The organism is Prevotella mikamonis, from assembly GCF_055381405.1.
In genome coordinates this window covers 692057-922742 of the sequence record NZ_AP035785.1, presented here as the reverse complement: position 1 = coordinate 922742, position 230686 = coordinate 692057, and the positions used below count along the sequence as shown (strand labels likewise).

At 44.2% G+C, this 230686-nt stretch carries 197 protein-coding genes, 9 tRNA genes, 1 other RNA gene, 2 pseudogenes and 1 riboswitch (2 of these 210 cut by a window edge); of the genes and pseudogenes, 129 read left to right on the top strand and 80 right to left on the bottom strand.

Annotated features, from left to right (window positions below; genetic code table 11):
* From ACZ42L_RS04035 to ACZ42L_RS04000, 8 genes are all read right to left on the bottom strand, one after another.
* Window positions 1–1173 carry the 5' portion of a DUF4856 domain-containing protein gene (locus tag ACZ42L_RS04035; protein ID WP_464706720.1) on the bottom strand. It extends 9 nt beyond the left edge of the window, so 1173 of the gene's 1182 nt are visible here — the first part of the coding sequence; it begins with the start codon at window positions 1171–1173; its stop codon lies beyond the left edge, outside the window.
* Between the two features lie 17 nt (window positions 1174–1190).
* On the bottom strand, window positions 1191–1805 hold the full coding sequence (locus ACZ42L_RS04030; RefSeq protein WP_464706719.1) for a hypothetical protein: 615 nt from the start codon (window positions 1803–1805) through the stop codon (window positions 1191–1193).
* A gap of 6 nt (window positions 1806–1811) precedes the next feature.
* Window positions 1812–2846: a DUF4302 domain-containing protein gene (locus ACZ42L_RS04025; protein ID WP_464716697.1), complete on the bottom strand. Its 1035-nt coding sequence runs from the start codon at window positions 2844–2846 to the stop codon at window positions 1812–1814.
* Window position 2847: 1 nt separating this feature from the next.
* Window positions 2848–3840: a putative zinc-binding metallopeptidase gene (locus ACZ42L_RS04020; RefSeq protein WP_464716696.1), complete on the bottom strand. Its 993-nt coding sequence runs from the start codon at window positions 3838–3840 to the stop codon at window positions 2848–2850.
* A gap of 44 nt (window positions 3841–3884) precedes the next feature.
* Entirely contained in the window at window positions 3885–5399 is a 1515-nt protein-coding gene (locus ACZ42L_RS04015; RefSeq protein WP_464716974.1) for a RagB/SusD family nutrient uptake outer membrane protein, read from the bottom strand.
* An 18-nt stretch (window positions 5400–5417) separates the two neighbouring features.
* Entirely contained in the window at window positions 5418–8801 is a 3384-nt protein-coding gene (locus tag ACZ42L_RS04010; protein ID WP_464716695.1) for a SusC/RagA family TonB-linked outer membrane protein, read from the bottom strand.
* A gap of 43 nt (window positions 8802–8844) precedes the next feature.
* Window positions 8845–11091 carry a TonB-dependent receptor family protein gene (locus ACZ42L_RS04005; protein ID WP_464716694.1) on the bottom strand — a complete coding sequence of 749 codons (2247 nt, stop codon included), beginning with the start codon at window positions 11089–11091 and terminating at the stop codon, window positions 8845–8847.
* Window positions 11092–11562: 471 nt separating this feature from the next.
* Complete coding sequence (locus tag ACZ42L_RS04000) at window positions 11563–13182, bottom strand: glycoside hydrolase family 10-like protein (RefSeq protein WP_464716693.1); 1620 nt, start codon at window positions 13180–13182, stop codon at window positions 11563–11565.
* A 103-nt stretch (window positions 13183–13285) separates the two neighbouring features.
* Between ACZ42L_RS04000 and ACZ42L_RS03995 the strand changes: the two genes are divergently transcribed.
* The 8 genes from ACZ42L_RS03995 to ACZ42L_RS03960 all read left to right on the top strand — a co-directional run bounded on the left by ACZ42L_RS03995 (window position 13286) and on the right by ACZ42L_RS03960 (window position 18284).
* Window positions 13286–14800, top strand: a complete 1515-nt coding sequence (locus tag ACZ42L_RS03995; RefSeq protein ID WP_464706715.1) for a carbon starvation CstA family protein — start codon at window positions 13286–13288, stop codon at window positions 14798–14800.
* A gap of 13 nt (window positions 14801–14813) precedes the next feature.
* Window positions 14814–15299 carry a hypothetical protein gene (locus tag ACZ42L_RS03990; RefSeq protein ID WP_464703584.1) on the top strand — a complete coding sequence of 162 codons (486 nt, stop codon included), beginning with the start codon at window positions 14814–14816 and terminating at the stop codon, window positions 15297–15299.
* The gene (gene recR / locus ACZ42L_RS03985; RefSeq protein ID WP_464703583.1) at window positions 15299–15910 is read left to right on the top strand and encodes a recombination mediator RecR; all 612 of its coding nucleotides are present in this window, start codon (window positions 15299–15301) and stop codon (window positions 15908–15910) included. The genes ACZ42L_RS03990 and recR overlap by 1 nt, the downstream gene beginning before the upstream one ends.
* Window positions 15911–15918: 8 nt before the next feature.
* Window positions 15919–16350 carry a hypothetical protein gene (locus ACZ42L_RS03980; RefSeq protein ID WP_464716692.1) on the top strand — a complete coding sequence of 144 codons (432 nt, stop codon included), beginning with the start codon at window positions 15919–15921 and terminating at the stop codon, window positions 16348–16350.
* Window positions 16347–17540 carry a glycosyltransferase family 2 protein gene (locus ACZ42L_RS03975; protein WP_464716691.1) on the top strand — a complete coding sequence of 398 codons (1194 nt, stop codon included), beginning with the start codon at window positions 16347–16349 and terminating at the stop codon, window positions 17538–17540. Before ACZ42L_RS03980 ends, ACZ42L_RS03975 begins: the two co-directional genes overlap by 4 nt.
* Window positions 17533–18036 carry a GNAT family N-acetyltransferase gene (locus ACZ42L_RS03970; RefSeq protein WP_464700823.1) on the top strand — a complete coding sequence of 168 codons (504 nt, stop codon included), beginning with the start codon at window positions 17533–17535 and terminating at the stop codon, window positions 18034–18036. The genes ACZ42L_RS03975 and ACZ42L_RS03970 overlap by 8 nt, the downstream gene beginning before the upstream one ends.
* A gap of 75 nt (window positions 18037–18111) precedes the next feature.
* Window positions 18112–18185, top strand: a tRNA-Asp gene (locus tag ACZ42L_RS03965).
* Window positions 18186–18210: 25 nt separating this feature from the next.
* Window positions 18211–18284 (top strand) — tRNA-Asp (locus ACZ42L_RS03960).
* A 46-nt stretch (window positions 18285–18330) separates the two neighbouring features.
* Here the strand turns inward: ACZ42L_RS03960 and ACZ42L_RS03955 are convergent.
* From ACZ42L_RS03955 to lon, 6 genes are all read right to left on the bottom strand, one after another.
* Entirely contained in the window at window positions 18331–19149 is an 819-nt protein-coding gene (locus ACZ42L_RS03955) for a FimB/Mfa2 family fimbrial subunit (protein WP_464716690.1), read from the bottom strand.
* Between the two features lie 231 nt (window positions 19150–19380).
* A complete protein-coding gene (locus tag ACZ42L_RS03950) occupies window positions 19381–20715 on the bottom strand; it encodes an NADP-specific glutamate dehydrogenase (protein ID WP_464716689.1) in 1335 nt (444 codons plus the stop codon).
* 471 nt (window positions 20716–21186) lie between these two features.
* Window positions 21187–22776: a DEAD/DEAH box helicase gene (locus ACZ42L_RS03945; RefSeq protein ID WP_464703576.1), complete on the bottom strand. Its 1590-nt coding sequence runs from the start codon at window positions 22774–22776 to the stop codon at window positions 21187–21189.
* 8 nt (window positions 22777–22784) lie between these two features.
* Window positions 22785–24056, bottom strand: a complete 1272-nt coding sequence (locus ACZ42L_RS03940; RefSeq protein WP_464703575.1) for an LptF/LptG family permease — start codon at window positions 24054–24056, stop codon at window positions 22785–22787.
* Window positions 24057–24068: 12 nt separating this feature from the next.
* On the bottom strand, window positions 24069–25196 hold the full coding sequence (tgt, locus tag ACZ42L_RS03935; protein WP_464716688.1) for a tRNA guanosine(34) transglycosylase Tgt: 1128 nt from the start codon (window positions 25194–25196) through the stop codon (window positions 24069–24071).
* 1 nt (window position 25197) lies between these two features.
* Window positions 25198–27669, bottom strand: coding sequence for an endopeptidase La (lon, locus tag ACZ42L_RS03930; protein ID WP_464716687.1), 2472 nt, complete (start codon window positions 27667–27669; stop codon window positions 25198–25200).
* A 171-nt stretch (window positions 27670–27840) separates the two neighbouring features.
* Between lon and ACZ42L_RS03925 the strand changes: the two genes are divergently transcribed.
* Window positions 27841–28539: a tRNA1(Val) (adenine(37)-N6)-methyltransferase gene (locus ACZ42L_RS03925; protein WP_464716686.1), complete on the top strand. Its 699-nt coding sequence runs from the start codon at window positions 27841–27843 to the stop codon at window positions 28537–28539.
* 3 nt (window positions 28540–28542) lie between these two features.
* Here ACZ42L_RS03925 and ACZ42L_RS03920 read toward each other — a convergent pair whose 3' ends face one another.
* Window positions 28543–29574, bottom strand: a complete 1032-nt coding sequence (locus ACZ42L_RS03920; protein WP_464700806.1) for a diacylglycerol/lipid kinase family protein — start codon at window positions 29572–29574, stop codon at window positions 28543–28545.
* Window positions 29575–30167: 593 nt separating this feature from the next.
* On the opposite strand from ACZ42L_RS03920, the gene ACZ42L_RS03915 reads away from it, so the two are divergent.
* The 3 genes from ACZ42L_RS03915 (at window position 30168) to ACZ42L_RS03905 (ending at window position 35021) form a co-directional block, all read left to right on the top strand.
* Window positions 30168–30986, top strand: a complete 819-nt coding sequence (locus ACZ42L_RS03915) for a DUF4121 family protein (protein WP_464716685.1) — start codon at window positions 30168–30170, stop codon at window positions 30984–30986.
* 23 nt (window positions 30987–31009) lie between these two features.
* On the top strand, window positions 31010–31951 hold the full coding sequence (locus tag ACZ42L_RS03910; RefSeq protein WP_464716684.1) for a hypothetical protein: 942 nt from the start codon (window positions 31010–31012) through the stop codon (window positions 31949–31951).
* A gap of 67 nt (window positions 31952–32018) precedes the next feature.
* Complete coding sequence (locus ACZ42L_RS03905) at window positions 32019–35021, top strand: N-6 DNA methylase (RefSeq protein ID WP_464716683.1); 3003 nt, start codon at window positions 32019–32021, stop codon at window positions 35019–35021.
* Window positions 35022–35225: 204 nt separating this feature from the next.
* Here ACZ42L_RS03905 and ACZ42L_RS03900 read toward each other — a convergent pair whose 3' ends face one another.
* The 4 genes from ACZ42L_RS03900 to ACZ42L_RS03885 all read right to left on the bottom strand — a co-directional run bounded on the left by ACZ42L_RS03900 (window position 35226) and on the right by ACZ42L_RS03885 (window position 39318).
* On the bottom strand, window positions 35226–36242 hold the full coding sequence (locus ACZ42L_RS03900; protein WP_464716682.1) for a DUF6261 family protein: 1017 nt from the start codon (window positions 36240–36242) through the stop codon (window positions 35226–35228).
* A gap of 410 nt (window positions 36243–36652) precedes the next feature.
* Window positions 36653–37195 (bottom strand): ORF6N domain-containing protein, encoded by a 543-nt coding sequence (locus tag ACZ42L_RS03895; protein ID WP_464716681.1) that lies wholly within the window; start codon window positions 37193–37195, stop codon window positions 36653–36655.
* A 327-nt stretch (window positions 37196–37522) separates the two neighbouring features.
* Entirely contained in the window at window positions 37523–39037 is a 1515-nt protein-coding gene (locus ACZ42L_RS03890; protein WP_464716680.1) for a hypothetical protein, read from the bottom strand.
* A 56-nt stretch (window positions 39038–39093) separates the two neighbouring features.
* Entirely contained in the window at window positions 39094–39318 is a 225-nt protein-coding gene (locus ACZ42L_RS03885) for a hypothetical protein (protein ID WP_464716679.1), read from the bottom strand.
* Window positions 39319–40124: 806 nt separating this feature from the next.
* Here ACZ42L_RS03885 and ACZ42L_RS03880 point away from each other — a divergent pair.
* Genes ACZ42L_RS03880 through ACZ42L_RS03835 form a run of 10 tightly spaced genes read left to right on the top strand, consistent with a single transcriptional unit; the run spans window position 40125 to window position 44414 of the window.
* Window positions 40125–40619, top strand: a complete 495-nt coding sequence (locus ACZ42L_RS03880) for a hypothetical protein (protein WP_464716678.1) — start codon at window positions 40125–40127, stop codon at window positions 40617–40619.
* Window positions 40609–40890, top strand: coding sequence for a hypothetical protein (locus tag ACZ42L_RS03875; protein ID WP_464716677.1), 282 nt, complete (start codon window positions 40609–40611; stop codon window positions 40888–40890). The genes ACZ42L_RS03880 and ACZ42L_RS03875 overlap by 11 nt, the downstream gene beginning before the upstream one ends.
* Window positions 40891–40909: 19 nt before the next feature.
* Entirely contained in the window at window positions 40910–41119 is a 210-nt protein-coding gene (locus ACZ42L_RS03870) for a hypothetical protein (protein WP_464716676.1), read from the top strand.
* Between the two features lie 19 nt (window positions 41120–41138).
* Window positions 41139–42167 carry an LPD29 domain-containing protein gene (locus ACZ42L_RS03865; RefSeq protein ID WP_464716675.1) on the top strand — a complete coding sequence of 343 codons (1029 nt, stop codon included), beginning with the start codon at window positions 41139–41141 and terminating at the stop codon, window positions 42165–42167.
* 5 nt (window positions 42168–42172) lie between these two features.
* On the top strand, window positions 42173–42547 hold the full coding sequence (locus ACZ42L_RS03860) for a hypothetical protein (RefSeq protein WP_464716674.1): 375 nt from the start codon (window positions 42173–42175) through the stop codon (window positions 42545–42547).
* Window positions 42544–42996 carry a hypothetical protein gene (locus ACZ42L_RS03855; RefSeq protein ID WP_464716673.1) on the top strand — a complete coding sequence of 151 codons (453 nt, stop codon included), beginning with the start codon at window positions 42544–42546 and terminating at the stop codon, window positions 42994–42996. Before ACZ42L_RS03860 ends, ACZ42L_RS03855 begins: the two co-directional genes overlap by 4 nt.
* A 1-nt stretch (window position 42997) precedes the next feature.
* Window positions 42998–43285 (top strand): hypothetical protein, encoded by a 288-nt coding sequence (locus ACZ42L_RS03850; RefSeq protein WP_464716672.1) that lies wholly within the window; start codon window positions 42998–43000, stop codon window positions 43283–43285.
* A 5-nt stretch (window positions 43286–43290) separates the two neighbouring features.
* The gene (locus ACZ42L_RS03845; RefSeq protein ID WP_464716671.1) at window positions 43291–43881 is read left to right on the top strand and encodes a hypothetical protein; all 591 of its coding nucleotides are present in this window, start codon (window positions 43291–43293) and stop codon (window positions 43879–43881) included.
* Between the two features lie 12 nt (window positions 43882–43893).
* Complete coding sequence (locus ACZ42L_RS03840; RefSeq protein WP_464716670.1) at window positions 43894–44142, top strand: DUF6926 domain-containing protein; 249 nt, start codon at window positions 43894–43896, stop codon at window positions 44140–44142.
* A 29-nt stretch (window positions 44143–44171) separates the two neighbouring features.
* On the top strand, window positions 44172–44414 hold the full coding sequence (locus tag ACZ42L_RS03835) for a hypothetical protein (protein WP_464716669.1): 243 nt from the start codon (window positions 44172–44174) through the stop codon (window positions 44412–44414).
* 113 nt (window positions 44415–44527) lie between these two features.
* Here ACZ42L_RS03835 and ACZ42L_RS03830 read toward each other — a convergent pair whose 3' ends face one another.
* The 13 genes from ACZ42L_RS03830 to ACZ42L_RS03770 are packed head-to-tail and all read right to left on the bottom strand — an operon-like array spanning window position 44528 to window position 55099.
* Entirely contained in the window at window positions 44528–45037 is a 510-nt protein-coding gene (locus ACZ42L_RS03830) for a lysozyme (protein ID WP_464716973.1), read from the bottom strand.
* Window positions 45021–45485: a DUF3872 domain-containing protein gene (locus tag ACZ42L_RS03825; protein ID WP_464716668.1), complete on the bottom strand. Its 465-nt coding sequence runs from the start codon at window positions 45483–45485 to the stop codon at window positions 45021–45023. Before ACZ42L_RS03825 ends, ACZ42L_RS03830 begins: the two co-directional genes overlap by 17 nt.
* A 20-nt stretch (window positions 45486–45505) precedes the next feature.
* Window positions 45506–46360 carry a toprim domain-containing protein gene (locus ACZ42L_RS03820; protein WP_464716667.1) on the bottom strand — a complete coding sequence of 285 codons (855 nt, stop codon included), beginning with the start codon at window positions 46358–46360 and terminating at the stop codon, window positions 45506–45508.
* A complete protein-coding gene (locus tag ACZ42L_RS03815; protein ID WP_464716666.1) occupies window positions 46360–46944 on the bottom strand; it encodes a conjugal transfer protein TraO in 585 nt (194 codons plus the stop codon). The genes ACZ42L_RS03820 and ACZ42L_RS03815 overlap by 1 nt, the downstream gene beginning before the upstream one ends.
* 1 nt (window position 46945) lies before the next feature.
* Entirely contained in the window at window positions 46946–47866 is a 921-nt protein-coding gene (gene traN, locus ACZ42L_RS03810) for a conjugative transposon protein TraN (protein ID WP_464716665.1), read from the bottom strand.
* Between the two features lie 37 nt (window positions 47867–47903).
* Window positions 47904–49262, bottom strand: coding sequence for a conjugative transposon protein TraM (gene traM, locus ACZ42L_RS03805; protein WP_464716664.1), 1359 nt, complete (start codon window positions 49260–49262; stop codon window positions 47904–47906).
* A complete protein-coding gene (locus ACZ42L_RS03800; RefSeq protein ID WP_464716663.1) occupies window positions 49210–49542 on the bottom strand; it encodes a TraL conjugative transposon family protein in 333 nt (110 codons plus the stop codon). The genes traM and ACZ42L_RS03800 overlap by 53 nt, the downstream gene beginning before the upstream one ends.
* Window positions 49539–50162, bottom strand: a complete 624-nt coding sequence (traK, locus tag ACZ42L_RS03795; protein ID WP_464716662.1) for a conjugative transposon protein TraK — start codon at window positions 50160–50162, stop codon at window positions 49539–49541. Before traK ends, ACZ42L_RS03800 begins: the two co-directional genes overlap by 4 nt.
* Window positions 50163–50178: 16 nt before the next feature.
* Entirely contained in the window at window positions 50179–51273 is a 1095-nt protein-coding gene (traJ, locus tag ACZ42L_RS03790; protein ID WP_464702304.1) for a conjugative transposon protein TraJ, read from the bottom strand.
* A 2-nt stretch (window positions 51274–51275) separates the two neighbouring features.
* A complete protein-coding gene (locus tag ACZ42L_RS03785) occupies window positions 51276–51905 on the bottom strand; it encodes a DUF4141 domain-containing protein (protein WP_464699015.1) in 630 nt (209 codons plus the stop codon).
* A 32-nt stretch (window positions 51906–51937) separates the two neighbouring features.
* Window positions 51938–54424, bottom strand: a complete 2487-nt coding sequence (locus ACZ42L_RS03780) for a TraG family conjugative transposon ATPase (RefSeq protein WP_464716661.1) — start codon at window positions 54422–54424, stop codon at window positions 51938–51940.
* Entirely contained in the window at window positions 54421–54798 is a 378-nt protein-coding gene (locus ACZ42L_RS03775) for a DUF4133 domain-containing protein (protein ID WP_464702301.1), read from the bottom strand. Before ACZ42L_RS03775 ends, ACZ42L_RS03780 begins: the two co-directional genes overlap by 4 nt.
* A 4-nt stretch (window positions 54799–54802) precedes the next feature.
* A complete protein-coding gene (locus ACZ42L_RS03770; RefSeq protein WP_464702300.1) occupies window positions 54803–55099 on the bottom strand; it encodes a DUF4134 domain-containing protein in 297 nt (98 codons plus the stop codon).
* A gap of 403 nt (window positions 55100–55502) precedes the next feature.
* Here ACZ42L_RS03770 and ACZ42L_RS03765 point away from each other — a divergent pair, with 403 nt between their 5' ends.
* The 10 genes from ACZ42L_RS03765 (at window position 55503) to ACZ42L_RS03720 (ending at window position 68745) form a co-directional block, all read left to right on the top strand.
* Window positions 55503–58049, top strand: coding sequence for a TonB-dependent receptor (locus ACZ42L_RS03765; RefSeq protein WP_464716660.1), 2547 nt, complete (start codon window positions 55503–55505; stop codon window positions 58047–58049).
* 18 nt (window positions 58050–58067) lie between these two features.
* On the top strand, window positions 58068–59312 hold the full coding sequence (locus tag ACZ42L_RS03760) for a YncE family protein (RefSeq protein ID WP_464716659.1): 1245 nt from the start codon (window positions 58068–58070) through the stop codon (window positions 59310–59312).
* Window positions 59313–59405: 93 nt separating this feature from the next.
* Window positions 59406–59798, top strand: coding sequence for a hypothetical protein (locus ACZ42L_RS03755; protein ID WP_464716658.1), 393 nt, complete (start codon window positions 59406–59408; stop codon window positions 59796–59798).
* Window positions 59799–59934: 136 nt separating this feature from the next.
* Window positions 59935–60549, top strand: a complete 615-nt coding sequence (locus tag ACZ42L_RS03750) for a TetR/AcrR family transcriptional regulator (RefSeq protein WP_464699005.1) — start codon at window positions 59935–59937, stop codon at window positions 60547–60549.
* Between the two features lie 25 nt (window positions 60550–60574).
* Window positions 60575–62329 (top strand): ABC transporter ATP-binding protein, encoded by a 1755-nt coding sequence (locus tag ACZ42L_RS03745; RefSeq protein WP_464716657.1) that lies wholly within the window; start codon window positions 60575–60577, stop codon window positions 62327–62329.
* Between the two features lie 22 nt (window positions 62330–62351).
* Window positions 62352–64097 carry an ABC transporter ATP-binding protein gene (locus ACZ42L_RS03740; protein ID WP_464716656.1) on the top strand — a complete coding sequence of 582 codons (1746 nt, stop codon included), beginning with the start codon at window positions 62352–62354 and terminating at the stop codon, window positions 64095–64097.
* Window positions 64094–66442, top strand: a complete 2349-nt coding sequence (locus tag ACZ42L_RS03735; protein WP_464716655.1) for an efflux RND transporter permease subunit — start codon at window positions 64094–64096, stop codon at window positions 66440–66442. The genes ACZ42L_RS03740 and ACZ42L_RS03735 overlap by 4 nt, the downstream gene beginning before the upstream one ends.
* A 10-nt stretch (window positions 66443–66452) precedes the next feature.
* A complete protein-coding gene (locus tag ACZ42L_RS03730) occupies window positions 66453–66629 on the top strand; it encodes a hypothetical protein (RefSeq protein ID WP_464716654.1) in 177 nt (58 codons plus the stop codon).
* A gap of 27 nt (window positions 66630–66656) precedes the next feature.
* On the top strand, window positions 66657–67430 hold the full coding sequence (locus tag ACZ42L_RS03725) for an outer membrane lipoprotein-sorting protein (protein ID WP_464702284.1): 774 nt from the start codon (window positions 66657–66659) through the stop codon (window positions 67428–67430).
* Between the two features lies 1 nt (window position 67431).
* Complete coding sequence (locus ACZ42L_RS03720) at window positions 67432–68745, top strand: DUF1302 family protein (RefSeq protein ID WP_464716653.1); 1314 nt, start codon at window positions 67432–67434, stop codon at window positions 68743–68745.
* Between the two features lie 150 nt (window positions 68746–68895).
* Here ACZ42L_RS03720 and ACZ42L_RS03715 read toward each other — a convergent pair whose 3' ends face one another.
* Genes ACZ42L_RS03715 through ACZ42L_RS03705 form a run of 3 tightly spaced genes read right to left on the bottom strand, consistent with a single transcriptional unit; the run spans window position 68896 to window position 70845 of the window.
* Window positions 68896–69633 (bottom strand): DUF4122 family protein, encoded by a 738-nt coding sequence (locus ACZ42L_RS03715; protein ID WP_464716652.1) that lies wholly within the window; start codon window positions 69631–69633, stop codon window positions 68896–68898.
* A 2-nt stretch (window positions 69634–69635) separates the two neighbouring features.
* The gene (locus ACZ42L_RS03710) at window positions 69636–70085 is read right to left on the bottom strand and encodes a DUF3408 domain-containing protein (protein WP_464716651.1); all 450 of its coding nucleotides are present in this window, start codon (window positions 70083–70085) and stop codon (window positions 69636–69638) included.
* Between the two features lie 4 nt (window positions 70086–70089).
* The gene (locus ACZ42L_RS03705; RefSeq protein WP_464716650.1) at window positions 70090–70845 is read right to left on the bottom strand and encodes a ParA family protein; all 756 of its coding nucleotides are present in this window, start codon (window positions 70843–70845) and stop codon (window positions 70090–70092) included.
* Window positions 70846–71385: 540 nt separating this feature from the next.
* Here ACZ42L_RS03705 and mobA point away from each other — a divergent pair.
* From mobA to ACZ42L_RS03680, 5 genes are all read left to right on the top strand, one after another.
* A complete protein-coding gene (gene mobA, locus ACZ42L_RS03700) occupies window positions 71386–71835 on the top strand; it encodes a conjugal transfer protein MobA (RefSeq protein WP_464716649.1) in 450 nt (149 codons plus the stop codon).
* Window position 71836: 1 nt separating this feature from the next.
* Window positions 71837–73090: a conjugal transfer protein MobB gene (gene mobB / locus ACZ42L_RS03695; protein ID WP_464716648.1), complete on the top strand. Its 1254-nt coding sequence runs from the start codon at window positions 71837–71839 to the stop codon at window positions 73088–73090.
* Window positions 73091–73107: 17 nt separating this feature from the next.
* Complete coding sequence (gene mobC, locus ACZ42L_RS03690; RefSeq protein ID WP_464716647.1) at window positions 73108–75129, top strand: conjugal transfer protein MobC; 2022 nt, start codon at window positions 73108–73110, stop codon at window positions 75127–75129.
* Between the two features lie 133 nt (window positions 75130–75262).
* Window positions 75263–75709: a B-box zinc finger protein gene (locus ACZ42L_RS03685; RefSeq protein WP_464716646.1), complete on the top strand. Its 447-nt coding sequence runs from the start codon at window positions 75263–75265 to the stop codon at window positions 75707–75709.
* Window positions 75710–75853: 144 nt separating this feature from the next.
* Window positions 75854–76489: a hypothetical protein gene (locus ACZ42L_RS03680; protein ID WP_028896244.1), complete on the top strand. Its 636-nt coding sequence runs from the start codon at window positions 75854–75856 to the stop codon at window positions 76487–76489.
* A 256-nt stretch (window positions 76490–76745) separates the two neighbouring features.
* Here the strand turns inward: ACZ42L_RS03680 and ACZ42L_RS03675 are convergent, their stop codons facing one another.
* On the bottom strand, window positions 76746–78098 hold the full coding sequence (locus ACZ42L_RS03675; protein WP_464716645.1) for an ATP-binding protein: 1353 nt from the start codon (window positions 78096–78098) through the stop codon (window positions 76746–76748).
* Window positions 78099–78743: 645 nt separating this feature from the next.
* On the opposite strand from ACZ42L_RS03675, the gene ACZ42L_RS03670 reads away from it, so the two are divergent.
* The 18 genes and pseudogenes from ACZ42L_RS03670 (at window position 78744) to ACZ42L_RS03585 (ending at window position 96249) form a co-directional block, all read left to right on the top strand.
* Window positions 78744–80525 (top strand): DUF3945 domain-containing protein, encoded by a 1782-nt coding sequence (locus tag ACZ42L_RS03670; RefSeq protein WP_464716644.1) that lies wholly within the window; start codon window positions 78744–78746, stop codon window positions 80523–80525.
* A 52-nt stretch (window positions 80526–80577) separates the two neighbouring features.
* The gene (locus ACZ42L_RS03665; RefSeq protein WP_464698985.1) at window positions 80578–80838 is read left to right on the top strand and encodes a DUF4099 domain-containing protein; all 261 of its coding nucleotides are present in this window, start codon (window positions 80578–80580) and stop codon (window positions 80836–80838) included.
* 73 nt (window positions 80839–80911) lie between these two features.
* Window positions 80912–83026 carry a type IA DNA topoisomerase gene (locus ACZ42L_RS03660; protein WP_464716643.1) on the top strand — a complete coding sequence of 705 codons (2115 nt, stop codon included), beginning with the start codon at window positions 80912–80914 and terminating at the stop codon, window positions 83024–83026.
* A gap of 318 nt (window positions 83027–83344) precedes the next feature.
* Complete coding sequence (locus ACZ42L_RS03655) at window positions 83345–83563, top strand: hypothetical protein (protein ID WP_464716642.1); 219 nt, start codon at window positions 83345–83347, stop codon at window positions 83561–83563.
* Window positions 83564–83595: 32 nt separating this feature from the next.
* Window positions 83596–84585, top strand: a complete 990-nt coding sequence (locus ACZ42L_RS03650) for a PRTRC system protein E (protein ID WP_464716641.1) — start codon at window positions 83596–83598, stop codon at window positions 84583–84585.
* 4 nt (window positions 84586–84589) lie between these two features.
* Window positions 84590–84811 carry a PRTRC system protein C gene (locus tag ACZ42L_RS03645; protein WP_464716640.1) on the top strand — a complete coding sequence of 74 codons (222 nt, stop codon included), beginning with the start codon at window positions 84590–84592 and terminating at the stop codon, window positions 84809–84811.
* A gap of 38 nt (window positions 84812–84849) precedes the next feature.
* On the top strand, window positions 84850–85941 hold the full coding sequence (locus ACZ42L_RS03640) for a hypothetical protein (RefSeq protein ID WP_464716639.1): 1092 nt from the start codon (window positions 84850–84852) through the stop codon (window positions 85939–85941).
* Window positions 85942–85946: 5 nt separating this feature from the next.
* The gene (locus ACZ42L_RS03635; RefSeq protein WP_464716638.1) at window positions 85947–86645 is read left to right on the top strand and encodes a PRTRC system protein B; all 699 of its coding nucleotides are present in this window, start codon (window positions 85947–85949) and stop codon (window positions 86643–86645) included.
* On the top strand, window positions 86642–87430 hold the full coding sequence (locus tag ACZ42L_RS03630) for a PRTRC system ThiF family protein (RefSeq protein ID WP_464716637.1): 789 nt from the start codon (window positions 86642–86644) through the stop codon (window positions 87428–87430). The genes ACZ42L_RS03635 and ACZ42L_RS03630 overlap by 4 nt, the downstream gene beginning before the upstream one ends.
* 591 nt (window positions 87431–88021) lie before the next feature.
* On the top strand, window positions 88022–88261 hold the full coding sequence (locus ACZ42L_RS03625) for a hypothetical protein (RefSeq protein ID WP_464716636.1): 240 nt from the start codon (window positions 88022–88024) through the stop codon (window positions 88259–88261).
* A gap of 34 nt (window positions 88262–88295) precedes the next feature.
* Window positions 88296–90017, top strand: coding sequence for a hypothetical protein (locus ACZ42L_RS03620; RefSeq protein ID WP_464716635.1), 1722 nt, complete (start codon window positions 88296–88298; stop codon window positions 90015–90017).
* Window positions 90018–90366: 349 nt separating this feature from the next.
* A complete protein-coding gene (locus ACZ42L_RS03615; protein ID WP_464716634.1) occupies window positions 90367–90567 on the top strand; it encodes a hypothetical protein in 201 nt (66 codons plus the stop codon).
* Window positions 90568–90579: 12 nt separating this feature from the next.
* Window positions 90580–91386, top strand: a pseudogene (locus tag ACZ42L_RS03610) (DUF6261 family protein); the annotation flags it as partial.
* Window positions 91387–91862: 476 nt separating this feature from the next.
* Window positions 91863–93797 carry a hybrid sensor histidine kinase/response regulator gene (locus tag ACZ42L_RS03605; RefSeq protein WP_464716633.1) on the top strand — a complete coding sequence of 645 codons (1935 nt, stop codon included), beginning with the start codon at window positions 91863–91865 and terminating at the stop codon, window positions 93795–93797.
* Window positions 93772–95085 carry a sigma-54-dependent transcriptional regulator gene (locus ACZ42L_RS03600; protein ID WP_464716632.1) on the top strand — a complete coding sequence of 438 codons (1314 nt, stop codon included), beginning with the start codon at window positions 93772–93774 and terminating at the stop codon, window positions 95083–95085. The genes ACZ42L_RS03605 and ACZ42L_RS03600 overlap by 26 nt, the downstream gene beginning before the upstream one ends.
* A gap of 234 nt (window positions 95086–95319) precedes the next feature.
* Complete coding sequence (locus ACZ42L_RS03595; RefSeq protein ID WP_028896229.1) at window positions 95320–95619, top strand: helix-turn-helix domain-containing protein; 300 nt, start codon at window positions 95320–95322, stop codon at window positions 95617–95619.
* A 28-nt stretch (window positions 95620–95647) separates the two neighbouring features.
* A complete protein-coding gene (locus tag ACZ42L_RS03590) occupies window positions 95648–95932 on the top strand; it encodes a helix-turn-helix domain-containing protein (protein ID WP_464698964.1) in 285 nt (94 codons plus the stop codon).
* 5 nt (window positions 95933–95937) lie between these two features.
* Window positions 95938–96249 carry a helix-turn-helix domain-containing protein gene (locus ACZ42L_RS03585; RefSeq protein WP_464698963.1) on the top strand — a complete coding sequence of 104 codons (312 nt, stop codon included), beginning with the start codon at window positions 95938–95940 and terminating at the stop codon, window positions 96247–96249.
* A gap of 90 nt (window positions 96250–96339) precedes the next feature.
* Here ACZ42L_RS03585 and ACZ42L_RS03580 read toward each other — a convergent pair whose 3' ends face one another.
* Window positions 96340–97611, bottom strand: a complete 1272-nt coding sequence (locus tag ACZ42L_RS03580; RefSeq protein ID WP_464716972.1) for a site-specific integrase — start codon at window positions 97609–97611, stop codon at window positions 96340–96342.
* 35 nt (window positions 97612–97646) lie between these two features.
* Window positions 97647–98870, bottom strand: a complete 1224-nt coding sequence (locus ACZ42L_RS03575; RefSeq protein ID WP_464716631.1) for a site-specific integrase — start codon at window positions 98868–98870, stop codon at window positions 97647–97649.
* 437 nt (window positions 98871–99307) lie between these two features.
* On the opposite strand from ACZ42L_RS03575, the gene spt reads away from it, so the two are divergent.
* From spt to ACZ42L_RS03545, 6 genes are all read left to right on the top strand, one after another.
* The gene (spt, locus tag ACZ42L_RS03570) at window positions 99308–100495 is read left to right on the top strand and encodes a serine palmitoyltransferase (protein WP_464700804.1); all 1188 of its coding nucleotides are present in this window, start codon (window positions 99308–99310) and stop codon (window positions 100493–100495) included.
* Between the two features lie 428 nt (window positions 100496–100923).
* Window positions 100924–104127, top strand: coding sequence for a TonB-dependent receptor (locus ACZ42L_RS03565; protein ID WP_464700802.1), 3204 nt, complete (start codon window positions 100924–100926; stop codon window positions 104125–104127).
* Between the two features lie 213 nt (window positions 104128–104340).
* A tRNA-Arg gene (locus ACZ42L_RS03560) sits at window positions 104341–104415 on the top strand.
* An 83-nt stretch (window positions 104416–104498) separates the two neighbouring features.
* Window positions 104499–105845, top strand: coding sequence for a tRNA (N(6)-L-threonylcarbamoyladenosine(37)-C(2))-methylthiotransferase MtaB (gene mtaB / locus ACZ42L_RS03555; RefSeq protein WP_464716630.1), 1347 nt, complete (start codon window positions 104499–104501; stop codon window positions 105843–105845).
* Window positions 105842–106864: a glycosyltransferase family 2 protein gene (locus ACZ42L_RS03550; RefSeq protein WP_464716629.1), complete on the top strand. Its 1023-nt coding sequence runs from the start codon at window positions 105842–105844 to the stop codon at window positions 106862–106864. Before mtaB ends, ACZ42L_RS03550 begins: the two co-directional genes overlap by 4 nt.
* 204 nt (window positions 106865–107068) lie before the next feature.
* Window positions 107069–107773, top strand: coding sequence for a gliding motility protein GldB-related protein (locus ACZ42L_RS03545; protein ID WP_464716628.1), 705 nt, complete (start codon window positions 107069–107071; stop codon window positions 107771–107773).
* Here the strand turns inward: ACZ42L_RS03545 and mnmL are convergent.
* A complete protein-coding gene (mnmL, locus tag ACZ42L_RS03540; RefSeq protein ID WP_464716627.1) occupies window positions 107763–108701 on the bottom strand; it encodes a tRNA modification radical SAM protein MnmL/YtqA in 939 nt (312 codons plus the stop codon). The two genes, ACZ42L_RS03545 and mnmL, sit on opposite strands and share 11 nt — an antisense overlap.
* 71 nt (window positions 108702–108772) lie before the next feature.
* Here mnmL and ACZ42L_RS03535 point away from each other — a divergent pair, with 71 nt between their 5' ends.
* Window positions 108773–110977, top strand: coding sequence for a S9 family peptidase (locus ACZ42L_RS03535; RefSeq protein WP_464716626.1), 2205 nt, complete (start codon window positions 108773–108775; stop codon window positions 110975–110977).
* Between the two features lie 94 nt (window positions 110978–111071).
* On the opposite strand, the gene ACZ42L_RS03530 is transcribed toward ACZ42L_RS03535, so the two are convergent.
* The 18 genes from ACZ42L_RS03530 to ACZ42L_RS03445 form a co-directional block, all read right to left on the bottom strand.
* Complete coding sequence (locus ACZ42L_RS03530) at window positions 111072–111338, bottom strand: PqqD family protein (protein WP_464700792.1); 267 nt, start codon at window positions 111336–111338, stop codon at window positions 111072–111074.
* A complete protein-coding gene (locus ACZ42L_RS03525; protein ID WP_464700790.1) occupies window positions 111335–111832 on the bottom strand; it encodes a S24/S26 family peptidase in 498 nt (165 codons plus the stop codon). The genes ACZ42L_RS03530 and ACZ42L_RS03525 overlap by 4 nt, the downstream gene beginning before the upstream one ends.
* Window positions 111799–112701 carry a hypothetical protein gene (locus tag ACZ42L_RS03520; protein WP_464701642.1) on the bottom strand — a complete coding sequence of 301 codons (903 nt, stop codon included), beginning with the start codon at window positions 112699–112701 and terminating at the stop codon, window positions 111799–111801. The genes ACZ42L_RS03525 and ACZ42L_RS03520 overlap by 34 nt, the downstream gene beginning before the upstream one ends.
* Before the next feature lie 65 nt (window positions 112702–112766).
* The gene (locus ACZ42L_RS03515; RefSeq protein WP_464700788.1) at window positions 112767–113246 is read right to left on the bottom strand and encodes a hypothetical protein; all 480 of its coding nucleotides are present in this window, start codon (window positions 113244–113246) and stop codon (window positions 112767–112769) included.
* Between the two features lie 22 nt (window positions 113247–113268).
* Window positions 113269–114132, bottom strand: a complete 864-nt coding sequence (locus ACZ42L_RS03510) for a sigma-70 family RNA polymerase sigma factor (RefSeq protein ID WP_464716625.1) — start codon at window positions 114130–114132, stop codon at window positions 113269–113271.
* 168 nt (window positions 114133–114300) lie between these two features.
* On the bottom strand, window positions 114301–115770 hold the full coding sequence (locus ACZ42L_RS03505; RefSeq protein WP_464700784.1) for a Do family serine endopeptidase: 1470 nt from the start codon (window positions 115768–115770) through the stop codon (window positions 114301–114303).
* 198 nt (window positions 115771–115968) lie between these two features.
* Window positions 115969–116376 carry a YkvA family protein gene (locus ACZ42L_RS03500; protein WP_464706697.1) on the bottom strand — a complete coding sequence of 136 codons (408 nt, stop codon included), beginning with the start codon at window positions 116374–116376 and terminating at the stop codon, window positions 115969–115971.
* Between the two features lie 27 nt (window positions 116377–116403).
* Window positions 116404–116829, bottom strand: coding sequence for a hypothetical protein (locus ACZ42L_RS03495; RefSeq protein WP_464716624.1), 426 nt, complete (start codon window positions 116827–116829; stop codon window positions 116404–116406).
* A 42-nt stretch (window positions 116830–116871) separates the two neighbouring features.
* An RNA gene (gene rnpB / locus ACZ42L_RS03490) (RNase P RNA component class A) lies at window positions 116872–117236 on the bottom strand.
* A gap of 248 nt (window positions 117237–117484) precedes the next feature.
* On the bottom strand, window positions 117485–118003 hold the full coding sequence (locus tag ACZ42L_RS03485) for a hypothetical protein (protein ID WP_464716623.1): 519 nt from the start codon (window positions 118001–118003) through the stop codon (window positions 117485–117487).
* 41 nt (window positions 118004–118044) lie between these two features.
* Window positions 118045–118353, bottom strand: a complete 309-nt coding sequence (locus ACZ42L_RS03480) for a hypothetical protein (RefSeq protein WP_464716622.1) — start codon at window positions 118351–118353, stop codon at window positions 118045–118047.
* Window positions 118338–118634, bottom strand: coding sequence for a hypothetical protein (locus ACZ42L_RS03475; protein ID WP_464716621.1), 297 nt, complete (start codon window positions 118632–118634; stop codon window positions 118338–118340). The genes ACZ42L_RS03480 and ACZ42L_RS03475 overlap by 16 nt, the downstream gene beginning before the upstream one ends.
* Window positions 118635–118932: 298 nt before the next feature.
* The gene (locus ACZ42L_RS03470) at window positions 118933–119316 is read right to left on the bottom strand and encodes a hypothetical protein (RefSeq protein WP_464716620.1); all 384 of its coding nucleotides are present in this window, start codon (window positions 119314–119316) and stop codon (window positions 118933–118935) included.
* The gene (locus ACZ42L_RS03465) at window positions 119313–119645 is read right to left on the bottom strand and encodes a hypothetical protein (RefSeq protein WP_464716619.1); all 333 of its coding nucleotides are present in this window, start codon (window positions 119643–119645) and stop codon (window positions 119313–119315) included. The genes ACZ42L_RS03470 and ACZ42L_RS03465 overlap by 4 nt, the downstream gene beginning before the upstream one ends.
* 48 nt (window positions 119646–119693) lie before the next feature.
* Window positions 119694–120437 (bottom strand): hypothetical protein, encoded by a 744-nt coding sequence (locus ACZ42L_RS03460; protein WP_464716618.1) that lies wholly within the window; start codon window positions 120435–120437, stop codon window positions 119694–119696.
* A complete protein-coding gene (locus ACZ42L_RS03455) occupies window positions 120419–120898 on the bottom strand; it encodes a hypothetical protein (RefSeq protein WP_464716617.1) in 480 nt (159 codons plus the stop codon). The genes ACZ42L_RS03460 and ACZ42L_RS03455 overlap by 19 nt, the downstream gene beginning before the upstream one ends.
* Window positions 120898–121581 carry a GTPase domain-containing protein gene (locus ACZ42L_RS03450; protein WP_464716616.1) on the bottom strand — a complete coding sequence of 228 codons (684 nt, stop codon included), beginning with the start codon at window positions 121579–121581 and terminating at the stop codon, window positions 120898–120900. The genes ACZ42L_RS03455 and ACZ42L_RS03450 overlap by 1 nt, the downstream gene beginning before the upstream one ends.
* Before the next feature lie 225 nt (window positions 121582–121806).
* Window positions 121807–122025: a DUF6140 family protein gene (locus ACZ42L_RS03445; RefSeq protein ID WP_464716615.1), complete on the bottom strand. Its 219-nt coding sequence runs from the start codon at window positions 122023–122025 to the stop codon at window positions 121807–121809.
* Between the two features lie 564 nt (window positions 122026–122589).
* Between ACZ42L_RS03445 and ACZ42L_RS03440 the strand changes: the two genes are divergently transcribed.
* The 10 genes from ACZ42L_RS03440 (at window position 122590) to ACZ42L_RS03395 (ending at window position 128251) form a co-directional block, all read left to right on the top strand.
* Window positions 122590–123945: a hypothetical protein gene (locus ACZ42L_RS03440; protein WP_464716614.1), complete on the top strand. Its 1356-nt coding sequence runs from the start codon at window positions 122590–122592 to the stop codon at window positions 123943–123945.
* A gap of 173 nt (window positions 123946–124118) precedes the next feature.
* Window positions 124119–124760 (top strand): HAD family hydrolase, encoded by a 642-nt coding sequence (locus ACZ42L_RS03435; protein WP_464706689.1) that lies wholly within the window; start codon window positions 124119–124121, stop codon window positions 124758–124760.
* Between the two features lie 118 nt (window positions 124761–124878).
* A tRNA-Gly gene (locus ACZ42L_RS03430) sits at window positions 124879–124951 on the top strand.
* 41 nt (window positions 124952–124992) lie between these two features.
* Window positions 124993–125074: transfer RNA gene (locus tag ACZ42L_RS03425), tRNA-Leu, on the top strand.
* Window positions 125075–125101: 27 nt separating this feature from the next.
* Window positions 125102–125188: transfer RNA gene (locus tag ACZ42L_RS03420), tRNA-Leu, on the top strand.
* Between the two features lie 7 nt (window positions 125189–125195).
* Window positions 125196–125268: transfer RNA gene (locus ACZ42L_RS03415), tRNA-Gly, on the top strand.
* A gap of 30 nt (window positions 125269–125298) precedes the next feature.
* The gene (locus tag ACZ42L_RS03410) at window positions 125299–125850 is read left to right on the top strand and encodes a hypothetical protein (protein WP_464700764.1); all 552 of its coding nucleotides are present in this window, start codon (window positions 125299–125301) and stop codon (window positions 125848–125850) included.
* Between the two features lie 30 nt (window positions 125851–125880).
* Window positions 125881–126294 carry a single-stranded DNA-binding protein gene (locus ACZ42L_RS03405; protein WP_464703552.1) on the top strand — a complete coding sequence of 138 codons (414 nt, stop codon included), beginning with the start codon at window positions 125881–125883 and terminating at the stop codon, window positions 126292–126294.
* A 16-nt stretch (window positions 126295–126310) separates the two neighbouring features.
* On the top strand, window positions 126311–127636 hold the full coding sequence (gene gldE, locus ACZ42L_RS03400; RefSeq protein WP_464716613.1) for a gliding motility-associated protein GldE: 1326 nt from the start codon (window positions 126311–126313) through the stop codon (window positions 127634–127636).
* A 3-nt stretch (window positions 127637–127639) separates the two neighbouring features.
* The gene (locus ACZ42L_RS03395; protein WP_464716612.1) at window positions 127640–128251 is read left to right on the top strand and encodes a 4'-phosphopantetheinyl transferase family protein; all 612 of its coding nucleotides are present in this window, start codon (window positions 127640–127642) and stop codon (window positions 128249–128251) included.
* A gap of 54 nt (window positions 128252–128305) precedes the next feature.
* Here the strand turns inward: ACZ42L_RS03395 and ACZ42L_RS03390 are convergent, their stop codons facing one another.
* On the bottom strand, window positions 128306–129559 hold the full coding sequence (locus ACZ42L_RS03390; protein ID WP_464700758.1) for a phosphoglycerate kinase: 1254 nt from the start codon (window positions 129557–129559) through the stop codon (window positions 128306–128308).
* A gap of 446 nt (window positions 129560–130005) precedes the next feature.
* On the opposite strand from ACZ42L_RS03390, the gene ACZ42L_RS03385 reads away from it, so the two are divergent.
* Window positions 130006–130368, top strand: a complete 363-nt coding sequence (locus ACZ42L_RS03385; RefSeq protein ID WP_464700756.1) for a BlaI/MecI/CopY family transcriptional regulator — start codon at window positions 130006–130008, stop codon at window positions 130366–130368.
* A 24-nt stretch (window positions 130369–130392) separates the two neighbouring features.
* Window positions 130393–131964 carry a TonB family protein gene (locus tag ACZ42L_RS03380; protein ID WP_464700754.1) on the top strand — a complete coding sequence of 524 codons (1572 nt, stop codon included), beginning with the start codon at window positions 130393–130395 and terminating at the stop codon, window positions 131962–131964.
* A 360-nt stretch (window positions 131965–132324) separates the two neighbouring features.
* Here the strand turns inward: ACZ42L_RS03380 and ACZ42L_RS03375 are convergent, their stop codons facing one another.
* The 5 genes from ACZ42L_RS03375 to ACZ42L_RS03355 are packed head-to-tail and all read right to left on the bottom strand — an operon-like array spanning window position 132325 to window position 142426.
* Window positions 132325–133680, bottom strand: coding sequence for a nucleobase:cation symporter-2 family protein (locus ACZ42L_RS03375; RefSeq protein ID WP_464716611.1), 1356 nt, complete (start codon window positions 133678–133680; stop codon window positions 132325–132327).
* Between the two features lie 4 nt (window positions 133681–133684).
* Window positions 133685–134257: a xanthine phosphoribosyltransferase gene (gene xpt, locus ACZ42L_RS03370; protein WP_464700751.1), complete on the bottom strand. Its 573-nt coding sequence runs from the start codon at window positions 134255–134257 to the stop codon at window positions 133685–133687.
* A 52-nt stretch (window positions 134258–134309) separates the two neighbouring features.
* Window positions 134310–137192: a PD-(D/E)XK nuclease family protein gene (locus tag ACZ42L_RS03365; RefSeq protein ID WP_464700750.1), complete on the bottom strand. Its 2883-nt coding sequence runs from the start codon at window positions 137190–137192 to the stop codon at window positions 134310–134312.
* Between the two features lie 6 nt (window positions 137193–137198).
* Window positions 137199–140402: a UvrD-helicase domain-containing protein gene (locus ACZ42L_RS03360; protein WP_464716610.1), complete on the bottom strand. Its 3204-nt coding sequence runs from the start codon at window positions 140400–140402 to the stop codon at window positions 137199–137201.
* 2 nt (window positions 140403–140404) lie between these two features.
* Entirely contained in the window at window positions 140405–142426 is a 2022-nt protein-coding gene (locus tag ACZ42L_RS03355; protein ID WP_464716609.1) for a DUF5686 family protein, read from the bottom strand.
* A gap of 133 nt (window positions 142427–142559) precedes the next feature.
* Here ACZ42L_RS03355 and ACZ42L_RS03350 point away from each other — a divergent pair, with 133 nt between their 5' ends.
* Together ACZ42L_RS03350 and ACZ42L_RS03345 are read left to right on the top strand one after the other, a co-directional pair.
* The gene (locus ACZ42L_RS03350; RefSeq protein ID WP_464700745.1) at window positions 142560–144053 is read left to right on the top strand and encodes a glycoside hydrolase family 10-like protein; all 1494 of its coding nucleotides are present in this window, start codon (window positions 142560–142562) and stop codon (window positions 144051–144053) included.
* Between the two features lie 8 nt (window positions 144054–144061).
* Window positions 144062–145315 carry a D-alanyl-D-alanine carboxypeptidase/D-alanyl-D-alanine-endopeptidase gene (locus ACZ42L_RS03345; protein ID WP_464700743.1) on the top strand — a complete coding sequence of 418 codons (1254 nt, stop codon included), beginning with the start codon at window positions 144062–144064 and terminating at the stop codon, window positions 145313–145315.
* A 115-nt stretch (window positions 145316–145430) separates the two neighbouring features.
* On the opposite strand, the gene ACZ42L_RS03340 is transcribed toward ACZ42L_RS03345, so the two are convergent.
* Together ACZ42L_RS03340 and ACZ42L_RS03335 are read right to left on the bottom strand one after the other, a co-directional pair.
* A tRNA-Cys gene (locus ACZ42L_RS03340) sits at window positions 145431–145501 on the bottom strand.
* Between the two features lie 119 nt (window positions 145502–145620).
* Window positions 145621–146556, bottom strand: a complete 936-nt coding sequence (locus ACZ42L_RS03335; protein ID WP_464716608.1) for an IS30 family transposase — start codon at window positions 146554–146556, stop codon at window positions 145621–145623.
* A gap of 352 nt (window positions 146557–146908) precedes the next feature.
* On the opposite strand from ACZ42L_RS03335, the gene ACZ42L_RS03330 reads away from it, so the two are divergent.
* A complete protein-coding gene (locus tag ACZ42L_RS03330; RefSeq protein WP_464716607.1) occupies window positions 146909–147859 on the top strand; it encodes an IS30 family transposase in 951 nt (316 codons plus the stop codon).
* Between the two features lie 167 nt (window positions 147860–148026).
* On the opposite strand, the gene ppdK is transcribed toward ACZ42L_RS03330, so the two are convergent.
* Window positions 148027–150750, bottom strand: a complete 2724-nt coding sequence (ppdK, locus tag ACZ42L_RS03325; protein WP_464716606.1) for a pyruvate, phosphate dikinase — start codon at window positions 150748–150750, stop codon at window positions 148027–148029.
* A gap of 305 nt (window positions 150751–151055) precedes the next feature.
* On the opposite strand from ppdK, the gene trxA reads away from it, so the two are divergent.
* The 7 genes from trxA (at window position 151056) to ACZ42L_RS03290 (ending at window position 157609) form a co-directional block, all read left to right on the top strand.
* Window positions 151056–151547, top strand: coding sequence for a thioredoxin (gene trxA / locus ACZ42L_RS03320; protein WP_464703546.1), 492 nt, complete (start codon window positions 151056–151058; stop codon window positions 151545–151547).
* 346 nt (window positions 151548–151893) lie between these two features.
* Window positions 151894–153138 (top strand): MFS transporter, encoded by a 1245-nt coding sequence (locus ACZ42L_RS03315; RefSeq protein WP_464703545.1) that lies wholly within the window; start codon window positions 151894–151896, stop codon window positions 153136–153138.
* Window positions 153131–153697, top strand: a complete 567-nt coding sequence (locus ACZ42L_RS03310; protein ID WP_464716605.1) for a bifunctional nuclease — start codon at window positions 153131–153133, stop codon at window positions 153695–153697. The genes ACZ42L_RS03315 and ACZ42L_RS03310 overlap by 8 nt, the downstream gene beginning before the upstream one ends.
* Window positions 153694–154416 (top strand): 16S rRNA (uracil(1498)-N(3))-methyltransferase, encoded by a 723-nt coding sequence (locus ACZ42L_RS03305; RefSeq protein ID WP_464716604.1) that lies wholly within the window; start codon window positions 153694–153696, stop codon window positions 154414–154416. Before ACZ42L_RS03310 ends, ACZ42L_RS03305 begins: the two co-directional genes overlap by 4 nt.
* A gap of 5 nt (window positions 154417–154421) precedes the next feature.
* The gene (locus ACZ42L_RS03300) at window positions 154422–155762 is read left to right on the top strand and encodes a DUF4836 family protein (RefSeq protein ID WP_464716603.1); all 1341 of its coding nucleotides are present in this window, start codon (window positions 154422–154424) and stop codon (window positions 155760–155762) included.
* Between the two features lie 3 nt (window positions 155763–155765).
* On the top strand, window positions 155766–156410 hold the full coding sequence (locus ACZ42L_RS03295) for an ATP-binding cassette domain-containing protein (protein WP_464716602.1): 645 nt from the start codon (window positions 155766–155768) through the stop codon (window positions 156408–156410).
* Complete coding sequence (locus ACZ42L_RS03290; RefSeq protein WP_464716601.1) at window positions 156407–157609, top strand: cell division FtsX domain-containing protein; 1203 nt, start codon at window positions 156407–156409, stop codon at window positions 157607–157609. Before ACZ42L_RS03295 ends, ACZ42L_RS03290 begins: the two co-directional genes overlap by 4 nt.
* A 94-nt stretch (window positions 157610–157703) precedes the next feature.
* Here ACZ42L_RS03290 and ACZ42L_RS03285 read toward each other — a convergent pair whose 3' ends face one another.
* Window positions 157704–162098: a translocation/assembly module TamB domain-containing protein gene (locus ACZ42L_RS03285; RefSeq protein WP_464716600.1), complete on the bottom strand. Its 4395-nt coding sequence runs from the start codon at window positions 162096–162098 to the stop codon at window positions 157704–157706.
* 227 nt (window positions 162099–162325) lie between these two features.
* Between ACZ42L_RS03285 and ACZ42L_RS03280 the strand changes: the two genes are divergently transcribed.
* The 6 genes from ACZ42L_RS03280 to nqrF are packed head-to-tail and all read left to right on the top strand — an operon-like array spanning window position 162326 to window position 168125.
* Window positions 162326–163678, top strand: coding sequence for a Na(+)-translocating NADH-quinone reductase subunit A (locus tag ACZ42L_RS03280; RefSeq protein ID WP_464700732.1), 1353 nt, complete (start codon window positions 162326–162328; stop codon window positions 163676–163678).
* Window positions 163679–163703: 25 nt separating this feature from the next.
* The gene (locus tag ACZ42L_RS03275) at window positions 163704–164858 is read left to right on the top strand and encodes an NADH:ubiquinone reductase (Na(+)-transporting) subunit B (RefSeq protein ID WP_464700730.1); all 1155 of its coding nucleotides are present in this window, start codon (window positions 163704–163706) and stop codon (window positions 164856–164858) included.
* 33 nt (window positions 164859–164891) lie between these two features.
* On the top strand, window positions 164892–165590 hold the full coding sequence (gene nqrC, locus ACZ42L_RS03270; RefSeq protein ID WP_464703537.1) for an NADH:ubiquinone reductase (Na(+)-transporting) subunit C: 699 nt from the start codon (window positions 164892–164894) through the stop codon (window positions 165588–165590).
* A 2-nt stretch (window positions 165591–165592) separates the two neighbouring features.
* Window positions 165593–166216, top strand: a complete 624-nt coding sequence (locus ACZ42L_RS03265) for an NADH:ubiquinone reductase (Na(+)-transporting) subunit D (protein ID WP_464700727.1) — start codon at window positions 165593–165595, stop codon at window positions 166214–166216.
* 5 nt (window positions 166217–166221) lie between these two features.
* Complete coding sequence (gene nqrE, locus ACZ42L_RS03260) at window positions 166222–166848, top strand: NADH:ubiquinone reductase (Na(+)-transporting) subunit E (protein ID WP_464700725.1); 627 nt, start codon at window positions 166222–166224, stop codon at window positions 166846–166848.
* A gap of 8 nt (window positions 166849–166856) precedes the next feature.
* Complete coding sequence (nqrF, locus tag ACZ42L_RS03255; protein ID WP_464706668.1) at window positions 166857–168125, top strand: NADH:ubiquinone reductase (Na(+)-transporting) subunit F; 1269 nt, start codon at window positions 166857–166859, stop codon at window positions 168123–168125.
* 57 nt (window positions 168126–168182) lie between these two features.
* Here the strand turns inward: nqrF and ACZ42L_RS03250 are convergent, their stop codons facing one another.
* Complete coding sequence (locus ACZ42L_RS03250) at window positions 168183–168347, bottom strand: hypothetical protein (protein ID WP_464700721.1); 165 nt, start codon at window positions 168345–168347, stop codon at window positions 168183–168185.
* Window positions 168344–169855 carry a Y-family DNA polymerase gene (locus tag ACZ42L_RS03245; RefSeq protein WP_464716599.1) on the bottom strand — a complete coding sequence of 504 codons (1512 nt, stop codon included), beginning with the start codon at window positions 169853–169855 and terminating at the stop codon, window positions 168344–168346. Before ACZ42L_RS03245 ends, ACZ42L_RS03250 begins: the two co-directional genes overlap by 4 nt.
* 450 nt (window positions 169856–170305) lie before the next feature.
* Window positions 170306–170505: riboswitch (cobalamin riboswitch) on the top strand.
* Window positions 170506–170559: 54 nt separating this feature from the next.
* Between ACZ42L_RS03245 and ACZ42L_RS03240 the strand changes: the two genes are divergently transcribed.
* From ACZ42L_RS03240 to cbiB, 7 genes are read left to right on the top strand one after another with little or no spacing between them, the layout of a single operon-like run.
* Complete coding sequence (locus ACZ42L_RS03240; protein WP_464716598.1) at window positions 170560–172695, top strand: TonB-dependent receptor domain-containing protein; 2136 nt, start codon at window positions 170560–170562, stop codon at window positions 172693–172695.
* 13 nt (window positions 172696–172708) lie between these two features.
* Window positions 172709–174004, top strand: coding sequence for a hypothetical protein (locus tag ACZ42L_RS03235; RefSeq protein ID WP_464716597.1), 1296 nt, complete (start codon window positions 172709–172711; stop codon window positions 174002–174004).
* A gap of 5 nt (window positions 174005–174009) precedes the next feature.
* Window positions 174010–175299 (top strand): cobyrinate a,c-diamide synthase, encoded by a 1290-nt coding sequence (locus ACZ42L_RS03230; protein ID WP_464716596.1) that lies wholly within the window; start codon window positions 174010–174012, stop codon window positions 175297–175299.
* A complete protein-coding gene (locus ACZ42L_RS03225; protein WP_464716595.1) occupies window positions 175271–175783 on the top strand; it encodes a cob(I)yrinic acid a,c-diamide adenosyltransferase in 513 nt (170 codons plus the stop codon). The genes ACZ42L_RS03230 and ACZ42L_RS03225 overlap by 29 nt, the downstream gene beginning before the upstream one ends.
* Window positions 175784–175786: 3 nt before the next feature.
* Window positions 175787–177232, top strand: a complete 1446-nt coding sequence (locus ACZ42L_RS03220) for a cobyric acid synthase (RefSeq protein WP_464700710.1) — start codon at window positions 175787–175789, stop codon at window positions 177230–177232.
* Window positions 177229–178209, top strand: coding sequence for an aminotransferase class I/II-fold pyridoxal phosphate-dependent enzyme (locus ACZ42L_RS03215; RefSeq protein WP_464716594.1), 981 nt, complete (start codon window positions 177229–177231; stop codon window positions 178207–178209). The genes ACZ42L_RS03220 and ACZ42L_RS03215 overlap by 4 nt, the downstream gene beginning before the upstream one ends.
* A 1-nt stretch (window position 178210) precedes the next feature.
* Complete coding sequence (cbiB, locus tag ACZ42L_RS03210) at window positions 178211–179149, top strand: adenosylcobinamide-phosphate synthase CbiB (protein WP_464703530.1); 939 nt, start codon at window positions 178211–178213, stop codon at window positions 179147–179149.
* Here the strand turns inward: cbiB and pheS are convergent.
* The gene (gene pheS, locus ACZ42L_RS03205) at window positions 179146–180186 is read right to left on the bottom strand and encodes a phenylalanine--tRNA ligase subunit alpha (protein ID WP_464703529.1); all 1041 of its coding nucleotides are present in this window, start codon (window positions 180184–180186) and stop codon (window positions 179146–179148) included. The two genes, cbiB and pheS, sit on opposite strands and share 4 nt — an antisense overlap.
* 128 nt (window positions 180187–180314) lie before the next feature.
* Between pheS and ACZ42L_RS03200 the strand changes: the two genes are divergently transcribed.
* From ACZ42L_RS03200 to ACZ42L_RS03190, 3 genes are read left to right on the top strand one after another with little or no spacing between them, the layout of a single operon-like run.
* On the top strand, window positions 180315–181169 hold the full coding sequence (locus ACZ42L_RS03200) for a DUF4348 domain-containing protein (RefSeq protein WP_464716593.1): 855 nt from the start codon (window positions 180315–180317) through the stop codon (window positions 181167–181169).
* 1 nt (window position 181170) lies between these two features.
* Window positions 181171–182181: a UDP-N-acetylmuramate dehydrogenase gene (gene murB, locus ACZ42L_RS03195; RefSeq protein ID WP_464716592.1), complete on the top strand. Its 1011-nt coding sequence runs from the start codon at window positions 181171–181173 to the stop codon at window positions 182179–182181.
* A gap of 10 nt (window positions 182182–182191) precedes the next feature.
* Window positions 182192–182956, top strand: coding sequence for an MBL fold metallo-hydrolase (locus ACZ42L_RS03190; protein ID WP_464716591.1), 765 nt, complete (start codon window positions 182192–182194; stop codon window positions 182954–182956).
* A 580-nt stretch (window positions 182957–183536) separates the two neighbouring features.
* On the opposite strand, the gene ACZ42L_RS03185 is transcribed toward ACZ42L_RS03190, so the two are convergent.
* The 3 genes from ACZ42L_RS03185 to ispE form a co-directional block, all read right to left on the bottom strand.
* Window positions 183537–183782 carry a hypothetical protein gene (locus ACZ42L_RS03185; RefSeq protein ID WP_464716590.1) on the bottom strand — a complete coding sequence of 82 codons (246 nt, stop codon included), beginning with the start codon at window positions 183780–183782 and terminating at the stop codon, window positions 183537–183539.
* 93 nt (window positions 183783–183875) lie between these two features.
* Window positions 183876–184391, bottom strand: coding sequence for an NUDIX hydrolase (locus tag ACZ42L_RS03180; RefSeq protein ID WP_464703526.1), 516 nt, complete (start codon window positions 184389–184391; stop codon window positions 183876–183878).
* Between the two features lie 2 nt (window positions 184392–184393).
* Window positions 184394–185236, bottom strand: a complete 843-nt coding sequence (gene ispE / locus ACZ42L_RS03175) for a 4-(cytidine 5'-diphospho)-2-C-methyl-D-erythritol kinase (protein ID WP_464716589.1) — start codon at window positions 185234–185236, stop codon at window positions 184394–184396.
* Window positions 185237–185339: 103 nt separating this feature from the next.
* On the opposite strand from ispE, the gene dnaB reads away from it, so the two are divergent.
* From dnaB to tamL, 8 genes are all read left to right on the top strand, one after another.
* Entirely contained in the window at window positions 185340–186869 is a 1530-nt protein-coding gene (gene dnaB / locus ACZ42L_RS03170) for a replicative DNA helicase (protein WP_464716588.1), read from the top strand.
* Between the two features lie 273 nt (window positions 186870–187142).
* Complete coding sequence (locus ACZ42L_RS03165) at window positions 187143–188645, top strand: 2-isopropylmalate synthase (protein ID WP_464700688.1); 1503 nt, start codon at window positions 187143–187145, stop codon at window positions 188643–188645.
* Window positions 188646–188658: 13 nt separating this feature from the next.
* Window positions 188659–190050, top strand: a complete 1392-nt coding sequence (gene leuC, locus ACZ42L_RS03160) for a 3-isopropylmalate dehydratase large subunit (protein WP_464700686.1) — start codon at window positions 188659–188661, stop codon at window positions 190048–190050.
* A gap of 8 nt (window positions 190051–190058) precedes the next feature.
* Complete coding sequence (leuD, locus tag ACZ42L_RS03155) at window positions 190059–190652, top strand: 3-isopropylmalate dehydratase small subunit (protein WP_464700684.1); 594 nt, start codon at window positions 190059–190061, stop codon at window positions 190650–190652.
* Window positions 190628–192160, top strand: a complete 1533-nt coding sequence (locus tag ACZ42L_RS03150; RefSeq protein WP_464706653.1) for an alpha-isopropylmalate synthase regulatory domain-containing protein — start codon at window positions 190628–190630, stop codon at window positions 192158–192160. Before leuD ends, ACZ42L_RS03150 begins: the two co-directional genes overlap by 25 nt.
* A gap of 2 nt (window positions 192161–192162) precedes the next feature.
* Window positions 192163–193224 carry a 3-isopropylmalate dehydrogenase gene (gene leuB, locus ACZ42L_RS03145; RefSeq protein WP_464716587.1) on the top strand — a complete coding sequence of 354 codons (1062 nt, stop codon included), beginning with the start codon at window positions 192163–192165 and terminating at the stop codon, window positions 193222–193224.
* A gap of 92 nt (window positions 193225–193316) precedes the next feature.
* Window positions 193317–193994 carry a tetratricopeptide repeat protein gene (locus ACZ42L_RS03140; protein WP_464716586.1) on the top strand — a complete coding sequence of 226 codons (678 nt, stop codon included), beginning with the start codon at window positions 193317–193319 and terminating at the stop codon, window positions 193992–193994.
* Window positions 193995–194121: 127 nt separating this feature from the next.
* Window positions 194122–196323 (top strand): translocation and assembly module lipoprotein TamL, encoded by a 2202-nt coding sequence (gene tamL, locus ACZ42L_RS03135; RefSeq protein ID WP_464716585.1) that lies wholly within the window; start codon window positions 194122–194124, stop codon window positions 196321–196323.
* Window positions 196324–196326: 3 nt separating this feature from the next.
* Here the strand turns inward: tamL and ACZ42L_RS03130 are convergent, their stop codons facing one another.
* Window positions 196327–197130 (bottom strand): MBL fold metallo-hydrolase, encoded by an 804-nt coding sequence (locus ACZ42L_RS03130; protein WP_464716584.1) that lies wholly within the window; start codon window positions 197128–197130, stop codon window positions 196327–196329.
* 121 nt (window positions 197131–197251) lie between these two features.
* Between ACZ42L_RS03130 and ACZ42L_RS03125 the strand changes: the two genes are divergently transcribed.
* From ACZ42L_RS03125 to ACZ42L_RS03055, 15 genes are all read left to right on the top strand, one after another.
* Window positions 197252–197698 carry a hypothetical protein gene (locus ACZ42L_RS03125; RefSeq protein ID WP_464716583.1) on the top strand — a complete coding sequence of 149 codons (447 nt, stop codon included), beginning with the start codon at window positions 197252–197254 and terminating at the stop codon, window positions 197696–197698.
* A 799-nt stretch (window positions 197699–198497) separates the two neighbouring features.
* Window positions 198498–199673, top strand: a complete 1176-nt coding sequence (locus ACZ42L_RS03120) for a T9SS type A sorting domain-containing protein (RefSeq protein WP_464716582.1) — start codon at window positions 198498–198500, stop codon at window positions 199671–199673.
* A gap of 4 nt (window positions 199674–199677) precedes the next feature.
* Window positions 199678–202596, top strand: coding sequence for a hypothetical protein (locus ACZ42L_RS03115; RefSeq protein WP_464716581.1), 2919 nt, complete (start codon window positions 199678–199680; stop codon window positions 202594–202596).
* 105 nt (window positions 202597–202701) lie between these two features.
* Entirely contained in the window at window positions 202702–206607 is a 3906-nt protein-coding gene (locus ACZ42L_RS03110; protein WP_464716580.1) for an RHS repeat domain-containing protein, read from the top strand.
* Window positions 206585–206977 carry a hypothetical protein gene (locus ACZ42L_RS03105; RefSeq protein WP_464716579.1) on the top strand — a complete coding sequence of 131 codons (393 nt, stop codon included), beginning with the start codon at window positions 206585–206587 and terminating at the stop codon, window positions 206975–206977. The genes ACZ42L_RS03110 and ACZ42L_RS03105 overlap by 23 nt, the downstream gene beginning before the upstream one ends.
* 256 nt (window positions 206978–207233) lie before the next feature.
* On the top strand, window positions 207234–207704 hold the full coding sequence (locus tag ACZ42L_RS03100) for an NTF2 fold immunity protein (protein WP_464706642.1): 471 nt from the start codon (window positions 207234–207236) through the stop codon (window positions 207702–207704).
* A 270-nt stretch (window positions 207705–207974) separates the two neighbouring features.
* Complete coding sequence (gene gyrA, locus ACZ42L_RS03095; RefSeq protein WP_464716578.1) at window positions 207975–210575, top strand: DNA gyrase subunit A; 2601 nt, start codon at window positions 207975–207977, stop codon at window positions 210573–210575.
* 30 nt (window positions 210576–210605) lie between these two features.
* The gene (locus tag ACZ42L_RS03090; RefSeq protein ID WP_464716577.1) at window positions 210606–211829 is read left to right on the top strand and encodes a tetratricopeptide repeat protein; all 1224 of its coding nucleotides are present in this window, start codon (window positions 210606–210608) and stop codon (window positions 211827–211829) included.
* 10 nt (window positions 211830–211839) lie between these two features.
* Window positions 211840–212910 (top strand): tetratricopeptide repeat protein, encoded by a 1071-nt coding sequence (locus tag ACZ42L_RS03085; RefSeq protein WP_464716576.1) that lies wholly within the window; start codon window positions 211840–211842, stop codon window positions 212908–212910.
* Window positions 212911–212922: 12 nt separating this feature from the next.
* On the top strand, window positions 212923–214137 hold the full coding sequence (locus ACZ42L_RS03080; protein ID WP_464716575.1) for a hypothetical protein: 1215 nt from the start codon (window positions 212923–212925) through the stop codon (window positions 214135–214137).
* Window positions 214134–215450: a DEAD/DEAH box helicase gene (locus ACZ42L_RS03075; RefSeq protein ID WP_464716574.1), complete on the top strand. Its 1317-nt coding sequence runs from the start codon at window positions 214134–214136 to the stop codon at window positions 215448–215450. Before ACZ42L_RS03080 ends, ACZ42L_RS03075 begins: the two co-directional genes overlap by 4 nt.
* A 145-nt stretch (window positions 215451–215595) precedes the next feature.
* On the top strand, window positions 215596–216663 hold the full coding sequence (gene serC / locus ACZ42L_RS03070; protein ID WP_464716573.1) for a 3-phosphoserine/phosphohydroxythreonine transaminase: 1068 nt from the start codon (window positions 215596–215598) through the stop codon (window positions 216661–216663).
* A gap of 121 nt (window positions 216664–216784) precedes the next feature.
* Window positions 216785–217702 (top strand): 3-phosphoglycerate dehydrogenase, encoded by a 918-nt coding sequence (locus ACZ42L_RS03065; protein WP_464716572.1) that lies wholly within the window; start codon window positions 216785–216787, stop codon window positions 217700–217702.
* 1 nt (window position 217703) lies between these two features.
* Window positions 217704–218954 (top strand): DUF1015 domain-containing protein, encoded by a 1251-nt coding sequence (locus ACZ42L_RS03060; RefSeq protein WP_464706637.1) that lies wholly within the window; start codon window positions 217704–217706, stop codon window positions 218952–218954.
* Window positions 218955–218957: 3 nt separating this feature from the next.
* Window positions 218958–219539, top strand: coding sequence for an IMPACT family protein (locus ACZ42L_RS03055; protein ID WP_464706636.1), 582 nt, complete (start codon window positions 218958–218960; stop codon window positions 219537–219539).
* A gap of 53 nt (window positions 219540–219592) precedes the next feature.
* Here the strand turns inward: ACZ42L_RS03055 and ACZ42L_RS03050 are convergent.
* The 4 genes from ACZ42L_RS03050 to pyrB form a co-directional block, all read right to left on the bottom strand.
* Window positions 219593–219680: transfer RNA gene (locus tag ACZ42L_RS03050), tRNA-Ser, on the bottom strand.
* Between the two features lie 370 nt (window positions 219681–220050).
* Window positions 220051–221331, bottom strand: coding sequence for a serine hydroxymethyltransferase (glyA, locus tag ACZ42L_RS03045; protein ID WP_464700646.1), 1281 nt, complete (start codon window positions 221329–221331; stop codon window positions 220051–220053).
* Between the two features lie 50 nt (window positions 221332–221381).
* On the bottom strand, window positions 221382–221846 hold the full coding sequence (pyrI, locus tag ACZ42L_RS03040; protein ID WP_464716971.1) for an aspartate carbamoyltransferase regulatory subunit: 465 nt from the start codon (window positions 221844–221846) through the stop codon (window positions 221382–221384).
* Window positions 221847–221851: 5 nt separating this feature from the next.
* Window positions 221852–222799, bottom strand: coding sequence for an aspartate carbamoyltransferase (gene pyrB, locus ACZ42L_RS03035; RefSeq protein WP_464703496.1), 948 nt, complete (start codon window positions 222797–222799; stop codon window positions 221852–221854).
* 143 nt (window positions 222800–222942) lie between these two features.
* Here pyrB and ACZ42L_RS03030 point away from each other — a divergent pair, with 143 nt between their 5' ends.
* The 5 genes and pseudogenes from ACZ42L_RS03030 (at window position 222943) to ACZ42L_RS03010 (ending at window position 228137) form a co-directional block, all read left to right on the top strand.
* Window positions 222943–225252, top strand: a complete 2310-nt coding sequence (locus ACZ42L_RS03030) for a transglycosylase domain-containing protein (RefSeq protein ID WP_464703495.1) — start codon at window positions 222943–222945, stop codon at window positions 225250–225252.
* Between the two features lie 835 nt (window positions 225253–226087).
* A complete protein-coding gene (locus ACZ42L_RS03025) occupies window positions 226088–226429 on the top strand; it encodes a hypothetical protein (protein ID WP_464703494.1) in 342 nt (113 codons plus the stop codon).
* A gap of 18 nt (window positions 226430–226447) precedes the next feature.
* On the top strand, window positions 226448–227488 hold the full coding sequence (locus ACZ42L_RS03020; protein ID WP_464716571.1) for a hypothetical protein: 1041 nt from the start codon (window positions 226448–226450) through the stop codon (window positions 227486–227488).
* 155 nt (window positions 227489–227643) lie between these two features.
* Window positions 227644–227846, top strand: a pseudogene (locus ACZ42L_RS03015) (DUF4372 domain-containing protein); the annotation flags it as partial.
* A 93-nt stretch (window positions 227847–227939) separates the two neighbouring features.
* On the top strand, window positions 227940–228137 hold the full coding sequence (locus tag ACZ42L_RS03010) for a hypothetical protein (protein ID WP_464701714.1): 198 nt from the start codon (window positions 227940–227942) through the stop codon (window positions 228135–228137).
* A 145-nt stretch (window positions 228138–228282) separates the two neighbouring features.
* Here the strand turns inward: ACZ42L_RS03010 and ACZ42L_RS03005 are convergent, their stop codons facing one another.
* Window positions 228283–229479: a GH25 family lysozyme gene (locus ACZ42L_RS03005; protein ID WP_464700636.1), complete on the bottom strand. Its 1197-nt coding sequence runs from the start codon at window positions 229477–229479 to the stop codon at window positions 228283–228285.
* A complete protein-coding gene (locus ACZ42L_RS03000) occupies window positions 229476–230381 on the bottom strand; it encodes a hypothetical protein (protein WP_464700634.1) in 906 nt (301 codons plus the stop codon). Before ACZ42L_RS03000 ends, ACZ42L_RS03005 begins: the two co-directional genes overlap by 4 nt.
* Window positions 230382–230569: 188 nt before the next feature.
* Between ACZ42L_RS03000 and galE the strand changes: the two genes are divergently transcribed.
* Window positions 230570–230686 carry the 5' end (the start) of a UDP-glucose 4-epimerase GalE gene (gene galE / locus ACZ42L_RS02995; RefSeq protein ID WP_464706630.1) on the top strand. It continues 921 nt past the right edge of the window, so 117 of the gene's 1038 nt are visible here — the first part of the coding sequence; the start codon lies at window positions 230570–230572; its stop codon lies off the right edge, out of view.

The following is a 230686-nucleotide window of genomic DNA, read 5'->3' as shown; positions in this document are numbered from 1 at the left end:
TATCTCATTGATGTCAAAACCATAGATATGGGCTATCTCGTGGGCAATATTCTCTAATGACCCTTCGCTGTTTACATCTTTAAGCAGACGGTCTTTATCCCAGAATCCTTTGCCTTGTAACAGTCTGTTTAACAGTTTGTTTGCTTTGGCATAGCTGATGTAAGGTTGCCCATCGGCCTTACGGAGGAATTGGGCTGCATAGATGAGTCCATAGCCCTGTGCCATGAAATAGAACGCATTGGGTACATGCTCTTTGATATTGGCTAGGGTGTTAGCGCCGATAAGGTAATCAACAGCTCGTAAGGCTATGGCCCTTGACAATTCACGGCGTATGATGTGCAGGTATTCCATTACCTGTTTGTAATCATAAATCCCCAATTTGATGCGCCCGTATACAAAGGCCTGTCTTATCTTCTCTTCGCTGCCACGCAGTGCGGGCAGTCCTTCGCCTCTTACCAGCGGTTGCACAAATTGGTAGTAGCCATAAGCCAAATCCCAGTGATGTTCCAACTCTGTATAGTTTTTGCCTTCGGGCATTTCCTTGTTCTCGTGCTTGTTGCGCATTTCCTCGCTTTCAAAGAAACGCTCATCCAGATGTACGTTTAGTATCTTGTCAATGTATATGGAGCCTAAAATCATATATTTAAATGCTTCGGCTACGGCAAGTCCGCGCTCATCAACAAACTGTATATTCACATCGCCGAGATTATAACCTATATAACCTGTTTTACCAGGTTCGGCAGGACGAGTCCGGATATTATTCTCTGTGGCCTTGTAACCACCGATACGTGCAGAAGTATAAATCATGTTGAGCACATCCTTACGTATTTTTTCTGCATCGGCAGCATGTATCTGCGATGTTGCAACCTGTTGGGAGGGCTTGACAACATCCCGATAATCTGTATAGATGGTCATGACATCCTGTAGCAGTACATCATTTCCGATAGATGCTTTTTTCAGAAAACTATTGTAGATACGGTCTATTGGTTCTTTGACGAATTCACATTCAAGTACATCCACATTATTACTTCCGTTGCGTGAGAAACTGTAAGCAGGTTCCTCAATCGGCGGAATAAAGTAGCTGCTCTCTACAGTCTCGCCTTCACCATCATTGCATGAACCAACAAGTAGGGGCAATGCTGCAACAAAACCAATCAAAAAATATTTCTTCATATAGAGAATCTATTTGTTTAAGGTAAAATAATGTAATTACAATAAGGCTCCTTTAACTCATTAGGACCCTCGTCGTTTTGATATTGCTCGGTCTTCAATTCTGGGGTAATCACCAGTTTATCGTCGGAAACAGCTTTGATACTAGCACTTACTCCTGATGAACGAGGTCCTCTTCCGATAACGCATAAATACATGGGATAGCCTGATGATACCTTTATTCGTTTACGGAATCTTTGTCCATTCTTCATTTGCCCCTTATCGTCTTTATTGTATTTATTCTTGCATACGATTTTTTTCAGCTGTTTGTCGGCATCAATGTATTTAATGATATACTCTGCTGTAGGTTCTTTTACCAATTCGCCATTTCGGTCTTTTTCCCAGAATTTGCATTCTAGTGTAACTTCGTATTTGTGCGGATTCTCGGTTATCTCTACCCCTGGATAGCGGTAGGCTTCCAGCGCAAGCCGTGGGTCGCATAGTTGGGGTACCATGTCTTCGTAAAAAACGGGGGGCTGTTCGAGTTTCTTGAACGGGAAAAGCTTTTCGTAGTCTTCTTCTATTTGCTCAGCGTCGTTCACTCCACAGGCTGCAAGCAAAGGTGCAAGCAATAGTAATATCCATATTTTTTTCATATTATTCTAATCTGCTTTAATTTGTATTTTATTCTCAATTTCGGCTATATAACCCGTAAATTCCCCATCTGGTGCTAAATGCTTGGCCACCAAGCGAGTGGTATGTAGATAAGGATCGTAGACCTTTACCAGCTCACATACAAACTTGTCACCTTCTCGTTTGAAGTCGTAGAAAATGCGTTGCTTGTCATAACGCAATCCGCTATGGAATGTAAGTCCCTGTTCTGTACCTACAAAACCAGATCCAAGTCCCTTGATTTCGTCAGGGAATCCATCGGGGAAAGCACTTGGTTTGCTGCCGAAAAGGAAAAGATGGTAACGCTTTGCAATTATCTCGCGTATTTGAGTGGCGCTCTTTGCATGGGTATCACTGCGGAAGAAGGTGCGCCCTCCTATGCGGATATGCAACTGTGGATTAGGCATCTGCTCAAAGAATCGACGATTCTTGTATGCTGTAGTTAAATATTCTACGGAGGAATTAGGTTTGTCGAGTTTTGTAAATACAATATACTCGCATGCTGGTTTGTTGTAAGAGGCTGTCTTGAACAATAGACTGCCATCGTAATCATAACCCATAAACAGGAAATCGGATGAGCCTCCAAAGCGATCGTTTACCAACTCGTGAATAGAATTATGCGTGGTAAAGCTCAGTTGGGTGAATGAGTTTTGTCGTATCTCAAACTCACTGGTTTGAGGAGTGGTAATCGTCTTCTCATCATAATCAGCCGTTATAGCCACTTTCCCCTTATCGTCAAATTTCATGATATAATAATATCCTCCGTAGCCATAGCGTCCGTTATATTGATATTTACCTATCACTTCGTTGGGATTTGAGAACAAAAGGGAGTCGGTTTTGGGGAAATAGATAACTTTCCACCCATACGGAGCTTCGACAAGTTGTTTTCTCAAGTCAGCTGTTGCATTGCGGTTTCTATCAGACGGTGAATCGTCAAAACGATATTCGGCATTACCTGTACAGCCTGTCCAAAACAATAGTACAGACAAAAGTGGAACGATATATAAACTATATGCTTTTTTCATCTCAACTAACTTTGCTTTTATTATTCTTTTTCACGAAGTCGCCCATGCGTTTCAGACTAACTAATTGCAGACGACTCAGTTTGATACCGACATTCTTTTCAAAGTATTGCTCAACAAACATTTTCTTCTCTACGAACTCTTTATAAGCTTGTTCTGCCTCTTTTTTATACTGATTTTTGATTTCTTCATCTTCGTTTTCTTCGTAAGAATAAGGCTTCTTGGCATTTAGCTCAGCCTTTTTAATATCGGCAGGCGTATTAGTTATAATAGAACTTATAATCTCTGCAAAATCATCGGTAGGCGAGAAGAATGAATGGAATGTAAAAAAGGCGTTGTTGCTGGCATAGTCGTTGAGCCCAAATCGTTCGTGAGGGTCAAGTGTATTCCGTATAGCCGATGCAATCACGTCAGAGGCGAAAGTGTATCTACGCTGACTGATGCTCATAAAGGCATCGCGATTATAAGGGAAAATATCCATTAATCGTTTGGCAAACTGGTGGTGCACACTACGCATGAGGATAAAAATTTTTTCGGAATTTGCCGGGTCGAAAGTGTTAACATTATAAATATACATTTCTGTCGCTGCCGCATTGGCATTACAAATAAGTTCTACACCATTGGCGTCTAGGTTTTTACCGCCGAACATATAAATACGTATGGGAGCCTTTCCTTTCATAAAGTCAGGGCCACCAATGTTTGGTTGTGTATAAGTTTCGAGCCAAAGATACTTGATTGTTTCGAGTACTGCCTTTACCTTGTCACTCTTCGGAGGATAGGTATAACTCTCTGCCTGGGCATAATTTCTGTCCCAACGGTATTCCACGGCAATGTTATATGGCTTGGTTATGTGCTTGTATATCCAAGTGTCGAGTTCTGTTTCTTCATGTTGGCCACGGTAACTGTCAACTACACTGTCTGTAGAGAGTTTTTCGTCAGAACAACTAACGGCCAGTAGGGTGAACAGAAGAAGAAATAATATTTGCTTATTCATCATTCAAGACGTTTAAATCGTTATCATTATAAGTATAAAATCTTATTTTATCGAGTATTAGGTTCTAATCCACGGCGTATGGCTTCAGTGGGAATTTGGAGCAGCTTGCGAGGGTCTTCTTGCGTTAGTGGGCGGTAAAGGCTGTTCTTGGATGAACGAGATACTGGCAAATAGAAACGGCGAATATCGAACCAACGTAGCCCTTCGTGCAGAAATTCCTTTTGTCTAAAATCAACAATGGTCTTGACCAAAGCCAATTGCTTGATTGACAATCCATAGAAAGGTTTGTAGATAGTATAGTTATTGACACTGGTTGTTGTAAACGATTCACGGCCACAAGCTGGTATCAAGCCAAATTTAGAACGCAAATAGATGAGTAAATCATCAATGGAGCGCACATAATCATGCTGCATTGCATAAGCCTCCATACGGTTAAACAGCACTTCTTCTACCGAGAAAAGCACATTGGTAACATAGAGTCCACGAGGTTTCGATCCTGTATACCCGTAGAGTGACAGTTCGTCAAACTTGGCCATATAGCGTCCATCGGTCACTGGCGAAGGTGAGGCCGAGAAAGTGTATGCGCCTTGTTGGGACAGATTCAGGTCTTTACTGAATTCGCTGCATCCTTCAATACCTTTCTTATCGAAAATACTTTGCATGAGATTATAGGTAAGGCCATATTTTTCTGTAGGCATATTACGTTTCTGTCTTGATTCCGTGACAGTTAACATAATATTAGCGGGTTCTTCCAATGATGTATAGATTGTATATAGTGAAGGGTGATTGAAAAACAGTTTATGACTGTATTCTGTCCAATTACGCAACAACTTACCGGGATCGCGGCCTAGTACATAGTTGGCATATTCTACTACTTTATCCCATTTCCCGTACATTAGATAGAATCGTGAAGCAAAAGCACAGGCAGCCTGTTTGGTAAAATGAAACTTAGGTTTGGTATAATATGAGTCATCTACCAAAGTAATGCCTAGTAACAAGTCTTTCTCTATCTTCTCATAAACATCTGCTACTGTCCCTCTTTTGTAATCTACAAGTGCATGCTTCTCCGGTTTGGTAAGATATGGTATACCTGGCGAAGTGGTTGAACGCTGTGAGCCATAAGGCTCTGCCCAGATATTGACCAGCATAAAGTGCAGATAAGCTCTAAGTAAGAAGGCTTCACCGTAGAGAGCTTTCACACGTGGAGTCTTGGGATAGGCGGCCAGCAATTCAAGAGCTTTGTTAGCCTGAGCAATCCCCGCATAACAAGCGTTCCAATAGTTAAGGGGGGTATCCAGGTCTTCTTGGTCATAATCGACCCAATAGTACATAGCCTCATTGAGACTATTATGGATACCATTTACACGCTCGGTGACATTGTCGGTGCGCGTTTCCAAAAACTCAAAGTAACTGGCATCAGGGTAAGCTCCTGTGAGCATCTCGGCAATTTTATCCTCTGAGTTCACATCTACGTCAATCGCCGAGTCTGGACTCTCGTCAAGATAACCATTGCAAGCACATAATAGCAGTGATATACAAGCTGCAAATGTTTTTGTTTTCATCATTTACTATATTTCCGTTTACAATCCTAAGTTGATAGTTAAGGTATATTGTTTGGGAGTTGGTAGTGATACGCCACCCGATTTATAAAATTCCGGATCCTGTCCATTCAATTTCTTGTCTGCATAAATCAAGAATGGATTGGTAACATTGAGCTTTATACTGGCCATTCCCAGTCCTAATTTCTTGGCTGCAACCATAGGTAGGTTATATGTAAGTGCTATATTCTTCATACGGATAAAACTGCCATCGGCCACACGCAACTGTGAATAGTTATAGGTATTGTATGCTTTTTCTATATTCTCACTTCCATAGAGTCTTATCAAATCAGCTGATGGTAATACCGGTACATCTGTCTTTAACTCATCGCCGGGATTAAGCCAACGGTTATAATACTCTTTTGTAAAGACATTCAAATCTGCAAAAGCTGGGTCAAAGGTCGGATTAAGTCTTATTTTGTTACCAGCCTGCATCGTCATGAAGAGACTTAATTCCCAACTTCTATAGCGGAATGTATTGGACAAGCCACCTATAGTGGTGGGTTCTATCGGACCATGATAGATAAGATAGCTTTTAGAGTATTGCGTATCAAGGAAGTCTGCACCCGATATGCGTGAGTTCGCATCTTTATTCAGTGGATATAATCCGAAATCATAAGTGGGTAGACCGGAAGCATGATCAAGTCCTTGGAAATTGAATGAGAACAATGAACCTTTCGGGAAGTCTACGATATTTCCACGCCCTGCACCAGCCACCATATCAAATGTATTTGGGGTATTGAGTAGACGGGTTATTTTCTGACTCATATAGCTGATGGTGAAGCTGGTAGCCCAACTAAATTTCTCAGACATGATATTTTTCGTACTCAGTGCCAGCTCGATACCTCTTGTGCGCATATCACCGAAGTTAGCGTATTTATAATACTGACCACCCACACCCGATGTACGTACCAAGTCGATAAGGTCGAAAGAATTACGTTGATATATATCTACATTAGCCGTAATGCGATTATTGAAGAATCCCATGTCGAGACCAAGATTCAGCTCGTACATTTTTTCCCATGTCAAATCCCTATTTTCCAAGTGTAGAATCTTTAGGGCATTTTCACGGTCTTCCAATCGGAAACGGTTGATTATAATGTTCTTATACACCGCATTCGAGTTGATAGCCTGTTCGTTCATCTTGGCCGTCAGACCGTAACTGGCGCGTAATGCCAGTTGGGAGAAAACTGTATTCGACTTCATGAAAGTCTCTTGGTCTATATTCCATTTTGCACCCACATTCCAAGTTGGCAACCAACGCGCCCTGCTGTTGCGCCCCGAAGCGTTAGAACCTTCGTAATTGACAACTGCGTTCATAATGTATCTGCCATCGTATCCGTAAGTGCCACTGGCAGAAAACGTGACACCTCTATCGCGCATATCGGTCAGCGAGAAGTAACTTGTACCTTCATTGGTGAGTTTTTGGAAAATACGCGAATCTGTAAAAATCTGGTTTCCTCTGTCATACTGGATACCATAGCCCTGGAAAGGATTGGAGGTGCGGTCGGCATATCGAAGTTCGGCAAAACCAAAGGCACGCAGTTCGGTCTTTTTCCACCGACGGTTGTAGTCTATAGCCAAGCGTCCCATATAACTTTTCATTGAAGTCTCGGTTTTGTTGAATACTCCTCCTTGGGTAATGGCGGGTACAGGCTGTTTCAGTGGGTTGTTTTTGTCTCTCAACAAATAAATGTTTTGCTCAGCTACATAAGGTGTCTCTGCTGCACGATAGGCCTGTATCACATTCGAATGCTCGGTTATCTTGTGGGCATTGCTGGTATAGGCATGTCGTACAGAAAGAAGTGTCTTGATTTCCAGATGTTGGTTCAGTTTGTATGATGCTTCAGTCTGTAACTTGAAATCAAGGAGATTTACCTTCATATAGTTATTATCATATTCATTCAAGATGTTGAACGGTGTCCAGTTATTGCGGTAATACTCCAACTGCCCATTTGTATTACGTGGACGCAAGGTGCGGCTAGTTCCTACTGCATACGAGAATGGATTGATATCGAAATCGCGTTCAAAAGCCCCCAGTGTGGTATTCTTACGTTGGGGTACGGTGCCTGGCGCTTTCTGGTTGCGCAGATTACCTTGGGCAGAAAGGGTAATACGGAATTTATCGCCCATATAGAACGATGTTTTTAAGTTGGCTGTCAGACGACTGACATGGTCTGTGATGGTCCATCCTGCATCGTTGTAGAATCCGATAGAACCATACGAGGCAGAGTTGCTGCCTCCTCCCGAAAAGGTCAGTGTATGACTGGTAATCGGTTTGAGCGTAAACAATTCCTTGAACCAATCTGTATTAGCATATTCCCGCTCTTTGAGAAATGCTATTCTTGCTGATTCTGTATTCTCTAAAGGATAGTTACCTGTATGTGCATCGGGGGTAGAAAGACTTTTGTAAAGTTGATAGTAGATACCGCTTCTACGACCGTAAAGTGCCTCCCTGAGACCAAAATATCCCTTGCTCTCCATCTCTTTATACACCGACATCGTTTCCTGCGAGTTAAGTAAATCAAAATCATTGTATGTAGGGCGTTGACGGAAACTAGTTTCTAGCGAGTAGGAGAGCTTTGTAGGAGTTTCACGCTTGCCACCTTTAGTCGTAATCACGATAACGCCGTTAAGGGCACGTGCCCCATAGAGCGAAGTGGCAGAGGCGTCTTTGAGTACCTGAATGTCTTCAATGTCGGCAGCATTGATACCTGCCACTGCCGAGCTGATAAGCGTTACGGCATCGCCGGATGCCAGTTGGTCGAGGGTAAGCGATACTATATCCTCGTAGACAGCACCGTCTATGACCCATAGAGGTTGCACATTGCCAATGATAGAAGCTCCTCCGCGGATATTGATGCGCGGAGCTGAACCAAAACTACCAGTGATATTCTGAATAGAAAGACCAGCTACACGACCTTCGAGCATGCGCGAAACATCGGCTACGCCTTCAAGTTTTACATCGTCAAGCTTTACCTGTGAAGATGCTCCCGTAAAGAGTCGTTTGCTGATGTTCTGGTATCCAGTGATAACCACATCATCAATCATATGCGAGTCGTCTTCCAATTGAATATTGAGTTGTTTCGAACTGATTTTAATACGTTTGGTCTTCATGCCGAGATACCTCACTTCTAGTGTTTGGCCAATGGCGGCATTCAAGTGATAGTGACCGTCGGCATCAGTAAGGCTGCCCCCTTTTGCACCTACCAATTTAATAGTAGCACCAGGTAGCGGTTCACCGTCGGCATCGGTAACAACACCCTTCACTTCTCCAGATTGACTGCTTTGAGCATATACCATAGATGGGTGAATAGCCAGTACTAAGGACGTAAATGCTATTGCGATGAGAGTTGATAATTTCATTGATTACTGTTTATTGTTGAAAGAAAGCGATTGAATTTCTATGTTAGAACTGTATCTTGACACCACCAAAAATGCCGAAAGGATGGCCAGCGCGCAATCCCGATGGATGTCGCGAAGCCAGATATACCTTATCCGTAAGGTTTACGGCATTCAGCGTCAGTGTTACCCATCTGTTGACGGCCATACGAGCTGAGGCATCAAGGATTATATGTGACGGAATCTTGTGGCTATTGGCAATGTGGCCTTGTCCGGGTACAGTACGCATGTCGCCGTTGTATTTCATACCGAAAGTCAGTTCATAACGTCCATATTCCAAGCCAGTTTGCATGTTGAGCGAATGTTTGTAAATATAGGGAATCTCATCGCCTACGAATACATTTCCCCATGCACCACTGACAAAAGAATTTTTCATCTTTGTATCGGTATAGGTGTATGACAACTGAAGAGGCAGACGCACCTTCCATGCCATTGGTAATGGCTGCCATCGTACAAGAAACTCCAGACCTTTTACATCGGCTTTACCTACGTTGAACTGGTCAAGTGTCCCACTTCCGCCTGAGGCTGCAAGGTCGCTGCCCAGCATATTGCTGTAGGCATTGAAAAAGCCAATGAACTCCATACCGAAATTAGGGGTAGAGACACGGACACCCAGCTCCATGTTGACACTGTTTTCTGCCTTTTGGTAGAGTTCGGCACTGGGAGGAGCAAATCCCTTGTGTATGCCGAAGAAAAGCGATGCTACATCCAGAGCTTGCCAATGCAATCCTAAACTGGGAATAAAGGCACGGGCATGGTTGGGAGTTTCTATGCGTATATGTCCAGTACGCTGTAAATCGGCAGTGGTATAGTCTTTCTTCAACAGGTCTACGTCTTCATAGCGAAGGCCAGTCGTCAAGGTGAGTGTCTTATAATTAAGTTTTGTGAGCACATAACCCGACCAAGCTTCAGCAGAGGTCAGGCGGTTGGCATTTGTTCCATGCAAGCCTGGCACAAACAGTTTCATTTGGCCGCCCGTCATAGAATAACCGTCGTCCCACTGAAAACGGTCTTCCTCATCGCGATGATAACGCAATCCACCTTCCAGATTAATATAAAAATCTTTGATGTTAAAACGGTATTCTAGCTTTGCCTGTAAGCCACGCGAGCGATAGGTGCGGTTGTTGGCACGTATGATGAGTGCTTCACCGTCATAGTCTACCTTGCCCGTGAGAATATCAAAATAGCGACTGTTAGTCTCCGGATCTTCCAATATCTGTGCAATGGAGCGTTTCTCACCCTTGGTGATGCCCACCCTGGCATCGTTCAGCTTGTACCAGTTGCGATGGAAATAATTGTAATAGGCATTGGCTGTCAGTTTCAGACGTTTTTTCCAATCCATATTGTAAGTGGCGACCCATTGGGTGTGGTGAGTAGTGAGATTGTCCATCTTGGAACCAGCATAGCGCAGGAAAGGGGATGCCTTGAAATCTTCCTCCGACAAGCCTACATAACTTTCATCAGAGTTTTCGTTGGCAAATCCAAATTTCAATTCCAGCGAGTGATTCCAGTTGGTGATGCCGGCGGTCTTGAATAATAATTTGGCAATAACGTCGTTGCGCCCGAATCCAAATTTATTGCCTTCTGCACTGCGTTTGAAACCATCGGACTGATAGCGCAAATATTCTACCATATAGCCGAAATGTCGCCAAAGATCACCTATGTAAGCGTGTCCTTTGAGAGTATTGTTCGAGCCATACGAAATATCGGCTTTGCCCGTGAAATGCGTAGGAATAGGTATCGACACCATATTGATAGCACCACCCGTAGTAAAAGGTCCGTACTGTACCTGGCTGCTTCCTTTCAATACTTCGACTGCGTGCATACGTGCGGCATTGGGGAAATAGTAGGCAGCCGGGGCAGAGTAGGGGGCTGGTGCAGCGAGTACGCCATCTTCCATAATCGTGATGCGCTCGCTACGCTCGGCTTTTGTACCGCGGAGACTGATGTTAGGACGGAGTCCAAAACCGTCTTCCTCATACATGTTCACGCCTGGAACAGCCTTGAGCATACGGTTAATATCAGTATATCCGAATTTACCCAGTTCTTGGGGCGATACGTAATAAGCAGACCCCGTGCGATTGCGGGCTTGGAATTTACTGCCGAGTATTTGTCCTGCCGATACAACAACTTCTTTCAGTTGTTGTTCCTTATAAACAAATCCTGATAAAGAATCCTTCTGCTGAGCGTGACCTTGAGTTAATACGAATATGAAATAATAAAGAATTAAATAATAAATTTTTATATTATTCATGATGAATTGAAAGCATGTGGCTTCGAATAAGCCATCCTTTAATGTTAATTACGTTTTAATTTGAGTGCAAAGTTAATAACGCTTTATAATCTTTGCAATAACAATTAATAGGTATTTGTTTTATACAATCTTTAGAAATACCCGTCGTGTACAGCTTTCTAACCATCACTGTTTAGTATTAGGTTGGAGGTGTTTACTGCATTGGCAAGTCTTTTGCTTAGGTGGATGAGATGGTAATAAAATAGGTCTGTCCGCAAATAAGGTGTGTGGATGGTGTTGTATATTTTAATCATGCCTTTTCTGCAAAGGCTTGGCAGTGTTGCTGTTCGGGCTGTGCAGCACTGCTGTTTGGCCTAGGCAGTAATGTTGCTGGTATCTTGCAGTGAAATAAGGAGATGGTTGGTTTCTTCTTAAGTGTTTCTGTTTGTCAGTTTAAACCGTATTTCTTGGCATGCAAGGATATTCGGCCTATCACCGTTTAATGGTGAAATAGCCGATACGATGGCTCTGTCCGTTGGCACTCAGGGTGCGCAATATATATGAACCGTTGGCTAGTTGGCGTACGTCTACACTATTGTTGCTTACGTGGGCTGTTGATAGAAGGACGCCGGTCAGACTTGTGATAGCTACGGTGAAACTAGGCTCGTCTTGTAAATAGGAGGTAGGAATCGTCACTTTTTGGCCGTTGCAGGGTAAAGATACATTTACTGTCTGTTTAGGAGAAGCCTGTCCCACGGTACTGGGCTGGCTTTCTGTACCATATCTGTTCATAGTTGTGACGGCGTAATACATGTCGGGATTATCTATTTCCAGATGGTCTGAGCCGACTTTTGCAGCTATCAGATTGTTGCCGTCTGATATATCGACAGGCCATGTGTCGCTGCTATATATATTATAATAGGTGTCATCTTCTTTCTCCCACTTTAATGTCTGCTTTTCTAATCGGAGATTCTCTGGTGCAGTAGGTATATGGTTGGAAGCCCACGTCATAGGGGGTACTAGGGTAGGATGCTGATTGAATTTCACGGTGAAGTCGTAAATGCCTTTCAGATTATCGGTGAAAAACTTGCTGCGGAAAAAAGCATAGCCTAAATTGTAACTGCGCAATACGTGCATTTCGCGCTCAATGACGTTGGAATCCCAGTTTTTTTCTTTCGGTGACATGAAATAGATGCCTAGTCCCGGTACGATAATTCGTCCATTGGATTGTTCGGCCCAATCAATCGCGAAAGGATAGAATTGGTTGCCACGAAAATACATCATGGGGAAAAGTTCGTCCATCAGGCCATTGCGCAACCATCCTTGTGCGTCTTGGCAAACCTTGTTGTAGGCATTCCAACCATAGCTCTCGTATCTGGTCAGGTCGTCGGCTTTGCCCACAGGCGAGCAACTGAGCTTTACCCAAGGTTTCTTGCTCTTGACGGTTTGATGTATGCTGTTGACAATATCGGTGATATGCCGGCGTGCCTGATCTTTAGATACTTTGATATTCCATGTTTCGGGATAACGGATATAGTCGAGATGAATGCCGTCGACATCATAGTTGTCTACGATTTCGCCGCATATCTTGCTGAGATAAATGGCTGTACGAGTATCTTCGGGATTCATGTAGCCCTCGTCGCCAATCTTTTTGAGCGACGTTACTCGTTTGCTCCTTAGGTTCTTGATGCCTGTTCCATTCCACTTACCTACAGGTATTGTCACAATCCATGCTTGTAGTTCCATGCCCCGTTTGTGGCATTCCTCGATGGCAAACTGTAGAGGGTCGTATCCGGGTGAGAGTCCTGGAATGCCGCTGACACAACCATCCCATGGCTCATAGCGCGATGGATAGATTACTGTTCCACGAATGCGGGTCTGCAACAGCACCGTGTTGATGCCGGCATCTTGCAATTTATCAAGGATTTGGATAAGTTCTTGTTTTTGTGCTTCGATGGAGTAAGCCGAACGTGCATAACGATGAGGCCAGTCCAGTCCGCCGATGGTTGTGAGCCATACAGCGCGAACTTCGTATTTGCTCTTTTGTGCTAAGACCGAACTGTCGAAACATACAAGAAACAGCGCTATGATAATTGTGATTATTCTATTCATCTATTGGGTGATTGTTATTGCAAATTGGTCACAAAGGTACTTATATTTTTTCTCTTTTCAAATTTAATGTTTACTTTTGCAATTGTCTTAAATTCATATTACAATGATATCATTTACACTTAGTCTATTGGCTTTGATAGTGGGCTATCTCATTTACGGACGTTTTGTAGAGCATGTTTTTGAGCCTGATAATCGGCCGACTCCTGCTATAGCAAAAGCCGATGGAGTGGACTACGTGGTATTGCCTGGATGGAAGGTATTCATGATTCAGTTTCTGAATATCGCCGGAACAGGTCCTATTTTCGGGGCGATTATGGGTGCATGGTATGGCCCGTATGCTTATCTATGGATTGTGTTAGGCTGTATTTTTGCCGGAGCCATGCATGATTATTTTTGTGGTATGTTGTCGGTTCGGCATGATGGGGCTGGCCTACCTGATTTGGTGGGAAGATACTTGGGACTTAGGACGAAGAAGGTGATGTTGGTGTTCTCGGTGTTGTTACTGATGATGGTGGGCGTAGTGTTTGTGTATAGTCCTGCTATCGTGTTGTCTAACATTGCGGGAAGCAAGCTGATTTGGATATTGCTTATCTTTATTTATTATATCATAGCAACGCTCTTGCCTATTGACAAGATTATAGGCAAGATATATCCACTCTTTGCCTTCTCACTCCTTTTTATGGCTGTAGCACTTTTGGTGGGATTGTTCTTGAAGATGCCTACGCTGCCGGAATGGTGGAGTAATCTGCCTGAGAGCAATCTGAATGTAGTTCCGGCATGGTTGGGCGTGTCTCAATTTGCAGATGCCAACCCCATATTCCCTTGTTTGTTCATAACGATAGCATGTGGAGCTATCAGTGGATTCCATGCAACGCAGAGTCCGTTGATGGCCCGATGTATGAAGAATGAGAAGCAAGGTCGCCCTATCTTCTATGGTGCTATGATTACTGAAGGCATCGTTGCTTTGATTTGGGCTACGGTTTCTATTTATTTCTTCTACTATGGTGGGTGGAAAGAAGTAGTCTCTCCAGAGGTTGCCAACCGGTTTATTGCTCAGTTTGAGGGTGGTAAGACACTTGTTCAGTATTTCGATGCACCTGCTGTTGTCAAGTATATCTGTGAGGGATGGCTAGGATTGGCTGGTGGTATCTTGGCGTTATTAGGTGTGGTGGCTGCTCCCATTACAAGCGGTGATACGGCTTTTAGAAGTGCCCGACTGATTATCGCAGAGTCGTTGGGACTGGAGCAAAAGACCATGTACAAGCGTCTGTGTATCGCTGTACCTATGTTTGTGGCAGCTCTCGGATTATTGCTTTGGCAGATGGAGAATCCTAATGGATTTAATGTCATCTGGCAATATTTTGGTTGGGCCAATCAGACTTTGGCCGTATTCACACTCTGGACGACGACCGTGTATCTGGTTCAGCGTAAGAAACCCTTTGTCATCAGTCTTGTACCGGCCGTCTTTATGACGGTTGTATGCTCGACGTTCTTATTGGTTTCGAAACAGGCTTTTGGTTTCAGCGAGTCAGTATCTTATGCAGGCAGTATTATAGTATTGGTGGCTTCGCTGGTTTGGTTCTTCGTTTGGTACAGGAAACAATATAGTATTAATTAATAACAAGTATATAATGAGAAGAAAATTAGTTTTAATGATTGCCGCTTTGTTGATGACTGTAGCGGCAAATGCTCAATTTGAAGCAGACAAAGCCTATATAGGCGGTTCGTTGACAGGCTTGAATATGAGTTATAATGGGTCGAATCACTTTAATTTCGGTGTTCAAGCTCAAGCTGGTTACATGGTTGTCGACGATTTGATGGCCTATGGAACGCTTGGCTACTCGCATGTAGGCAATGACGGTATAGGAGATAGCTATACCTTAGGTGTGGGAGGCCGTTACTACATAGAGCAGAATGGCATCTTCTTGGGAGTGAATTGCAAATACAAACATGCACCTCATTATAATGATTTAATGCCGGGTGTTGAGGTCGGATATGCCTTCTTTTTGAGTCATACCGTGACGATTGAACCAGCTATTTATTACGATCAGTCTTTCAAGAAGCACAGTGATTATTCTACGATAGGGTTGAAAATCGGTATAGGAGTATATCTGTAATGTACGAATCATACCCATCTTCGCTGCTGGAAAAAGCAGTAGATGAGTTCTCAAAGTTACCAGGCATAGGGCGCAGGACGGCTCTACGCCTGGTCTTGTATCAGCTCAGGCAGTCTTCACAGTCGGTGGATAGCTTTGTTCAAGCGATTCATCGGTTGCGTCATGAGGTGAAGTATTGCACTGTTTGTCATAATATCAGCGATACGGATGTCTGTTCAATATGTGGAGACCCTAAGCGAGACACCTCTACTGTTTGTGTCGTAGAGAATGTGCAAGATGTCTTGGCTATAGAGAATACGCAGCAATATCGGGGCTTGTATCATGTCTTGGGGGGAGTCATATCGCCTATGGACGGTATCGGCCCGAATGATTTAGAGATAGATTCATTAGTGGATAGGGTACAGCTGGGAGATATAGAAGAGGTAATATTGGCATTGGGATCGACTATGGAAGGCGATACGACCAACTTTTATATATCGAAAAAGCTTGCTCCTTTCACCATCAATATCTCTGTGATAGCACGTGGCATTTCGGTAGGGAATGAATTGGAGTATACTGATGAAGTGACATTGGGGCGCTCAATAGTGAATCGTATACCTTTTAAAAGCTAACATGTTGCATGAAGAAGACCTGTACTTTATTATTAGGAATATTTTGGGGAAGCGTTGTCTTGTCCTTGTTGATAGCCGTTTTGTTTGAAAGTAACTTGCTATTGCCGGGAGATTGGACATCGAACCCAAATGCTGAATTCCTTTGTGCAGTTGTAATGGAATTGCTGACAATCTGTGTGATTCCGCTCGCATTGAGATTGTTTCATTTTTCAAGAGTGAAGAAACAAATAGCTTCTCTTCATCCAGAGGCATCGGGTGCATATAGATGTTTGGCCATATTTCGCATGCTTTTGCTGATGATACCTTTAATTGCTAACATATTTTTGTATTATATGTTTATGAATGTGGCCTTCGGATATATGGGAATCATTCTTTTGTTGAGTGCATTATTTATTTATCCATCCATGTCTCGTTGTCTCTCTGAAATCCAAGAAAATTGAAATTATCAGTCATTATTGTCAGCTATCAGGTCAAGTACTATCTTGCGCAGTGCCTTCTTTCATTGGCAAAAGCTTTGCAAGGGATAGAAGCTGAGGTCTTTGTTGTAGATAATCATTCCACTGATGGTACTGTCGCGTTTGTGAAACGGTGTTTTCCGTGGGTGAAAATCATCCAAAACAGTGAAAATTTAGGATTCTCCAGAGCTAATAATCTTGCATTTAGACAGACTGCTGGAGAGTATGTCTTGTTACTCAATCCAGACACTATCCTAGGAGAAGAAGTGCTTTGTGACGCCCTGAAGAAGATGGACGAAGACACGAAGATAGGTGGTGTTGGTGTCAAGATGATAACGGAGAATGGGCAGAAGGCGCCGGAGTCACGACGTGGAGTTCCTACGCCGATGACTGCATTCTACAAGATAGTAGGTCTATGTAAGCGTTTTCCGACTCATCGCAGGTTTGGACATTATTACATGGGGTATCTTCCTTGGGATGAGGTTTGTGAAATTGAAATTATAAGTGGGGCTTTCTTTCTGATTCGGAAGAGTTCCGTGAAGACCAAGGAATTGTTGGATGAAGACTTTTTTATGTATGGTGAAGATATTGATTTATCCTATCGCCTGTTACTGGATGGTTGGAAAAACTATTATTTGCCATTGTCAATTTTGCATTATAAGGGAGAGAGTACGAGTAAAACCTCATTCCGCTATGTACACGTCTTCTATAAGGCAATGCTCATATTCTTTAGAAAGCACAATCGAAATCTTAGTTTTCTCGTCTTCTGGGCAATCCAACTGGCTATCGGTTTGAAGGCAGGACAAGCCTTGATAGGATTGTTGATGGAGCAAATAAGGATGAGATTGGGACTTTCGCCGGATGTTTCTACTCCTGTATTATATTGCTATTTGGGAGCAGGGGAGCATGTCTTGCCTTTCGAGAAGTTTGCCAATGAGCATGGCCTGAACTATCGTTCGACGGTTGTAACGGAAACATGTTGTAAGGATATAGATATGTTGCACCTTGATACATTTGACGGTGATGTCTATGCAGTCTTTGATACCAATTCATTCAGATATAAAACAATTATCCATCTACTTTCCATGAATCCCAAGAAAAATGTGCATTTGGGACTTTTTTATCCACAAGCTCATTGCTTAATTACAGCGAGGGAGGTGCTGGCAGATGAGTAAAGTCACTTTAAGAGCTTTAGAGCCGGAAGATTTGGACATGCTCTATAAGATAGAAAACGATAAATCCGTATGGGAAGTTGGTGCAACCAACGTACCCTATTCCAAGTATCTGTTGCATGATTATATTGCAAATTCTACCTGCGATATTTATGCTGATAAGCAAGTGCGCTTGATGATACTTGATGAAAAAGGCGATGGGATAGGGATTGTAGACGTTGTCAACTTCAATCCTCGGCATCTTCGCGCAGAGATTGGAATTGTTATTATGAAGCCATATCGTCGGAGAGGGTATGCGCATGCAGCCCTTACGCAAGTAATGGGGTATTGTAAGAAGACACTGAACATACATCAACTATACGCTGTCGTGGATCAGCGGAATACAGATTCTGTCAGTCTGCTGGAGAAGTGTGGTTTCCATATTTCATCAGAGCTTCAAGATTGGCTCTTCGAAGAGGGTAGTGCATATTCTGCATGGTTACTGCAAAGTTTTCTATAAAAAAGTTGTTTGATTTTTGGTGGAATAAAATTTAATCGCTACCTTTGCACTCGCAATTGACAAGATGGTCTATAAGGTGCGTTAGTTCAGTTGGTTAGAATGCCTGCCTGTCACGCAGGAGGTCACGAGTTCGAGTCTCGTACGCACCGCACTACATCTTGAAAAAAGCACATTGGTGCGTTAGTTCAGTTGGTTAGAATGCCTGCCTGTCACGCAGGAGGTCACGAGTTCGAGTCTCGTACGCACCGCTCCAACAAAAATATTATTCATTGTGACTTTCATGGTTCTATTTGTTTAGAAAGTCACATCATAATAGTCAGGATTCCATTTATCATCTATTGAAAGATTAATTCCTGTAGGTGCGTCTGCATGAATGCCGTTGAAGAATTGTCCGGTGTATTGCGTAACCTTGTTCTTTGTTACAGGTACGAGAGGGAATTCTATTCCTTCGACACTATTTTCTGACGCATCTATGGCATCAACCTTCATTTTTAATTCTTTGCCATCTGCATGTGGGAAGGTATAAACATCGAAGATGTAATATCCATCAGCCGATTTGGTTGGAATATCTCTATACTCTCTCTGTTTGGAATTGACGTTGCCGAAGCCATTTATGCAGTTCAGTGTATTACTTCCTCCTGTATAATAGAATTCAAATTGTTTGACGTTCTGGGGAATTTGAACATCGCTGATGCGCAATCTGAACATTGCTACTGCTCTTTTCAGTTCTGCATTATAATTAGTAGGCTGTTCACCAATATTGATGCTGGCTGTATAATAGAATGTATCTGTGACTTTATTCTTGTAGAAAGTAACTTTTGTTGGGCTAGACAGGGTAGCCTTTCCTTCCCCGTTATGCGCAACTATTACTACCGTGTACTTTCCTTTAGGAACTTTGACTTTCAGAGTGCCGAAGTCTGCATCGCTCGAAACTTGATCCAGAGAGGTAATTTTATTCTCTTTATCAAATATAGCAAGACTGATTCTAGAACACACCTTCGATACATCTGCAACTGCTCGTGCAGCAATATTTGAAGTTTCAAAAGGTATTTGTTCCAATTTGTTGACCGTGAATGTGATGTTGATTCCGTCTCCACCTTCATATTTCTCCATATCTACGTGTTCGCATGCACAGAGACAAAACAAAAGCTCCAATACAAAAATGTAAATTAGTGTGTTTGCCTTCATATAATGGTATTATATTGTGTTTTATTTATTCGAATACAAATATATTATTTATTCGAATATGTTCAAAGTATTTCGTATAAATAATTTTATAAAATAAATGGGAAACTAGCATACAGCCAGCTTCCCATTTGTCTTTTGACTTTGATGTAGTATCTATTATACGATTCCCTGAGCCATCATAGCCTTTGCCACTTTAAGGAATCCTGCAACGTTTGCACCCTTTACATAATTGATGTAACCGTCGGCCTCTGTGCCGTATTTCACACAGTTCTCATGGATGTCTTTCATGATGTTGAAGAGCTTTGCATCCACTTCTTCGCGTGTCCAATGGATTCTCTCAGAGTTCTGAGACATTTCAAGCCCCGATACAGCAACACCACCTGCATTCGAAGCTTTACCTGGACAGTAGAGCAACTTGGCATCTTGGAACACCTGGATGGCTTCCGGTGTACTAGGCATATTAGCTCCTTCGCTGACAGCTATCACGCCGTTGGCAACCAACGTTTTTGCAGCTTCCTCGTTGATTTCATTCTGTGTGGCACATGGAGTAGCGATATCGGCTTTCTCTGCCCAAGGTTTTGCACCTGCAACATATTTACAGCCATAGGTCTCAGCATATTCTTTGATGCGTCCACGCTCAATGTTTTTCAGTTCCATGACGTAGGCTAACTTTTCTGTCGTGATTCCGTCTGGGTCGTAGATATAACCATCAGAGTCGGAGAGGGTTACGGGCTTAGCACCTAATTGTATCAATTTCTCGACAGTATATTGAGCCACGTTTCCTGAACCGGAAACCAAGACGGTCTTGCCCTTTAAGTTTTCGTTGCGTGTAGCCAGCATGCTCTGTAGGAAATACACATTACCATATCCGGTTGCTTCGGGGCGAATCAGCGAACCGCCGAATTCCAATCCTTTACCGGTCAGGATACCTTGGAACTGATGAGTGAGTTTCTTGTACATGCCAAACATATAGCCCACTTCACGACCACCGACTCCAATGTCGCCTGCGGGTACATCTTCGTCGGGCCCGATATGGCGATATAGTTCGCTCATGAAAGCCTGGCAGAAGCGCATCACCTCGGCATTAGACTTGCCACGTGGTGAGAAATCAGAGCCACCTTTAGCTCCACCCATCGGCAGGGTAGTCAATGAGTTTTTAAATGTTTGCTCGAAAGCAAGGAATTTAAGAATTGAAAGGTTCACAGATTTGTGAAAACGAATGCCGCCTTTGTATGGGCCAATCACGTTGTTGTGCTGAATACGATATCCCATATTGGTTTGTACGTTACCTTTGTCGTCTACCCATGTGACGCGAAATTGTACCAAACGGTCGGGGATACAAAGACGCTCAATGAGATTTGCCTTCTCGTATTCAGGATGCTTGTTATATTCTTCTTCGATACTTGTCAGCACCTCGTGTACAGCCTGAATGTACTCCGGTTCATTAGGAAATCTCCTTTTTAGAGTCTCTAATACTTCTGTTGCTTTCATCTTCTTGTCTTTTATTTAGTTGTAAAACAGATTCTGTGTGATGATAGAGTTTGATTTGTTCTCTATATAGTCTCTCTTCATATTTATGTTGCAAAGATATATTATTCTTATCGAATTGAAAACAAAAAGAAAGATTAATTTGGGAAAAAGTAGAAAAAAGATAGTTTTTGGCTTTAAATGATACACCTAGCAGTATATATACCTTATTCATATATACATAAATAATAGTTCTAATAGCTGATTATCCCTTAGTTTGTAGCTCTGATACTTAGCATTACATCTTGATTCCTGTATATACGAATTGTACTGTTAAACTCGTCAGAATACTGCTAAGGCTTGGCACAACGACTGCCGAAGCTTGTCAGTGATACTGCCAAGGCCAAACAGCAATGCTGCCGAGGCTTTGCAGTAAACCAAGATAAAAAAAAGGCAGAAAACGATGAAATCGGATTCTGCCTATATAAAGTGTTATTATTTCTTGATACCTAAAATGCGCTTGAAGAATTTCTTCAGTCCACCTTCCTGTTTTACAGGTTGCTGCACAATGGTCTGTTCCTTCTGTGGGCGCTGATGCCTCTTCTGCCGATGGTTTTTCCTGTGTTCCCTGGTATCTGTGGGGGCATCAGTCCTTTGTGGCTGATTATTCCTGTCTTTTTTAGGGCGACGCTCCTTATTTGGGGACTCAGCATTGTTATGGCTTTGGCCTTGTGCTGATTGAGCACTACGATTGGCATTGTCCCGACGATTACGATTCTTTTGGGGACGATTCGCTCTCTTTTCCGCTTGCTCGTCAGCAGTGTTGTTGTCGCTGGTTTTGTGACTTGGCTTCCGCTTATGGGCAGTAACCTCGCGGTCTTTCCGACGACGTGTCTTAGCCTTGTCACCTCCGTGCTTAGGACGATTTTCTGTTTTGTACTCTGGGCCGTTGCCTAATTCTTTGGGCAACTCATTCTTGACAATTTCTTTTTCTAAGAATTTCTCAATCTGCTGGAAATAGAAAATATCCATGTCATTGACCAGCGTAATGGCTTGTCCATCCCTGTCGGCACGTGCCGTACGTCCGATTCTATGTACATAGTCTTCTGCATCGTGCGGTACATCATAGTTGATGACCATGGCGATATCATCAATGTCGATGCCGCGTGAAACGATGTCAGTGGCAACGAGAACGTCAAGTTGTCCGCTTTTGAATTTAAACATGATGTCATCGCGTTCTGCTTGGTCTAGGTCGGAGTGCATCTCGCCGGAATTGATATGCTTATCTTGCAATGCACCATTGACTTGCTTCACCTTCATCTTACTGCCACAGAAGATGATGACACGTTTCAGGTCGCCGCTGTTAAATATGCTCTTGATGATGCTCAGCTTCTGCGTCTCGTGACAGATATAAGCACTTTGCCTGATTTTTTCGGCAGGTTTGCTGACAGCCAACTTGATTTCTATAGGATTCTTCAACAGTGTTTTGGCCAGTTCCTCAATCTTGGCAGGCATCGTAGCCGAAAACATAATCGTCTGGCAAGTCTTGGGTAATCCCTTGGCTATAGTCATAATATCTTCAGAGAATCCCATGTCGAGCATTCTGTCGGCTTCGTCGAGAACGAAGAATGAGACTTTGCTCAGGTCCACGTTGCCTAGACTGATGTGAGAGATGAGTCGTCCCGGAGTGGCAATGACAACGTCTGCACCCAGTCGGAGGCTCTTAAGTTCCTGATCGTATCGGTTGCCATCGTTGCCGCCGTAGACAGCTACGCTGCTCACACTCTGCAAGTAATAGCCGAAACCTTGCATGGCCTGGTCTATCTGTTGGGCCAGTTCGCGAGTCGGACTCATGATAATACAGTTGATAGCGTCGCCAGGATAGCCTCCATCGTCAAGTTTGCTGAGGATTGGCAATAGGTAGGCAGCCGTTTTACCAGTTCCAGTTTGTGCTACACCTAGCACGTCATTGCCTTTCAAAATTTCCGGTATACACTTTTCTTGTACGGGTGTACACGTGTCGAAACGCATGTCGTATAAGGCGTCTAACACGTTTTCATTTAATTTTAATTCGTCGAAATTCATATTCTAATTTAATTCGGTGCATGTCGATAGCAGAAGTATGCTACGACAGCAAATATAACGTTGGGTATCCATGCTGCAATGATAGGTGGCGTGTTGGCCTGAATAGCAAATGTCGCAGAGACAGTTTGCAGCATGATATAAATAAAACTGAGTGCCAGTCCAATTCCTAGATACATACCCATACCGCCCTTGCGCTTCTTGGAAGAGAGTGACAGGCCGATGATGGTGAGGATGAAGGAGGCAAAACTGGAGGCAATACGCTTATGATATTCTACCTGATATTGGACAACATTGCCCGACCCTCGATTGATTTGCTTGGAGATGTAGCTTCTTAATTCCGGGCTGGTGAATGTCTCTTGCTGGCCTTTTGAGTAGACCAGGTCGGTAGGTTCCATTTGTATGAGTGTATCTATCTCCGTGCCACTTGTGATGTGTTCGCGTAATCCTTTGAGCTGTCTGATTTTCCAATTGGATGCTGTCCAATGATATTTGGACTCCGAGATGGTATCATATTGGATTTCCACGGCTGTCATGTGGCTGACAAGTTTCTTGTTTTCAAATTTGTCAAGAGAGAAACCGTAGCCGCGTTTGGCATTGTTGTCGTAATGTTGGATATAGGCTATCGTACCTTTATCTACTTGGAGCTGTACATTGTCTGCGGCAGTATTCTTCTTCTTGTTTTTGTACATCGACTCGAAATTTTGTCGGATAACAGTACCGTGGGGAATGACATACGCCGTGAGATAGAAGGAGAGAGCCGAAATGAGTATGCAGGAAATCATGTAGGGGCGCATGAGTCGCTTGAAAGAGACGCCTGCGGCCAGCATCGAGATAATTTCGGAGTTTCCGGCCAGCTTGGATGTAAAGAAGATAACGGCAATGAAAACGAACAGCGGGCTGAACAAATTGGCGAAGTAGGGTACAAAGTTCAGATAGTAATCGAAGACGATAGCACGTAGTGGGGCATGGTATTCTGCAAATTTAGCCAAGTTCTCATTGACGTCGAAAACGATAGAGATGGATATAATCAGCAGGATAGAATATATATAAGTACCTATAAACTTCTTGATGATATACCAATCCAGGCGCTTGATATACTTGAAAACATTCAGGACGCTCAACCATTTCAACTTGTGGGCAAGCCATTTGAGAGCTTGGCGCTGCCGTGACGTGTGGGTATAGCACCATGCAAACATCCGATGAAGCCATGCCGGATGCTTGCTGAGCCATCGCATGATGCGATAACGTCTGTGATGTTTTCGGAGTTTATAATATTCCATAGATACTCTGACTTATATGCGTCGCCCCAGTTGGTCGATGATAGAGTTTTTCCAGGCTACGAAATCGCCTTGCTCGATATGGGATCTGGCATCGGTTACCAGTCGAAGATAGAATGCCAGATTATGAATACTGGCAATCTGCATGGCGAGCAGTTCCTGGGCCTTGAATAAATGGTGCAGGTAGGCCTTGGTATATATCCTGTCTACCTCGCATCCGCCAGCATCAATGGGAGAGAAATCCATCTCCCATTTCTTGTTACGGATATTGATTGTTCCTTCGTAGGTGAACAACATGGCATTGCGACCATTGCGTGTAGGCATGACACAGTCAAACATGTCTACTCCGCGCTCGATGGCTTCGAGAATGTTTTGAGGAGTCCCGACTCCCATCAGGTAGCGTGGCTTATCTTTCGGAAGTATCTCGTTGACTACTTCTATCATCTCATACATGATTTCAGTAGGCTCTCCGACTGCCAGTCCGCCGATAGCATTACCGTCAGCTCCTTTGTCAGCTACATATTTGGCAGCTTCGCTTCGCAAGTCTTTGAAGGTGCATCCTTGAACGATGGGGAATAGTGTCTGCTCGTAACCGTATATCGGTTGGGTCTCGTTGAAGCGTTTGATACAGCGGTCAAGCCATCGTTGTGTCAGTTCAAGGCTCTTCTTTGCGTAGGCGTAGTCGCTTTTACCCGGAGGGCATTCGTCGAAAGCCATCATGATATCTGCCCCTATGATGCGTTCGGTATCCATTACGCTCTCCGGAGTGAATATGTGTTTTGAACCATCAATATGCGAACGAAACTCACAGCCTTCTTCTGTAATCTTGCGTATTCCTGTCAATGAAAATACTTGAAATCCACCTGAGTCTGTAAGGATAGGACGCTGCCATCCGTTAAATCCATGCAATCCACCGGCCGCTTTTAATATTTCTAATCCCGGCCGGAGGTAGAGATGGTACGTATTGCCTAATATAATCTGTGCTTGGACTTGTTCTATCAGCTCGGAGAAATGGACTCCTTTGACAGAACCGCAAGTTCCCACAGGCATGAAAATTGGGGTATTTATCTGTCCATGAGCGGTTGTGATGAGTCCGGTTCTGGCATTGCTGGCATTGTCGGTATGTTGTAGTTCAAACTTCATCTTACTTGTCTGTCGTTATTTCTTGGTCTTTGACAGTCAGGTCTATTGGATTTTTAACCATCTCGTCTGTCAATGCAAGGTTCCACACATCTTGTACATTTTCTACATAATGGAATTCTACTCCTGTTCTATACTTCTCTGGTATTTCCTCAATGTCTTTTTGATTGTCTTTACACATGACAATGTCTGTGATACCGGCACGCTTGGCTGCAAGTATTTTTTCCTTGATACCACCCACAGGAAGAACTTTCCCACGGAGGGTAATCTCGCCGGTCATGGCCGTATTTTTTCTGACCTTGCGCTGTGTAATTGCCGAAGCAATAGATGTTGCAATAGTAATTCCTGCCGAAGGACCGTCTTTAGGAGTAGCTCCTTCCGGTACATGAATATGGATGTTCCATTGGTCGAAGATTCTGTAATCTACCTTTAATTGATCCACATGAGCCTTTACATACTCCAGAGCAATGACTGCACTCTCTTTCATGACATCGCCTAGGTTTCCCGTCAGTGTGAGCTTTCCAGCTTTCCCTTTGCTTAATGAAGTCTCAATGAAGAGAATTTCTCCTCCGACACTGGTCCATGCCAGTCCTGTAACAACCCCGGCATAGTCATTGCCTTGGTATATATCGCGGTAGAATGGTGGATTCCCTAATAAGTTTTTTGCAATAGTCGGAGTGATACGTGGATACAGAATACTGCCATGAACAGCCTTTTCATAAGCTAATTTTCTTAATGCTTTGTTGATTTGCTTTTCTAGTTGGCGTACTCCGCTTTCACGTGTATACTGCTCAATAATGGTTTCCAAAGCAGGCTGGTTAAACTTGATTGCAGAATGATTGTTCACTAAACCAGTATTCTCCAGTTCCTTCGGAATAAGGTGTCTTTTGGCTATTTCAATCTTTTCTTCAGTGATATAACCACTCACCTCTATGATTTCCATACGATCAAGCAGCGGTCGTGGAATTGTATTCAAGTCGTTGGCTGTAGCTACGAACAACACTTTTGACAAATCATAATCAATATCTAGGTAGTTGTCGTGGAAGGCATTGTTCTGCTCTGGGTCTAAGACTTCAAGCAAAGCAGATGACGGATCGCCGTTAATTGTGTTCTGTGTAACCTTGTCAATCTCGTCAAGAATGAAGACGGGGTTGCTGGATCCAGCCTTTTGGATGCTCTTGATGATACGGCCAGGCATTGCACCAACGTAGGTACGGCGGTGTCCTCTGATTTCACTCTCATCGTGCAAACCACCCAATGAAATCCTTACATATTTGCGGTTGAGGGCAGAGGCAATACTTTTACCAAGACTAGTCTTGCCTACTCCAGGAGGTCCGTAGAGGCAGATGATAGGAGATTTCAGGTCGCCACGCAGCTGTAAAACAGATATGTATTCGAGGATGCGTTCCTTGACTTTTTCCATTCCGTAATGGTCGTGGTTCAGAATACGCTCTGCACGCGACAGTCTCAAGTCATCTTCGGTATATTCCCCCCACGGCAGATTGACCATGTTCTGCAAATAGTTCAGCTGAACACTGTATTCAGGACTTTGAGGATTGTACATATCCAGCTTGTCCAATTCCTTATAGAATACTCCTGCAATCTCCTCAGACCATTTTTTTGCCTTGGCTTTCTCTTCAAGCTCATGCCTCTCAGGAGAGCCGTCTCCATTGCCTAATTCCTCTTTAATGTTCTTGATTTGTTGCTGCAAGAAGTATTCTTTTTGCTGTTCGTCAAGATCTTCACGGGTCTTACTGCGAATATTCTGTCTTAATTGAAGAAGTTGTATCTCGCGATTCAGCACCTTCAAGGCTACAAATATTCGGTCCATCAAGCTATTTGCCTCTAGCATCTTGATTTTATCGGAGATGGGAAAGGGCATGTTTGAGCAGATGAAATCGACTACAATGGCATCATTCTGAATGTTGCTGAGTGCATATTGTGTCTCGTCTGCAATGTCATCATTGAGTTGGATGTACTCTATAGTGCTTCTTTTCAGGTCTTCTACAGCAGCTTTAAACTCTTTGTTATTGTCTGAAGGGAATTCTTCTGGCATTGGAGTGGCAATGCCGGCATAGTAGGGTTTCTTTTTCGTGAGGGCTTGTAGCTGACAACGTCCAAAACCTTGTACAAGGGCCGTGAGATTATTGCCAGGACCTGGCATTTCCAATATGCGTATCAATTTAGCAAAGACACCATATTCGTACAAATCGTCTTTGGATGGTTCATCGATATCAGGGTCTTTCTGACTAAACACACCAAAGAATTGGTCTGGATTCTTCTTGAGCCTGTTAATGAGATGCAAGCTTGCCTCCCGACCAATTAAAATCGGAGTAACAACTCCAGGGAAGAGTATGAGATTGCGTGTGGCTAGGATTGGGATTGGTCCTGTGACATCGGCTTCGAATAGTTTGCTGATATCTCCATCATAGTCAGCTATCATCTGAATAGATGTATTCTGTTTCTTATTGTTCATTGTCTGTCTTTATAAAACCCTTATGGGCAATTTTCGGAGTGCAAAGTTACTAATTAAAAATGACATACTCTCTGTTGTCTCTATAAAATAAGTAAAGTACGGGCGAATCTATAATAATAGAGCCGGTGCGAGTATGCAATATTTCTTGTAAGTTACCGTTTCATTGGTTGTATGAAACATGAAAGCTTTACTTTTAAGCAATTTGTAGTCAGGCAGGAGCGTTGTGCCATGAAAGTCGGTACTGATGGCGTGCTTTTGGGGGCATGGGGTATCGGTGGAAAACGAATCCTGGATATAGGTACAGGTACTGGATTGATAGCCCTGATGATGGCGCAACGATTTCCGGAGAGCATGGTCGATGGGGTGGAAATTGATACCGAAGCCTATTTACAGGCTTTGGACAATATAGGGGCAAGTCCTTTCAGTACGCAAATCAATTTGTATAATGTGTCGTTACAGAAGTATCAGGCCGAGTGTAAATACGATGCCATCGTTTCCAATCCTCCTTTTTTTATAAATGCTTTAAAAGCGCCTGACAGCTCTCGCAGTATGGCTCGGCATGCTGATACCTTGACTTATGAAGACTTGTTTTACCATGCACGAAGACTATTGGCAGAAGATGGAAAGTTTTCTGTGATTATTCCTGTTGAAAATGTGGGGCAATTTTTGTCAATATCTTCATTATCAGGCTTCTATGTATCGCGGGAAGTCCTCATTAAAACTGTCCAGAGAAAAGCTCCAAAACGTTGTCTCTTAGAATTCGTTTTGCATCAACCAGAGTCGGTTGAGAAGGCTTTGGTAACTCTTGCAGACGAGGGTGGGGAACGCTCGGAATGGTATGAGCATCTAACCAAAGATTTTTATCTTTAGCAGTTAGATGTTGAGCTTGCGCTGCAAGACTTTGCTTAAGGCCTGGGCACGTCGTCCTTGTTTGCTAATGTCGTTGCGTATGATGTTTATTTCATTGAAAAGCTCGGCAGCAGCAGATTGCAGGGCATTTGGTTTTCTTAAATCCCTGTTGGCTTCCGGATTGACAATTATCTTGATACCTTGCTCTTGCAGAGATATTTCTATGTTTTCCCCAGTCATTACAGGGTCGCCATCGTAATGTATAAATCCCGGTTTGCTCCTGTGTATTTGTAATTGCTGGCAGCGGAACGACTTGATTTTAGAATTTTTGTCAAGTGTTTTGTTGAACATGTCAATACTGATTTGTGGAGCCTCCAATACATCGAATGGTTCCATAATCACAATGTCCATCAGTCCGTCGCTCATTGATGCTTGTGGTGCTATGTATGCGTTGTTCCCATATTGCGACGCATTGGCGCAGGATATAAGGAAAGCCTTGTATTTGATGGAACTTCCCTTTACGTTAATTTCGTATGTCTCAGGTTCGTAACTTAGGCCCTCAAGTAGGATGTTCTCTACGTAAGTGATAGGACCGCGTTTTCCCGATTCCGCAAATTTATGGCTGACGAATGCGTCGAACCCCATACCGCAGGTACAGAAGAAAGGGTATCCGTTGATAATGCCATAGTCTAAATCTCGAATCTCACATTTGTTGATGATACCGATGGCTTTCTTTATATTCATCGGTATCATGAGGTGGCGAGCCAGTCCGTTGCCCGAACCACAGGGTATGATGCCTAAGGCTGTTTCGGAGTGAACAATGGAACGCGCTACTTCGTTGACCGTGCCGTCTCCGCCGATGGCCACAACAATCTGCACATTGTTGTTCTTTGCCTCGTTGGCTAATTCTGCTGCATGGCCGGCATGCTCCGTAACTTTGATTTCGTAATCAAAGAGTTCCTTGTCTAGATATCTGTCTATCAGTTCAGGAATACCCGCCTTGTTGGCTGTTCCTGATATAGGATTCATGATGAAGATAATTTTTTTCTTGTCCATTTCCTCTTCTGATAGTGATATTACAAATTGCTTGCAAAATTACTAAAAAACAGTAATATCCGGATTCTCGGCCGTGATAAAATTGCATAAAAGGCATATTTCCGGAAAAAAATAATGATATATAACATCTTTTTCGTATTTTTGATGTAATCAAGTGCCATTATACTGATTACAAGTAGAATAAAAAGAAATCAAACAATAATCGGCAACGGATAAGAAAAATGTTTCTTCCCTGAACTGCCATTATTTCTTAGATTGCCAAACAACTCCTTATCAGTGGCAAAGATAATCATTTTACCCGAAAACACATATAAAATTCCCAGAAATCTTTTCTATGATTCCTTTTGTGCCAAGAACAGATATGGAATAATAAGCGGATAAAGCCTGTTCCTGTCACCGAGTATCCCATAACCACAGGCAAAGTTAGCTCATGCTTTTCCTGACCCTCCAAGGTTTTCTGCAAAAATCATCCTCGCCCATAGGGCTTGCGGTATTTTTCCAGAAAACCTTGTATGGTCAGCGCACGAGCCTTATATGCCTGTAGTTATGGGAACTCCGGCCCCATAAAGCCGGACTAATCAAACAAAAAAAATATGGAACAGACAACAAAAGGAAAGTACACTCTCGAAACGCTCCGTCCGGTCAATCTTTCATTTGACCGTGAGCATTCGCTTATGGAAGAAGATGTGAGCATGGTGAACAGGCTCGTGGAAGTGATTGAACAAAGCCGGTCGGATGTAAGACCACAAATCGGGGACAGGCTGAGACTGACCGATAAATACGGCGACTTTTATCCCAATGCCCTGCTTGAAAAAGAACGGGGAAAGAATCTCTCCGTCTCTATGAACCCATACATACCATTTGTGGGAACAGCCAAGGACAAACCAATCTGGATTGACCTGAGCGGAGGGCCTTTCACGGGAGTGAAACCTGATAACCTGCGATTTGCAGGCAGGTATGAAGGCGCGTTCAAGGCATGGGGACACTGCGGTGCGACGGCAAATGGCTCGGTCTCCTTTACGGCAGAAGTCCCTCTGTGGGAATATTCCGAACCCAATCCTTATTATGGAGACTTCACCACCGAGACATGGCGTAAAATCCATATCCGAAAAAATGTTGAAAATGGCAGCAGGTATTTATACAGCGGTGACGGAATCGCATTCCGGACAGAGGAAGAATATCAGCAATTCCTGCAGGATTATGAAGCAACGGTTTTCCCCGGCAGCTTTCATAATCACTACGTCATCTGGTGCTTCAGGCAAGGACAGAGAATTGTCCCACAAGAAGAATGGGACAGAATGAAAGCTCCCGTTTCCGAGCGCAGCATCAACTGCTACAGGGAGCAGGTAAAAATTGTCAAGAACAGGGAAAAGCACATAACAACCCTGTACCGCATTAGAACCCAACAATAACAACTTTCAAAAATCATATTCAAATGGAAACAATCAACAAGGAAAAGCAGTGTGGTTCCGACCTGCTGACAGACATTCTGAACGTACAGGTACACAACGAGGAAAAGATTACGGAACAGGACAGGAGATATTGCAGGGAGCAACAGGACGAGCTGTACAAGTCTCTCGACCGCATCGACCATTGGTACGGCATCTTCACGGAAGAGGCAGAACAATATAGGGAAAGCCACCGGATCAGTTACAAGGACAACGGTGAAATCCGGTACAGGGACAGTTATCCTTCATACAGAGAAGTTTGCAAGGACTATACGGAACTGGAATTCAAGCCGTTCAAGGTCATCAATGAAATGGTGGACTGCAACTACCGGGCCGTCAGTGCGTTCGCCAACCGTATTGTTTCTTATTTCAACAGAACCTACAACGTTTCCGTTCCGTCTCCCTCAATAGACAAGGATACATTGGAAATGGGCTTCCGCCCCGACTATGCCACTTATGTGGATATGGTCATCGAGCATCTTGGCGGACGGAGTTTCAGGACCACCGCCGAAGAGGAACTCCTCATCCGCTTTCACAGAACCGTACATAAATGCAGGTGGAGTCCCGAAGTTCCCGAGTTGAAAAACTGCAAGATTTCATTTCCCAATATCCTGAGTTTTGACGACTTCTACAGTACGAACTATAATCAGAACCGCCTTCACTACAACTATCGGACCGACCTTGAGACATTCTGCTCGGGAATCCTCTTCGGCTCAGACGACCTACTCTGTGGAAGCAGCGACATGATTCTCAATTTCAACGAGGACAACATAGACGTCTCCTCATGGTATGACCTGACAACCGCCAACGCCGAACAAATCAGATTTTTCAAGAACGGCCGCATTGATATCAGGTTCAAGGACAGGGAGGCGGCGCAGGCTTGCTACGGCCGGCTGAGGCTCGGCGACATCAAGCCGGAGAGTTACTGACATTTTCAGGGCACTCCGCAGGAATCTCCCTGCGGAGTGTCTTCATTTTCACAAGAACACCCAAGATATGTATAAAATAATCCCCCAACGAATACCGCAGGACAAGCGTGCGGAAATCAACGAGAAAATCCTCTTCTGCATAGACAAGGGAAAGAACGACATTCCACAGGAGAGCGTATACAACTGCTATACGGGCATCGGCGGGCTGCACAACCTGCACAAGGCAGACTTTTCCAATTACAGCGAATATGCGGAGGCCAAGAAGGAGTTTGAGATGGGACAGTTCTTCACGCCCCACGAAATCTGCCGTGACATGGTGGAAATGCTTGCTCCCAAACCCTCGGAAATGATCCTTGACATGTGCTGCGGCATGGGCAATTTCTTCAACCACCTGCCCAACCCGCACAACACCTACGGATTCGACATCGACGCCAAGGCCGTCACCGTGGCGCGGTACCTGTATCCTGATGCCCATATCGAGCAGTGCGACATCTCACGCTATCTGCCGGAACAACGCTTCGACGTCATCATCGGCAATCCACCCTTCAACCTGAAAATCGACTTCCGGCTGTCCCAGGAGTTCTATATGGAAAAGGCATACGATGTACTGAACCCGGCGGGACTGCTAATGATGGTCGTGCCGCTCTCGTTCCTTCAAAATGAGTTCTGGGAAAAGACGAGGGTGGGCATCGTCAACGAGCATTTCTCCTTCATCGGACAGACCCGGCTCGAAGCAAATGCCTTTGAGCAGACCGGAGTACAGAACTTCAACACCAAGATCATGGTGTTTCTCCGTCAATCCAGGCACATCGAGATGCAGCCCTACAAGAGCGATGAGTTCCTGACCAAGGAGGAACTCAAGGCGAGGATAGCGGAGGCAAGGGCGATGAAATCCAGCCGGCGCATTGAGCTGATGCGCGAAACGCACTTTATGGACAAGGCCGAGATGGAGCATTTTGAGTATAAGATAGCAAAATATCTCTATGAGCTGAAAGCTCACGAGGCTTTGCGCAGGCATCTGGACAAGGCTGTCGCCCTTGTCGCAAAGTTCCGCAATCAAAAGCCTCCCGAGGGCTGCTCGACAGTCGAATACAAGGAATGGGAAAGACGAAAGCTTACCTCGGCGAAGGTGCTCGGAATCATCCGCCGTTATATCGCCGGGCAGAACACCATACCGCGAAAGGAAGTGGCCCTTGTGAAGACATCCTACGGCTTCAAGCTCAAGCAATATGCTCCCCGGCTGCTTGACAAGGTGGAGCACAGGGCAGTCACTATGAACGACCTCGTGTTGGGAGTCGCGGAATTGCCCGCCATGCCGATTCCGACGGAAAAGCAACAGCGGCAGATGAGAAGCGCGATGAAACTCATAGCACGCAAGAGACGGCAGTTCGACATTCAGAGTCCGGACTTCTCGACCATGCAGCCCGACGTTTCCATCGCACGCTACCTTGACGACGCAACCTTCATCAACAAGGACTATGCCACATGCCGGTTCACGCGGTTGCAGAAGCACGACTTGAACATGGTATTGCAGAAACGCTATGCCCTGCTCAACTGGCAGCAGGGATCCGGCAAGACCGCCGCCGTCTATCACTGGGCAAGATACTTGCTCAAGCAGCGGAAGGTACGAAACGTCTTTATCCTTGCCCCGGCCATCGCCACGAACATGACGTGGATTCCCTTCCTTACGATGAACGGGGAGCAGTTCCGCATGATACACTGCAAGGCAGACTTGGAAACGGTACGGGAGGGCATGTTCCTTGTGGTTTCACTCTCGATGCTCGCCAAACTGAAAAGACCGCTCATGCGGTTCAACAAGAAACATTCCCGAAAAACCTGCCTGGTGTTCGATGAGTCGGACGAGATAACCAATCCGACTTCCCAGCGCACACGCCATGTCCTGTGCATATTCCGGAGACTGCCATATAAGATTCTCTCCACCGGGACCACAACGCGCAACAACATCACCGAGCTTTACTCCCAGTTTGAACTGCTTTACAACAATTCTGCCAATATGATTTGCCATTGCGCCAATATCTACCGGGAGAACAGGGACAAGACGATAGAGGGTTCCGACAACCCATACCGTGGAAAGCCGTTTCCGCCCTACCGCGGGCATGTACTGTTCAAGGCATGCCATTGTCCGGGCAAGGCAACCGTCTTCGGCATAGAGAAGCAGAATCAGGATGTATATAACAAGGATGAACTTTTCGGCTTGATAGCCAAGACCGTCATAACCCGCAAATTCAAGGACTTCGCGGGTGAGAAATACAGGATAAGGACACATTCCGTAACACCTTCCGACGGAGAGCGGGAGGTCTACCACATCATCATCGAGGAGTTCTTCCGCATTTGCGAACTTTACTACAACAGCACGGGCGACAGCAGGAAAGACGCGGGACTGCGGCTGATACGGCAGATAAAGCTGCTTATCAAGGCCTGTTCGCTCCCTCATCTGATAGAAGGCTATTTCGGTGATGACTATCCGGGGAAGACACGCTATATCGCAAGCATGATCAGCCGGATACCCGGAAAGGTAGCCGTCGGCTGCACGTCGCTCGCGGCATTGGACCTGTATGAGAAAAGCATCGGCGAGCGTTTCCCCGACCGCCCGGTATTCATCATCAAGGGAGACGTGTCGTTCAGGAAACGGCAGGCCATAGTAAGTGCCTTCGACAGTTCCGTCAACGGCATACTCATCTGCACCCAGCAGAGCCTGAAAAGCTCGGTAAACATCCCTACCTGCAACGATGTCATCCTTGAATCGCTGCAATGGAACATTCCCAAGATGGAGCAGTTCTACTTCCGCTTCATCCGGCTTGATTCCGAGCAGCTCAAAAACGTTCATTTCGTTACCTATGAGGATTCCGTGGAGCAGAACCTGATGGCCCTTGTACTTACCAAGGAAAGGCTCAACGAGTTCATCAAGACGGGAGAGGTGAAGCAGAAATCGGAGATTTTCGAGGAGTTCGACATAACGATGTCGGTCATCGACAGTCTGCTGGTGCGCAATCAGGACAGCGAGGGCAAGGTACGCATCACATGGGGAAGCCAGCGCATCACGGCTTAGCTTGTTCTGTATCATAAACCGTATTTCGGAAGTGGGAAATACGGTTTATGATATGTTTTTTATATGTATGCAAGCATCTGCAACTATGAAAACAACAACTAAAATAGAAGAACAAGAAACAAATTGCGCAAGCCCTGTTTCCCAACAAACCTTGCGCAGAGAGTTATAAAAATCAAGTTGTAAATCAAGCATCATACTACAAGGTCACTTTATCTTCTCCGTCGCCAGCCCTCCTGGCTCCCCGGGCTGCACCTTAAACACAATCTCCTTGAGTTTACCATCCTTCACCGTGAGCCAAAAGAGGTCATTGGGCTGGTCGGAGAGATAGACCTGATAGGCGCGTGTGGCATCCTTGCCGGCAGCGAGGCCTGTGAACTGCACGATGCCGGGCGTGAAGTGCGAACTCTGCTCATACTCGGCAATCATCGTTTTGAGCCGGGCGAGTTCCTCGGCGTGGGAGGCGGACTGGTCTGATTTTCCTGTCTTCCCCGACCTGCCGCCCTCTCCCTTGGGAGTGAGCCGGGGAGAGGTTTTCATCACCTGCTCCTTGTATCGGGCTATCTGCTGGTTCACGAAACCGATGAATGCGGCATAATCGGCGTCGCCCTCAATCTCGGCATGGGCATTGACGCGGCGCACGAGGGCTTCGTAAGCCTCGTCGGTCTTCAGGCGAGCGGCACGCAAGGCACCCATCACATGGCCGGATTTCTCGGTGTCGCGACTTTGCAGCGACTGGCGCACGGTGTCGTTGGCCTCTTTCATACCCGCCACAAAGGGGGTGAGCGACAGTGTGGCCACCTCGCCGGCCTTGCTGCCCTCAAGGTCTTCGATGAAGTTGGTCATCAGACCCGTCTCGCGGTCGAGTTGCATTCGTGGATCGATTTTATAGTCCACGATGTGCTGCCACAGGCGTTTGGCCACGGCCTGCTGCATGCTGTCGGGAAACGAGAGGAAACTCTTCACGCCGTTGCGGTAGCCGCGATAGAAATTGTCGCGCTGCCGGTCGGCCTCGGCAATGGTGTCGCTCAGCGCGCTTTTCTGCGAGAGTAGCAGGTTGTCGTTCTCCGTCTTCACCGCCTGTTCCAATGCGGTGACGAGCGGTGCGGCCTTAGCCTTTACCTTCTCGTCGTCCTTCGCCTTTGCCGCCACGCTTTCCATGAAATGGTAGTGCGCGCCGTTGTTGATTCGGTATAGGCGGATATTTTCAATCGTTTTGCTCATAGATTTTAAGTTTTAGGAGTTAATATTTATGGAAGAACGCCATGTCAAGCGACAAACCGCCCGATAGGCTCGCTTCAAGGGTTTGCCGGTTTGACAAGGCGTTTTTTCCGATGGTTCGGGCTGTTTGTCGGCCGACAATGTCCGTTTTCCGATTGCTTGAAGGCTTTGTCATCGTGACAAACCTTACTTTCCTCTTGCATGGACACTTTGTCAAACTGACAAGGGTTCATTCTCTTTCGTGAAGCGTCTCTGCCGCTTTTGGCATCGGCAAGCGGCGCATCGTTGTTGCGACAACACGAAGCAGGGAGGGAGAAAACAATTGTCCCACGCTCCAAACAGGATGAAGCGTGGGACGGAAATGTTTTTGCAAATAAGCAGAGGCAGAGGTTTCTGCATTTGCCCGTCTCTACTTATTTTTTGCGTTTGATGGTATGCTTCAACTTCAGTACTGCAAAGTTCAACTCTATTTCGGTTTCTGTATCCGTTGTCTGCATATCGTCCCCGAAAAGGTTGTCCACAATCTCGCTGCTTCGTTGCATCAGCGACTTCTGCTTGAACTCGTCCGGACTCTTCGCCATCTCGGCGATGGTGCGTGAGAGTTCGCGGAGTTTGGCAAAAGCCTCTATGATGCCAAGTGTCGTGGCGACAGCCTTGTCGCCTTTGAGTATTGTGGCAAGCATATACAGCCCTTTTTCCGTAAAGGCCTTAGGGAGTGTGCGGCTTTTGGGGCTGTTTGCAGTCAAAAATTTTGACCGCAAATCAGCCATTTCCTCTCGTTCAACCGTAAGCACATATCCCTTGGGAAACTTCTTCGGGTTATTCTTTACCGCCTGATTGACTTCTTTGGTCTGAACACCGTACAGTTCTGCCACGGCAAAGTCGAGTATGACTTCTTGCCCACGCAGTTGCACGATTTTATCGTTCACTTCTTCGAACCGAATGATATTATTCATAGCCATTGGTAATTTATACTATTCTGCTTCAAAAATTGTGCGAGCGAGGGCAAGGAGTGTTTATTTTCCGTTTGCCAAGCGCCGCCCATTTTTCTGCAAAGATACGATTTAGCGAGTACAAAAGCAAATAAAACTCGTTTTAATTTACTTTGCCGAGCGTGAGAATCTTATCTAAGTATAGCATATAATTCCAAACATCTGTTGCGTTTGTATTTTCCGTCGTGTTGCCTCAATGTGTCAAAGAGCGAATTTTATTTTCTCGCACCTCACAATCGAGGCGCGAGAGAGGCTTGCAGGCCTATTCTGCCATAGGGCATGCCGCCGTGCCTATCGTTCGTCCGGCCATTTATTGATGTAATATTCTATGTCTGCGTTGAGTGAGGCTACATATGCTTTAGAGATTACCAGCATGTACCTATGATCAATGGAGCCTGAGGGGTATGGGTTGTAGCTATTCAAATGATTACCTGTACTTGAGAACAGTTCAATCAATTCTCCGATAGAAGCATAATGGCCGTTCTGTCCTAAGGCATAGATAAAGAAATAGTCGTTGGTGTTTGCCGGTTCGCCCATGATTGGGGCGGGGCCATCGAATCGAACATATTGTCCAAAACCTTTATAGTTATAGATGCTGTAGCTAACTCCATTACATGCGGTTGCAACTAAGGCAGATACAGGCTTGCTGTGGTCGGCAGCGATGACACTCAGTTTCTTTATCCATGCTCCGCCTTGGTAAAGTATACCATTTACAGTGAAAAGTTTGCTGTCGTCCCAATGAATGTCGCCATGCATGGTATACCAACTAATCTCGTTCATGTTGGGATAGTAGTTTGTTGCAGGATTATCTCCAAAAATATAGTCTGTTGGATAACGAAATGCCGGAATGTTCAGATCTGCTTTTACGGATTTGTTCTTGCCGGCCGTGAGGACCACATCGTTGTAGGTCTTGCTGATGGTGATGTCCTTGTTGCAGATATTGTGGAAAGTGTATTCCACGGTGAGCGTGCTGTATGTTCCCGGAGCCAGCACTATGGTGGCGGCATTCGTGGCAGGGGTGAGTGCTTGCGGTATGGCCGCGAAACCCTGATGCGGATCGGCATCCTTCAACTTCAAGGTGATGCTTTGGTTGGCTGGCGTGGGCGTGGGGCGCGAGGAGAGATTGATACCGCTGTCGTCGAAGTCGAACTCCCCGCAGATGGCCTTGTCGGCAGTTACTTTTATTTGAGTGAGAAGGGTGTTAATCTGCTGTGGCGAATTGTAGGGCATAAGAGTGAGGTAGGCGGCCTTGTGGTCGAGGGTGAAGTGGTAGCGGCCGCCTACTTTTGTGGCCACGGCCGTGCCGCAGTCGCCACTCTCGCCGAGATGGCTGGCGTCGTTGGGGGCAGGTTGTATCTGCTCGGCCTTGATGGTCACTTTATCGCCGGAGGTGCTGTTCTTGCCCGTATAGCGCACGGGGTAGGTGGAATTGGTGTAGGTGCCGTCGAACCAGAACTTGGCCTTGTCGGCGCGCTGCACGCCACCCGGAATGGTGCTGGCGGTGAGTTTGTCGGCGATGTCGCTTCTGGCGTCCTGCTTCAAGGCAGGGCTTTCGGCATCGTTCTTCACCCAGAGACGGTCGCCCTCGGTCCAATAGAAATTGAGGCCGGAGCCGTCGTGCGAGGCGGTGGTGCGAGTGGTCGCGGTGTTGTCTTCCACGACGAAGGCGGTGAGGCCATCGGTGGTTGTTTCGGTGCCGCCCTTCTGCTTGTCGTCTTTCTGCGCCATGTCGTCGCTGTTGGCGCACGCGGCCATGAAAAGTGTCAAGGCCGTGGCTGTGAGAATGGAAAATAATCTTGTCTTCATTTTGTTTTCTTTCTTAAAATGTTTTACTTTATTAAATGATGTTTACCTTGGGAGGCTCAATCCTCCCACATGTTGAAGTCCTCTCCTGCCTCATCGTCGAAGAAGAAGCCGCGCTTGGCGTTGAGGTCGTTGCCGTCGTCTTCTACCTTGTTGTGTCCGCCGCTGTTGGGGAACGATGTTTCCATGAGATGGTTGTCGGCCTTGACGCTGATGACTTCTACTTCCGGCCTTACATAAGCCTTTCGTTTCTTACCCTGTTTTGTTGCTTGGTTTTCGTCCATGTCTGTGAAATGTTTAATTGAGAATTTAAGTTGTTTTTCGTTCTTATTTCCCCTTTGCGCGGTTGGCAAAAGGGCATGAAAATGCGGACAAGGGGAACTCGGTGGAGCCCTTTGCCTATCGGGGTTGCGCGGAGAGCCTCGCGCGCGTATGCGAAAATAAATTAAAGAGGAGTTACGCCAGTAGCGCCTATGAGAGAGAGAGAGAGAGAGAGAGAGAGAGAGAGAGAGAGAGAGAGAGAGAGAGAGAGAGAGAGAGTAACAAATTATTTGGAACTGCCAAATAATCCGATGACAAAATTACGGCATTTTGCATATGGCAATTTGCTATATTCGTCACGCAAGAAACCGCAGACAATGACATACGCAAATCCGCAGAAAAACCTCCGTTTCCCTGCGCCGCGCATACACCTTTATTATATAAGGAAAGATGCCGCTGATAGCCGTTGCTCTCTAATCCGTTCACTTATTGAGTGTTATAATCGGGTGCAAAGATAATCATTTTTAACGAGAAGATAAAGTTTTGCAAAGAAATTAACATTCTTAATGGTTTGTCATGCCTATTTCGGAACACAAGCCATATTTCCATTCCACTGGCAAAGTTAGGGCGTACCCTTGCCGGCTGAGCAAGGTCTGCGCCGCAAGCGGTTTTCGTGGAAAATCATCCTCGCCCACAGGGGCTTCGGTATTTTCCCGAAAAACCTTGCACAGCCGAGGATACGCCCATCTTGCCGCCCGTGGAATGGAAGCATGGCTTCCAAAGCCTTCCACATGAATATTTTAATTGTCAATAAATAAAAACAGAAGACATGAATCTGAACAACGCAGAAGTGGCAGTGACCACACAACACCTGATTGATACCGGACAGCCGGAGGAATACCTGCTGACCTTATCCGACTACGGCGACATGGATGAGTTCCTCAGAGCCTGTTCGTTGCTTTTCCCTAAGGAGAAAGCCCCTGAGTACAGATACACGGAATGGGACAATATTCCCGAAGAGCTGATAACACAGGACTGTCTCCTCCCAAACTTCTTCGAATTGAGGGAGGCTCTGGAACAGACGGGTGAAGAGGAACACGAGAATTTCGTAAACTGGTGCAGACGCCATGCGCACAACCTCGCCGCCGACGATCCGTACCAGATGGTGTCCCACTATATGGACATATGCGAAAGCAATCCCGTCGACGACAGCGATGGCGATTCGATTTATCCCGAAGAGTCATTCGGGGATACCGATATGTATGCCGAAAAATATAGGAGAGAAATGATGTGTTCCAGAATGTTTAATGAAAATGATGACTGAAATGGGCAGAAACAGGAAAGCAACCGACAATGTCTCCAGTTACTTCTTCTATATGTGGAACAGATGGAGCCATGAGGAATGCGAGGCCGTGTACGGCAACATGTCGGCCCATATATGGAGCAAATGGTGCGCAGTCTGCAAACCTTCCGCATGGGGAGCGGCAGAACGCTTCTATGCGGAACTGTCGGACGGGAACCGGCAGCTTCTGGTGGAAAGGGCTGTCAGCCTGTACGACGGCAGGCGTGAGAAAGAGGAATGTATAAACATATAAAAACAAGAAATGAGTAATTATGAAAAAGACAATGATTGAACTGATTTGCAAGACTTGCTGCTGCAAGCTGGAAGAAGCAAGCGAATACCTCGAAAGCGAGGTGCAGAACCTGATGGAGCTGCAGGAAGTGAACGACCTAAGATATTCGGACTTTGAACTGGCATGCAGCAATCTTGGTCTGGACAACGACTATATCCCATATTTCATCAACCGACTTGCCTTTGTCTGAGGGCAGTGATAAAAACGCAATGATTATGAAAACGAGTCATTTCACAAATATCGGCAGCCTCGCGGAATTGAAGAGAGCATACCGCCGGCTGGCACTGCAATATCATCCCGACAGGGGAGGCGATATCACGATAATGCAGCAAATCAACCTTGAGTTCGGGAAACTCTATGCAGTCTGGAAGGACAGGCGCGACGTTTCGGAAAAATTGACAGGGTATGAGAACGACTACTCCGACGCATCCGCGCGGGAATATACCGAGTTCGTCTATAACGAATACAGGTGGAGAGGCAGGAACTACAAGGGCCAGCGTGTGCCGGAGATAGCAGACCTTATCCGCACATGGCTCAGGGAAACCTATCCTCGGTACCGCTTCTCCGTTACAAGGGACGGCTACGGCTCCATCAGGATTTTCCTCATGTCCGCGGACTTCGAGCCTTTCGCCAAGGACTCGGGCATCATATACCATGACGTGAACCAGTATCACATTGACTCCGTCCTTACCGACCGTGCCAGGGAGGTGATGTCAAACATCCGTGACTTTGCCATGTCCTACAATTATGACAACAGCGACGTCATGACCGACTATTTCGACACCAATTTCTATCTTTCACTGGGAATCGGGAAATACAACAAGCCGTACAAGGTAGTCCTGCCCAGACTTGATTGCAAGGGGAAGAAAGCCGAAGTGTTCAGGCATCCCGAAGGCAAGGCGCACAAGGCGGTAAGGCAGGCATTGGGAAAGGCGCGTTTCGGCTTTCTGGACAGCCATAAATTCCACGGAGAGCTGATACTCGGAGAAGACACCTACAGCCGTACCGGCGAACGTTTCTTCTGGCCCAAGACCTATTCAAGTGCGAAAACGGCACAAAAGCGGATAGATAAGCTGGAACAGGCAGGCATACGGTGTGAACTGACCGGCTGCGGGGAGGGAGTAATCCGTTTCATCGGCTATACTCCTGTGACTGAACATCAACTGGAAACAGAGCGGCAGGAATATGCCGAGGCATATAAGGCCTGGCAGGAAAAACATCAATTACAAACCGTATAAGAATTATGATGATGAAGAAAAATCAAAGCAATAGGCAAGAGCAGCTCGCATGCCTCAAAGAGACACTGGCTGAATACGGGCTGCCCCTGTCAGCCTGGCAGGATATACCTGCGGAAATGCGGGAGAGGATACGGACCGTATCCCTTGCGATGTCGCGGATAGGCAATGCCGGTCAGGACAGGGACAGGTCTCAGACAATAGAGGCCGTAACATTCCTGACGGATGCCATTCTCGTAAGGAAGAATGACATTCCATTGGAGGAAATGTGCAATGAGGATGGGGAATTTCTGAATCATTATCAGGAACAGTTCAACCGCCTGTACGACAGGATTGAGAATATACTATTGAATATGAACAAACAAAACCAAAAGACAAGATGAAAAAGGCAAATCACCCGACTGACACGATACTGGTCAGGGCATATACCGACAGCGAATGGGACAGATGCAACTTTGCGCTGATCCATTGTAAAGAGTCATGGTTCAAGAGAATGAGGGAAAGGCTGGAATTGGTTCGGCCATTTGCGGAAAACATGGATTTCTGTTCCGCAGCCTTTTATGACACCGGTGTGGATTTCTATCATACCGAGGATGAAGACATTATAAACTTGCTGGAAAAAGACTCCTCGGCTTATGTTGAACTGGAAAAAGACGAGGAGGAAAGGCTCGTGAGACCGGAGAACAGGCTCAACCTCTACCGGCTGCATGTCTATCCGAAAGGCGATTTTATGTATTCCGCATACGGCAAGCATACGAATGAGGAATTTTGGGCAGAAAGTTTCACATTAGAGGATATAATAACGAATAACCACCCTTCAAATAAGCAATAAGATGAATAAATACAGATTTTATCAGGACCAAAAGGTTACCTGTTGGGAACGTACCTATTTTGAGGTCAAGGCAGCGAATTACAAGGAAGCCCTTTCCATAGTCAAGTCATGGAAAGGCGAGGATGTCCTTTTAATGGAAGACGACGAAAAAGTCATCATAACGGATGGCGAAACCTTATTTGACACTTCAGAAAGTCTTTCCGTGGAAGAAAACGGAGGTCAGCCGACAATAGAAGTCTTTTCTGCCGGCGGAGAGGACATCATCAATAACAAACCTGATAACACCTGACGGATATGAGAACGGAAACAAGGACTTACGAGATATACCCGTTGAATGAACTGTCCGGCGAAGCACAGGAAAAAGCACACCGCCAATGGATGGAGAATTTTGAATACCCTTGGGGAAAGGAAAATCGTGATACATTGAAGGCTTTTGAAGAGGTGTTCAAAATAGAGGTGGAAAGATGGTCATACGATACCTGCACATACACTTATCGCTTCACTTCCCATTACAGCGAGGAGGAAGACAACTTGAAAGGGGTAAGATTGCTGAAATATCTTGTCAATAACTATTGGGATGTCCTGTATATTCCCAAGGTTAATTGGAAGCACAGTTACGACAAAAGGCGCAGGAGCCGCATCTTCGTAACGGACTGCTGCGTGCTTACAGGCTACTGTTTTGACCATAATATCCTGAATCCCATATATGACTTCCTGAAAAGTCCTGACAACACAACACTGTATGAGCTGATGGATAATTGCCTGGACAGCTTTTTCAAAGCCTGCATGGACGATGCGGAGTATATGATAAGCATGGAAGCCTTCGCGGATGAATGTGAAGCAAACGAGTACGAGTTTCTATCTGACGGAACGTTGTTTAATTAATCTGGAAAAGCAATGAAAAAATATAAGACGACAGAGAAAATTCCTACATGGAGCCTGTGCTATCTGGTAAACGGCGATGCAACGGGATTGACAGACGAGGAAATTGCGCTTGTGGATAAATGGTACCAGGATAATCGTGTGGAAATCATATCACCTCATAGAGACAATGCAGGCAACTCACATCCTTATTTCTCTTGTGTATCGGCTTTCGGACTATCTGCGGAAGTAGAGGATTGTGATGTCATTTATAATAAAAGGTAGAATAAACTGTATTATATAATTTTGAAATTATGGAAAAGAAACGAATATACCGGGTACATACGCAATATATATTCAATGGCGTATATGAGGTAGTTGCAGAAAACAGGGAGGAAGCACAGCAGAAAGTCCGAGAAGATTGCGGATTGGTAATGGGTGGAAACATTCACAGCACACTTCCCGAAGAAGAAGTGGATTGGAATTTTGATATTCACCCCGATGTGAAGATTGGAAGGATAACTCTCCGAAAAAAAGAGAAAAGACATAAAGGATAAGTTGGCATATTAGCCAGCCTACTCTGTTGCTATAAGTCCTAAATATAAATAGATTCATCATCAAAAACGACTCTTGCAATATTTATAATGTATTGCAAGAGTCATTTTTATAGTCAAGGAATATAAAACAGGGCAAACTCCACCTTTCTCCGTTTGACCAATCCTCTGAGGACTTTGCCCTTGTATCGGCAGAAAGATATAAATTCGCGGTAGAAATTCCTGTCGCCCAATTCTATCTTTCGTAGCAATCTGCTCTTGGCATACTTCCCATATCCCAGCAATCTGGCCACTCCGATATTATAGGACAGAACGGCAAGAAGCAAGGCATCCTTCCCATAGTCTTTGAACATCATCAGACGCTTCATCAGGTCTGTCCGAAGCAGGGAGTCCGCCTGCCGTTCCGTCATCGCCGCCGTGAACCGCTCTCCGGGCAGAAGCCGATGTCCATAGCCTACATATGGGTAATCTTTCCAAGTATGTAAGCCCTCAAAATGCTTGATGCAGACAATGGCACGCTCAAACGGGGACAATGAGAGCAGGGCATTCCTGCCGTCCTGAGCGGAAAGCCGTAAGCAGGAAAGGCAGACAAGGCAAAAGACGACAAGTTTACTTCTTACCCTCATCATTTTTCTTCTCCTTTTCCTCGTCCCTTTGGCTGTTGAACTCAAACGAGAGTTTTTCCGCCTGTCCGAAATTATCCTCCACATACACGTCTATCGTCTGCTGGTCGGTGGAAGCGGAGGTGTAGTAGAGCCTGAACTCTTCCTTAATGATCGGATAGCGGTCATTGGGCTTAAAGACCGTACCGTTATCCATTTTCAATCTCCCTTTGCCATCAGGCTGGAAATAACGGATGGTGTAGCGAGCATCCTCAAACTGTCCCTGCCGTTTGAGCGTGCAGCGTATCTCCGCCGTCTGTCCCTTGACAATATGCTTCTGCACCGGCATTGTCTCTACCGTGAACGGGTACGCCTGCTGAATATCCAACTCGTGATTACAAGCAGATAGACAAAACCCTGCGAGGGCAAGCACTCCCATTACCCAAATCGTATTCAATATTTTCTTCTTCATTGTTCGTTATCGTTTTATAGTTATACATTATTCTCTGCATTCTCGGAAAGCAGAAACTCATTCAAATCCTTATGCTCGGCATACAGAGAGGAACGGTCGATGACCTTCTCCCCGAAGCACTCATGCAATCTCTGAAAAGTCTTTCGCCCCGCATCGTCATTGTCGAGGAAGCAGTCAATTCTATTATAGCCGTGCAAGGCTTTCACCGCCTTCTCCACGTTGGAAACGGAATTAAGGACAAGCCAGTCCGAAGCGATGATACCGAGTTGCATAGCCGAGAGGTAATCCATAAAGCCCTCGAATACGGCACATACGTCCGAGCCATTACGCTTCAGTGAAATATCCTTCGGCGGTATGCAACCTTTGAAAAAGCGGTTGCGAAGCTCCATACCTCCGGCATCGTTGCGAAAGCCAATGGCATAGTACCGTTTGCCATGCACCCGGTATCGAACCTCCTCGCAGTTGGGTATGGCAACGTGGGCATTGATACCCCGCTCTTTCAAGTAGCCCAGCAGTTTGGCATCCTGCAACGGTCGCACCCAAATATCATTGAAGACTGGTTCTTTCTTTTCGCTTCTTTGCGGTTGTTCCAAAGCAGGCAGCGGACACGTTCCGCTCTTGGCGATGAAAGCCGCCCGCAGGAGGAAATCACCGCTTCCGATAAACTCTCCTGCCAAGTCGAAGATGTCGCCGCCTTTTCCGATGCCAAAATCGAACCACACGTTTTTGTTCGTATCGACCTTGAACGAGGGTGTCCGTTCCGTTCGGTAAGGGGCGGAATACCACAAGGCGTTTCCTTTCTGTCTGGTCGGATGAATCCCCTTTGCGCTGAGGAAGTCCGCAATGGGAATCTCTCTCATCTGTCGCGCGTCCATCAGTCCAGCATGATTTTCAGTCCGACACCGTACTGCGTATGGAAACGTCCCGTAGACCCTCCCCACAGGCAACGCTCCCTGCCATAGAGCAGCAACACCAACCTGTCCGACAGATAGGTCTCCGCCTGCAAGGTAACGGCACCACCATAGAGAAAACCGTCCTTATTGCGTAGCGTTGAGCCGTCAAAGAGCAGCTTCTTTCCACCATTGACCGTCTCATAGCCTGCCAAGGCGGAAATGCCGGCAGAGAGGAAGAAGGTCTTGCTTCCGTCCGAAAGCACCTTACAGAAGAAACCTCCCTCGCCCGTGAACTGCTCCGTCGGAATACGGCTTTCCCGATAGGGATGGTATCTGCGGAGATACTCAGCCCCGAACACCCATTGGTGTCCGCCTTTTGTGTAGGTGGCAAGCGAAGCCCCGAACGAGTATCCTGTTTCGTTCTTTGAGGAGGCGGAATAAAAACCGTCAGCCATGCCTGCGGTCAGGCGTATGCCCTTCATCTTGGGCAGACAGCGTTGGGCGTGTGCCTGCCCTGCAAAGAGGGCAAGCGACACGACAAACAGGAAAAACAGAAACTTTCTCATACTACTTCACTTTGAGTTCGTCAATCTCCCTTGCACGCACAAGGTCTTCGTTCTCCACGACAAAGGACTGGTGTCTTCCTCCGTTCTTCTCGTGCATCTCCACAATGAGATGCTTGTCATCGGGGATGGTGAACTTCTGAAGCGTGAACACCGTGCGGCCGCTCTTCTGTCCCTGCACACAGGTAACATAGTTGTAGGCACGCAGCGGAAGCAGCACCTGCTCCTGCATGGCGGTCTGCTTGGCGACCTTCTTGTCCGCGATTTTGAACGTGATGAAATCAATGTCGAACGGCACGTTGGACTTGTTGCGCAGTTCCGTATGGAAGTACAGCAGTCCGTTGTGCGAGTACAACCCCTTGAGCAGGTACTGAATACCGAAGGACTTGCTGCCGATGTGCTTCACCGTCCTCTTGTCCTCCTTGTGAATGGATTTCATAATGAGCCGTACCAGCATCGGACTCTCGCTGCCAAGCTCCTTAAGATAAACCTCCATTGCGTTGTTCGGGCGGTTTACGCTCGCCCCGTCGTGGATGAAGTCCGCCATTTCCACATTCAGAAGCAACGGCTCGTTGGCATACTTGACATTGAAGGTGTAAAATGCCCCGTCTTCGGTGATGACGCTCATGTTCGTCTCCTCACGGAACTCCTTGACCGTAGCTTTCACACGGATAACATTCTCCGCCCCGTCTGCCTTCCCCGCAATGAGATTGGGCGAACCCAAATCGACATAGCGCACGGCAGACGGAAAGATGATGTGTATCGTCTTGTCGTAGGTGATTTCCAAGCCGTGAGGCGGTATCATCCGCTCAAAGGCAATCTTTCGGGTCAGACCCTGATAGAGGTCTCCGCTTGAAGTTGTTTCCTGTGCGTTGGCACAGACTGCGCCCAGCATCAGGGCGATGGCTAAAACTGTTCTTTTCATTTTACTTTGGATTAAAGTGGTGAATAATAAATATGAATTACTTGTTTTCCGGTTGATAGAGCAATACCTTATAGCCTGCCTTCAAATGCACCTTGACGGTACGCATCTTCTTGGCGAAATACTGCGAGGTTCCCTGTATCAGCCCCTTGCCCAAGTCGGCGGCAAGCTGTGCCCCCGCATCGGTGGAGATGTTCACGCTGCTGCCTACGGACGTTCCCATGTTAGCGGCAATCTCCTTGGCGGCACTGCGCTCCATCGAACCGGGAATGAATATCCCCGCCTGCCCGTCCGTATCGTACACTGTCAGCTCTACGGGAATGATATTGCCCTGATATTCCAGTGAAGAAATGACAACGGCAAGCCGTTCGCCCTGTACCTTTGCCGTTCCCACAACAAGGGCATTGCGTGGTATTTCCCTGCCGGATACCTGCATCGGCTCCAAGAGGCGGAAACGCACCGTCTGACCGTCCATGACCGTCTGATTGTTATGCACACAGGCGTATATGGTATTCTTCTCCGTTGACGAGGAAACGCCGACGGCCGTATTGAAGGCATACAGGCGTTCCCTGACATATTCGGAGCGGAAAGTCGTGTCGCTCATCGGCTGCGCCAGAGCCGACACCACTTGCCCGCTCATCTGCCTGACAGGAAATACGACGGCTTTTCCGTTGTGAGAGGTCGGGACCGCTTTCCCTCCGGAAGCCGTCCCTCCTTCCGGAATACGGTCAGGACTCACGCCCGGCCGCTTTTCCGACGGCATATACTTTGCCGCCAGCTGGTATGATTTTTCAAGCAGTGTCATCTGGTCATTCATCGTGGGCATGGCAGTCTGCTGTCTGTCCATCTTCCGCTCCATCTCCATTAATCTGACACGCAGTTCCTCCTTTTCGGGGTCCTCTCTCGGGATTTCGTAGAAATTGTCGAGTGTGCGGTTGATGTCCCGGTAGGCTGAAGCCGAGGCATGAAGCTGCCGTGAGGCAGCATCGGCATGACTGCCCTGATTACTGCCGTCATAGCCGTAATGGCTGTCCTCAGAATCTAAGGGTGCATTATCCCCGGCAGGGGAAGAGGTGTTTCCCGTCATGCCGTCGAACATCTCTCCCATATCCTGCATGGCACGGATACGCTCCTGTTCCTTGCGTTCCATCAGGTCCTTCTCGTAGGCTTTCTTCTTGTCCCCGATAATCCCGGCTTCCTGCGGGGCGGGCATGTCGGTATTGAAACCCTGCATTCCTGTTTCCCTTTCCTTTCCCGATGGGGCAAAGATGAGCCACATCGCCCCTGCGAAAAGCAGGAACATGAGCAGATAGACAAGAATCTTGTTCCGTCTGAGTCTTTCCTCCTCAGTCAGTTCCGGTGACTTGCCGGAACTCCTTTTTCTTATGAAATTGAGCATAGTCATGATTTTTTAATGATTTGATACTGTCGTTTTGCCTTTTCAGCCGTAAGTCGGGAACTTCCAAATGCTCTATCCTTACGCCTTCCCCACATCCTGCATCCCCGCAGAAAATGCTGAAGATTCCACGGCAGAACACATAGACGGAGCAGGCGGCGAACACAAGGAATATCCCCATGATGACCGCGATGCGCATGCCCATAGGGATGCGCCCGCACAGGCGACGGAGCTTCCGCTCCGCATTTTCCCGCATGATTCTTAAAAGACTTTTCTTTTTCATCGCTTTCTCGTGCTTATATCCTTATTCTCCACGATCTCAAACCCTTCGATGTTGAAGCCGTTCGGATTGTCATCGCTGCGGCTCGTATTGAGCAGGCGGCATACGGTCACGAGGCTGCGCTCGGTCACACTGGTGGCGCGGATGATCATCTGTCTGGCATGCGTCCGCACCGCATAGGGATAGCGGTCGAAGTCGCAGAGTACGCTGTCCACCTGCACGACCTGGTTGATGTTGCTCGCTATGATACGGTTGTAGTACCCTTTCTCTGAGAAATCCCGGTAGTAGTTGTAGGCACTCTTGTCCGCCAGGAGCAGCGCACGGGAGATATTCCCCTCGATGGCGCCCTTGTCGGGCGAAAGGGTAAAGAACAGCTCGTGGAAGCGTCTGACGTGTTCCCTTGCCTCGGCAGGCCGGTTCTGCGAAAGGTCCTGCGACAAGGCGAGCATCAGCGATTTCCCGCCGTCCAGCACATAGATTTTCTCTCTCTGTCTCTCCGCGAAGCTGTACGAGCTCCACAGGGCATAGCCGGCGACACCCGCACACAGGCAGACGAAGACCATCCCGAAGAGGCGTATCTGTCGGAAAGACGACTCAATATTCCTTAATGACTTGAATTCCATATTCTTGCTTTTTTATTTATTTTGGATGGGAGGCCCCGTGTTTGCCTCCTGATACCGCATAATTATCCCCGGAGGGGGCTGCGCCCTTATCGTCGCCTGCCTTGCCGTCGTTCCGATGCCGCCACCTTCCCATGAGATTTCCCACGACGGCGCCTGCTCCGGCACTCGCAAGCTTGCTGCCCCTGTCGGCTGCCATTCCTACATTCTTCATATAGTTGCCGCCTCCGCCTGCCTGTATGACCCAGTTGGACACGGTGGGAATCGTGAAGTATCCCACTATGCCGATGAACATGAATATCAGGTACACGCCGTCGGAAGTGTCCATCGAGTAGGTGGGATCGTTCTGCAGCTGCGTGATGTCGTGCCTGAGCATCAGTTCCTGTATCTTGGCCAGCATCGAACTGAAAAGGTCCGAAATGGGAAGCCACAGGTAGATGGAGATATACCTCGTGAACCACTGCGTGAGGGTGCTCTGGAAGCCGTCCCACACGGAGATGGCGAAGGCCAGCGGCCCGAGAATGGAAAGGACTATGAGGAAAAAGGTCCTCAGCGTGTCTATGAGCAGGGCCGAAGCCATGAAAAGGAGCTCAAGCAGAAAGCGCACGCCGTTTCTCAATGCCTTCTTAAGGTTGTACATCCCACGCTCCATATACATCCCCGCCATCGTCGCCATGTCCGAGGGGGAGAGGCCGAGCTCGTCCAGTTTCCTGTCGAAATCCTCATTGCTGACCAGATAGGCGGTCTCAGGGTCACGCACCATTGACTCGTATTCTATCTTGTCGCGCATCTGCCTGTACTCGTCCATCTTGAGGGTCTGTGCTTCCATCATCTTGTGCGTACCCTGCACAATGGGACTGAATACGCCGTTGAGTGCATCCAGTACCAAAGGAAAGAACAGGATACAGAGACCGATGGCGAAGGGACGGAGCAGCGGGAACACGTCGATAGGCTCGGCACGGGCAAGCGTCTGCCATACCCTGAGCGCTACATAGAAGAGCGCGCCCAAGCCTGCAATGCCCTTTGCGACGCCAATCATGTCGCCGCACATCGGCATCATTTCCGCATACAGGCTCTGAAGTACCTGATGCAGGCTGTCAAATTCCGCTCCCATGGCTACCAATACCTTTCGTTATCCGTACCATAAAGCGAAATTACCCGGTCGGCATCCTTCTTAGCCTTGGCACGCAGATACGATACGGAGATGTTCTTGTTCGTATAGTAACGCACGAGGTTGCGGTAGTCCCTCACCTCCTTGTAGCAGCGGTCCACCACGTCCATGCGCTCTTTGTCGGTCATCTGCAAGGTGGTGATGTTCACCACCTTCTTGAGTTCGCCCAGCAGTTTGTTGCTTTCACCGAGCAGTTTCGCATAGCCGTTGGCAATGGCGAGAAGTTCCTCCGGACGGAAGTTGCGGTCGGAGAGCATTTTCTTGTAGTTCACGACATAGATGTCGGAGATTTCCCCGACCATCAGGATGGTCTCCTTCACCCGTTGGGCATCCCGGACGAGGTCGTTCACCTTTTTCAGGGCATCGTAGTATTTCTTGCTCTGGTTATAGACCTTCTCCACTTCCTTGAAATTGTCGAGCGTATTTTGTACGGTCTTGGAGGTCTGCACGATTTCTTTGGTCGTGTTGATGATACTCTGTGCAAAGTTGGTGGGATCTGTGACTACCCACTGGGCGTGTGCGCTGCCTGCCAAGAGGCAACCGCACGTGATAAGCATTAAAATTCTCTTTCTCATTTTACGTTGGATTTTAGTGTGATTATTCTTTACTATTCTTCTTCGGCGAGCTGCCTGACGGCAAGCTCCATGTTTCCGCCGAGTTGTTCGGCACGGGCGAGCACCCGCATCTTCTCGGTTTCCTCCGTCGTATAGGTGAGGTATTCGGCTTTCGACACTTCGGTGGCATAGACGGCGGACTGCACGCCACCGAGTCCGATCCACACCTCCTTGTACGACCGCGTGGCATCGTTGCTCTGGTTGATGGAGAGGATCTGTCCCCGTTCCTTGTCCGTCAGTCCCAAGAGTGCCTGTATCTGGTCGAACTTGTTCATATACTTGCGCTGGTCGAGCAGTATCTTGCAGTCGGAGTTGTTGATGATACTTTCCTTGACAATATCTGAGGAGATGATGTCATCCACCTCCTGTGTCACCACGACCGCCTCACCGAAGAACTTTCTTACCGTCTTGTAGAGATACTTGATGTATCCCGCCATATTCGCGGACGCAATCGCTTTCCAAGCCTCCTCGATGAGGATAACTTTCCGTATTCCCTTCAGTCGCCGCATCTTGTTGATGAAGAGTTCCATAATGATGATGGTCGTGATGGGGAATAAGATGGGATGATCCTTTATCGCATCAATCTCGAAGACGATAAAGCGTGCGTTAAGCAGGTCAAGCTGCTTGTCCGAGTTCAGCAGGTAGTCGTACTCTCCACCCTTGTAGTACGGCTCCAGCACGTTGAGAAAGTTGGCCAAGTCAAAATCCTTTTCCCTGACCTTTTTCTCACGAAGCAATGCCGAGTAGTCGGTGGTGAGGTACTCATAAAAACTGTTGAACGAGGGCACGATGCCGTCATCCGTCTTGATACGCTCGATAAAGAGCGACACGGCATTGGAGAGGGCGACCTCCTCCGAGCGTGTGGCAGGCTCGTTGTCCTTTTTCCACAGCGTAAGCAGCAGTGTCTTGATGCTCTCCCGCTTCTCCACGTCGAATACCTTATCCGTCGTATAGAACGGATTGAAGCTGATGGGACTCTCATCCGAGTAGGTAAAATAGACCCCGTCCTCACCCTGCGTCTTGTGGCGTATCATCTCGCACAGTCCCTGATAGCTGTTTCCCGTGTCCACCAATACGATATGGGTGTTCTGTTCCCAATACTGTCTCAGAAGGTGGTTGGTGAAGAACGACTTGCCACTTCCCGATGGTCCCAAGATGAACTTGTTTCGGTTCGTGATGATTCCCTTTTTCATCGGCAGGTCGGAGATGTCAAGATGAATCGGCTTGCCGCTGCGGTCTGCCATCTTGATGCCGAACGGCGAGAGTGAATCGCGGTAGTTGGTCTCCTCGTTGAAGAAGCAGACTGCCTGTTCGATGAACGTGTAAAAACTCTCTTCTGCGGGGAAGTCGGCTTCATTGCCGGGAATGCCTGCCCAGAAGAGCGTCGGCACATCCACGGTGTTATGCCGTGGCTTGCACTCCATCAGTGCGAGCTGGCTGCCCACGTCGTTGCGGATACGGCGGAGTTCCTCCTCGTCCTCACTCCACGCCAAGACGTTGCAATGGCAGCGGACAGAGGTAAGCCCGAAGCTGTGCGCCTCGTTCAGGTACTCGTCGATCCATTGCTTGTTGATTTGATTGGAGCGGCTGTAACGGGATAGCGAGTGCATGTTCCGTGCGTTCTTCTCGAAGCGTTGCAGGTTCTCCGCACTGTCGTCAATCAGCACATACTGGTTGTAGATATGGCTGCACGGCAGCAACAGTCCTACGGGAGCAGCGAAGGAGAGGCGGCAGTCGCTGCGGTCGGTGGAGAGACGTTCGTAACGCATATCCGTACCTACCAGTCCGGGCAGGTCTTCCGTATCGGAGAGGGTATGCAGGCAGAGTCGCTTGTCGCCGATACGCATCCGGTCGGCTCTCAGGTCGATGTCCTCCAATACCGTCGTGTCGGAGAGGGACAGCGAGAAATACTTTTCTATCAGTCCCGGTTTCTCCTCCGTGCCGACGATCTCTTCGTCGCTCAATCGAGTCAGGCGGATAAAACCGCACTCGTTCATAATTCGCTCGAACTGCTCGGTGGCTTCGATGAACTTGCGGGCGGTATCCTTGTCGCGTACTTCCTTGGGAATGATATGTCCTCGGCAGAGCGTGGAAAAATTACTCTGTTGTCGGCTTCGGTTCTTGGTTGTCTTGGTCAGGAACAGATAGCAGGCGTGGTTCAGAAACGGACGCTCGTTGAAGTGCCGCTCGAAGCTGCGGGAGAGGAAGCTCATCTCCTCCTTCTGCAAGTCCGGACGATAGCCCTCCTTGACAAACCAGTCCTGCTTGTGTACGACACTGTAGGTCGGTAAGACCTTGATAGCCTTCACCCAAGCCGAATGGATGGCGGCATACTCTGCGCTCGTCACCGTATAGAGTTCGGGAAGCTCGACCCGAAAGGCGACCGTGATGTCGGCATCCTTTGAGAGGATGCACCCCTCTTCGACGGCAAGCAGCGGGAAGCGGTTCTCCAGCGTTGTGGCTTTCAGTACGTTTCTCATTCTTTGTCCTCCTTTCCTTCGTTCATTCTTTTATTCTCTCTTCTCTTTCGTCTCGGCAGCTCCTTGTGTCGCAGCAGACGGGGAATACGTTGTCGGTTGATAAGGTATCGGGGATGGCTGCGCAGCGCGGAACGCTTCATCAGCCCGTGTTCCCCGTACTTCCTGTTCAGGGAGAAGGTCTGCCGCACCAGAATGGATGCGGCAGTCCCTCCGAAGCCGATACAGATCCATTGACTGACACCTGCCATGTAGAGGATGACAAACAGCACGAAAAGAGCGAGCAGCCCTCCGGCAAAAATGAACAGGTATTGGCTTTTGAGTCCCTGAAACTCTACCGAGCGACCGATTCCCTTGTTGACGGGATAGGTCTCCATAGGCTTAGAGGAAGAAACTTCTCAGAATGGTGGCTGCGACTATCAAGAAGATACACGCTCCAAACCAGCTTGCGGCGGTCTTCGAGGTGTCCGGATCGCCGGACGAGAACTTGGAGTAGACCTTTACCCCTCCGATGAGACCGACGACCGCACCGATGGCGTAGATGAGTTTCGTGGCAGGGTCGAAATAACTCGTTACCATGCTCGTGGCTTGGTTGATGCCCGAGATACCATTGCCTTGAGCAATGGCTGTCATTGATACAAGCAGCGTTAAGACTGCAAAAAAGACTTTTCTTTTCATAGGTCGAAATATAAAATAATTAGACAAAAATGTTTCCGACCACAAAAGTATAGGATATGACAACAGATTTTCCTGACTGTACGACATCTGTCATCTTATGTCATTATATTGCATCCGACAAGGTGCTTTTCAATGAACATCAAGAGAAGATTCTTAGCGACATACAATGCTGAATTTACGGAGAAATTCTTTCTTACGCTAATATACGGTATTGAATTTTATCATGCATATACTGTGCGTTAGTGTACTGTCACAGAGAGGAAGAGAAAAAATAAGGATAGGCATACTTTTTCTTGCATACGTTTGCGATATAATCACAAGCATAAATGGATATAAAATACCGATTTTTGGGTATTGTGCCATTATGTGAACCTTATTATCTTTGCACCGAAAAAAAGAAGTTATGATAAGGACACACATAGATATACGACATGGGCATGAAAGTCCACTAAGCCAAGCGCACCGTTCAGATAAAAGACGGTGCGCTTTTTTTATGAACAAGACTGACGGGTGTTCACTTTTGGAGAGGTGGTTAAAGAAACAATTATGTGAATATAAAGATACAGATTTGGGATGGAATAATGAAGTAAAAAATATAATTCCTAACTTTCTTATAGTTTTCATTTGCCTATTCGCATGGCAGAATGTTTACGCCCAAAAAATCATTTATGGTCGAATCACTGACGCGCAGACCCACAAACCTTTGAACGGTGCCACGGTTATATTGGACAAATCCGGAACAGGAACGACCTCTGACCATGCAGGTATATTTAAGATGTATGTTCCTTCGAGACACGACAAGAGGATTAAAGTACAATACATAGGATATAAAAGCCGCAGCATAGCCTTCGGTCAAAAGTCATATGCCAATGACAGCATCTGCTGTGATGTGGAATTGCTACCGTTGGACAACCTCTTGTCTGATGTAGTTGTATTGGGAAAGAGCAAGGCGCAGAGGCATCGTGAAGTTCCCTCGGCAGTGACAATCATAGACGGAAAATCACTCAAATATAAGACGGCCACCTTAAACGAGATTCTTGACAACGCTGCCGGTATCAAGGTGGCGCAACAAGGAGGGCTGGGCAATGCCTCACGCATCATCATACAAGGCATGGACGGCAAGCGCATCGGCATATTCGTCAATGGCATGCCAATGGGAAACTCCGATGAGTTCCAGCTCAGCAGTATTCCAATCGACATGATAGAGGAGGTGGAAGTATATAAAGGTATCATCCCTGCGTGGCTGGGTGGTGATGGATTGGGCGGTGCCGTGAATATCCTTCTGAAGGACTTCAAAAAGAATCATCTGGAAGTGGCGTTAGAGGCGGCATCTTACAACACCTATATCGGCAGCCTGCAACTGAAACGTTATCTGGGGAAGACATCAACAGCCCTGCATGCCGGTGCCACGATGAGTTATGCGAAGAATAATTATAGTTTTTCTTCCCCGTTTGAATTGGGACGTACCATTCATCGTGACCACGATGCCTATCTGCACGGAGGATTCAGTGTTGGCATAAACAGCCGACAATTATGGTTTGACCAATTTGACATCACATTGAACGCCGACTATTATCGCAAGGAAATACAAGGCGGACTGATGAGCGTGCAAAACAACATCCAGCATGCCTTTACGCGTACACGTTCGGCCAATACGGCATTAAGTCTTGAAAAAAAGTTTCTGAATGGAAAGCTAACGGCACAACTCCACTCGATTATCGGTTTCAGCCTTGTCAATCAGGTAGACACCTCCCATTATTGCTACGATTTCATCGGAAACAAGTTTCCAAGTGGCTCCGGACGTGGAGAAATAGGTTCCGTTCCAAACGACTCACACGACAGGCATACCTCTATCCGTGAACTGCTCAACTTGACTTACAAGATTGACAACCATCATCTTATTACATGGAATACCAATTACCGCTATGGGCGCAAGATGCCCAAAGACGAACTTGCCGATCGTTACTCCCGCTTGCCAACCAGCGGATACCCGAGCCGGCTCCATACCATCGTGTCCGGATTGACCCATGAATGGAAACTATACGATGGCAAGTTCACAAACGAATTGGGCATAAAGGTCTTCAACCACCATTCAAGAGTTCTTCCGTTTGCCGAATCGATCATGCTGCAAGATAAACTCAGAACATCGACCAACCACAGTACCATGATAGGCTGGAGCGAGGCAATGGCTCTGCATCTTCTTCCGAATAATGCCCTGACGCTGAAAGCCTCCGTGCAGTCGACCGTCAGAATGCCCATCGCCGAGGAACTGTTTGGTGACGGTGTGCTGCTGCTCCCGTCTGAGAATCTTAGTCCGGAGCGGAGTTTTAATATCAATGCAGGTGCGATATGGCTTATCAATGCCAAACGTTATCCGCAGGTGCGGCTTGGCCTCAATACATTCTACATGAGCGCAAAGGACATGATTAAGCTGATGTATAGTTCCATGAATATGGCCTATGACAATATCGGAAAGGTCCGTGTGGTGGGCGTGGATATGGAAATAGACGGCAAACTGAACCGTTGGCTGGATATGCAAGGGAACATCACATGGCAAGATGCCCGCGACATGCGAAAGGATGCCGTCGGCGGTGGGGAAAACTTTCACTATCGCTATCGTATTCCCAACATGCCTTACCTCTTTGGCAATGTCGGGCTGCGTCTGCACAAGGATGGCTTGCTTGGGCGTTCCACATCCTCGGCACTTGCCTCTTCCTTCGGGTTTACCAAGGAATTCAGTTACAACTGGGAGGCAAGCGACAACAACACCATGCTTATACCGGCAAGATACTGCTGGGATGTCGCCCTTCATCATTCTTTCAATAGCCAATGCCAACTTAGCCTTGAGGTGCGAAACATACTCAATCGTGAGAATTGGGCTGAGTTCCGTTATCCGATGGAAAGACGCACGTTCCACTTGAAGATAAAATACATTATCAATAAAAGATAACCATAAAATATAAAAGTTATGAAAACAAACAAATTCCTATGGGCATTGCCCTGTCTGGCCATGCTGCTTGCAGCAACATTTTCATCGTGTTCAGATAAGAACGACGACCAGCCTGTTCCCCACTCCCAATCCAAGCATCACTTCCTGATGTCCGCACAATCGGACAACAGTTTCTTCATCACGGGTTTTGAGAATTTCAATGAAGGCACGGCTGTAACCTACAACAAAGCCATCACCCTTCCCACTGGACATCTGTTCATGGAGAAACACGGAAAGTATGTCTATCTCCAGTCCGGCTCGATGTATGGCTATGGAGGTGAGCAGACGCTCTACAAATACGAGGTGGATGCCAACGGGAAACTTTCCGCCCATCCCGCCGGCAAACTTTCTTTCCCGGGTTCACCCAACGTGGTTGAAATCGTATTTGCAAGCGACACAAAAGCCTATGCCGTCACATGTGCAAGCCGTGGGCAGCTGATCGTGTTCAACCCGGCCACGATGAGCGTGACGAAAGAGATAGACCTTTCGCCTTATGCAGAGGGAGACAAGGACCCTGACGGAGGTAATGGAATTGTTCGGGACGGCAAACTGTTCCTGCCTCTCAACCAGGCAAAGTCGATGAAGGAAATCCTTGCGACGCCTGCGCAGGTGGCCGTCATCGACGTGGCGACCGACAAGGTGGATAAAGTCATAAAAGACGATCGTGCGACCAGCCTCGGAATGGTCGGACATACCACGCCTGTCATCGATGAAGCCGGCAATATCTATTTCCATACCGGACCGCGTGCGGCGATGATGTGCCAGTTTATGCCCGGCAAGGGATACAAGGAAGGATTGCTGCGCATCAAGAAAGGCGAGACGGAGTTCGACAAGGAGTTTTATATGAGTCTGCAAACCATCGAGGGAGCAGAGGTCGGTTCTTACGGGATGTCAATGGCCTATGGCGGCAACGGGAAAATCTACACGTTCCTTTATAAGCCGTCACTCGTAAAAGACCCCGACGACAAGACCTATATTGTCAACAAATGCTATGTACCTTATGAGATAGACGTGAACAAGAAGACCGGACGTATTCTTCCCCTCCCCGCGTCGTGTGGCTGGGCTGCCAACGCCGTCATCAAGGTGGGTGATTCCATCTATTTTGGTGAGCATACCGACAGCGGCATAGGATTCTATCGCTACGACATGGCAACGGGTAAGGGTTCCATGCAGCCAAGCGTGAAGACTCCCACTGGTGCCTATAAGGTGATTTCTTTAGACTGAAACAACTTATGGACGAGTTTTTGTAAACTTCCATAAACTGCCAAGAAGATTACAGAACTCGTCCTTCATTACATAACCAATAAACAATAAGAAATGATGAAGGGAAATCTTAAAATATCCATTCTATGGGTTGCAATGATAGCCGGGATGTCTGCACACTCCCTGATAGACATGATTCCTCTTTTCTGGAAAGCAAACATTGCTATTTCTGATGAGGGCGTGGCTCCGATGCCCATATTGGTGTTGATGGCCATTGTCTCATTCACAATACCGGCGACAGGACTGCTACTTTCACTCTATGCCGGCAAGCGTTGGCATAAAACGGTTCATTTCTGCCTTGCCTCCCTCCTTGCCCTGTTCTGTACGGCACATAGTCTGGAACTGGTAACCGGCTTTGAGCTTCCGCAACTTTTCATCCACCCCATGCTCGTAGTGCTGGGCGTTACCCTTGCCTATGAAGCGTGGAAATGGAACAAGGAAATATAATGCTTATTCTGTGATAGATATGATACAAAATCATTCATATAACACTATCAAATTCCAAATACGCACTTACGGCTTATGGCATTGTGCGTTTTTTTTACGAACAATCCGAAACAATGTTCACTATTCTAATCCCACTATGCAGAAATTAAAGACAGATATCAGGCAACGTATATTGGAGGTGGCACATCGGGAGTTCATCAAGAACGGTGTCCGGCACACGTGCATCCGTAACGTGGCGCGCAAGGCCGGTGTGACGGTGGGCAACCTGTACCATTATTTCGACAGCAAGGATGCCTTGTTTTGCGCGGTGATGCGTCCGCTGCTCTCGGCAATCGACCGGTATATCCTTTCACACAACGACGAGGAGAATCTATCCATAGAGGTGTTCGATATGCGACAGCAGCAGATTGACTACATCTTTTCCATGCTTGCGCTCATCAAGGATTTTCGTCCCGAATTGCGGCTGCTCCTTTTCAATGCCGAAGGCACTTCGCTAGAGGGATATAAGAATAAAATCATCGACCACCAGATGCAGGTGGGCATAGAATATATGCGCCTGATGAAAGAGCGCTATCCGCATCTCAACATCAACATCTCCCCGTTTCTGGTCCATCTTACCTGCTCTGCATGGATGACTCTCTTCTGCGAACTCGTGGAGCATGAGGATTATAGCGACGAGGAAATCAAGCTGGCGCTCAAGCAATACGTGTCCTTCGGCATGGCCGGATGGAAAGAACTGATGAAACCATAACCGACTCTCAAGACAGATCAAATATATGATAAAGACACTCAAACGCTTAGGAACCTACATGGGAGGGCGCAGATGGCTGCTGCCCTGTTCCGTCGGGCTGTCGGCACTCAACGGCCTGCTGTCGCTCGTTCCCTTTATTCTTTTGTGGCTTGTGGTGCGCACGCTGCTCACGGCCGAAGGCGACTTTGCCGGCACGCCTCTGTGGGACTATGCCCTTGCGGCATTCGTAGTATCCATAGTGAACGTGCTGCTCTACTTCGTCGCCCTCATGCTGTCGCACCTTGCCGCTTTCCGTGTGGAAACCAACATGCGGCGCAGTGCGATGGAAAGGCTCATGCGTGTGCCGCTGGGGTTCTTCGACACCCGGAATACAGGGAGGATGCGCAAAATCATAGACGAAGACTCCGGGCAGACACACACTTTCGTGGCACACATCCTGCCCGACGTGGCGGGAAGCATAGTCGCTCCGCTCGGTGTCATCATCCTTCTGCTTGCGGTAGACTGGCAGCTGGGCATAGCCTCTGTGATACCGTTTATCTGTGCCTTCGGCATCATGGGCTATATGATGAACCCACGAAACAACCAATTCCAACGGATGTATCTCGATGCGCAGGAGAAGATGAGCGCTGAGGCGGTGGAATACGTGCGCGGCATTCCTGTGGTGAAAGTATTTCAGCAGACGGTCTTCTCGTTCAAGCGTTTTTACGACAGTATCATCAATTATCGTGACCTTGTCATCAGATACACGCTCCAGTGGCGTTCCCCGATGTCTGCCTACACCGTCGCCATCAATGCCTTTGCCTTCTTTCTCGTGCCGACAGGCATTATCCTGATAGGGCATGGCGGAGAGTTGGCGGTCATCGTTTCCGACATGATACTCTATGTGCTGATAGCCCCGATTATCTCCGTCAATGTGATGAAGACGATGTACCTCAGCCAGAACCTCTTTCTGGCGAACGAGGCGATGGAACGGTTGGAGAACCTCACTTGCGCATTACCGCTTCCCGACTGTGAAACGCCACGGAAAGTCAAGGCTTTCGACATCTGCTTCCATGATGTGTCGTTTCGATATGAGGGAGCGGAGAAAGACGCCGTGAGCCATATCGACCTTACGATCCCCGAAGGTAAAACAATAGCACTTGTGGGAGCATCGGGCAGCGGAAAAACCACCATAGCAAGACTTATTCCCCGATTTTGGGATGTGCGTGAGGGCTGTGTATGCATCGGGGGCATAGACGTGCGACAGATGGACAAGGAGGAACTGATGCACAGCGTGTCGTTCGTCTTCCAGAATACCCGACTGTTCAAAACCTCCATTTTGGAGAATATCCGTTATGGAAGTCCCGAAGCCACGCTTGAACAGGTAAACCGTGCCATAGACTTGTCTCAGAGCCGTGAAATCATCGAACGGCTGCCGCAAGGATTGGAGACCGTGATTGGTGCAGAGGGAACTTACCTGTCGGGCGGCGAGCAGCAGCGCATCGTTCTTGCGCGCGCCATTCTTAAAGATGCCCCCATTGTGGTACTCGACGAGGCGACTGCCTTTGCAGACCCCGAAAATGAGCATCTTATCCGCCGAGCCCTTGCGCATCTCACTCGCGGCAAGACGGTGTTGATGATAGCCCACCGGCTGACCACCGTGCAGGATGCCGACAGCATCGTGGTAGTACAAAACGGCGGGATTGCCGAACAGGGAACGCACGGGGAACTCATCGCCTGTAAGGCACTGTATTATAAAATGTGGAACGAATACCAGAAATCCGTAGCATGGAAGTTATAACCATTCAAAAAGCCATACGACAATGATAAGATATTTTCAAAACCGTTTCGCCCTGTCGGAAAAAGGAGCAAAAGACCTGCGGCGAGGAATAGCCTATTCCACATTGCTCAATCTTGCATTGATGTTGCCGCCCACTTACTTGTTTCTGTTCCTTATGGACTGCATCGGAACGGAAACGCAGACACGACAACACACGCTATGGTTCTACCTGCTCTTGGCGGCGGGACTGGCGGTGATTATGTTCCTTGTGGCCCGGTGGCAGTACGACAGCACTTACACCACCATCTACACCGAAAGCGCACAGCGGCGCATCGGCGTGGCGGAGAAACTGCGCCGCCTACCACTTGCGTTCTTCGGCGAGCGCAACCTGTCTGACCTCACATCCACCATAATGGAAGACTGCACCATGCTGGAACAGATATTCTCGCATGCCGTACCGCAACTTTTTGCCGCCATGACGAGTGTCATCATTATTGCCGTCGGAATGTTCTGTTACGACTGGCGGCTGGCCGCCGCACTCTTCTGGGTGGTGCCGTTGGGCATAGCCACTCTGTTGCTGTCGCGCCGTAAACTCGGCAGGGCTTTCCAACAGGTCTATGACATGAAGCGTGGCGTAACCGAACAGGTACAGGAAGGGCTAGAATGTGTGCAGGAAATCAAGTCGTACAATGGTGAAGAGGCATACTGCCACAGTTTTGACCGGCGACTGAAAGGTTACGAAAAGGAACTGGTCAGCCACGAGTTGGTTGCCGGCACGTTCGTCAACCTCTCCGCCGTGCTGTTGAAGTTAGGCATGCCGTCGGTCATTCTCGTGGGGGCGTGGCTGTTGCAACGGGGCGATGTGTCGATGTTCACCTATCTGGCTTTTCTCATAGCCTCGGCAATGGTGTACAACCCGATTCAGGAGGTGTGCAACAACCTTGCCATACTTGCCTTTCTCGATGTGCGCATCAATCGTGTAAAGGAAATCGACGCGATGCCGGCACAGGAAGGAAGCAGAGAGTTGGAGATAAACAACTACGACATAGAGTTCCGCAACGTGAGTTTCGCCTACGAAACCGAAAAGCAGGTACTGAGCAATGTTTCCTTCACCGCCCGTCAGGGAGAGGTTACCGCCCTTGTGGGACCATCGGGCGGAGGAAAGAGCACGACGGCCAAACTTGCCGCGCGTTTCTGGGACATCAGTAGTGGACAGATACTGATAGGTGGAAGAGATGTTTCCACGATAGAGCCTGAAACGCTACTGAAAAACTACGCCATCGTTTTTCAAGACGTACTGCTTTTCAATGCCTCCATTGCCGAAAATATCCGCATCGGCAAGCGCGATGCCACCGACGAGGAAGTGCGCCATGCGGCACGGTTGGCACAGTGTGACGATTTTATCAGTCGCATGCCGCAGGGCTACGACACCGTTATCGGTGAGAACGGTGAAAACCTTTCGGGCGGCGAACGGCAGCGCATCTCCATTGCCCGCGCCCTTCTGAAAGATGCCCCCATTATTCTATTGGACGAAGCCACCGCCAGCCTTGATGCCGAGAATGAAACGAAGATACAGGCAGGTATCTCCGAACTGGTACAGGGTAAAACCGTCATCATCATTGCCCACCGCATGCGCACGGTCCGCAATGCCGACCACATCGTGGTACTCAACGGCGGAACGGTAAGCGAGCAGGGAACACCCGATGAATTGATGGCAATGAATGGTGAGTTTGCAAGAATGGTGGCCTTACAACAGGAAAATGACAACAAAACAGATATAGCACAATGAAAATCGTAAGAATTAACAGTAAGTTCAGGCAGTTGGCAGAATGGATACTCTGCCACCGCCTTGTGGTGGGTGCGCTGTTCGCAGTCGTCGTCGCCTTCTCGTTCGTGGGAGCGAAACGCATCGTGATGAGAACCTCGTTCGACGACTATTTCGTGAGCGACGATCCGATGCTGCTCAAGACCAATGAGTTCAAGTCCATCTTCGGCAACGACTATTATGTGGCGGTGCTGGTGAAGAACAAGGACATCTTCTCCCAACGTAGTCTGACACTCATCCGTGAGTTGAGCGACGAACTGAAAGACAGTCTGTCGTATGCCGACAAAGTAACATCGCTCACCGACATCGAGTTTGCCGCAGGCACGGAGGAGGGCATGACCATCGAGCAGATTGTACCAGACGAAATACCGTCGGACAATGCCGCACTGAAAGAGATCAGGCGCAAGGCATACAGCAAGCCCTATCTGGCAAAGAAGATGGTATCGACAGACGGCACGATGACGTGGATTATGGTAAAACTGCGCCCGTTCCCCGAGGACAGCGTGTGGAAGAAGACGAGCAACATTGCCCCCGACATGCTCACGGGCAAGGAGGCGGGGCATATCATCGGTAAGGCGAAGTATGCAGAGCTGTCGCCCAACGCCGCAGGAATGCCCTATCTGAGTTACGAGAAATTTACCTATCTGCAGGGCGAGATGGGACGGCTGTTCCTCTTTGCCTTCATCATCTCCATCGTGGTGATGTTCGTCGTAACCCGCTCACTGCGTGGCGTTATCGCACCGCTGCTCACTTCCATCTCCGGACTGCTCATCAGTTTCGGCATTATCGGCTGGACAGGCATTTACATTGACATGACTACGGCGATGATAGGCGTGATACTCACCTTTGCCTGCTCCATCGCCTACAACATCCACTTATATAACTTCTTCAAGACGCGGTTTGTGGAGACGGGCAAGCGCAGGGAGTCTATCAAGGAGGCCGTGGGCGAGACCGGCTGGGGCGTACTTCTGTCGGGGCTTACCACCGTGGCAGCCATGATGACATTCCTCTCGATGAAGATAGTCCCGATGCAGGCCATCGGCATCAACACCTCACTCTGTCTGCTGGCCGTGCTGCTCACCTGTCTGCTGCTCACGCCTATCCTGCTGTCGTTCGGCAAGGACCGCAAGCCCGCCGCCGACATGTCGAGGAGTTTTGAGGGATTCATCGGCAATCGGTTTGAGCGGTTGGGCGGTTTCGTGATGCGCAACCATCGGTCGTTTGTCGTGTCATCGGTCGCTCTGACCATCTTCTGCGGCATCGGACTCTTCTTCATCGAGCCGGCGTTCGACATCGAGAAGACGATGGGGCGGAAGATACCCTACGTCAAGAAGTTCCTCGACCTGTGCGAGACCGAACTCGGCTCGATGTATGCCTACGACCTCATGATTACCCTGCCGCACGACAACGATGCCAAGAAGCCGGAGAACCTGAAGAAACTCGACCGGCTGGCGGAGACGGCAAGTGACTATAAACTGACGAAACGCCACAACTCCGTTACCGACATCGTGAAGGACATGAACTGCACGCTCAACGGCAACAAGCAGCAATTCTACCGCATCCCCGACGATGCCGACATGGTGGCGCAACTGCTGTTGCTCTACGAGAACGCCGGAGGCACGGAGTCGGAATACTGGATGGACTATGACTACAAGCGGCTGCGCCTGCAAATAGAAATGAAGGACTACAACTCCAACGAGGCCGAAAAGGAGATGAACGCCCTGCAAGCAGAGGCTCGCCGACTTTTCCCCGGCGCGCACATCTCCGTGGTGGGCAATATCCCTCAGTTCACCGTCATGCAGCAGTATGTGGAGCGTGGGCAGATGTGGTCGATGCTGCTCTCGGTGCTGGTCATCGGCGTTATCCTCGTGCTTATCTTCGGCAATTGGAAAGTGGGACTCGTGGGCATGATTCCCAACATCGCTCCTGCCATCATCGTGGGCGGCATGATGGGCTGGCTCGACTATCCGCTCGACATGATGACCGCCTCGCTCATCCCGATGGTATTGGGTATCGCCGTCGACGACACCATCCATTTCATCAACCACAGCCATGTGGCATACGACCGATGCGGCAATTACCCGGAAGCCATCAACCGCACGTTCCGAACAGAGGGACTCGCCATCGTCATGTCCACGGTCATCATCTCGGCAACCTTTGCCGGTTTCATCTTCTCCGATGCCACGCAGATGCGCAACTGGGGTATTCTGGCCGTAGCGGGTATGGTATCTGCATTGCTGGCAGACCTCTTCCTCACGCCTATTCTCTTCAAATACCTACGTGTATTCGGAAAGGAAAAGCAGGGATAGGGCTGCCATAATGGAAAAAGCTCTGTCGGGATTCCCGACGATGCTTCCACGAGGAAAAAAGTGCTGTCGGGATTCCCGACAATGCTTCCACGGGAGAAAAAGTGCTGTCGGGATTCCCGACGATGCTTCTATGGGAGAAAAAGTGCTGTCGGAACTCTCCGACAATGCTCCCGCAAAAGAAAAATAAAATATAAATCCTATAAAATCAAGAAAAATGAAAAGAATATCAACGATTATCATGGCTCTGACGATGGTTCTCGCCGCACAAGCCACAGGATTGACAGGCCGGGACATCATGCAGAAAGTAAAGAACCGCGCCGACGGCGACACACGCTATGCCACCATTGAAATGACGCTCATTCAGAAAAGCGGGCACAAGCGTGTGCGGAAGCTGGAGTCGTGGGCAATGGACGTGGGAAAGGACACGAAGAAAATCATGTTCTTCACCTACCCCGGCGACGTGAAGGGCACGGGCTTCCTCACGTGGGACTACGACAACTCCGCGAAGACGGACGACAAGTGGCTCTACCTCCCGGCGATGAAAAAGACAAGGCGCATCAGCGGAAAGTCGTCGAAGACCGACTACTTCATGGGCAGCGACTTCACCTACAACGACATGAGCACGCGCAGTGTCGACGAGGAGCAGCACAAATTGCTGCGCGAGGAAACTTTGGGCGGGCACAAATGCTGGGTGGTGCAGTCGGTACCCAACGACAAAGACGAGATTTATGCGCGCCGCGTCACGTGGATCCGGCAGGACTGCCTGATGGCTGTCAAGGGCGAATACTACGACAAGCTGAACAAGCTGCACCGCCGGCTCACCATCTCCAATATAGAAAAGGTGCAAGGATTCTGGGCCATGCACCTCATGCAGATGGAGAACGTGCAGACGGGGCACAAGACCGTCATCCGTATGGGCAACCAGCGGTTCAATGTGAAAGTGTCGCCAAACCTCTTCACCGTTTCCAAACTGGAGAAAGGACTCTGACATGAAACCGTTTAGACTATTCATGCTGCTGCTTGTGCCGATGCTCTCGGCACAGGCGTCGGCTCAGGTTGAGACTGACACCGTCGTCGTAGAATCCTCGATGGGCACAAGTCCGGAAACCGTGCCGCCGGAAGAAGCCGACGACAACACCCTGCAAGTGCAGGTAAAGGGTTTTCTCGATACCTACCACGCCGTGAGGGTGGAGGGAAAGGCCGATTTGATGGCATCAAGAACCCGTGCACGAGGAGAGGTGAAACTCGAAAAGGGGGCAGCCTCGCTCTTCGTGTCGCTGAACGCCACCTACAACGGCGTGCTGAAAGACCGCACGCGGCTGGAACTGCGCGAGGCCTATCTCTCCTATGCAAAGGGAAACCTCGACCTGCGCATGGGGCGGCAGATTATAGTTTGGGGTGTGGCCGACGCGCTGCGCGTTACCGACTGTGTGTCCCCGTTCGACTACACCGAGTTTCTTGCACAGGACTACGACGACATCCGCATGCCCGTCAATGCCCTGAGAGCGAAGTACACGATAGGCCCGGTCACCATTGAGGCCGTATGCAATCCGATAGTCGATTTCTTCGTGCTGCCGACGGACGAGCGCAATCCGTGGGCCGTGCGGTTGCCGTCAGCACAACTGCCCTATACCATCGACTTGGAAAGCGGAAAACCCGAAAAACGGATTAGAAACATGGAGTTTGGCGGGCGTCTCACGGCAAACTTCAGCGGAGTGGATTTCTCCGTGAGTGCCTTGCGCACATGGAACAAGATGCCTGCCCTTTGCCCCGTGCTGTCGGACGACAGGCGGTCGCTCCGCATCAACGGCGAGTATCACCGCATGACTATGTTCGGTGCCGACTGCTCGCTCTCCGTCGGTCAGTTCGTCTTTCGTGCCGAAGTTGCCGATTATATAGGTGAGGCGCAGGGGGCGGTTTTAGGAAAGAGCACCGCGCGCAGAAATGTCCTCAACACCCTCGTGGGCGCAGACTGGTATCCGGGTGGCGACTGGAACATCAGTATGCAGTATTGCCACCAACACACATCGGGCAACCTTGATGGCCTCTCCGTCTATCGCAACGCCGGACTTGCCACCGCAAGGCTCGCAAAGGAACTGTTGCACAACACCTTGAAACTCTCCACCTTCGCCTATATCGACGTTACCAACGGCGGCATCTTCAACCGTCTGTCCGCCTCCTATGCCCTCAACGATCAGATAGAACTCACCGCAGGCTACGACTATTTTCATGCCGACAAGGGCAAGTTTGCTATGTATGCGAAGAACTCTGAGGCATGGATAAAAATGAAATATAGTTTTTAACGATATGGGCTTCAACAGAAAAAAGAGGTAATATTCTGAAACTGCTATGTAGAATGTAGTCAGAGTATGGTAATATTTATATCTTCCCCTGACTACATTCCTACTATTAACTTTTCATATCCCGATTTATGCACCTGTAAATCTTTTACATCAAACAAATTTATTCCAATCAAATACTTCTGTTTTCTTTGCATCCTGCATCTTTTTTCTTTTTTTCAGTGGCGTTCCCTGCTCGTCAAGACATTCCCTGAGCAGATTCTCCACCAGCTCCATATTGCCGATTTGAGAGGTCATAAAACCAAATATGTCCGTTTGCCGGATGTTGTATAAGGTCTTTGCAGCCCTGATACAGTTTTCTTCGGAGACATTACCCTGTGCCGTCAGCACATCCGCCACGTTTTTCATATCCTCATAGGTCAGGGCTTCCGAAAAATCAGCATCAGGCTCCGCGCCGACAGGTTCCATCATTTCCCTTTTTTCCTCCTCACTAAGAATGTCGTTGGCAGATCCATGCCTGGCAGACAGACTGTTCTCCACCTCATCGTCCGAGATTTCATCGTCTTCACCTATAAAATCCGAAGCTGGAAGCGGTTCACTACGGACCGGTTCGACATCACGCCTCTCAGGATCTTCAAGGTAAACGAGCTTTGTCTTGCCGATCACCTCTTCCTCCCTGCCATTAATGGCTTGCGACTGCATCACAGGCTTCCGCCTTTCTTTTTTCATATTGACCATTCGCCTTTTTGCCATTTCACTATGTATCAGTCTTGCCCATGCGATGAGTCTGCCCCATAAGGCGGAGGAACGGCAAAACAGGAAAATCCATAAACGCCACGACAGGTATGCGAAGCACACCGTCTTGACAAAGAGATATAAATACTTTTCCATATTCATAAAGGTTTTGATATTTCACGGTTATACAATTCATTGACCAGTTCCCGGCACTCTTCCAGATGGCGTGTCAGTACATTGTTGACGTACCCTGATATGCTGGCATCGGGAGCTATTACCGGCAGGAAACGTCTTATACGCTCATAATTCTCACGACTGACATAGGTCTGGCTGCGCTGGGTGATATTTCCTGCCGCAAGAAAACATTCCCTGTATTCCCTCTCTGTATATCGGACTTTATTTACAGTTCCCTCATTGGCTGCCTGAGAAGCATCAGCCTTTGGATTGCTTGCGGTTTCGTTCTCTTTTTCCCGGGATTCAGAGGATTCTGCCTCCCGTCTTTCCCGTACAGTCTCCCTTACAGGCTGCTCCTTGCCAAAGACGGGCAGGTCGCCCGTCATGATTTCCTTCAGGACCTCCTCGTTTACCTCTATCTTTTTCCTTGCCATATCCCTATATCTTGAGTTTTGCAATCACCTCTTCCGCCAGTTCCGCCAAGCCGCTGCCCTTAAGCAGGCCAGCCGGCGGAGGCAGCAGCGTGCAGCGGAAAAAACTTCTTCCCCTTATGGAAAGCTCCTTGTCATAACGCCTCGTCTCCGGCACGACAGTATTGAGCACCGTCAGTCCCAGCTGTCTGATGATACCGTTGTAGATGTCGAATATCTCCGTTGAAGCACGCCGGTCCTGCCTGTTCCAGAAGAACAGGATGTCCTTCAGGGGAATATCACTCTTTCCCCTGATATAGTCCAGTACCGTGGTGGAGAAAGCCAGGCTGCTCTGCATCACGATACGGTCGGCAATGATGGGCGTGATGACGTAGTCCATGTTGACAATGGTGCTGAACACCCCCTGTGTGCCCATCGTTCCGGGAAGATCCACGAGGATAATGTCGAAGTCGCCGTCCCGGGCAAGCTCGTCGGCAGCCTCCCTTGCCTTGTCGGGCGTCGCACCCACGACGGGGTAGGCCTTCTTCCTGATATGCTCCCATTGCCTTACAAGGAGCTGCCGGTAATGGGGATTCTGCTCTATGGCCTGCATGTCCCTTTCCCTCATGCGGCACAGGCTGTGCTGCGGGGAATCACAGTCCACCACCGCCACGTTCTTGTCTTTGAGATAATGCAGGTAGCCTGCCAGCAGTACGGTGAAGGCAGACTTCCCAACGCCTCCCTTCTGGTTGCTCAGGGCAACGAATAACGCTTCTTTTTTCATAATCCGTATGTTTTAAGTTGTATGCAGTAATGTGTGTCTGCACCGGTGAATGGCGGAACATATCCATGCCTTCAATACTTCCTGTATGAGTGTATGACTGCATGAATGCTTGAATAAGTGGCTTCACGCAGTCATGACCGCACGAAGTCAGTCCTGCACAGATGCATACACACTGCAAATAAACACAGAAAAAACGACTTTCAGAGTCCTTTTCCGTGCGTTGTCGACATATGTCACCATTTGTCATTCCGTTGCATCATTCCGCCTGTTCCGTATTCGGTTCCTTACCTGTAACTTTGCCGCCGAAGCGGATTCGTTCCGTCTGGCCGTCAAATCCTCCCGTGCAGTCCGCATGCAGGGCGAAGCACAATTTGACGACAGGAAAATTCATGTTCAAGCGAACATAGCAAGTTGTGTTTTGGGACGCCCGAAATAAATCGGGCATCCCAAAACAACTTGCCACTCGCCTGACGGCTCGGAACCATTCACTCCAAAGTCGTGAATACGCAGACAGATAGAAAAAATATAAAATCGTGAGGTATGACAGAGAAAAACGGCAATGACAGGAAACATAAGGCCGGACGCAAGCGCAAGTCCGACCCTGCCGTATTCCGATACGGCATCAAGCTGAATGCGGAGGAGAAAGGAAGGTTTGAGGCTCTTTTCCAGAAATCGGGCATGGCGCAAAGGGCAAGGTTTATCAAGACCGTGCTGCTTGAGAGGGAACTGAAGGTAGTGAGGATAGACAAGGCCACGATGGATTATTACATCCGGCTGACTAATTTCTATCATCAGTTCCAAGCGATAGGCAACAATTACAACCAGACCGTAAAGGCCGTGAAGAAGAACTTCGGGGACAAGCGTGCGTTCGTACTGCTTCGCAAGCTTGAAAAGGCAACCCTCGAACTGGTCATGCTGAGCAGGCAGGTTGTCTCGCTTACGCAGGAATACAGGAACAGATACTTGGACCACACAGAAAACGGTAAATAACATGGTGGTAAAGATTAACAGGGGCGTTTCGCTGTATGGAGCAATCATCTACAATCAGAGAAAAGTGGATGAGGGGACGGCCCGCATCATTCACGGTAACCGTATCATCACAGATATGGATGCAGGCGGAGGGAACACCCTTCGGAACACCTTGCTCTCCTTTGAGAATTACCTGCTTGCCAACAGGAACACCGAGAAGCCGATATTGCACATCTCCCTCAACCCCACGCCCGAGGACCATCTGACGGATGGGGAGTTCAAGACTCTGGCAGAGGAATATATGCGCAGGATGGGATATGGCGACCAACCCTATGTCGTATATATACATGAGGACATCGAGCGGAGGCATATACACATCGTCTCCACCTGCGTAAAGGAAAACGGGGAGAAGATTTCCGATGCCTATGAATGGAACCGCTCAATGAAGGTCTGCCGGGACCTGGAGGCGGAGTTCGGACTGCAGCAGGTAGCGGACAAGGGAAAGGAACTGCCGGAGCCGTATCTTAAAAAAGCGGACTACCGCGCCGGGGATGTCAAGACGCAGGTGTCGAACATCCTGAAAAGCGTGTTCTCCTCCTACGGCTACCGGTCGTTCGGCGAATACAGTGCCCTGCTGTCCTGCTTCAACATCGACGCAAAGCAGGTGAAAGGAGAGTTTGACGGAAAGCCCTATCGGGGTATCATATATACGGTAACTGACGGGAAGGGAACACCGGCCTGTACCCCGATAAAATCCTCACTCATCGGAGAGCGGTTCGGCTATGATGGCATCGAAAGGCGTATCGCCCGTAACCTGCGTGCCTTCAAGCGGAACGGACGGAAACCGGTGGCAGCCGACAGTATAAGGATTGCCATGCACGGCTGCCGGCACGACAGGGATAAGTTCGCAAGACTGCTGGCCGCCAAAGGCATCGACGTGATCTTCCGTAAAAGCGGGACAGGCTGCATATACGGGGTGACATTCATCGACCACGGGAACAGGGAGGTGTTCAACGGTTCACGGATTGGAAAGGAATGCTCCGCCAACATGTTCGAAAGACTGTTCAATGAACCGACCATAACTACGGATGCAGAGAACCGGGGCACGGCTGAGGGAAACAGCCTTTCGGACGGAATGGATTGGGGAGAGACAATAGAACAGGCTTTCGGACTGTTCAGTTTCGAACCGAACGGCCCTGACCACGAGGAAGAGGCCTTTGCGCGGAGGATGCAAGGGAAAAAGAAGAGGAAACGCCGCTCAAACGGCATCTCATAAATCAAAAAAATACGACCATGCAACAGGAAGATGACTTACGGGGATTGGCAAAGGTCATGGAGTTCATGCGTGCCATCTCCATTATATTCGTGGTGATTCACATTTACTGGTACTGCTATCAGGCCTTCGTGGAACTGAACGTTCAGTTCGGCATCCTTGACAAGATACTGATGAATTTCCAGCGGACTGCCGGACTGTTCAGGAGCCTGCTCCTTACGAAGGTCTTCGCCCTGATTTTCCTCGCCCTGTCTTGTCTGGGAACCAAGGGAGTGAAGAATCAGAAGATGACATGGGAGAAAATATATGCCGTGTTTCTTGCAGGGCTTGTGTTGTTCTTTATGAACTGGTGGATGCTCGACCTGCCATTGTCTGCCGTAACAGTCATGACACTATACGCCTCTGTTCTGTCGGCAGGCTACATTCTTTTGCTGATGGCGGGTGTCTGGATCAGCCGGATGTTCAGGCACAATCTGATGAAGGACGTGTTCAACACTGCCAACGAAAGTTTCATGCAGGAAACGCGCTGCATGGAAAACGAATACTCTGTAAACCTTCCGACGCGGTTCGTCTATCAGGGACGGGAGTGGGACGGCTGGATCAATGTGGTCAATCCGTTCCGTGCCACCATCGTATTGGGCACGCCCGGCTCAGGAAAGAGCTATGCGGTTGTGAACAACTTTATAAAACAGCAGATTGCCAAGGGGTTTGCCATGTATATATACGATTACAAGTTTGACGACCTCTCAGTTATCGCCTATAATGAACTGCTGAAGAACATGGACAAGTACAGGGTAAGGCCGGAGTTCTACGTCATCAACTTTGACGATCCGAGACGGTCGCACCGCTGCAATCCCATCAGTCCCAAGTTCATGCTGGACATCAGCGATGCCTATGAATCGGCATATACAATCATGCTCAACTTGAACAAGACGTGGATTCAGAAGCAGGGCGACTTCTTCGTGGAGTCGCCGATCATCCTGCTGGCGGCCATCATCTGGTATTTGAGGATATACAGGGACGGTGAATACTGCACCTTCCCCCACGCCATCGAGTTCCTCAACAAGCCGTATGCCGACATCTTCACGATTCTCACCTCCTATCCCTCGCTGGAGAACTACCTCTCCCCGTTTATGGACGCATGGCAGGGCGGTGCGCAGGACCAGCTGCAGGGACAGATAGCGTCGGCAAAGATTCCGCTTTCCCGCATGATTTCGCCGCAGCTCTACTGGGTGATGACGGGAGACGACTTCACGCTTGACCTGAATAATCCCGAACATCCGAAAGTCCTGTGCGTGGGCAACAATCCCGACCGCCAGAACATCTACTCCGCGGCGCTGGGACTGTACAACAGCAGGATCGTGAAGCTCGTGAACAAGAAGGGACAGCTGAAGAGTTCCATCATCATAGACGAGCTTCCCACCATCTATTTCAGGGGCATCGACAATCTGATTGCCACGGCACGAAGCAACAAGGTGGCGGTGTGCCTGGGCTTTCAGGATTTCTCGCAGCTGGCAAGGGACTACGGGGACAAGGAGGCGAAGGTCATACAGAATACGGTAGGCAATGTGTTCAGCGGGCAGGTGGTGGGAGAAACCGCCAAGAACCTTTCCGAACGCTTTGGCAAAATCCTCCAGCAACGGCAGTCGCTTTCCATCAACCGGCAGGATACGTCAACATCCATCAACACGCAGCTTGACTCCCTTATTCCGGCCTCCAAGATAGCAAACCTCTCACAGGGAACGTTCGTCGGCAGTGTGGCCGACAATTTCGGTGAGGAGATAGACCAGAAGATATTCCACTCCAGAATTATCGTGGAAACCCAAAAGGTTTCCGATGAGATGAGGGCATACAGGAAGATTCCGGTTATTAATGAGTTCAGGGATGAAGACGGGAATGACATCATGCAGCAGCAGATAGAACGCAATTACAGCAGAATCAAGAAAGATGTGCTGAGGATAATAGAGGATGAGATGGAGCGTATCAAGAACGATCCGGACTTGGCTCACCTGATTCCCAAGGAGGACAAACAGGAAGAATGACGGCTCTTACAATTGAATGGCAGATGGGATGATACGGGAAAATCAGTATAAATACCTATAAATAATGATAGGCCTCCTTGCTTGTTATCAAAAAAAAATTGTATTTTCGCAAAATAATAAAATGTAATTGCTCATGAATTGTTTCAATCATCCACACGAACCAGCGGTGGCACGATGTGTAGATTGTGGCAAGGGGCTGTGTACGGAATGTGCATCCCAATATCGCCCCATCCTCTGCAAGTCATGCTATCAGAGAAGAAAGCGGAACGAGATTCGCCGGAGCATCCTCAACCTCGCATTTCTCATAGTCTTGTTTGTCATTGGCTACAAACTTAATTTCCTGTCAACCAAGGAATCTCCCGACAGGCAGTGGATGACAGGCTATCTGCTGATGGCTGTATGGGCAGGCTACATGTTCGTAGAGAATATCATGCCATATAAGATGATGGCAGGGACAGACGGGCAGTGGACGGCATATTATATATTCAAGTTGGCCTTGTTCACCATCGTCGGCTTCTTCATTGCGCCTTTTACGCTGTTATGGGCTGTATTCAGAATCATCAGGGCTTTTTGGAGATAAAATGTTGTTGATAACTTACTATAATCACTTCGCAAAGACAACACTATTGTTGTTTCTGCAATAGTAGAAAAATTCTTAAGCGAGCAAACTATGAAGGTAACAAGATTTTGCACAAACTTTGCACAAACAGTTTTCACCCTTGCTATGGTGATGACAATAAACTTGATGCTGGCAGCCTGTTCGAATGATGATAAAGACGAGGCACCGCCCGTTCCGGATGGCATGGTGATGACCACTGCTGCACCGGTGGGCGAAGAGATTCAGTTTCTTTTTGCCAAAGACGATGAACCTTTGGTAAAGGGTGCTACTGAGGTAAGGCGTGAATGGGAGCATATGTCTCTTAGAACGTATAGGGTAGTGACCCAAACCATCACGATTACGGGGAGGGTTACACATCTTGAATGCTACGGAATAAAATTGACCCGCTTGGACGTAAGAGGAAACAAACACCTAAAGACCTTGAGGTGCGGATATAATCTGCTGACTTCCCTGAATGTAAATGGCTGTGTGCAGTTGGAGTATTTGGATTGTTCCGCCAACCAACTGACTTTGCTCAACGCAAGTGCTTGTACGCGGTTGAAAGCCGTTACTTGTTTTAAGAACAGGCTCACCTATGAAAGCGTGAAACTGCCTAAAGTCGGGAATGGTACACTCATGTTCAAGAACACGAAAGAAGGCGACACGCAGAAACTTACACCGACTCAGGTGACTGAACTTAAAAAGAAAGGCTGGAAAGTAGAGCAATGGAGATGGAATAATGAAGACTATCCCGGAGAGTAGAGGGGCATCATCCGAAAGTCCGTAATCGCCCTCTCACACAAACGAGAGGGGATAGACTGGTTTCCGCCACTTTCGGACACTCCTCCAAAGTGAGAGAGGCTAAAACTTGATTGACTACAGGTTAGACATCTCTCCTTTTTCATGTAGATTCTTGTGCATCACTCAACAATGATAATGCAATAGAAATCAGATACTGCTTTATTGTCTATTATCAGTGTCATTGCAATTACAGACTCCTATATGATTTCCGCTTCGATTACAGCAAGCCTGTCATATATAGAGGAAGGTAGACAATGCCGTCTTCCGTTTTAATGTCGCCGTCATGGAGAACATAGGGAGTGGCAAGGTAATTGCCGTATTTCCTCATGCACTTGCGCAGGGAGGTCAGCGTATAGCCCTTGCCCGACTTCACCTCTATGGGGGAAATGTTGTGCTTGCTTGTAATCCTTGACTTGGCTATGAGAAAATCAATCTCCATGCGGTTCTCCGCATTCTCATTGTCCGACTGCGAGAAGAAATAAAGGTTATGCCCGCTTGAACGGAGCATCTGTGCAACTAAATTTTCAACGAGCATGCCCCTGTTGATTTCAAGCTTGCCCAGCAGCAGTTTGGTGTATATCTCCTGTGCCACGATGCCGCGCTCGTCAAAGGCGTGGCTGACGAGAAGCCCCGTGTCCGCCATGTAGCACTTGAGCGTGGTGCGCTCGTCGTTAAGCCGCAGGCCGATGCTCGGCTCGGTGGTGTTGAAGCAGCAGTTCACGATCTTTGCCTCGCTCAGCCACACGAATGCCGACTCATATTCCCTCATGCGCGCGGACGTGGATATGGAGGAAAGCCTGAACTTCTTCTCATGCCGCTGCAGTTGTCCCGGAATCCCGTCAAAGATGGACACCACCTTTATCTCGTCATTGTCGGCATACTGGTGAATGTCGTTCCGGTAAAGCGTCAGTATGTCGCGCTTGGTCTCGTCCACCGAGTCGAAATCCTTTGTCGCGGCATACTTCGCCACCGCCTGCGGCATGCCCCCCACAATCATATACAGGCGCATCCATTCCATCGCCTTGCGGTGGATGGGCCCCATCGGGGCTTTCTTCTCAAAGCACTCCCTTATGTATGGCATCAGCATCTCCTCGCCCATCGCCCACAGGAACTCCTCGAAATCCATCGGGTGCATCTGTATGGTGTGTTCCTCGCTGGGTATGACAATCCCCTTTGAGTTTTTCCTGATACTCACCAGCGAGCCCGTCTCTATGTAGTCATAGCGGCCGTCCTTGACGAGGTACTTGATGGCGGCGCGCGCCTTGGGATAGAGCTGCACCTCGTCAAAGACGATGAGCGACCTGCGCTCCGTCAGCCTGACACCCGTCTTCAGCTGAAGTAACTGGAAAAACCGGTCAAGCTGCGGAAGGTACTGCTCGAATATATCCATCGTCTCCGCATCTATATGGTTGAAATCGACGATGATGTACGATTCATATTCCCTTCTTGCAAATTCCTCGACGATATAGCTTTTCCCCACACGGCGCGCACCTTCTATCATCAGTGCCGTCTCACCCTGTCTCCTGTCCTTCCATTCAAGGAGAGTCTGGTATATCTTACGCTTCATCATAAGCATTTATCACGTTTTTGAGATTTATTTATGTGCAAATATACACGTTTTTGAGGAATAAAGCAAGAAAAATATCACGTTTTTGAAAAAACACTTTGCCGGCTTCGCCAGCTATGTCCCTTTTTGAAGATAACCCGGAAAGTGGTATCGGAGCATTCGGGGCCACAAGGGTTTTTCGGCAAAAAATGCCCTGCGGGATTTTTTACCGAAAAAAACGCTCCGATACCACTCTTCCGAGTTGATTGTTTTGTCGGGACATAGCAGGCGTAGCCGACCGATGACGCATAGAACGGTCAAGGAAAACATATAGGGGATATGTTATGCTCATTTCACTATCTCTCCAACCATTCAGGAAACACTGTCATCAGCCAACGAAGCTCGCTGCCTGTCCCTACAAGCCGAATGAAGGGGGGGACAAAAGCGGCCCGCCTCGCAAATCTGCATATTTTCCTGTCCTTCTCCCTGCCTTTTCCTTTCCCTTTCCATTCCATTCTTCTTTCCCCATGCTCCCCAACGCTGCCAATGCAACGCAATGACATACGATGACACGGATAGTCATCTGTTTGTAAACCAGCGTTTTATACGGCATAAAGGTGTATATTTGCAGCGACATCCATTATTTATCAACCAATAAAAGCAACAAGTATGGCAAAGCAAAGCATCAGGGCGGAAACACCCTCAAAGCCGGTAACGGAGAACGAGCAGTTGAGTGACATCGTGTTCATACTCGACAAGATGGAGCTTATACTCCGGGCAGTCTCAAAACTCGACAGGAACGGCAGGTATGAGACCGTACCCGCCGACGCGAAACACGGGAACTCCTTTCTGAAAGTGGACCGTTATGCGGACATCTTCGAGAATTTCTTCAAGAACTTCTGGAGCCAGGTCAGGGACCCGGCACGTTTCGGCATCCTCTCCGTCAGGGACAGGCACCTGAAAAAGCCGGAAGTCCGGCAGGCCATAGAGGACCTTGCCAACGGCCGGAAGACCGATGCCGTGGAAGATTTCCTGAAGAAATACGAGGTAACCCCAAAAAACAAGGAAAAGGAACAAAGTACAAAACCAAAAACAGAAGAAGAAATGGCAAAGAAAAATCCGGAACCACAGACACAGGCGCAGACAGCGGCCGCCACTACGGCATCCCCGCTGCGCTACAACGAATCGATGATCAACTGGGAGGAACTCAAGAACTTCGGCCTCTCGCGCGAGTACCTGCAGGAGAGGGGGCTGCTGGAGCAGATGCTCAAAGGCTACAAGACCAGCAAGACCGTCCCCATCTCCATGAATTTCGGGGCTGCCGTGCTGCGTGCCGACGCCCGTCTCTCATTCCAACAGTCCGCCAACGGCCCCATCGTGCTCGGAATACACGGCATACGCGCCAAACCCGACCTCGACCGTCCCTTCTTCGGGCACATCTTCTCGGAAGAGGACAAGAAGAACCTGCTCGAAAAGGGCAACATGGGACGCGTGGTGGAGCTCAAGACCCGCAACGGGGAATACGTCCCCTCCTTCATCAGCCTTGACAGGCTCACCAACGAGGTGGTGGCGATGAAGGCCGAGAATGCCTACATTCCCGATGAAATCAAGAAGGTGAAACTCACCGAGCAGGAGAAGAACGACCTGAAGGAGGGCAAGGCCGTCTACATCGAGGGCATGACGGCCAATTCCGGCAAGGAGTTCAACGCCTATATCCAGTTCAGCGCGGAACGGAGGGGCATAGAATACATCTTCGAGAACGACCGCCTGTTCAACCGCCAGGAACTCGGAGGCGTGAAGCTCACCGACCAGCAGGTGGCGGACCTGAATGCCGGGAAAGCCATCTTCGTGGAGGACATGAAGCGCACCGACGGCGAGTATTTCTCGGCATTCGTCAAGCTCGACGAGGCGAGCGGGCGTCCCGCCTATACGAGATACAACCCCGACTCTCCGGAGGGCGACAGGGAAATCTACATCCCCAAGGAGATCAACGGCGTTCCGCTCACCGCGGAGGACCGCCAGGACCTGCGTGAGGGCAAGGTCATCTTCCTCAAGGACATGGTCACCCGCAAGGGCGAGGAGTTCTCATCCTTCATCAAGGCGGATCTGGAGACGGGCCGTCTCAGCTACTCGCGCACGCCCGACGGCTTCGAGCAGCGGGAGAACTTCAAGATCCCGGCAGAAATATGGGGCGTCACCCTCTCCGCCACCCAGAGGGCGGGGCTGCAGGACGGCAAGGCCGTGCTGGTAGAGGGTATGAAAGGATTTGACGGAAAGACCTTCGCGCAGTACGTCAAGGTGAATCCCTACCAGGGCAAGCTCGACTACTACAACGAGAATCCCGACCGCAACAAGAACGCCTCCCAGCGCAATGTGGTGGCGGAGGCGCAGAAGAAGGCACAGGAGCAGAAGAAAGAGCCCAAGAAGTCAAGAGGAAAGAAAGTCTCATGACGGCCCTCCCTGAACAAAATGTAAGTTAGGACACAAAAAATCAGTCAAGATTATGGAAAAGAAAATCAACATACCATTCAAGGTGGAAGAAGTGGACTGGAGGGAACTCGCAGTCATAGGCGTAAGAAAGGAAGACATAAAAAAGCAGGGTGAGCTCGACACGCTCCTCAGCGGCGAGCAGACCGGCGTCGTCACGCTCAGCCTCGTGCTGTTCGGCGTTGACGTGGTCATGGACGCCACGCTCCGGCTGGTAAGGAAGGACGGTGCGCCGCTGCTTGAGGTCAACGGCGTGAAGAATGCCAGGATAGCGTAGACAGACCATGTTCAACCGACCGTTTCCCCTTCCGTGCGGACAGTGGGGAACGGTCCTAATTTCATATTCGACTATGATAGCCATCATCGCAGAGAAACCGAGCGTGGGACAGGACATCGCCCGCGTGGTCGGAGCAGCAAGAAAGAAGGAAGGATACAGGGAAGGGAACGGATATGCCGTCACATGGGCGTTGGGGCATCTCATCTCCCTGGCAATGCCCGAGGCATACGGCCATACGGGGGACGGGAAACTGGAACTGCCCGTCGTGCCGGATGATTTCCGGCTTGCCGTCAGGCAGGTCAGGACCGACAGGGGGATGATCACCGACCTGGCTGCCGCCAAGCAGCTGAGAATCATAGAAAAAGTGTTCGGCAGGTGCGAGAGCATCATCGTCGCCACGGATGCCGGACGTGAGGGTGAGCTCATCTTCAGACTTATTTATGATTACCTGAAGCCCGGCAAGCCTTTCAGGCGGCTCTGGATTTCCTCGCTCACCGACGAGGCGATACGCGGCGGGCTTGCCCGTCTCAGAGACGGACACGAATACGACAGCCTGTATGATGCCGCCTTCTGCCGCGCCAAGGCCGACTGGCTCGTCGGCATGAACGCCAGCCGTGCGCTCGGAGCCGTATCGGGGACACCAAACAATTCCATCGGACGCGTGCAGACACCCACGCTTGCCATGATATGCTCGCGCTACAGGGAAAACAGGGAGTTTGTCTCCACGCCTTACTGGATGCTGCATGTCACGCTGAAAAAGGACGGAGACCACCGCATTTTCCGTCATACTGAAAAAATCAGGGACAGGCAGGCGGCAGAGCGGGCATATTCCCGAATCTGTGGAGGTACGGTTGCCACCATTACAAGAATTGAGCGGCAGCCGGCAGAGCAGGCGCCTCCGCTGCCTTATGACCTCACCGCATTGCAGAAGGACTGCAATGCCCTGCACGGCTTTACCGCGGAGAAGACGCTGGAAATTGCCCAGTCACTCTATGAACGCAAGATGATTTCCTATCCGAGGACGGGAAGCCGCCATATTCCGCAGGATGTCATGGCGGAAATTCCCACCCTGCTGGGGAAAATCATCAGGAAAAAGGAATTCAGGGAATACGGGAAGTCCTTCGACCTGACGGAACTCAACATGCGCTGCGTGGACGACACGAAGATGACCGACCACCATGCGCTCATCACCACGGGTGTCACACCCGTGGACCTTACCGTGGAAGAACTGACGGTCTACATGATGATAGCGGGACGCATGCTGGAGGCCTTCTCTCCTCCGTGCAGGAGAGAGAATCTCTTGATGGAGGCGGAATGTGCCGGGCTTGTTTTCCGCTCATGCACCTCCGTGGTGCTGAGTCCCGGCTGGCGCGGTGTCTTTTCAAAAGCGGAAGACCGCACGGACGGAGAAACGGAGCCCAATGACGGAACGGCAGTCTTCCGGTCCGGGGAGAGGATTCCTGTCTCAGGCAGTGGAATCGTCCGGGGAAAGACCCTTCCGAAACCGCTCCATACCGAGGCGACGCTGCTTGCCGCCATGGAAGCCTGCGGAAAGGACATCGCCGACGGGGAGGCAAGGGAAGCCATCAGGGAGCTCGGCATAAGCACGCCCGCGACGAGGGCGTCCATCATTGAGACACTCATCAGGCGGGGCTATGTCTCACGCTCGGAGAAGAATATCATCCCCACGGAAAAGGGTATGTTCCTTTACAATGCCGTCAGGGACATGCGCGTGGCGGATGCGGAGCTGACCGGGACGTGGGAGAAGAAACTCCTGCAGATAGAGCGGCGCACCCTGACAGGGGAAAGCTTCATGCGGGAGATCGGCGACTATACCCGTCAGATTACCCGGGACGTACTCGGCATCCGCTTTCCCGCGATAAGGGAAAAGACCTTTCCGTGCCCCAGATGCCGGAAGGGCAATGTCGCCATCCGCGGCAAGGCCGCCAAGTGCGACTGTGGGGAGTGCGGCTTTGTCCTGTTCAGGAAGTTCCTGAATAAGGAACTGACCGACTTTCAGATGACAGAGCTTCTGACAAAGGGAGAGACCGGAGTGATAAAAGGCTTGAGAGGAAAGAACGGGAAGACGTTCGACGCCACCCTTTCATTGGGGAGCGGACAGGAAATAACCCTTGCATTCCCCAAGAGGACCAAGGGTAAAAGAGGCAGTGGCATGCCCGTTGCCTGAGCAGGACAAAAGATGCGGATTTCATGAAGCCGTCCCACGATGGGGCGGCTTTTTTCGTTTCAGCAGGTCTTCCATACCGAAAGCAGAAAACGGAAACTTCTCCGGCAGTCCGTCGGGAACTACAGGGCAAAGTTGGCAAATGGCCCTCTCGGACGGCAAGGTCAGGCCTCACGGTTTGCGAAAAAATCATCCTCGCCCTGCGGGCTTTCGGTATTTTTCCGCAAAACCTTGCCTTACCGCGGCACATTTGCCGCCAAGGCCCTCGTAGTTCACGACAGGCTGCCAAAGCCTGAATATTCAAATTTAAAACATAAGATTATGGAACAGAACATCATGACAGGAACATGGAGTACAGCCTCCATCAGAAGACAACCGGCCGAGGAAGCCAGCCCGGCGCTGACAGCGGAGATGTCATCCGGCCGGACAACAGGACCGATACCAATCTCCGCACTGCTTGACCCTATCAGGAGAATCAGCCGGCATCCGGACAGAAACAGGCTGCTGGCGGAATACTTCAGGCAGCAGCGTGACGCTTAGACACTTTTTTAATAATCTAAAATTACAGAATTATGTTTTTTACATCAATCCATCAAATGATGACGGAAGCGGTGGACCTCACGCTCGTCATCCGCAAGTCCGGCAACGGACTGACAGTATCCGTATTGCCGAAGTCCAACTCCCTGAAGGACGAGGCGCAGAACCACATCGTACCGTTGACCGTCAGCGGACAGCCCCAGGAGCTTGACGCGGATTTCATCAGGACCATCGGCCAGCCGGTACAGAGGGTTGCCGGGCTGATAACCAATATGAAGGAGTTCGAGCGGCAGGCCGACAAGGCATCCGCCAACAGCAAGGCCGCGAAAGAGGCGAAATCCAAGGAGACCAAGGAAGAAAGGGAAAAGCGCGAGAAATGTGAGAAGTACCTCAAAAAGGCAGACGAGCTTATCGCCGCGAAGAAACACTCGGAAGCCCTTGCAGCCCTCAAGCAGGCAAGGACGTTTGCCAAGCCTCAGGAATTGCAGTCCATAGACGAGAAAATCGAGGCACAGAAGAAGGAACTCAGCCGTGGAAGCCTGTTCGACATGTCGGCAGAGCCGGAAACGGTGGAAAATGCACAGCCGGCCGCTCCACAGGCACAGCAACAGCCGGTACTGCAAGACGCTCAGCAGCCACAGGCAGTACAACAGGTGGCAATGCCGCAGCAACCGGCACCCGCTCCGCAAGCCATGCCAATGCAGCAGAATCCCCCTGTCCAGCAACAGCCGTACCCACAGCCGGTTCCACAACCCGCATACCCGCAACAGCCGGCACAGGGCCAGCCGATGCAGAATCAATATCCTATATATGCCCAGCCCGTGGTGAACGGCCAGCAGGCATATCCCGACAGCAGGCAGCAGGGCTATGTGCAGCAACCGACAGAGTTCATGCAGCCGCAAGCATCGGAAGACATACGGCGCTATGCCGAACAGGGATATGACCCGGGAGAATATGCCGGCTATCCGGACTTTCCAACCTCCATGCTAAACAAATGTACAATTCAACAAACTCAAATCATATAAGACTATGGCACTCGAAATCAAAGGAATGAAGAGAACATTCAAGTTCAGGAAAGGCAGTGAGAACATCACACTCGAAGATCCCGACGGCAGCTGCAGCCCCGACATGGTCATGAGCTACTATGCCAACATCTATCCGGAGCTGACGACGGCGACGGTACACGGCCCAAGCATCAGTGATGACAAAGCCGAGTATGAGTTCAAGACGACCATCGGTGTAAAAGGATGAGCAATGGAAAATGATAACGAACGTAAAAACAGTGAATCATGTACACTTCTGGATATACATCAGCAAGACGCACTCGCAAGGCTCATAGTCTATTCGCTGAGGCAAAGCCACCAATTCCAGACAGGAAGACAAGAAAGAATTACGGCACCTCCGGGTGCTGTAATCCTTTTCTGAATGTCAGGTATAAACCCATTGCACCCGGATTCCTGAACAGGGAATGGGGAGACAGGACCTATAATCTCATCACGCAGGAAAACTACCTTTTCCTGCGTGAATCTTTTTACCGCTATGCCAGTCTGTTGGGAAAGGAAGCCGTGCACCGACGGAGAACGTCATTGACGGAAAGCATCTGCCGTCTGTACCATGAGATGGAAAACCTGCTTGACGGCGATGTCAATGTCAATATCGAACACAAGGAGGGCAGGATGTATTTCAACCTGTGGAAAACCCACAAATGGGGAGAATACACCCTTTATTATTTCCCGGTCAAGTTCATGGAGAAACTGCGACCGCCGTTCAGACGGCTCTGCATATCGTTTCTTCACCAACTGATGGAAGGAAACGGGATTGAGTCCATTCTCCATGCGGATGACACCGACATGATCCTTACCTGCCTTCAGGACTCCGAAATGAACGGATATGAAAAGGAAGAGCGGAAGGAAACGGACAGGTTCCTCCGCTCTTTCCAAGAAGGAAAGGCACACAGGCTGCTGCAACGGGTGGAAGGCAAATCCTACCACAGGAACATAGTCCGGGCCCTACAGCGTTATGTCCCGCAAAATGAAGACGAGCGTCTGTTGCTTGACTCGATGAAGGAGGGATGTGAGTTCCTGTTTCCGCGAAAGGCCCTCATGGATTATGAATACGATCCTTTCTATGAGGAAGAGCCGGAGTTTCTTCCGATGCCGTTGCAGTCGCAGGTCAGGGTGGTCTATGACACGGACGACATCATATCCGAGGCTCTGGTAAACGATTACAACTATAATGAGCCGTACTCGTACAGCATTATCCCTACGGAGACACTCGCCCTCTCTCCCGACACGGAGAAGCCTTTCACGATGGATGACGACTATCCGGAGAGGTTTTTCCAATGGGCGGATTCTTTTATCGACATCACTGCAAATAATTAAATACAATGTCTATGAATCAACTTACAAAGGAAATCACGACGCTCATGTATCCCCATGCCGCATTGATTGTCTATAAGACGGAACAGGATGACAGGTACTTCCTGGAACTTCGCAGAATCGGCGATGACGGCAGGATGGAAAGCGGCAGTCCCGTAACCACGGAGTTCATGAAATCACTCGTTCACAATTTCTCGGCTAATTACCATGTCACGCCATGCGGAAGAATTCCTGCACGACTGCTTGCATGTGACACGAGGATGGGAAGCGAGCGGTATGTATGGTACAATCCTCCCCAAAAGCGCATGATGTTCTTCAAGGGAAACCTGGGCATCGAGAATGCCGGATACCATCTGCCGGGCATCATTTACGATGCAGGGGCGCACGGTATGAGAATCTATGCCTACAAGGGAAAGATACCCACCGAGAGGACACCCCTGTATGCCGCTCCGTTCTTCAATGTATCAGGGGCAGGCGTCTGTCTTGGGAACGCCGAGCTGAAGCGTCCTTCCAACCCCACATTCGAAAACCTGCTCGAATACTGGGAAAAGATCTTCTGGCTGACAGAGTTCTCACATCTTGGAAGTCGTGGCAATCCCACAAAGAGCAACCTCGTACTGGTTACGAAGGCGGCACGGAACGCGCCGTTCGACCTTGACGAACTGAAGCCCCTGGACAATCTCAAACTAAAAGATATCCTGAAATGAAAAGAGTACACTATACCATCCCATACCTGCTGACCCCGCAGCACCCCGTCACCGTTACGCTGATTGGCGGAGGCGGTACGGGTTCGCAGGTGCTTACCTGCCTAGCACGACTGGATGCCACACTGCAGGCTCTCGGACATCCCGGACTGTATGTCACCCTCTATGACCCAGACACCGTCAGTCCCGCCAATATGGGCAGACAGCTCTTCGGGCAGTCGGAAATAGGATTGAACAAGGCGCAGTGCCTTATCACACGAATCAACAACTTCTTTGGAAACGACTGGAGGGCAAAAGCGTGCAGATACACTTCAGACACTAAGAAAATGACCCGTGAGAATCTCTCGAACATCTTCATCACCTGCACGGACAATGTCCGGTCAAGGATTGACTTATGGGAGGTCCTCAAAAAACTCACTTCCCCAAACCATATAGACGATCTCACACCGCTTTACTGGCTTGACTTCGGGAACACCCAGACTGCGGGGCAGGCTGTTCTGGGAACCATTCCAGAAGAAATAGAGCAGCCGAAGTCCGAACAGTATGAGACAGTCGGCTCCCTGAAGGTCATCACGCAATATGTGGACTACAAGGAAGTAAAGGACAAGGATTCCGGGCCGAGCTGTTCGCTGGCAGAGGCATTGGAAAAGCAGGACCTGTTCATCAACTCCACACTGGCACATCTGGGATGCGACATTCTGTGGAAACTGTTCCGAAACGGAATGATAGACCATCAGGGACTGTTTCTCAATCTCGACACGATGAAGGTCAATCCGATAGGCCTCTGAAATACGGAGAATCCAAGTCATATAATGAATTGGGTTCTCCGTAAATTATAAGCCACTTTATCAAAAATTTGTAAATCGTTTGCACACTATTTCCACTTGTTTTTCAAATTTCTCTTGCAAATTTCAAAAACTTTAACTATCTTTGCACCCCGATTATAACTATCATTCGGTGAACGGATTAGAGAGCAACGGCTATTCGCGGCATCTTTCCTTATATAATAAAGGTGTATGCGCGGCGCAGGGAAACGAAAGTTTTTCTGTGGATTGTCGTATAAAAAAGATGAGCGATTATTTGGCGGTTCCAAATAATTTATTACTCTCTCTCTCTCTCTCTCTCTCTCTCTCTCTCTCTCTCTCTCTCTCTCTCTCTCTCTCTCTCTCTCTCTCTCTCTCTCTCTCTCTCTCTCATAGGCGCTACTGGCGTAACTATACTTTATTTTATTTCTGCATACGCGCGCGAGGACAACCGCGCAACCCCGATAGGCAAAGAGATTTCAATAAATCTCTCTGCTATATTTTCCGTGTCTTTTTATCAACGAATAGGGAGAGAAATAAAGTGATATTTTTCCATAAATATTAAATAACGAATATATGAACAAAAATCAAGTAAAGAAGAAAATGTATGTACGCCCCGAATGTGTTGCCATAACGGTTGAGCCGATTAAGCTCATCTGTGCCTCAGTAACTGCCGACCCCATGACCTCCACCGAGGAAAGCATGTCTCCGTGGATACCGCGCGAGATTGATGGAGGCACCGTCGGTATCGGATATGGTAGTACCATTGCACCAGCAAAAAAACACACATGGTTCGATGATGAAGTTGAAGATTAAAATACAATAATCAGTAAAAATTAGAACAGGTAATATGAAAAGAACATACAAATCAACCCTTTTCGCAGTCACCATAATGCTCTTTGCAATACTCACATTCGCGGCATGTAGTAACAGTAATACAGACGATACCATCACGCCCGACAGCAAGATGGACATAGGAAAAAACATTAGCTTTGAGGTAGAGTTTGACGACTTCGGAGCCGATGAAAAGCCTAGTGACACGCGTGCCGCAATGAGGGACACCATCAGTCAGGAAACGGTAAGGCTCTCCAATGGACTCCTTGCAGAAATCACCCTTCGCGAAGGGCACCCATCCCGTGGCAAACTTTTCGCCCCAACTACTCGTGCCCTGTCCAATGACAATTATGCCATGCGCGCCTATCAAGGCAGCACGTTCAAGGGCGAGCTGCGCGGCACCGTAAGCGGTGGCATGTTTATCCCTACCACCCCTACCTTGAATCTCGCTCCGGGTGCATACCAGTTTATACTCTATAACACTAGCAGGGTATCATTCTCCAACGACCATCTATGGGTAAGCCGCGCCAATGCCCTCCATGCTTTGGTGGGGCGTACCAACGTGAACATCACGCCCACGCCAAGCAAGCAAAAAGTTCACTTCCAAATGAAGCATGTAGGCTCACAAATCTTCATATGCATGGTGGCCAATATGAGATTCTCGAGAATAGACGCCACCCTCACTTCTGTTGACGGCAACAGCGTGCCCGACCTCGTCGTTTCCCACATCACAGGTGGTGGTAATACATGGGCGGTGAACAAGAATGCAGCTTTAACCGAGAACATCACTTTCGCGGGCAACTCAAGTTTACCTTGGGCAAACGAGTATATCTGCGGCAACGATAGGTACATACCCATTCTGCCCGGCACAAATGGCACGAAACTCAAGATTACCTTCAACGGAGGCACCATCTACAACACCAACTTGGCTCAGTATAACTTCACGCACATCTTCAGATTTCCCCACGGGTTCGTTGCCCTTCCCGGACACTCATATTGGATAGATGTACGCCTCAAGCCCAACATCGTCTACCTCATGAGCGACGGCAGCGTGGGTTACTATGAGCACACCACCTACGGCGGTGGTAGCAAAACACCCATCGCACTCGTGCTCAGCGAGAGTAAGAAGATGGCCATCGCTCTCAAGGATGCTCCGGGCAACGAGTTCTGGCGACAGTGGGACACATGGTGTAACACCGGAGCAACAGAACAACCCTATGAATGGTATTTCAACGACTACAACGGGTGGAACTACACATGGGATCCGAACTACGTGAAGAATTGGCCGACGGGTACGGAGCGCAGGCCGAGAGCCAACTTCGATGAGTACACGGTATACTATCCCGGCATCTCCTGCTACCGTGCTGCTGGCTACTTCAATCCGGGCGTGACGCTCACCGGTCGACTTGCCGGAGCCCACTTCTACCTGCCTACCATTGGAGAGTGGAAGCATATGGCCTCAGTATTCAATTTTGCCCCCATCAGTGGAACGCCCAAACGTTTCATATTCGGCAGCTACATTCCAAATTATGCTTTTACTCAAGTGGGGGGCACTATGCCCCACGGCCTTTACTACACGAGCACCGAGGTAGGTTCTTGGTCGTTTGGCGGAAGCCACGGTCCCACTTACAACGTCAGCATCGCCCCCGACGGAACCGGTTTGGTGCACGTAATGGAGTTCAAGTCGATGGGGCAGAACATCAGCGGTGCACTCGTTCGACCGTTCATCCACTATTGACGGAAAACGAGAGTGCAAACTACGCAACGGACAGACCTCTGTGTCTGTCCGTATTTGCAAAGTGTTGAAAAGGTGGAAAATGCCAAAATTTATCCTTCCCAACATTGGGATGAGCGGAAAACAGCAAAAAACGCCGTTCCCAACATTGCGACGAGTGGCAAACAGCGAAAACAGTATTTCCCAACGTTGCGATGAGTAGAAAACAGTAAAAACTGCCTTTCCCAACTTTGGGACAAGAAAAATAAGTAGGTGGGAGCATTTCCCAATATCGGGACAGACCGAAAAACTCAGAGTGGAATGTTCTTACCTTTTTTTAATATCATTTACATTAACTTCAAGTTCTAAAAATATGGAAATCAAGAAAATTTATTACCACGCACTCCAGCACATGGAGCACTTCCAGTTCGCCTCGCATGTGCTGGCCATGTGCAATGAGGCCGACATCGAGAAACTCACCCTCGTGCTCGCCCCCCTGCAGAAAGCCATCGACGCGGAGGACAAGGCCCTCAACCTGCCACGGCAGGAGGAGGGAACGAAGATGCTGGAGTAGCTCGACCGATCGCGCGACCAAGCCTATCGCGCGCTGCAACTCTTCGTGGATTTGCACCTGCACTCCGAAGACTACAGCGTGCGCGATTCCGCCGAGCACATGGCCGAGGTGATGAGCCGATATGCCGGGGCGGCGCAGGCCAACTACGACAAGGAGAGCGGTATGCTGAAAAACCTCATCACCGACCTGCGCGCCACGACGATGGCGACTCATGTGACGAAACTTATCGCCACGCCCTACATCGACCGTCTGGAGCGTGCCAACGATGCCTTCGACCAGCTCTATCGCTCGCGCCTGAAGACAGCCATCCCCTCGGGCACCTACGATGTGAAGGCCCTGCGCGCCGCCACGGATAAGGCTCTCAATGCCGTAGTGCGCCGCATGGACTCCTTAGACGACCTTGAGCCCTCCGCCCCCTTGGCCGCCCTCATCATCCAGTACAACGTTCTCGTGGGGAAGCAGCGCACCACGCTTGCCCGTCGTGCCGCAGCCAACAAGGCCGCAAGGGAGAAAAAGGAGGGGAAAGGCTCGGTCGGCAAGGGCAAGAAGGAGGATAAGGGCAACGCCCACGCAGAGGAACTTGCCCGTCTCAAAACGATGATTGCCGAGTATGAGCAGAGTTCGCATTTCACGCCCGGCATCGTGCAGTTCACAGGCCTCGCCGCCGGCAAGGATGCCACGCGCGCCTATCAGGTCTACCTCTCCGACCAGCCCACCGACCTCTTCTGGCTCACGGTGAAGGATGGCAAACTCACCGAGATTGTGTTTAAGGTGCAGCCCGGGGAGCCAGGAGGGCTGGCGACGGAGAAGATAAAGTGACCTTGTTGTCTGATGCATGATTAACCACTTGATTTTTTATTTTATAACTCTCAATTATTGCGCAGGTCTTGCCGTGAGGCAGGACTTGCGTCTTTGTTTTCTGGAAACTGACTTCAGGAATGTATTAATTCTCCATTTTCCATCAGCAAATCATTATCCGTTTGTCCTCTGTCTTTGGGAAAAATAGTATCTTTGTTAATAGAATTTAATATGCAAAGCGGATGTAATGGAGGGACACATACATTTTAACAAAAGGTCCAGTAACCAAAGGAACAATAAATGGGAAAACAGACATAAGCCAAGGGATGTACGTATCCGAGGGGGATTGTCCGTCCCCATAAGCTGTCCTTGCACGGCAAACACGGAAGAAATGACATAACATGCAGAATGATGGGGATTTCTGTATTTTTTATGATATATTGGTTGGGATTTTCAGCATACCACCCAAACGTTGATAACTGAAAAACTTATCCGTCATGAATATACTCAAGATTTATAAACCCATAATACATTCGTTTTATAAGATAAAAAAACTGTCACCCGACAATACCCTTTCGCTTCCCTTGCAGGATATGCTTGGGAACATCAGAAAACGCATAAAGAGAATTTCCTTCCACATCAAGCTTGGAGTCAGTTATGTGCTTGTCGTACTTCTCGCCGGCGGCATCGTCTGCATCAAGACAGGGGAATGGAGCTGTTTCAGGAGCATGAAGGCATTGCCGCCGCTGTTGGAGCTACGCGACAGCCTGCCGGAGCAGGAAATGCCGTTACAGACGGGACTGTACCTATATACCGGCAACAGAAACTCCTTGCCCATACGTGGCGACCATGCCATAGTCATAGGCAGCCTGACGACGGGCGTAATTTGTGTTCTTTCGGCTTCATACATTTTTATATACCGGCATTTCCTCTGTTTGGAAAAGACACTGCTCGAAAAGGAAAAGTGCATACAGGAGCACCGCATATTGCTGGAAACGCACAAGAAAATAATCCTCTCCGTCTCTCATGACATCCGCAGTCCGCTGAATGTCATCAGCGGAAGTGCCGAACTCGCCATGAGCGCATGCAGCAAGGAGGAACACGACAGACATCTTGCAAATATAAGGGAACGCTGCCTGCATATCCTGCATCTACTGAACGGTCTGCTGGACATATACAGACTCAAGGAGGAAAAGGCAACGGTAAATGCCATTCCGTTCCGCCTGTCAGACCTGTTGGACAGGATAGTTGTATCTGCTGAGCAGATGGCCGGGGACAGAGGTCTCCATTTCACCCACACCTTCAGGCATACGGATGTCACGCTGAAGGGAGACTCCGACCGCATTGAGGAGATTATAGACAACCTGCTGACCAACGCCATGAAATATACCCGTCGGGGAAAGGTGGACCTGCACGCCTCGTATTCCAAGGGAAAGCTGCAAGTTGAGATACGCGACACAGGAATAGGAATGGACAAAAAGATGATGGAGAGGATATTCATTCCGTTCGAACGATGTGACAATAATCGGAAAGTGGAAGGATATGGCCTCGGACTGACCATCACGCAGGGGCTCGTCAGCCTTATGGGCGGAAGGATAAGCGTCACGAGCAGATTGGGGAAGGGTTCGTCTTTCAAGGTTTCCCTACCGCTTTCGAAAACAAGTATTCCCGTAGACAACGGCATGGCAGGGGCGGACTGCCCCTTGAACCTCCCGCATCGTGTGTTGGTCATTGACGATGATCCGCTACAGCTTGAGATTGTCAGGGAGATGCTGGAACGCAACGGCGTTTCATGTACGGCCTGCAACAACGCCCTGGATTTTTCCGTCGCCATGCGCAAGCAAGACTACGATGTGCTGCTGACTGATATCCATATGTCGGGAACGGATGGTTTTTCCCTGCTGGAACTTCTGCGAAAATCGAACCTGCAGAACTCAAGGCAACTTCCCGTGATAGCCATGAGTGCGCGGGGAGACTTCTCACGGGAAGACATCATGGCAAGAGGCTTCTCCGGCTGTGTGTTCAAGCCTTTTTCTTCCAACGAACTGCTGCGATGCCTCTCTTCTGCGGCACAGCATACATGCTGTGCCGACTTTACCCCGCTGACACGCGGAACGACGGACAAGTGCGGTATCCTGCAAAAACTGATAGCAAGTTCAAGGAAAGACATCGCAGACCTGAAACGTGCCATGAAAGAGGCTGACAGGGAGGCGTTGCGCGAGATTGTGCACAGGATACGCCCCTTGTGGGAACTGATGCGGCGGGAATGTAAGCTGCAATACTACCACGAGATGCTCAAGGGCATAGGCACGGACAGCAATACCGTCAATACCTGCACGGAAAATATCATCATTGAGATACGAAAACTTATAGCTGATACGGAAAAGGAACTAGAAAGGATAAGACATGAGAAAGAAAATACTGATAGTTGAGGACAATGTGGCACTTGCCAAGATACAGAAGGAATGGCTGGAAGCTGACGGCTTTGAGGTGATGACTGTAATGGACGAGCCGGCTGCCCGAAAATGGATAGCGAGGGCAGAGTTCGACCTGATTCTGGCAGACGTGCGGCTGCCGAGGGGAAACGGAATATCCCTGCTCGAATGGATGAACTGGGAAGGAAAGGACATACCTTATATCATCATGACCGAATACGCCTCCTTCCCGGATGCGGTGAAAGCCATCAAGCTCGGAGCGAAAGACTATCTCCCCAAGCCGGTATACAGAGAACGCCTGCTGGAACTGGTAGCCGAACAGGTTAAGGCGCTTTCCGTCATGCAGTCGGAACAGAGGGAATATTTCAGGCGTCCCGGCCTGAAGGCAAGGGAGGCGGAACACCTTGCCAGGCTGGTGGCGCCCTTTGACCTGTCCGTACTGATACTCGGTGAAAACGGAACGGGAAAGGAGGAAATAGCCAAGAGCATACATTTCAACAGTCCAAGGAAACATCGCCCATTCGTCGCCGTGAACTGCGGGGCCATACCCCGTGAACTGTCGGCTTCCCTGTTCTTCGGGCATAAGAAAGGGGCATTTACGGGCGCGGACAGGAGCGAGGAGGGATATTTTGAAACGGCAAGAGGCGGTACGCTGTTCCTTGACGAGATAGGGACACTTCCCTACGAAACCCAGTCGGCACTGCTGAGAGTGCTTCAGGAGAACGCGTACCTCCCCATCGGCGGGAACAGGGAGCGGACAGCAGATGTGCGTATCGTGGCGGCAACGAATGAGGACATGGAGGAAGCTATTGGAAAGCGGTTCTTCAGAGAGGACCTGTATCACCGCCTGTGTGAGTTTGAGATACGGCTGCCGCCCCTGCGGGAATGTCAGGAGGACATCCTCCCGCTTGCGGAGTTTTTCAGAAAGAAATTCTCCGGCGAACTGAGAAAGGAAACGGCCGGGTTCACGAAAGAGGCTGAACGGCTTTTGCTCACACATTCGTGGAGCGGTAACATCAGAGAGCTCAGGAACAGAGTCAGGCGTGCCGTCTTGGTTTCGGAAAGTTCCCGTATCACGGAAAAGAATCTGGGAATAGCCATGATTCCGCCATCCCCAAGGATAGAACTGGAGCAGTTTGTCCCATTGAGGGATGCCCGGCTGGAAAAAGACTCCATCATAAAGGCTCTTGAAATATGCAGGGGTAACAAGACGCAGGCGGCAAGACTCCTGAATGTCAATCCCACTACGCTGTATCGAAAGATAAACAAGTACGGGATTGAATGAGCGGTTCATTTCTTGCGGTATGCAATGGCATATCGCAAGAAATCCTCGTATTTTACCACAATCATAATTATCTGTGAAAGATATGATTAAAATCCTATTGCATTGACATTCAGCGGAATATCAATGAGTTTTGGTGAAAGATAGTGTCTGTGGCATGCTTTTGGCGTATTATATGGCATAACCTGTTGCGTGGCAAGTTAAGGAAAAATTCATATTAACTTAAAACAGTTTGCAATGATACAGATGGAAACCGTACAGAAGATGTTCCTTCAGATAATGGGACGCTTCGACAATGTGGACCGGACACTGGAGCGCATGAACAAGGTCAAGGACTGCCTTGACGGCGACACGCTGCTGGAGAATCATGACCTGTGCCGTCTGCTCGGCGTGACCAAGCGGACGCTGGCGCGCTACCGGCAGAAAAAACTGATACGCTATTACATGATAGACGGACGCACTTACTACAAGGCGTCTGAAATTGGCGATTTCCTTAAAAGCAAGGGGAAGGAACTGCCTGTAAAGAAAGGAGAGTAACCGGTTGTCTGACTTAAAAAGAAACACAATGGAAATTATAAGCATGGATTTAAGAACCTTCGACACCCTGATGGAGCGTGTGCGCAGAATAGAGGAAAGGGCAGGCCTTCTTTTGGAGAAACAAGCGGATATAGGGATGAAGAAATGGCTGGACAGCCAGGATGTATGCGAGCTGCTCGGCATATCCAAGCGTACCTTGCAGTCATATAGGGAAAAGGGGCTGATAGCCTGCAGCTATATCCGCCATAAGGCTTTTTACAGGCCGGAGGACGTGGAGAGAATGTTGGAATCATCGTATCACCCCCAAAAATAATCATTATGAGTCATTATTTCATAGACAGGAATGACCCGCGGATAATGGACCTGCTCCGCCGCCTATCCAATGTGGAAAAGGCACTGGACAGGCTGGAGCCGGACATTCGGAAAAGTTTCAGGGGAGACCGGTTCGTCAATGATGAGGAACTGTCCCGCCTGCTGAAAGTGAGCCGCCGGACGCTTCACGAATACCGCATGGAGAGAATACTTCCGTACTACCAGATGCAGGGAAAGGTACTTTACCGGGAGTCGGAGATTCAGGAATTTCTGGAGAGTATTCATAGGAAAAGCATGGACGGTGAGGATTGGATTTGAAATTTATATTGCTATTTCCGCTTTATGCCGGATACAGACAACGGGCAGCTCCGATTTCCGGGGCTGCCCGTTGTCTGTATCCGGCGCATATTACTTTTGCAGAAATGAATCCTCATTGTTCTGTTCGTATAGGGGCAGGTTACCTGCCTGCATTTGCTTCTGAAGAATCTTCATGTCCTCATCTACCTTGCCGTCCGTGACGTGCGCATAGATCTGCGTGGTCGTAACACTCTTGTGTCCCATCATCCTGCTTACGGTTTCTATCGGGATTCCCTGGGACAAGGTGACATGCGTGCCGAAATTATGGCGTGCCATGTGGAAGGTTAGATTGATACCGTATTCCTTTCCCAGCCTTTTCGTGAGTTTTATCAGGTAGTTGCGGGCATAGAGGTTGAATATGCGCCCGTCTTTCCGTTCATTCCGGTATTTTTCAATAATCCGCAGCGGGACGTCCAGGAGACGGATTACGGAGGGAGTATCGGTCTTCTTGCGCCTGATGTGTATCCACCACGTCCCATCCGCGGCCTGCGTTACGTTGTCTTCGCACAGACGCTTCAAGTCGGCATAGGCCAGCCCCGTGAAGGTGGAAAAGATGAACCAGTCCCGAACACGCCGCAGGTTCGACTGCTCTACCGGCGTCGCAAGTATCGTCTGAAGGTCGTCAAGCCTGAGATGCCGGCTTTCCCGCTTGGGAAGTTCGGGATGCAGGCGCGCATAGGGATCACGGCGCAGGGTTCCCTGGTTTACCGCCCGCATCGTCATCTTCTTCAGGCGGTACAGGTGCTCATGGACTGATTTGGCTTTCATGTGGCAGGACGCTCTCAGGTAGAGGTCGAAGCTGTCATAGAATTCCTTGTCAAGACTGCGCAGCGCAACATCCTTCCTCGACATTCTTTCTTCAACGAATGATGCGAGATGATTGTATGAGTTCAGATAGCTCTTCCAGCTCTCCCTTGTCCGGTCCACACCGACACGCTTGCGGAACTCGTCATTATGCTCCCTGAAAAGCGCCAACAGGGTAAGCGGCTTCTGGCCGATACCCTTCAGGGCATTCTTGACAAGTTCGGCTGACACGAATCCCAATTCCCCCCTGATACGGCGATAATGCCGGTTGATTCTCTCCGTCAGGTCGTCAATGGCCCGGTTGACGACAAGGGCATTCTCGCTCCGTCCGTCCGCCCGTCCCGTCGCAGGATTCCAGAGGGCAGGATTCACGGAGACCTTGGTTCCTATCTGCTCCCATTTCGAGTCAATACTGACCTTGCACAGAAGCTGGCAGGAACCGTCCTTGCGTACCTTGGTGCGATTGATGTAGAACAATACGGAAAAGGTGCTGCGGTGTCTTCGCACGGCAGGATGCATGTTATTTTCAGTAGTCATGTCTCAGGATGTTTTATTCAAATTACAACGGGGAAACGTTCGGCAATGCGGTCATTCAACAATTTGGTGTCCGTGTCTATCTTGTCGTCCGTAACCTTTGCATAAATTTGCGTGGTGGTAATCCGCGTATGTCCCAGCATACGGCTTACCGTTTCAAGGGGAACGCCGTGAGAGAGGGTTATCTCCGTGGCATAGGTGTGCCTTGCCATGTGAAAGACAATGCGGCGTTCAATGCCGCAGAGGACTGCAATGCGCTTCAGGTATCTGTTCATATCGGAATTGTTGTACATCGGCAGGAGTCTTCCGTCAGGTGCCGCATCCCGGTATTTGTCAATGATATGAAGCGGAAGCTCAAGCAGCGGGACTTCATAAACTACCCCTGTCTTCTTACGCCTGGACCTTATCCTGAGCCTTCCGTCCATGCTTCTTTCCAAATGCTCCACGGACAGGCGGCGCATATCACCAAAGGATATTCCCGTAAAGCAGGAAAACAGGAACATGTCCCGTACAAGATACATCGCGTCGCTGTGCAGGGGCGTTGTCATAAGCCGGTGCAGTTCATCTGACGTCAGGTACTTTCTCTTATAGACAGGACGCTTTGGCTTATATCCGCAGAAAGGATTGGCTGTAATGATGCCGTCAGCGATGGCCTCGCCGATGACGGTGTTCAGACGGGTGGTCAATAAAATGATGCTTCCAGGTGCAAGATGGCAGTCTGTCCGCAGATAGGTGTCATATTTCTCTATAAAGGAACGGTCAAGGGCGGTAAACGAGATGTCCGACAACCTGTATTGGTGCCGTAGAAAGACAGAGAGTTTCTTGTAGGCATAATGGTAGGATGCTGCGCTTGTCCTGCATCTGTTTATCCCAATGCGCCCGTCAAACTTGTCAAGAAAGGATTCAAAATACGACAGCAGGGTTACTTGTCCTTCCGCCATGCCCAACAGGCGGCATTTCACGTCATCGGCCGTAACCCTCTGATGGACTGATGACAGTTCCCTGTGGATATTGAAGACGGAAGCCCTGATTTCGTCCATGCGTCTGTTGACCTCCAACGCGACGATGCTTTTTCCTTTCACGCGCCCGGACACCCAGAGTCTTAATGGAGCCGACAGCTTGGCACTGAACGAACTTCTGGAATTTCTGCCCACGGCAAGTTGTACCATGATGGGACATCGCCCCTCTTCGTTGATTTCGCTCTTTTTGAGGTAGAACGAGAGCCTTACATCACTTTGTTTCATAATCATCTGTTTTTATTTGCAAATTTAATTGATGCAGGGCTGTTGCAACCTATGAAGAATATAGCAGAATAAGGAAAAAAGCCACATGCAGGAAAAATTGTTCTCATATTTCTTTCATGTCAGGAAGAAAAAGAGTATCTTTGCAGGTGAACAGGAGGGCTTATAAGCCTGTCCTGCAAGTAAATACCGGAATGGGAATTATACCTGTCTTGATGGAATCAGGTCTTTCTAAAAGGCAACGGATAGGTAGTAATAAAACTCACCAACCCATTCTGAAATGCCCTTCAGAGAAGATGAAAGATATTGAACCGTAATACCTTTATTCCTTTATAGACAGATACTTGCATTATTCTTCGTTTTCTTGCCGATTTTAGCCGAATTCTTCGTATCTTTGCAGCCTATAAAAAATAACGTAGTTATCTACACCTATTATTAAAATGGGACAGTTACAAGAAAGATACAAGAATTATCGCGAGCCTCAGAAGTTTATGGAGGCAGGGGTATACCCCTATTTCCGTGCGATAACAAGCAAGCAAGGTACAGAAGTTGAGATGGGCGGTCATAAGGTCTTGATGTTCGGATCTAATGCATATACCGGTTTGACAGGCGATCAGCGAGTTATAGATGCGGCAAAAGCGGCACTTGATCTTTATGGTTCAGGGTGTGCGGGAAGTCGTTTCCTGAATGGAACACTGGATCTTCATATTCAGTTAGAGAAAGAATTGGCAGCCTTTGAAGGTAAGGAGGAGACTCTTTGCTTCTCTACTGGTTTCTCTGTAAATCAAGGTGTCCTGGCTATGGTGGCAGGAAAAGGCGACTATATCATCTGTGATGATCGAGACCATGCAAGTATTGTAGACGGCAGACGTCTTTCTTTCGCTCGTCAGTTGCACTACAAGCATAACGACATGGAAGACTTGGAGCGTGTGCTGAAAGCTCTTCCTTACGATGCTGTGAAGCTGATAGTGGTAGATGGCGTGTTCTCTATGGAGGGCGATTTGGCCAAGCTTCCCGAAATCGTTGAGCTAAAGCATAAATACAACTGCTCCGTCATGGTAGACGAGGCTCATGGCTTAGGCGTCTTTGGTAGACAGGGTAGAGGAGTTTGCGACCATTTCGGATTGACAGACGAAGTCGATTTGATTATGGGAACATTCTCTAAGAGTTTGGCTTCTATCGGCGGATTTATAGCTTCCGATGCTGATACTATCAATTATCTGCGCCATACTTGCCGTACCTATATTTTTAGTGCGTCTAATACTCCTGCTGCAACCGCAGCTGCGCTTGAAGCCCTCCATCTTTTACAGGAAGAACCAGAGCGTCTCGACCATTTATGGGGTGTAACTCGTTATGCCTTGAAGCGTTTCCGCGAAGAGGGCTTTGAGATTGGTGAAACAGAGAGTCCTATCATTCCGCTATACGTGCGTGATATTGATAAGACATTCTTGGTAACCAAGATGGCATTCGATGCAGGCGTGTTTATCAATCCTGTTATTCCGCCGGCTTGTGCGCCTCAGGATACGTTGGTGCGCTTTGCATTGATGGCAACACACACCGAAGAACAGGTAGAACGTGGTGTTGAGATCTTGAAAAAGATATTTGTTGACTTAGGTCTTATCAAGTAAGAATCCATAAGTAAACTATAAATATAGATGAGGATATGCTGTTGGCGTATCCTCATTTTTTTTGTTTGTCGGAGTGCAAGGGCTTGGCAGCGTTGCTGCAAAGCCTTAGCAGAAAGATTGCGAAGCCCTTGCAGCAACGCTGTAAAGCCCCTGCATATTTTGAAGGGTGATTCTGTGGTGGAGAAGAGCCGGTTATACCACGTGATATTGTAGTATCTTTAAAAATCCTATCTGATTTTAGCTATTTGCACATTACAAATTTGTTGTTTCTCTGTTTGATTTTCTTTTTTCGCTGTTTTATGTAAAACAACTTTGTCATTTTAACAATTTTGTAACAGTCGTTTGGATAAAATTATTTAAATTTGCAGTGAATTATTTATTTAGGGGGATTCCTCGTAGGTATAAATTAAATTTTATTAATCAAAGTTATGCAGAAAAGATTGCTCTTTCTGATGATGCTCCTTTTGTTGACAACATCATCTTTAATGGCTCAAGTAACAACTTCTAGCATTAATGGTAAGGTCGTGGCTGATGGTCAGGATGTTATCGGTGCTACCATTACGGCCGTTCACGTGCCATCTGGTACACGGTATAATGCTGTTACTAATGACAAGGGACGTTATGTTATTCAGGGTATGCGTGTTGGTGGCCCTTACACAATCTCTATCTCCTATATTGGTTATAAGGATGATGTAAGAAACAACATCAGCTTGATTCTGGGTGAAGCTACTGCCATCAATGCAGATTTGAAGGAAGATGCTCAGGTGTTAGGTGAAGTTACGGTAACTGGAGTTGCAGGAAGAGGTGGTATGGGTGCTTCTTCAAATTTTTCACAGCAGAATATTGATAACGCACCGACGATTGACCGTAATGTATACGACGTAGCCAAGCTGTCTCCACTGGTAAACTCGAATAAGTTTGGTGGTATTACAATTGCCGGTACTAACAACCGCTACAATTCGTTCCAGATCGACGGTGTTGTAAGCAACGACGTGTTTGGTCTTGCTTCTAGTGGTACGAATGGTGGTCAGACTGGTGCCAATCCTATCTCTATGGATGCTGTTGAGCAGATTCAGGTGGTAGCTTCTCCATTCGATGTCCGCCAGAGTGGATTTACCGGTGGTGCTATCAATGCGATTACCAAGTCGGGTACTAACGTGTTCCGTGCTACTGCATACGGTTATTATACCGATCAGAATATGTATTCTAAATGGAGTCAGCAGTATGGTAAGAAACAGAAGTTGACAGATGAGAGTACCAAGACTCTCGGTTTTACGGTAGGTGGTCCTATCATCAAAGACAAATTGTTCTTCTTCGGAAGTGTGGAATATAAGAAAGATTCATATCCCGCAACTTACTATCCTGGTGCAGAAGGTTACTTCCTGTCTGATGCTACAGCGGCAGCTATATTGGATAGATATGCTAAGGTGACCGGACTGACAGATGCTTATAATCCCAGAAATATCGATACTCAGTCATGGTCTGTATTGGGGCGTCTGGATTGGAATATCAATGCCAACAACAAGTTTGCTCTGAGATACCAGATGAATGATTCTTATAAAGACGTATACACAGCAAGTTCAAAGACTTATTATTTCAATAATTCTGGATACAGAATGAAAGATAAGACCAATTCATTCGTGGCCGAGTTGAACTCTCATTTGAGTGCTTCGCTGTACAATGAATTGCGTGCCGGTGTAAGTTTCATCAGAGATGAGCGTGCCATTCCTTACTCTGGTCCTAATGTTTATATTTCCGGTGCAGGTAACTATGATGTTAAGACCGGTTCGGAGACCGGTTCTGCTAAGTATGCAATATATTTGGGAACAGAGTATTCTTCAGGTGTAAACAATCTGAATCAGGATATCTGGACTTTGGAAGACAATCTTTCGTGGTATAGAGGGAACCATACCTTTACATTCGGAACCCACAATGAAATCTACAATATGAAGAATGCCTTTATCCAAGCTGCTAACGGACAATATGTTTACAATACGATTACGGACTTCATGAATGATACTGCAAGGCAATTTGTCTGGAAGTATTCCGATGAGGCCGTTACCGGTACAAAGAGATGGGCAACGCCTTTCAAGGCTGGCCAGTTTGGATTCTACGCCCAGGATAAGTGGGATGTGTCTACTTTGTTCCAACTTACCTATGGTATTCGTTTCGATATTCCGGTTTACTTTAACTCACCATCTACCAATCCTGAATTCAATGCTTCTGACTATGCAACTACTTACGGTGTGAACGTAGGTCGTAAGCCAAGTTCCAGTGTGATGGTATCTCCGCGCGCTGGTTTCCGTTGGTTCTTGAACGATAGTCACAGTTCTCAACTCCGTGGAGGTTTAGGTATCTTCAATGGCCGTGCTCCATTTGTTTGGGTAGAGAACGCATGGGCTAATACTGGTATTGAGATGAAGGGTGTAACTATTTATAGTCCTAACGCTCCCAGTTTCTCAAAGTACGGTGCAGATGCAGAAAAAGCTGCCAACTCGGCAAAGGGAACAGCAGACAAGCCTGTTGTCAACACAATTGACCGTCATTTCAAATTCCCACAAGTATTCCGTACAAACCTGGCTTGGGAACAAGTATTGCCTTATGATTTCAAGTTGACTTTGGAGGGCTTGTATTCAAAGAATCTCAATAATGTATGGTTCGAGAATCTGGCTTTGAAAGAGAATGGAAAAGTATATGCTGTTAATAGTGATTTTGAAAACTCTGCTACAACATATTACAGCAGTGTAAGAGGCAGCTACAACCAGATTATTAATATCAAGAATACGAATAAAGGCTATAGCTATAGCTTGAGCGCAAAGGTAGAGAAGAGCTTCAAGTTTGGTTTGGATTTGATGGCTAGCTACACATTTGGGCATTCTTATTCTGTGAATGATGGTACATCTTCCGTGGCAGCTTCTAACTGGGGTTATCTGTATTGTACCGATCCTAATGTGCAGAAAGTAGAATACTCTATGTTTGATATACCTCATCGCGTGTTGGCAATGGCTAACTATAACTCACCGCGTTATGGCAATGGTCGTTGGCAGACTCATGTGTCTCTTACATACAACGGATATAGTGGCCAGCGTTATAGCTTAACGATGTCTGATAAGCAATCTGCTTCATTCAATGGTGACTATCGTACAGGTAATACCTTGTTATATATCCCGACAGAGACAGAATTAGCGGCAATGACATTTGTTGATGCTAAAAACAATGAAGGCAAAGTAGTTGCAACAGCTGCAGAAGGTAAGGAAGCTTTTGGAAAATGGATTGCTTCCAACAAGTATGCTCGTGAACACAGAGGACAATATGCTAGACGTAATGGTACAGCCGCTCCTTGGGAAAATCACTTTGATTTACACATTTCTCAGGATTTCTACTATCTGAAGGATAGGGGCAGCAAGGTAGAATTGGTACTGGATATTGTCAACGTGGCTAATATGCTCAACCATAATTGGGGTACATACTATGCAAGTTCTTATAATGAGAACATCTTGCAAGTTGACGGTACATCAAAGGATGCCAAGGGCAATCAGGTGGCAAAGTACACTTATGTAGGCAATGCTCCCACAATCAGTGACTTCTACAGTAGATGGCATGCACAGATTGGTTTGAGAGTTACATTCTAATTCGTAGTATTCAACATGAAGACAAGTGGATAATCCCGATAAAGGATTATCCACTTTGTCATTTAGAGTAGTACTGTGCTTTCAGTAGTTCCAGCGTCTCTTGAAACAGAAAAGTTCAGTGAGGAATGCTTGCAAAATGCAAGTTAAAATTTGGTAGTTTCACTTTAAATTACTAATTTTGCGTCCGGTTTCAGATGGAACTGATTGGTTAAAGGTTCCGTAGCTCAGTTGGATTAGAGCAACAGCCTTCTAAGCTGTGGGTCTTGGGTTCGAACCCCAACGGAATCACTTTCCAAATATTCGTCTGAAAAGAGGCTGATTGGTAGTAATGCTGATTGGCCTTTTTATTTTTAAATTGGTAAAGTGTATATATGATTGATAGTTCTGCATTTCAGGGTAAGAAGGCGGCTTACTATACGTTGGGTTGCAAGCTGAATTATTCCGAAACATCGACATTTGAACGAATGTTGGGGGAAATGGGTATTGTACCGGTAGCAGAAAATGAAAAGGCTGATATCTGTTTGGTGAATACATGCTCGGTGACGGAAGTAGCAGACCATAAATGTCGTCAGGCTATTCATAAGCTGGTGCGTAATAATCCTGGTGCTTTCGTTATCGTGACAGGTTGCTATGCCCAGTTGGAATCGGAAAAGGTGAGCCAGATAGATGGCGTTGATTTAGTACTTGGCAGCAATGAAAAGGCTAACCTCATACAGTACTTAAACGATGCCTGGAATGCAGATAGTAGTGGTAAGGATGAGCATTTGCACCGTTTCCATTCTGTCAAGACGAAAGATATAAAAACCTTTCAGCCGTCGTGCTCACGTGGAAATAGGACAAGATATTTCTTGAAAGTACAAGATGGGTGTAATTATTTTTGTACCTATTGTACTATTCCTTATGCCAGAGGTTTTTCCAGAAATCCTTCAATATCTTCTCTGGTGGCTCAAGCAGAAGACGCGGTGAAAGAGGGAGGTAAGGAAATCGTTTTGACTGGAGTCAACATCGGTGATTTCGGGAGGACCACGCATGAATCTTTTTTGGATTTGGTAAAGGCTTTGGATAGGGTAGAAGGAATAGAACGGTTTCGTATCAGCAGTCTTGAACCGGATTTGTGTAGTGATGAGCTAATAGATTATTGTGCTTCCTCTCGTGCATTTATGCCTCATTTTCATATTCCTCTCCAGAGTGGAAGTAATGAGGTCTTAAAGTTGATGCACCGGCAATATGACAGAGAACTCTTTGCCCACAAAATTCATTTTATCAAAGAGAAGATGCCCGATGCTTTTATCGGTGTGGATGTTATGGTGGGATGTCGTGGAGAAAAACCGGAATATTTTGAGGATTGTTACGAGTTCTTGGCCTCTTTACCTATTGCACAGTTGCACGTTTTTCCCTATTCTGAACGACCGGGGACGAGGGCACTCTCCATTCCTTATATTGTTGACGATAAAGAAAAGAAGGTCAGATCGCAGCGTCTGTTGGAGTTGTCCGACTCAATGACTCAGCAATTTTATAAGGATTATATTGGTAAAGAAGCTCTTGTTCTCTTTGAAAAAGCACCAAGGGGAAAGGCTATGAATGGATTTACCGAGAATTACATACGGGTAGAGTTGCCGGCATCCTTGTCTAAGGAAAAGTATGATAATCAGATAATGAAAGTTACCTTAGGTGATTTTAACCTCAAGAGAAATGCTTTAAGAGCCATTCTTACATGAAAATAGCGGTCGTCGTATTGAATTGGAATGGGGCAGAGCTGTTAAAGAAGTATCTGCCATCGGTTATCAGATATTCAGATGAAGCGGATGTCTGGGTAGCGGATAATGCCTCTACAGACAATTCTGTGAAATTGTTGCAAAATAATTTTCCAACAGTACGAATTGTACAGTTGGATAAGAATTATGGTTTTGCCGGCGGATACAATCATGCCCTTCAGACTATATCGGCAGATTATTATGTCATCTTAAACTCTGATGTGGAAGTAACGGAGGGTTGGCTAAGACCATTCATGGCATATATGGATGCACATCCTGATGTCGCTGCATGCCAACCGAAATTATTGTCAGTTTTAGATAAAGGGCAATTTGAGTATGCGGGAGCATCAGGAGGTTTCCTTGATAGTTTGGGTTATCCTTATTGTCGAGGTCGTATCTTTAATGTCTTAGAAGCCGATAGGGGACAATATGATGATATTCGTGAAATTATGTGGGCAACAGGAGCTTGTTTGGTTATCCGAGCTGATGATTTTAGGGCTGTTAATGGATTTGATGAACGATTCTTTGCTCATAATGAGGAGATAGACCTTTGTTGGCGTTTGAGAAATCTTGGTCGCAAGATAGTTGTAATTCCACAGAGTGTAGTATATCATTTAGGTGGTGCTACTTTACCTCAAGGTAATCCGCAGAAGACTTTCCTTAATTTTAGAAATAATCTATTGATGCTTTATAAAAATCTGCCAGACGAAGAGTTAAGCAGGGTCATGAGGTGGAGATGGTTCTTGGATTATCTGGCAGCTTGGCAAACTCTTATTGTAAATAGAAATGTTGGAGACTTCAAGGCGGTTTACCGAGCACGGCGTGCATTTAAGCATATGGTCGATTCTTTTAAAGCTGACAGAGAAAGAATTCAGGCGACAAGAATTGTGGAAAGTCTGCACATGAATATCTTGCCATCTATTTTGTGGGCATACTATGTTGGAGGTAAGAAGTATTTTACAGCACTTTCTACGCATGAATAGTTTCTATTTAAATTTTATTTTCAACATAAATTTAATTATTTTAGCTTAAAATTTTGCGAAAAACATAAAAAATACTATATTTGCACAGAGAAACTATATTCATTTTTGAAATACTTGTGCTACATATTGCTTCCACTTATATGGCTCTGTTCGTCATGTGAGTTTAAGTTTAACAATACAGATGAGAAAGAACATCGCAGTATTGTGATACACCGTTTTGATAGATTGGAAAGCCGATATTTGACTACGGGAGACTTTTCGGCACTTCAACAAATGAATACAGATTACCCTATAGAGACGCGTACATTAATAGAGAATGTATTGAATCTGGGAGATGTGAATGAGCCGGAGATTAATAGTCGGTGGCTGAATTATTTTCAGGATTCTCTATTGCAAGATGTTATCTCGGCTGTAGACTCACAGTATGTGGATATGACAGATATCAGTCAATTGATGTATAAGACTTTTAAGCGATTGGGACGTGCCATCCCTCATATACCTGTTCCTGAAATTTACACACAGATAGGGGCATTCAACCAAAGTGTTGTTATTGGAGATGGATTGATAGGAATTTCTCTGGATAAATATTTAGGTAGTGATTTTGCTCCTTATGTTAAGTATTATGACGAGCAACAACGGTCTACGATGACACGTGAGTATATAGTTCCGGATTGTGTAAGTTTCTATTTGCTCAGCTATTACCCCGCACCATTGGGACAGAATGATCAGGAGACGCTTAAATTGAAAGCTGTTCACATGGGGAAAGTGATGTGGGTTGTCAATAAGTTAATGGATAATCACACCTTCCAAACAGTATATGTGGATAGAATAGAACAATTCATGAAGACTCATAAGAAGATGTCTATCCGGCAATTAATGGAATTGGAGGATGATAAGCTCATGGGTTAATTGAACTTTTGGAATTATATTTCTGTCCTTGGTATATTCCTTTCTCCTGCAAATAGTTGTTGAGTAAGTTTGTGAATTGGTAGTTTTTAAGTCCCCATTTGGGAGCTATCAATTTATTTTCTGGTGATTGGCTGACGAAACGATCCAGCGTAATAGAGGGATTTAATCTTGCAATGTATTCAGCAAGTAATTCAATATATGCTTCTACTGTAAATACTTCAAACGGCTGTTTCTGGTATTCTCGTGCCATTTCTGTGCCTGTTATCACTTGTAGCTGATGTATTTTTAATAAGTCCAGGGGTAGTTTGGATATTTCATCTGCTTGTTCCAGCATGGTATCTCTGTTTTCTCCCGGTAGTCCAAGGATGACGTGTCCACCTGTGAGAATGTTATAATCATGAGTCTGTTGGATGATTTCTTTACTACACTGATAAGTATGACCTCTGTTTATGCGTTTTAAGGTTAGTTCATTGGTACTTTCTATTCCATATTCTATTAATACAAAGTATTCTTTACTCAGTTGTTGGAAATACTCCAACAACTCCTTATTAATGCAATCTGGCCGTGTGCCGACTACAATGCCTACAATATCTTCATCTGAAAATGCCTGCTCGTATTTAGATTTAAGTATATCCAAGGACTCATACGTATTGGTATAGGCTTGAAAGTAAGCAAGATATTTCATCTCTGGGTATTTCCTAGAGAAGAACTGTTTACCTTCTTGCAACTGTTTTTGGATAGATTTGCTGATGTTGCAATAGGATGGACTAAATGTACTATTGTCACAGAAAGTACATCCACCATGACCTATTCTTCCATCTCTGTTGGGACATGTGAAGCCTGCATTAATTGAAATTTTCTGTACTTTGAATGGTAGTCTGGCTTTCATCCAAGTTCCAAAGTCATTGTAATGTAATTCCTGAGCCATAAATACGTGTAATTGATTGCAAAATTAGTGATTTTTCAGTAATTTTGCAGTTAAACCGAAATATTATTCAAATGAAGAAACTTTTAACCATGCTTGTTTCAAGTCTATTGTTAGCAACTAGTTTACATGCTGTAGAGAAGATAACAATAGCTGATATAACCAGAGGCGTGTTTGCCGGAAAACACTTGAATGGCCTTAATCCGATAGCAGGAACAGATTCCTATGCCAGTATTAATGCTGATGGGACTCAGATTTTGAAGTATTCATTTGCAACAGGTAAGCAGCAGGAAGTGTTGTTTGACGTTGCCAATACGATTGGGCATAAGATTACTAGAATAGATGGATACAAATTTTCGCCCAATGGTAAGTTTATCCTTATCCAGACAAATACCAAGCGCATATACAGAAGATCGTTTAGTGCCACATTCTATATATATACTATAGCTTCAAAAAAACTTGTACCATTATCAGATGGAGGACCACAGCAGATGCCAATATGGTCTCCCGATGGATATCAGGTAGCTTTTGTCAGAGAGAATAATATTTATCTGGTGAAGTTGCTATATGACAATGCAGAGTCGCAAGTAACCAAAGACGGGAAATCTAATCATATTATAAACGGGCTTCCTGATTGGGTAAATGAAGAAGAATTTTCGACCAACTGTTCATTAAGTTTTAATGCCGACGGCTCTATGTTATGTTGGATTAAGTATGATGAATCTAAGGTCAAGACCTATGATTTGCAATTTTTTAAAGGTGATGCACCTGTAAGAAAAGAAAATGTTGATTATCCATCTTACTATTCCTACAAATATCCTAAGGCGGGTTATGACAATTCTGTAGTCTCTGCGTGGAGCTATGATATACAGTCTCATCAAACAAAGCAACTTCAAGTACCTATTGATAAAGATGGTTATATTCCTCGTCTCAAGGTCGGAAATGAAGCGAATACGATGATTGTGTTTACAATGAATAGGCATCAAAATGAGCTATGTCTTTATGCTGTAAATCCAAGAACGACCCTTGCACAGCTCATTATCAAAGAGCAAGCAGGGAAATACGTGAAAGAAGAGGCATTGGAGAATGTGATTATCGGGAAGAATAGCATATTGCTTCCGAGTGATAGGGATGGATATATGAAGTTATATCTGTATACAATGACTGGTCAGCTTCAGCGAAAAGTTGGAGCAGGAAACTATGATATCACAGATATTTACGGATATGATGAAACCAATGGAGATATATACTGCCAAGCGGCATTGAAGAATCCACATGACAGACAGGTCTTGGTTTTCCACAAAAATGGCAAGATGGAAATCTTGACCAATCAGGCTGGTTGGAATTCTGCGATATTTTCTGGAGATTATAAGCACTTTGTCAATACCTGGAGTGATGCAAACCATCCCTATGTGTATACTATACGCACTAATTCCGGAAAGGTTTTAGATACCCCAATTGATAATGCTGAGTTGACAGCAACTATTGCTAAATATGGATTTACCGAGAAAGAATTCTTCTCGTTTATAACTTTCGAGGGGGTGAAACTAGATGGTTGGATGGTTAAGCCGGCAAACTTTGACTCTTCTAAAAAGTATCCTGTTATTCTTTTCCAGTATAGTGGACCGGGAAGCCAGCAAGTAGTTAATTCCTGGAATATCGGTTCTATGGGCAATGGCGGTGCTTTTGATTACTTTCTGGCACAAAACGGCTTTATTGTAGTTTGTGTAGATGGTCGTGGAACTGGTGGCCGAGGGGCAGAGTGGGAGAAGTGTACTTATCTGAATCTAGGAGACCTGGAGTCTAAAGACCAGGTAGAAACTGCGCTCTGGTTGTCAAAGCAGAGTTATGTTGACGGAAAGCATATCGGGATATGGGGATGGAGCTATGGAGGCTTCAATACGCTCATGAGTATGAGTGAAGGGCGGCCTGTATTCTATGCTGGAGTGGCCGTAGCTCCTCCGACTAATTGGAAGTTTTATGATACAGTATACACAGAGCGTTACATGCGTACTCCAAAGGAAAATCCTCAGGGTTATAATCAAAATCCGATATCAAGGGCCAGGGCTTTGAATGGCGACTTGTTGATTTGCCATGGTGTCACAGATGATAATGTACATGTGCAAAACGCTTTTGAATATTCAGAAGCCTTGATTCAGGCTGGTAAAGACTTTAAGGAAAACTTCTATGTGAATCGCAACCATAGCATATATGGTGGAGAAACACGCAATCACTTATTGAGACAAATCTATTCATGGTTTAAAGACCATTTGAAATAGGAAAGATGTAATGTAGAGATATAATGAAGGTCGGTTACTAAAGACAGTAGCCGACCTTCATTTATTATCACTATTTTTATTGCGTTGTATCTACTTATGCAATGATTCCCATTTCAAGCAATTTGTCTATCAAGATTTGGCTATCTCTTTTAGCTATTTCGTAACTAACCTCATATTCATCGGTCAGTAATGTGGCTAGAGTGTCAACATTGAAATCTTTGTCTTTAATATTCTCCCAGAGAAAACTGGCACTATCACTTAGGCTGAGTATATTGTTAAAGTCAATATTAGTTTCTCCTTCTGCAACTACGATGTGTTCTCCGCAGACATCTAGTAGTGTAAATCCTTCTTTTATCTTCATGATGATTGTATGTTAGTTCTTGTTATTGGAATCCAAATTCTACGATATGCAGCTAGCATATATCTCCGGAATGGACAGTGCATCCAAATCCAAGAATAAATTTTCCATTTATATCCGCCGGTGCTATCTAGCGTTTTACGCCCTTTCCTGTAGAATCCGATACCGATTGCCTTGACATTCTCTCGCTTACAGTATTCCTTACCTATATTTCCGTCGCCTTGCAGTGTAATATCGTCACCTTCTATTTTGACAATACGATGGAATACATATTTTTGAGGACTTATCTCGGCCAGTACAGCATCGCCTACATGTAATGTTGTCACTTTGGCTAGCAGGGCTATATCCCGGTTGTTGTCCAAGAATGGTTGCATGCTCCAGCCACTCATGCGAAGCGTGACAGTGTGGTTTCCTTCTTCTATCAGTGAGACGATTTTAGGAATCAAGACTGAGTTCGGGAGTACTATTTTGTTTGGATTGCGATTGTCTTGTGACATAATAAAGCAGATTCTTTATTGGGTAGACAATGTAGAATATAGCTAGCTCTTTTTTCAATAAGCCGAGAGATGGTATTGCAAAGATTGATAAATATAGTATGATCCCACTTCATGGCCGAGCAAGAGGGAAGGATAGAAGCAAATGCTTCTGTTGGACTTAATTTATCAATACTGTTTTTGCTTGCTCTGTCTATTCGTACAATAGCCCCCAGTTTCACCCTGATATTGCGGTAGCATGCGGTTTTTCCACTCCATGGGCTACCATATATATAAGGTATATCATCAATGATTCGAACCACGGGATTGTCATCGTTCACCAGTTCACAGTCAGGGATGCTTTGAAGCCACATGCTGGATTGGGTACTTTTTCCAGTACCGCTTTTGGCAATGAAAGCATATCCATAACCGTCTTTACTCACAACCGAGGCGTGAATCAACAGAGCCTGATGTCTGCATGAAGCGAAAGCAAAGACGAGCATCAGTGCATTATTCAAGCCAAAGCTACGCTGAATATGATTGCCATCTAAGGAACAATGGCAGTTATGGAAGTCTTTATCAGTCTGCAACAGGCAGCATTGTACATCACGTATATTCTTGATTATATATTGATACCCTCCGCCGGCAATATGGAATACAGCTGTATCGCCGTTGCCGGTATCAAAGTTTCTGACGAGTTGAACTTCCGATGCTTCTTTCTGAGCCAATTCGTCGTCAACGGTTAGACTGAACAGAACCTTTTCTCTATCGGGAATATTCTCTATTTGAAAAGGAGCAAATGAAGGTATTAAATCCAATATATTATATTTGTCATTGTCAAATATAATACGAATATATAGACCTGCTATCGAAAAACAATTTGTCACCCAGATATATTTTATAAGGATAGTGAGCCGTTTTACCTCTAACTGACGTAAAAACTCCTATCAGCAGTGTATTACTTTTTTGTTTGCTTAGATGCTTTTTTCTTATTCTTCTTATGGAGGGCCTTTGCCTTCTCCTGTTCATCAGGAGTTATCGGTTTATAGGAGAAATCGGCAGAGGTAAGATACTTGATTGAATAATGATTCTTAACCTTCCCCTTGCTCGATGTATATTTCTTTTTCGTCTTTAGATACTTTTTTTCTATATCCTTTCGATTATCACTGTAGGTAGTTATGCAAGTGGCATGATTGAATCCTTGCTTGGCAAGATAGTCTTTCAGTTGATAAGAATAATTGTCTCTGCTATATAGAAAACCATCGTTGTCTATCCATGCAGCATTCACTTGCTGAATGTCTGTGAAATAGACTGTAGAGTCGTTGAACGAAGCGGCAAAGCCATACATATATACTTCATTGCTCTTCTTTTTGCCCGCATACGTATGTGATGTGAAAAGTATGCTGGCAAGCAGCATGGCGAAAAATCTTACTTTCATTCTATTATAGATATATTTAATATTATTGACCTAGATAAGACTTTAACAGTTTATTTTGTCCATTATGGCGCAATCTTCTGATAGCCTTTTCCTTTATTTGCCTGACACGTTCACGTGTCAAGTCATATTTGTTTCCTATTTCCTCCAACGTCATTTCCTGCTGACCGATACCGAAAAACGCTACGATGATATTTCTTTCGCGTTCGTTTAGTATTTGCAGTGCATGGGATATCTCGTCTTTCAGTGATTCCTGAACAAGCTGGCTATCTGCCAAGGGGGCATCGGCATTTGTCAGAATGTCTAGCAAGCTATTGTCTTCACCTTCCATGATAGGGGCATCCATCGAGAGATGTCTGCCATTAACCTTCATTGCCTCGGCAATTTTTTCTTCCGGAATATCTATCTTTTCAGCAATCTCTTCAATGCTGGGTCGTCTTTCGTATTCCTGCTCAAACTTGTTTGAGATTTGATTAATCTTATTGACAGAACCCACTTGGTTGAGTGGCAGCCTGACGATTCGGCTTTGTTCGGCTATAGCCTGAAGGATGCTTTGTCTTATCCACCACACGGCGTATGAGATGAATTTGAATCCGCGAGTCCCATCAAATTTTTCCGTGGCTTTGATTAATCCCACATTACCCTCATTGATTAAGTCTGGCAAACTCAATCCCTGGTTTTGGTATTGTTTAGCTACCGATACGACAAATCTGAGATTAGCTTTGGTCAAGCGTTCCAATGCGCGTCTGTCTCCTTTCTTGATACGTTGCGCCAATTCTACTTCCTCATCTACCGAGATAAGGTCTTCGTGCCCTATCTCCTGTAAGTATTTATCCAGAGAGGCACTCTCTCGATTGGTAATAGATTTTGTGATTTTCAGTTGTCGCATTAGCTATGGAATTTAAGCCAAATGCAAAGTTAAGTGTTTCCAATAAAATGTGCAAACGTTTTACTCTTTTTTGCATAGTTGTTGCCAGTATATCAATGTAAAAGAAAAAAGGACTTGATTTTTCAAAATTGAAAATCAAGTCCTGTATTATTACTTGTCGTAAGTCGTTTATTGATTGACTTTTACAACTTTATAGTCTTTCTTTCCTGTAGGCCACGTTCCCTTGATAATAAGAACAGGGTCCTTGCTTGTCGAGGCAGCCTTAACAGCTTCTTGCAAATCGTTGATAGACTTTATCGGCGTATCGTTGGCATACTGAATGATGAATCCAGAGGTAATCCCACCTTCTTTGATAGCTCCATCCGATACCTTGGTGACTTCAAGACCGAAGTTAATATCCAGTTGCTGTTTGGTCGATTCGCCGACAGGGCGGAAGCTGGCACCCAGTACATCGAGATCTGCGGTCTTCATGACACTTGTATTACCTTGAGCATTTTTCAGTGTGACGCTCTTAGTAGATTTAGCCTTGTTGTGCAAGTATGTGATGCTGACCTTTTCGCCGGGGCGCTTCTTGGCCAACACTTCTTGCAACTCGGCCATCTTGGTTACTTCCTTGCCGTCAATGTTGGTGATGACGTCGCCAGCCTTGAGTCCTGCCGTTGCAGCCGAACCACCTTCTTCAACCTCTGCTACGTAGATACCGGTATTTGTTCCCAAGTCAACTTCCTTGTTCTTTTCTTTCTGGGCATTGATGTAGTTCAATACATCTTGTCCTCTGATACCTAAGACGGCTCTTTGTACTGTACCGTACTGTTTGAGGTCGGCTACTACTTTGTTCATAATGGTTGTTGGGATGGCAAATCCATATCCGTTGTACGAACCAGTCTGGGAATACAGCATTGCATTGATACCGATAAGCTCTCCACGGGCATTGACAAGTGCACCACCGGAGTTGCCTGGATTAATGGCTGCATCGGTCTGGATAAAGCTTTCCACACCATTGGCATATAGAGAGCGGGCTTTCGCACTGACGATACCTGCTGTAACTGTATTGTTAAGTCCATAGGGATTACCTACGGCAATAACCCATTCTCCGACTTTTAATTCGTCAGAATTGCCAATAGGCATAGTAGGAAGATTCTTGCCATTGACCTTGATAAGGGCTAAGTCGGTCATTTTGTCAGTCCCTATGATTCTTGCAGAATATTCCCGGTTGTCATTCAGTGTGATAGTCAGTTCGTCTGCGCCTTCCACAACGTGATTGTTGGTCACGATATATCCGTCGGCGCTGATGATGACTCCACTACCGGTAGCTTCCTTCTTTGGTGTTTGGATTTGTCGTCTGCGTGTTCCGCCATTGTTGCCGTCATTGGGATTACCGAAGAAACCGAATGGGTCGAAAAAACCACCGAACGGATCGCTGGGTACATCTACCGTCTGCGTCTTTGAGTTTTGGACATACTTTATATGAACTACAGCAGGAAGAGCTTTCTCCGAAGCATAAGTCAAGTCTACAGGCTGACCTGCTATCGCTGCGCTAGTACTTCCGGTTGCATTTGCTTTGATGAATGAGCCTGCCGAAAGGCCAATGGCTACCATGCACATTGTGCCTAATACATACTTTGAATAATTCTTCATATCTATATTTGTTTTTATAACTTATTCTATATTCGTTGCTGAATTGATGCTTGCAAATATAGACGCAAAAAAACGAAAACTGCCATTATGTCGCAGTTCTTTATTCGAATTTAACAATTGAATTTAACACTTTAACGGCTCTTAAATCCGTTGCGAGATAATTTCACTTTGTTTTATAAATGGTTGAAAGTAAGTATCTTAAACCGGAGTCTGCGTAGGGTCTTCCTTGAACAGGTCGTAGATGTCGGTAATTTCGTCGTTATCAAACCACTGGTGCAGTTTGTTTTGGGCCTTGTCCTTAACTTCGTCAGATACGCTGTCCCATATCTTGTGCAAGACAAAAAACAATACTGCAAGGTCGTCACCGAGTCCGGCAATGGGTATCGCATCCGGCACGATGTCCAGAGGAGTAATGAGATAGCCCAATGCCCCGATGATAATAGCCTTATCCTTTACGTCTATCTTTTCATTCTCCAGCGTGTAATAGAGTAGGAGGGCAGCATATATAAGTTTAGCCCCGGCGCGTTTGGCTATTTTGGAAATCTTGTCTAAGAAGCCTTTCGATGTAAATTTGTCTTTATAGCGTAAAATATCTGGTAATTCCATGATGCGATGTGATTTAGGGGTGAATACTTATTTGTTGTATGACAAAACTCTGTCTATATATTCTTCAATCTGAGGATTGTATAATTTCTTCAGTTGATAGTGGATATAAGCCTTGCCTATAGCTCTGTAGAGCAGGTATAGGCCGAATCCAATTCCGACACCCACGAAGATAGAATTTTGCCCCCAAGGCAGACGGTCTTGCGGGTATAATGACATGGCCAGAATGGGGAGTACGATAAGAAAACCGGAAACTGTCAGTTTTGTACGTTCACTCCCCAGACTGTCTAAGATGGCTTGTTTGTCGAACAGGTAGTCTGTCAGCTGCTCGTCATTGAGATAATAGTCTTCCATCTTGGGAAAGCCATTTTCGTCTTGATGCGCCCTGATTTTATTTGAAACTTGCTGTTGGATGTCGTCAATAGCCTTTTCCAACTGGTTTAATTGAAAAGCCATATATCAATGTGTTTATGATTTTAAAACATTAGATTCAAAAATGAAAGCAGTGCCCCCGTAAGCCGGGTTTTGTTAAACTACCAAAATAGCCACTGTCATTTATCTACTATGCAGGTCGCCCTGCATCTCTAGCATCCTACCCTCCGTAGTTAGCTGACGCTATTGAGCGAGTAACTCTTTGACTACGGTTTACATGGATTTGCAGCTTCCAGAAAGTACAGCCTGCTGATCACCCAACAGCTGGTAGGCTCTTACCCTGCCTTCTCACCCTTACCACCGAAGTGGCGGTTGTTTTCTTCTACTTTTTCCTACTGTTGCCAATAGCTTCCGTTTCAGAAGTGGAATACTCTGTGCTGCCCGGACTTTCCTCTCGCAATCTCTTGCCAGCGACAGTATCGGGACACTGCTTTCATGTGCAAAGATAGTCTAAATTCTCTTACCAATCAAAATTTATGTTCTAAAAAAGTATACACGTGCTTCTTCATCCTTGTTTCGACAGTAGGCTTTTTACTGCAAAGGCTCAACAGTAACGTTGCGAAACCCTGACAGCAATGCTGCTAAGCCTAGGCACTGATACTGTTGAGCCTTTGCTGTAAAACAAGGTAAGGCAGGTGGATGGACGAATGGGATTTTTACCTGTTGGTCTTGTTGGATATCAGGACTTCATCCTTGATACATAACCGTTGTGGCGAAACCATTTGTGCGCCCAGTTAGGTACCATGAATATGTAGCCCGAAATATCTTCATGAGGGGCACAGTCTAGCTGATTGCCAATAATGTTGCCAGCCTCTTGCACGGTAGTGCCGTAGCGACGGGCCAACTCTTCGCGCAGAAGGTTATAGGTGATAGTACGGATGTTCGTAGCGTTAAGTTCCTGTCCATCCAGCATCGCTAGAAGACTGGCTTTAGAGGGGATTCTCACTTTCGGGCCGACCCTCAATCCCTCGAAACTATACTCTCCATCAATCTTGTACATCATGAACCCCTCTCGACGGTTGCGCTCGTTGCATTCCTCTGCCATCTGCCGGGCGATGGGGTGGGTGATGCGTTGTAACACCTCGGCGATGATGGGCTGATGGCGCAACTGTCCGTAAGTGTAGCCTTCGCCGTTGATTCCGTCAGAGCCAGAGGGAATGTCGGTATCGGAGATAGTGCAGTATTCTTTTCTTTCCATATTTACTTATACTTTGTTCGTTCTTTTTCTTTCTTCTGCTTCTATTTCATGCGACTTGCATTGTCGTTGAACTCCAAATGAAACTCCACGTAGAAATCTCTCACATAGATAAAATCGTAGATACTAAAACTCATGTGGTCGTAGAGATTGTGGAAATGCTGATGTAGATGCAGGTTGTGGCTCCATTCCCTATCTAGTCCCTCATTCCAACAATCTAGTCCGTTTTCCAATCCCAACACCTCAAGCTCTGTCATTTCGTCTTGTTCGCCAGAATAGCCGTTAAAGCCCAAGCAACAACCCGAGTGGCTGTAAATATCATTATAGACCTCTTCACTTAGAATATCCCACATACTTTCTGCCCGCTCGCCTTGTATAGGGTGATTTGTGGGATACTGCCTATCCTTTCCTTTCCTAAGAAAATTTTACACTCCACCCCTTCAAAGTTCAGGTTGCTGGCGTTATCTTCCAACGTCTTCTTGGTATTAAAGTACAGCTCACGGCTTTGCTTGTAGCTTTTTAGCACTACGTCTTTCAATGCTTCGTTAAATTCCCCCAACAAGCGATAGTTCTCCGCGTTTGGTTCAAAGAGATCATTTAATAAGTATTTTCGTTGTGTAATAAGGTAATCCATTAACACATCATCCTCCTTGCTACATACGCCTTCGTAGTAGCTTACGAGGTCTTCTTCGATAGATTGTATAATCTGTTTGTTATTTATTATTTTTTTTTTTTCATAATAAAATGTATGTTTACATTTCAAACATTTAAACTTGACGGGGTAACATCCTCCATCCATAATAACTGGCCCTAATATGCTTAACAATTCGAATGCCTTAATACTAAATCCACCGCATTTAGGGCATTTGGTAAATAACTTGTCCGTAGATGGATATGGTGCTATACACATGGTATAAATAGTTTATGTTCAGTTATTTTCGGAAATGCACTTCTGTAATTGGAGGGATAGGTATCGCTGGATTTCCTATACAACAATGTGCTGACAGTAGTTTATATAATTGTGATGCCACATTATGGTTCCCCGGCGTATCTGGACATGAAATCCATACTTTACTTTCTTTGCCATTACAATGCACAATTGTAAACTCATCAACTATCGAAGGAGTATGCTTACTTGGATTAAAGTACTCTCTTTTTTCAATCAATTTTTTTATATCATACTTTTTAAGATGCTTGATGATGGTGTTTGGAATTTTATATTCCTGCGTATACCATATAGTATCACCAACACCTATATTATGTAATGCTTCTTCAAAAAAGTCATATCTATCCAAAGTGTATGTATAAGTGATCATAGCGTTATTGCATTTTTCCATTTTTTATAATACTCATCTTCCTTAGGATGAATCACCTCATCCGCCATAATGACATGCTGGATGAACGATGAGAGTTCGCTTAATAGGGACTCACGTTCTTCCTCGGTTGCATAGGTAAGCAGATTGTTAGTCTGTGCAATCAGATAGTCAATGGTGAGGTTCTCTGCAATGGTAGTTTTTATGACTTGGAGTTGCTCCTCCGTGACAACTCCTTGTTTAACCAGCTGGATGGTATAATCTTGAATGAACTTTACTTCCCTATTGTCCACATCACCGTCACACGTCATGAAGAACTTGCCAAGTTCCATGACGAGCTGTATTAGTAGTTTTTGTTTTTCTTCCATAATATTGTGAGTCTAAAAAAATAATTTGGTTTCCAAGATGACTTTCTTTTGTGTTGAGATGGTTTCTTTCGTACTTGCGTTAAGAGTGAACACTCCTTTAAGCACATTGAGCGAAAAGGCACATTCTGTCATACTGTTTAATTCCTTTGACAGCTCAATGCGCACTTCTTGTTTCCCCAATATGTTATTGGCATCGGGATTCCTTTGGTCTAAAATATATTCAAGGTCGTCAAGCTTATACTGGCTCACGAGTTTTTTTGCCTCTTCGTAGTCTTTTTTTGTAAACTCCCCGGGGAAAGTCTCGTATCGTCTGTATGTCTTGGCATATTTTTCCTCTTCGCTCTTTTTATAGGTTGCGTCAGCATCAACCACTACTTTATAATGTACGTTTCCTTGTATATCAAGTTCTCTTGTTTTTGCCTCCAAGAATGTGGCTTTGGCTGTGAACTCCTTAACGCCAAGCAGTTTGGCCACTCTGCCAATACAATTCAATTTATCTTTGAACAGCGTATCTTCTGCCAAATTCACATCCATGTAGCAGTTAGCTATATATGGATGTTTGACTAAAGTCATACCCTCACATAATGATACCTTGGTTTTGAATTTCATCCCATGCTCCTCCATGTCGCGTATGTCGGTTATAGACATCACGGCAAGATTTTGAGAGAGCTTATCACTGTCTTTCTCCCACTTGTAGTTGATTACTCGCTCTTCAGGAGCAAGGTAAAGCACGTCTTTCAATTGATAGTTTTCCATAATGCTAATGCTAAAGTTACTGCGGCCGCAATGATTATATACTTGTTGAGTTTGAACAGTAAGGCCAATACCTTTTGCTCGGACTCAAAAACTACTCTATCTGCCATGTTGGAATATTGTAGGAATACCTGGTACGCATGGTTGATGTCATCGGTCTTGGAATAAAACATATAGGCTACGTTCCTGCCTGCCTCGTCTAAACTCTGATACACAGACTTGAAGAATATACCTTCTCCTTTCTTGTGGGCAATCATAAGCTGGCGAGAAGCTACATAGCCCTTTTTATGCAAGAAATGGACTACTTCTGGGTGGATAGCAGGTTGCTTGCTCATTTGAATAAGTTTGTTATAGGCGAGCTGATTGGTGTCTGAGCCTTCGTCCCGATTCATTTTACCATTGATGACAAACACCGAATCCTCCGTAGGGGTAAGCCCCTGTGACCATAGTATACTTTCCATCATTATTTTTCAATAAAGAGTTTCATTTTTAATTTAACTATATCAGTTTTATTTGTCAGATTATAAGCAAAAAGGTTATGATTAAACAAGCGGGCATAGGGTTTCCCTTCAATGAATTTTTGTAGGATTGCGATAATGTTTTCATCTTCTTTTATTTCTGCCTTGTCAACATGGGTTCCGATAATAGCGCATCCTTCAGGCCATTTCTTAATATGGCGATTAATGAAATCCAAACGTATGTTTGTTTGACTACGATAGTTTATGTCATCCTTATATTTTTGCACATCAAATAAAAATACACAAATATCCTTGTTTTTAAGGAATTCCTCATAATATGCCGTGATATTATATTCACTTCCCCCAATATCTTGTCCGGGTTGAATTATAATTGTTCTACCTGTATCTCCTATTACTAATGGGAATTCTTTATATTCATTCACCGTCGTCTGCTCATATTGGGAGTATGGTTTTCCTTGTAGGGTCATTAGTAATTGGGTTTTTCCAGCTTGAGGCATTCCTAAAATACCGAGCGTTTTTCCTTTTAGTGAGGAAGTTTCTGTTTCGTCGGAACTTGCTACTATAATTGTTGCAAATATAGTAGCTGCAATAGCAATGGGAATCCAAAACCATGCCTCTTGCTGCTGATACTCTGGTAATGTAAATGTTGATAATAATAGCTCTAACATAATTTAATTTATAATTGAATGAACAAAAATCAATATCTAAAAAAATAATATAAGCACAATCCACAATGCAAAGGCAAGTCCTGGAAGGATTATATCAAGCCAATACATTTCCATTTTTGTACGTGCTAAAATAATAAGTAGCACCCATAAGATTGCTAAAAGAATCCAGTTCTCATTGAAAAATGAGACATAACTATGCAAATATTCGCTCATAACTTAAAACAATTATATTTTCTCTGTTTTCAAATATGCAACATTCAACGCCCCCATTTTCTTTAGATCAACACCGAAGTTGCTGATAAAGAGGTTGTTTACTTTCTCGCGCTCTTGTAAATGACTGACAGGATTGGGGATCATGGTGGCAAGTTGCACACTCATGCCAGGTTCGATAACCATACCGGCAGCACGCATCGGCATTTTTACGGTAATTTTTAATAGTGCCATGATAATTTGGTTTTAAATTATTAAAAGGACAAGGAAAAAGAAGAAGGGGACACGGCCCGCTTTATCTTTATTTATCCGGTCTGGTTCTGGAAAACACCTTGGAGTCAAAATAAAGTAAAGACAGTCCATGCCCCCCATATAAGTATAGGGGACACAGAACCTGCCTAAACTCGATTACTGACGACTCCTTTGTTGAATTTTCCAGATTTAACCGGGTCGGATAACCTCGTTTGCAAGTTTTGCGCATCGGGCAGAAGAGACTATCAATAGCCTTCTGCCACTCGTATAGCGCAAAGTTAATGAATTATGCTGAATGCACAAAAATATAGTTGAATAAATCATATTCTACCGCATGGAAATGTGAAAAATGTGTGGTTTGAAACAATGGTTTGTTGGTCATGTGTCTCTATTGTTACTGTATATAGGAATATCTTGTTCATATTATTCAGTTTGTTGCTTATATTTGCAAAATAAATACAGAAAAAGAAGAGGCAGAAATATTTTTATTTGTATTTTTGTTGAAAGAAGCATTTGGAAAAGTGATTAGTATTATATGAAGAAAAGATGCTCGCAGAAGATAAATTAGGTGTAGTATATAAGTTGCGATTGCTGTATAATAGTGGTGAAGAATTGCTGAAGCTCATCGAAATGAACGGCCGTGGTAATAACTCGCTATCGCGCAAGGGAGGCAAAAGTGATTTTTTGAAGAGAGCAGTCTTTCATGAGTTGGTGTATAAATGCAGCGAAGAGAATGGACTCGACTTGGAGACTGTTTTGGACGAGTATGCCATTGTCACAGGGTTGATAGAAAAGTATCGAAGCGCAATGGCAGGCAAGGCATGGAGGAAGAATGCCATGGCCCATTGCGGTCGGCTTATGGAGATGCTCGTTTTTAATGGCGAGTCGAAAGCTGATGCGCCTGTTGAGTTACGGCGGTTTTGTGACAGCTTGGACGCGGAAAACACTTTGCAGTTGGCTTTAGCTGTGCTGATTCTGCTAGAGGCATTGCCTAGAAAGATGTCAACCAGACAGGGAGATGCACGCAACATGCGGACAAAATATGAGCAAGTGGCGGAATTCTTTGAAAAACTATGCGAAAGAAATGTGCTTTATGAACGGATTCCACGCCTATATTTGTTGCAACAGGCGTTGGAGGATAATGGGAAAGCGCTTACCCGTATACGATTGATACGACTGACTTGCGATGTGATTGGTAATCTGTCAATTCTTGCGACTGCCGACCAAGTGGCACTGAACGGCAGATGGGAAGAGTGGAATCAGCTATGGCCCGACCTCGACGGCTGCTGGTTAGGGGAAAAGCACAGTCAGAAAACACCTGATTTTTGGGAGGTAGAAGAATTGAGGAATGGCTATCGCTTCATTCATTACCTCAGAAAGAACGGCGAAGAGGGCATTCTTCACCAACAGCACTTCACGTTTACTTTCCATCAAAATACGGAGAGTTATGTGTGTATACTACATCCAAAGTCTATAGATTGTTGGCTGAATGGAAAGAAGCTGGACGAGGAAGATGTCACTTATCAATACTTCACGCTTGACAATCTTGAACACCCAAAGGAGATTTTTTTTGATCCTTTCATCTACGAGGTTGCTTGGTTTCAGACTAAGAAACTGAAAAGAACTGAACTAGGGCTGGCAGAACTGACGAAAGGCATTTATAAAATAATAGATGATTTCGAAGAATATGCCTATCAGTTTGAACTCTGTTTGGAAGCTATCACGCCACAGTATATTTATATTAAAGATTCATTGCTCGGTGTCAGTCATTGTGTGTCGGTAGAGAAATATGGCTTAGAGAATTGCACACTGGGCGATGCAGTCGGTATTATTACGAGAGGGCAGAAGAGATATTTGGCGTTTGACAATCAAATGGTGTATATAGAGCTTGAACAGCCATGACCAACAGGGAATAGGATGAAGTGATATTTGTTACTATGCTCTGTTTTATCGGGCTTGCATTAAATAACGATAGAGATAGGCAAGATGATAAAGAATTTATTTGTATTTTTGTGTGTAGAAATGTTGGGAGATTGAAATTATACAAAGAAGAATGGTAGTTGAAAAAGTAGATAATGGCACAATATAAGGCGTATATATTTGATTTGGATGGAACTCTGCTGGATACATTGGCAGATTTGGCAGATAGTTGTAATTATGCACTCGTAAGTCATGGGATGCCCAAACGGACAATAGAGGAAGTAAGGCAGTTTGTTGGGAATGGAGTCAGAAAGTTGATGGAACGTGCTGTTCCGGGAGGAGACACCAACCCTGCATTTGATGCTACATATCAAACGTTTAGAGAACATTACCTGATTCATAATCTAGACACGACTCGTCCTTATCCAGGTGTTATGGAGATGTTACAACGACTTCAGGAAGAAGGTGCTGCGATGGCTGTTGTCAGTAATAAATTTTATGCTGCCACACGAGAGCTATGTAAACATTTCTTTGGTGATTATATCAAAGTTGCTATCGGCGAACGAGAAGATATTCGTAAGAAACCAGCACCTGATACTGTGATGGAAGCCTTGCGTCAACTAGAGGTGGGAGCGGAGGATGCTGTCTATATAGGGGATAGCGAGGTGGATGTGCAGACTGCGCGTAATTGCAGTATGCCGTGTATCAGTGTACTCTGGGGATTTAGAAGTAAAGAGTTCCTTAGCAAAAATGGGGCAGAGAGATTTATCCAGACACCGCTGGAGATATTATGCTGATAGTATATAAATAAGGTGGTGGATAAAATGAAAGTATTGATGAAAAAAAATAAGCGAAAAATTTGTTAGCTCAGAAAAAAGCACTACCTTTGCAACCGCATTTAGAGAAATGCTTAACGCGGAAATAGCTCAGTTGGTAGAGCACGACCTTGCCAAGGTCGGGGTCGCGGGTTCGAGTCCCGTTTTCCGCTCAACATTCTGAATAAATCCAAATGAAACGAAAGTTTCAAATGCCCAGGTGGCGGAATTGGTAGACGCGCACGTTTCAGGTGCGTGTGTTTTACGACGTGCAGGTTCGAGTCCTGTTCTGGGCACAATTTATTTAGAATGCTTTTTATGATGGAGAGGTGGCGGAATTGGTAGACGCGCTACTTTGAGGGGGTAGTGATAATTGCATCGTGGGAGTTCGAGTCTCCTCCTCTTCACCAGTTTTTCGCGGAAATAGCTCAGTTGGTAGAGCACGACCTTGCCAAGGTCGGGGTCGCGGGTTCGAGTCCCGTTTTCCGCTCAGTTTTTAAGGAAAACATACTAATCCACAATGAATTTATATTTAAGATATTTCGATAAAGAACTATTGGCTACTAATGTTGATGAAGCTATTGACTTCTTGAGTTCAATCCGTGAAATAGGAATGAATGAAGATTTGGAAGCCGATATTCGTGATTATGTAGCTAGTGATGTTTTCTATCCTAAGCGTTATAAAGTTCGCCAACGCGTATATTTTATCATCATCAAGACTACTGCTGCTACAATGGCAGACTTTAAGCAGAAGAAAGCATTACGTCCGATTCCAGCAGGACCTGTTGCAGAAAAGAGAGATTTGGCGGCAACGGCAATGACCCGCTTGACAGAAGAGCGTCTTGGATGGTATGAAGGAGAATTGGATTTCAAGCGTGTCGTGATGTTGCCTACTACTGGTAAACATGAATATCGTGATACCCACTTTGTAGTTCAATGCAAGGCTGTTTCCGGCCAAGACTGTTATAATCGCATGATAGAACATCTTCGTGGTCGTGTAGATGGAAGATCTCAATTTCCTTCAGCAAAAGGTAAAAACTTCCGTTTCCGATATTTAGGACTTTGGAAATAGTGGTTGGTCCAATCAAAGAATTGATGCAACATGAATAAAGTAATGCTCATTGGTAATGTTGGCAAGGAGCCTGATGTTAGATATTATGACTCCGATCAGGCTGTGGCACAGTTTCCTCTGGCTACAACCGAGAAAGGATATGTGTTACAGAACGGGACTCAAGTGCCCGATCATACGGATTGGCACAATATTATCATGTGGAAAGGACTTGCAAAAGTTGCAGAGAAATATGTTCATAAAGGAGATAAACTTTATATAGAAGGTAGGATTAGGTATCGTTCCTATGATGACCAGAAAGGACAGCGTCGCTATGTCACGGAGGTTATGGCCGAGAATATGGAGCTGCTTACACCTAAGTCACAGTCTGTAGCGAATGTAGAGCCTGTTGCCAGGCAGCAGACGAAGATGGAACAGGGTGAGTCGCGTGAGCCACTTCCTTTTTAATTAGATAATTATTACGTTGGATATATCTTTTATACAAGATGCTTTTAGTGCAGTAACATTTATTCCGCCCACCTTTGGTGTGCTGGTAGCTGCTGGATTGGCATTTTTCTTATTGTTGCTTTCTGGGTTTGCCAGCGCGTCGGAAATAGCTTTTTTCAGTCTGACACCCACTGACCTTTCTCAATTAGATGAAAGGAACAACAAAGATCGTTTGATTCAAATGTTACGCGATGATAGTGAGCGTACGTTGGCTACAATCCTCATCAGCAATAACTTTGTCAATGTAACGATTATTATGCTTTGCAATTATGTATTTGGTTCTATCCTACATTTTGGGGCTGAAGCATATTGGTTGCAATTTGTCTGTATCACGGTTATTTTGACTTTTCTTCTATTGCTCTTTGGAGAAATCATGCCTAAAGTCTATAGCCGTCAAAACTCTTTGCGTTTTTGTCGGTTTAGTGTAAACGGTATTTTGTTTTTCAGGAAATTGTTTTGGCCGTTGGAGACAATACTTCTTCGTAGCGGTGTACTGGCTGAAAAGATGATTCAAAGTCACGAACACGTACTGAGCGTCGATGATTTGGAGCAGGCTTTGGAACTGACGAATAAGAATGATATCAAGAATGAGAAAAGTATGCTTCAAGGTATTATTCGTTTTGGTGACGAAACTGCCAAGGAGATAATGACGAGTAGGCAGGATATCGTGGATCTGGATATTCGTAGCTCTTATACAGATGTCCTCAAGAGCATCGTAGAAAATAATTATAGTAGAATTCCTGTTTATCAGGATAATACAGATAATATCCGAGGAATACTCTATATCAAAGATTTATTGCCACATCTGTCAAAACCGGCAAACTTTCGTTGGCAAAGTTTGATACGCCCGCCTTATTTTGTTCCGGAAACAAAGAAGATTGATGATTTGTTGCGTGATTTTCAAGAGAACAAGGTTCATATCGCTATCGTTGTCGATGAATTTGGTGGAACGAGCGGGCTGGTGACTCTGGAAGACGTGCTAGAAGAAATTGTCGGTGAAATTAATGATGAATATGACGAAGAGCAATCTGTCTATTCCAAGTTGAATTATAACACCTATATCTTTGAAGGGAAGACTCTTCTGAGCGATTTCTGTAAAATACTTCAAATAAGTGATGATGAGTTTGCTGAAGTAGAAGGAGATGCCGATTCTCTAGCGGGTTTGCTTTTGGAAATCAAAGGAGATTTCCCTAGTATTCATGAAAAGATTACTTATAGCCATTATTCGTTTGAAATTTTATCAATCGAGGATAGGAGAATTAGCAGGATAAAGGTTGTAATCCATCCAACAGAAGCAAAGTAAGCTATGGCTTTAATAAGAGTGGAAACGCTTAGTGAGGATGTACTATTGGGCTTGTGGAAGATAGACGAGGTGCAGGCCATAGATTTTCTGACGATGAAACCGCAGTTGATTCCCATTTATGAAGCCCTGATAAGTAAATACAAGAGTCTGGGAAGACAGCTGGAACAATTGGCAATTTACTCTTTGTTGGATGAAATGAAGGAATCGGCTGCACTTTCTATTATCAATCATCATGAGAATGGTAAACCTTTTTATGAGGGGTACTATATAAGTATAAGTCATACAAGAGGTTATGCGGCACTTATTCTGTCTAAAGAGCAAGAAGTTTCTATTGATATAGAATATGTCAATAATCGAGTAGAAAGGATTTCCGGCAGATTTATCCGTCCTGATGAACAATCAGCTAGTCTTGATGAAAAACTTATTAATTGGAGTATCAAAGAGACTGTTTACAAATATTATTCTACTCAACAACTGGGATTCTTTGATATCCGATTGCTTCCCTACGAGTTGAAGGAGGAGGGGATAATCATTGTAAAGAATATGAAGTCAGAGGAGCAATTGGCGGTATGTTATCGAATGACACCTGATTATGTACTCACCTATTATATATAAAGAAAGGGAATAGAGCAGAACTCCATTCCCTTTTATCTTAGAAAGTATATTTGATTATTCGCCCTTAATGGCAGCTACTCCGGGAAGAACTTTGCCTTCAATAGCTTCAAGCATAGCACCACCACCTGTAGAAACGTAAGAAACCTTATCGGCCAAACCAAACTTGTTGACAGCAGCTACAGAATCGCCACCACCAACGAGTGAGAATGCACCATTCTCCTGTGTTGCCTGAGCAACATACTTGGCAATTTCACCTGTTCCGCGTGCAAAGTTCTCGAATTCGAATACACCAACAGGACCATTCCACAGAATAGTCTTAGATGAAAGGATTATCTTCTTCCATTCTTCAAGACTCTGCTCTGCTGCGTCCATTCCTTCCCATTCATCTGGAATCTCATTGATAGGGAATGTCTGGCGCTCTGTATCGTTAGAGAATTCCTTACCACATACAGTGTGTGTAGAAAGAGACAAAGTAACACCCTTAGCCTTTGCTGCGGCCATAACGTTCAATGCTTCTGGAATCAAATCATCTTCGTGCAATGACTGACCAATTTTACCACCTTGAGCCTTGATGAACGTATAGCCCATGCCGCCACCGATAATAAGATTGTCTACCTTGTCCAGCAAGTTTTGGATAACACCCAGCTTAGAACTTACTTTCGAACCGCCAATGATAGCAGTGAAAGGATGCTGTGCATTCTTCAAAACATTGTCAATAGCCGTAACTTCTTTCTCCATCAAGAATCCAAGCATCTTAGAATCTGCATCGAAGAAATCTGCAATAACAGCTGTAGAAGCATGGCGGCGGTGTGCAGTACCAAATGCGTCGTTTACATATACGTCAGCATAAGAAGCCAATTTCTTTGCGAATTCATTCTGGCTGGCTTTCATAGCTTTCTTTGCTTCATCAAATTCCGGAGTACCCTTTTCTACGCCAACAGGTTTTCCTTCTTCTTCAGGATAGTAGCGTAGGTTTTCAAGGAGAAGTGCTTCACCTGGCTGGAGAGCGGCGGCAGCTTCTTCCGCTTTGCCACAGTCTGATGCAAATTTTACATCTACACCGAGAGCAGCAGATACATTCTTAACAATCTGCCCTAATGAAAGTTCAGGTTTTACCTTACCTTTAGGCTTACCCATGTGGCTCATCATAATCAATGCACCACCGTCTGCCAAAATCTTCTTCAAGGTTGGTAGAGCACCACGGATACGTGTCTCGTCAGTTACATTTCCATTTTCATCCAATGGTACATTGAAGTCCACACGGACGATTGCCTTCTTACCGGCAAAGTTGAATTGTTCGATTTTCATTTTATCTTAATTATTTGATAAGTTTAGAATTTCAATCTTGACGCAAAGATAATAATAATTCCTAAGACTGAAGAATCAAAAATTGAGAATTAATAGTTTTTTTGTAGTGTAGATAGAAGAGTTCAGGAGTAACAACATATTGTTTGGAAGTAAACGGTTCATACAACCTTGATACTTATGATTCTATCAATAAACAAATAGAGAACTTTTCTAAAGTATTGATGATTTTTGTTATAAATTTATGCTTAGATTGACAAAGTCTTTTTGGAATATTCAGTACTACTTGATGAATTAAAAATGAGTTATTATACTTGTATTCAGGACTTTAATTTGTTCTACGAAAATATCGTAATATGTTAAATATTAGCATGTTTTGAATATTTTAACATGATTCTGCAATTGTATCTACGAAATTTTCGTAGATTTGTGACGTAATATAAAAAACTATGGAACAGCTGACAAAACAAGAAGAAGAGGTCATGAAAATCATCTGGCGATTAGGCAGATGTGAGGTCAAGGATATAGTTGAATGTATGATTGCTCCACAGCCTCCATATACGACTGTAGCCTCGGTCGTTGGTAAATTAAAGCAAAAAGGATATGTGGGCCAGCAAAGGGAAGGCAAGGCCTATGTATATGCGCCAGTTGTTGCTGAAACCGAATACAAGCGAATTTTTATGTCGGGATTCGTGCGCGACTATTTCAGTAATTCGTTCAAGGAAATGGTGAGTTTCTTCGCAAAAGACGAAAAACTGACCGAGAACGATCTTCGGGATATTATCCGCGAAATAGAAAATAATACAGACTAATTCATTAATATATATACACGAACAATGGCAGTCTATCTCTTGAAAATCAATATGTCTCTGATGGTTTTCTACGCCTTCTATCGGGTGATGATGAGCTATGATACATTTTTCAACTATCGCCGAATAGCATTGTTGGGCATGCTTTTTACGAGTTTGATAGTACCACTTGCGAATTTACAACCGTTTTTTCAGCAAAGCAATACGATTGTAAATATGGCTCAAACCTATGCGGTGAATGTGTTACCTACAGTCACGATAACGCCATCAATAAGTGTATGGTCATGGCAGAATGTGGTGATAGGTGGCTATATGGTCGGTGTTGTAATCCTTCTATTGCGTATGGGATGGCAGGTGGCTACTATATTCAGACTAGCCAGTCGTACAGAGGTTATAGAGCTTGATGGTTTGAAGATACATGTCATTAAGCCGGGGCAATCACCATTCTCGTTTATGCGATGGATTTTTGCCAATCCTGCCAGCCAAACGCCTGAACAATTTCATGAAATACTGGTACACGAACATACACATGCGAGACAACTCCACTCGCTGGATGTTATTGTGGCAGAACTCTTTTGCACATTTTGCTGGTTCAACCCTTTCTGTTGGTTGATACGACAAGAAGTGAGACTTAATCTAGAATATCTCGCCGACGAAGCTGTATTGTATCAAGGCTGTGCGCGCAAGTCTTACCAATATCATCTTCTCGGTCTAGCCTATAGTTCGTCGAGTGGCGGATTGGCTAACCATTTCAAAGTTTTACCTTTAAAAAATCGAATTAAAATGATGAACAAACAACGTACAAATCAGGTGGGGAAGGTCAAATATTTACTTTTCTTACCATTGGTAGCCATGTTACTGGCAGTGAGTAATGTAGAAATGTTGGCACATACCATTAATGAGAAGTTGCCTAATAATACTGTATTGGAAGAAATGAAGAAAGTATTGCCAGTCGTATTAAAAACATCCGAACAAGTGCCTATGATGAAAGATATGCAGCAAAATACTCTACAAAGAGTTGTTGTAAAGAAGGGCGGAAAAGTAGTGGTGAAACAAGATGTAGATGACAAAGTGCTGGAGGTTGTGGAGGAAATGCCACGGTATCCAGGAGGTACAAAAGAACTTATGCGTTATCTCTCAACGAACATCAAATATCCTTCGAATGCTACTATAAACAAGATTCAAGGTCGGGTCGTAGTGCAGTTTGTTGTAGAAAAGGATGGAAAACTTAGCAATGTCAGAGTGAGACGCTCTGTCCATAAATTGCTGGATGCTGAAGCAGTGCGTGTAGTGAGGACGATGCCAAGATGGACGCCAGGTAAATTGAAAGGGAAAACAGTTAGAGTCTGGTATAATCTCCCCATAGAATTTAGGTTGAATGATGAGAAGAAATCGGCAAACATTCAAATTAAAAATATACATCCTGACAAGTCTGTACGGATGTTGATAGTGGATGGCAAGGAAGTACCTATGGACGCACTGAACGGTATAGATGCCCAAAAGATAGGGAATGTAACTGTAATGACAGACCAAAAAGCCGTTTCTCTTTATGGTGAAAAGGCTAGAGGGGGCGTGATCATTGTGAACACTAAGAAATGATAGTGCTATCGATGATAGATATTTTTGAGTTCGATATAAGTTTTATGCAATCCTTCTACTTTTATCCATACTCTCAATGTTCATCGTAGGCTTTTTCCGTATAGATTGCAAAGCCTAGGCAGTAAAACAGCAAAGCCTTAACAGTATTACTGAAACGCCACAACAGCAACGCTGATAAGGCTTTGCAGTTAATTCATATAAATTAGACAGACAACTTGATAACATTGCCTTCTAACTTTATCCAATATCATCTATAAGTGTTATAATGCCTAAGCACCATAGCCTATGGCATTAAACCAACTATAAAGGCCCTGCATCGGGAAGATGCAGGGCCTTATATTGTATATACTCTTTCAAATTTTATTCTTCTTTGATATGGATAAAAGCATTGGCAAGAATAGCAGTCAAACCACCGGTGGTAATTCCTGAAGAAAAAATATTCTTGATAGTTTCCGGCATTTGAGCAAGAATATCAGGTACCATCTCAACACTGAGTCCCATTGCGAAACTAAGTGCAATGACAAGTATTGCCTTTCTATTAAGTTTGGTAGAGGCGATAATCTTAATACCTGCGGCAGCCACTGTACCGAACATCAATAGGGTAGCACCTCCCAGTACAGGATCGGGAATGAGCGAAAAGACTAGGCCTACGATAGGGAAAAGACCGAGTACGAGTAAGGCTGCTGCAATGAAATATCCGACATATCTAGATGCTACGCCTGTAAGTTGAATCATGCCATTATTCTGGGCAAAGATGGAATTAGGGAATGAATTGAATACTGCTGCCAGGAAAGAGTTGAAACCGTCGGCAAGGATGCCACCGGATGCTCTCTTAATGAAAACAGGTCCTTCTACTGGTTCTCCTGAAATCATAGAGTTTGCTGTTATATCACCATAAGCTTCAATAGCTGTAATCAAATAGATAAGTCCCAATGAGATAATGGCTGAAATATCAAAATTTAATCCATACTTGAATGGAACAGGTACATTGAAATGATTGTATGAGCTAATCTCATTGAAGTTAATCATACCTAGCCCGATGGCAACTCCACAGCCAATTAGCAGTCCTAATACAATAGAGGACATACGGAGGAATCGATTGTTACTTCTGTTGAATAGGATAATAGAAACAAGAACCAAAATGGCAAGCCCCAAGTTAGTAAGACTACCAAAAGTACCATTAGCTTGAGCTACTGCACCACCTCCACAAGAATTAATACCTGCTTTGATAAGACTCATACCAATAAGCGTTACTACGATGCCGGATACCAATGGAGTAATAATCTTGCGTGTATATTTAAGTAAACGGCTAATCAGCATTTCGACAACAGAAGCAACCATACATGCTCCGAAGATGTAGCTAAGGGCTAATTCTGTGTTGAGTTTACCAGAAACCATACCTAATGCTCCAGCTCCAATGATAGGACCGATGAAAGAGAAGCTGGTTCCCTGGATACACAACAGGCCAGTTCCAATAGGACCTATTTTATAGCACTGGATAAATGTGGCAAGTCCAGAGACAAATAGCGACATTGATACCAGAAATCCTGTAGTGCCTAAATCAAATCCTAGGGCACTGGAGATTATCAATGGTGGGGTAATGATTGCTACAAAAATAGCTAATAGATGTTGTAATGCTGCAAAAAGGGTCTCTTTGAGTGGTGGACGATCGTTTAACCCGTAAATAAGCTCTTTAGGTGAATAATTGTTAGCCATGTTTTTATTCGTTTCTTAGTTTGATTTCACAATTGTCTAGAGAGTCTACAATAGCCAAGGACTCGCATCTAACACCTTCGGCTTCTATAACATCACGTCCATGCTGGAATGCTTTCTCGATGATGAATCCCATTCCCACCAATTCACATTCTGCCTGTCTGCAAAGATCAATGATACCTTTGGCAGCATTACCATAAGCGAGGAAATCGTCTACAAACAGTACTTTGTCGTTCTTGGTTAGATAGTCTTTGGAGATAACAACATGGTATTCTCTCTGCTTGGTAAAAGAGAAGACAGTAGTCGAAAGCATATTGTTCATTGTTGAAGGCATTTTCTTCTTTGCGAACACGACTGGTAAGTCTAAAAGGAATCCCATCATAATGGCAGGGGCAATGCCAGAAGCTTCCACTGTGAGAATCTTATTGATTTCGGTAGAAGCATACCTTCTGATTAACTCTATTGAAATTTGTTTCATCAAATTGGGATCCATCTGATGATTGATGAACTTGTCTACTTTTAGAATTCCACCAGGAAAACATTGGCCATCTCTAAGAATTCTGTCTTTTAATGCTTTCATTGATTTAAAATTTGATGTGCAAAGTTACTCATAAAATTTGAATGATTAGGAATCAGCACTTGCAAATTTTCAGATAAGGACAATTTATACACCGATTACTGTCCGATGTTGGGGTAAAAGGTATTTGGGGATTGAACAGTTCTTCAAGTTTCTCCTTTAATAATTCCATGTAAGTCTCGGTGTAATCTAAAATATCTACTATTTTTGTCCCATCAATTTTCAGTGTTGGGTCAAATCCTTCTTTTGCAGCATGTTGGATAAACAGCAGCGAGGGAGATACTGGTAAACGAGCTGGATTTTCTGTCTCATCATTCCTGACAATTATTGCATATAACATCGCTTGCAGATAATAGTCGGTGTGATTTTTCAAATTTGTACCGGTAAAAATACTCTGTACATCTTTGACACTCATTTTGTCATTACTACCGGTTTTATAATCAATAACACGGATGAAATGTTCCTGATTTGGAGCTGTTATACTGTCTAGGCGGTCTATACTTCCATAAAGTACCAATTCTTTCTCTCCTTCCTCCGTATTAAGCTTTATGGAGGTCTCAACCTTCTTTTCTAGTCCGAGAATTTTAAAAGGCGCTTGCTCCATATCGGTTTTCAGCAGTTGCTTTAGATAGGTTAAGAGGACCTCGCGATTGATGAATTGCAGTCCGCTATATTCTAATTCCACCTTATCCGATGTTTTGAAAAGTTCTGTCCTAAATGCTTCGTCTATGCAGTATTCCAATCTTACATGCCCCTTCCCGTTGATAGCCTGTTGTAAATCAGATTGGGTTACGACACGCTGTTGGGTAAGGAATGGTAGATAAAATTGTTCTGCGGCCTTATGGAAGATATTGCCAAATACACGGTTGTCTACTCCTTCGTCAGTTATATTGTCGGGCTCTGTAAGGCCGGCTATATATCTATAATAGAATCTGAGTTGGCATCTTATATAGCTATTGATAGCTGTAGGTGATAGCTTTGCTATATCTTTTAACGTTACGTATATTTCTCCGTCTTTTTGAATGGTTTTGGATATTCCTGGGCTAGGGGCTTTGTCTGAATTCATGATGTAACGTTTGATATCATGATTACTTTCGACAAGCAATTGGAGCATGAATCTGCTCATTTCTCCAGTTTGGCCATCTGTTGTGGAATTATTATATGTGATGGTAATATCTTTTGCGCGTTGTATCAATCTGTTAAAATAATATGCATAGATAGAAATCTTGTTATCAATGGTAGTGAGTTCGAATGCTTTTCTAATCGAGTAGGGGATAAAAGAAGTATCATTGACACCTCTAGGCATATTTCCTTCATTGCACGAGAGTATCAGGAGATGGTCAAAGTCCAAATTGCGTGTTTCCAGCACTCCCATGAATTGAAGACCAACAGCCGGTTCACCATGAAACGGGATGGTTGTTGTCTGGATAAGTTGATTTAATAGTCGCTGGAATGTAATGAGATCGACATCTAGATCTCCACTTGCTATAAGTCCAGATAAACGGTTTACGAGTGTGTAAGTTCTGAAGATAGATTCTTGAAGGAGGGGCAATTCTTCTTGGCAGCCCTCTTTCACGGAGTTACCATAGTTAATTCCTACTTGCTTGAGAATGTTCACAAGCCAACTTGTCATTTCGGCAATATTACTTTGGAACGTAAATAGCAGCTCTAAATCTTTGGTAATAGAGAGCTCTTGCGTAGAATAGTAAAACTGTTTTTTGTGTTGTATTCTCTCTAACAGCTCTTGTGTATATGGTGTTAACAATTTTGCATGCGGATGTTGTAGCACTCTTTCTATCCAATGTGTGCGAAACTTTTGCGTATCTTTCCTATATCCTTGTAACTGAAGAACAATCAGTAACCGTATTAAGGAAGCAATGGGAGTTAATTGTAGGGGATATCCTGTTGTGATATTCACTTGCTCAGTTTCCGTGGGTATGCAGTGTATGACTGTAGGCAATAAATTTTCGTCACACAAGACGATAGCAGTATTTTTCCCAGCTTTCATGCGATTGTTTTCGCGCAACCATTGACCAATATATCTAGCCTGCATATTTTCTGTTGGAGATGCAATAAATGATATATTCTTAGGTTTCGACATGTTATTGTAGACCTCGTCAGAAGCAGTATCTAATTCATTCGGGTATTGTATGAGATGTTGCCTGATGTAATATCCTGCTTCACTTGAATTATATTGCTGAGAAGTATAGTTCACGTCAAAATCCCAATAGAAGAAAGCTTTCCCCTCTTTTTTGAGTCTGTTGCAAAGTTGTAATTCTACTTTTTGCATCATGTTGAAACCAACAAAGATATAGGAGTCGTATTGAAACTCTATATTAGCATCTTCAGCTACTTCTCTATACAATAGTCCTTCATAAGCCAATCCCTGCTCCTTAAGGCTGTTTCTAAAGCCGTTATAGATATGTTCTAGATTATTCCATAGTGTCTCAAATCTATGTTTTATCATGGATTCGTGGTCTTCCGGGAAGTTCGAAAAAAACTTCTTCAAGGTCTCTATTTGTTCTTCTGTCAGATAAGACGAAGTATCTAACTGATGAATATCTTTAAGATTGGTAAATAGTGCCAGGACAGATACCATATTCTTATCAATATCATCAAAATCACTTAGTAAAATCTGTCCCCAACTGTAGAATTGATCTAGGGTTTCTGTGGATTGAGTACATGATACAAATACTTTGTGTAAGTCACAGATGAGTTTTATTGAATCAGCAATTTCCAATGTGGAATGTCTGCAGAATAAATCGCTAATCGTTATATAATTGGGACTCCAAATGGGTTTATCAACAATTTTTGCAAGTTCTTCATTCAAAAACAAAGAAGCCCTCTTATTTGGGAATACCACTGCAACATGGGCGAGGTTATTACCAAATTTTCGAATAATATCTTCTGCTACGTAATGTAAAAACGATGTTGCCATGATTGTTTATTTAACTTCTTTAATTTGATTGGAATATACGAACCAGAGATACCCTTTTATATTGGTATATCCCATGTCGGTAAGGAGTGTTATGTATTCTTTTATTTGCTGTTCGTATTCAGAGCGATAAACACCAAATTTAAAGTCGACAACAATGACCGTGTTATCATGGATAATAACACGGTCAGGTCGTCTAACTTCAACCATATTTGTTAACTGATTATATCGTAAGATGTTGCATTCATTGAAAGGCTTCCATCTCTTGGAAAACCACTCTTTAATAATGGGGAGTTCAAACCTTTTATTAATTAATGTGGCTATTCTTTCGCGTGTAAAAGAGTCCTTCTCCGTTCCAAGTATACCCTCCATTTCTAGTTGGTTTAGGACCTGAGGTATATCTTCATATGTGTTGATTGCTGAAAACAACTTATGTAAGATATTACCTTGTAAAATGTAGTCTTCTCTAGTCTGTTGAGCAGAGTCTTCTATCATTTCTGTGATAAAATTATTACTGTTATTGCTTTGTTTAAAGGTGAGGTTTGTATTAGGGGTGTTTTGCATTTGTAAAGCAATGCGGAGATATTCTGGGGTGAAGACATTTACATTTTCCTGTTTGCCGACTTTATCGTCCAATGCCACATCGAGTTCCCCTTCTTCATATGAAAATCCTTCTATGAAATCTTGTATAACTTTAGAACGTCCACTTCCCTTGTCGTTTTGTTTTCCATATATAAAAAGGTTTCTTTTAGCTCTAGTAAATGCTACATACAACAAATTAATATTATCGACCAAATTTTGTAGATATTCGTGGTAATAATCTTCTTCATAGATGGAGCCTACCATCCATTTTGATGAATAGTCTACGGGGACAATGGGAAGAAGATTATAGGGGTATTCTTTAGGTGAACACCAAATTTGTCTGTCATTTCTATCTAGTTTCCAATCACAGAAGGGAATAATAACATGGTCGAACTCCAGTCCTTTGCTTTTATGGATGGTTATCAATCGAATTCCATCAGTCTCTGTTGTTTGTATTGTCTTCTGATGTAAATTGTCATCCCATTCTTCTAAGAACGAGTATATGTCGGGGATATTATCTTGCATATACTCTCCTAACACATCATAAAAAGCACAGAGATATGTATTTTGTGATTGTATTGTTTCCAGATGGAAAATATTGTATATTCTCTCAACCATATCGACGATAGGCATATGCCGTAATTCTTCTATATGTTCTAGGAATAGACTTGGTAAAACATCATTGGCATGAGCAGGATGCTCAACAACGATATGACATGGAGTATTCTTGATGTAGGTACTATAGGCCTTGGCTAAGAAGGCCTTAGCAATGAAATCATCAGGATGTGCAATAACCCTCATCGCATTTACAAGGATATTGACTGCAATGGAAGAATCCAAGCGGAAAGCCTCATCTGAGATGATAAGTATGTCAGGACATGTTGATGTGAAATATTCACTAATAGCCTGTATACCTTTTTTGTCCCTTACCAAAATAGCAATATCGCACATTTGGGCGCCATGTTCTAATAGGGTATGTATTGTGTTTGCAACGGTTTGGAGCATTGTTTCTAAATATTGTTCTGTATAATCGAACAATTCTATTTTGACAAGTCCCTTTGCTTCTTTTTCTGTCGGTACATGTTGAATGACATCATCGTACGCTCTTTTCAATTCATCGGCTTCTTTACTTTTTAGTTCCGTTAAATTGTTGTATTCTGCTTCAACAACTTTTGTGAAGAACTTGTTATTAAATTCAATAATATTTCTATTAGACCGATAATTGGTATTAAGCGAACGGCATGTTACCGCGTCTGTATTGCTAAATTGTTGAGTTATGTTGTTTAGAAGTCTCCAATCTCCAGACCGCCAACGATAAATACTCTGCTTGACATCACCAACTAAAAGGTTTGGGGTGTATCCATGACTCATACATTCTTGTAAGAGTATTTTGAAGTTTTGCCACTGAACTGTACTCGTATCCTGAAATTCATCTATCATTATATGCTCTAGTTGCGAGCCTATTTTCTCGTATATGAATGGTGCATCGTTTCCTTGTATCATATTGGAGAGTAATGTCTGGGTGTTACTCAATAGGAATCTGTTGGATTGTAGATTAATTTCATGTACTTTTTTTTCTATGCTATTTAATAATCGCAATTGATACATGTGGCGGAGTGTAAGTGTTGCACTTTTGTAATTACGTGCTTCTACAGCTCTTATTAATTCTGTTTCATGGAGGAGAGGAGTAAGCTGCATTTTTGCCAGTTCATAAATAGGTTCTCCATCTTTGCAGTATTTTTTCGTTACCCATGCCTTGGGATCTTCAGAAGCATTTTGAGCAGACTTATTATAGATATTTTCGTCATCCCAAAAATCTCCATTTCTTAATTTGAGAAAATAGCTACACGCCCCTCTGACTCCATTGCTAAAATCATTGACATGGAATCCATTGTTATCCAAAAGTTCAAAGAATTTCTGAGCTTGAGCATCCATCTTGTTTTTGGCTTCTTGTTGGATTCTTTTGATTTCCTGTGTGTATGAATTAAAGAATTTATCATTGCCAATTGTTGCTTGTAGCTTTTCGCTATTTTGCTTATAATAATCCTTGAAGATACTTTCTCCAAAAGTCTTAATCTTCCCAATGACATTCCATGACTTATCGTCATTCATACTTTCTTGGATATAGTCTAATATCCAATAGATGATTTTGTTACCTTTGTCTAATTGGTCTATTAATTCGTCTGTTGCCTGATGTTCCACCTGTATATCGTTGAGTCCCACATTCAATACAGCAGATAATTCCAACTCGCGAGCTAGATTTCTCAAGATTGTTTGAAAGAAAGCATCAATAGTTTCAACCTTAAAATAACTATAATTATGAATGAGATTATGGAGAGCTTGTCCACAACGTCCAATAATTATTTCTTCTGGTAAATGAGTTTCTGCAATAATTTTATCAAGATATGGTTTGCTTGTAGGTAATTTCTTCCATATACCATAAAGCTGTCCGAGAATACGTAATTTCATTTCTTCGGTAGCTTTGTTTGTAAAGGTAACAGCTAAAATGGCTCTATAGTTGACATTTTCATCTATAAGAAGCTTGATATACTCTATTGTTAAAGTAAATGTCTTTCCAGAGCCTGCGCTTGCCCGGTATACGGTTAAGGTGTTATTATGTTGTTGTATCATAGTTACCAATGTCTAAATAATTCAAACCCAAATTTACATCCAAAATCTTTAAATCTCCCATTCTCATTACTGACAAATATTCCTATAGAAAACAGTCTTGTCGTAAAACCATATCCGGTTTCTATATATGGATGAATATCTTTTACACATAAGCTACTGAAATATATACGTTCCATTTCTATAAAATGTCCTATCCATGGAAGTCTTGAAATGAAAAGGAGAGGACTTTCATAAGTAAAATTTGTTCTAGCATACCATTTTGATACATTATAAATATAAGAACTAAGTAGTTCAAATTCTCCACTCCAATCATCATTCCATCCACCGGGAAGATTATTTTCTCTAAAATTTTCAAAATCAAGAAAGTACGCAGGTTTCTCCCTTTTAGTGTACAACCCCGTGCCAAATCTCATTTGTAAGGATTGGAGTCGTGTCAAGCGTTTTATCCATTGCATATCAAGTTCCCACCGCTCATAGTTGATATCACCGCCGAGAAAGTTTTTGATACCGCGCTCATAATCTAATGTAATAAATGGACCTTTCCAGGCTTTTGGCCTCCATTGAATTTCTAGGAAGGGAGCTACAGAGATATATTTAGATGGAAGTCCTGCAATTTCATACCTTTTTTTTTCTATAGCAGAGCGTTTATGGGCTGATAGGCCCACTTGAAAACTGACGTATTGGTTGATATCATAATTATTCTTGATATTCAGATGCATATCTTTGAAGTATGGAGTTCTACTATAAGTCTCCAAAGCGGAATCCTTGTTTTCAATATTGATATCTTTCTCAATAAGTTCATTTCTAATCCAATTCCCGTTTTCTAACAGCATTTCTATGTAGCCATTTCTTCGTTTGTTATAATAGAAGTATGTGGGAAGTTTGAAATAAAATTGGTGACGTTTAAAGGAATATCCTGACTTAAATCTAATATAAAATTCTTTATTAGAATCAAATTCATAACTTGTTCTGACATCAAATTTATAGATAAACCCACGCCTATTGTCATACCCCATATATAGAGGATTTAAAATTGGGTTCATCCTGAAATATCCTTGATTAGATTTGCCGTAGGTTGATTTTATGCGGTTTAAGACATTATCGCCGATTACATCCCATAATATTTTTTTTAAGGGGTTTATTCTTTTGGGTTGATCATTTCTTGTAGATGTTTTATTAAAATAAACCGAATATATCTCCCTCTCTTCATCCGTGATAGGAAATGGACGCAAGTGGTCCATTAATTGATAATCGTGTGAATCTGTAATGCTATCTGGAAGAGCCGGATTTAGTCCATAGTTTGCATGGAAGTTGCCATCGGTTTCATTACCGAGAAAAGAAAATCTGCATGTTAATATAACGTTTTTAGGAGCCAAAACATGTGCGCCACTCTGATTCATGGTTGCATTCAATGTGAATCTGACCATGTCATATTCCCCTTGTATAAGGGTTTTGATAATCCCTCCAGTCTCAATATTTATCAATGCTTGGCCTCTGACAAGTTGAGTATTCTTTAATCGAGGTCTGAAATTCAACCGTGCAGTTCCGTTTCTCATAAAAGAGATAAAGTACCTATAATATTTACGGTTATGATAATTAAAAGGAGACAACAAGTTGTCGCCAACCATAGTTTCTTGATATATTTTTGGAGTAAGGTATTTCAGCACAGTAGACATACTCTTTCTATGATGAGGTACTGTTGTAACATCCAAGATTTTTTCTGCGACATATTTCTCTATATGATGTGAAGTAATTTTTTCAAAAGTTTCTCCAACATATTTCCGATTTGTTCCGTGTGCTATTGCATACATTGTGGGTACTGCCAATAAGACAAAGTTGCGTCGTTTTACATTTAATGAATATTTAGTGTAAGCATAAGATGTGTCAGGCTCTACATTTGTGGTGTCTATTGTGGCAGAAAATGTAAAAACACGATGTAGCAAAAGCGTATCAGGATGTGCTTTTGCGAATGCGTTGGCAGATAGTAATGCCAGTAAGATTATGTAGAGCCATCGCGTTTTCATCAAATTGTATTTAGGCCAAAGTTAATAAAAAGCAATCAAATACAAAAATGAATGCTGTTTTTTTATTAACTTTGCCATCTGTATAACAGATATTTTACTATTCAACTAAATATGTAAGTTACACTAAATCTATATGAAGCGTTTTTTTATTTTATTTCTAGTCTTATTTTTCATATTCTCATATTCATGTTTCGGACAGAACAAACGTGAATTTCGAGGTGCGTGGATTCAATGTGTCAATGGCCAGTTCCAAGGTATGGGAACTTTGAAAATGAAACAGGTACTTACCAGTCAGCTGGATGAGCTTCAATCAGACGGAGTGAATGCCATCCTTTTTCAGGTCAGGGCCGAATGTGATGCTCTCTATGCAAGTCCGTATGAGCCTTGGAGTCGTTATCTTACAGGGCAGCAAGGAGTTGCACCACAACCTTTTTGGGATCCCTTGGATTGGATGGTAAAAGAATGTCATAAACGTGGAATGGAGCTACATGCCTGGATAAATCCTTTTAGAGCGAAGACAAAGTCTACAGCTTCATTAGCTTCAAATCATATAGCTATTCTGCATCCGGAACGGGTCTTCTCGTATGACGGACAGTTTATTTTGAATCCGGGACAAGCTGTAAATAGGGAATTTATCTGCCAGATAGCAGCAGATATTGTGAGGAGATATGACGTCGATGGCTTTCATATTGATGATTATTTCTATCCCTACCCGGTAGCTGGGGCAACAATCCCTGATGATAAGGAATATGCAGAAAGTAAAAATGGAATCAACAATCGTGGTGACTGGAGAAGATATAATGTGAATCTCTTTATTAAACAGTTATCAGATTCAATTCATGCAGTAAAGCCTTGGGTAAAGTTTGGAGTATCACCTTTTGGAATATATAGAAATAAAGTAAATGCCCCACTGGTGGGAAGTGAAACAAAAGGACTACAAAATTATGATGATTTATATGCAGATGTCTTATTATGGGTAAATAATGGATGGGTAGATTATTCTGTTCCTCAATTATATTGGCAGATAGGACATCCTACAGCTGACTATGCTACATTGATTAGTTGGTGGAATCGCCATGCCGCTCATAGACCTCTTTATATAGGAGAAAGTGTAGAGCGCTCGGTTAGTACTCCTGATACAAATAATCCTAAAATCAACCAACAACCTGCAAAGTTTGAACTTCATAAGCAAATGCAGAACGTCCAGGGTACGGTATTGTGGTATGCAAAGGCTGTTACCGATAATATCGGCAACTATGGTACAATATTACGCGAACGCTATTGGAAAAATCCTGCACTTCATCCCCGAATGACTTTTATAGATGGCAAAGCTCCAAAGAAGCCCAAGAAGGTAAAGCCGGTATGGACAAGCGATGGATATATACTTTTCTGGAAAGCACCAAAAGCTAAGAAATGGCATGATATCGTAACCAAATATGTTATCTATCGTTTTGGACCTGATGAAAAAGTTGACATTGAAAATCCTAATAACATTATTACGATTACAGATAACACTTTCTATAAATTGCCTTATGAAAAAGGAACAGAGAAGTATACCTATGTTGTAACTTCTCTAGATCGTATGAGCAATGAAAGTAAAGGAGTGAAGAAGAAAATCAAGTTGTAAACAATTAAATGAAAAAGAAGATAATACGTAGTCGGTTATATTTTTTCTTGTTTGCAATAGTTGCATCTGTAGTCGCCTTTATATTATGCAGATGTGGGGGGGATAACAAAACGAAAGAAAAAGCACAAATAGCGACTCCAGAGGTTGTTGAGGTTGATAAAACCTTACGTAGTAGGCTTATAGAGTTTTCAAACAAACCGCGAACAAAGGGAAATTTTGGCTTTTTTGTTTACGATCTCATGGCAGACAAACCTGTATATGGAGTAAATGGGAATAGTGCACAATCGTCCGCCTCATGCTTAAAACTATTGAGTGGAGTGGCTGGACTGCAACTGTTGGGTACAAAATATCTATATACTACTTCCCTGTATACCTATGGAACGGTACGGGATGGAATCCTGTATGGAGAACTTGGATTTAAGGCTGATTTAGATCCTCAATTACAAAGCACTGACTTTGTAATGTTTGCAAAAGAGATTAAAAGGCGCGGCATTAAGAAAATCAGTGGTAAGATACGTATGGATTTGCTTCTTCATGAGCCGGTACAAAGTGAGGAACATTGGTATCCTTGGGACTTGACTTTCTCTCGTTATGGTATTCTCTATAAAGGGGTACCGCGTGTTGTTCGCGAGTTTAAATCTGTATTACGTGCACAGGGTATTCATATATCTGACAGCCAGGTCATATTGTCAAAGATTTCCAAGAAGTTTCATTGTGCGTTCCGCTTTTATCGTTCTATAGACAGGGTTACACGTCGAATGTGGAAGAACAGTTCCAATACTCAGGCTACTTCTATGCTTTATACGATTGGGCATCGTGCAAATCCGGAAATTGCTCCAACCATAGCGGGTGTAGAATATTTAAGAACATTTTTAAAAGATACATTACAATTACAAGACTCTGCGCTTGTTGTGCATGATGGCTGTGGATTATGTACCCATAACTGCTTGTCTCCCAAGGCACTTACAGCAATATTACGTTATGCTTATCAGCATAAACCTATTTTTCGTATGCTGTATCATCAATTATCTATAGCAGGAATTGATGGTACTTTGCGTAGTGAAATGACTAGTCCTAAATTAAGGGGAAAAGTAAGGGCTAAAACTGGTACACTCTCTCATCCTTATGGTATCAGCTCACTTGCCGGTTATTGTGTGGGTAGCAATGGGCATCTTCTTGCCTTTGCCATCATGGATACAGATATGTCTGTGCTCGATGCACGGGTTCTACAGCGTAAATTGTGTGAGGCATTGGTACAATAGGGTAGAAGTTATTTTATATATTCAGCTCAGTAGGACTTGTCTACTGAGCTTTTTATTTATCATGTGTAGATGATTAAAATAAAAAAGAGTAAAGAACATTCTTCACTCTTAATAGAGGTACCTAGCAGAGTCGAACTGCTCTACACGGTTTTGCAGACCGTTACCTAACCGATCGGCCAAGGTACCTTGTTTATTGCGGATGCAAAGGTAGTACATTTTTCTGATATAGCAAAGAAATCTTTGATTTTTTCACTCAAATGTTGTGCTCATAAGTTCCATCGTAGAGTCAACCGGCAAGTGCAAAATTACTTTATTCTTTTGTAAAACTCTTCTATCGGTGTTTTAAATCCGAGTTTTTCCCTGGGTCTTCTGTTTATTTTCTTCTGTATCATCCTTATCTTCTTATCTGTAAATTCATCAAAATTGGCAGATTTCGGTATATATTGCCTGATGAGTTTGTTTGTATTCTCAATGGCTCCTTTCTGCCATGAGGCATATGGGGCTGCAAAGTACACTGTCACCCCCAGGTCCTTTGTAATCTGTAGGTGGTCTGCAAACTCCGGTCCATTGTCTGTAGTGATGGTGTGCATATATTTCTTATAAGGCAACAACAGCCTCCTGACCTCCCCGGCCAAGGGCTTAGCCTTCTTTCCCTCCTTGAGCCTGGTCATAAAGAGCATGTTGGTGGAACGCTCCGTCATGGTGAGAATCGCATGATTGCAGGAGTCTACAATAAGATCCATCTCGAAGTCTCCAAACCTTTTCCCGTCGGCCTCTTTGGGGCGCTGATGAATGCTGGTCCTGTTGGCAATGGGAAAAGCTCCCGGCCTTGGCCTTCTCCTGTATTTTAACTTATGCCGTGTGTTGGCAGCCAGCATGCCTGTCGTATCAGCATGGATAAGGTTGTAGATACTTTGATGGGACACGTGGATACCCTCCCGGGACAGGACGCCCGCAATCTGTCTGGGAGACCATTGTTCTTCAAGGATGTATTCCCTGATACGCCAGACCAACTCAGGGCTAAGCCGGGCATTGGATGTGGTACGCCTGCGGCGTTCCATCGCTTTCTGATGTGCCTTGAACCAGATGTAGTTACCCGAACCGCCACTGTTACGCCTCAGCTCACGGCTTAACGTGGATTCACTGATGCCCACTATGAGTGCAATCTCTTTTCTTGGACTTTTTCTTTGGAGTAAGGCAAAAATTTGCGACCTTTGCTCCGAGGTTAGTTGTTTATACATATTGCAATACAAAGATAATTAATCTCAGGGAGTTCTCAAAAGGGGACTCCTTTTTTGTATTGCCGGTATCGCTCTTCGGGGCTACGCGCCCCGGCCGCGAGGCTGACCTGCGGTGTTTTTCATGTTTTCACCTTGAAAAACTATCACAGATTTTTGCACTTCGATTTGGAAAGTACACATTAAGAAGTGCAAATAGTCTCTTGTCTTAAAAACCGACTATGAAAAACACTCGGGGAACGCCGTCGGCAAGGGGCTGAATGCCCCGACGAGACAAAAGATTTCAGTAGCAATACAAAAAAACAGAAAAGGGAGACCGAAATCTCCCCGAGATTAATCAACTTTGCATTGTCATATGAAATATCATCAATTAACCTCGGCACAAAGATACACAATCTTTGTTTTGCTGCAAAAGAAAATGTCGGTAAAGGGCATTGCAGATATGATAAACGTGCACTACAGCACCGTTTACCGCGAGTTGAAACGCAACAAAGGGCGATACCATTATCATTACGGCGTTGCCCGGAAGCAGTGTGACGAACGCAGACGACGGATGCGAAAGCACCGTAAGTTCAGTATTGAGATGCGAAAGGAAATCATTGCGCTCATGGTCAACGAACAGTGGTCACCCGAACAAATCAGGGGTTGGATGCTGCGCAAGGGAAAGACGTGCGTATGTGTAGAAACCATCTACAACTATATCCGCTTCGACCGGCTCTGCGGAGGTGAGCTTTACAAGAGTTGCCGGCACAGGATGAAGCATATCAGAAGAAGCTGCCCTGCTGCCTACACGGCCATCAAGGACAGAGTCATGATAGACGAGCGGGACCCGCAGGCCAACGGAACACGGTTCGGAGACTGGGAAATGGACACCATCATCGGGAAAGACGGCCGGGGAGCCATCGTAACACTCGTAGAGAGATGCAAGGACTATCTTCTGATGAGGAAACTGCCACGGGGAAAGAATGCAAAAGCCCTTGCCAAGACCGTCGTGGCCATGCTGACACCATTCATCGGAAACATCAGGAGCATCACAACGGACAACGGAAGCGAGTTTGCATGCCACAGGATCATAGCACAATGCCTCAAAACAAAGATCTACTTCGCACACCCCTATTCCTCATGGGAGAAAGGAAACATTGAGAACACAAACAAGCTCATCAGGCAATACATTCCAAAAGGAACGACTTTTGAAAGGATTGACGACCGGCAGATAAAACAAATACAGATGAAAATAAATGCAAGACCAAGGAAAAAACTTAATTTCTCAACACCAAAAAAAGAGGTTTACAATCTAATCGTATAAATTTGCACTTGATACTGGAATCTACACTATTAGCGATTATGGAAGATAGTAAAAGTTAGTTCTTCTTGCTATGCTATAAAAATGGTTTGATATAGATAAATTAAATAGGCGGAGACACCTTTCAAACAAAGGATATCTCCGCCTAACTTCTTATATTCAATCAACCTTTATGCTTCTTCTACTTTGGCCTGCGCCGCTGCAAGCCTAGCGATAGGCACTCGATATGGAGAACAGCTCACGTAATCAAGCCCTACACGGTGACAGAACTTAACAGAGGTCGGCTCGCCGCCATGTTCGCCACAAATACCACATTTTAATTCAGGGCGTGTGTTACGGCCTTTTTGAACAGCCATATCTATAAGCTGACCGACGCCCACCTGATCTAATACCTGGAATGGGTCCACCTTCAAAATCTTCTTTTCCAAATAAACTGGTAAGAAAGTTGCAATGTCATCTCGGCTATAGCCAAATGTCATCTGGGTCAGGTCGTTCGTGCCAAAGCTAAAATACTCGGCCTTTGTTGCGATAGTATCTGCTGTCAAGGCTGCACGAGGAATCTCTATCATTGTTCCCACCTTAAATGGAACTTCAATGTTTTCTTGCTCGAACAACTCTTTAGCCACCTTGCGAATAACTCTTTCTTGCTCATCAAACTCGTTCACGATACCAATTAATGGAACCATAATTTCGGGATGTGGATCAAATCCTTCTCTCTTCAGTTGAACGGCAGCACCAAGGATGGCACGGGTTTGCATGGCAGTGATTTCAGGATAAGTGTTTCCTAAACGGCAACCACGATGTCCTAACATAGGATTATGCTCGCTAAGAGAGTTGACGCGTTGCTGTATTTTTTGTACAGATACTCCCATTTCGTCGGCCATCGTTTTTTGTCCTTCAATATCGTGAGGAACAAATTCGTGCAATGGTGGATCAAGCAAACGAATGTTGACGGGACAACCGTCCATAGCTTTCAATATGCCGTAGAAATCTTGTTTCTGGAAAGGAAGAAGTTTCTCAAGGGCCTTTTCGCGTCCTTCGGTTGTTTCTGCCAAAATCATTTCGCGCATAGCTTTAATCTTTTCATTTTCAAAGAACATATGCTCTGTGCGGCAGAGTCCAATACCTACTGCACCAAATTGTCTTGCTATTTCAGCATCATGCGGTGTGTCAGCATTAGTACGTACGACGAGTTTTGTGTATTTATCACACAAAGCCATGAGATTGGCAAAATCACCGGTAATTTCAGCTGGTTTTGTTTCAACTTCACCCAAGTATACCTCTCCGGTACTTCCATTCAACGAAATGTAATCGCCTTCGTGTAGTTTGATTCCATCAATTTCCAGTGTACGCTCCTTGTAGTCAATATTAATACCACCAGCACCAGACACACAGCATTTTCCCATTCCACGGGCTACCACTGCTGCATGACTCGTCATTCCACCGCGAGCTGTAAGAATACCTTCAGCTGCACTCATTCCTGCTAAGTCTTCAGGACTGGTTTCAATGCGGACCATGATGATATTATGGCCTTCCGCGCTCCATCGCGCTGCATCATCTGCAAAGAATACAATCTGTCCACAAGCAGCACCGGGAGATGCCGGCAAACCGCGTGTTAAGACTTTAGCTTGAGTTAAGGACAATTTATCAAATACAGGGTGTAATAGTTCATCCAGCTTATTGGGTTCACAGCGCATCAAAGCTGTTTTCTCATCAATTTCTCCTTCCTTGAACAAGTCCATGGCAATTTTTACCATTGCCATACCAGTGCGTTTACCATTCCTTGTCTGCAAGAACCATAATTTACCTTCTTGAACGGTAAATTCCATATCCTGCATATCATGATAATGCTTCTCCAACTTATCTTGGATTGTATTCAACTGTGCATAGATTTCCGGCATGGTTTCTTCCATGGAAGGATATTTCTGTGCTCGTGTCTCTTCGTCAATTTCCTGAAGTTTTGCCCAATTTCTAGAGCCTGCCAAAGTGATTTGCTGAGGAGTCCTAATACCTGCCACAACATCTTCTCCCTGTGCATTTACAAGATATTCTCCGTTGAATACATTTTCTCCTGTTGCGGCATCGCGGCTAAAGCATACACCAGTAGCACTGGTATCACCCATGTTACCGAACACCATAGCCATAACAGAAACAGCCGTACCCCATTCTTGAGGTATTCCTTCCATCTTTCTATAGAGAATGGCTCTTTCGTTCATCCAACTGTCAAATACGGCACAGATAGCACCCCATAACTGAGCCATTGGATCTGTTGGGAAATCCTTGCCAGTACGTTGCTTGATAGCAAATTTGAACAATTCAACCAACTGCTTCAGTTCATCGACATTTAAGTCGTTGTCCAATGTGATACCGCGTTGACGCTTTACATCCATGATGATAGCCTCAAACGGGTCGATGTCTTCTTTGTTGACAGGCTTCATGCCAAGTACAACATCTCCGTACATCTGAACAAAACGACGATAGCTGTCGTACGCAAAACGCTCGTTTTGTGTTTTCTTTGCTAATCCTTCAACTACTTCATCGTTTAATCCTAAATTCAATATGGTGTCCATCATGCCAGGCATTGAAGCACGAGCACCTGAGCGTACGCTGACCAATAAAGGATTCTGCGGATCGCCAAATTTTGAGTTCATCAAAGTTTCAATATGCCGAACAGATTGTTCTACTTCTGCCTTCAATAGTTCGACAACTGTTTCTCTACCTTTCTCAAAGTATTCATTGCATACATCTGTGGTAATCGTAAATCCTGGAGGAACAGGAATTCCTATCAGGTTCATCTCTGCTAAGTTGGCACCTTTACCACCCAGAAGGTTTCTCATGTCAGCTTTGCCTTCAGCCTTTCCATTACCAAAAGTATAAACTCTTTTTTTAGTCATAGTAAAAATGGGGTTATTTAATTATAATTTTATTATTCATTTTTTATACTGCAAATATCAAACTGCTTTTATTCATATGTTCATCTAATTCTTTTGCAAATATAGCGTAAAAATATAAATGCACAAAAAATAGAAGCTCAAATTTGCAATCTCCACATTACATTTGGGCTGTTTTCGCAAACAGAAAACATTCTGTATTATTGAAATGATTGTAAATATTCATTTTATCCCAGATTATATCCTCATTATAAACAGAATAACTGTTATCTTTGTCTTTGACGAAAACGTAGTATTAATAATAAATTATGAAAGGAATATCAATGAAAAGAAGAAATGTATTAGCCGTGATAGTTGCAGCCCTTGTTTTTGCTAGTTGTAATAGAACTGCGCAATCTGCCAAGCAAGAGAAGCAACAAGTCGAAGCAAATAAGACTTCGGAGAAAGCTGTACAAACCATAACATCTCAGGATTTCAAAATGAAAATTATGGATTATGAGAAAGAAACGCAATGGAAGTTTAAAGGTGATAAACCTGCTATTGTCGACTTCTATGCTACATGGTGCGGCCCATGTAAAATCATGTCTCCCATTTTGGAACAATTGGCTGGTAAGTACAAAGGACGTATTGATGTCTATCAAATAGATATTGATAAAGAACGGGAAGTGGCTATGCAGTTTGGTATCCAGTCGATTCCAGCTTTCCTTATGATACCTAAGTCTGGTCGCCCACAAATGATTGTAGGTGCGCATGATCAAGCTGAATTTGAACAAATCATAAAAGAAAATTTATTAAAGTGATGAAATAAAGTTCTACATGGTTTGACTTTGCGACAGAGTAGGACACAGATATGGCAAATATAGACTGACGAGAACGTGGGAGAGTCATTTATCTCGCATTTCTTGTCAATGAAGTTTAATAGAGCATGGCAGTTTATTAAGTTATGTTATAAAACATGTATTTAACAGCAGTATGCTTTGCTATATAAAAATAATACTATAAATTTGCATCGTGTTTTTCATGGTATTAGATTATTAAGGTTAATAAAGATTGGTTGTCGTGAGACAATCAATTTTTTTTTGTTTTATTCTTATTGTAATTACTTGATTTACCTTATCTTTGCATCATAGTAAATCAATAACACAGATGAATTTAAAAATACGTTTGGCACTGATGAACTTCTTGGAGTTCGCAGTGTGGGGTGCTTATTTGACTTCCATGGGAACCTATCTTGTGAATATCGGGATGGCTCAGAGTATTGGTTGGTTTTATGCCATGCAAGGTGTTGTTTCTATTTTTATGCCTGCACTGATAGGTATAATAGCTGATAGATGGATACCGGCTCAGCGACTATTGGGATTCTGCCATTTGATTGCAGGTCTGTTGATGTTTGCGGTTGCCACATCCCAGTCTCATATATTCTTATTTTATTCTTTTAGTGTCGCTTTTTATATGCCAACATTGGCATTGAGTAATTCGGTAGCCTATTCAGCTTTGACACAGGCTAATATGGATACGGTAAAAGCCTTTCCCCCTATACGTGTTTTTGGTACAATTGGATTTATATGCACTATGTGGTTGGTTGATTTGATGGGATTCCAATCCAATCAATACCAGTTTGTCACATCTGGTGTGGTTAGCCTGATTTTATTTCTATATACCTTTACATTGCCAGCCTGCTCTGTCAGTAAAGGTACTGATCAGAAAAACTTGGTCGATGCTTTCGGATTGCGTGCTTTTGCGCTGTTTAAGCAACGCAAAATGGCAATCTTCTTTATCTTTTCAATGCTTTTAGGCGTGAGTTTACAGATTACAAATGGTTTTGCCAATCCATTTATCCATAGTTTCAAACCTATAGAATTATATGCAAATACGTTTGGGGTAAGCCATGCTAACATGCTAATTTCGCTATCCCAGATTAGCGAGACTTGTTGCATCTTGCTTATTCCTTTCTTTATGAAAAGGTATGGCATCAAGAATGTTATGCTGATAGCTATGTTTGCTTGGGTTTTGCGTTTTGGTCTTTTTGCGTACGGAAATCCTGGTAATGGCCTATGGATGTTTATCTTGTCCATGATAGTCTATGGGGTAGCCTTTGATTTTTTCAATATTTCAGGTTCACTATTCGTTGACAGGACTACAGACCCGGCACTTCGTTCCAGTGCCCAAGGCCTTTTTATGCTGATGACAAATGGAATCGGTGCTACAATAGGTACATTGTCTGCGCAAGCTGTAGTTGACCACTTTACATACGAACTTAAAAAGTTCAATGAAGTATTCATAGTCGGTGATTGGCAATCTTGTTGGTTGATTTTTGCCGGTTACGCGTTGCTGGTGGGTATATGTTTTGCGTTGATATTTAAACCACAGTCAGAGGAAGTACATGAGTAAAACTGAAATTATCTTCAAAAACGTATCGGAGATAATCGGGACAAAAGATAAAGGGCTTTTGATCTTAGTAGACAAAAATGAAGAATATCTTTTATCTATTACCTGTGAGCGATATGATATGCAGCTGTTTGACCTTTATTTCGCCAAGGGTAAAGCTCTGGAACGCATGTTACCCACCGTTCTATGGAGTATCATCAGTTCGGGTCAGTCCAATTCCTTTGAATTACTGATATTGGATGTTGTTGATGGACAGTATATGACGGTCTTAAATAATGTCGAGACATTAGAACAATATGCCATTAATGCTGCCGATGGAGTGCTGTTGGCATATTTGGCCAAGTTGCCTATCAATATAGATACACATCTTTGGGAACGTCAGAGAGTGCCTTACAATCCTCATGGGAATGGGGTGGCACTTCCTGTGAATGTGATAAGCACACCTATGTTAAAAGAAGCATTGGAGCGTGCTATCCGTGACGAGGATTACAAGCTAGCCTCTAATCTCAGTGATGAACTGAAAAGACGTAAAGATACAACTGTTGATTCAGATAAACAATGAAAGAATCTCACTTTTTTTATGTACCGACTCTGCCGGAAACAGAAGAACTTCCTGTAGACGAAGCACAGCATGCTATACGCGTGTTACGACTCCAAACCGGTGATTCACTGTGGTTGTTAGATGGGGTGGGTAATTTTTATCAGGCAGAAGTGACTCTAACGACATCGAAAAGATGCCTGTTTCGCATTGTTGAGAGCAAGGCTCAGTTAAAAGGATGGCATGGAAATATTCATTTAGCCATTGCACCGACCAAGAATATCGACCGTATAGAATGGATGGTAGAGAAAGCCTGTGAAGTCGGGATTGACCAATTTTCTTTTTTGCAATGCAAGTTTTCCGAGCGCAAAATCCTACGGATAGACAGACTTGAAAAAATCATGATTTCAGCAGTCAAGCAGAGTCGGAAGCCCATGATGCCAATTATTAACGAGTTGTCATCGTTTGAAACATTCATCTCTTCTCCGCGTGTAGGACGAAAATTCATAGCTCATTGTTACCCGGAAATAGAAAGGAAAGATTTCTTTAGCATATTACAGCAAATCGATGTAAATGAGGATGTTACAGTATTGATAGGACCTGAAGGAGACTTCTCGATTGATGAAGTAAAGCTGGCTATGGCAAATGGTTATGTCTCTATATCGTTAGGTAATAGCAGACTACGGACCGAAACAGCCGGACTCTATGCTGTGATGATGGCACAATTAACCAAAAGGAGATAAGAAAGATGAAGCATATAAGATTTATAATAGGACTACTGTTTTTTAATATGCTATTGGCCTGTACGGATAGTAGTTACTTAAATTCTGTTCCTTCTGAATCAAAAGCTTTAATAGCTATCAATCCTGCCAAGATGAGTGGCGTTGATAATATCGTTGTTTTAAAGTCGCTTCTTCATTTGAAGAAGTTGGATAAGACCGGTATTGATCTTTCTCATCGTATCTTTTTGTTTGAATCCCCTGATGGAAATCTTGGAGCATGCGTGAAGATAGGGGATGCCAGCGATTTCTCAAAAACGTTGGAAACATTGAATAAACAAGGTATTTGCAGTGAAGTATCATCTTTCAGAGACTATAACTTTGCCGTACTAAAAGATTCTTGGCTCGTAGGATATTCCGATAAATCACTTCTGATAATGGGACCTGTAACAGTAGCTGGCCAAAGTCAGTTACGTCAGCAGATGGTTAAATATTTGAGTCAAGATGAAGATGAAGGCATCTTGAGCAGCCGTATTTATGAAAAACTGGATTCCCTAGACGCTCCGATGGGAATGGTTGCTCAGGCCGACGTTCTACCGGAACAATTAGTAGCCCCCTTGACTATTGGTATTCCAAAAGGTACTGACGCCTCGCGAGTCTATATCTGCGCAAACATAGAGAAACGTGGTGATTGCCTGTTCTTTGACGGTATGCCCTTTTCATTTAATCGTAAAGTCAACGAATCATTGCAAAACGCCTTGTCTGTCTATCGCCCAATCAAGGGAGTATACTCTAACATAATGCAGTCGGAAGATGCTGTTGGTATCTTTATGAATGTAGATGGGGAAGCTTATCTGCCGATTTTGCAGAATAATAAAGGATTTCAAGTACTGCTGTCCGGTATAAATTCTGCTATAGACATGAATAACATATTGAAAAGTGTTGACGGCGAGATGGCCTTGATAGGGACTACTGAGGGGAAGGGGCAAGGCATATCGCTCGTTGCTCAATTGGCTCATACGAACTGGCTGGCGGATGTTGACTATTGGAAGCAGTCGTGTCCTACAGGCGGTAAAATTGTTGATTGGCAGAGAAATGCCTTCCACTTCACAGATGGAAAGACTGATTTCTACTTTGGAGTGACATCTAAGAAACAATTCTATAGTGGTAATACACCACAGAAGGCCTTGTCTGTTGTCAACAACCAAGTCGATGCAACAACACAGGATCTAAATGATTTGTTTACTGGTCAACGATTTGTGATGAAGGTTAATCTTCAGCACATTGGTGCAGAGAAAGGAAATATGGTTGGAGACTTTGTTAATCCTGTTTTTGGACAAATCAGTCAACTTGTTTATAGAATCAAATAACTGATGGAAAGAATAAAGTTCAGTCATGTTCTGCCACAAGTATTCTCTAATAGAGATGACGTTAGTTCCGAAATTTGGCAACAAGATTTAGAGTTTCAAAAAGGCCATTTATATCTTTTGGAGTCTGAGAGCGGTAAGGGAAAGAGTACATTCTGTAGCTATATAATGGGATATCGACATGATTATTCCGGTGATATTTGTTTTGATGAACAGCAAGTCCGTGAATTTGGAATAGGAGAGTGGGTCGAACAAAGGAGGCGTCATATCAGTCATTTATTTCAGGAGCTAAGATTGTTTCCGGAACTTACGGCCTATGAAAATGTAGCAATCAAAAATCAGATGACTGCTTTCAAGACGGATGTTGAAATTCGGGAATGTTTTGACCGTCTTGGTATAGCAGACAAGATGAATACAAAGATTGGCCTCATGTCTTTCGGCCAACAACAGCGTGTAGCTTTCATCCGCTCTTTAGTCCAACCTTTTGACTTCTTATTGGCAGACGAACCCATAAGTCATCTTGATGACAACAATGCGGCAATCATGGCAGACATGATGCAGGAAGAAGCTAAAAAACAGGGTGCAGGCATTATCATTACGAGTATTGGTAAGCACATGAATATGAATTACGAAAGGGTTTTGAAATTATGACACTGGTTTGGAAGTTATTAAGACAGCATATAAGCATTCCTCAATTAGCGGGTTTTTTTCTTGCAAACTTATTTGGAATGGCTATTGTCTTGCTCGGATTTCAATTTTATCATGATGTCGCTTCGGCTCTGACGGCAGAAGATTCCTTCATGCGGTCGGGCTTTCTGGTTATCAACAAGAAGATTGGTACGGGTAGCACGCTCAGCACACAAGCTAATCATTTCAGTGATGCAGAAATCGACGACATAGAGAGTCAGGATTTCATTACAGCCTTGGGGACATTTACAAGTGCTGCATACAAGGCCGATGCCAATATGTCTGTCAATGGAACGAGTGTCTTGAACAATGGAGAAATATCTTTCGAGAGTATTCCCAATCAGTTTGTTAAAGTATCATTAAAAGCTTGGAAATACACCCCTGGAAGTAAGGAAATTCCCATCATCTTGCCGAAGATTTATCTGACAATGTATAATTTCGGATTTGCACAGATTCATTCGCTACCTAAAATCAGTGAAGGATTAGTGGGACTAGTCGATTTCTACATCCATATACATGTTAATGGATATACCGACACCTACAGGGGCAAAGTAATAGGATTCTCTAATCGGTTGTCGTCGATATTGGTTCCACAGGCTTTTATGGATTGGAGTAATCAACGGTATGCACCTCACCAATCGGTAGCTCCTACACGCTTAATATTGACAGTAAAGAATCCTTCTGACGGCCATTTCACCAAATATCTTGATAAGAAGGGATATGAGCAGGAAAATGACAAACAAGATGCAGAGAAGACAACCTACTTTTTACGATTGCTAGTGACAATAGTTATCGTTATCGGTCTTGTCATCAGTGCTTTGAGTTTCTATATCCTGATGTTGAGCATCTACCTTCTTTTACAGAAAAATTCAGAGAAATTGGAAAACCTATTGTTAATAGGTTATACTCCCAGACAGGTGGCATGGCCATATAGAAAGCTGACGTTGGTATTGAATTTCGGTGTATTGCTGATTGCTTTCGTTATTCTGTTTGCTGTGCGCTGTTACTATATGAGTATTGTGGAATCACTGTTCCCCAATCTGGATGATAGGGGAGTGTGGCCCACATTGCTTGTTGGTTTTGTATTGTTCATCCTTGTATCGACATTCAACCATATAGCGATAGGCAGGAAGGTGATACATATTTGGAAATATAGAAATTGATAATGATTTACTGCCAAGGCTTAACAGCGACGCTGCAAGGCCTTGGCAGTTTTATTGAATGACCCTTGCAGCAACACTGCCAAGCCGTTGCAGTTTATTGAGTGTTTTTATTGGCTTCTCTCTTCTGCTTCTTTTTCCCACGGGAACGGAAAAGGTCGCGCCAATTATTGAAATCTTTTTTCAGGATAATGCCTACGCCTTGCGTGTTTAGGGTGTTCTTGATGAAATAGCGATCATTGGTTTGATTATACACGCGGATAGCAAAATTGCCATTCGGGAATATCAGATAACGAAGGTCGAAGTCGCCGATAAAACTGGATGTTGCCGTACTTGCATTATCACGATAGCCTACCTGGCCATTAAAGAGTAGACGATTGTTGAGCAGCTGTCCACTAAAGAGACCCTCGTATTCTGCGTTGTTCAGGCCTTCGTCACCGGTAGAAATATTTGCTCCAAAATTCCAATTAGAACTATTGACCACATTTTTCAAAACATTGTTCAGCTGCTGACTCAATGTCCCACTTAGCAGACTTTGCATGGCCAAACTCGTTTGACTATGCTGTTCTGCTAATTCCGAGCTAGCATTGTTGGAACCTTGGGTATAGAAACGACCTACAGCCAACAGATATAATACTTGCTGTTTCATTTCTTCTTCCCCATTGATGATGCTGAACACCATCTGCTTGACATCGGAACTCACAGTAGGCAGGTCCAATGTGAAATCGACCTTTGGAGAACTGGGAGTACCACTGATATTCATGAGACAGTTGACACGGATGTTATTAGTAGAAAAACTACGGCCGATTTTCAAATCGCTCAGACTGACACCGACTACTGGATAGAGTGCATTGAGATTGAGACGTGCTGCATATGGGTCGCCACCAAAGCTGATTGTTCCCCCTTGTTGGAAGGTAAAATCTTTCTTTATGACGTTTTGGATAGTAAGTTTGTAGATACCATCCGATACGACATAATTACCAAACATATCAAATGAACCCTTATTATAATAAGTGGCGCTGATTCCGCCTGTTCCTTTTAAATCAATATAGTCACCGGTTTGTTGGTCCATGATGAGCCTGATGGTAGCATCGGGTGTCATATTGATGAGAAACTTTATACGTATATCGGTTGGTATATCCGGTGTGTTATTCTCGTTTTCTTGTATATCAGCGGTCCGTGTTGCGAGTAGCCGGAGTGTATCTGACATCATCGAGTCCCTGTCGGACCAGTTGATGAATTCTTGAGAGGATATAGCTGCCGGACTGGCGACATTGTACACGATTTGGCTTCCTTTCTCTGGAGTGGCATTGACATCTATCACCACTTCTCCGCTCCGCCCGGTAATGGAACAAGTACCTGTAGTATAGGCTGTCCCATAGAATGTATTTCCTCCAAATTCGTGGGTATCGTAAGCCAACAGATTGCGTGCATCTACATTAATATTATAGGTGAGATTGGTCAAATGCTCATGATTGATAGTGCCATGAACAATACCGATATTCCCATTCCTATCGTAAATGGTGTCACGCTTCAAGATGATATGGTCTGGAATTAATGTGACTGTATCTCTCTTGAGTGTGTAGTCTGTATTGAGACTTATGAGATGTACATTGCCGGAAGCAACCAGTTGTCCTGTAAGGTTGATATTGTTCAATGGCCCAACCAACCTTACTTTTCCGTCTGCTGTTGCAGTTATGTTGTTCATAAATGTACCACAGAAGCTTTCCAAGAATTCCAGTCTGGTCTGATTGGCAATGATGCCAAGGTCTATGTAATTCTTCTTGGGAGATACGTATCCATTGATGTCTGTCCGCTTATCTGCTTCATCAAGTGCTTGGGCATTGATATTTATCTGGCCTTCCTGGTGATGATAGTTTACGTGGGCAAACAGTGTTCCCATGCGTCCATTCTCAAATCGGAAATCATTGACACGTAAATCGGCATGGGCTTTGGGAGTTTCGAAGACGGAGGCCACGTAGGCTGTACCTGTTGCCAGACCGCTGAATTCGACAGCATGGAAATTGACGAGATTCAGAATATAGCTGATATTGACATCCTGTAAATCTACCATCAATGAATCGTCGGAACTTTTGGTAGCCATACCTGATATGATGACATGCTGCTTGTTATGTGATATTTCGAAATGATCGACTGTTAGATGATTCTTACTATAGATAATGTCACTGGGTTGGACATACCAAGTTGTATCACCGACAAGAATACTCGACGGGTGTATATTGACATGGGCAGAGGAAACTCCGCTTTCAGTCCTAAAAAAGTCGGTCTCTGTAGATAGCTGCCCCTTAAAAGGCTTCTTTCTGTTATTATCCCATGAGAGTGTAGCACCAAGCTTGTTGTCGGCAGCATGAGATTGCAGATACCAATAGAATCCATTCCCCTTGTCGTCTATCATTTTAAGTTTTGCGGCGGCTTTTAGTGTGTCACCAGGTGTAGTGACTTCTAGCAACGCATCTTCATACTGCTTGTCTGCATATATGAAATCAGGAATGTGGCAAGTGAGGTTAACTTTCTTGTCTACATCGTTAATAGCTCCCCTCAGAGATATTGTATCTTTCAGCTCAAGAGGAATGTTGAAAAGTGTCTTCAGCCATTCACTGTTGTAGAGAGAGGTATTAACCGTGAAGTTATTGTATTTGCTATTTGTAACTTTAGGAAGGCCTGGAAGAGTAGGGAGCTTGCTGCCTATTTGGTTGGTTAAACTTTGATAAAGGGTCGTATAATCAAAGTTCCCCTGAATGGCAAGTGTTCCAAAGTCACTAGTCAAATCCATATAATGAACCTTACCCCGATAGCCAGTATTGACTCTGAGTTCGTTGAGCAAGAAATCGCCATTGGATTTTGATATATTCAAATCGGACAAGACGAGTTGCCCAATGGCTGTATTGAGCGATTTACCCACGATGTTGCTGGAGAGCTTACCGGTAATAAGGGCTTGCGACCAAGGAGACGGCAAATGCATGGCCGTTAGATTCAAGTCGGTGGTATGAGCTTCTAATCGAGCAGTCAACACTTGCTTCACCTTGCTGAGGTTACCACGCAAACTGACTTGTCCATTCGGATCGTCTATATTCAACAGTCCATTAAATTGCATGTTGTCATGTGCTTGTACGAATCGTCCGTCAATATGAATATTGTGGAATGAATACTGATTGTAATCAAGCCGAGAGACAGAGCCTTTGGCTATCATCAATAAAGGTGAACCTCCCTTTGTCGGTAGTTTACCATCTATATTAATTTCAGATGCTAATATTCCTAACTTATTATTATTAAGTATATTACCTATATTTATTCCAGTAGTTTCTAATCGGCCTGAGAAATTATCGCGATGTTTCCCTAAAGCGACATTTGCATTGCCTTGCCCAGTCTTCAATATACCTTTCAGCGCTAAATCTTGTCCGTAACCACCTAAAGAGCCTTGGAATAGGATATTACCTAGCCTTGTTATTTCTGATGGAACATTGAACTTTGTACCAAGAATTTCTGCAATCATCTTGATTCCATTTGCTGACACTTGCAACTGTTGTACGGTAGCAACCCATTTCGGTTTAGACTGCCAATTACTGAGCGAGCCATTAGTATTTAAGATAAAATCTTTCCCTGTAATGCCAATGTCTTTTACTCTAATAAATGTACTGGTTCCGGAGAAAGACATATGGAGTGTAATAGGATTATTCTCTTTCTTGAATGATTTATATAAAAAAGCTAAATCACAAGGAGTTACAATAGATTTTTCAACACTCCCAGAGAACTGAAGTGAGGGCAGCTCAATGCCACGTTCTCCCCGTCTAAAACAGGCTCGACATTCTCCTAAATTGATAGAAGATTGGGGTAATAGTAGATGGAAGTTTGAGAGTGTAGCCTCGCGCTGATTTGCGGTAAAATTAAAAGTCAGGTTTTTGACATTTAATCCTGATTTTTCAGTGAAAGATAATTTCTTGCATTTGGCCTCTGCAAAATCTTTAGTGAGTTGGTTTAGGATAAGATGTGCGCTGATATTTTGCAATGCAAGATGATGAGGATTTAATATGCCAGGAGTGGCAGGCGCATTCCGTAAGTCGTAAGAAAGTTCTCCATGCCTGATAATAATGGAGTGTATTGACAAGTCTAGCTTTGAATGTTGAGTTGTATCTTTCGATGCTAATGAGTCTATGACAAATTGATAATTAGGCTTTGAGCTTGCCGTTTGCTTGTATGTAATAACCGAAGTTCCAAATAATTGTGCAGCAGAGATAGAGAGTTTACCATGAAATAGGGGCAATATATCAAACTTTGCAGACAGACGGGTTGCCGATAACATAGGCTCACCTCCCTGATCTTGAATGGCAATGCCGTCAATAATAATACGATTAAATACACCAAGATTCACTCGCTGAATCTCCACTCTAGTTCCTAATTTCTTGCCGATGGCAGCACTGAGTTTAGAACCTAGAAAGGACTGTGTTGCTGGTATATGCAGCAACACAACCATACAGAAGTATATACCGACTATTGTCCAGATACTCCCGTTAATAATATATTTGAATTTACCTTTTATTCGCTTTCTGTGAATTAATGACGCAAATTTAGTCGTTTTTTGTGTTACATAGAAATAAAAGCTGTCTTTTCTTTCTTTAAGTATTCGTTTTTTAGTATATTTGCACTTGTGTTTATTTTTGTGAATATACAAAAACAATATTTATCAGTTTAAATATAATTATGGCAAATGTAATTAAGTTACGTAAGGGCTTAGACATTAACCTACAGGGCAAGGCCAAGACTGCAAAAAGAAGTCTGGGAATGAGTGACGTGTATGCACTCGTTCCAGATGATTTTACAGGCTTACAGCCGAAAGTTGTCGTCAAAGAAGGTGACCATGTTAAGGCTGGAGAAGGACTGTTCGTTAGCAAGAACCATCCTTCAGTCAAGTTCGCCTCACCGGTAAGTGGCACAGTAGAGGCTATTGTGCGAGGTGATCGACGCAAGGTTCTGAGTGTGAATGTAAAGGCTGATATGGAGCAGCAATTTGTAGATTTCGGCGTGAAAGACGTCAATACTCTTGATGCAGAAGGTGTTAAACAATCTTTGTTGGAAGCCGGACTTCTCGGTTTCATAGACCAATTGCCGTATGCAGTGTCTACAACAGCAGAAGTATCACCCAAAGCTATCTTTGTGTCAGCTTTGCGAGATATGCCCTTAGCTGCCGATTTTGAGGTGGAACTTGAAGGTAATGAAGCTGCTTTTCAGGCCGGACTTACAGCTCTGTCGAAAATCCAGAAGACTTATTTAGGCATTGGAAGTCGGCAAAACTGTAAGGTATTAACCGATGCTAAAGATGTTGAAATTACAATCTTCGACGGTCCATGTCCTGCCGGTAATGTCGGCGTACAGGTAAACCATTTGGCACCGGTGAATAAAGGGGAAGTGGTTTGGACGATAGATCCCACAGTTGTTATTTTCATCGGACGTTTGTTTACAACTGGTAAAGTGGATTTGACACGTACAATTGCAGTTGCAGGAAGCGAAATTAATAATCCTGATTATGTCAACACTTTAGTAGGCACTCCACTCAGAGATATTTTAAAAGACAAACTGAAAGGTAGTGGTAATGTGCGTATCATCAATGGAAACCCTTTGACAGGGCATAAAGCACGATTAGAAGATTTCCTCGGGGCTCATGTTTCAGAAGTGACCGTTATCCCTGAAGGTGGCGATGCAGATGAGATGTTTGGATGGATATTGCCACGAACATCTCAATTCTCGGTAAATCGCAGCTACTTTTCTTGGTTGCAAGGGAAGAAGAAAGCGTATAACCTTGATGCCCGAATCAAAGGTGGGGAGCGCCACATGATTATGAGTGGGGAATATGATAAGGTATTGCCGATGGACATTATGGGCGAGTTCCTTATCAAAGCTATTATTGCAGGTGATATTGACAAGCAAGAACAGTTAGGTATTTACGAAGTAAGTCCGGAGGATTTTGCATTAGCAGAGTTTGTTGACAGTTCTAAATTGCCGCTACAACAGATAGTACGCAAGGGCTTGGATATCCTACGTAAAGAAAATGCCTAAGGTATAAAACATAGTTATTGTTATTATGAGTTTAAAAAAATACATAGATAGAATCAGACCAAACTTTGAGGAGGGAGGGAAGTTGCACGCATTTAAGAGCGTCTTCGAAGGTTTCGAGACTTTCCTTTATGTTCCAAACGAGACTTCAAAAAGCGGTGTGTCGATTCATGACTCTATTGATTCGAAACGAATCATGAGTATTGTGGTAATTTCTTTATTGCCTGCCTTACTTTTTGGAATGTACAATGTAGGCTACCAGAATTATCTGGCTGCCGGTACATTAGATACAGCTTCATTTACAGAAATATTTGTTTTTGGTCTGTTGGCCGTACTTCCTAAAGTGATTATCTCTTACGTTGTAGGACTGGGTATAGAGTTTGCATGGGCGCAATGGAAGGGAGAAGAGATACAAGAAGGTTATCTTGTAACCGGAATCTTGATACCACTGATTATCCCTGTGACTACTCCGATTTGGATTTTAGTCATTGCTATTGCTTTCTCTGTTATCTTTGCCAAAGAAATTTTTGGTGGTACGGGAATGAATATCTTTAATGTTGCACTTGTTACCCGTGCATTCCTGTTCTTCTCCTATCCTCAAACGATGAGTGGCGATGCTGTCTGGATTGCCAAAGATTCTATTTTCGGCTTAGGCAATACACTTCCTGATGGATTCACTGCTGCTACTCCTCTTGGTCAGTTGGGGCAGAATATCATCCCAACAGCAACTCTCAATGATATGATTGTTGGTTTTATTCCAGGCTCAATAGGCGAGACCTCTGTGATAGCAATTGCTATCGGTGCGGTAATCTTATTATGGACAGGTATCGCATCTTGGAAGACTATGTGTAGTGTATTCGTCGGTGGGGGTATCGTAGCAGCTTTGTTCAACTTGGGCGGTGCTACACTCATTCCTTGGTATGAACATCTTATCTTGGGTGGATTTGCCTTTGGAGCTGTCTTTATGGCTACAGATCCTGTAACAAGCGCTCGTACGGAGACCGGCAAATATATATATGGTTTCATTATTGGTGCGATGGCTGTTGTGATTCGTGTACTCAATCCCGGATATCCGGAAGGTATGATGCTTGCCATTTTATTGATGAACATGTTCGCACCAACAATAGATTATTGTGTCGTACAACGGAATATTGCGAAACGTGCCAAACGTGCAAGCAAATAATATTGCCACTACTGAAATTATAATTATTGAACAATGAAAACAAATTCAAATTCATATACGATTATCTATTCAATGGTAATTGTGGTGATTGTGGCCTTTCTTCTGGCATTTGTGTTTCAGGCATTGAAGCCTGCACAGGATGCTAATGTCGCTCTGGATAAGAAAAAGCAGCTACTTTCTGCACTTAACATTCGTGACATCGACGATGCTGAAGCTGTGAAGAAATATCAGGAAGTAGTATTGGCTGATGAGATTATTAATCCAGATGGCAAAGTTTTGTCACCAGGAGAACAAGGTGGGGAAAATGCTGGGTTTAAATTGAATAGTAAAGATACAAAGGAAGGTCGCCTTGCGCTATACATCTGCAAAGTCAACGGTGAAGAGAAATATATCATTCCTGTATACGGCATGGGACTTTGGGGACCTATCAGCGGATATATATCTTTGAATGCTGACAAGGAAACTATATTCGGAGCTTACTTCAATCATGAAAGTGAGACAGCTGGATTGGGTGCAGAAATCAAGGACAGCCGTGTATGGCAGAATCAATTCCAAGGCAAGAAAATATTTGGAAATAATGGGACATCTATTGCCATTGCAGTGAGTAAAAAGGTGGAGAATCCTCAGACTGAAGTCGATGCTATCACTGGTGCAACTCTAACTTCGAACGGAGTGACTGAGATGCTCCATACTTGTCTGGGACAATATCTTAAATTCTTAAAAGATAAATAATTATGGCATTATTCTCAAAACAAAATAAAGAGACATTTATCAACCCTCTGAATCTCGATAATCCCATCATGGTTCAAGTGCTGGGAATATGTAGTGCTCTTGCTGTAACAAGCCAATTGAAGCCTTCCATAGTCATGGGATTGGCTGTAACTGTCATTACAGCTTTCAGTAATGTGATTATCTCGCTTATTCGTAATACGATTCCAATGCGAATAAGAATTATTGTACAGTTAGTCGTGGTAGCTGCATTGGTAACTATTGTGAGCCAATTATTGAAAGCGGTTGCTTACGATGTGAGCGTTCAGCTTTCTGTATACGTGGGGTTGATTATTACCAACTGTATCTTGATGGGACGTCTTGAAGCATTTGCCATGACCAATAAGCCTTGGCCCAGTTTCTTGGATGGTTTGGGAAATGGTTTAGGTTATGCGCTGATACTGGTTGTGGTAGGTTTCTTCCGCGAACTCTTGGGACGTGGTTCTTTGCTAGGATTCCAATTGATACCTCAAGGTGTGTACGATGCAGGATATATTAATAATGGTATGATGACCATGCCTGCAATGGCATTGATTCTTGTCGGTTGCGTTATTTGGATACACCGTGCTTACTTTTATAAAGAGAAATAAAAAAGATGGAACATATTATTAGTCTTTTCTTCAGGTCCATATTTGTGGACAATATGATTTTTGCATTCTTCCTCGGAATGTGTTCATTCCTTGCCGTCAGTAAGAATGTAAAGACAAGTTTGGGATTGGGACTCGCCGTAACCTTCGTGTTGTTAGTTACAGTTCCGGTCGATTATCTGCTTCAAACAAAAGTTTTGGGTCCCGATTGTCTGATAGAGGGTGTTGATTTGTCTTATTTGAGCTTCATTCTCTTTATCGCAGTTATTGCAGGTATCACCCAGCTGGTTGAGATGACAGTCGAAAAGTTCAGTCCGTCTCTTTATTCAGCGTTAGGTATCTTCTTGCCTTTGATTGCTGTAAACTGTGCCATCATGGGTGCATCTCTTTTCATGCAACAACGCATCAATCTGGATCCAGCTAATACCCAGTTCATTGGCAGTGTCTGGGATAGCATAGCTTATGCTATAGGAAGTGGTATCGGATGGACTCTGTCTATCGTGAGTATGGGAGCTATCCGTGAGAAATTGCAGTACAGCGACGTACCAAAACCTCTACAGGGACTTGGCATTACATTTATTACAGTGGGACTTATGGCCATGGCCATGATGTGCTTCTCTGGTTTAAAAATATAATATAGGATATGGGACAGTTTATATTAATCAGTATATTCGTATTCCTGGCGATTATTATCTTACTGGTAGTCGTATTGCTTGTGGCAAAGAAATATCTTAGCCCTAGTGGAAATGTGAATATTGTCATTAACGATGAGAAGACTCTCAATGTGGAGCAAGGCAGTTCGTTGCTCTCTACGCTTACCGAAAACGGTGTATATCTTTCTTCTGCCTGCGGTGGCAAAGGTAGTTGTGGACAGTGCCGTGTACGTGTTACAGAAGGTGGTGGGGAGATATTGGACTCTGAACGTCCTCACTTTAGTCGTAAGGAAGTGAAAGACCACTGGCGTCTTGGATGTCAATGTAAGGTCAAAGGAGATTTGAAGATTAAAGTACCGGAGAGTATTCTTGGTGTAAAAGAATGGAAGTGTACTGTCATCAGTAATAAGAATGTCAGCTCGTTTATCAAGGAGTTCAAGGTAGCTTTGCCTCCCGGAGAGCACATGGACTTTATTCCTGGTTCTTATTCTCAAATCAAGATTCCTGCTTATGACGTCATCGACTATGACAAAGACTTTGACAAGAATGATATTGGTGAAGAATATCTTTCTGCTTGGAAGAATTTCAATATATTGTCATTGAAGGCTCACAATCCTGAAGATACGGTACGTGCATACTCCATGGCCAATTATCCTGATGAGGGAGATATCATCACTTTGACAGTGCGTATTGCAAGTACGCCATTCCTTCCACGTCCTCAGGTAGGCTTCCAGGATGTACCGACGGGTATCGCATCCAGTTATATCTTCTCCCTGAAGCCCGGCGATAAGGTTACCATGAGTGGACCTTATGGAGACTTCCATCCGATTCTAGACTCTGGCAAAGAGATGATTTGGGTTGGTGGCGGTGCCGGAATGGCTCCTCTGCGTTCGCAGATTATGTATATGTTGAAGACTCTTCACACACGTGATCGCGAGATGCACTACTTCTATGGCGCACGTTCTCTGAGCGAAGCCTTCTTCCTTGAAGATTTCCACGAATTGGAAAAAGAGTATCCAAACTTCCATTTCCATCTGGCGCTAGACCGTCCTGATCCCAAGGCAGATGAAGCAGGAGTGGCTTATACAGCAGGTTTTGTACACCAAGTGATGTATAACACCTATCTGAAAGACCATGAAGCTCCCGAAGATATAGAGTACTATATGTGTGGTCCAGGCCCGATGAGCAAGGCCGTACAGGACATGCTAGACAGTATTGGTGTAGAACCGGAATCTATCATGTTCGATAATTTCGGTTAATAAGAATAACCTTTGAACGATAATAGGGCGTCTTTGCTATTTGCAAGGACGCCTTTTTTACTTTTTCTTATCTTCCTTACAAATCTTCTTGATAGCATCTTCAAATCCTTTCAAAGCTGCAAATGGTGCAAATTGGGCTGCCCGGTTATACATCGACATCTGGGCATGCCGCTTCGATACGTGATGTGGAAGATTGATGATGTCTTCATAATTTTCTGTCATGCCTTGTGTCCTCCTATTTGTAAATTCCGTTCCATCCCCGTAGCCCCTTCTTCAAAATTCAGTCCTTTCAGAATCGCATTTTTCCCATATCGCTGTTTGATGGCCAAACGTGCATTTTGAATTTTCCGTTCCTTGTTCAGAATTTCTTCTTCGCGTTTTTTCTGCTCCCACATTTCTCCATAGTCTGTGAATAAATCTAATTCCAAGATGTGTAGATTTCTATCTCTCATATCTTCATTTACTACATGACTTGTCGTTATATTGATGCGGTGAATCAGCAAATGAGGATTTACAATTTTATGATATAAATTGACAATGGCTTTAGTGATGATAGCAGCTGACGAAGTCTTTTGTTTCAAATTCGTCGTTCCATGTGCATGTTTGGGTACAAGTCTGCCATAATAATCCCTGCGGACCTCTCCCTGATATTTCACCCGCACATCGGCATTGGCCAGACTTTCCACATCATAGCCTACGGTCAGTATCAGTTGGTCTGTCACCATGTGCTTGTCAACGAGGTCCAACGCTATGCTATCTGCCATCTCCTTAACCACGACTTCTGCCTTTTCAAAGCTATAGGCACAGTTGAGAACCTGTCCACAACTGAATGAGTTAGTCTCTGGTTTATAGGCTTTCACCAAATCCATCGTACAAGGTTCCCATCCCCAGGCATGGTCGATGAGCAATTCTGCATTGACTCCGAACAGCCGGTACAGCAGTTCTTCATTAGCGATAGATGTCCGTGCTATTTTCCCCATGGTATCGATGCCATAGGGAGCTAGTCTGGCAGCTATACCGTGGCCCACCCTCCAAAATTTAGTCAGGGGCTTGTAGTTCCATAGTAATCTCCGATAGCTCATCTCATCTAGTTCGGCTATGCGCACTCCATCTCGATCAGCCTCTTGATGCTTTGCCACGATGTCCATAGCTATCTTGGCCAGATAGAGATTTGTCCCGACACCCGCAGTAGCAGTTATTCCGGTAGTTTTCAGCACATCACGTATCATTTTCATGGCCAACTCGTGTGCTGTCATCTTATAGCTCCACAAATAACTGGTCACATCAATGAAAACCTCATCAATACTATACACATGAATATCTTCCGGTGCTACATATTTCAGATAAGTTTGATACACCTTTGTACTCACCTCTATATAGTGTGCCATACGCGGCGTCGCAACAATATAATCCACTTCCCAATCCGGGTGTATGGCCAAGTCAGTAGCATGACACGATTTACCGGTCAGTTTCCAGTTATTATTCTGCTTCCGTTCATAGTTGATTTCGTGTATCTTCTGAACGACTTCAAACAGTCTTGGCCGTCCTCCTATGCCGTATGCTTTCAGTGCTGGCGACACCGCCAGACAAATGGTCTTATCTGTCCTGCTCTTGTCGGCCACCACAAGATTGGTAGTCAGTGGATCTAGTCCTCTGTCTACACATTCCACAGAAGCATAAAAAGACTTCATGTCTATGGCAAGATACGCATATTGCTTTTTAGAATTCATATTTCAAGACTCTGTCAACTGTCATCAGTCAGATATATGGTGCTGCATGTGATGACGGCTCATTCTCCTTACAAAAATACAAAAGTATCAAAAGAAAAGAGTCTGTTCCCTCTCTTTTTTAGCGAAAGTTTTTGGAGCGAAAAGACTTTTACCAATTCATTTTACTGCAAAGCCTTAGCAGTAAGACTGCCAAGCCCAAACAGCATTGCTGACTCGGCCTTGCAGCATCGCTGCTAAGGCCTTGCAGAAAATTAATAGCTAAAAGTTTAGAGGGGTGTAGAGACGCGACATGCTGCATCTGTAGGAAAAGCTAGTTTTGTGTAGGGGCGGATTCAATTCACCCCTACAATCTCCTAAACTTTTACCTAACGACCTATCAGCTCTCAATTATCAATATCTTTATGAATTGAATTCATTCGGGTTTATTTTGTTTCTCGATAAAAAGAGGTAACTTTGCAAACAGATATTGGTTCGGCCTGATTTCTATCTGGCTGATTAAAAGGGAATCGGGTGTAAATCCCGGACAGTGCCCGCTGCTGTAATCTCCTTGTGTTATCTGCCGCAGAAAGCCACTGGCGCACATAGATGTGCAACGGGAAGGTGCAGATAATGGAGAGAGTCAGAAGACCTACCGATTCTAATTTCCGTATTGTATATGGTTTCCGGGTTATGAAGCTATTACAGTTGATTAAATAATCGCATTGATGGTGATGAAAGGCTTAGCCTGTTGGATAGTTATGTTGACTGTACCCATGTCTCTATGGGCACAGCAGAATGTTGCAGATTCTGTCAATCTGGAAGGAGTAAACGTCATTGCTAAAACCAAGCGACATCAGATGAAAGAAAGCGGTTTCCATGTAAATATAGTAGATGTACGCAATCTTTCCAACATAGCAACTAATCTAGCCGACCTCATCAATCAGACAACCGGTGTACGGGTGAGGCGTGAAGGAGGATTAGGCTCGGATTATGAACTGTCCTTAAACGGACTTTCAGGAAAGTCGGTAAGATACTTTCTGGATGGTGTTCCCTTGGATTTAAAAGGACGCAATGCCTCACTTGACAATATACCTGTCAATCTCATCGACTATATAGAGATATACAAAGGTGTAGTCCCTACGTATTTGGGTGGGGACGCCTTGGGAGGAGCTATCAATCTGGTGTCTAACCCCATGCGTAAAAACTATCTGGATGTGTCGATAACAGCAGGCTCGTACCATACGGCACTTGTCGACTTGAACGGCCAGTGGATGCTGCCACAATCTGGAATACTGATACGTCCTTCTTTTGGTATTGCCTATTCTAAGAATGACTATCGGATGCGAGGCGTAGAATTATGGGACGAGAAATCCGATACCTATGTGGAGACTGATGTCAAGCGGTTTCACGATGACTATTTCTTCGCATTGGGACAGATGGAAGTCGGAGTTCAAAACAAGCAGTGGACTGATGCTTTCTTTATCTCTGCATCATATCAAAAGAAAGAAAAAGAATTGCAGACCGGGCAAATACAGAGTGTTGTATATGGACAGGCAGAACGTCGTCAGCATGCTTGGAATGTATCGATGACTTACGATAAACATCATTTCCTGTTGAACGGATTGCGCTTGAAAGCCCTTGTATCGCAAACTTGGGATAGAGCAGTGACGGCAGACTCTACCTATCGTAAATATACATGGGACGGCAGATACGTCAATACCACTCGAAACGAGATTACGGGGCGTAGCAAGCAGTTACGTCATTATAGTCGCCCACTGACCACTATCAGAACCAATTTCGATTATACATTCAGTCATGCCCAGTCTTTCAATCTTAATTATCTGATGTATAGTACCGGTAACCGACGCTGGGACGAACTTGATACGGATTTTGAACCGTCAAGCGATAGGATTACAAAACATTTGATAGGATTATCCTATAATATATCCCAGAAAGATAGATGGCAAGGTTCTGTCTTTATAAAAGATTACGTGAATCAGGTGAGGATAGGGCAGACTGACCTTTCGTGGATAACCAACTCTACGAATACAGTCCGTAATACAACCAAGAATTATGTGGGATATGGACTGAGTACCCGGTATACTTTATCTCCGGAAATATCGTTAAAAGCTTCCTTTGAGCATGCAGCCAGACTTCCACTTGCCAATGAATTGTTAGGTAACGGTACGACTGTATATGCCAATCTGGCTTTAAAACCAGAAAACAGTAACAATGTAAATATTGGCTTATATGGGCAAGTTGTATTCAAAAAAGAGCATCGCCTGAACTATGAAGTCGGAGGATTTGCCCGTAGGGTGAAAGATTATATTCATGCAGTGCTATCAGAACAGGAGGGAATATTGCAATATAAGAATGTGAATCAGGTTATGGTGAAAGGCGTAGAGGGGGAAATAAACTATGCCTATGCCGATTGGATGCAGCTCAGGCTGAATGGAACATATCAGAATGCACGTGATATGAATCGCTGGATGAACGACGGGAAGGAATCTGTGACTTATAAAAACAGACTCCCCAACCGTCCATGGCTATATGGAAATGCAGAATTGGTGTTGCAGAAGCCTAATCTTTTCGGAAAGAATACACATGTGCGTTTCAGCTATTTGTATCAATATGTACATTGGTTTTATCTGACATGGGAAGGTTATGGTTCGCTAATGTCGAAAGCCCATATTCCTACACAGAACATACATTCGGCTACTCTTTCGTACTCATGGAGCAAGATGAAATATAATATAGCCGTGGAATGCAACAATGTGTTTGATGCAAAGGGGTATGATAATTATAAATTACAGAAACCCGGTAGGGAATGGATGTGTAAATTCAGAATATTTATCAATTAAAAATAGTAGCGAGATGAAGAATATACGTTTAGTATCAATCGTGATAATCAGTGTCTTGACAAGCGGATTATTCACAGCCTGCTCCGAAAGCAATGAGCCCAAGAGTAATCCTGATGAAATCGTAGGAGTACATTATGATATATGGGTGACACCCGGACAGTCTACCGGTATGGGGAGTACTGATGCCATTATTGTTCAAAACGTAAAAACTCTAGAGTCCGATACGATTATCGACTTTAAAAATAGCGGTGTCGATGTGACGGCTAAATTATATCAGGAATCTATTATAAAAGGTATGTATTATTACCAAGTGCCTATAGATAAAGACAGACTGGGTAAATACCAGATATTAAATGGGCGTGTAGTGACGGTGAAGGAACGCCCATTTGGTAAGAATACATATAAAGACAGACGATATACACACGCTTGGTTAGCTGACAACGAGCTTGTTATCATGGCTGCAAATGGTAAGGCCAACGATGTGATTTGGACGAAATACAACACAGATAATATGACTATTCAGTCTGAAGGAAGTCTGAACCTGGCCAAAAGAACACGTATAAAAAAATATAGCACGTCAGGTTTGGCTACTTATCGATCCAGTGACAACAAGCTGATGTATTTTTTCTGTGAGAAAGACAGCAAATCTATCAAACAAGTCTTTGTCGCTTTCATCAATCCTCAGACAATGGCTGTAGAGAAACTGGATTCTACAACTGTAGGTGAGGAGATGGCAGGAACAGCCTACGGCGAACTACTGCAAGACAAGATGTTCTTTGACAATCGTAACAACTTGTATATTCCTTTATTGTCAGGTATTGCCGGGGCAAAGTCGGCAACGCCTAAGTATAGTCGCATTGTCAGAATCAATAATGGTGAAGAACAATTTGACAAATCCTATGTGGGTATGAATACCGGCACTAACAATGGTAAGATTGTAACATGCGATTATATAGGAAGCAACAAGGCTCTACTCTATATCCAGAATCCGGAACATACGGGTACAAGCACAGACAATAAGCTGAGTGACGGATGGGGAGCAAAATATAATTGCTATTATGCCTTGCTAGATCTCTCAACAAATGCTTTGACTGAATTTACATACAATGGTAAGAAGTTGCCTTATAGTAGTGGAACTTTCTCGCAGCGGTCATTTGTCTTGAATAATAAAGTGTTCATAGGAGTGAACCCTCAAAATAGTCCGGCGTGTGTTTATGTCTATAATAGAAGGACACAACAGTTAACCAAGGGTGCGACCATTGCTACAGGGTTTCAGTTTATGAGAATTACCCATATCTTAGATAAGTAGGCCGAATGAAATCTATCCCACAGTTCTTACTGGCAGCTCCGACATCAGGTTCTGGAAAGACTACTGTATGCAGGCTACTGATGTCGGCACTGACCAGACGAGGACAAAAAGTACAGCCATTTAAATGTGGACCAGACTATATAGACACGAAATTCCACTCTATGGCATGTGGGCGTCCCTCGTTGAATTTAGATTCCTTTATGGCTTCTGCCCATCATGTTAAAACAGTATATGCCCACTATGCACAGACAGCCGATGTATGTATAGTAGAGGGGATGATGGGGATGTACGATGGATATGAACGCGATAGGGGCTCTTCGGCAGAAATTGCATCTATACTGGATATTCCTGTTATATTAGTAATAGATGCGAAGAGTGCAGCATACTCGATAGCACCCTTGCTGAAAGGGTTTATAGAATTCCGGCCAAATGTAAAAATTGCAGGTGTAATTTTTAATAAAGTAGGTTCTTCCCGACATTATGAGACACTTTGCCAGGTTGCTGAAGAATTGGAATTACCATGTTTCGGATACATAGAAAAGTGTAAGGATATAGCTCTGCCCAGTCGTTATTTGGGACTGGATTTCAATAACATATCGACTCAAGATGTGTCATATATCCTTGAACATGTACAAATTGAGAATCTGTTAGAACATGTAACGTGTGATATGCCAAAGTCGGACAACTCATATCTGTCGAATGTCTATCCACGTGAATGGCATATCTGTATGGCAAAAAACGAAGACTCTTTCTCTTTTATTTATCAGGAGCATATAGATATATTGGAGAAGTGGGGGCATATTACTTATTTCAACCCGGAAGAAGATTGTATAATTCCACATGATACGGATTTGATATATTTGCCTGGTGGTTATCCGGAAAAGCATTTAAATGACTTATCTGAATATACGATGCACGAAATACGGCAATATGGTGAACGTGGTGGACGTATATGGGCGGAATGTGGGGGTATGATGTATCTATGTAGAGAAATACGAACCGATGAAGGAATTCGACCGATGGTTGGATTGTTGGATTATGTGATTTCTGCCGAAAAGGGACACCGTAAACTCTCATTGGGCTATCGTAAGCTGCAATTAAACGATGGGCGAGTGTTACGGGGGCATGAATTTCACTACAGCCAGTTCATCGGAAGAAAGCCGCAGACCATTGCAGAAGTGCGTAATGCCAGAGATGAAATAATTGATAGTCCATTCTTTAGGTATAAGAATGTAACCGCAAGTTATACACATTTATATTGGAATAATGACAAGAATATATACGAAGACTGGTGATGGTGGACAGACTCACTTGCGTAGTGGAGTTAGAGTAGACAAAGATGATATACGGATAGAAGCCAATGGTGAGATTGATGAATTGAATTGCCACATTGGTGTTGTATGTGCTTCTCTACCAAAGGATGATGCCCGTAGACAATTACTCTGTAAGATTCAGCAAGAACTGATGACCGTCATGAGTCTTGTTGCCACTCCACCAGGAAAAGAGAATCCGCGTGAAGAACAACTCGAAGAACTGACTTCTAAGATGGAGAGTGAGATAGACAGAATAACCCTAAACCGCAAATTCAGTTTCGTATTGCCAGGCGGAAGTGTCTTACAGGCTTATCTGCACATGGCAAGGAGCAAGGCACGCACGGCAGAAAGACGATTATGGACTGTCAATCGGGAATATCCACAGGATAGAAAAATGATGGTATTTATGAATAGGTTGAGTGATTATTTATTTGCTCTAGCCACAGATAACGATTCAGACAAATAGGGTATGAGTGGGTTAAGACCAATAATGCTGTGTGGAACTGGTAGTGATGTCGGCAAAAGCGTGCTGGCAACAGCTTTGTGTAGAATCTTTAAACAAGACGGATATACTCCTTCTCCTTTCAAAGCACAAAACATGGCTTTGAATAGTTATGTTACGCCTGAAGGGTTAGAGATTGGAAGAGCCCAAGCCGTACAAGCAGAAGCGGCAGGACTTGAAAGTCAAGTAGATATGAATCCAATTTTGTTGAAACCACAGGGAGACCACACTTCACAAGTCATGTTAAATGGTCGTTCCATAGGAAATTATACTGCTCAAGAATATTTTCACTCTAAAGGACGTGAGCAACTGCGACTGGCTGCTCATGAAGCGTTTGACAGATTAGCACAGCAGTATAGTCCCATAGTGATGGAAGGGGCTGGTAGCATCTCTGAAATTAATTTAAAAGAGCAGGATATCGTTAATCTATCAATGGCTCGATATGCCGGTGCTTCAGTCATCTTGGTCGTTGATATTGATCGTGGAGGTGTTTTTGCCAGTAGTTATGGGAGCATTGCTTTACAAACACCAGAAGACAAACAATTAATCAAGGGTATCATTGTTAATAAGTTTCGAGGAGATTTACGCCTGTTTGATGAAGGACGTAAAATGTTGGAAGATATATGTAAAGTTCCTGTTTTAGGTGTTATTCCTTATTTTGACGACATTCATATCGAAGAAGAAGATAGCGTAGATTTAAGATTGAAGAGTAAGATGTCTATGCAAGGAAAAGTAAACATAGCAGTGGTCTTACTGAAACACATCAGCAACTTTACCGATTTTGATGTCTTAGAACGTGACACACGTGTACATCTTTTCTATACTAATGATATTCAAGATATTGCACAAGCAGACATTGTGATTATTCCTGGTAGCAAGAACACTTTAGGAGACTTGTATGAACTACGACGTAATGGATGTGCCCAAGCGATTGTACAGGCTCATAAAGCAGGAAAAACCGTTATGGGTATTTGCGGTGGATTCCAAATGCTAGGCAAAGAAGTGCTTGATCCGCTCCATATAGAAGGCGACATAGAGCAATTACCCGGTTTGGGATTACTACCAATGTCTACAAGTATGGACAGTACGAAAGCTACCCGGCAAGTAGAATTCCCTTTTCAGAACTCTCTTCTGAAAGGCTATGAAATTCATAATGGAAAGAGTGTTTTCTCAGAAACAATTAATCATGATGATAAAATCATCATCCAAGATAAGGTCTATGGAACATATGTTCACGGCATCCTAGACAATGCTTCATTCATAGAAACCTTGTTAGCACCCTATGTAGAAAAATCTAAAATGATATTTAATCCAAGGGAGTTCAAGGAGAAACAGTACGATTTATTGGCGAAGCATGTTAGAGAAAATCTTGATATGGATTGCCTATATTCTATCATGAGGGAGGGAATATGAAAGAAAAACAGCATGGTGACGATTTGTTTCGTTACGAAAATATTCGTATCAATTTCAGTTCCAATATATGGGGACATGCCGATTTAGCAAATTTAAAAGAACACCTATCTCACTGTTTAGATTCAATTTCTCATTATCCAGAACCTTATGCCCATAGTTTAGAAATCGCTTTAGCCAATGCTACAGGAATTCATCGTGATGAAATCTTAGTGACCAGTGGCTCTGTGGATGCTATTTACCTCATTTCGACATTGTTTTCAGATGCTGAACCAATAATTCCTATCCCTACCTTTTCGGAATATACATTGGCATCAAGAAGATATAAACATGGGACGGAGACTTCACAAAAGATTCATTGGATTTGCAATCCCAATAATCCTACAGGTTTAGTCTGTCCCAAGGAGAAACTATTGGAGAAAATGGATCATTCTGAAGATATATTTGTCGTAGACCAAGCCTATGAAGATTATACGATGGAACAAATGTTTCTTGACAGCGAGGTTACTATGCGTCCAAACGTCCTCTTACTCCATTCCATGACAAAGAAATATTGTATACCTGGGTTACGGCTAGGATACGTAGTTGGTCATCGTAAGTTGATACAATTATTACGGGATATTAGCCGCCCGTGGAGTATTAATGCTCTAGCGCAAGAAGCAGGATTATGGATGCAAGGAAAGAATGTTTTGCCAGATTTGCAATGGTTAAGAAACGAGACAGAGATTTTCAGAAATCAAATCAATCAAATAGAAGGGTATAGAGCTTTACCTACCCAGACCAATTTCTTTCTTATCAAGATAGATAGAAAGAGACGGTTGGCATCCAGCGCTTTAAAGGAAGTATTAGCGCAGCAACACAGTATATTGATTCGTGATGCTTCAAATTTCATCGGACTGGATGATTCTTATATCCGTGTAGCGACACAATTACCCATAGAAAATACAGAATTGGTAACCCTATTAGAACAAATCTATTAAGATGGCTTATATTGCAAAAATCATATCGCTGGTAATAGGATGGGGATTAGATTTTTTTCTAGGAGACCCGGAACGGCTTCCTCATCCTATTGTCCTCTTTGGAAAAACAATCGCTTTGGGTGAGCATTACTTGAATCAAGGCAGGTATCGTAAATGGAAAGGTGGACTCATGGCAACTGTACTAATAGTCTTAGTATACTTGTTTGCCCATCTCTTGCTTTCTGAATTATCCACAGTTTCCATATGGGTTGGAGTCCTGGCAGAGAGCATCTTGATATTCTTCTGCCTGGCTGGTACAACTCTTATCAGAGAATGCAAACTCGTCTTTGAGGCCTTAAATCGTAGTCTGGATGACGGTAGATTACAAGTAGCCAGAATCGTAGGACGCGATACAAGTAATCTTTCGGCACAGGAAATCAGACAAGCGACACTCGAAACACTTTCCGAAAATTTAAGCGATGGTGTCGTAGCACCCTTATTTTGGTTAGCTATATTGGGAGTTCCCGGCATGTTGGCATACAAAATGGTGAACACTTTGGATTCGATGATAGGGTATCGCACACAACGCCACCTGCAATTTGGGAGTATTGCTGCACACATAGACGATGCCGTCAACTATCTCCCAGCAAGATTAACAGCCTTTCTCATGCTGTTGGTCGGAGGTAAGCTTAGACAAATTAAATTCGTACTGCATTATGGCAAAGAGCATCTAAGTCCCAATAGCGGATATCCCGAAAGTGCGTTAGCTGCAATACTCGACTGTAGATTTGGCGGTCCGCATCAGTATTTTGGAGAGTGGATAGACAAACCTATGATAGGATTTAACCCTCGCGAACTGACCGTTACGGATCTAAAAAAGGCAATTATCATCAATCGCTCAGTAGAGTCGTTAATGGTAATTGCCTTGTCATTATTCTATCTGACTATGTCAGTGCTTTAATTTGCCGATTCAAATTCACGTAAGAAGCGTACGTCGTTTTCAGAGAACATACGCAAATCGCTAATACGATACTTCAGATTGGTAATGCGTTCTACACCCATACCAAAAGCATAGCCGGTATAGATGCTGGAATCAATACCACATGCTTCAAGGTCATGTGGATCTACCATGCCACATCCGAGGATTTCAACCCATCCCGTATGTTTACAGAAGGTACATCCTTCGCCACCGCAGATATTGCACGAAATATCCATTTCAGCACTAGGTTCTGTAAAGGGGAAATAGCTGGGACGTAAACGAATCTTCGTATCCGGGCCAAACATCTCACGGGCAAATGTCAATAAAACCTGCTTCAAGTCTGTAAAACTAACATTTTTATCTACATACAACCCTTCTACCTGATGGAAGAAACAGTGGGCGCGCGAGCTAATAGCCTCATTGCGGTAGACACGGCCTGGGCAAATGATGCGAATAGGGGGCTGATGATTTTCCATATAGTGAGCTTCATCACCTGATGTATGGCTTCTCAACAGTACATTCTTGGTAACGTCCGACGCGTCGGCTTGCTCAATAAAGAATGTGTCTTGCATGTCGCGGGCTGGATGATCTGCTGCAAAGTTGAGCATCGTAAAGACATGCTTGTCATCATCTATTTCCGGTCCTTGAAAGAGTGTGAACCCCATACGCTGGAAAATATTGATAATCTCATTTCTGACAATTGTCAGTGGATGACGTGTTCCAAGTGGGAGAGGATAGGGAGTGCGGGTTAAATCGAAATCTTCGTGTTGAGCATCTGTCGTATCAACTTTCTCTTTCAGCTCATTTAATTTCTCTTGAGCAGTCTGCTTCAATTTGTTAATTTCAATACCTACTGCTTTCTTTTGATCAGCAGCCACATTGCGGAAATCTGCCATGAGAGCATTGATTTCCCCTTTTTTACTTAGATATTTCAAGCGGAGGCGTTCTATCTCGTCAGCATTAGTGGCTGTGAGTTCCGTCACCTCTTTCAACAGTGCTTCAATCTTTTCTAATAACATGCGTTTCAGTCGTTTGAAAAATATATGCAAAGGTAGTATTTTTATGCCAAAAGAAGAAAGATTATAGAAATAAAGTTGTATTTTTGCACTGATTTGAGAGGGTATGTTAGGACCCATAATATAGAGCAATGAGAAAAAATACTTTTTTGTTTTTTATCGTAGTAGTGGCTATGATACTCAGCTTTTCCATCACAGGTTGTCGAAACAATAAACCTTTGGAGGCTGTTGATTCTGTTGTCGTAGATACAAGTAGAATTGATACTTCGGCCACAGATACAATGGACAATATCATAGCAGAAACTCCGATGCCCAAAGCTGCGGATGAACTTTTTGATGATTTCATCTTTAATTTTGCTGCAAATAGAAAGCTCCAATTCGAACGTATTGATTTCCCATTACAGGTCTATCACGGCAAACAAGTCAAGCAGATTACCAAGAACCAATGGACTATGGAACGCTTCTTTATGCGCCAAGAGTTTTATACGTTGATATTTGACAATGCCAAGCAGATGAAAGCAGTCAAAGATACGACTATAGACCATGTTGCGATAGAGAAAATATATTTCAAGACAAATACTATCAAAGAGTACATCTTTGAGCGTGTCAGAGGGCAATGGAGATTGACAAGTATCGTACATAAACCGATGCAACAAAGCCTTAATGCTTCTTTCCTCCGTTTTTATCATCGCTTTGTAACCGACTCTACTTTCCAAATCAGTAGCGTTAATGATCCATTGCAGTTTACTGGACCAGATCCCGATGATGACTTTAGCATAATGAATGGCACATTAGAGCCAGAACAATGGTCATCTTTTGCCCCGCAATTACCAAGCAGTCTTCTGTATAACATCCAGTATACTCAATCATATAAAGAAAGTCGTGAAAAGCGATTTGTGATTAGAGGTATTGCTAACGGCTTAGAAACAGAATTGACTTTCAAGCGTATTGGCAATTCTTGGAAACTTGTCAAACTGTCAATGTAGAATGAAGGAGGTCGCCCATTTCAATCTGTTAGACTATAATACATTTGGCATTGAAGCCAAATGCGATTACTTTATTCAATATTCCAACAAAGAAGATGCTCAGCAAGCTGCTTCTAAGCTGGCAGCCCCTTTCCTGATATTGGGAGGTGGGAGCAATCTTTTGTTGACCAAAGACTATCACGGCATTGTCGTCAAGGCCGAATCACGCTTTGATGTAGAAGTTATAAAGACTAGTACAGATAGCGTGTGGTTGCGTTGTTGGGCCGGTACTACATTTGATGAAGTGGTAGAATATGCCGTAAATCATGGATATTACGGTTTAGAGAATCTCTCACTGATTCCTGGAGAAGTAGGGGCCAGTGCCGTTCAAAATATTGGTGCATACGGAGCAGAGGCAAAAGATGTCATTGACGAGATAGAAGCGATAGAGATTTCTTCTGGCCATCAGTTTACATTTAAGCATACCGATTGCCAATATTCATATCGTCAAAGTAGATTTAAGAGAGAATGGCGCAACAAGTATCTAATCACTCATGTGGTTTATCGCTTGTCTACCGAGTTCAGACCACACTTGGATTATGGTAACATCCGCTCATCTTTGGATGCTCAAGGAATAGGAATGCCGACGGCTGAACAATTAAGAGAAACCATCGTCTCTATCCGTCAGGCTAAGCTGCCCGATCCTAAAGTATTGGGAAATGCTGGTAGTTTTTTCATGAATCCTATCATAGACACAGAGCGTTTCAAAGTTCTCACTAAATCATATCCCCAGATACCACATTATTCCATTGACGAGCAGCATGAGAAAATTCCTGCGGGATGGCTTATAGAGCAGAGTGGCTGGAAAGGACGCTCACTTGGCAGAGCGGCCGTTCACGATAAGCAGGCCTTAGTATTGGTCAACATGGGGGGAGCTACAGGAACGGAAATCCTGACTCTATGCGACACTGTTCGGGAAGCTGTCCGAGCGAAATTTGATATTTCCATCGAACCGGAAGTTAATATTCAATAATTGGCAGAATATGGCAAGATTCACCTTCCTTGGAACAGGGACTTCCAATGGTGTACCCGTATTAGGCTGCCCCTGTGAAGTTTGCCACAGCCAAGCCCCGCGAGACCGTCGCTTTCGCTGTGTAGGTCTCCTTGAAACAGATCACACACGCATCCTAATAGACTGTGGTCCCGATATCCGTCAACAGCTGCTACCTCTTGATTTTCGCCGCATAGATGCAGTGCTCGTCACCCATATTCACTACGACCACGTGGGGGGGATAGACGATTTGCGTCCTTATTGCAGCTTTGGAGATATTCACGTCTATGCAGACAGCTCGGTTACTTCTGGTTTGCAGCAAACCATGCCTTATTGTTTTGGAAAAGATTTATATCCCGGTGTACCAAAGTTAGACTTACAAACGATACGAGCGCACGAACCATTGACGATAGGAGAGTTCCAAATAATGCCTTTTCAAGTCTTACATGACAAAATACCAATACTCGCTTATAAGTTTGGAAGTTTTGCGTATATTACGGACATGAAGACCATCCCCGACTCGGAACTTCCATACTTGAACGGAATTGAAACTCTAGTAATCAATGCACTCCGTTGGGAAAAACCTCATCATTCCCATCAACTGGTAAGTGATGCCATTGAGTTTGCCCATAAGATAGGTGCACGTCGTACCTACCTAACGCACCTTACTCATCAAATCGGACTACATGCCGAGGCAAGTCTACGCCTTCCACAAGACGTATACTTTGCCTATGATGGACTTAAGATTGAGGTATAAGCTGTAATTGTAGGCATATTGTCAGCAGCAATTAAGTAATAGGTTTCCTAAACGCTGCTATCCTTTACTCCGTCATCAGCTCATAGAAAACTGCAAAGGCCTGGCAGAATCACTGTTAGGCCTTTGCAGTTTTATTGTTCGGGCCTTGCAGCAACACTGCGAAGCCCAAACAGTAATTAAAACTTATTTTAACGTGAGTTCGACGAACGTTATTTAAATGTTATTACTTCACCTGTTCTCTGGTTAACCCATTCTAGTCAATCATTATTTGAAATTCAGACTCTCTTCTATTAGTTGTTTTTTTGATGGTAATTTCTCTGGAATAAAAGAAAAAACGATATCGTCATCTTCTATTAACTTTATATATCCATTTTCCTGCCATCTCAATAAAATGGGTCTAATTCTTTTATAATTAGTTCGAATGTTTTTATTCAACGCATCTAATAAATTCCAATCAACAATTTGGAGACATCAAATAAATATTATCATGATAAATATAATTTATTATTATCATTAACCTACTACGTTTCATAATTCATGTATTATTTGAAGTTTATGACTTCTCTTGTTTTCAAGTTTATCATTCTTTAATTCCACTATTAGACTGACGAGACATTATACTTGATGGCAAATTCGTTATTTTAAACTTGTTGCCTTCGATTATTTTTACGATACCCTTTTCTTCAAGAACTAATAAATAATCTTTTAAGAACTTCTGAACATTTCTATTATTTGAAAAGTCTTCTATAGACCAATCGCTTCCAAAATTTCTATAGAAAAACTCTAATTTATATAGAAAATTCTTTTTTATTTTCATTTTTCTCATAAGAATAAATCTGGTATCTTAACCACTTTCAAATAATTCCCAGTGTTACCCCCAATAGTAGTTCAATAGAAAAAGAACAGGTTTGAATATCGTTCACCAACTTCTTGCTGACAGAAAATAGTGTGTAAATTCAGACTCGAAATTCGGAGTGAACACCCTTTTCCCTATATTATCGCGAATTTCTTGCAAACTCCAGAATCTACCATCTGCCAATTCCTCTTTATTGATAGATATAGGAACATCGTAGACGGTTTTGAATGAGTATACAAGTTCTTTCTCCATAGAACTTTCAAAGACATAATGACCTAATTCCGTTGGTGTGAAACTTGTGATATTCAGCTCTTCCCTGACCTCTCTTTGCAAGGCTGTGTTTACATCTTCTCCCAAATCTATATGACCACCACATGCTGTATCCCATTTGGATGGCTGAATATCTTTCCAGTCGGGACGCAGTTGTAGGTACAATTCCCCTTTGGAATTCAATACATGCAGATGTACAACAGGATGCAGGAGCTTGCTTCCATCATGTGCTTGCTTTCGCGTAATAGCTCCTAAGATATTACCATTTTCGTCTATATGAGGAAAATATTCTTGCAAATTGTCTGTCATATTTAGAGTTTGGAAGAGAATACAAACATATCGGGAAATTTTGTATCCAGGTTGTCAGGTAATTCTCTGAATATTCCAAAGATAGCACTGCCGCTTCCACTCATCTGTGCATAAATTGCCCCCATATCATATAATGCCTGTTTAATCCCTGATAATTCTGCATGAGACTTGAATATAGGAATCTCAAAATCATTGTGCAATTCATCCTTCCAGGTTTCAATAGGCTGCCTGACAATATCCCTACAGCATTTTAGCGGTTTCTGCGGAACGATGGCTTGATATGCCTCCTTGGTAGATATCGATATATCGGGTTTCACAATGACGATAGAATAACCATGCAAATTACCTTTTGGACCATCCACAGGCGAGATGATATCACCCAACCCAGTGGCATAGGATGGTTCAGCCGTAATAAAGAAGGCACAATCTGCTCCCAACTTTGCAGCATATCGCTCCATTTCCGCATATCCGATATTGAGTCTGAAACGCTCATCAAGCAGTTTTATCATATATGCAGCATCACTGGAACCACCACCAAGTCCAGCTTGTGAAGGAATCTTCTTGTACAGATGGGTGTGCACTCGCGGAAGTTTAAAATCGGCTGCCAGTAGTTGATAGGCCTTTACCACTAAGTTATCCTGCTCGTTGCAGTCAATCGCATTACCGGTAATCTTCAAATCGCAATTAGTATTTGATGGGAATTCTTCGTCCATGTACTTTATCTCTAGTGTATCGTGTAAAGCATGAATAGGGTAGAACACTGTCTCAAGATCATGGTATCCATTACTACGTTCACCAATGATATTAAGTCCTAAATTGATTTTTGCACAAGGAAATGAAATCATAATATGGTTAATATATGTGTATTGCAAAGATAAAAAATAATTGCGAAAAGTCCTGTAACAATACGTTTTTTTTTATCTTTGCATGAAATACAATGAAGTACTTATGCCAGACAAGAACGAAGCGGTAAAAGCAAAGAGAAAACAGCAAGCCAGCATTGACACTAATTTTGGTCATCTACAGCCCCAGGCATTGGATGTAGAACAAGTAGTGTTGGGAGCTTTGATGATAGATAAGGACGCTTTTTCTATTGTGTCCGAGATTCTGAGACCGGAAACTTTCTACGAGCCACGTAACCAGAAAGTCTATCAGGCCATACAAAATCTCAACATGAACGAACGGCCTGTAGACATTTTGACAGTAAAGGAAGAATTGAAACACGCAGGCATAATAGATGATGTTGGCGGGGCACAATACATTGTAGATTTGAGTTCGCATGTAGCTTCGTCAGCTAATATAGAATTTCATGCCCACATTCTTGCCCAGAAATTCCTGGCCCGGCAGCTCATATCGTTTGCCAGCAAAATAGAGACGAAAGCCTTTGATGAGACGGTTGATGTAGACGAACTAATGCAGGAAGCAGAGGGAAACCTGTTCGAGATTTCTCAAAAGAATATGAAGCAGGACTATACCCAGATTGACCCTGTAGTCCAGCAAGCTATTGAGATATTGCAAAAGGCATCTGCTAACAGCGGTGGACTGACAGGTATATCTACCGGCTTTACGAAGTTAGACGAAATGACTAGTGGATGGCAGAAGAGCGACCTGGTGATTATAGCAGGGCGTCCAGCCATGGGTAAGACCTCTTTTGCACTGAGTATAGCCAAGAACATAGCTGTAGACAGTAGAGTTCCTATTGCCTTCTTCTCTCTTGAAATGAACAATGTCCAATTGGTTAACCGCTTGATTTCCAATACCTGTGAAATAGGTGGCAATAAGATTCTGAATGGACAGCTATCACCGGATGAGTGGAGCAGACTTGATACGAACGTGAGAAAACTGACAGGTTCTCCTATTTATATAGACGATACTCCCGGTTTGAGCGTATTTGAGTTGCGTACCAAGGCCAGGCGCCTTGTCCGCGAGAAAGGAGTAGAGATTATCATGATTGACTATTTGCAATTGATGAATGCCAATGGTATGAAGTTTGGTAGCCGTCAAGAAGAGGTGTCGACGATTTCTCGCTCGCTAAAAGGGCTGGCCAAGGAATTGAATATTCCTATATTGGCACTGAGCCAATTGAACCGTACTGTAGAAAACAGAGACGGCTTGGAGGGTAAGCGCCCACAGTTGAGCGACTTGCGAGAGTCGGGAGCCATAGAGCAGGATGCCGACATGGTTCTTTTTGTGCATAGACCGGAATATTACCATATCTTTGAAGATGAGAAAGGTAATGATCTGCACGGTATGGCACAAATTATCATAGCTAAGCATCGTAAGGGTGCTACTGGCGATGTGCTCCTTACCTTCAAAGGAGAGTTTACACGATTCCAGAATCCGGAAACAGCTCCTGCTACCTTGCCGATAGAGGGGGGAGAGCTTCTGGCCTCCAAGATGAATGCCGCTTCTCCCGACGATTTCACCCTCAATGCAAATTTCCCCCCAATTCCTCCTACGGATGTAATGCCATTTTAAACAAATGGCATTAAAAAGTTGCGATTTACAATATTCTCTATTAAAAAAGTAACATATTGTTTGTTTGTATTGAATGATATTATTATTTTTGCAGAAAATAAAACAAATATGACAGCACTAAACCTACAGACCATCATTATTAGCATTCGACTTCAGCGAGTCGAAGGAAGTGATGAGGTATCTGGATAGTCCTTGAGTATAAAGATGTAAGCCTTTCTCACTTCCATTAGTGTGAAAGGCTTTTTCATTAAGTAATATCTTAAATAATATATAATGAACGACAAGTTATACATTTTCGATACGACATTGAGGGATGGCGAGCAAGTTCCAGGGTGTCAGTTGAATACGATTGAGAAAATTCAAGTAGCTAAGCAGTTGGAGCAACTAGGCGTCGATGTCATAGAAGCCGGATTCCCAATTAGCAGTCCTGGTGATTTCAATTCTGTCATAGAAATAAGCAAGGCCGTGACTTGGCCTACAATATGCGCCCTTACCCGTGCCGTAGAAAAAGACATAGAGGTGGCGGCCGAGTCTTTGCAATATGCAAAACGCAAACGTATTCATACCGGTATCGGAACAAGTGACAGCCACATTCAGTATAAATTCAATTCAACCAGAGAAGAAATCCTCGAACGGGCAGTCAAAGCCGTTGCTTATGCCAAAAAGTTTGTGGAAGATGTTGAGTTCTATGCAGAAGATGCCGGTAGAACCGACAATGAGTATTTGGCAAGAGTAGTGGAAGCTGTTATTGCTGCCGGTGCTACAGTTGTCAACATCCCTGATACCACCGGCTATTGCCTGCCCCATGAATATGGAGAGAAGATAAAGTATCTGATAGAACACGTCGATAATATTGATAAGGCCATCATTTCCACACACTGTCATAATGATCTCGGCATGGCAACGGCTAACACACTGCAAGGGGTCTTGAATGGAGCGCGACAAGTAGAAGTTACCATTAACGGAATCGGTGAACGTGCAGGCAACACTTCTTTGGAAGAAGTTGCCATGATTCTAAAATGTCATAAGGGTATTGGCATTGATACGAATATCAACACCGCTAAGATTTGTCCGACAAGCCGCATGGTTTCCAGTTTGATGAATATGCCTGTCCAGCCCAATAAAGCTATTGTGGGTAGAAATGCCTTTGCGCATTCCAGCGGTATTCATCAAGATGGTGTATTGAAGAATGTAGAGACTTATGAGATAATTAATCCAAAAGATGTTGGTCTAGATGATAACTCTATCGTACTGACCGCACGTTCCGGCAGAGCTGCACTGAAATACAGACTTCATGTAAATGGGGTAGACGTGAGCGACGAGAATAAGTTAGATAATATCTATCAGAAATTCCTGAAACTGGCCGACCAAAAGAAGGAAATCAATGATGATGACATCCTGATGCTAGCGGGAGCTGATACGGCAGATGCTCATGCTGTGAAACTTGATTTCCTGCAAGTCACTACAGGAAAAGGTGTACGTAGTGTAGCAAGTATCGGGATTGATATTTCCGGTCAGAAGTTTGAAGAGGCTTCCAGTGGTAACGGACCTGTCGATGCTGCCATCAATGCCCTGAAGAAAATTATTCAGAAACACATGATTCTGAAGGAATTTACCATTCAGGCTATCAGTAAAGGCTCTGACGATGTAGGTAAGGTTCACATGCAAGTAGAATACGAGAACAACGTATATTATGGTTTTGGAGCGAATACGGATATTGTCACGGCTTCTGTAGAAGCATATATCGACTGTATCAATAAGTTTAGGAACAAGTAAACATTAGGTTTTTATGAATACATTATTTGACAAGATTTGGGATAAGCATGTTGTTCAGATAGTTGAAGACGGGACAACCCAATTGTATATAGACCGCTTGTATTGTCATGAAGTGACTTCTCCTCAAGCCTTTGCCGATATGCGAACTCGCGGGTTGAAATGTTTCAGACCGGAGCAAATCTATTGTATGCCTGATCACAACACGCCGACACATGATCAAGACAAGCCCATAGAAGAACCTGTATCCAAGAAGCAAGTAGATACATTGGCCAAAAATGCCCATGATTTTGGACTTGTCCATTATGGAATGAATACACAGGATAATGGTATCATCCATGTTGTCGGACCGGAAAAAGCACTCTCACTGCCGGGTATGACGATTGTGTGTGGCGACTCGCACACTTCGACTCATGGTGCAATGGGAGCTGTCGCATTCGGTATCGGAACTTCAGAGGTTGAAATGGTCATGGCCTCACAATGTATCTTGCAGCAGAAGCCGAAGAGTATGCGTATTAATATCAATGGTAAGTTAGGTAATTTTGTTACTCCAAAAGATGTTGCATTATATTTAATGAGTCAGCTCACAACCTCTGGTGCTACTGGATATTTTGTGGAATATGCAGGGGATGTGGTTCGCGATATGACCATGGAAGGCCGACTGACTCTGTGCAATCTTTCCATCGAAATGGGAGCACGTGGTGGTTTCGTAGCCCCCGATGAGACAACATTTGCCTATCTAAAGGGACGTGAGTTTGCCCCCAAAGGTGAGGAATGGAATAAAGCATTAGCCTACTGGAAAACTTTGAAGAGTGGAGATGATGCCGTATTTGATAAAGAATTGAGTTTTGATGCAGCAGATATTGAGCCTCGCATTACGTATGGAACAAATCCAGGTATGGGAATTGGCATTTCTGAAAATATACCCAATTTGAATAGTATCGAAGAATCCGGACAAGCTTCTTTCTTAAAAAGTTTGGATTATATGGGATTTACACCCGGCGAACAATTACAGGGACACCCCATTGACTATGTTTTCCTTGGCGCATGTACAAATGGTAGAATTGAAGATTTTCGCGCTTTTGCCTCTGTTGTCAAGGGACGAAAGAAAGCAGAAAACGTTACCGCATGGCTAGTACCTGGCTCGTGGGCAGTAGACAAACAGATTCGTGAAGAAGGAATAGATAAAATAGTTGAAGCAGCAGGATTTAAAATTCGCCAACCTGGTTGTTCTGCGTGTCTGGCTATGAATGACGATAAGATTCCGGCTGGAAAGTATTCAGTATCGACTAGTAATAGAAACTTTGAGGGACGACAAGGGCCTGGCAGTAGGACTATACTAGCATCACCTTATGTTGCCGCAGCCGCAGCTGTTACAGGAAAAATCACAGATCCACGAACTTTATAGAAACAATAATGAAACAGAAATTTGATATTATAATATCTTCATGTATCCCATTGCCATTGGAGAATGTGGATACAGACCAGATTATCCCTGCACGATTTCTGAAAGCTACAGACAAAGCTGGTTTTGGTGATAATCTATTCCGAGATTGGAGATACAACAAAGATGGCTCTTTAAAGGAGGACTTCGTTCTAAACGATTCTTCGTACAGCGGCTGTATCCTTGTCGCTGGCAAGAATTTTGGTTCTGGCTCTTCGCGCGAACATGCGGCCTGGGCTATAGCTGGATATGGTTTTAGAGTTGTTATCAGTTCTTTTTTTGCAGATATCCACAAAAACAATGAATTGAATAACTTTGTATTACCAGTCGTTGTATCAGAGGATTTCTTGCAAGAATTGTTTGATACAATAGCCAAAGACCATCAGACCCAAGTGAAAGTCGATTTACCCAATCAGACAGTAACAAATCTCGTTACGAACCGTTCGGAACAGTTTGAAATCAATGCCTATAAAAAGCATTGCCTCATGAATGGGCTAGACGATATTGACTTTCTCATTCAAAGCAAAGATAAGATAGAAGAATGGGAGCAGGCAAACAAATTATAGAAATCATGGACTCCACTCTGCGGGATGGAGAGCAAACAAGTGGTGTCTCTTTCTTGCCCCATGAGAAACTCATGATAGCAAGAATGCTACTGAAAGATGTCAATGTCGACAGAATTGAGGTGGCATCAGCTAGGGTTTCTGATGGCGAGAAAGATGCCGTCAAGAAGATTTGTCGCTATGCCGCCAGTGTTGATATGCTCCACAGAGTAGAAGTTTTAGGATTCGTAGATCATCACAAATCTATAGATTGGATTCGTGAATGTGGTGGTCAGGTTATCAATTTACTGGCAAAAGGCTCTTTGAAACACTGCACACAGCAACTGAAGAAAACTCCCGAAGAACACATCGCCGATATAAAGTCGGAAGTTGCTTATGCTAAACAAGTCGGTGTTTCTGTCAATCTATATCTGGAAGATTGGTCATCCGGCATGAAAGATTCTCCGGAGTATGTGTATCAGCTGATGGATGCACTTCATACCGTAACTGGTATACGTCGCTTTCTCTTGCCTGATACCCTTGGTATACTAAATCCGCTGCAATGTCTGGAATTTCTGCGCAAAATGATTCGTCGCTATCCTGATATTCATTTCGATTTCCATGCACATAATGACTACGATCTCGCTGTCAGCAATTCGTTGGCTGCGGTATTGAGTGGAGCAAAAGGCATTCATGTCACTGTCAACGGATTGGGTGAAAGGAGTGGTAATGCACCATTGGCATCCGTACAAGTCATATTAAAAGACCATTTCCATGCCATTACTCATATCAATGAGGGAATGCTGAACGATGTGAGTAGACTTGTAGAAGGTTATAGTGGTATAGCCATTGCCCCAAATACTCCTGTGGTGGGAGATTATGTCTTTACACAAGTTGCAGGTGTACATGCCGATGGCGATAGCAAAGACAGATTGTATTGCAATGACTTGGTGCCTGAGAGATTTGGACGAAAACGCGAGTATGCCCTAGGTAAGAATTCCGGAAAGGCTAATATCATCCAGAATTTAAAGGACCTGGGATTGGAACTCACACTAGAACAGACCAAAGCTGTCACTAACAGAATTACACAGCTCGGAGACCGGAAAGAACTTGTTACCCAGGACGATTTACCTTATATTGTCAGTGATGTATTGAAGCATAACGCACCAGAAGACAAGGTGAAATTGTTAAGCTATATGGTCTCTACATCTTACGGATTGAGACCCATTGCCAGCCTGAAGGTCGAGATTAATGGAAAGGAATACGAGGCTGATTCCACAGGCGATGGACAATATGATGCCTTTGTAAGTGCATTGCGTAAAATATATAAAGAATGTCTTAATCGTACGTTCCCACTTCTTGACAATTACCAAGTATCCATTCCGCCAGGTGGTCGGACAGATGCGTTAGTACAAACTGTCATAACATGGCGACAAGACGAAAAGGTTTTTAGGACACGAGGTCTTGATGCCGACCAAACAGAAGCTGCCATCAAGGCTACTTTTAAAATGTTAAATTTAATTGAAGAATAAATATGGATTTAAAGATTGCAGTGTTATCAGGTGATGGTATCGGACCTGAGATTATGAAACAAGGTATAGCCGTCATGAATGCTATAGCAAATAAATATGGTCATCGGTTCTCATATACAGAAGCCATCTGTGGGGCAAATGCAATAGATGCCGTAGGCGACCCTTTCCCAGAAGAGACTTTTAAAGTTTGTATGACTGCCGACGCAGTGTTGTTTGCAGCTGTAGGAGACTTGCGCTTCGACAACAATCCTACAGCTAAAGTACGTCCGGAACAAGGCTTGTTAGCTATGCGTAAAAAGCTGGGACTGTTTGCCAATATCCGACCAGTTGCAACATTTGACTGCTTGCTTCATAAATCACCTCTGAAAGAAGAATTGCTGAGGGGAGCCGACTTCATCGTTATACGGGAATTAACCGGTGGCATGTACTTTGGCGAAAAGTATCAAGATAACGACAAGGCTTATGACACGGATATCTATACACGTCCCGAAATAGAGCGCATCCTTAAAGTGGCGTTTGAATATGCCATGAAACGAAACAAGCACCTTACGGTTGTCGACAAGGCCAATGTACTGGCATCTTCACGCCTATGGAGACAGATTGCTAAAGAGATGGAACCGTCTTATCCCGAAGTTACTACCGACTACATGTTCATCGACAATGCTGCTATGCGTGTACTTACTGAGCCAAGGTTCTTTGATGTGATAGTAACAGAAAACACCTTCGGCGATATTCTGACAGATGAAACGAGCTGCATCACTGGTAGTATGGGCTTACAGCCATCTGCGTCTCTAGGTGAACATACACCTTTATTCGAACCGGTACATGGTTCGTGGCCACAGGCTGCGGGAAAAAATATGGCAAACCCTGTAGCCCAGATTCTCTCTGCCGCCATGTTGCTCGAACACTTTGGACTGAACCAAGAGGGAGCGTTGATACGAACGGCTGTAGATGCCAGTTTGGATGCCAACGTACGCACACCGGAAATCCAGATTGAAGGTGGCGAACACTACGGCACAGAAGAAGTTGGAAAATGGATAGCAGATTACATTGCAAACGCTTGATAACCAATAATAAGCAATAATTTTTATATATTATTTCTAAAAGGCAGATAGTACTTTCGGTTCTATCTGCCTTTTTGCATATCTTTGCAAGCATGAACAGAATGATTATTGGTCTCATCATGTTACTGACAACACAAGCTATGCCTGCTCAAACCAATGCGCAATTACGCGATAGTTTGAAGTTGGCAACCGAACGTTTGGCATATTATCCTGACAGCATAGACCTCCGATTGAAAAAGGCATCTTGGAATATCCGTCTGGAGCAATGGGAGTATGCTAAAGAAGATTTGGACAAGATTCTTAACTCAAGGCCTACAGATATTGCCGGCCTATATTTCCGTGCCTTTGTCAACGAAAAGCTTAAACGGTTTAATTTTGCCCGACTAGATTATGAGAATCTGCTATATCTCGTTCCTGGAAATTTCCAGGCACAGTTAGGATTGGCCTTGCTCAATCAGAAAGACCAGCATCTTACAGAAGCTTTTGACCAAATAAACCAAATGGTAGAAACCTATCCTGACAGTGCTATCGTCTATGCTGCCAGAGGTGGCATAGAGAAAGAGCGACAAATGTATGAGTTGGCAGAATTTGATTATGCCGAAGCTATGAAGCGCGATACCGAGAACATAGACTATATCATCAATCATATAGATTTGTGTATCATATTGAAGAAGAATGAACAGGCCATAGAAGAACTGCATACTCTAGAGAAACGGGGAGTTCCACGTGCGCGATTAAAAATATTCTACGACAGGATAAGAAAAGGATAAAAGTCCATTCTTTGGTAGGCAAAATAGAGTTATCCATCGCATGAATCCCCTTATATATAAGTATTTATCCTATTTTCATTGAATTAATTTCTTTTTTCAGTGTTTTTTCGTAAGTTTGCAATTGATTATGAAATGCAGGCTTTCTCAATATCTGTTGTTGTTACTCATCTCTTTGTTCACTTCTTGTGGAGCATCGAGATTGATTCTTGATAATCAGTATCTGCTATCGGGAGTGACCGTGAAGTCAGAAACCAAAGATATTGATGCCGCGACCCTGGCAACTTATGTTCGGCAGAAGCCCAATTCCAAATGGTTTTCATTATTCAAGATACCATTGGGAACTTATTCTATGGCAGGACAAGACACTACAAAGTGGTTGAACAGGACTCTTCGTAATATGGGTGAAAGACCGGTATTATTTGATTCCGTGCAGGCTCGCCTGTCATGTTCAGACTTGCGGAGTGCCATGCAAAACATGGGCTATATGCACGCTCAGGTAGACTTAAAGACATCGACAAAAGGGAAGAAGATGTATGTCACCTACATACTCACCCCCGGCACTCCCTTCTATATTCGTTCCTTGAAATATGATATTCAGGATACCCTGATTGCTGATTTACTGAAATCCGCGCCACAAAAAGCTCAACTGAAGGCTGGTGACAGATTCACTGTCGACAAATTGGATCAAGAGCGCAGACGCATCACGCAGTTTTTAATGGATAGGGGATATTATCGTTTCCATCGGGATTTTATTATTTATAGTGCCGACTCGGCCAGGAACAGCAACGATATAAACATCACATTACACCTTTTGCCATATAGGGAAAACAGCAAGTCGCCCGAAACTCAGCACAAGCGCTATACTATCCGAAATATATCTTATCTAAGCGAAAATGAAGACGGTAAGCTACCCCTGCGTAAAAGCGTCTTGGAGAATAGTACGGCCATGCGTGTGGGCGAACCGTATAATTATTCCAAACTACAGCGGACATACAATAATTTTGCCAAATTGCAGACCGTAAGATATACCAATATCAATTTTAAGGAGATTCCTGACAGCTCTTGGCTGGATTGTGACATTAAACTGAGTACCAACAAGCCGAATACTATCTCCTTTCAACCCGAAGGTACTAATACTGCGGGAGATTTAGGTGCAGCAGCCTCACTCATCTATTCAGACAGAAACCTCTTTCATGGGTCGGAGCTTCTAACCATCCAATTTCGTGCAGCTTTTGAAGCTATTACGGGACTAGAGGGGTATCAGAACCAGAATTATGTAGAGTATAATCTTGAGACGAAATTGCAATTTCCGCGGTTCGTAGCTCCATTCTTGTCAAATTCATTTAAGCGAAACAGCAATGCCACTTCAGAGTTGGCCGTCAGTTATAATCTGCAAAACAGACCAGAATTCCATCGTCGAGTCTTTACCACAGCATGGCGTTATCGTTGGAATGAACCACACCACCATTTGGCATACCGACTGGACATACTGGATCTCAACTATGTTCACATGCCCTGGATTAGTAAGACATTCAAGTTTAACTATCTAGACAGTATCAGTAATTCCATACTCCGTTACAACTATGAAGATCTTTTCATTATGAAGATTGGCATGGGTGTGACATATAATGACGGCATCAATGCCATACGTGCCAATATTGAGACAGCCGGAAATTTACTGAATGGGGTTTCACATGCCATCGGGTCGAAGAAAAATGCTCAAGGACAGTACACCTTATTTAATATTGCCTACGCACAGTATGCAAAATTTGACTTCGACTTTACCCATTTAGTACAATTCGACTTACACAACCAACTGGCGCTACACTTTGGATTAGGCATCGCCTGGCCCTACGGAAACAGTTCGGTACTGCCGTTCGAGAAAAGGTATTTCTCTGGTGGAGCCAATAGTGTGAGGGGATGGAGCGTGCGAGAACTAGGTCCTGGTAAGTATAAAGGTACTGACGGACGAATAGACTTCATCAACCAGACGGGCGACATGAAACTAGACATGAATGTGGAATACCGCACATCGCTCTTTTGGAAATTCAACGGTGCTATATTCGTCGATGCAGGTAATATCTGGACCTTGAGGAATTATGCAGAGCAACCAGGCGGACAATTCAAACTGAATACATTCTATCAGCAGATAGCAGTGGCTTATGGGCTTGGCTTACGCCTGAACTTCGATTATTTTATATTGCGTTTCGACATGGGTATGAAAGCCATTAACCCGGCTTATACCACACAAGCAGAACATTATGCCATCTTCCATCCGAAGTGGAGTAGGGACTTTGCCTTCCACTTCGCAGTAGGCTTCCCCTTTTAGATATTATATCAATTCAAAATATCCGGTGGGAATTTTACGTTTCAACACCTCCACCTGAAAATCCACCCCTGCAATAATACCATAAGAGCGTAGAGTCTGTTCTATGGTTTTCTGTGCCAACACAGGATGATTGTTTTCCTCGCTCAGGTGGCACAACCACACATACCGGAGCTTTTCCGTTGCATTCTCGGCCAAAGCCTTGGCACATTCCAGATTGCTAAGATGCCCCGTAGGTCCGGAAATTCGGGTTTTCAGATGTTGCGGATAAGGACCTGTAGCCAACATTTCTGCATCATGATTGGCCTCTATCACAAGATAATTAGCCTCTCCGATGATTTCTTTCATCTGCTCCGTGATATGCCCAACATCTGTCAGTATACAAAACGTCACACCGCCATAGACTATTTTATAGCCTACATTGTCCGAGCTATCGTGTGGAACTTCAAAGGGAGTGACACTGAAGTTACCAATCTGAATCGTCGTATCTTTATCTATGACTTTCGCGAAATGAGGAGCAATCTTTCTCCTTACACAGAAATTCTTTTCAATACCAGCATGCACTTTCAAGGTAGAATATACCGGTAGGTTGTAATCCGAACTGATGCTGCCAACAGATTTGATATGGTCGGCATGGTCATGGGTTATAAGGACATGGTGAATTTGGCTCAACGAGAGACCATACTCTCGAAAGTGTTTCTTGAGAGTCCTGATGCCTACACCAGCATCTATCAGTAGCCCATCGGTCTCTGTATACAAAAGGTAACTATTCCCACTACTGCCACTACCGAAAGATACAAATTTCAACATCCTTTTTCGTTTATTTTGTACAAAAATAGAAAGAATACATGAAAACAACAAATTAATTATTTACCTTTGTCCTATATTTAATGTTTTTAATATGTTGCTTACAAGAATCGCATTTCATCGAATGAAAGCACTGTTTATCCTATCAGTGACAGCTCTCTTCCCCCTGTTTATGGCTTGTGGAGCTTTTGATACTGACAAGGATAGTAGTGGGATTGCCGACTCTTTTGCCACAGCATATTTTAATTACGACTACCATAAATCCTTAAAATATGTACACCACACATCCAGGAAGTGGATTGTCTATGCAGCCAGTCAAGTCAGACAGGAAGACGTAGATATGCTCCGCAGCATGGCTGAGCCACCCACTATCGAAATCGAAGAGCATACGAGAGACAAGGAAAACGACTCTCTTGTCCACATCACTGTAAAGGTCAGCAACTTCTTCAATATGGATACTATCGGCACAAGTGGACACATGGTGCAAGATGCCAGGTTTTCTTTGCCAGTATTATATGCCAAAGGGAAATGGCTTGTCAGACTCGATGAACTGCCAAGGCCAATCAGGTAAAAATACTGCAAGGCTCTTGCAGTAATGCTGCAAAGGCCAAACAGCATTGCTGCCTCGGCTTTTCAGCATCGCTGCCAAGCCCTTGCAGCAATTTGAGTCTGGGTTAGTGAGTTTTTGAGTCTATGAGTTTTTAATTAATGAATTAATGATTGACAATTGAGAATGGATGATTGGTAGGTAAGGGTTTATTGGATTGTAGGGACGCGGCATGCCGCGTCTGCAAACAAGTGTCAGATATTACATTGCACAATAAATATAGGATGACGGTAGAGACGGAGTGTACTCCGTCTCCATAGGCAAGACATTGATTATCAATCAAACAGACAACAGGAGACGGTGTACACACCGTCTCTACCCAATCCCCATGTTCGTCGCGCAATGTGCAAGCATGAACAGGAGAGTATGTGACTATCTTGCTTTCGGACGCGACATGCCGCGTCCCTACAAACTCCTAATCTCTCAATCATCAATTCTCAATTGTCAATTCGCCCGACAGGGTGGAACTATATTTCCATTTTCTTTCCAAATTATTTGGAACTTATCCATATTTTTCCTAACTTGCACAAAAATTAAGACAAGAAGTATTTTTCAACCTTGATATAAATGGTAATTAATATGGAAATGATACAAGTTTGTCTTATGAATGGGATGGGCTGTCCATTATCACAGTTCGTTCATGGTCTTCTGAATACCCCCTACGCCGGCGACAGGTTTTAGGCCGGCGGCAGATAATCCTGCCGTTTGTTCAGTCGGCTCTATATACCAGCAGTAATCAATTCGTACCTATATTTTTATTATCATGAAACGATTCTATCTTAGTCTTTTATCATTGGTAGGAATCTTCAGTTGGTTGGGCGCCCAGGATAAGCTCCTGAAGACGACTAACCTACCTCGTCCTACAGACCGTATTGTCAAGCAACAAGTAGAATACAAGCATCCAGGAAAGAATGGAACTCATGTGTTTTGGAACTTCAGCGAACTGAATGCCGTTAACCCCAAATACAATATTGATTATAGCCAGCTGAGGGGTGCAGCCGATACGATTGTCGGTACTGAACACCAGACAAGCTACTATTATATCTCACGCGGTGACTCATTGATGTTGTCTGGCTATGAGAACCAGACCACACGAATGCACTATACCAGGCCCGAATTATTGCTACGCTTCCCACTAGCCTATGGCGACAGTATCGGCAGCTGCTATTACGGGACAGGTAAGTATTGTGGTAAGCTGGATATGACATCATCCGGTTTATCCTATTCCGTAGCCGATGCGTATGGGTTGCTGATACTACCTGGCGGCGATACCCTGAAACATGTGATGCGTGTCCATACCACTAAATTCATTTCAGAGAAAGTACAGGCTTTCGCTGAACAGGATACATTGCAGGCAGACAGCCTTAGCGGGAAAATCCTTTCCGACCAGTTGATTCAAGAATTTCTGAACAACGATACGACCATTCTTCAAGAAGATATCTACAGATGGTATGCTGTCGGCTACAGATACCCAATATTCGAGACTGTGACTGCGGGAGGTATGCGTGCCAAAGGGAAAACCACCTATTTCTCAACGACTTTCTATTATCCTCCCAACGAACAGAGTTATCTGGCCGATGATGCCGAGAACAGGAAGATACAGGAGCAGTTGCGTCAGGAAGATGCCAGGCGGTCAGGAAATGGGAGAAGAAAAGATGTCCGGCATCCGATGGAGGACGAACTTCATTTCCGCTATAATTTCTATCCCAATCCGGTACGGACAAGCCTGGCTTTCGAATATTACATATCCGATGAGGCAGAGGTCTCTTATGATTTGTTTGGCCTGTCTGGCATACTGGTCTGCCGGAGAGGACCGGAAAGAGTGCAAGGTGGTGCCCATGAATATAGGATTGACATGAGCCAGCTGGCAGCAGGAACCTATATCCTGCGTGTGCGTGTGAATGAAGCTACCTACAGCGAAAGAATCATTAAAAGATAGAGCCATGAAAGAGAAGTTTATAATCCAAGCCAATATGTGTTATCGGTTTCTCGCAGCCAAGTGTAGATATGGTATAAACGTGCTGGCCCTTGGCCTTCTATCCGCTTTTATACCTTGTATGGCGCAGGATATTCCCGAAGTGTCCGTCAAACGTGACGTCATTCCTCCGTCTCCGCGGGCCAGGACTTTTCAGGTCTATGGGAATATACCTGTAGATTATTCTACGGGAGTCCCTCATATCGAAATACCTCTTTATACACTTACTTACGGGAATATCAGTGTCCCTGTCACGCTCAGATACCATACTCATAACGTACAGCCCTTCAAGGCAAAAGATGGTAATTCCGGTTTAGGGTGGGTCGTCGAATGTGGCGGCTCTATCAATAGAAGCATCGTTGGACAGCCTGACGAAGCTTCGGGAATAATAGAACCAGGCAAGGAATACAATGAGAACCAGGAAAGTGATTATCACGAGTTGAACTTTGGAGATGAGAGATGCGATGCTTTCGATCTCACACTGCCGAATGGCACGGCAGCTTCATTCTTCCTGGAATGCAAGGGAGAAAACGGCAGTTTCTCAGACCGGTTCAACTTCCACCTGACTCCCAATATTGAAGCCAAGATAGTTACTGACAGTGACTTAGAGAATTTCACCATTACAGATAATAAAGGGATAATCTATGAATTCGGAGGTAAATACAAGGAATTCATGAGCGATCCCAGTGTCCCCGCATGTGGTTGGAAATTGCATAAGATAACAGACCCACAGACCAATAGAAGTGTCCTGTTCACATATACATCTGCAAGTCAGAAAGGCTATAGTTTAGGTTCCTTTCACAGCATTCTATATGATGAAGCACCGGGAGCTCCGGTTTACGATGGCGTCGAGGATTTGAAGTTACAGTATTGGGCTTTGCATCCAGAGGGAGACCCTTGTACCCATTATCCTCCATCAGGCGTAGAATATCTGGAAATGTGTATGGGAGCAAAGAAGAATGACTGCGTCATTGAAGATATATATTGCTATCCATACTCAATAGAGGAAATCCAGACAGTAACGGCTGGATATGAGACTATGTCTTTTATTGCCAATGATGGTGTCATAGAAAAGATAAGGATAACACGAGGAGCGAAACTGGTACGGGAAATCAGTTTCCAAATGGAGAGCTTGACAGGCAGAGTCCCTGTAAAACTCTTGAAATCTGTTATTATCAAAGGAAGCGACAACACTACTCCTGAAGTTTATCAGTTCGAATACGATAGAGAAAAATGGGTTAACTACAGCTCAGACTATTGGGGATTTTATACGGGGCGTTATTCTACTCGTGACGGCATGTGTACCCAGAAAAGGAAAATCTATTATACTCCGTTATCAGCTTCTGGTGGATATACCTTTGATTACGAAGGCTTTTACGAAGCTCCCCGGCAGATAGAACTTGGCACGGTCGAGTTTGAAGCTGATCCTGGCGGTTGTAAAGCCAACCTTCTTACCAAGGTCATCTATCCTACAAAAGGGTATACAATCCTTGAATATGAAAGTGGGCAATATCTGTCAATCCTCAAGAAAACCGAATATGGTGGCGGGCCTCGTATCAAACGTATGACGGATGTAAGTGGAGAGGGCCAGAGCGTTACACGCCAGTTCAGCTATTCCACAGCATCGCTTGCCGATGATCCAGCCAATATCAATTTATATCTGAAACGGCGCATGAATCTGCATTTTATAAATACTATGGGTTATTACAGGACATGGCAGACCGTCATCAGCAACCAACCCTTTTGGGGAGCAGACATCAATGTGCATTATCCGGTAGTAGATATTCACTATGAGTCAGAGAAAGGCTCTTATAAGGAAAGGTATATCTATGATTACGATAAACCTAAAAGGCATCTCTACAATGTAACGAGTACAGGTGAGCCTTTTATAAGTGAGCTGTTTGTTAATCCCCAGTATGGCAAACTAAAGAAAAAGATACTCTATAATGCAGACAACAAAGTAGTGCAGAACGAAACCTATGTCTATGATACGACTAGGCGGACAGTTATCAATAATCGCTTTGTTTCCAGCCAACTGGCATCACATGTAGATTTCCATATCATCAGGAGCATAAGGAAGTCACATCCCAATTTCCTGCCATCTCGTATCTATGAGTATTATGACTGTAAAGTCCACATATCTAACTTACGGCTTGCAGAGAAGACAATCACTTCTTATCTAGGGAACGATTCTGTTTCGATACAGGAAAAATATTCGTATACAGGTGACAGCGATTTCAGAATAGCCACGAAATCCGCTATACAATCTGATAAAAGTACGAAGACTGTCAACTATAAATACATAGATGCTTCAACCAACGCTGCCATGTTTCAGAAAAATATGATTAACAACGTGCAAGAAGTATATTCCCAACACAACAGCAACTGTCAATGGGTAAAAAACGAATATGACCGTAACGGGCTGTTAAGCCGTATCTATACAGCCCAAGGTAAAGGGACGCCTCTTTACAAGCTACGCATTGAGAACTCGTATGATATCAGGGGAAATGTCACCTCTTCTGGCAAATCTGGCGATTATCCCACATGCTATCTGTGGGGATATGACAACATGTTACCGGTGGCAAAGATAGAAGGTATGGAATATGCCCAGTTGCTCTTACGGTTAGGTGCTGCCTTTATCAGCAGCATAGGAAAATGCAGTGACAATACCGTCCTTAGCCAATATCTTACGAAAGTCAGATTGCTGATTCCGACAAGTCTGGTTACAACCTTCCTGTACGATCCAGCTCTAAAACAACCAATCCAGACATATGACCCTTCGATGAGGGAGACCGTATATCTGTATGACGGATTAGGGAGGTTGATAAGTATTAAAGGACCAGATAACAGAATTTTGGAACGTTATAACTATCATTACCAACATTAAAAAAATGAGTATGATTCCTTCAGCCGACTTTACAAGGAAAGGAATTGTGAAGGTAAAGTGATAAGGCAATATCATTATCAGTTCAAGTCATTAAAGTGATAAGCCATGAGAAAAAAGATATATAAGTTTTCAAGAAAGACAGGTCTGTTGGTCTTCTGTCTTTTGGGAACAATTCATACCGGTGCTCAACCCAAATTGTCAATTTATCCTCCAAGAGTAACTATATCTGAGTTTGGCCAAACTATCAAACTGCGTGTAAACGGACAGAAAGTACAGGACTACAGTATCGAGGGATATAATCCGATTTTTACCGTGAAATATCTGGATAACAGGCATACTGTGGAAATAACATACAATGTCTCTGCCAGTCAATCTTCCCAGGTCGTTGCAGATGACGAGTACGATGTTACAGAACTTTATTTCTATGATAGGAATGATATGAACTCGATGGCGCTCATCTGTAAATATCCAATAAGTCATATTGTAAAAAAAGGATTGGAAGGCGGACGGATAGAATGTGGTGAATCTCTCGTGGAAACTGGGAATTCTCCAGGAATACTTACGAGTGCATCTCCTGCCTCCCATGGGAATGGCACATACAATTACCAGTGGCAAGAATCCATTGACGGCTCTGTGTGGAATGCAATCTCGGGAGCTACAGGTACTGCTTATCGTTGTCCGTCCCTGTCTGATACCCGATATTACAGACGTTCGGTCAAGTCTGGGAATGTCGTTGCTTATTCTAACACCGTAAAGATAGAAGTGGTCGACATGCTCAATATCCCACTAAATAATGAGAACTACATCCTCACCCGTACGATGCTGAATCCGTCTGGTACGGCCTATACAGACAAGATCGAGTATTTTGACGGATTGGGCAGGCCTGTAGAGACAGTCTTGAGGGAATCATCTCCGAGCAAGCAGGATATTGTTACCTATCAGGAATACGATGGCGCAGGACGGCAAAACAAGGTATGGCTGCCCGTACCGGTAGCCGGAGCGGGAGAGTATAGTGAGTTCTCTGCCGTACAGAATGCCGCTAATTCCTTCTATCTGGATTCAAAGGCTTATCAGGAAACCATTCACGAGGCGTCTACGCTCAATCGGGTGCTGAAGCAGTTTGGGGCTGGCCAGGCCTGGCAGCACATGGACAGGGCTGTCAAGAGTCAATACCTGACCAATACAGCAAGTGGCAGTCTGGCCTGTATGCAGTTCGCTGTTCAGGCAGACAACACCTCCATACAGAACAAGGGACTGTATGCCAATGGTACCTTGTTTGTCACACAAGTGACTGATGAAGATAAGCATATCTCCTATGAGTTCAAGGACAAGCAGGAACAGGTCGTGCTGAAGCGTACTGTGGATGGTAGCCAGCTGCATGACACCTATTTCGTCTACGATGATTTCGGTCGGCTGAGGTATGTCCTACCTCCTACGGCAGCTGATTTTCTCACAGCTAGGAATGTATCATGGAATACGGCAAATAACCAGACCATCAGGGACTATGCTTATTATTATCAGTATGACGAGCGTGGCAACTGCACGCTGAAGAAACTGCCGGGGTGTGAACCTGTCAAGATGGTATACGACCGGGCAGACAGGATGGTATTCAGCCAGGACGGCAGTGCACGGGAGAAAGGTTGCTGGGCTTTTTCGCTTTATGACGCACTGGGCCGTCCGACGGTGACGGGCATGTGGAAGACAGCCACCGCTCCGACCGTGACAGATGTGGTCGTGAGAACAGAGTATACCGGTACGGGAGCATTTGGGGGACATATCGTCAATATCTCCCTGCCGGCTTCGGCCACGCTGCATACAGTCAATTACTATGACAGCTATGATTTCGTCAATCTCCTGCCTGCCTCCGAGAAATCCAGGATGCAGATACAGACTGTGTCTGGCTACGGAACGGCTTTCCCCTCTAATGCCGCCCCGAATGCCAGAGGAATGCTCACGGGTACACGAATCTGGCAGCTGGGCAGTACCGCCCAATATATAGTGTCCGCCTTGTACTATGATAGTCGGGGCAGAGTGGTTCAGTCGCATACCTCCAACCATCTGGGAGGCTTTGAAGATGAGTATTTCTCTTATACTTTCACGGGCAAGGTACTCAATCGTCGGCATGTTCATTCGGCAGCTGGAAAAACCATACAGACGGAAGTATACGGATATGCCTACGATCATGCCGAGCGCCTGCTCACAGTGACACACCGGCTGAACAGCAATACGCCCGTAGCCATTGTCACCAATACCTACGATGAGGTTGGGCGACTGAAGAGCAGGAAGACACCAGTCGAGACAACGGCCTATACCTATAATGTAAGAAGCTGGTTGACGCGGATAGCAGGAAGCAGATTCAGCGAGACGCTGACATATAACGAAGCTGTAGGTGACCTCACGCCCTCTACTCCCTGCTATGGTGGCAACATCAGCAGTATGAAGTGGCAGACGGGCAGCGGACAGATGGAACGAGGCTACCGGTTTGTCTATGACGGAGCAGGACGGATGACGAAAGCCCTCTATGGAGAGGGAACTGCCATCACTGCCAACAACAAGTACGATGAGACAGCCACTTACGATAAGATGGGTAATATCACGACCCTACATCGGCAGGGGAAAACAGATAACGGATTCGGGCTGATAGACAAGCTCACTTACAGTTACAGCGGTAACCAGCTGACCAAGGTTTCCGATGCTAGCGGTGCACCGATGGCCTATTATGGTGCGTTCCATTTTGTGGATGGCGCTGATATGGGAAAAGAATATGTTTACGACGCTAACGGCAACATGACACAAGATTATAACAAGAAAATTTCGAAAATAGAATATAATTCCGTAAATTTACCGTCGAAGCTCCAATTCAGCTATGGGCATTTGGCAGAATATGCTTACGATGCTACGGGGCGGAAGCTGCGTGTGACGTATACCACGTCGAAGACCAACCTGTTGGTGCCGATGGGAAGCATCGTACCGCCCCAGGCTACGAATGTGGCGACCACCCTGAAAACCGATTATTGTGGCAATATGATATACGAGAATGGCAAATTGGCCAGGATGCTGATAGATGGTGGTTACATCACTTTGACAGGCAATAGCCCTGTCTACCACTACTACTTGCAAGACCACTTGGGCAACAACCGCGTGGTGGTGCAGGCTGGCGGCAGTGTGGAGCAGGTGAATCATTACTATCCCTTCGGCGGATTGTTCGGCGAGTCCACGGGTGGTGGCACGCAGCCATATAAATACAACGGCAAGGAGCTGGACCGCATGCACGGTCTCGACTGGTACGACTATGGTGCCCGTCATTACGATGCAGTGCTTGGCAGATGGATGTGCATGGACCCACTGGCGGAGAAAACCTTTCCTGTTAGCGGTTATACATATTGCTTAAATAATCCAATGAACTCCGTTGACCCAGATGGGAGATTTCCTTTTTGGGCAGTTTTGGGTGCAGGAATAGATTACGGCTTCCAAGTGTATGATAATTATCAAAGAGGAATGTCTGGATATGATGCTTGGGTAGGAAATGTTGATTTTGTAAGTGTAGGTCTTTCGGCTGTAAATCCTACTGGAAAATTTAAAGTATTGAAAACGGTGGCAGTAGAGATTGCTAATGCGGCTATTAAATATAAGCCCAATGACAAACTTGGTATAAAAAATGATATTATAGAAGTTGTAACCGAAGCTGCGTGGAATACAGGAATTGCTATTGGAGCTGGGAAATTAATAGACGCAGGATCTACACGAGCACTGCAAAAGGCTAATAAAGGGATTTCCAATGCAAATCAGCAGCTAAGAAAGGCAGAAAAGAAAGCATTGCGCTCACCAAATTCTCCCAAAAAGGCTAAAGAAGTAAGCAATGCACACCTCAATGTGCAACTGGCAAGAAACAAACAGGTGCGTACACAAATGCTCAACTCAACTATCGGGAAAGCACCTAATGCAAGCCAAAAAGTTATAGATATAACAACAAATAGACTCTTGAAAGATGATGAAAAAGAAAAATTATAAACGTAAATCTCAGGTCTCCAAGAAGAGAATATCTTCTGAGAATCTTTTTGCACTCATTCTATGTTCTATCATTGGCATAGGCATGATATGCAATTCTATTTACAGACATAAGAAACTTTCTACGAATTCTGAGTATATCATGGCTAAAATAACAGATATTTATCAGTCTTATGATGGGAAGAGAATATGGGATTACGAGATGAAATACCAGGCTTACCTTGATGGTAAAACATATATTTGGACCTGTTTTATTGAGGAAAAAGAACTTGATGAGGTTCATGTAGGTGACTGTATAGAGGTTCTCGTCAGTCTGGATGATAAGAGAGTGCAGGAGTGGAATCGGGAAAAAGGTGCTTTCAAATGTGAATGAGTTTGTAGATTGACAAGATTACGTTTACACCATCTACATTTATTATCAAAGCCTTATTGATTTACTTACGAAATGTTCTATTCTTCTTTTATCTGATAGTCATATAAGTAGAAATCTGCATTCTAGCTATAAGTTGTTTAAAAGTAGTCATAGTTATAATCTATAGTTCATGTTGGTAAACGCATAGCAATTGTTGTCAGCATGAATGATAAAAAGTACAGCAGTAAAGCAAATCAAAAAGTGCTTTTAAGTGTGAGTGAACTCTAAAGAATTAAATGCTCAGTATGAAAAATCAAATAATCAAGAGAATAAGATGAAGTCTCAAAGTAAATATGAAGTTATTATATTGGTAATATTTATCGCTGGAGTGTTAACAGGTATCACGGGATATTTACTACACACCAAGATAGTAAAAAGAGCCGTCTCTCCGGTAGTTGACTTTATTGAGAAAGAAGAAATCACAACAGGTAAAACTGGCCTGTTTGATAATCCCGATAGCTTAGGTTACTATCTTGATTCCGGATTTGTACCGAACGCTAAAGTAGCTTATCAAGTGGCTATGAATATTTTATATCCAATATATGGTTATAGCCGTATTGTCAAAGAGAAACAACTCATGGATAAGCAGGTTTGGATTATCACAGGCTTCAAAGATTCGCTATCAAAAGGTGGAGTGGTAGAACTGTATTTGCGCCGAAAGGATGGAAAAGTCATATTGGTAGCATAGAGTGAGTGTATATGATCTGTGTCTGGAAAACAGGACAGGAGACTAACAGACGGTGATTGTATCCACTTGACTGCCTCCCTCCCTGTATACCCGAATCGTTAACAGACCACTTATTTTCTCAATAAAGCTTTTAAATGTTTGGATTTTGGAGATTAATTTTGTAATTTAGCACCTTGGAAATAAAGCTCTAAACGGCTTAAAACGAAAATAAAGGGCCTTAACAGCCATTTTGCCCAAAAGAAAACATTCTAAAAACAATATAAAGTAATAATGGACGAAAATCAGACTATTGATCATGACAGAATCATGAAAATCAACATTGAGGAGGAAATGAAGTCTTCATATATCGACTATTCTATGTCGGTAATTGTTGCTCGTGCGCTCCCTGATGTACGTGATGGATTTAAACCTGTACACCGCCGTATCCTCTATGGTATGCTGGGCATTGGAAACACAAGCGACAAGCCTTATAAGAAGTGTGCCCGTATAGTTGGTGAGGTGCTTGGTAAATACCATCCTCATGGCGACTCTTCTGTTTACGGAGCATTGGTGCGTATGGGACAAGAGTGGAACATGCGATACAAGCTTGTTGATGGTCAAGGTAACTTCGGTAGCGTAGATGGAGACTCTGCTGCCGCTATGCGTTATACAGAGTGCAGACTATCAAAGATGGGTGAACATATCATGGATGACCTGGAAAAGGACACCGTAGATATGGATAACAACTTTGATGACACGCTGCAAGAACCTTCAGTAATGCCAACTAAGATACCAAATCTACTCGTTAACGGAGGTAATGGTATTGCAGTCGGCATGGCAACCAATATTCCTACACATAACTTGGGTGAGGTGATTGATGGATGCTGCGCTTATATTGACAATCCTGATATTGACCTGGATGGGCTGATGCAGCATATCAAGGCTCCGGATTTTCCAACCGGTGCATATATATATGGTATACAAGGTGTACGCCAGGCATACGAAACGGGACGCGGGCGTATCGTTATGCGTGCGAAAGCCGAAATTGAAAGCGATGAAAGCCACGATAAAATCGTAATAACTGAAATTCCTTATGGGGTAAATAAGGCAATGCTCATAGAGAATGTCGCAGAATTGGTAAAGGAAGGCAAATTAGATGGAATCAGCAATGCCAATGATGAGAGCGGTCGCCAAGGCATGCGTATCGTCATTGACATTAAGCGTGATGCCAATGCCAACGTTATTTTGAACAAGTTGTTTAAGATGACAGCTTTGCAAAGTTCGTTCTCTGTCAACTGCATCGCACTGGTTAAGGGACGCCCACGTCTGTTAAGTTTGAAAGAATGTGTCAAGCACTTTGTGGACCATCGCCACGATGTAACGATTCGCCGTACACAATATGATTTAAGAAAAGCACAGGAGCGTGCCCACATCTTGCAAGGCTTAATTATAGCATGCGATAATATTGATGAAGTCGTGCATATCATTCGTGCCAGCAAGACTCCGATGGAGGCTCAAAGAAATTTGGAACAGCGCTTTGAATTAGACGAATTGCAGAGTAAGGCTATTGTAGATATGCGCTTGAGTCAGCTTACCGGTCTTCGCATGGATCAGTTGCATGCAGAATACGAAGAATTGGAAAAACAGATTGAATATTACAATCAGATTCTGACAGATCCTGAGCTTTGCAAGAAAGTTATGAAGGATGAGTTGATAGAAGTAAAGGATAAATACGGAGATGAGCGTCGCACGGAAATTAAATACTCTAGCGAAGAGTTTAATCCTGAGGATTTCTATCCAAATGACCCGGTAGTAATTACCGTAAGCCACATGGGATATATCAAGCGTACGCCATTAAGCGAATTCCGTGAACAAGCGAGAGGAGGGGTTGGTTCGAAGGGAGCGCGCCACCGTGAACAAGACTTTACTGAATTTATCTATCCAGCAACCATGCATCAGACCATGCTGTTCTTTACAAGGAAAGGACGCTGCTACTGGTTGAAATGCTTCGAGATACCTGAAGGTGACCGCAACTCGAAGGGACGTGCTATTCAGAATATGCTCAACATAGAACCAGACGATGCCGTCAATGCAATACTACGTCTGCGTGGTCTGGATGATGAAGAATTCATCAACTCTCACTATGTGGTATTCGCAACGAAGAACGGTACGGTAAAGAAAACTGCTTTGGAGGCTTATTCGCGTCCGCGTGCAAACGGTGTCATTGCTATTAATATAGCTGATGGTGATGAAGTTATAGATGTTCGCTTGACAAACGGTCAAAACGAACTTATACTTGCAAACAGAAACGGACGTGCTGTCAGATTTAATGAAGATACTATCCGTACAATGGGACGTACAGCAACCGGTGTACGCGGCATGCGCCTTGACGAGGATGAGGAAGACCAGGTTATTGGTATGATTGTTGTTGATGATCCAGAAAGAGAAACTGTCATGGTTGTTTCTGAACAGGGATATGGTAAACGTTCTGATGTGGAAGACTATCGTGTAACCAATCGTGGTGGTAAGGGGGTAAAAACACTAGCCATCACCGAGAAGACTGGAAAACTTGTCAGCATTAAGAATGTAACAGATGACAACGACCTAATGATTATCAATAAGAGTGGTATCGTTATTCGTTTGGCAGTATCTGATGTCCGCACTATGGGACGTGCCACGCAGGGTGTTCGCCTGATTAATCTTGCCAAAAAGAATGATGCCATAGCCAGCGTATGCAAGGTTATGAGTTCTGAGCTTGAAGCAACGGTAGAAGAGGAAAGCCGAAGCCAATGGGTACAGAAATCAGAACAATTCAGACAAGATTCAACAGCAGAGGGGACAACAGAAGAAACTGATGTAACCGATAATATGAACGAAGAGACAGAAGAATAAAACAATATTAAACTTTTAAATAACTGAAGTATGAAAAAAATGATGATTGCAGCATTGATGTTCTTGGGAACATCTGCTGTATTTGCTGGAGACAGCGAACCGCTGAAAGCCATCTTGAAAGCAAAGACGTATGAAGCAGCAGCAGGTCTTCTGAAAACAAATCTGAGCCAATTGGCTAGTGCCGCGGAAAAAGCTGCTGCCTACAATAAATTGGTGGATCTAGCTATGGATAAAGTTGGTAAAGAGCAAGCTATTATCAACTCTAATCAAATGGCAGTGCAGTTTAAGCAGGGCAAAGTAGAAGCTTATGATACATTAGGATTTTATAATGCTGTATATAATGCTATGAGCAATGGTATGCTTGCTAATACTTTTGACCAACAACCCAACGAAAAGGGAAAGGTAAAGCCTAAATTTGAAAGTTCGAACAGCAACCGTCTTTATAATGTTCGTCCACAATTGATTAATGGTGGTCAGGAATTTGGCAAGAAAGAAAATCAGGCAGAAGCTCTGAAATATTTCGGGCTGTATGTAGAAAGCTCTGAAGACCCATTGTTCAAGAACATTGATAAGACAAAGAATCCTGACCAATATCTTGGTGAAGTTGCTCGTGTAGCAGCTGTATACGCATTCCAGAATAAAGAACTGGAACGTGCCAACAAGTATTGCGATATAGCAATGAAAGACACTGCTGTGTACAAGGAGGCTTTGAATTTGAAGATGTATCTGATGCAGCAGAGCCTAAAGACAAAAGCCGATTCTTTGCAATATGTTGAGACACTGAAGGGTATTTATGCAAAAGATTCAAAGAATGAGCAGATCTTTGCAACGTTGGCTAATATGTATGGTAGTCTCAAGATGACTAGCGAGCAAACTCAATTTATTGAAGACAAAATCTCACAAGATCCCAAATGCTTTTCTGCCTGGGCATTGAAAGGCCAGAATGCAATGAATGCCAACAAATTAGACGAAGCAACTTCTAGTTTCAAGAAAGCTCTGGAAATAGATGGTCAGAACGTAGTAGTACTTACCTATTTGGGCTTTACAATCAATGCCCAAGCAGGAGCTATCAGTGGTAATACAGCTGAACAAAAGAAGCTTTATGAAGAGAGCACAGCTATTCTTGAGAAGGCTCGTAGCTTAGATCCAACTCGCGAGAAGGCTAACTGGAGTTATCCTCTATATCAGTGCTATTATTCTCTCTATGGTGCAAATGATGCACGTACAAAAGAGATGGAAGCTCTGAATAAATAAACTCTATTGAATGAAAAAGAATCTCTATTTGCTTCTATTCCTATTGGCATCTTTATCTATGCAGGGTAAGGAAGCGTCTCCACGTACAACAGCCAAGAAGTTGAACAAACAAATAGAGATTCTTTTAAATAAATTAGAGAATGGACAACATTCTACCATAGATTCCGCAGCATATTATAACGATGTCTTCCAAATGCTGAAGACTGCTTTAATATGTGATTTCTATGATGTGCAGTCGTTAAAGAATCAACAAGATACACCAAGCTATCGCTTAAAGAACGGAAAACATCTGAATGGCTATTTGGAAAAATTGATTGATGCCGGTATGTATTACTACCGACACATGCAGAACGAAACTGCCATTAATGTTTTTAGATTATATCTGGATTGTACGGAAAGTGCTTTGTTCCATGAGCAAAAATATATTCAAGGGCAAGCTGCTTATTATGTCAGCTTACTTGCTTATGGAAAAAAGGATTATATTACATCAGAACATTTTGCAGATGTAGCATTAAAGGACATTAATTACGCAAAGGAAGCTGCTGAAATAAAGGTGAACTGTATGAGGATGGGATTGAAGAATAAAGTAGATTCAATCCAATATCTATCCGTATTGTCAGCATTGCACAGAGAAAAACCAGAACATGAATTGTATTTTAAATTACTGATAGAATACCTCTCATCACCGGGACATAAACAGCTACTGAAGGAATTTGCTACAGAAGAAGTGCGTATAAGACCCAACAATAAATGGGTTTGGGCACTAAAAGGAGAAACTGATATGAAATCCCAACAATGGGATGATGCAATAGTCTCTTTCAACAAGACTCTTGCCATTGATTCCACGATGATTAAAGCAATCTATAATATAGGTCTATGCTATTGTTCAAAAGCCATGTATCTAAGACGGGAACTCGAAAATGACAGTGGCAAGGTGAAACGAAAGGATTATAAGCTGATAAGAGAGGAACTAGACCATGCCGCAGCATGGCTAGAAAAGGCAAAACGATTAGACCCAAATGAAGATATAGTGAAATGGAGCTTTCCATTGAAAAAGGTAAAGAAGGTTTTAGGTAATTAGATGAATAAGGATATGAGGAATAAAGTTAATCTCATCATTTGGATACAGATATTTCTATTTTTTTCTTTGAATGCAAATGCCCAAAAGAAAGAAATGGCACAAGCGAGAATAGATATTAAAAGTGGTAAGAACCTGGATAGGGTAGAACAAAGTATGAAACAACTATTAAAGGATTCTACCAACAGGATAAACGAGAAAATTTGGTTGCTTCTTTTTGAAGCCCAAAGAAAAATATATGAACAAGGAAATGAGAAACTATATCTGAAGCAGAAATATGATACTGCAAAACTTTTTAATTCGTGTCTCAATCTTTTCACGACATTAGAAGGATTGGATTCCTTAGATGCTCGGCCAGATAAAAAGGGAGAAATCAAGCTAAAATACCGATTGAAACATTCGGAATTATTGAATACTTATCGTCCAAATTTATACAACGGAGGAATTTATTTCCTGAACAAACAAAATTATCAAACAGCATATCATTTTCTAGATACTTATATAAATTGTGCTGAGCAACCTTTGTTCAGTTCATACAATTATTTGGAAAAAGACACACTATTGCCAGTTGCAGCCTATTGGGCTGTATACTGTGGGTATAAGATGGCCGATACAAAAGCAACATTGCACCATACTTATTTGGCCTTAAAAGATACAGCTCATTATGCTATGATGTTACAGTATCTGGCAGAAACGTATAAATTAGAAAATGATACGTCTCGCTATGTACAAACATTGGAGGAAGGATTTTTCAAATATCCTAAATTTCCATTTTTCTTTCCACGTCTAATAGAACATTATTCCGCATCGCGGGAATATACTAAAGCCTTGGACATTTGCAAGCAAGCATTAAAGGCCGACAGCACTAATGTCATATTCAGATTTGCGACAAGTACAGTTCTGCTGAATATGAGACGCTATACAGAATGTATCAACCTGTGTGAGGAACTATTAAAACAGGACAATTCAATGGTTGATGCCTATCTCAACTTGGGATTAGCCTATTTTAATCAAGGAATAGAAATAGAGAAGAAAACACAAGACCAAGTCAAGAAGAAAAAAATGATTTTGCAATCATATAGGGCTGCGTTGCCTTATCTTGAGAAATACAAGAAATTTGAACCTACTCAAAGAGAGAAATGGGGATTACCACTCTATACTATCTATTTAAATTTAAATATGGGTAAAGAGTTTGATGAAATTGATTATATACTAAAGCAGAAAAGATGAAAGGACTAAACGAAATACAAAGTAAGTTAGGAATCGAAATGAATGGCATGCAAGAAGCAGCTATGAATGCTATCCTACACACAAATAGAGATGTACTGATACTTTCACCTACAGGTTCGGGTAAGACACTGGCTTATTTACTTCCCCTAACCCAATTGCTGAATCCAGAGGTTCCTACAGTGCAAGCTGTAGTAATTGTTCCCGGTCGAGAACTAGCATTACAATCAGCAGAAGTCCTGAGCAATATGGGAAGTGGACTAAAAGCCATTGCATGTTATGGTGGACGAACCGCCATGGAAGAACACCGCCGTATAAAGTCGATTAATCCCCATGTCATTTTTGCAACACCAGGACGTCTAAATGATCATTTAGATAAGACCAATTTCAATGTGGACGATATTAAGTTGGTCATTATTGATGAATTCGATAAATGTCTGGAAATGGGATTCCAGGATGAGATGAGTCGCATATTCTCGAAGCTATCACATGTAAAACGTCATATCCTGTTATCGGCTACAAAAGCAGAATCTATACCCCAGTTTATCCAAATGGGTAGGACAGAAAAAGTAGACTATCTGTCTACAGAACAAGTCCCGGATAGAGTAATTATACATCAAGTAGCAAGCCCTATTAAGGATAAACTAGATACGTTACGACAACTGCTGTGTGACATCGGAGATGATAGTAGTATCATCTTCTTGAATTATCGTGACAGTGTAGAAAGAACTGCTGACTATTTACGACAACAGGGTTTTACCATTAGCGTCTTTCATGGTGGGCTGGAACAAAAAGAACGTGAAGATGCGTTATATAAGTTCTCAAATAAGAGTGCAAATGTCTTAGTTAGTACTGATCTAGCTTCTCGTGGACTTGATATTCCCGATATAACCAATATCATTCATTATCACTTACCAGAAAGTGAAGAAGGCTACATCCATCGAGTAGGTAGGACTGCCAGATGGGACAAAATGGGAAGAACTTTCTTTATACTAGGCCCAGACGAGGTGATACCGGCCTATATTGATGGTACTTTGATTGATTATCGTATATCAGAAACGTTACCAGCTCCTCCTAAGCCCCAAATGGCAACACTGTATATCGGTAAAGGGAAGAAAGATAAATTAAGCAAAGGAGATATAGTTGGATTCCTATGCAAAAAAGGAGGACTGCAAAGTTCCGAAATAGGTCGTATTGACGTCAAAGACCGATACACGTATGCTGCAATCTCCAATCTTCGTTTGCGGCAAGTACTAAAATTAGTGCAAGGAGAGAAAATTAAGGGATTACGTACTGTCATAGAAGAAGTCAAATAAAAACTTAACATAACAAAATGTCAGGCAAAAATAGTAATAGACAAAATGTTGCTATTTTATTTTGGGAAACAAAGGAAAATTTGTAACTTCGCCACTATAAATTAATCCACTAGCACAATTATTTTATAACTAAATATATATTCAGATGAAGAAGTATAATTTTAACGCAGGACCCTCAATGCTTCCTAGAGAAGTGATAGAGAATACAGCCAAGCAAATCTTGGATTTCAATGGAAGTGGTCTGTCTCTGATGGAGATTAGCCACCGTGCCAAAGACTTCCAACCTGTAGTAGATGAGTCGGTTGCTTTAATCAAGGAACTACTCAGCATTCCAGCGGGCTATTCCGTCATATATCTCGGCGGAGGAGCTTCTTTACAATTTACCCAAATACCTGCCAACTTCCTCATCAAGAAGGCCGCATATCTGAATACTGGTACGTGGGCTAAGAAGGCTATGAAAGAGGCTAAATTATATGGAGAAGTAGTAGAAGTCGCTTCTTCGGCTGATGCTAATTACTCTTTCATACCTAAGGAATATTCCATTCCAGCAGACGCAGACTATTTACATTTGACAACCAACAATACTATATACGGAACTGAAATCCGCAAGGATATAGATAGTCCCATTCCATTGATAGCAGATATGAGTTCCGACATCTTCAGTCGTCCTGTAGACGTCTCCAAATACGATGCCATATATGCTGGTGCTCAAAAAAATCTCGCTATGGCTGGGGTTACTGTTATTATTGTTAAAGAGGAGAAATTAGGCAAGGCATCTCGTGAATTGCCAACAATGCTTGACTATCGTACACACGTAGAGAAAGGCTCTATGTTTAATACCCCTCCCGTTGTACCTATCTATTCTGCATTGGAAACTCTTCGTTGGATTAAAAAGAATGGTGGTGTAGAAGCGATGGATACACTCGCTCGTCAGCGTGCCGAAATTCTGTATAATGAAATTGATCGTAACAAACTTTTTAAGGGTACTGCCAACGAAGAGGACCGTTCTCTTATGAACCTATGCTTCGTGATGTCTGATGAGTATAAAGAGTTGGAGAAGCCTTTCCTGGACTTTGCTACAGAGCGAGGAATGGTGGGAATAAAAGGACACCGTTCTGTCGGAGGATTCCGTGCAAGTTGCTATAACGCCCAAACTATCGAAGGTGTCAATGCACTTGTTCAGGCCATGAAAGATTTCGAAGCTAAATACTAAGTAATAAATAAAATCGCAGATGATAGTTGGGTGCTAGCGTGTGGGTGTCAAAACAAGCGACATTCACACTAACATCCAATTATCAGTTTATAATTGTTCCATCAATAATCATATTAAAGACATGAAAGTTTTAATCGCTACAGAGAAACCTTTTGCACCAGCAGCTGTCGAAGGTATTAGAAAAGAAATAGAGAGTGCTGGTAACGACTTGATTCTTCTAGAGAAATATACTGATGATTCCCAACTCCTTGAGGCTGTTGGCAATGTGGATGCCATGATTGTTCGTTCTGATAAGATAACACCAGAAGTATTAGATGCTGCTAAATCATTGAAGATTGTTGTTCGTGCAGGTGCCGGATATGATTCAATTGATACGGACTATGCCAAAGAAAAGAATATTATTGTAGAAAATACACCTGGCCAAAACTCTAACGCAGTGGCTGAGTTGGTATTTGGACTTCTGGTTTATGCTGTTCGCAATTTCTACAACGGCAAGGCGGGAACAGAGTTAAAAGATAAGAAATTGGGCATTCTGGCCTTTGGAAACGTCGGTCGCAACGTTGCACGAATAGCCCAAGGATTCGGTATGGATGTCTATGCCTATGATGCTTATTGCCCTACAGAAGTAATTGAATCCACAGGAGTCCATGCAGTAAAGAGCCAAGACGAACTGTTCCAAACATGCGATATACTCTCTCTTCATATTCCAGCAACAGCGGAAACCAAGGGTTGTATTGATTATCGTACTGTTAATCAATTGCCAAAGGGAGCTATCCTCATCAATACAGCACGTAAGGAAGTTATCAACGAACCCGAACTGATTCAACTTTTAGCAGAGCGCACCGATTTAAAATACATTACCGATATCAAACCGGATGCAGACGCAGAATTCAGACAGTTTGAAGGACGTTATTTCAGTACTCCCAAGAAGATGGGTGCTCAGACAGAAGAAGCAAATACAAATGCCGGTATTGCTGCTGCTAAACAAATCAATGCTTTCTTTAAGGACGGATGTACCAAATTTCAAGTAAATAAATAGTATGGCAACAATCAAACCTTTTCGAGGCATCAGACCACCGAAAGAATATGTAGAAGAAGTAGAAAGCCGTCCATACGATGTGCTAAATTCTGAAGAAGCCCGTATTGAAGCTTCGGATAATGAAAAGAGCCTCTACCATATCATCAAGCCTGAAATTAATTTCGCCCCTGGAACTTCTGAGTATGATTCACGTGTATATGAGAGTGCAGCAGAGTATTTCCAAAAGTTCCAAGACAAGGGATGGTTGGTACAAGATACCAAAGAGCAATACTACATCTACGCGCAAACCATGAATGGCAAGACTCAATATGGGCTTGTTGTGGGAGCATACGTAGAAGATTACATGAATGGTGTCATTAAAAAACATGAGCTGACGCGCAGAGATAAAGAAGAAGACCGTATGAAGCATGTACGTGTTTGCAACGCAAACATAGAACCCGTATTCTTCGCTTATCCTGACAATACAGTTCTAAATCAATTAATCGAAAGATATACATCTACCAGTCCTGAATACGATTTCATAGCTCCGATTGACGGTTTCCGCCATCAGTTATGGGTTATTGCCAATGATGATGACATCAGCACTATTACAAAAGAATTTGTCGGTATGCCTAATTTGTATATTGCAGACGGGCATCATCGCTCAGCTGCGGCAGCACTTGTCGGGGCAGAGAAAGCTATGAACAATCCAAATCATGACGGAACAGAAGAATACAACTACTTTATGGCTGTATGCTTCCAAGCCAGCCAATTAACAATATTGGACTATAACCGTGTTGTCAAAGATTTAAATGGATTGTCATCAGAAGAATTCCTAAGACTGTTAAGTGCTAATTTCTATATTGAAAAAAAAGGCTATGAGAATTACAAACCACAACTATTACATGAGTTCTCTCTGTATCTTGATGGGCTATGGTATAGTCTAACGGCAAAAGCCAATACATACAATGACCAAGATCCTATAGGAGTTCTGGATGTTGATATTTCGTCCAGACTCATTTTCGATGAAATCTTAGGGATTAAAGATTTTCGCTCAGATAAGCGCATAGATTTCGTTGGAGGACTACGTGGTCTCGAAGAATTAAAGCGCCGAGTCGATAGTGGCGAGATGCGTATGGCATTGGCATTGTATCCCGTTACCATGAAGCAGATTATGAATATTGCTGATAGTGGAAACATCATGCCTCCTAAAGCAACATGGTTTGAACCCAAGCTACGTTCCGGTCTTGTTATTCATAAGCTCTCTGACTAATTAATGATAGACGAATTTAAGACGATAACATCTAAAATAGGCGAGGGGACTTACTCTGAGAAAAGGAGTAAGTTCCTTGCTTTTGCACACCACGTTTCTTCCGTCGAAGAAATCAAAACCATCCTAGACCAATATAAAAAGAAATATTATGATGCCCGACACATATGCTATGCCTATGTGCTAGGTTCAGATAGGAGCGTATTTAGAGCCAATGACGACGGTGAACCCAGCAGCACTGCCGGCAAACCGATTTTAGGGCAAATCAATTCCAATGAGCTGACAGACATACTGATTGTTGTGGTTCGCTATTATGGTGGGGTAAATTTAGGAACAGGTGGTCTGATTGTAGCATACCGTACAGCAGCAGCCGAAGCAATCAATGCCTGCGAAACAATATATATGCCAATAGAGGAAACCATCAGCTACACCTTTACCTATCCGATGCTAAACAGTGTCATGCGCATTGTCAAAGAACTTAATCCTCGCATTGTGGCTCAAAACTTTGATAACACATGCGAAATTATATTAGCTATTCCAAAAAGCAAAGCTCCCTTATTGAAAGACAGATTAAGCAAACTCATCTAGACTATTCCTAAATAAAAAGAGAATAGCTTTCTACAAAAGTTATTCTCTTGATGCGGAAGATGAGGGATTCAAACCCCCGATACCCGAAAAGGGTATACCGGATTTCGAGTCCAGCGCATTCGGTCACTCTGCCAATCTTCCAAAGACCATGCAAAAATACGATTAATATTTTAGAAAGCAAAGGAAATAAGCTAATACTTCAACTCTAATTTCCGTTTTTTTGATGCCGAATCATAATTCTTGTGCTGTTCCATCACAGATGTGCGAACATGACAAGCCTTCTTCTTTCTCTGCATTTGGTCATGGATTGCACAACCACTACATCCATAACACTTATCATTTGCATATCTAAAGGTCATATATATTCTAAAAACCACAAATGATAATGCCAAAAGGAGTATCAGGCATAGTATTATATATTGTACAACCATATATCTTATCGCTCAAATTGAAATGATAGCAGCAATAGCCTTCAAGTCAACAAGGAAATTGCTGCTATCTTTTTTATCTACTAAAATGCAAACAAGGGATAATCCTTCATTGCTGCATTCACCTTCTCACGCACACGTAGAATCGTCTGCTCATCTTCCGGATTATTCAATACTTCTTCGATAAGTTCTGCAACAAGTCTCATCATATCTTCCTTTGCTCCGCGAGTTGTCATAGCCGCTGTTCCCAGACGGATACCACTAGTTTGGAATGCACTTCTGGTATCAAAGGGTACCATATTCTTGTTAACAGTAATATCAGCTGCCACCAAGGCATTCTCGGCAACCTTACCAGTCAAATCCGGATACTTAGAACGCAAATCCACCAACATGGAATGATTGTCAGTACCACCACTCACGATTCCAAATCCACGTTGCATCAACTCATCAGCGAGAACAGCTGCATTCGTCTTCACCTGAGTTGCATACACCTTCCAGGAATCTTGTAGGTTTTCACCAAAGCCAACTGCTTTGGCAGCTATCACATGTTCCAGCGGTCCACCTTGAATTCCAGGGAATACGGCTGAGTTCAAAAGCTGCGACATCATCTTCACTTCACCTTTCTTATTGGTCTCTCCCCACGGATTTGGGAAATCCTTACCCATCAGAATGATACCCCCACGAGGACCACGTAAAGTCTTATGTGTAGTACTTGTTACGATATGTGCATACTTCACAGGATTATCCAGTACTCCGGCAGCAATCAGTCCGGCTGGGTGAGCCATGTCAATCATCAGCAAAGCACCTACTTCATCTGCAATCTTACGCATACGCTTGTAGTCCCATTCACGACTATATGCGCTACCGCCACCAATAATTAATTTAGGTTTATGCTCAAGAGCCAGTTTCTCCATCTCGTCATAGTCTACTCTACCGGTTTCTCTATCGAGATTATAACCTATCGGACGATAGAGAATACCCGAAGTATTGACATTGCTGCCGTGCGACAAGTGTCCACCATGAGCAAGGTTTAAGCCAAGGAAAGTATCACCGGGCTTCAATACAGCCAAGAACACGGCTGCATTAGCCTGTGCCCCAGAATGTGGCTGTACGTTGGCAAATTCCGCACCGAAGAGTTTCTTTACACGCTCACGGGCCAAGTCTTCTACTTCATCTACGACCTGGCATCCACCATAATAACGCTTGCCGGGAAGTCCTTCCGCATATTTATTCGTAAGATAAGAACCCATAGCTTGCATCACCTCGTCGCTTACGAAGTTTTCTGAAGCAATTAGTTCCATCCCTTTAAGCTGACGCTGATGTTCTCTCTCAATAAGGTCAAAAATCTCTTGATCTCTTTTCATTGTGGCAATAATAATATGTAAAAATTAAACTATATCTATACGTAAACACTCTATACCAAGTTCACTTGGTCAATCAATTGCTCTTTATCACAATAGTGGCATTTCAAGACACCATGTTTTTTATCAACCACATGGAAGACGGTTTGCATTGGCTCATTATTCGTAATACATTTAGGATTATTGCATTTCACAATACCCCGCAGCTCATCAGGAGTACGAACAGTCTTCTTTTCCACCACTTCATAGTCTTTTATGATATTCAATACGACATTAGGCGATATAACACTCAGTTTTGAAATCTCCTCATCTGTAAAAAACCTATCCGAGACTTTGATAATACCTTTACGTCCGAAACTCTTCGAAGCAAAATTATTACCGACAGTAACAGGCGTATCCAAATCGGCCAAGCCCAGCAACGCCACCACCTGATAAGTCTTATCAGCCGGAATATGATCGATAACAGTGCCATTCTCAATAGCGGCAACCAGTCTTTCTTTCTTATTACTCATCTCCATTCCCATTAATCAATGATTGTTTTATCAGCCTTGACATCATCCAATGTAATTCCCAGGCAATAACAGAATATAGCCTCTCTGGCAAACAGTCCGTTCTTGGCCTGCTGAATGTAATACGCATGTGGACTATTATCAACATCAAATGCGATTTCATTCACACGTGGAAGCGGGTGCATAATCTTCATGTTCGGGCGCGCCTTATCCAGCATGTCATTGCGCAGAATATATACATTCTTCACCCGCTCATATTCCATCAGGTCAGAGAAACGCTCTTTCTGAACACGGGTCATATAGAGAATATCCGCATCGGCTATAATATCTTCGTTGAATTCTTCATGCTCTACATAATGAATATGATGTTCATCACAATACAATTTGTACTCCTTAGGCATGGCTAATTCCGGTGGAGCTATGAAATGGAAGGTTGGATTAAAATGGCGCATGGCCGTGATCAGTGAATGCACTGTACGGCCATACCTCAAATCACCCACAAGATAGATATTCAGATTTTCCAATGTACCCTGAGTCTGATAGATAGAGTACAAGTCCAACAGACACTGTGAGGGGTGCATGTGGGCACCGTCACCAGCATTGACCACCGGAACAGGGGCTACCTCCGAAGCATACTGGGCTGCCCCTTCGATGTAGTGTCGCATGACAATGATGTCCGCATAGTTGCTCACCATGAGTATCGTGTCTTTCAACGTCTCACCCTTGGTGACGCTCGAAGCCTTTGCATCACTGAAACCAATGACTTTCGCGCCTAGTCTGTTTGCTGCTGTTTCAAAACTCAACCTTGTTCTCGTAGAAGGTTCAAAGAACAACGTTGCTACAATCTTTCCCTTCAGAATATCTCTATTGGGATGCTTCTCGAACTCTTGCCCCATCTCCAACAAATAAAGGATTTCCTCCTTTGTCAGATCGGCAATTGTTACAAAGTTATGTTTCTCCATCTAAAATGCGATTGATAGTTCCGATTTCGTTTGCTAAATTACTCATATTTTTTAATTCAAGCCACTTAATTCTGAGAAAAGTTGTACTTTTGCCAAAAATAAAAAGAGATACTATCAAGTTATCTACAGACGCTTCGACTATAATGAGAAAAACTTTCATACATTTTTTATGGGGACTATTGGCTACAGGAGTCATCGCATGTGTTCTGGCCTTCACTGCCATTTGGAATGGTTGGATAGGCTATATGCCGCCAATAGACGATTTACAGAATCCCATCAACCGCTTTGCCACACAAGTGTTTTCATCTGATGGTAAAGTTATCGGAACTTGGAATATCAACAAAGAGAACCGCATTGTCGTTCCTTATTCCAAAATATCTCCCAATCTGGTCAAGGCTCTGGTCGCCACCGAAGATGCACGTTTCTACGACCATTCCGGTATAGATTTCATTGCCCTAGGGCGCGCTGTCATCAAGCGCGGATTGTTAGGGCAAACCTCTGCAGGTGGTGGTTCTACCATTACGCAGCAGTTGGCCAAGCAATTATTCTCCGATGTTGCCCACAGCACATTGGAACGCGTACTCCAGAAACCGATAGAGTGGGTGATAGCAGTCAAACTGGAGCGCAATTACACCAAAGAGGAAATCATAGCACTCTATCTTAATTATTTCGATTTCCTGCACAATGCTGTCGGTATCAAGACTGCATCAAACACCTATTTTGATAAAGAGCCTAGTAATCTTACCGTGTCTGAAGCTGCCACCCTTATCGGGCTGTGCAAAAATCCGTCACTATTCAATCCTGTCAGATATCCGGAACGGTGTGTGGAGCGCAGAAATGTGGTACTTTCACAGATGCAAAAAGCGGGTTATTTATCCACTGCCGAATACCATCAATATAGCGACGAACCATTGGCATTGAACTTTCACCGCATGGACCACAAGGATGGTACGGCAACCTATTTCCGCGATTTCCTTCGCAGATATATGATGGCCTCTCAGCCCAACATCAACGATTATCCTTCGTGGAACAAGCAGCAATACACCATCGACTCCATCACATGGGCCAACGACCCTTTGTATGGGTGGTGCAACAAGAATTACAAGAAAGACGGAACACCCTATAATGTCTATTCCGATGGCCTGAAAGTATATACCACCATCGACAGTCGAATGCAGCAATATGCAGAAGAGGCTATGTATGGACATGTGGCTCAATATCTGCAAAAGGAGTTTGACAAGACCAATCGGAGTAATCCCGACGCCCCATTCTCCGGCGATTTGACCAAACAACAGGTCAAAGACATCATGCGAAGAGCTGTTCGCCAGAGCGAGCGTTATCGCATGTTGAAGGCTCGTGGTGCTACCGATGCAGAGATAGACGAGTCTTTCCGCACCAAGACAGAGATGACTGTCTTCACCTATCATGGCGACATAGACACGCTCATGAGTCCGCTAGACTCCATCCGATACAACAAATCGTTCCTACGTGCCGGCTTCATGAGCATGGACCCGAAGAATGGCTATGTGAAGGCCTATGTGGGGGGAATGGACTTCACACACTTCATGTACGATATGGTGACTGGCGGCAGAAGGCAAGTTGGGTCTACCATCAAGCCCTTCCTCTATGCCTTGGGTATGGAAAATGGTTTCTCTCCCTGCGACCAAGCACCCAATGTGCAGCATACTTATATGGTGGCAGGCCGCCCATGGACACCGAGAAACACCAGTAGAAGCAGATATGGCCAAATGGTAACGCTGAAATGGGGACTCTCTCAGTCTAACAACTGGATTTCTGCCTATCTGATGTCCAAGCTCAACCCGCAACAGTTTGTTTCCACACTTCATGATTTCGGAATCAACAACCCGGATATTCACCCTTCCATGTCGCTGTGTCTCGGCCCTTGCGATGTGAGCGTGGCCGAGATGGTTAGTGCTTATACCACATTTGCCAACCACGGTATCAGAACTTCACCTTTATTCGTTACCAGAATAGAAGATAACGAAGGTAATGTCATTGCCCGCTTCCAACCTCGAATGAACGAGGTGATTAGTGCAGAGAGTGCCAACAAGATGCTTGTCCTTCTGCAAGCTGTTGTGGATGGAGGTACAGCCGGACGCCTACGCTACAAGTACAATATTGAAGGCGAGATAGGGGGCAAAACCGGTACTACCAATAACAACAGCGACGCATGGTTTGTAGGATTCACTCCCCAACTGGTGAGCGGTGTATGGGTAGGTGGCGAAGACCGCGACATCCACTTCAAGAACATGCAGATGGGGCAGGGTGCAACCATGGCACTTCCTATCTGGGCTTACTACATGAAAAAGGTATATAGAGACCGCAGTCTGGGCTACGATACCCAATCTAAATTCGGTTTGCCTGAGGGCTATAACCCTTGTGCCAATATAGCCGAAGAACAACCGAACGGCATAGATGAAGTGTTTGAATAATGGGGGAAAACCTGTCACTTTGCTGCAAAGCCTAGGCAACAAAACTGCAAAGCCTTAACAGCATTGCTGACTCACCATAACAGCAACGCTGTTAAGGCTTTGCAGTAAATTCATAGAATAATGTCACTAAGCATCATGGTTTGACATTAAGCAAACAACTTAATAATATACCTCATCTCCACCTTTACCAAAATATCTACTGCAAGTTCTAAAATGGCTAATCATCATAGACTATACCGCAAAGCTTGTATAGAGATGATAGATTAAAGTGGACTCGACAAATTAAAAAATGTTCAAAAAACTAGTGGACTTCATCTGCCATCAAGAAAATTTCTGTAACTTTGTTTTCGGTCAATATAACGATGATTTACTTGTAAAATTTTAGTAGCCAGAAGGTAATAAGTCCATAGATGTAATGGTGAAATATCCTTCAAAAAAATCATTCAATTAATGGGGAACAGAGCATGCAGAATAAAAGAATATTAGTAATAGTGCTATTCTTTTTGTGTTTATCTTATAGTTATGCACAAAACGCAAAAATCACTATGCACCAAAGAAACTATCTGCACAATGATAGTATATCCTTCGAAATACAAAATATAGATTCATTAGAACTTAATATCAAAATTCGTGTAGAGAGATACACCGCAAAAGGATATATTCTGTTTTCTGAAAATATTTTTGATGACGGTCTTATTCAGCAGAATCGGATAAATGAAAAATGAAGATGTTCTACAAAATATTAAGTTTTAACATATTAATTATTCTCTCATGTCTGTCATGTAGCAATAGGGAGCAAAGTATAAGTAATGCTATAATGAATGATGTGACTTTAATGAAAGATACCATAATTTCATATGATTTAGAAAATATCAGTTCGGAAGGGGCGGAGGCTATTGTTGCATACAAAAATAGAATTGCGAGCAAAGCAACAATTAATATTTATGGTGAGACAGGAAAAATCATTATAACATACTCATTTAAAAAGAATATAATTTCTGTTCAAGAAGAAATTATTTCGTATGCCCCCCTACTTAATGAAGATTCCTTGATGGTTATTCCAATATCTAAAATTAGCTACTTTATAGACTACAAAGGGCATTTGAAAGGGGAAAAAGGAATAAGCTATACTGATATATTTAAGAATTTTATAGAAATAGTACCATTGAATATTTAGTGATTGTAAAATAAAAAGATGATGAAGATAAAAGAAGTCAAGAATATAATAAAAGGGGGCTTTTTAATACAAACGGCCAAAGATAACAGTTTGATGTATCAAATCAGTAATAATACTTTTATAAATAATAAAAGCTATCATTATGTAGCTCGTTTCGAGCAACATACTTTGAACGATACTTTGTATGTGAATAATTTAAAACATACCGTATATAAATTTGACTCTCAAACAAAGGAATTACTTCCCTATATCACTCATGGAAAAGGATGGGTGGAAGGTGTTACACCTAATGGATATATATTAGCTAATTACAACAAGGAAAAGAAATTGAGAGAGTATACATGTATTCGTAATGATAATAATATATGGGAATTGGAATCTCCTTTTGAATCTTTTTCCTTATTCAAGCAATATGCACTTGCATGGAAAGGGAAAAGAGAATATGCAAATACATGCCAGCTAATCGACTTGGAGACAGGAAAAGTAATGTGGGAGAAAGAATATACAGAAGCTCATATAGACTTAGTTATTCCTTTTGAAGATAAGATAGTCATAGAATGGTGCACAGAATTATCATCTGACAAAAAAGATAAGATTATTTGTGTAGAGATTCCGTCAGGTAAAGTCTTATGGGAAAATTCTACAAGTGGAAATTATAAAAAATATGGAAAAAATAGACTTGTGAGTTTTTGGTCACATTATTCAACGGTTGGACCATCCAAAAACCATAATCAATACGCAGAGATTGATACTGAGACGGGTGAGGTATATATTCATAAATTTGAAAACTATAATAAAGAAGTCTTCACAACTATGGTTTATAAAGACTATCTCTTTTATGCTTATCATTCCGACAACTCAGAATATTCAGACAGAATGGGAGTCGGCATTATTGATTTGCGGACACATGAAATGATCCAAGAATACGACATCGACTTCACTCGTGGAGATTGCAACTATATAAAAAGCATGGGCGTTTACAAAGGCGACCTTTACGTGGAAGTGGAGACAGAAGTGAATCATAGCGACATTCATGTATTCGAATTGGAAGAGGAATAAACTCATGCAGAAAAAATATTCATATAATTTCACTGCTGTCCCGTTTAACCGAGACTAAATCTTTATAAGTTGTTAATATTAAATGTTTTACTTCAATAGTATTGTGTATTCGATGTGATTTTGCACTTTTGCATGCCTAACCAGATTAGGCAGCAATGAACAAAGGAAAGACCATATTCGCTCAGCTCATGTCACTCATTCCAGAACGTGATTTCAAAAACTGCGTAGATCGTTATAAAGGTGACTATCGCACAAGGAACTTTCCTGTCGGGACCAGTTCTTGGTGATGTGTTACACACAATTGACCAGCCGCGAGAGTCTGCGTGATATTGAAAATTGCCTTACAGGATTGTCCACTCACCTTTATCATTGTGTCATCAGCTACGCAGTTCCACGCGATATTTCAAGTACAAGAGCATTTAATTTATTAAACCTTGGAAATGAAATATTAATGAAGATAGAAAAACTATTTATTGATCACAGCAAAGAAATTCCAACAGTACTAAAATTGGTATACTTTCCTAAAACAGGTAAATTCGAAAGTAATTTTGGCTATGAAAGGAACTTTTCACATTCTACAGCTAAAACAGCTCAAGATATTTATGAGGAATGGTATCATACTATGCTGTTTGGGAGCCGCACCATATAGAACAAGCTGGAGGAAAAGATAAGTTTCTTAATAAGCGAAATGAAATAATCGGAAAAATAATGCTTATGTACATAGATACACACTCTACCATTGGAGACATGGTAAATGGGGATGTTACGTCCCCATGCACGCTTCCAATGTCCAGCTACAAAGTATATTTCTCCACAAACTGATTGAATTCCGACATATAGCCATTAAAGACATTGATGTCGACCTCACCCTTAATGCCCTTTACCCGTCCGTCCGGACTTAATTGCCAGTAAACCAACCTGACGTCGGGCTTGTATTCGCCGTAACGAGCAATCCACACTTGATAATCGCGCTTGATGTCAGGCGCTTCTTTCAAATACCTGTTAACAAACGACTGACTGATATAAAGTATCGGCTTCTGATGCGTATGCTTACCTACAATGCGCAACCAAGTACGGACACGATCAAACAAGACCGCAGTACCACCCATCTTCTGAATCTGTGCATGGGATGGCTCTACATCTAATACAGGTGGAAAATCTCCGTTCCGGAAAAGCGTGTGTTTCAAAAAATACAGAGCTTGCAACCGGGCATCCGACGTAGTAGAAAAGAAATGGTAAGCCCCAACATGATAACCGTATCTATGGGCCTCGATGTAATCAGACCGATAGAACTTGTTACGAACTGTAATTCCCTCGGTACTTTTAATATATACATAGGATATGGGATAGTCGACATACCCTTGAATACGTTTTTGGCTGAGACTTCCTAAATGGGTGATACGTAGATTGCGCCAGTCTATACCGTATCGTTTCTTTCCAATAATGTGCTGATGCTTGGATATATCAATACCATAAATACGCTCAGAGGTATAGGTCACTCGTTCTCCCTTAAATATTCCATTCCGCCATTCGCCGGCTCTTAAGGAATGATGGGCTGTCATTCCAACCCCAAAGCCATCTTGTCGATCGTTCAGCCAATGACCTTCGTAGTACGAACCGTCCTTACCCTGATATACCCCGTGCCCAGAGGCTTGTCCTAAACGATTGAACCGTCCTGTATATACACCGGCAGAATCTTGACGACTACCTTCAACCAGTGTATCATTTTCCCACATGGCAATGTAGCGTCTCCCCATAGAATCTGTAAATTCCCCATGCCCCTGTCGCTTATCGGCAGCCCACTCACCTTTATATACCACGCTATCATGATGCAATAAGAGACCATAGCCTGAATATGCCCCGTTGACAATACCGCCGATATAGGTAGTATCGCCTTTCTGGACTGTATTGACATGACCGGTTGAGAGCTTGTTGCACCCACTAAGGGAAACTGCGACAAAGATGCTAATAATTATTATCGAACTCTTCATTTGAATATCTCTTTAACAGCAACGCTATGCCTGTTCAATTTCATACCAACCAAATTGCCCGAACTTGTAAGAACAGGTGCTCCATAGTCGCCCAATACCGTCGGGACTGGTAAGGAATCACCACTGCTTAATGAAAGCACTCCCTGACCGAACTTATCTGAATATGGCAACAGGCTGATAGCAAAAATATCTTTTGGGGTCTTCTTGTCAGTAGTCTGCATCAATGCAATGCGTCCATCAGCTCCATACTTGATTACCGAGCATCCGACAGGAATAGATTTCTTCGGTGAATTGACACCGGCATAGAACTTATCGTACCTTTCTATGGCAAGGTTTTGGCTTGATTCATATTTTAGAAGTAATTGCAGGACGCGCTGAATCGTATCAATCCGTGAATGGGTTATCGTAGCATGTTTTACAACCACATCATATCCTTCGTCTTTTACCCCGTGAACTTTCAAATAATATCTATATTCATCTCTTTGCCCATTAAGCATCTTGAGCATTGATTGTAAATAGCTGATTTCCTTTTTTACAATCTGTATTGCCTCCCGGTGTTGATAGCGTGACTTTACGGAATCCATACCAACAATCATCCTACCATTGCAGAAAGGAAAGGCCCACGAGGGCTTTACCCAGAATCCATAATACCAATCTACATCCATAATCATGGAATCCTTGTTCCATGTAGGATGCTCCAAGAGGGAATCACCGCGAAGTGAAGCAAAATAAAGAATGGGAGATTGGTCAGCAGACAATGTGAAACAGGAAACTCTTTTCACCTTCACCAGTGCTGATGTCAATTCACGTTCGTTTCCAGGCCAACACAGGATAATCATAAAAACTACCCATACCAATATAATCAGGATGGGAATACATACAATCCATAATGAGCGTTTCATCTTTCTCGTCATATGCGGATATGGTAATACGTGCTAAATAATATGCAAAGTTAGTCTAAAAATAAGACATATCTCTTAATTGAAGAGAAAAGTTCCGCCATATATTTTTTTCGATATATAATATTTGTAGTAAAGCATATTTTTGATTACTTTTGTCACGTAATCAATTTACTTAAATAATCAATAAGATGAAACAGACAATATTGGTAACAGGTGGTACGGGATTTATAGGTTCTCACACTACTGTTGAATTGCAGCAAGCAGGTTATGAAGTAGTCATTGTGGACAACCTTTCCAACTCTAAA

Coding starts and splice junctions, on each gene's coding strand:
- tamL (WP_464716585.1), top strand. CDS start 194,122: ATGAAATGCAGGCTTTCTCAATATCTGTTGTTGTTACTCATCTCTTTG.
- ACZ42L_RS03870 (WP_464716676.1), top strand. CDS start 40,910: ATGAAAAAGACAATGATTGAACTGATTTGCAAGACTTGCTGCTGCAAG.
- ACZ42L_RS03535 (WP_464716626.1), top strand. CDS start 108,773: ATGAAGAAACTTTTAACCATGCTTGTTTCAAGTCTATTGTTAGCAACT.
- ACZ42L_RS03875 (WP_464716677.1), top strand. CDS start 40,609: ATGATGACTGAAATGGGCAGAAACAGGAAAGCAACCGACAATGTCTCC.
- recR (WP_464703583.1), top strand. CDS start 15,299: ATGTACGAATCATACCCATCTTCGCTGCTGGAAAAAGCAGTAGATGAG.
- ACZ42L_RS03225 (WP_464716595.1), top strand. CDS start 175,271: ATGACAAGAATATATACGAAGACTGGTGATGGTGGACAGACTCACTTG.
- ACZ42L_RS03350 (WP_464700745.1), top strand. CDS start 142,560: ATGAAGCGTTTTTTTATTTTATTTCTAGTCTTATTTTTCATATTCTCA.
- ACZ42L_RS03465 (WP_464716619.1), bottom strand. CDS start 119,645: ATGGAACTTGGCAAGTTCTTCATGACGTGTGACGGTGATGTGGACAAT.
- ACZ42L_RS03190 (WP_464716591.1), top strand. CDS start 182,192: ATGGCAAGATTCACCTTCCTTGGAACAGGGACTTCCAATGGTGTACCC.
- ACZ42L_RS03615 (WP_464716634.1), top strand. CDS start 90,367: ATGGAAATCAAGAAAATTTATTACCACGCACTCCAGCACATGGAGCAC.
- ACZ42L_RS03925 (WP_464716686.1), top strand. CDS start 27,841: ATGAAACATGAAAGCTTTACTTTTAAGCAATTTGTAGTCAGGCAGGAG.
- ACZ42L_RS03720 (WP_464716653.1), top strand. CDS start 67,432: ATGAAACCGTTTAGACTATTCATGCTGCTGCTTGTGCCGATGCTCTCG.
- ACZ42L_RS03110 (WP_464716580.1), top strand. CDS start 202,702: ATGAGAAAAAAGATATATAAGTTTTCAAGAAAGACAGGTCTGTTGGTC.
- pheS (WP_464703529.1), bottom strand. CDS start 180,186: ATGTTATTAGAAAAGATTGAAGCACTGTTGAAAGAGGTGACGGAACTC.
- ACZ42L_RS03290 (WP_464716601.1), top strand. CDS start 156,407: ATGACACTGGTTTGGAAGTTATTAAGACAGCATATAAGCATTCCTCAA.
- ACZ42L_RS03020 (WP_464716571.1), top strand. CDS start 226,448: ATGATGAAGATAAAAGAAGTCAAGAATATAATAAAAGGGGGCTTTTTA.
- ACZ42L_RS03010 (WP_464701714.1), top strand. CDS start 227,940: ATGAAGATAGAAAAACTATTTATTGATCACAGCAAAGAAATTCCAACA.
- ACZ42L_RS03585 (WP_464698963.1), top strand. CDS start 95,938: ATGAGTCATTATTTCATAGACAGGAATGACCCGCGGATAATGGACCTG.
- ACZ42L_RS03970 (WP_464700823.1), top strand. CDS start 17,533: ATGAGTAAAGTCACTTTAAGAGCTTTAGAGCCGGAAGATTTGGACATG.
- ACZ42L_RS03915 (WP_464716685.1), top strand. CDS start 30,168: ATGGAACAGACAACAAAAGGAAAGTACACTCTCGAAACGCTCCGTCCG.
- ACZ42L_RS04025 (WP_464716697.1), bottom strand. CDS start 2,846: ATGAAAAAAGCATATAGTTTATATATCGTTCCACTTTTGTCTGTACTA.
- ACZ42L_RS03575 (WP_464716631.1), bottom strand. CDS start 98,870: ATGAAACAAAGTGATGTAAGGCTCTCGTTCTACCTCAAAAAGAGCGAA.
- ACZ42L_RS03840 (WP_464716670.1), top strand. CDS start 43,894: ATGAAAAAATATAAGACGACAGAGAAAATTCCTACATGGAGCCTGTGC.
- ACZ42L_RS03365 (WP_464700750.1), bottom strand. CDS start 137,192: ATGGCAACATCGTTTTTACATTACGTAGCAGAAGATATTATTCGAAAA.
- ACZ42L_RS03815 (WP_464716666.1), bottom strand. CDS start 46,944: ATGAGAAAGTTTCTGTTTTTCCTGTTTGTCGTGTCGCTTGCCCTCTTT.
- traK (WP_464716662.1), bottom strand. CDS start 50,162: ATGGAATTCAAGTCATTAAGGAATATTGAGTCGTCTTTCCGACAGATA.
- ACZ42L_RS03300 (WP_464716603.1), top strand. CDS start 154,422: ATGAAGCATATAAGATTTATAATAGGACTACTGTTTTTTAATATGCTA.
- mobA (WP_464716649.1), top strand. CDS start 71,386: ATGACAGAGAAAAACGGCAATGACAGGAAACATAAGGCCGGACGCAAG.
- ACZ42L_RS03060 (WP_464706637.1), top strand. CDS start 217,704: ATGGCAACAATCAAACCTTTTCGAGGCATCAGACCACCGAAAGAATAT.
- ACZ42L_RS03850 (WP_464716672.1), top strand. CDS start 42,998: ATGAATAAATACAGATTTTATCAGGACCAAAAGGTTACCTGTTGGGAA.
- ACZ42L_RS04000 (WP_464716693.1), bottom strand. CDS start 13,182: ATGAATAGAATAATCACAATTATCATAGCGCTGTTTCTTGTATGTTTC.
- ACZ42L_RS03730 (WP_464716654.1), top strand. CDS start 66,453: ATGGAAAAAGCTCTGTCGGGATTCCCGACGATGCTTCCACGAGGAAAA.
- ACZ42L_RS03740 (WP_464716656.1), top strand. CDS start 62,352: ATGATAAGATATTTTCAAAACCGTTTCGCCCTGTCGGAAAAAGGAGCA.
- ACZ42L_RS03680 (WP_028896244.1), top strand. CDS start 75,854: ATGGTGATGACAATAAACTTGATGCTGGCAGCCTGTTCGAATGATGAT.
- ACZ42L_RS04030 (WP_464706719.1), bottom strand. CDS start 1,805: ATGAAAAAAATATGGATATTACTATTGCTTGCACCTTTGCTTGCAGCC.
- mnmL (WP_464716627.1), bottom strand. CDS start 108,701: ATGGCTCAGGAATTACATTACAATGACTTTGGAACTTGGATGAAAGCC.
- ACZ42L_RS03025 (WP_464703494.1), top strand. CDS start 226,088: ATGAAAGATACCATAATTTCATATGATTTAGAAAATATCAGTTCGGAA.
- ACZ42L_RS03075 (WP_464716574.1), top strand. CDS start 214,134: ATGAAAGGACTAAACGAAATACAAAGTAAGTTAGGAATCGAAATGAAT.
- pyrB (WP_464703496.1), bottom strand. CDS start 222,799: ATGGAGAAACATAACTTTGTAACAATTGCCGATCTGACAAAGGAGGAA.
- ACZ42L_RS03755 (WP_464716658.1), top strand. CDS start 59,406: ATGATGAAGGGAAATCTTAAAATATCCATTCTATGGGTTGCAATGATA.
- ACZ42L_RS03945 (WP_464703576.1), bottom strand. CDS start 22,776: ATGAATTTCGACGAATTAAAATTAAATGAAAACGTGTTAGACGCCTTA.
- ACZ42L_RS03530 (WP_464700792.1), bottom strand. CDS start 111,338: ATGAAGATAAAAGAAGGATTTACACTACTAGATGTCTGCGGAGAACAC.
- ACZ42L_RS03335 (WP_464716608.1), bottom strand. CDS start 146,556: ATGTATAAACAACTAACCTCGGAGCAAAGGTCGCAAATTTTTGCCTTA.
- ACZ42L_RS03580 (WP_464716972.1), bottom strand. CDS start 97,611: ATGCATCCTGCCGTGCGAAGACACCGCAGCACCTTTTCCGTATTGTTC.
- ACZ42L_RS03310 (WP_464716605.1), top strand. CDS start 153,131: ATGAGTAAAACTGAAATTATCTTCAAAAACGTATCGGAGATAATCGGG.
- ACZ42L_RS03355 (WP_464716609.1), bottom strand. CDS start 142,426: ATGAAAACGCGATGGCTCTACATAATCTTACTGGCATTACTATCTGCC.
- ACZ42L_RS03120 (WP_464716582.1), top strand. CDS start 198,498: ATGAAACGATTCTATCTTAGTCTTTTATCATTGGTAGGAATCTTCAGT.
- ACZ42L_RS03770 (WP_464702300.1), bottom strand. CDS start 55,099: ATGAAAAGAAAAGTCTTTTTTGCAGTCTTAACGCTGCTTGTATCAATG.
- ACZ42L_RS03385 (WP_464700756.1), top strand. CDS start 130,006: ATGGAACAGCTGACAAAACAAGAAGAAGAGGTCATGAAAATCATCTGG.
- ACZ42L_RS03955 (WP_464716690.1), bottom strand. CDS start 19,149: ATGGAGAAATATGAAGGTGGAGACGGAATCAACATCACATTCACGGTC.
- ACZ42L_RS03375 (WP_464716611.1), bottom strand. CDS start 133,680: ATGGCTAACAATTATTCACCTAAAGAGCTTATTTACGGGTTAAACGAT.
- ACZ42L_RS03525 (WP_464700790.1), bottom strand. CDS start 111,832: ATGTCACAAGACAATCGCAATCCAAACAAAATAGTACTCCCGAACTCA.
- ACZ42L_RS03395 (WP_464716612.1), top strand. CDS start 127,640: ATGGCTTTAATAAGAGTGGAAACGCTTAGTGAGGATGTACTATTGGGC.
- ACZ42L_RS03315 (WP_464703545.1), top strand. CDS start 151,894: ATGAATTTAAAAATACGTTTGGCACTGATGAACTTCTTGGAGTTCGCA.
- ACZ42L_RS03130 (WP_464716584.1), bottom strand. CDS start 197,130: ATGTTGAAATTTGTATCTTTCGGTAGTGGCAGTAGTGGGAATAGTTAC.
- ACZ42L_RS03885 (WP_464716679.1), bottom strand. CDS start 39,318: ATGGACGAAAACCAAGCAACAAAACAGGGTAAGAAACGAAAGGCTTAT.
- ACZ42L_RS03995 (WP_464706715.1), top strand. CDS start 13,286: ATGATATCATTTACACTTAGTCTATTGGCTTTGATAGTGGGCTATCTC.
- spt (WP_464700804.1), top strand. CDS start 99,308: ATGGGACAGTTACAAGAAAGATACAAGAATTATCGCGAGCCTCAGAAG.
- ACZ42L_RS03280 (WP_464700732.1), top strand. CDS start 162,326: ATGGCAAATGTAATTAAGTTACGTAAGGGCTTAGACATTAACCTACAG.
- ACZ42L_RS03835 (WP_464716669.1), top strand. CDS start 44,172: ATGGAAAAGAAACGAATATACCGGGTACATACGCAATATATATTCAAT.
- ACZ42L_RS03455 (WP_464716617.1), bottom strand. CDS start 120,898: ATGATGGAAAGTATACTATGGTCACAGGGGCTTACCCCTACGGAGGAT.
- nqrF (WP_464706668.1), top strand. CDS start 166,857: ATGGGACAGTTTATATTAATCAGTATATTCGTATTCCTGGCGATTATT.
- ACZ42L_RS03705 (WP_464716650.1), bottom strand. CDS start 70,845: ATGAAAAAAGAAGCGTTATTCGTTGCCCTGAGCAACCAGAAGGGAGGC.
- ACZ42L_RS03380 (WP_464700754.1), top strand. CDS start 130,393: ATGGCAGTCTATCTCTTGAAAATCAATATGTCTCTGATGGTTTTCTAC.
- ACZ42L_RS03215 (WP_464716594.1), top strand. CDS start 177,229: ATGAAAGAAAAACAGCATGGTGACGATTTGTTTCGTTACGAAAATATT.
- ACZ42L_RS03620 (WP_464716635.1), top strand. CDS start 88,296: ATGAAAAGAACATACAAATCAACCCTTTTCGCAGTCACCATAATGCTC.
- ACZ42L_RS03515 (WP_464700788.1), bottom strand. CDS start 113,246: ATGAAAGTAAGATTTTTCGCCATGCTGCTTGCCAGCATACTTTTCACA.
- ACZ42L_RS03760 (WP_464716659.1), top strand. CDS start 58,068: ATGAAAACAAACAAATTCCTATGGGCATTGCCCTGTCTGGCCATGCTG.
- ACZ42L_RS03820 (WP_464716667.1), bottom strand. CDS start 46,360: ATGGACGCGCGACAGATGAGAGAGATTCCCATTGCGGACTTCCTCAGC.
- ACZ42L_RS03275 (WP_464700730.1), top strand. CDS start 163,704: ATGAGTTTAAAAAAATACATAGATAGAATCAGACCAAACTTTGAGGAG.
- mobC (WP_464716647.1), top strand. CDS start 73,108: ATGCAACAGGAAGATGACTTACGGGGATTGGCAAAGGTCATGGAGTTC.
- ACZ42L_RS03440 (WP_464716614.1), top strand. CDS start 122,590: ATGCTCGCAGAAGATAAATTAGGTGTAGTATATAAGTTGCGATTGCTG.
- ACZ42L_RS03660 (WP_464716643.1), top strand. CDS start 80,912: ATGATAGCCATCATCGCAGAGAAACCGAGCGTGGGACAGGACATCGCC.
- ACZ42L_RS03500 (WP_464706697.1), bottom strand. CDS start 116,376: ATGGAATTACCAGATATTTTACGCTATAAAGACAAATTTACATCGAAA.
- ACZ42L_RS03030 (WP_464703495.1), top strand. CDS start 222,943: ATGAGAAAAACTTTCATACATTTTTTATGGGGACTATTGGCTACAGGA.
- ACZ42L_RS03655 (WP_464716642.1), top strand. CDS start 83,345: ATGGAACAGAACATCATGACAGGAACATGGAGTACAGCCTCCATCAGA.
- ACZ42L_RS03505 (WP_464700784.1), bottom strand. CDS start 115,770: ATGAAGAATTATTCAAAGTATGTATTAGGCACAATGTGCATGGTAGCC.
- ACZ42L_RS03460 (WP_464716618.1), bottom strand. CDS start 120,437: ATGGAAAACTATCAATTGAAAGACGTGCTTTACCTTGCTCCTGAAGAG.
- leuD (WP_464700684.1), top strand. CDS start 190,059: ATGAAACAGAAATTTGATATTATAATATCTTCATGTATCCCATTGCCA.
- ACZ42L_RS03905 (WP_464716683.1), top strand. CDS start 32,019: ATGTATAAAATAATCCCCCAACGAATACCGCAGGACAAGCGTGCGGAA.
- pyrI (WP_464716971.1), bottom strand. CDS start 221,846: ATGGAGATGAGTAATAAGAAAGAAAGACTGGTTGCCGCTATTGAGAAT.
- gyrA (WP_464716578.1), top strand. CDS start 207,975: ATGGACGAAAATCAGACTATTGATCATGACAGAATCATGAAAATCAAC.
- ACZ42L_RS03140 (WP_464716586.1), top strand. CDS start 193,317: ATGAACAGAATGATTATTGGTCTCATCATGTTACTGACAACACAAGCT.
- ACZ42L_RS03990 (WP_464703584.1), top strand. CDS start 14,814: ATGAGAAGAAAATTAGTTTTAATGATTGCCGCTTTGTTGATGACTGTA.
- ACZ42L_RS03640 (WP_464716639.1), top strand. CDS start 84,850: ATGTACACTTCTGGATATACATCAGCAAGACGCACTCGCAAGGCTCAT.
- ACZ42L_RS03485 (WP_464716623.1), bottom strand. CDS start 118,003: ATGGAAAGAAAAGAATACTGCACTATCTCCGATACCGACATTCCCTCT.
- ACZ42L_RS03600 (WP_464716632.1), top strand. CDS start 93,772: ATGAGAAAGAAAATACTGATAGTTGAGGACAATGTGGCACTTGCCAAG.
- ACZ42L_RS03940 (WP_464703575.1), bottom strand. CDS start 24,056: ATGGAATATTATAAACTCCGAAAACATCACAGACGTTATCGCATCATG.
- ACZ42L_RS03830 (WP_464716973.1), bottom strand. CDS start 45,037: ATGAGGGTAAGAAGTAAACTTGTCGTCTTTTGCCTTGTCTGCCTTTCC.
- ACZ42L_RS03265 (WP_464700727.1), top strand. CDS start 165,593: ATGGCATTATTCTCAAAACAAAATAAAGAGACATTTATCAACCCTCTG.
- ACZ42L_RS03775 (WP_464702301.1), bottom strand. CDS start 54,798: ATGGAGACCTATCCCGTCAACAAGGGAATCGGTCGCTCGGTAGAGTTT.
- ACZ42L_RS03125 (WP_464716583.1), top strand. CDS start 197,252: ATGAAAGCACTGTTTATCCTATCAGTGACAGCTCTCTTCCCCCTGTTT.
- ACZ42L_RS03845 (WP_464716671.1), top strand. CDS start 43,291: ATGAGAACGGAAACAAGGACTTACGAGATATACCCGTTGAATGAACTG.
- ACZ42L_RS03330 (WP_464716607.1), top strand. CDS start 146,909: ATGAAATATCATCAATTAACCTCGGCACAAAGATACACAATCTTTGTT.
- mobB (WP_464716648.1), top strand. CDS start 71,837: ATGGTGGTAAAGATTAACAGGGGCGTTTCGCTGTATGGAGCAATCATC.
- ACZ42L_RS04010 (WP_464716695.1), bottom strand. CDS start 8,801: ATGAAATTATCAACTCTCATCGCAATAGCATTTACGTCCTTAGTACTG.
- ACZ42L_RS03605 (WP_464716633.1), top strand. CDS start 91,863: ATGAATATACTCAAGATTTATAAACCCATAATACATTCGTTTTATAAG.
- ACZ42L_RS03475 (WP_464716621.1), bottom strand. CDS start 118,634: ATGGATTACCTTATTACACAACGAAAATACTTATTAAATGATCTCTTT.
- ACZ42L_RS04015 (WP_464716974.1), bottom strand. CDS start 5,399: ATGAAAACAAAAACATTTGCAGCTTGTATATCACTGCTATTATGTGCT.
- ACZ42L_RS03630 (WP_464716637.1), top strand. CDS start 86,642: ATGAAAAGAGTACACTATACCATCCCATACCTGCTGACCCCGCAGCAC.
- ACZ42L_RS03590 (WP_464698964.1), top strand. CDS start 95,648: ATGGAAATTATAAGCATGGATTTAAGAACCTTCGACACCCTGATGGAG.
- ACZ42L_RS03895 (WP_464716681.1), bottom strand. CDS start 37,195: ATGAATAATATCATTCGGTTCGAAGAAGTGAACGATAAAATCGTGCAA.
- ppdK (WP_464716606.1), bottom strand. CDS start 150,750: ATGACTAAAAAAAGAGTTTATACTTTTGGTAATGGAAAGGCTGAAGGC.
- lon (WP_464716687.1), bottom strand. CDS start 27,669: ATGAACAATAAGAAACAGAATACATCTATTCAGATGATAGCTGACTAT.
- ACZ42L_RS03880 (WP_464716678.1), top strand. CDS start 40,125: ATGAATCTGAACAACGCAGAAGTGGCAGTGACCACACAACACCTGATT.
- ACZ42L_RS03750 (WP_464699005.1), top strand. CDS start 59,935: ATGCAGAAATTAAAGACAGATATCAGGCAACGTATATTGGAGGTGGCA.
- ACZ42L_RS03295 (WP_464716602.1), top strand. CDS start 155,766: ATGGAAAGAATAAAGTTCAGTCATGTTCTGCCACAAGTATTCTCTAAT.
- ACZ42L_RS03085 (WP_464716576.1), top strand. CDS start 211,840: ATGAAAAAGAATCTCTATTTGCTTCTATTCCTATTGGCATCTTTATCT.
- ACZ42L_RS03865 (WP_464716675.1), top strand. CDS start 41,139: ATGATTATGAAAACGAGTCATTTCACAAATATCGGCAGCCTCGCGGAA.
- traM (WP_464716664.1), bottom strand. CDS start 49,262: ATGCTCAATTTCATAAGAAAAAGGAGTTCCGGCAAGTCACCGGAACTG.
- ACZ42L_RS03650 (WP_464716641.1), top strand. CDS start 83,596: ATGTTTTTTACATCAATCCATCAAATGATGACGGAAGCGGTGGACCTC.
- ACZ42L_RS03235 (WP_464716597.1), top strand. CDS start 172,709: ATGAAGAATATACGTTTAGTATCAATCGTGATAATCAGTGTCTTGACA.
- ACZ42L_RS04005 (WP_464716694.1), bottom strand. CDS start 11,091: ATGAATAATATAAAAATTTATTATTTAATTCTTTATTATTTCATATTC.
- ACZ42L_RS03305 (WP_464716604.1), top strand. CDS start 153,694: ATGAAAGAATCTCACTTTTTTTATGTACCGACTCTGCCGGAAACAGAA.
- ACZ42L_RS03450 (WP_464716616.1), bottom strand. CDS start 121,581: ATGTTAGAGCTATTATTATCAACATTTACATTACCAGAGTATCAGCAG.
- ACZ42L_RS03230 (WP_464716596.1), top strand. CDS start 174,010: ATGAAATCTATCCCACAGTTCTTACTGGCAGCTCCGACATCAGGTTCT.
- ACZ42L_RS03625 (WP_464716636.1), top strand. CDS start 88,022: ATGAACAAAAATCAAGTAAAGAAGAAAATGTATGTACGCCCCGAATGT.
- ACZ42L_RS03115 (WP_464716581.1), top strand. CDS start 199,678: ATGAAAGAGAAGTTTATAATCCAAGCCAATATGTGTTATCGGTTTCTC.
- mtaB (WP_464716630.1), top strand. CDS start 104,499: ATGATTGATAGTTCTGCATTTCAGGGTAAGAAGGCGGCTTACTATACG.
- ACZ42L_RS03090 (WP_464716577.1), top strand. CDS start 210,606: ATGAAAAAAATGATGATTGCAGCATTGATGTTCTTGGGAACATCTGCT.
- ACZ42L_RS03000 (WP_464700634.1), bottom strand. CDS start 230,381: ATGAAACGCTCATTATGGATTGTATGTATTCCCATCCTGATTATATTG.
- ACZ42L_RS03780 (WP_464716661.1), bottom strand. CDS start 54,424: ATGAGAAACGTACTGAAAGCCACAACGCTGGAGAACCGCTTCCCGCTG.
- ACZ42L_RS04020 (WP_464716696.1), bottom strand. CDS start 3,840: ATGATGAATAAGCAAATATTATTTCTTCTTCTGTTCACCCTACTGGCC.
- ACZ42L_RS03105 (WP_464716579.1), top strand. CDS start 206,585: ATGATGAAAAAGAAAAATTATAAACGTAAATCTCAGGTCTCCAAGAAG.
- ACZ42L_RS03675 (WP_464716645.1), bottom strand. CDS start 78,098: ATGATGAAGCGTAAGATATACCAGACTCTCCTTGAATGGAAGGACAGG.
- ACZ42L_RS03405 (WP_464703552.1), top strand. CDS start 125,881: ATGAATAAAGTAATGCTCATTGGTAATGTTGGCAAGGAGCCTGATGTT.
- ACZ42L_RS03745 (WP_464716657.1), top strand. CDS start 60,575: ATGATAAAGACACTCAAACGCTTAGGAACCTACATGGGAGGGCGCAGA.
- ACZ42L_RS03495 (WP_464716624.1), bottom strand. CDS start 116,829: ATGGCTTTTCAATTAAACCAGTTGGAAAAGGCTATTGACGACATCCAA.
- ACZ42L_RS03065 (WP_464716572.1), top strand. CDS start 216,785: ATGAAAGTTTTAATCGCTACAGAGAAACCTTTTGCACCAGCAGCTGTC.
- ACZ42L_RS03220 (WP_464700710.1), top strand. CDS start 175,787: ATGAGTGGGTTAAGACCAATAATGCTGTGTGGAACTGGTAGTGATGTC.
- ACZ42L_RS03665 (WP_464698985.1), top strand. CDS start 80,578: ATGGAAAAGAAAATCAACATACCATTCAAGGTGGAAGAAGTGGACTGG.
- ACZ42L_RS03240 (WP_464716598.1), top strand. CDS start 170,560: ATGGTGATGAAAGGCTTAGCCTGTTGGATAGTTATGTTGACTGTACCC.
- ACZ42L_RS03635 (WP_464716638.1), top strand. CDS start 85,947: ATGTCTATGAATCAACTTACAAAGGAAATCACGACGCTCATGTATCCC.
- ACZ42L_RS03670 (WP_464716644.1), top strand. CDS start 78,744: ATGGCAAAGCAAAGCATCAGGGCGGAAACACCCTCAAAGCCGGTAACG.
- ACZ42L_RS03685 (WP_464716646.1), top strand. CDS start 75,263: ATGAATTGTTTCAATCATCCACACGAACCAGCGGTGGCACGATGTGTA.
- ACZ42L_RS03900 (WP_464716682.1), bottom strand. CDS start 36,242: ATGAGCAAAACGATTGAAAATATCCGCCTATACCGAATCAACAACGGC.
- ACZ42L_RS03645 (WP_464716640.1), top strand. CDS start 84,590: ATGGCACTCGAAATCAAAGGAATGAAGAGAACATTCAAGTTCAGGAAA.
- ACZ42L_RS03825 (WP_464716668.1), bottom strand. CDS start 45,485: ATGAAGAAGAAAATATTGAATACGATTTGGGTAATGGGAGTGCTTGCC.
- tgt (WP_464716688.1), bottom strand. CDS start 25,196: ATGAAGTTTGAACTACAACATACCGACAATGCCAGCAATGCCAGAACC.
- ACZ42L_RS03245 (WP_464716599.1), bottom strand. CDS start 169,855: ATGAATTCTAAAAAGCAATATGCGTATCTTGCCATAGACATGAAGTCT.
- ACZ42L_RS03285 (WP_464716600.1), bottom strand. CDS start 162,098: ATGGTTGTGTTGCTGCATATACCAGCAACACAGTCCTTTCTAGGTTCT.
- ACZ42L_RS03565 (WP_464700802.1), top strand. CDS start 100,924: ATGCAGAAAAGATTGCTCTTTCTGATGATGCTCCTTTTGTTGACAACA.
- ACZ42L_RS03345 (WP_464700743.1), top strand. CDS start 144,062: ATGAAAAAGAAGATAATACGTAGTCGGTTATATTTTTTCTTGTTTGCA.
- ACZ42L_RS03860 (WP_464716674.1), top strand. CDS start 42,173: ATGATGATGAAGAAAAATCAAAGCAATAGGCAAGAGCAGCTCGCATGC.
- ACZ42L_RS03150 (WP_464706653.1), top strand. CDS start 190,628: ATGGGAGCAGGCAAACAAATTATAGAAATCATGGACTCCACTCTGCGG.
- ACZ42L_RS03710 (WP_464716651.1), bottom strand. CDS start 70,085: ATGGCAAGGAAAAAGATAGAGGTAAACGAGGAGGTCCTGAAGGAAATC.
- ACZ42L_RS03435 (WP_464706689.1), top strand. CDS start 124,119: ATGGCACAATATAAGGCGTATATATTTGATTTGGATGGAACTCTGCTG.
- ACZ42L_RS03055 (WP_464706636.1), top strand. CDS start 218,958: ATGATAGACGAATTTAAGACGATAACATCTAAAATAGGCGAGGGGACT.
- ACZ42L_RS03410 (WP_464700764.1), top strand. CDS start 125,299: ATGAATTTATATTTAAGATATTTCGATAAAGAACTATTGGCTACTAAT.
- leuB (WP_464716587.1), top strand. CDS start 192,163: ATGGATTTAAAGATTGCAGTGTTATCAGGTGATGGTATCGGACCTGAG.
- ACZ42L_RS03715 (WP_464716652.1), bottom strand. CDS start 69,633: ATGGAAAAGTATTTATATCTCTTTGTCAAGACGGTGTGCTTCGCATAC.
- ACZ42L_RS03180 (WP_464703526.1), bottom strand. CDS start 184,391: ATGACAGACAATTTGCAAGAATATTTTCCTCATATAGACGAAAATGGT.
- serC (WP_464716573.1), top strand. CDS start 215,596: ATGAAGAAGTATAATTTTAACGCAGGACCCTCAATGCTTCCTAGAGAA.
- leuC (WP_464700686.1), top strand. CDS start 188,659: ATGAATACATTATTTGACAAGATTTGGGATAAGCATGTTGTTCAGATA.
- glyA (WP_464700646.1), bottom strand. CDS start 221,331: ATGAAAAGAGATCAAGAGATTTTTGACCTTATTGAGAGAGAACATCAG.
- ACZ42L_RS03445 (WP_464716615.1), bottom strand. CDS start 122,025: ATGGCACTATTAAAAATTACCGTAAAAATGCCGATGCGTGCTGCCGGT.
- traN (WP_464716665.1), bottom strand. CDS start 47,866: ATGAAAAGAACAGTTTTAGCCATCGCCCTGATGCTGGGCGCAGTCTGT.
- ACZ42L_RS03200 (WP_464716593.1), top strand. CDS start 180,315: ATGAGAAAAAATACTTTTTTGTTTTTTATCGTAGTAGTGGCTATGATA.
- trxA (WP_464703546.1), top strand. CDS start 151,056: ATGAAAGGAATATCAATGAAAAGAAGAAATGTATTAGCCGTGATAGTT.
- ACZ42L_RS03390 (WP_464700758.1), bottom strand. CDS start 129,559: ATGAAAATCGAACAATTCAACTTTGCCGGTAAGAAGGCAATCGTCCGT.
- ACZ42L_RS03765 (WP_464716660.1), top strand. CDS start 55,503: ATGATAAGGACACACATAGATATACGACATGGGCATGAAAGTCCACTA.
- dnaB (WP_464716588.1), top strand. CDS start 185,340: ATGCCAGACAAGAACGAAGCGGTAAAAGCAAAGAGAAAACAGCAAGCC.
- ACZ42L_RS03250 (WP_464700721.1), bottom strand. CDS start 168,347: ATGACAGAAAATTATGAAGACATCATCAATCTTCCACATCACGTATCG.
- cbiB (WP_464703530.1), top strand. CDS start 178,211: ATGGCTTATATTGCAAAAATCATATCGCTGGTAATAGGATGGGGATTA.
- ACZ42L_RS03800 (WP_464716663.1), bottom strand. CDS start 49,542: ATGAAAAAGAAAAGTCTTTTAAGAATCATGCGGGAAAATGCGGAGCGG.
- ACZ42L_RS03470 (WP_464716620.1), bottom strand. CDS start 119,316: ATGATCACTTATACATACACTTTGGATAGATATGACTTTTTTGAAGAA.
- ACZ42L_RS03725 (WP_464702284.1), top strand. CDS start 66,657: ATGAAAAGAATATCAACGATTATCATGGCTCTGACGATGGTTCTCGCC.
- ACZ42L_RS03595 (WP_028896229.1), top strand. CDS start 95,320: ATGATACAGATGGAAACCGTACAGAAGATGTTCCTTCAGATAATGGGA.
- ACZ42L_RS03480 (WP_464716622.1), bottom strand. CDS start 118,353: ATGTGGGATATTCTAAGTGAAGAGGTCTATAATGATATTTACAGCCAC.
- ACZ42L_RS03890 (WP_464716680.1), bottom strand. CDS start 39,037: ATGAAGACAAGATTATTTTCCATTCTCACAGCCACGGCCTTGACACTT.
- murB (WP_464716592.1), top strand. CDS start 181,171: ATGAAGGAGGTCGCCCATTTCAATCTGTTAGACTATAATACATTTGGC.
- ACZ42L_RS03785 (WP_464699015.1), bottom strand. CDS start 51,905: ATGAGAAAGAGAATTTTAATGCTTATCACGTGCGGTTGCCTCTTGGCA.
- ACZ42L_RS03950 (WP_464716689.1), bottom strand. CDS start 20,715: ATGAAAGCAACAGAAGTATTAGAGACTCTAAAAAGGAGATTTCCTAAT.
- ACZ42L_RS03735 (WP_464716655.1), top strand. CDS start 64,094: ATGAAAATCGTAAGAATTAACAGTAAGTTCAGGCAGTTGGCAGAATGG.
- ACZ42L_RS03510 (WP_464716625.1), bottom strand. CDS start 114,132: ATGCGACAACTGAAAATCACAAAATCTATTACCAATCGAGAGAGTGCC.
- ACZ42L_RS03550 (WP_464716629.1), top strand. CDS start 105,842: ATGAAAATAGCGGTCGTCGTATTGAATTGGAATGGGGCAGAGCTGTTA.
- ispE (WP_464716589.1), bottom strand. CDS start 185,236: ATGATTTCATTTCCTTGTGCAAAAATCAATTTAGGACTTAATATCATT.
- ACZ42L_RS03980 (WP_464716692.1), top strand. CDS start 15,919: ATGAAGAAGACCTGTACTTTATTATTAGGAATATTTTGGGGAAGCGTT.
- ACZ42L_RS03185 (WP_464716590.1), bottom strand. CDS start 183,782: ATGAGAAAAATGAAAATAAAAAAGAATTTTCTATATAAATTAGAGTTT.
- traJ (WP_464702304.1), bottom strand. CDS start 51,273: ATGGGAGCGGAATTTGACAGCCTGCATCAGGTACTTCAGAGCCTGTAT.
- ACZ42L_RS03920 (WP_464700806.1), bottom strand. CDS start 29,574: ATGGACAAGAAAAAAATTATCTTCATCATGAATCCTATATCAGGAACA.
- ACZ42L_RS03005 (WP_464700636.1), bottom strand. CDS start 229,479: ATGAAGAGTTCGATAATAATTATTAGCATCTTTGTCGCAGTTTCCCTT.
- xpt (WP_464700751.1), bottom strand. CDS start 134,257: ATGAAAGCATTAAAAGACAGAATTCTTAGAGATGGCCAATGTTTTCCT.
- nqrC (WP_464703537.1), top strand. CDS start 164,892: ATGAAAACAAATTCAAATTCATATACGATTATCTATTCAATGGTAATT.
- ACZ42L_RS03360 (WP_464716610.1), bottom strand. CDS start 140,402: ATGATACAACAACATAATAACACCTTAACCGTATACCGGGCAAGCGCA.
- nqrE (WP_464700725.1), top strand. CDS start 166,222: ATGGAACATATTATTAGTCTTTTCTTCAGGTCCATATTTGTGGACAAT.
- ACZ42L_RS03855 (WP_464716673.1), top strand. CDS start 42,544: ATGAAAAAGGCAAATCACCCGACTGACACGATACTGGTCAGGGCATAT.
- ACZ42L_RS03165 (WP_464700688.1), top strand. CDS start 187,143: ATGAACGACAAGTTATACATTTTCGATACGACATTGAGGGATGGCGAG.
- ACZ42L_RS03910 (WP_464716684.1), top strand. CDS start 31,010: ATGGAAACAATCAACAAGGAAAAGCAGTGTGGTTCCGACCTGCTGACA.
- ACZ42L_RS03080 (WP_464716575.1), top strand. CDS start 212,923: ATGAGGAATAAAGTTAATCTCATCATTTGGATACAGATATTTCTATTT.